Consider the following 226163-nt stretch of genomic DNA (forward strand, 5'->3'; position numbering starts at 1 on the left):
GCAAATTAATTTTACAATTATTATCCGTACAGGAGGATGAACGGAGAAGGATTTCCCGGGAGCTTCATGATGAAACAAGCCAGGCACTTACTTCTCTAATGGTTACGATGCGTGTCCTAGCTAATGAAGCAAAGGATGAGGAGCAGCAGCAACTGCTTTTCACAAGCAGAGATATTGCAGCAGACATCTTACGGCAAATCCGTGACCTGGCTGTCGATTTACGTCCTCCAATACTGGATAATATGGGAGTAGTATCAGCTATAAAAAAATACATTAAAGATTTTAAAGAAAAATACGATGTCGATGTATCATTCTATACATCGGTTACGGAAATTACTGACTTAGATGAAAATGTTGCTTTAGCAATTTACAGAATTGTTCAGGAGAGCCTTAATAACGTAATAAAACATACCGAAGCTACTAGAATTAAGGTTGGTTTAATTCTGGAGGATAATAATATCAAATTGACGGTGAGTGATAATGGACAAGGTATTAAAGAAGCTGATTTTATGAAAGCTCAAGCACAAAACCGGATTGGCATTCATGGTATGAAAGAACGGGTAGAAGTTCAAAACGGATCTTTTACTATACTGACAAATCAGCTTGGCGGGACCAAAATCATCGTTTCATTGCCGTTAATACAGAAAGGCAGGTTATCATGATGGCGCATGGAGAGCAAAACAAAATTAATATTGTACTGGTTGATGATCATGCCATACTCATCTCCGGACTAAAGCTGTTACTTCAAAAACGGGAACCTTTTCAAGTAGCCGGGGTTGCAGAAAATGGAGAAAAAGCGATTGAGCTATATGAAAAGCTGAAACCTCATTTGATGATTTTAGATATTTCATTACCGGATATGAATGGATTAGAAGTATTAAAGCATATTAAACAAATAGATGAAAATGCAAAAATTATTGTACTGACAATGTATGAAGATGAGGAATACATTTCGCTTATTATGAAGGCCGGCGCTTCAGGCTATATCCCAAAAGCAGCTGTAGATGAAGAACTGTATACAGCGATTGATACTGTTATGGAAGGTTATATCTACCTGCGGCCAAAAGAAGTAACTTCTATCATGAAATTCAAACAAACAGAGGGCAGCGCATTTAAATTATATGCATCGCTGAGCCCCCGCGAAAAAGAGATATTGCAATTAATTGTAAAAGGACATTCGTTAACGGAAATCGCTGAAGAGTTAATTATCAGTATTAAAACCGTAGATACGCATAAAACAAGAATTTTTCATAAACTGAATATTAACAAGAAAAGTGAGCTAGTGGAATTTGCATTAAAAAATAATTTATTTAATCTTTCATCCTAATAAAATACAAACATAATTATTTAGCGTTCTTACATTCCATTTTATAGAGCTGTTATTCTTGAGACAAATTATTTTAACCTGTCTCGGAATAACGGCTTATTTTTCATATTTCATGCTAACTCATCAAATGCTGTTTCCAGCACCCTTTCAATAAATGCTGTTTTCCCAAATGTATATGCCTCTCTGCTTGCTGCTGTTTTGGCTAACCTTCTTTTGAGTTGTGCATACTCATCAGCTGTTCCAGGATGCTCTCTGAGATAATTACGAAAAGCTAAATGCCTGGTTAATTCTTTACTGTCTTTTGAACAAACATACAGATGATGCTCCATCCAGCTTCTTTTATCTTTTTTCCAGGGCACCTCGTTATCTCTCCTGCCAAAGGCCTCCCTTTCTTCAATTCCTTTATCTCCTTCATGAAAATAGCCCAGCTCTTTTAGGCGTGCTGTGACCTCTAGAAAAACATGATAACTTTCAATAATAATATCAATATCTAGAATAGGCTTTGCAGCCAGTCCCTTTACAGATGTACTGCCTACATGTTCAATCCCTAATACAATATCACCTATTTGTTGATTTAATACACTTTTCAACTCCAGGAAAGTTTCTCCCCACCCTGTACAATGAGCAGCAATTTCTATCTTTCTTTCCAATAAGCTCCCCTCCTATTTCCAATACTTCCGTTAATTCACTATATCATTTTCTGTACAAATATTAGTAATTTTTCTGCCTATAGTTAAAACCAGAACTTTATAACTGGTAATTCGACAGTTATATATAATACAGAAATCAAATGTTTTACAAATACCTTATAGGGGTATATTATTTATAAGTGAAAGGAGTAGATTAAAATGCATGAACATCATAATCATCACGTGGCGCATCAATCTAATCATGAGCACCATCATGGGAATCACGGTTCTCATTCTCATCAGCATCACCATGAACATATGATTGCTGATTTTAAAAAGAGGTTCTATATTTCACTTATATTAGCCCTGCCGATTATTCTGCTTTCAGCTATGATCCAGTCTTTCTTTAATTACTCACTATCTTTTGCTGGAGATCACTGGGTAGAATTAATACTGGCGTCTATTATTTTCTTTTATGGCGGCTGGCCTTTCTTAACTGGTGCCATCGATGAATTAAAACAAAAATCTCCCGGTATGATGACATTAATTGGCTTTGCGATTACTGTTGCTTATGTTTACAGCGCAGCGACTGTATTCGGTCTCGAAGCTCATGATTTATTCTGGGAATTAGCAACGTTGATTGCCATTATGCTGCTTGGCCATTGGGTGGAAATGCGCTCTGTCAGTAAAGCATCCGATTCTATGGAATCTTTAGTAGAACTGATGCCAAAGGAAGCAACAAAAATAGATAAAGAGGGCAACACCGAGATTATCCAGGTTTCAGAGCTTAAGAAAGGTGATCATCTTCTTATTAAACCAGGTGAAAAAATACCTGCAGATGGTATTATTATTGAAGGAAAATCCTCTGTCGATGAATCGATGCTGACTGGAGAATCTGCCCCTGTTGAAAAACAGATAAAAGATGAAGCAATCGGCGGTTCTATCAACACATCCGGATCATTAACAATTGAAGTTTCGAAAACAAGTGAAGAAGGTTATCTCTCCCAGGTTGTTCAGCTTGTTAAAGAAGCTCAGGAAAGTAAATCAAAAACCCAAAAGCTTTCCGACCGTGCGGCTAAGCTTCTGTTTTATGTTGCTGTAGCTGCAGGGATCCTTACTTTCGTTATTTGGATTTCTCTCGGTTATGGCGTTGAAGAAGCGATGACACGAATGGTTACAGTATTAGTTATTTCCTGTCCACATGCACTCGGGCTGGCAATTCCTTTAGTAGTTGCCCGTTCTACTTATTTATCAGCACAAAACGGACTATTTATCCGAAACCGTGCCAGCTTTGAAGATGCAAGAAAAATTAATACTGTTGTTTTTGATAAAACAGGAACTTTAACCAAAGGAGAGTTTGCTGTAACGGATATTATTCCAAGGGGTAATACCACAGAAAAAGAGCTCTTACAAAAAGCAGCTTCTATTGAATCTCAGTCTGAGCATCCTATAGCTGCAGGTATTGTTGCTTCTGCTAAGAAACAGAATTTAAACTTAATGGTACCCAGAGCCTTTGATTCGATCACAGGCGCCGGTGTAAAAGCTAGACTGGAAAATTCCTGGGTTTTAGCAGTAAGTCCAGGGTATATGAATAAAAACAACATCCCTTATGACAAGGATGCTTTTAACAAGTTATCCAATACAGGAAAAACGGTCATTTTTGTTTTGGAGGAAGAACAATTTATCGGAATGATTGCACTTGCTGATCAAATCAAGGATTCTTCTAAAGAAGCTGTCCGCCGGTTACACGAGCTTAGCATTGAAGCACAAATGCTGACTGGTGATAATCAAACTGTCGCAAATAACGTTGCCAAAGAAATCGGTATTGACAATGTTATTGCGGAGGTGCTCCCAGATCAAAAAGCAGATCAGATTAAACAGCTCCAGGCAAATAAGAAAAGAACTGCGATGACCGGTGATGGAATCAATGACTCTCCAGCCCTGGCTACTGCTGACTTAGGGGTAGCAGTCGGTGCTGGAACAGATGTAGCAATGGAAACAGCAGATATCGTCTTAGTCAACAGTAACCCCGTAGACGTCGTTTCCATTATTGAGCTTTCCCGTTTAACCTATCGAAAAATGATTCAAAACCTTTGGTGGGCAGCCGGCTATAATATTATTGCCATTCCATTGGCGGCAGGGATTTTAGCTCCTTGGGGTATTGTACTGGACCCGGCAGTTGGTGCAGTATTGATGTCACTCAGTACGATTATCGTGGCTTTCAATGCCAGATTGTTGAAAAGTAAGTAATTCTAAATATTGGTTCCAGCTTTTATCCCTCGTGAATACCGATTTTAGTAAAAACTTAGTTGAATCGCTTATAGATTTCCAAATATCGGGGAAATTAATCCGGACACAAACAACGGAGGGATAAAATGAAGCGAAATAAACAATGGATCATTATTTTTGGAACCTGTCTGCTATTATTATTAGCAGCATGTGGAAACAGTCCTGAAAATAAAAATAGCGGAGAAAATTCAGGTATAAAAACACAGGAAAAAACAGATGCTTCTGCACATGAAGGGCATCATAAGTCCGGCTCCGGAGAAGTTCCTGAAAACTTGAAGAAAGCTGAAAATCCAACCTATAAAGTCGGCAGTCATGCCATCATCGAAGCTGATCATATGGAAGGCATGAAAGGGGCTAAAGCAACGATTACAGGTGCTTATGATACAATCGCCTATACGGTAACATATAAACCAACTACCGGCGCAGAAGAAGTAAAAAATCACAAATGGGTTATTCAGGAAGAAATTAAAAATGCTGACGAAGCTCCTTTAGAGCCAGGAACGGAGGTTGTATTGGAGGCTAATCATATGGATGGGATGAAAGGGGCAACAGCAACGATTGATTCAGCAGAAAAGACAACAGTCTACATGGTTGACTTCGTCCCAACAACTGGTGGAGAAGAGATAAAGAATCATAAATGGGTAACAGAAAGTGAATTATCTCCTGTTGATTAATCATTCTGGTCATAAGAAAACGCAAATCAGATGAAATGTCTGATTTGCGCTTTTATATAGTTATAGCTATTTTGCATCAGGAATTATTTTATACTCCAACCCTTTCTGATACTCCGCTTTTTTAATTTCATCTGGAACCATACTTCCACCGGTAGCCCAGATTAAATGCGTATCTTCTTCTGTTACTTTTGGGTAATTTTGAACGACATAAGAAGGCCCCATTAATCCCGTAACTGCAGATGGCTCAAGATGAACCCCTTCTTCATCGGCCATCTCAGCAATAAGCCGGAACATTTGCTCATCACTCACCGTATAGATTCCTTCTATCAGCGGCTCCATCACTTTTCCAACAAAACCGGATGGTCTTCCGACAGCTAGTCCATCAGCGGCAGTCCGGTTATCTAAACCAAAATCACTCACTGAAATCTCATTATGCATTCTCGTCATCATTCCAATAAGCATACAAGGAGAATGTGTCGGTTCTGCAAAATAACATTTTACAGCATCACCAAAGATAGCTTTCAAACCAAATGCGACACCACCAGGACCACCGCCAACACCACATGGTAAGTAAACATGCAGCGGTTTCTCCAGACTTACTTGAATCTCTTGTTCTTCCAGCTGCTTTTTCAAACGAATAGCCGCCACTGTATATCCCAGGAATAAGTCTTCTGAATTTTCATCATCAATAAAATAGCTTTGGGGATCATTTTCTGCTTCTTTTCTTCCTTCCTCCACAGCCTTGCTATAATCTGATGGATGTTCAACTACCTGAACTCCCCGCTCTCTTAATAAATCCTTTTTCCATTTCTTTGCGTCCGCAGACATATGGACCACCACACGAAATCCAAGCTTAGCACTAATCACTCCAATACTCAGTCCCAAATTCCCTGTTGAACCTACAAGAATCGTATATTGCGAGAAAAATTCCCTGTACTTATCTTCTGCAATTTTACTGTAGTCATCCTTTTCCGATAATAGGTTATGCTCCAACAGTAATGTTTCTGCATATTTAAGTACTTCATAAATACCGCCTCTTGCTTTGATTGAACCGGAAATAGGTAAATGACTGTCCAGCTTGATGTATAAAGCCCCGGGAATTCTTTGTCCTGTAATCGTTTCCATTCTTTCTTTAATCTGATTTCCTTTTTTCAGTGGAGATTCAATAATTCCTCTTGTTTTTTCCGTCTCCGGATAAGCTTTGACGATAAATGGAGCAAAGCGTTTTAAGCGTTCCTCTGCATCTTGTATATCTTTTAATTGAAGCGGCTGTCCCTGGAAAGCTGTTTTGTTATCCTTCACATAAGGGTTACTCCAATAAAACGGTGTATAATTTATGACAGGACCCAGGTCCGGAAACTCACTAATCCATTTCTCCATCGTTTTCCCTTTTACGATTGTCATTATTCTGTCACCTCTTCTTAAATTAGCACTGTTAAGTAAGATTATAACACTTTCATATGGAACAAATAACTTTCACGACGGAGATTCTATTAAACTTCTTTCTTACTCAGCCATTTTTCCCTGGGTAATTTCATATTAATAGAGTCAATCCACCTTCCTTCAAATTCCACTTCTTTTTCATCGATATTGTCCTTTACAAAGCCGACTTTTTCATAAACATGCCGGGCTCTTGGATTGAAATCCAAAACACTTAAAGTCAATTGATTAAGTGTTGTGTTTTTAAATACGTAATCAATAATAAGCTGCGTTGCTTCCGTTCCTAAACCGCGATTCCTTCCCTTTGGACCCATAAGAATCCGGAAATTCATACTATGATTTGTTTCATCGTATAAATTGATTACTGCTTCACCTACTAAGATGCCCTGAGATTGATCAACAATGGCGAGATCCAAGCGGTCAGTTTGTGTATGTCTTGTACGGTACCAATCAAGAATGATTTCCGCTTCCTCCTCAAAATCAAAATCCATATCACTTCCGGTCAGCTTTAACACTTCGTAATCTGTTAAGCATTCTTTTATATAAGGAAAATCTTCTTCTTTAAAAGGTCTAAGTATAACTTTTTCACCTTCCAATACAGGTTTATGGCCTAAATCTATCATTCTGGTTCCCCTCTCCCCTTTTTAATTAAGATACACGTATATGCTTCGAATTTTCAATTAATTAAATTTCTCTTGTATTCTACCACCGCTATTTCATAAAAACAAAGCTTCCTTCAACTGAAGTTTTCAGATCGTTCTCCATGACAAAATTTTGATATTTAAAGTATTTAAATATATACACAAATAATGTACGTTATAATAAAAGTGAGATTATTCTATTTACTACTAAATTGGAGGCGATTTCATGAAAAAACTGGAAGGAAAAACTGCATTTATTACAGGAGCGGCGATGGGGCTCGGCGAAGGAATTGCACATGTTTATGCCAAGCATGGTGCTAACTTAATGATTGTTGACGTTCATCCAAAGGTAGAAAAGGTTGCTAAAGAAATTATAAAAGAATACGATGTCGAAGTTGCCGCACAAATTGTAGATGTCACTGATGTGGAATCGTGTAAAGCTGCTGCTGCAGAAACTGTAAACAAATTTGGTCAAATTGATATACTGGCAGCGATTGCTGGTGTATGTAAGTTAGGTGATTTCCTGGAAATGAGTGATGCTGATCTTGATTTTCACATTGATGTAAATATCAAGGGCGTGTGGAATACAACCAAAGCAGTCCTGCCGCATATGCTTGAAAATGGCGGCGGCAGCATTGTGGTAATGTCTTCTGTAACAGGGGATATCGTTGCTGACCCCGGTGAAGTAGCATATGCCCTATCAAAAGCAGCATTAATAGGATTTACAAAATCATTAGCGGTAGAATACGCGGCTAAAAATATTCGTGTGAATGCCATGCAATTAGGTTATGCCCGGACGCCAATGGCTGAGAGTATTGCAAAAACGTCCAATCCTGATGATCCAGAATCTGTTCTTACAGAGATGGCAGCCGCTATTCCAATGCGCCGGCTTGGGTTACCTAAAGAGGTTGGAGAGCTCGCAGCTTTTCTGGGAAGTGATGAATCCAGCTATATGACTGGCGGCCAGTATGTTATTGATGGTGGAAGCACGTTACCGGAATCTGTTTCGGCAGGCATAGAATAAGGACAGGTACAGCCTGAAATAAACAAAGCACCTTGCCAGCGCTGACAAAGTGCTTTGTTTATTTCTTAAAAGCTTTATAGATAAAGTAACCTATAATACCAATCACTGCATAGACAGCAAAAAAGACAATAAATCCCCATAAACCCATAACCGCATCTGCAAATTCCATATTCCCCCGTTGTGTATAAGCCTGCTGAATCTCAACTGCAAACACAAGGACGATCATCACGGTAAATGTGTAGAGAAATGCTAAAATAGCAATGCTCCACTTTATTTTTGACAGAATCTTAAATACAATATAGACAATAAAGAACGTTACAATACCCAGGATGCCAAAAATCCAGAAATGCAATTCTTTATCTGTCATACCAGCCCCAAATGTACCGGCAATCGCATCATGAATATCATTGATTAAATCCACTATTAACATAATTGCTTCTTTCATAGCGGGCTTCCTCCCTACCAGAAAATGTATATGTGTGCATGTTCAAAAAGTCCGATAAATAAAACCAAGAAGTTCAAGACGGAAGAGAAATCCGAAGTGTCGTTTTATTAGACTTTTTGCACAACCTCTATAAGAATAGCCTACACGAAAACAAAAAATAAATCCTTCCTTATCTCTGAAAGATTATTCAGCATAAATACGGTAAGCCTTTTCTTCTTCAATCACTTACGTTTAAATTAAAAGTTATGTGTTGTATTTATAAATATCTACTTTTTAATTACTTATCATATCTATATTTATTTGTTTTAACTTAGTTTTTGAAGATAATATTCATTTGGATAGATTATTTTATTTAAAATTGCGTTCCTTTATATGCTGATCCTCCAACTTTAGAAATAGGTTATTTGGGACGCATTTTGTTTTACTGTATTTGACTGATGAGAGCTATATATCTTTATATTTTTCACCATCAATATTTTCCTGATTTTTATTGCAGAGGTTTACTATTTAATAAAATTGGGTATTAGTAATTTTAGGGGTATCTTTATTATTTTAATAAATACCTTTCATGTGATTATATGGATACAAAACTGTAGCACAATTAAACAGTTTTTTAACAAAACGTACCTGATACTTAAGCATTAAATTACACGGCTATATCTAGAATTACTGTATTGATTCAGTTACTCAATACTATCTTGCTAATAATTTTTGCAGCCAATTAAGGTACTCCCGCCTCTTTAGACATTCATCCGTTGAGGCTATCCAGAAAACATTGGAGGAAAAACATTTCAGGAGGGAAAGAAAATGAGTACATTTAGAAAAGCACATTCAGAAAAATCCAGAGAACATATGATAGAACTACTTAATCAGCAGGTAACCGACTTAACTGACCTTTTTATTCAGACAAAGCTGGCACATTGGAACGTCCGTGGACCACACTTCATTGCCTATCATGAATTTTTCGATGACCTGGCCGGGGAAATTCCGGAATTAATTGACTCTCTTGCGGAGCAGGCTGCAAGCTTAGGCGGGTCTGCTGGAAAACCGGTACAATTTATCGCATCAGAAACAAGACTTCCTGCCTGGGAACTTCAAAATACAAAAGATATTCTTGTACTTGAAAATCTGACTGAACGGTGGGCAATTGTGGCTAATAATATCCGGGAAGCGGTTGAAATTTCGGCTGACGAGGATCCGGATACATCTGATTTATTTACTGAGGTATCCCGTAAGCTGGATAAAAGCCTCTGGTTTTTAGAATCTCATCTGACAGATGGAAGCTCAGAATAAGTATGAAATACTAATAGCTCGGTCTTTGTAAAATAGCCAGGATTTTTCGTTTCTTATAATCCTTTAGTTATTTTCTAGAATCATGTTTCTTTAATGAAATTAGCGACACTTCGTATTGAAGCATCGCTGATTTCGTTTTTTTATCATCTTTATTCTTGTAACATTAACAATGTCATATTACAAATAGCTCAAGTAATTCCCTAGCTCCCTACATATTCTCAATAAACTCTTATCGCATTCCGTACCTCTTTCGCCTGGTATAAAGCTCGATCTGCACAGCCAAACCATTCAGAAACTTCCATTTCATCTATATATACCGCCATTCCAATGCTTGTTGTCAGATTCAAATCAGGAAGTTTTTTGATATCTACTTTATTTAACTGTTCCTGTATTCTCCCGCAAATTTCTTCTGCTTCTTCCAGATCTATATCTTGAAAAATCAGACAAAATTCGTCTCCACCATAACGGTAAGGAGTATACTTTTCACTATTTTCTTTTAACACTCTTGAAAATTGGACAATACATTCATCGCCACTATAATGCCCCCATGTATCGTTAATTTTTTTGAAATTATCAATATCCACGATAGCCAGAATATACTTTTTATCCAAAGTACCTTCTATATTTTTCAAACTGCGCAGGAAAGCTATCCGATTATTGACCCCTGTCATTTCATCTATTTCCAGCTTTTTCTCTAAACGGAATCTTTCTAATTCCAACTGGATACTGGCAAGATTTTTTTCTCTGGTAGTGAATAAAAACCATACAAATAAAAGAAAAAGCCAGGAGAATAACTAATCCAACTAAAAAATCACCTAATCTTAACGCATTGTTAAAAATAATACTTTTCTCCGTATCCCATACAATAAATATTTCTGATACAGCAAAACCAATAAGACTTGCTGTTATTGTTACTGAGGTTACCTTATAGCACGTATAGGCAGTACTCAACATAATTGCAATCGCAAAAATAAAATAGCTCGATACAAATATCGTATGGATTGTAAATAAAATGAAAGCTACAGCAACTAAAAGAAGAGATATCGTATACATTTTCACCTGATGTGAGATACGCTGTGAACGCATGACAACAGTTCCGATGCCAATGCATATCAGGTTCACACCGCTTGGCACTGCAATATATCTCCAAATATAGATAGGAACGGAGGTACTTAAAAGATCTGTCTGGACAATCATGATGCTAAGGAGACATTCTATTATAAAGGCAAAGGCTACCAGCCATATTGATAATTTATAATGAAATCGGAGCCAGCCTTCATCTATTTTTGCATATACCTTTACAATTTCATCAATATTGGTCGCCTTTCTTACTTCCAGGTTTAACATCATTTTATTCTGTACCATATTTTTCCTCACACTCTATTTATCTTTTTCTGCTATGAAACAGACACCTCGAACCTTCGTATATTTCATTAATATAAAATTTATCCTCCTTTTTTTCGCTTCATGAAGTAATAAAAGCCTGTTTGATACTTTTTCCCTCAAAGAGAAAAATCAAATACAACATTGCATTTGTTCAAGTATATTTAAACATTCTTAAGAAATATATCAGCACACAAAACGAACCTGAGTACTTCTGTATTTCTTTCCTTTTTCACAGGAATAAAACTGCCTCTATGCTTGTTCCATTGACAAGAAGAGACAGCTTCACAAAAAGTTTACTCATTTGTTGCTTTCAATATAGATACCCCTATTCTACCCGAAATCCCATAAACTATTAGTCAGATGGTACGCTTATCCTTAAGCCACCCTGTAAGCCTGGAAACAATGAAATAAATAATAATTCCTATACTCGTACCAGCACTATCAATCAAAACATCCCTTACCTCTCCTGATCTTCCAGGGATATACAGCTGATGCACCTCATCTGTTATGGCATATAAAATGCATATCAACAGCGCAACCCCTGCACCTTGCTTCGCATTTACACCACTTCTTCTTAATCCGTTCAAAACGAGAATACCCAGCGTTAAGTAGGCAAAAAAATGCGCATTTTTTCTAACGATATGGTGCAGATCTTCAATGTTAAACTGGAATTGTGAAGCAAGTTTATCCAAGGTATTTACAATCATTTTTGTAATTCCTGAACTGAGTTCATTGGAAATTGCAGCTGGCTGATGTGATAAATAAAAAATAAGTGCCATCCAAAATATAACAGCAATCCAGGAGAGTGATTTGTACATGTAACTGTCTCCTTTTGTATATTTTTATATGTAGATATACACAGCAGAACATAGCTATAGTGTATTTATCACTATACAACTGCGTGTGTCAGCTTCTTTTTTGTTTACTGACTAAGCCCTCTCCTAATAATTGGATAAACCCAGTTTACTATACTATTACAAGCTAAAGTGAAATATTTATTATAATTGACATTATACGCTATTAATCCATATATCGCCTTGCAGTTCTATTAAAATTTTTTTCATTTTTGTTTCTATCTAAGTTTGCTTCATAGAACAATTGTATAAAAAACATGAAACAAAAAAATATGAAAAAGGAGACAAGAAAATCCCCTTTCAAAGTACTAGCTTAGCTTTTCCAATTCTATTTTAACAATCTATCTTTTTTTGCTAAGCTGGTTACTTCTTCTATAATATGTTCCCATTGCGGTAAAACATTTTAAATGCAATAACTAACACACACTAAAAGGAATAAAGAGAGGAGAATGCCCCATTTCTTTATTCCTTTTATGTGTATACCTATTCTACTTCTATGTTGGTATAAGGCATTTATAATTTTATTTCATGACTGATGAAAATTTAACCATATAAGGCTGCTTTCCCTGCCGTATTGAAGATATTCATTTTATGTTCAACAACTTCTTTCACCTTATTCATACATGAGGGATATATTTGATTCGGCTCATATAGGCCATTATTTGATAATACGATTCTCATCTGATTAAAAAATGCGCTTTTAATATCACTTGATATATTGATCTTTGCAATCCCTAACAAAACGGCTTTTTTAAGTTCTTCGTCTGTATTGCCGCTACCGCCATGAAGAACGAGAGGTATCTTTATTTTAGAGCTAATTTCTTCTAACAATTTAATGTTTAAACATGGGCGCTTTCCTTTTGGATATAAACCATGTGCTGTTCCAATAGCAACTGCAAAGCTATCAATATTTGTTTTCTCTACAAAGTCAATTGCTTCAATTGGATTAGTATAGATAATTTCGCTTGAACTTGTTTCAGCACTATTTCCTGTATTACCAATTGTACCTAATTCTCCCTCAACTGATATATTCAAACTTTTCATAAGTTGAACAACGTTTTGAGTTTCAATCACATTTTGATTATATTCCATTAGTGAACCATCAAACATTACAGAAGTGAATCCAGCTTGGACAGCTTTCATAACTTCATCAATTGTTCTACCATGATCAAGATGAATGACAACAGGAACTTTAGCGCCTTGAGCGTACTCTTTTATGGTTGCCATCCATTCAAGTCCCATATAAGCTAATTCATCTGGATGAATTTCAATAATAACTGGAGCATTTAATTCTTCAGATTTTTTTATAACGGCTTTTAACATTTCAAGACTGCTAATATTGAATGCAGGTACAGCGAATTGGTTTTTTCTTGCAACTTGTAAAACATCTCTCATGTTATAAATCATATTATTGATGTACCCCTCCTTTTTTTACTAAGCCCAGTAAAATTGCCCCTACTACTGTGCCACAGCAAATACCAAATACCCAAAGTAATGGATTATCAAATACATTCGGTATTAAAGTCGCCCATAAACCGCCATGCGGAACCCGGCAAGCGGCTTCAAATATAAGTGACAATGTCGACGAAACAGAACTACCAATCATAATACATGGTATGACTCGCAATGGATCGCTTACTGCAAATGGAATTGCACCTTCAGTAATATTTGATGCTCCTAAGATCCAGGCTGATTTACCCATTTCTTTCTCTTCTACAGAGTATTTGTTTTTAAATAAAATAGTGGATAGGGCTAAAGCAAGCGGTGGAGTTACTCCCCCAGCCATAACAGCTGCAAAAGGCTCATAATTACCTTCCGCAAAAGCAATCATACTAAATGCAAAGATAGATTTATTAAGCGGTCCACCCATATCAAAAGCCATCATACTACCTGTAATAATACCTAATAATATTTTATTGCCGGTCTCTAAATTACTTAATGCTGTTTCAAGGATATCCAATAAAGCTGCGATCGGAGTGCCTATAACAAAAATTAAAATTAAACCTGTGAGGCCTACAGATAATACAGGAACTAATAAAACAGCTTTTATTGATTCAATACTTTTAGGAACTTTGATCCATTTAATTAAATATTTGGTGATATAGCCAGCTAAAAATCCACCAATTATTCCTCCAAGAAAACCTGCCCCTATTATTTGAGCTATCAAACCACTCAATAGTCCTGATGTTATTCCTGCTCTATTGGCAATAGAATATGCAATTCCTGCAGCGAGAACCGGGACCATAAGTCCTAATGCACCGTCCCCTCCACCAATTAAATTTAATGCGGCAGCAATTGGATTATACGATGGATCACCTTCTGTTGAAGAATCCAATCCCCAGATAAAACTGATAGCTAGTAATATTCCCCCAGCCACTACAACTGGGGTCATAAAACTAACACCGGTCATTAAGTGTTTATAGACTTCTGGCAGTTCTTTATTTTTCGTTTCTTTACCATCTGGACTTTCAGATATTTTATTTTCTTGAACTTTTGCACTTTGAAATGCCTCATCTATTAACCCGGCAGCATCTTTAATAGCTCTGGAGATATCTGCTTCAAAAACTTTTTTACCTTCAAAACGGTCTTTATTCACTTTCTTACCAGAAGCAATTAAAACAACATCTGCATTCATTATTTCATCTTCAGAAAGAATATTCTCTGCTCCCAAAGCACCTTGTGTCTCAACTTTAACCCAAATATCTTTTTCTTTAGCCGCTTCTATAATTGCTTCAGCAGCCATATAAGTATGAGCAACTCCAGTCGGGCATGTTGTAACAGCTACTAATCTGGTCAATTTATTTCCTCCCTTTCTGTTATATCAAAAGTTTGTTAGATATAAATGAATACAACCGTTATTGAATTGTTTTAATTGCTCTGTAAAAATCATCAATATCGTTAGAATATTCCAATAATTTCCTGAAATCTTCTTTCATTAGATTTTTCGCAAGTGAACTTAATATTCGTAAATGGTTTTCGCTTGAATTTTCAGGAATAGCCAGCATAAATACCAATCTTACATCTTCTTCCCTTTCTCCATATGAGAGGTTATGTTCTAGTTTTAAAAAACAAATCCCAGCTTCCTTAACCTGTTTTGAAATAGCATGAGGAATAGCTATTCCGTGCCCGACATAGGTGCTATATTCTTCTTCTCTTTTATAAATATCCAATTCAAATTGTTCTAAATTTGAGACTATTCCGTCTTCAAAGAAAGCTACACACATTTTCTTAATTAATTCGTGTTTAGTTAATTCATATTCAAATAAAACTCTATTTCTAGAGAATAGTTGTTCAAACTTCATTTTCAATCTCCTTTTAAAATATACTTTTTCAATTCTTCTAATTGATTTTCATTATCAATATTTCTAATTAATTCAGTTCTTTCTAAACAGCTATATAGTCTGACAAAAAAGTTTCTATTTTCACTCAGTTTTTCAAATCTTAATAGCAAAAGTAATACGATATCGACTTCTTCCTTTCCCCATGACACTTTTTTATTATTTTTGATAATAAATACAGCTTGTTTTTTAATATATGCACTGTTCCCATGTGGTATGGCGATTCCTTGCCCTATTGAAGTAGATGATCTTTTTTCACGCTCAAATACACTTTCTAATAACCTATTTGTACAATACTCTTCATTTGTTGCAATTTGAATATATCTATTTAATATATCTTCCCTGCTATCAGAATCACTTCGAAAGAACCTAAAATCGATATCATTATTAAGGAAATCGTTTTCATTAGTTTTTAAGATATATTTTTTATTTAAGTGCTCTTTAATTTTTTCAATATCATCCTCACTCACAAAATTTGAGATTCTTATTATCTTGTTTCTATAAATTGGTTTAGTTAGAATAGGTCTTGTGGTTAAAATCACATCACAATTTTGTAATTGAAATTCTTCAATGTTCATTGTAGTTTTCATATCATGTATTAATAAATTTTGAAATTTTTTCATAAGCCGCATTGCCATTAATTGAGTTTGACCAATCCCGCTATCACTAATCAATAAAACCTTATGAAATTCTTTATTAAGGTTTGTTTCATAAATTGAACTAATGTATATCGTTATAAAACCTATTTCATCTTCATTAAATGATACATTAAATTCTTCTTCAATTATTTGAACATTGGTAAGCACCATCGAATAAAATTTCCCGTATTCTTGTTTTATTTTGGGTAATATTGGATTATTGGGTTTTATCCCTTCTTTACTTCGATTAATAGCCTGGGATAAATGATACGCCAAATTTTTAATTAAAAGTTCATTTTCTTCATTATATTTAATATCCATAATCGAATTTAACAGGCTTCGGGACATTTCTAATAATTTATTATTTATTTGATAGTCATCATTGGATGCAAAACGGTTCAAAACACATCTTTTCCATAAATATATATAATCATTTTCTTTGAGGAAAATTTGGTTATCTAAGAATAGTTTGATAAATTCTCTAAATCGGATTTTATCTTTATCCAAATCGTATTCTACATATTGGATATCATTATCTATACTGCTGCGATATTGACTGATTATTATTTGAAGAATCAACTCTTTTCTACCTTCATCAGTAAAGGGTTTTAATATTTTCTGTTGAACTTTCTCAACTACATAAATGGCTCTAACCAATTCTTTTTCCAGAAGAAGTTCATCCAGAACCATTTGAATCCCTTCATCAAACTTTATATCTTTATTTAAGCTTTTCTTATAAAAAAAGCTTGTTTGCAAAATAGTTTTCTCAAGAAGCTGCCTTATTAAGATTTCATCTCCTAAAATACTAACCCCTGAATTTTGTGTTTTCTTAATAACAAGGTCCAGAGGCTCAATATATTTTTGCAAATCATTTAAATCTTGAATGATATGATTTCTCGAAACTAGATGCCGGTCCATTAATCCTTTAATTGTATATTCTTCTTTTCCAAGTAACAAATCCAATAAAATATGATTTTGTCTTAATTCATGCTGATAATTTTTTGAACCAAGGCTTTTTAAAATTCTTCGTTTTAAAGATCCTAATTCTTCTGTTTCGCCTTCTAAATATATACCAACATTGTTTTTTAGAATTAATTTAACACGATTCCCTAATAATTGATTCAACATTTCATTATGAAGTCTATTCCACACTGTTTTTTCTGAAATCATAAAATGTCTTGAAATTTCCTTAATCGTTACAGGACATGAACATTCAAGCAGATAATAAATGATATCCTCAACTGTTGGTTTCTTCATAATATTCTCCCTAAACTTTATTTTAGCCCTTCAATTGTAAGTAATTTATCCATAAGATACACAACATCCATCGTTTGATTTATATAATCTTTGCCTGCTTTCCTATTCTTGATTGTTTCTTCAATATCTAAAATTTCATACATTAAGGCATTATTTGTATTTCCGCATTTAATCGTTTCTTTTTTCCCATCAGGATAGGTAACGACAGCTTTATCAGCTCTGACATAGTTATCGATTGTTATATAAGCTTTCTCTCCAGCAATAATTGCTTTTTTAGGGAGTTTTGATCGAAATGTTATGTTTGCGTTTCCGATAATATCCTTATCTGTTTTAACGGCTATACTCCACATCTCATCAACACCTGTTTTATATTTTGACATTACATGCTTTATCTCGATAATTTCATCTTGCAGAAAAAAACGTAAGAATGATAACACATATGTGCCAATATCAAGCATGGCACCACCACCTAATTCCTTACTAAAAAAACGATTCGAAGGGTTATCTTCTTTTAAGCTACCTAAATTAGCATTAACATATTTTATTTTTCCCAGTTTCCCTTGCTCTATTAAGTTTTTAATTTCGGTAAAAAGCGGCATATGATAAATTGTCATTGCCTCAGCTAGTATCAAATCATGTTCTTGTGCATATAAATAAGCTTTTTTCAGTTCCTCATAGTTATCCCAAATCGCTTTTTCACATAAAACATGCTTCCCACTCTTTAAACAATCCATGATGTTTTGATAATGTTGTGAATTAACGGTAGCTATATACACAATATCAATATCCCTATCGTTTAATAATTCTTCATATGATTTATATACCTTCTTAATATTGTACTGATTTTGAAAATCTAAAGCTTTTTGATAATTTCTTGAGCTGACCCCATAAACAGACCCTGCTGCTTCCATACTTTCAGCAAATTCGTGAGCAATATTTCCAAGACCTATAATCCCCCAATTCACATTATTACCTCGCTTCCTTTTAAGATTTGATTAAAGTATAGCAGGCATTTTATTTAAAAAGGGCATTCAATAAATCTTTTTTTTACGACATTGACCAAACAACAGCAGAATAAAAATTGCTATACAGATGAATTTATATACTTTTTAATACAAGTTATTCGTTCCTGATACAACCAGTTCAGACTTACAATTTGGGCCAGCTGCTCCCTTGATAATTAAATGTAAGTATTTAGGAGAGTATTCTTATTATGAATTTCAAGGTCACAGTTTTAACTTCATATTTTTATTTATCCTATCTTTCTAAAAAACCATTAATCGAAGGAGTTCTCCCCCCGATTAATGGTCTCATAAAGATTACAATCACACACTTGTTTTTACACTATACTTAAATACAACAGAAAAATTAATACTGAGACTTTTATTCCTGACCATCCCGCATCCCGAAATCATCTTCAAGCTGTTCCTTCCAGTTCTCGGAAATACTATGATTGGAGCGAAAATGACTTACTGTTTCACTGATAACATCATAATTAAGCGAGGTCCCCACACTATCTGCATGGTAATTTGCTGCTCTGTCTTTTCCGATGCCAAAACGGCCGGCTGCAGCAACTGCATCGATATTTGCACCAAGAAAAATAAATTCCCAGTTATATTTACTCTTTTGATGTTCAATCATCTTATGGACTTTTTCATAATCGAATTCCCGGCTTGCGTTTTCCAGGCCATCCGTAATAATGACGAACATCACATTTTCCGGCCGTTCCGCTTCAACTGTATTTTTTAATGCATTGCCGATGTTGTTCACGGTCTTTCCTGCTGCATCTAAAAGCGCCGTAAACCCTTTTACATTATATTCTTTATCTGTGATTGGCCCGATATCTTGAATATTCACCCGATCATGCAGCAATTCATACTCATTATCAAATAAAACAGTCGTCACAACAGCATTACCAGGTTCCTTTTTCTGCTTCTCCAGGAGGGTGTTATATCCATAGATTGTCTCTCCTTCAAGCCCTCTCATTGAACCACTTCCGTCTAAAATAAATACAAGTTCTGTTAAATCTTTTTTCATTCTATCATCTCCTAATCACTTATTATGATGATAGAATATCATTCTCTATGAATAAAAAGGTCGCATACAAAGCGACATATTTCTGCTGTGCTTTACACTCCCAGAAGCTTTTGATCAAAAGCAAATAAAGCTTCATTGATCTCCAAAATATTATAATTTTCTTTTTCAATAAAATACTCGATGATAATATCAAATTTACTGCTTCGTGAAAGTGCAAAGCCGGCACGAAGTAACAAATCCCTTGTTTCATCAAGATTTAGCTTTAATGCCATCGCAAAGGAAATAACTGTAGACTTACTTGGCTGATAATGAACATCATTACGGATTTTTGAAAACAGCTTCCGGTCGATATTTGCTTTTTTATACGCTTCTGCATCTGACATACCTTTTTCATCAATCAAGCGCAGCAGCATCTGTGAAAAAGTTGCTTCCATACCGTTAACAACATCTGTTAAGTTTCTCTTGCTTACATATTCATCCTCTGGTTCTCCCAGAGAAGCCTCTTTAAAAAGACGTACTTCATCATACCGATTTCTCCGATCTACAGGCTGTTCTTCTACATACTTATCATCAATATATTGCTTAATGGATGAAAACAGCTTCTCTGACAAGGTAAATGCGGCATTATCAAACACAACAAGATAAACCTGCATCTCATTCTGTAACAAAAAATCGCTAATTACGGAGACTGCCACTTTAAACGCTTTATCCTTGGGATATCCGTAAACACCCGAAGAGATGAGTGGAAAAGCAATGCTCTCTAATTGATATTCCTTTGCTAATGCAAGGGAATGCCGATAGCAATCCGACAGCAATTTCTCTTCATTACTTTTTCCGCCATGCCAGACTGGTCCGACAGTGTGAATAACATACTCGGCCGGTAACTGATAGCCCTTTGTTATTTTAGCCTGTCCTGTTTTACATCCTCCAAGAGTGCGGCATTCCTCTAATAATTCAGGTCCTGCCACTCTATGAATTGCTCCATCAGCTCCGCCTCCTCCAAGCAAAGTGGAATTAGCTGGATTCACAATTGCATCTGTCTGGACTTTTGTTATATCGTTGCGAATAATTTGAAATGGCATAAAGACACCTCCAGATGACTTGCTTTACATTTTATCATGTTTATAGAAAAGTTAGTATATGGTTGCAAATGAAGATAGAAATATCCAAAGGGGTGGCAGCAACTATATTTGCATTTCTCATATGAATTTTTTATTAAAAATAGTTTTTTAACTAAAAAGACGCTTCTATCTTCCATAAAGGAATTAGTAAGCGCCCTTCTTCAATAAATTAATGTATAATAGAAAGCTGTTTGTCCTTTAAAAATCCTGCGCTATTTAAGCACAGAATACTTATTCAAAATCTTTACTTAAAATATCTACGCGTTCTTCAAAGGACACCTCACGATGAATCTCATGTAACATCCATACATACCCATAGCTATCGGAAAACATGGCATTAGAAATACCCATTTCCTCCATTTTCGTGACAGGCTGAATTTCTGTTGCATTAGCAGCCATCGCTTTGTCATATGTTTCTTGAATGTTTGGGACTACGACATTAAACCAAAATGATTGCGTATCCCCTTCTTTCGGAGCAAATAACTGATATTCAGGATTCTCATCAAGCATATGAAAACGTGTGCCAAAGATATTGAACACCGCTTCATTGTTTCCTGTCTTAAAATTTGTCACCTCTACTACTTCTACATCAAAAATAGATTTGTATTGCTCCAGCGCAGCTTTGCTGTCTTTTACAACAAAATCAAATTCCACTCCATTGAACATTTGGCATTCTCCTGACTTTTAATTATTTTTCATGGCTATCGATTGTTCTTCTATCTTCTGCAATGCACTTGTTTTTATTCAGAAGCTACTGACGAAAACCAGATTGCAGTATTATATCAAGAAACATCATTCATTAAAAATAATCCTTATTAATTTTGGATATATTTATTAAAGATATCGCCAAAATCTTTTCTTGTATTCTCATTGTATGTTGTATTTAGCCAATCAAAAGCAAATTTAGCAGCTTTTTCAAATTCATTAGCAATGGTTCCTTCCTGGAAACGATTGTCAGTGAATAAAGTTTTGGATAATTCCAGACTATCTTTTGCATAGCCTTTAACACGTGCATCACTGTCCTGGATATGTGAAATAGTAACTAATGATTTATATAAATCAGCAATAGCCTCGCCTTCTTTTTTCTCTATATCTACAGAAATAGGCTGACTGCCGATTGTAAATTTTATTTCAAGATCGAGATCAATCGTACCAGCCGTTTCAACGGAAATATTTTGAATAGGATAGCGATAGTAATCATAGCGATAAATATTCCGCTTACTACTTGTTGCCTTTTCCCCATCTAAGTGGATCAGGGCACGGTTTGTAAAGCAATACTCATCTGATTTAGATTTAATCAGAAAATGAATTTGCTCTCCTTCTTCATGCAATACGTAATCATCTGATTCCGTTTTATCGAAATCATCCGGGCGAATAATTTTTCCAATATCACTTAATCCTAATGCATCACTAGCAATCTTTTTAAACATGCAGCAATTCCTCCTCCAATAAATCTTCTCTAAGCGGAAATTATTCATTCAGAACTGAGAGTTGATTCTGTAGTAATTTATTTTAACAATATTATTTTATCGTAATTATCTATTATTAGAAAATTTCAGGGTGAAAAATATATGAATAGGCATAAACAGATGAAAAAGGCACTATTTGTAATAGCACCTTTTTCTCTTTATTCTTTTGTATTACCATATTCCAGGTCAATTCCTACTGAAACATTAATGTGGTTTTTTATCACTTTTTTTCTGCCATTTTCACCATTTGTCTCAAAGTAGGAATGCTTGTAAAACGCCTTGAAATTAAGGATTTCTACGTATTCTGACGACATAGCAACGTTACAGCCTCCACGTGCCCCGTATTCGGAAACATATCCACCGGCTGAACTTCCTTCGTCTCAAAACCGCCATCCTCCAAAATCCTTAAATCCCTAGCTAACGTCGAAGGATTACAGGAAACATAAACAATTCGCTTCGGTTCCATTGCAATCATTGCATCCAGAAACTCAGGATCACAGCCTTTTCTTGGAGGATCAACGACAATCACATCCGGTTTCAGCCCTTCCTTCTTCCACTTAGGCATCACCTTTTCAGCCCGTCCTACTGTAAATTCAGCATTATCTATTCCGTTGCGCTCTGCATTTTTCTTTGCATCTTCAATGGCTTCTGGAACAACTTCAATTCCGTAGACTTTTTTAGCTTTTTGAGCAAGGAAAAGAGAAATTGTTCCTATCCCGCAATATGCATCAATTACAACATCATTTTCATCAATATTGGCATATTCCAAAGCTTTATCATAAAGCACTTTTGTCTGAACCGGATTGACCTGATAAAATGACTTCGGAGAAATCGCAAAGGTAAGGTCGCCTATTGTATCATGAATGTAGGCTGCTCCCCATAGCACTTTCGTCTTTTTCCCTAAAATAACATTCGTACGCTGATCATTAATATTCTGCACGATCGAACTGATAAAAGGGAATTTTTCTGTCAATTCTTCAATAATTTGTTCTTTTGCGGGCAGCTTTGCTGTACGAGTCACAAAGACAACCATCATTTCACCTGTGAAATGGCCTGTCCGAATCATAATATGGCGCAATTCGCCGCGATGCGTTTTTTCATCATAAGCTTTGACGCCATATTTATTCATTAAATGACGAACAAATGGAAGAACCTCATTCATTGCATGACTGTGAACATAGCAGGTATCTTGATTTTTTAAAATCCGGTGGCTTCTTTTCTGGTAGTAGCCTGTGATTAATTCACCGTTTTTTTCATCAACAGGAATTTGAATCTTGTTTCGATAATGAGAAGGGTCATCCATACCAATAATCGGAGAAATAAGAACATGCTCCAGATGTGCTACTTTTTTCATCACGTTATGGACCTGATTCTGCTTCATCTGCAATTGAAGAGAGTAGCTCATATGCTGAAGCTGACATCCTCCGCAATAGACATGGCAGGTCGGCTCTACACGTTCAGGGCTTGTTTTCTTCAATTCTAACAGCTTCCCGAAGCCATAGTTTTTATTTACTTTAACTACTTTGATCACTGCTTCTTCTCCCGGCAGGGTCTTAGGAATAAATAAAGGGTAACCGTCTACTTTTCCTACCCCGCTTCCTTCATGGGTCATATCCTCAATCGTAATAGTTAATTGTTCATTTTTTTGGACAGGAGTATTTCCTGGTGATTTCGCCATTTTTATCTTCCTCTATTTTCGTAATCGATTTTAATACCTTATTTTATCATACCCGTTTAGAGAACAACAACTGTCCTCATTTATTAGGCTTTCTTGACGTAAGGAATGGCAGTTTTATCTTGTTCCGTGCTTTTCCAGAAAAAACTACATACGCATAATAAAAGCCTCCAAAACAATGTCATGTTCAGAGGCTTTCAAAATTATTTCAAATCTTCCTGGTGTTCAATAAATTCAGCTGGAACCATGAACTCAATATGCTCCTGTAGATTAATAAATTCTCCAGGAAGCAGGCCGCCATATTCTCCATCAATGTTCAGTTGCATTTTTTCCTCATTGGTAACCTTAACACGCTTTGCCTGTGTATAGATAATATTCTTACTTTTTAAATGCTCTCCCCGAAGTGCGAGTGTAGCAATTTGAATAAACTCTGCCAGATTTGTTTTCTTTAAAATCAGAACATCAAAATACCCGTCATTTAAACGCGCATCAGGAGCAAGCTTTTCAAAACCGCCGACGGAATTCGTATTAGAAATTAGAAAAAGCATAATATCCTCTTCCAGCACCTGATCATCATATTCAATCTTTACCCTGGCCGCTTTTAAGGAAGGGAGCATTTCAATACCTTTCATATAATATGCCAATTGGCCTATCATTGTTTTTAATTTACTGGGCACATCATATGTTAATTCTGTCAGCTTCCCGCCTCCAGCAATATTGATAAAATAATGCTCATTCACTTTTCCAATATCTAATTTCATCGAATTACCTTCCAAAATAATGTCAGCTGCTTTACCGATATCCTTAGGAATACTGAGCGCTCTGGCAAAATCGTTTGTAGTTCCGGCAGGTAAGATTGCCAGCTTTGGCCGATGCTCCTGTTCTGCCATTCCGTGAATGATTTCATTAATAGTACCGTCACCACCGGCAGCAACAATTAAATCATAGCCTCTTTCCACAGCCGTTTTTGCTGCAGCAGTTGCATCTCCCTCACAGGTCGTTGCATGTGCTGATGTCTCATACCCCGCTCTTTCCAGCTTTTCCAAGATATTTGGCAATTCTTTTTTGACAGCTTCGCGTCCCGAAGTTGGGTTATAAATGATTCGGGCCTTTTTCATGTTCTTTCCTCCCCATACGGTCCAGTCGATATTGTAATTTGGATTTTGTCAGACACGTATAAATTAAAGTGAACCTCGATTATTGAGAGGTTTTTACTTTGTTACATACATTGCATAGAACTTAGCTAAAAAATATATAATACATTGTAAAAAGCTTATAAAATGAAACCTCACATATAAAAATAAATTCCAGTGAGGTGATCGCTTTTATGATGTTAGATAAAGTTATTCATATATTTAAGTCTCCAGAAAAAATCTCTGAAACCATACTATATGCTTCCCTATTAAACAAACTCACCTAATCCATATCATAGCCCTTTTTTATATGTTTGAAAAGCAAAATGAACAAAAAATAACAGGCTTCGATAAAATGAAACTGTTTTCTACAACGACTGCTAATGATTTTTTCATCTTTTTCCCATTGGATAGGCTGCCACATCTAATTTCTGCGACAGCCCATCTGTTAGGTATTACCTATTCTTTTTGCTTTTTTATCAAGAGAGCTTATCTTTTCTCTAGCTCGGCTGCAAGAATCTGATTTACAAGCGGCGGGTTCGCCTGGCCTTTTGTTGCTTTCATAATTTGCCCTACCAGGAAGCCTTTTGCTTTTTTCTTTCCATCCTTGAAATCAATAATAGATTGTTCATTTTGATCAAGAATTTCATTTACAATCTGTTTTAATTGCTCTGGATCAGAGATTTGAACCAGACCTTTTTCTTCAACGATTTTTTCCGGATCTCCGCCATTTTCAACCAGTTCGGCGAATACCTTCTTCGCAATTTTAGATGAGATTGTACCATCCTCAATCAGTTTAACCATTTTCGCCAGAGCATCTGGTGTAATGGCCAGCTCTTCAATTTCTTTATAATGTTTATTCATATATGCGGAAACTTCTCCCATTAACCAGTTGGATACTTGTTTCACATCAGCTCCATAGCCTACTGCTTCTTCAAAGAAATCAGACATCTGCTTGGACGCTGTTAAAACATTGGCATCATATTCAGACAAACCTAACTCACTCACATAGCGGGCTCTTCTTGCATCTGGAAGCTCAGGAATTTCATTGCGGATTCGTTCCTTCCATGCCTCATCAATATACAGCGGAACAAGATCCGGCTCTGGGAAATAACGATAGTCATCAGATCCTTCTTTGATACGCATAAGAATGGTTTCTTTTGTTTTTTCATCGTAACGGCGTGTTTCCTGCAGGATTTCTCCACCGGATAATAGTACTTTTTCCTGGCGTTTTTCTTCAAATTCTAATCCTTTTTGTACAAAGGAGAAGGAGTTTAAGTTTTTCAATTCTGCTTTTGTACCAAATTCTTCTTGTCCGATTGGACGTAGTGAAATATTGGCATCACAGCGCAAAGAACCTTCCTGCATCTTCACATCAGATACACCTGTATATTGAATAATATTTTTCAGCTTCTCCAAGTATGCATAAGCTTCTTCCGGAGAACGCATATCCGGTTCAGACACAATTTCAATCAATGGTGTTCCCTGACGATTGTAGTCGACATAGGAATAGCCATCTTCCCCATGTGTCAGTTTTCCTGCATCCTCTTCTAAATGCAGGCGGGTGATGCCGATTTTTTTCTTCTTGCCATTTACTTCAATTTCAATCCAGCCATGCTCACCAATTGGCTGATCAAATTGCGAGATTTGATAGGCTTTCGGATTATCTGGATAGAAATAGTTTTTACGATCAAATTTTGTATCAGTTGCTACCTCGCAATTGAGTGCCATTGCAGCCTTCATTGCAAAGTTTACCGCTTCTTCATTTAACACCGGTAATGTTCCGGGATAACCCAAATCAATTGGATTCACATTTGTATTTGGTGCTGAACCAAATTCATTCGTACTCGGGCTGAAGATTTTTGATGCTGTTTTTAGTTCTACGTGTACCTCAAGTCCAATAATTGTTTCGAAATTCATTACTTGGCACCTCCCAGTTGAGGTCGTTTTTTATGGTGTTCTGTTGCTTGTTCAAATGCGTGTGCAGCACGATAAACAGTGCTTTCATCAAAATAGTTTCCAATAATCTGCAAGCCGATCGGCAGCCCTTCTTCAGAGAAACCGCATGGAATAGATATTCCAGGCACACCTGCTAAGTTAACAGGAATGGTCAGGATATCATTCACATACATGGTTAAAGGATCGCTTGTTTTTTCTCCAACTTTAAACGCTGGTGTTGGTGTTGTCGGTCCAACAATCACATCATATTCTTCTAAAATTTTATCAAAATCATTTTTAATTAATGTACGTACCTTTTGCGCTTTTTTATAGTAAGCATCGTAGTATCCGGAGCTAAGCGCAAACGTTCCAAGCATAATACGGCGTTTTACTTCATCGCCAAAGCCTTCACTGCGGGATTTCACGAACATATCCAGCATATTTTTTGCATTCTCTGAGCGAACACCATAGCGGACGCCGTCAAAACGTGCTAAGTTCGCAGATGCTTCTGAGGATGATAGTAGGTAATAAGTTGCCAAGGCATATTTAGAATGCGGTAAAGAAACCTCTTCCCAGGTTGCACCAAGTGATTCATAGACCTTTAATGCTTCCATCACAGAATTCTTCACTTCTTCAGAAACACCTTCTGCGAGGTATTCCTTAGGTACAGCGATTTTTAAGCCTTTCACGTCACCAGTTAATGCTTCTGTATAAGCCGGAACATCTACATCCGCACTGGTAGAATCCATTTTGTCATGACCAGCAATAACTTCCAGCACGCGTGCATTATCCTCTACTGTACGAGTTAACGGGCCAATCTGGTCTAATGAAGAGGCGAATGCCACAAGACCAAAACGAGACACACGGCCATATGTCGGCTTCATTCCTACAACTCCACAGAATGCTGCCGGCTGACGGATAGATCCGCCTGTATCAGAACCAAGTGAAAACAATACTTCACCTGCTGCTACTGCTGCAGCTGATCCACCACTGGAACCGCCGGGAACATGATCTATATTCCATGGATTACGAGTCGGTTCGTATCCTGAATTTTCATTGGAAGAACCCATTGCGAATTCATCCATATTTAATTTGCCGACAGCAACCGGATTTTCAGCATCCAGCTTGTCAACAACGGTTGCATTGTACAGCGGATCTGTAAAGTTATCTAAAAACTGACTTGCACAGGTAGTACGAAGCCCTTTCGTTACGATATTATCCTTAATACCTGCCGGAATACCGAATAAGATACCGGATTTATCCTCGCACTTGTCCAATTCTCGCGCTTTTTCCAATGCTTTTTCTTCATCAAGTGTTAAGAATGCATGGACATCTCCATCCACTTTTTTAATTTGTGCGTAAGACTCTTTTACTAAATCTTCTACAGTAATCTCATGATTATGTAATTTTGCTTCTAATTCTTTTATTGTATAGTCAAACAAAGACATGAATCCTATTCCCTCCTTTATTCTAAGATCGATGGCACGAGGATCTGCCCATCTTTTTGATCTGGAGCATTCTTCAATGCTTCCTCTTGTGTAATCCATTTTTTAGGTTCGTCTTTACGCATCACATTTTTCAAATCCAATACGTGCGTTGTCGGCTTCACATTCTCTGTATCTAACTCATTCAGCTGTTCAGCATATTCAATGATTGCACTCAGCTCGTTCGCCATTTGCTCAACGGCTTCATCATCAAATTCTAAGCGTGCCAGATTAGCTACGTGCTTCACTTGCTCTTTTGAAATCTCTGCCATTCGTTTAACCTCCAAAATTGTAGTAGTTATATTTATAATATGCTACCGTAATAGCACTTATATTCCAGCATGGTTGCAGGGTTATTTATAATGTTCAACAAATTAATATTATATCATAATATAAGAATTAACTTTATATAATAATTAAACAATGTTAATTTATTTAACACTATTGATAATAGCAAAACCAGCCCATACAAGGCAAGTTTATACATTCAATACAAAAAACCAAATCATTCTATATGTGCAATTAATAGCATAGAATAACTTGGTTTTAAATATTAAAACAACACTAAATATGAGCTATATGTTTGTAAATTTGGCTTGCTTCTCTATAATGCTGTGCAGCATCTTTGTAATTATTATTACTTTCATAATGCTTCGCTAAAAATTCAGAGTAGAGAATGAAATTACCATAGTCCTTTTGTTTCTTTAACAACGGCAGGAGATCATTAACTAACAACTGCTCGAACTGTTCTAATTGTTCATCTAATAAATAACTGTAGCTCCGTAAAATATATTTATATATTACGTATGGCTGTTTATCCTTCAGATCATAAAATGCACTTAATCCATAATCAATGTATTCTTCAGCTTCATCATAATAATTTGAATGATAGTATTCACGTACAAGTAACGATGCTACCTCTACTTTAATACTACCGTGCACCTCTTGATTACCCAGAACCTTTTTATAGTATTCAATTGCTTTTGTTGAATCACCTTTCGACGCATATAGATAACCAATATTCTGGTAGATTTTTTGAATTATATTTTTATCATTGATTGTTTGTGCAAGCTGTAAGCCGAGCGTGAAATTCTTAAGAGCCTTTTCATAAAATTTAATATGACTATAACATATCCCTAAGATATTGTGGGCACGTGCACAACGTAAGAAATTATATTGTTTCATATACATTTCCAGAGCTTCGTCCGCATATTCAATTGCTTCCAGAGAATTTCTTAACCTGGAATGCGTCATAGAAATACAATACTTCAGGTCAGCTTCCGCCTCCTCATCCAACCGGTAACTCTCTGTAATCTTTTCTGCCCGTTTATATTGATACATGGAGTGATAGTAGTTCTTCAAGGCGTAACTATAGCGGCCGTTAAATTTATACCAGTAATATTGTTCTTCGATGCTGAATGTATTCACAGCTTCTTTTAATTGGGTAATTTTATTGGCAGCAAGATCCTTTCTGTCAATTAATAAAAAATATTTAATTTTATGAATCTCGAACATAATAAGGTGATTGGAATAGTTTTTATCCATCAGATCCTGAATTTCTCTATATGATGCTTCCATATCATGCTCGTTGCTGCTCTCATCCAGCATTGTATACCAGTTCCTACATAGTTCTCCTATTTCCTCATCCTGACTATGGTCCGTTGTAATACTCAGACGTTGACATAATTTCCTTATTATATCCTCATTAGGTTCTGTTTTTTGATTTTCAATCTTAGATAAATAGGATAAGGAAACAATTCCCTCCGACAGCTCCCCTAAAGTCATTTTCTGCTTCGTGCGTTGAATTTTAATGTATGTCCCGATTGCTATCATATTTTCTCTCACCCCACGATTTTTTAAACTTTTATAGCTTATCCTATTTCTTCTTTTCATAAATAAAGAAAATCAGTTCAAATGTTTTTAATTAGTTTGTAAGCTATTTTATTAACTTATTCCCTCTACCTTTATAATTTCTATACATTTATTGTACCATACTCTGCCCCTCTTCAATTTGGGAAAATAAGCATCAAAAACTCTAATTAACATTCATTTTCCCGAAAAATTTTCTCAAAAAAAGAAAATCCACTGCCACTAACTGATAAAACAGCTAATAACAGTAAATTTTCTAAAGTTTAAAAGATTTATCCTTCTTAATCATAAATATGAACCTGAATATCATCTTCACCGGCATTACGGTACAGCAGGCTTTCCGTCTTCTGGCTGGAGGTAATATTAATCTCTATGTCATAATAGTTCGGAAATATATCGTCAATAAGTCCATCCACATATTGCGTAAATCCAATAATTTCTCCCTTGCCATAAAATTCGATTGGCACATCAATACGTAATTTCTGCAGCTCTCCATCTATATAGAAGCCTTCTCCTACCATACCGACGTAGTTAGGGAAAAATTTCCGAATTTCATTTCCGAAGTTTGTTACACGCTCCTGGTCATCATAATATTTTTCCTGTCCTTCATCAGATGGGAAAAGAATATTCTCTTCCTCTACATCATCCCAGCCATCCATGGAATTGCTTCCACCGGCAACACTTGTTTTAGCAACAAAATTTCCCGGTACAGGAGAAGATTTTTCTTCTTCTCTATATACAGCAATCATAATAGGAATATCACTTAATTCTTCGTCATTTTCACGTATATCATTGACAATACTCTGTGCAATCTCTGTCGCCTGTTCCATCATCTCACTCTCAGAAATTTCTTCATATTGAGAGGGTTCGCCAGTATCTGTCTGAAATTCATAAACAGATTTCATCGCAAGTCCAATAGAAATTCCTTCCAAATTAGCGTTACCGCCTTCCGTGGACTTTAAATAATTCTGCTCTAATACATGCGTCAGATAACGCGGATTTTCCCGGAATGTTTTTTCATCTGAGCCTTTTTCTACTTCCGGATTCAGCTGATCTATCCAATCCGTAACACGACTGAAGTCAAAATATTGTCCTTCTTGGAAGTAATAATCATCTGGGTTATAGTAATCCTTTGAAAGACGGCGCAGCCCTTCTTCCATCTCATCAATATCCACACGATTTGCTACCTGTCTTGTTATAACTCCTCTTGCTTCACTCGGTTTATACGGTAAAATCATTCGGTAATTATCACCAGAAAGTCTATTGCTTGGCACGATGGAGGTTTCTTCCTGTTCCGGGTCATCCTGTACAACCTCTTCCTCATCTGATGATTGCTGCGTACATCCGCTTAAGATCAGCGCTATTACAGCAATGGATGCTATCCATTTTTTCAAAGCTAATCACTCCTCTCCCTGAGCCGCTTCTTTTAACTCTGTTTCGCCCCATACTTCTACGCCCAGCTTTTCAGCTTTTTCCAGCTTTGAACCGGCATCTGCTCCGGCAATAACTAAATCTGTTTTTTTACTTACACTGCCTGTTACGGATCCACCTAAGGATTCAATCAGCTCTTTCGCTTCTTTTCTGGTATACTGTTCCATTTTACCAGTCAATACAACTGTTTTTCCAGAGAATAAGCTATCTGTTGCAATTTCTGATCTTCGCTGACCGGTATATGTCATATTCACACCTAACTCACTTAATTCCTTCAATAGCTGTATAACTTTTTCTTCTTCAAAATAACGGACAATCGAATCTGCCATTTTATCCCCTATTTCTTCAATGACTACAATCTCTTCAAAGGTTGCTTTTTGCAGATGCTCCATTGTCTCAAATTCCATTGCTAATATCTGTGCTGCTTTAGAACCGATAAAACGGATGCCAAGTCCAAACAGTAATCTTTCCAAAGAATTTTCCTTTGAGGCTTCTATTGCATTCAAAAGATTGGCAACAGACTTCTCGCCCATCCGTTCTAAATTCAACAGATCTTCTTTTTGCAGCCGATACAAATCCGCAATGGTATGAACCAAATCCTCATGGAAAAGCTGAATAATTACCTTTTCCCCTAAACCGTCAATATTCATCGCATTCCTGGATACAAAATGGATCAAACCTTCCATCAATTGTGCCGGACAATTCGGATTGATACAGCGTAATGCTACTTCTCCCTCCAGACGGACAAGTTCATTGCCGCATGCAGGACATTTCTCAGGCATATGAAATTCTTCTTCTTCACCTGTCCGCTGTTCGATAATCGAACGGACAACCTTTGGAATAATATCTCCTGCTTTTTTGATAACAACCTGATCACCGATCCGAATATCCTGCTCACGAATTAAATCTTCATTATGCAGGGATGCCCGCTGCACAGTGGATCCCGCTATGCGAACCGGCTCCAGAATTGCAGTAGGAGTTACGACCCCGGTTCTGCCGATGCTTAATTGAATATCCTTTAATGTTGTTATTACTTCTTCTGCAGGGAATTTATAAGCAATCGCCCAGCGCGGACTTTTTGCAGTAAACCCTAGTTCATCCTGATGATCCAGGCTGTCTACTTTTACAACTATGCCGTCTATTTCATAATTTAAATCCTTACGATGCTCCGTCCAGTATGCAACATACTCCAAAACCTCTTCAATACTCTCAGCTTTTTTCCATTCTTTGTTTGTTTTAAATCCAAGCTGATGCAAAGCCTCTAAACTTTCGCTATGACTTGTTATATCGTTATTATCCCATTCGCCCACCCCGTACAGAAAAATATCCAGATTACGCTTAGCTGCTATTTTCGGGTCCAGCTGTCTCAATGATCCGGCAGCTGCATTTCTTGGATTGGCAAAAGGCTCTTCCCCCTTTTCTTCCCGCTCTTCATTGAGTGCTAAAAAAGACTTATGCGGCATAAAAGCTTCCCCGCGGACTTCTAAGGTCCCAGGTTCGTTAATGCTTAATGGGATACTTCGTATCGTGCGCAGGTTAGATGTAATATCCTCGCCGACTCTCCCATCGCCTCTGGTAGAGCCCAGAACAAACTTGCCATCCTGAAATTTCAGGGAAATGGCTAAACCATCTATTTTCAGTTCACATACAAAAGTAACAGCACCGGAAACTCCTTCTGTAGCACGTCTGGCAAAGTCTCTTAAATCCTGTTCATTAAAAGCATTGCCTAAGCTCATCATCGGAGTTTCATGTGTTACCTTTCGAAAGGCATCGAGCGGCTCTCCGCCAATTCGCTGCGTAGGAGAATCTTCTCTCGCAAATTCGGGATATTCTTTTTCTAAATCCTCAAGTTCCCGTAATTTCTTATCATATTCTGCGTCAGGGACAGTCGGATTGTCCAATACATAATAGGAATAACCATATTGGTTAAGTACTTCTACAAGTGAGTCCATACGTTCTTTTATTTCTTGTTTATTCATTCTGCTTTACTCCTTTGTTATTGGGGCAAATTTTGCAAGAAGACGTTTGATTCCGACTGGAGCTGGAAATGCTACATCCAGTTCCAGCTTATCCCCTTCACCCTGGACTCTTACAACAGTTCCGACTCCCCATTTCTTATGCGCTGCTTTATCACCGACCGACCAGTCTTTTGATTCTGCACCGCTGGATTTAGGGCCTTGGATTTTCTCGGCACGTCTTTTGGGAGGAGCTTCCTGCTTGTGCTTCATACCAAATCTGTTTTGCAAACTGCCGCCTCCGCCAAATGGAGATTTTTGAGCCGCTTCTCTTCCTTCCAGTAATTCCTCAGGGATTTCATCAATAAAACGGCTGATCGGGTTCATGTTAGTGCGCCCATATAATGTACGCATTTGCGCATGAGTCAGGTAGAGCTCCTGCTCCGCTCTTGTAATGCCGACATAAGCAAGACGGCGCTCTTCCTCCATCTCTTCCTCATCAAACATAGAACGGCTATGCGGAAATACGTTCTCTTCCATTCCAATTAAGAAAACAACAGGGAATTCTAATCCTTTTGCTGCATGCAGTGTCATCATGGTAATTTTTTGAGAGTGATCAGGGTCTTCTTCATCGACACGATCAATATCCGCAATCAATGCCAAATCAGTTAAAAAGGCAATGAGTGTTTTATCTTCATTTGCTTTTTCAAATTCCTGTGTAACGGTTTTAAACTCTTCTAAGTTCTCTAATCTCGATTGTGCCTCAATAGAACGTTCATTATTCAGCATTTCCTCGTAACCTGTCCGCTCCAGGACAGCTTCTACCATGTCCGTTGCAGTTAAAAATTCCTGCTGCTGTGTGAGAGAACGAATAAGGTCCAGAAATCCAGCTAAGGCATTGGCAGCTTTTTTCGAAACACCTGTGAAATCAACTTCCTTTACTGCTTCATAAAGGGAAATATCATGCTCTGCAGCATATGCCTGCAGACGTTCAATCGATGTTTTTCCAATTCCTCTTTTCGGTTCATTTACCACGCGCTGAAAGCTGATATCATCATCAGGATTAGTAATTAATCTTAAATAAGCAATCATATCCTTAATTTCTTTACGGTCATAGAACTTCGTGCCGCCGATCATCTGATAGCTGATAGCTGATTTTACAAAGGTGTCCTCTATTGCACGGGATTGTGCATTGGTACGATATAAAATCGCAATATCACTTGGCTGATATTTGCCTGATCGGGTTAATTGCTGAATGGTATCTGCAACATACAGTGCTTCCTCCTGCTCAGTTGCTCCTTTATAATAGGATATCTTTTTTCCATCATCATTATCCGTCCAAAGATTTTTCGGCTTACGGCCGGAATTATTTCCAATTACTTTGTTTGCTGCCTGTAAAATAGACTTGGTAGAACGGTAATTTTGCTCCAGCATCACTGTTTTTACAGAAGGGTAGTCTTTTTCAAAGGACAGGATATTTGTAATATCTGCCCCGCGCCAACGGTAAATAGACTGGTCCGAGTCACCGACAACACATAAATTTTGATACTTTTCAGCAAGCTGCTTTACCAGGTAGTATTGCGCATGGTTTGTATCCTGATACTCATCTACATGGATATATTGAAAACGTCTCTGATAATATTCTAAAACTTCTGGCACGCGATCAAATAAATGGATGGTTTGCATTATCAAGTCATCAAAATCTAAGGATTGATTTTTCCGCAGCATTTTTTGATAGCCTTCATAGACCTGTGACACCTGCCGGTCATAGAAGTTACCAGCATTTTTCGCAAACTCTTCTTCCGTAATCAGTTCATTTTTTGCTGCACTGATTTGTCCAAGCATCGCCCGGGGATCAAATTTCTTTGGATCAATATTTAAATTTTTAAGAACTTGCTTTATAACAGATAATTGGTCTCCACTATCCAAAATAGAAAAGTTCGAAGAGTATCCAATCCGGTCAATATCCCGGCGTAAAATCCGGACACACATCGAGTGAAAGGTAGAAACCCACATGTATTGGCCTTGAGGACCGACCAGTTTTGCTACACGTTCCTTCATTTCTCTCGCAGCCTTATTGGTAAAGGTGATCGCCAGAATATTTTGTGGAGCTACTTCCTTTTCTCCCATCAAATAAGCAATCCGGTGTGTTAATACACGTGTCTTCCCGCTGCCTGCCCCTGCCATAATCAGGAGTGGCCCTTCTGTATGCCGTACAGCCTTCTGCTGCTCCGGGTTTAATGTATTTATCATCGCTTCAAGCGTTTGCTCCATGTTACATCTTCCTTCCTGAGCTTATTCTCTTTTAACAGCGTCCACTGTCTTGAGCGCTTGTTTTAAATTCGTATAAATGCTGTTTCCAACAATAATTGCGTCAGCATGTTCCTTCATCTCTTTAGCCTGCTCCGGAGTCTCAATACCTCCTCCGTAGAAAAGCTTCGTCTTATCAAGCTCTGCTTTCACCTCACGGACAACCTCTGTATCACCGTAGATACCACTGTACTCCACATAAAAAATAGGCAGATGAAAGACATGCTCTGCCATATAAGCGTATGCTTTTACATCATCTGTTTCCGGCAGCTCACAATTCGTATGCTGGAAGGCTTTTGCTTCCGGGTTTAAAATGCAGTAACCTTCAAAGTATACCTCACTATACTCCATCATGTCGATATATTCTTTGATGGCTTTCTGTTGGATATCCATCACATATTTTTTCTCTTTCGAATTCAGCACCAAAGGTACAAAATAGTAATCAAACCCTGGTGTTAATGCCTCTTCATTAGATATTTCCAAAACAACCGGAACCATGTGAGCCCTGCGTATTCTCGACAATAAATCCAGAACGCCATCTAACGTGACATCATCTGTACCCCCGACAATAATTGCATCAGTCCCAGATTCACATACTTTATCTAAATCTTCATCAGATATTTCCTTTGCCGGATCCAATTTAAACATATGTTTCCATTCATTTATATTCATATTAGTTACTAATCCTCCATTGTTACATTCATTTCTTCATTATAACAAAAATCGGCAATTTATTAGAACGGATAAGGTAAAGATTTATGGTTCTTTTATATAAAGCCCAGCTGCTGTTTCATATAAATATCTGCCTGGATTTAAAAGGAGCCCTAATACATAGAACCTCTTTCATAATTTTTAACATCACCATTGAAATGTTAAAAAAATTCATATAGCCCATTGGCAAAATAATTGTAATCATCCTTATCAATTATCGTTCCTCCATAGCCTTCAAAAAAGATTTGCTTATCTCTTTCATTAACAAAGACATTTGGTTTAGGGCGGATGGCTAAAGATACGTCATACCGGGGATCACCATAGGCTCCGCCGCTCCAATCAATAACTCCGGTAATTGATCCATTGGAAACCATAACATTATCAATCGTAAAATCTCCATGAATCAGCGTTTGTTTATACTTTTTTGGTTTTTTTACTTTCAACCTTTCCAGTAACTCTTTCGTGCCGTCAACCTCGTAATTATTGAAGTTATATTCGGCCTGGTATAACATTTTATCAAGCCATAGTTGTTCATTTATAAGCTCATCAGGACATGGGGTTGAGTGGATTTCAGACAAGATGCTGCCAAAATTAAATATAATTTCCTGCCGTTTTTGATTGTTGTCCTGATTTAATAAGGCCGTTCTTACTGTTTCTCCTTTAATAAAGTCTATAAGCGCCCAAGATTCTTCGATATTATTATGTTCTACGAATATTTTCATTTTGGGAACAGGTAATTCTGTCTCCTTGTTTAAACAATTTAGAATCGAAACTTCCTTCTTTAACATGGCATTAAATAATGCTCCCTTTGTCCTTTTGAGCGCAAAAATTCCCTCGTTACTTTCAATTATTCCCAAATTAGATGTATAGCCTTGGCGTGGAAAACTTATACTGACTATCTTATTTAAGTATTCTTTTATTTCTATTGGAATTTCATCAATATGGATAGGTGGCAAATTGTTCTCCTCCCCCATGAACTTTTTTCTTCCATTATACTTTAAAGCAGGACGACAGATAAATTAGCAATATGCTTCAATAGATTGCTAAACACTTTTCACGTCTCGACAACCCAGAAACGTTTGTTCTCATTTTGATTATATAGAGAATGTGATTAGTTTTCAAATATCAACAGTTACCTTTTACAGAGGCCTATATAAAAAGAAAAACCTGAACAAGTGCTCTTACCAGCATTCGTCCAGGTTTTCTTTCTATGCTTTATTGATCTAATTTAAAACTAATTCTCTTTTACATCCAGTCTTTCCAAAACAAGATTATAACCATCGCTTCCATAGTTAATACAGCGTCTTACCCGGGAAATAGTTGCGGTCGAAGCTTTTGTTTCCTGCTCTATCGCACTGTACGTCTTTCCTTCTGTGAGCATTTTCGCCACCTGTAACCGTTGTGATAAGGATTGTATCTCTGACATCGTTGCAATATCATCAAAAAATTGATAACACTCCTCGCGCGTATCTAATGACAATATGGCATCAAACAACTGATCAAGCTGCTCTCCTCGTAATTTATCTATTTGCATTTCTTTCCCCCCTTGTTTTCTCTTGCCATTCTTTCTCATGAACTGTCCCTGAAAGAATGATAAGGTTAATATTTATACATAACCAAAGATTATCACTGTAAAATAAAGAGCTCTTTTATTTTATTGGAACAACGTATGATTTTATCGCATGGTGGCCGGAATAACAATTTCTCTCATTTTCACATCGAGTAACCCCTGCTGTGTAATACGAAAGAAAGGTAAATGAAATGCTGAAAGAAATAATAAACTGTAAATTGGATCTTGATAAGCATATCCATGCTCTGTCAGTACTTTCTTTATTTTCTCATTCATTTCAATTAATTCTTCCATCCTATTATCTGGCATAACGCCTCCAAGAGGAAGCGGCATTTCTGCTAAAATTTCACCCTGGTCTACCAGTACAATGCCTCCGCCTAACTCTTTCATATGTTTTGTTGCTACACTTAAATCTTTTTTGGAATTGCCAATAAGAATAATATCTCCTGTAGCAGAATAACTGCTGACTAATGCTCCAAGCTTTGGCGCAAAACCACGAATAATTGTATTTACACGCCACTCCCCATTTTTATCAATTAATGTAATAAACTGCTCCAGTTTTTCAGAAGAAATTTCTTCCGCACTAACATCAGAAACGATACTATAAGGCTTGATAATTACATCATTGACCATATCCATCCCTATTGGGCTGGAAAACTGCAAATCTTCTTCAGCCAACTCCCAGTTAAGTTCAAGTGGTGTAATATCATATTTTTTCCAATCAATTACCGGTGGAAAAGAGATTCCTTTTCCATTCTTTTTTATCCATTCCCCTTTGCCGATAACACTTTCAGGATGCGGGTTTTGTTTATCCAATAAAATATTCAAATGAGCTACGCGCCCCGGTGCAATGCTGCCGAATTCTTCTTCCATATTAAAATGTCTGGCCGGATGGTAACTCGCCATACGATAAGCAGTCTCTGCAGGCAGGCCTTTTTCAATTGCTTTCTCAATACAAACATTTATCATGCCATCCTTCATAAAGGCAGGTGTCGGTCCATCCATCGTAAAACTTATATTATCAAACTGCGTTAATTCTTTCTCAAGCAGACCTTCGATAATATCAGGTAAATCTGGACGAATTGGTGAATAGCGAAGACTGACACGATAGCCCAGCTCCAGTCTTTTTAAAACATCATCTGCAGACATCGATTCATGGTCACTGGTGATTCCTAAAAGCTTCATCTTGGTTAAAGTACGGGAGGATGCTCCAGGCAAGTGACCTTCTATCGGTTTTCCCAGCTTCTTCATCTCCTGAATCCAATAAAGTAAACGGTCTCCTCCTGTTAACAGGCTTGGCCAGTCGGTGAGCTCTCCACCTTGAATTACCAATGGATGCTCTGCCCAATCCAACACATCCTTTGTATTAAATATACGATTATCCTTCAGTGTTGTTTGACCATCAAACCGATTCCACCAGAACATACTTACAGGTAAATTAGAGAAAGCATTTATGATGGAGAACGTTTTCTTTTTATTAAGCAGTAAGTACCACGTCAAGTTATCGTTCACAAATGTTGTTGTTCCTGTTTTTGCAGCATGCATTGCTGTTACTTCCGGATTTGCAGCTTGAAAAGGATGTGAATGCGGTTCAATATACCCTGGGACAACAAATTTCCCCTGGCAATCATAATACTCTGTTTCTGTGGTTTCTTCCGGTAATTTCTCACCAACATATACAATTCGATCCTCATAAATCCAAATATTTGCCTCTACCCATTGATTTGTATATACATTTAAATAGGTTGTATTGGTTAAGACAATACTTGGTGCAACCGAACCGTCAATTACTCTTATATGCTGTCGTAATTCTCGATTTCTCCATAATGTCATTAAGCAACTCTCCACTATTTGTCATTTTCTTTATTTTATCACATTGCAGTACTTTAATATAGTAAAGTTGATTTTTTCAATAATTCCTTCTATAAGAAAATTTCTTAGTCTTTAAAGCTTTAGTATTCCTGCAAAGAGATGTCTGCTAAAGCTTCTTCTTATACTTTATTTATATATAAAACAAAAAGATAGCCGGAGCTCTACATATTTATAGAGCTCCGGCTATCTTCATCCATTATAAAGATCCTATTTTTTCTATCATTGCACATTCTCCACTAAATAGGTTACTATTTGCGGGAAGAAGCATAACAGCACAATAAATAGAATCATAATCACAGCATATGGGATGACCCCTTTAACAATTTCAATGATTGTATTCTTCTTATCCAATCCTTTTAAAACAAAGAGATTTAATCCTACCGGTGGTGAAATTAATGCTAATTCCATATTGATTACCATGATAATCGCAAACCATATTGGATCAAACCCAAGAGCAGTTATAATAGGATACAATATTGGTACTGTAATAACCAATATAGAAATTGTCTCCAAAAACATTCCTAGTATAAGTAATACGATGTTAATCAGAATAAATATAACCCATGGCGATACATCCAACGATATAGCTGCTTCCGTGATTGCTTGCGGAATCTGTAAAATAGTTAGAATAAATCCAAGTAACATAGCTCCAATGATAATAAATAGAATCATTGCATTTGTCTTAACAGTAGATAAGATAATCTGCTTTAAATTATCGGCTGTCAGATTTCGATATACCAGTAAAGCAATTAAGAAGGCAAGAACTACACCCACGGCAGCAGCTTCTGTCGGTGTAAATATCCCTGAATAGATTCCTCCGATAATCACAATCGGCAGTAATAGTCCCCAAATTGCTTTTCTGGAAGCTTCCCATCTTTCTGCCCATGTAGCAGGTTTTTCTTTAATATGCCGCATTTGAATCGATGAAAAGACCATAAAAGTCAGGGTTAGTATGATTCCCGGTATAATTCCGGCAATGAATAATTTCCCGACGGATACACCAGTAAGTGATCCGTATAGGATCATCGGTACGCTCGGCGGAATAAGAATTCCTAACGTACCTCCAGCAGCCAGCAAACCGAGCACATACCGCTTTCTGTATCCGCGGCGCACCATTTCTGGAAGTGCAACTGCACCGACTGTTACAGCTGTAGCAACACTGGATCCAGAAATTGCAGAGAAAATCGTACAACAAAAAACTGTCGCTATAGCTAAGCCTCCAGGAAAATGTCTGAACCATCTGCTTGCCATCTCATATAAATCTCTGCCGACGCCGCTGACAACTAGTATTTGACTCATCAGTACATACATTGGCAATGCCGTTAGAGTAAAGTCATCCAATGATTTATAGGAAATAATTGGAATTTGCGCAAAGGCAAAGCTTCCGTCATTGAAAAAATACATCCCCAGCACAGCCAGCAGCCCTAAAGAAAAAGCTACGGGGAGACCAATAAGCAATAGTGCCGCTAAACCTCCTGTAAAAAATAAATTCATAGATGATCTCCCCCTTTATGTACACCGCCATCTATCAGCTGTAATATAAATGCGATAATAAGTAAAACGCCGCCTATTGGAATGAACATTTCCGGCAGATACATCGGTATCCGCAATAAGGAGGTAGAAGTCACTCCTAATTCGAATGTTTTTAAAACATGGTGAAATCCATACCAGGCCAGAATAATACTAAACAGCAAGCCGAGCGCATTAGACACATATGCCAATGCGACGCGTGCTTTCTCGTTCACACGGTTAACGATTAAATCTACCGTAATATGAGCATACGTTCTGACTGCATAGGCCGTCCCCAAAAAGCAGCTCCCAATAATCGCATAAGTGGATAATTCTGTGGCCCATATTGTCGGCATGCCAAAAAGTGCTCTGGTTACCACTTCATAAAATGTCATAATTGTCGTGATAAATATTAAGATACCGGACAAATAAGCAGCCCATTTAATCAGTAAATCAGAAAAATGATATAGTTTATTCATGATATAACTCCTTTCTATATGATGAGCAGCTTTATTCGCCATCTACCATGTCTAATAATTCTTCGCCTACATCTCCAGCCTCATTCTTAAAACTCTCCCAGACTGGCATGGAAGCTTCTTTCCATAAAGGAATATCTTCTTCTGGTACTTCATATACCTCCATCCCTCTATCCTTTAGTTCCTGTAAGGTTCTCTCATCCTCCAGCTTTGTCTGGTGACGAATCCATTCTTCTGTTTCATTGGCCGTTTCCTCGATTAAGTTTTGTGTTTTTTCTGGTAATTCATCCCAAAAATCTTTATTTACTCCAAGAATAAACTCGAAATAAACATAATTATTTACCGTTAAATAATCGGTTACTTCATCGTAATTACGCTGCACCATTGCAGTAGTTCCAGATGTCGCGCCATCAACTGTTTTCCTCTGCAGTCCCATATAAACTTCTCCTCCGCCCATAAATACAGGCGATGCACCATAAGCTTGGATAAATTCAGAAGGGAGTGCTCCGACACTGCGAATTTTCAGTCCTTTAAAATCTTCCGGTGATTCTAATGGATGTTTATTGTTCGCAAATTGTCCAAAACCATAATCCGCAAACATAAGCACCTTCACGCCGACATCTTCCATCTCTGAGCGAAGTACATTTCCCAATTCGCCGTTCAATGCTTCCCCAGCTTCTTCGTACGTCTCAAATGCATAAGGAACATCAAATATTCCCATAGCCGGTACAGTAGAAGCCCAAATTGTGGATGAATTCATTCCCATTTCTACACCGCCTGTTAAAAGCGACTGGTTCATATCTTTATCTGTCAGCAGCTGTCCATTCGCAAAAACCTGCATATCAATCTGCCCATCTGACTTCTCTTCTATTTTCTTAACAAATTCTTCAACACCCTGTGAAATATGGTGATCAGCAGGCAGGTTATAAGCTAATCGGATCGTAGCTGGTTCATATTCCTTTCCGCTTGCCTCTGTTTCCTGCTTATCATTGCTGCAGGCTGCCAAAATGATTCCTGCCATGAATAGCAAGAAAGTAATCCGTAATAGTTTTTTCATTTAATCATCTCCTTCACCGTACGCTCTCTATCAAGATGGCGTATTCTTCCCAACGGCATCTTCGAAGTAAGACTTGCTGCAAAATCTGCAGCTTCAAACAATTTAGTTACATTAATCCCTGTATCAATCCCCATACGTTCAAACAAATAAACCAAATCTTCCGTTGCTAAATTTCCTGCCGATCCTGGGGCAAATGGACATCCTCCAATACCGCTGACTGCTGTTTCAAAAATACGTACACCTGCCAAATAAGCAGAATATGCATTCGCAATTCCCAAGCCTCTTGTATCATGGATATGGAAAGAAACCTCTGTTTCGCCCGCCACATCCAATACTTTTCTAAACAGACTATCTACCTCATCCGGCGTTGCAATTCCAATCGTATCAGCAATTCCAATTCTGTCCGCTCCTGCTTGTACAGCTTTTTCTACCAGCTTTAGAACTTTTTCCTCTTTTACTTTTCCTTCATAAGGACATCCAAAGCTGACAGCAATCGAGAAGCAAATCTTTATTCCATTAGATTTCGCTTCTTTAATCATATCATTGAATATTTCGAAATTTCTATCCATAGTCATTCCTAAATTTTTATCGCTGAATGTTTCTGTTGCCGATGCTGCCCAGTTTAGTTCCAGTCCCTGAAAATGGCTTGCCCTCATAAACCCTTTTTGATTTGGGATTAATACAATAGCCTGTAATTTTTCATTTTGGCTAACCTGTTTCAATACTTCTTCTGCATCCGCCATCTGTGGAACTCTTTTTGGATGAACAAAAGAAGAAACCTCAACTTTTCCTAACCCTGCTTCTGTTAATTTATGAATGAGCTTTACTTTATCTTCTGTAGAAACTAATTCTGTTTCTGTCTGTAATCCATCGCGGGGACTTACATCAATAATGGTTACTTGTGACATCAGATAATTCCTCCCTGCTTTAGCCGTTTAAAATCTTCATAGGAGAAGTCCAAAAATTCCTTATAGATTTCCTCATTATGCTCACCAAGTGCCGGACCATTTGTCTCTATTTTCCCCGGTGTTTCTGAGAGCTTTGGAACAATGCCAGGAGTCTTTACCTTCTTGCCATCCTCCAGCTCAATTTCCTGTATCATATCCCGGGCGCTGTAATGTGCATCATTAATAATATCTTTAATACTATAAATTGGACTGACCGGTACAGAGGCTTCATCTAAGATTCGCTGTACTTCTTCAATCGGATATTGTTTTGTCCAGGATTCAATTATTTTGTCAATATATTCCACATTATTTACTCTATCCTGATTTGTCGCATATTTTGGATCAATGGCCATATCCTCTTTCCCTATTGCAGTCATCAGACGCTGGAATATCCGGTCTCCATTTCCACCTATAATGACATAAGAACCATCCGCACATAAGTATGAATTAGATGGTGCAACGCCAGGCAATGTACTTCCTGTTCTCTCACGAATTTCTCCTGTTAAATCAAATTCCGGAAGCATCCCTTCCAATAAACTAAATACAGATTCATAGAGAGCGACATCCACTTCCTGCCCTCTTTTTTCTTCATCATGATCCCGTACCCGCAGTGCCATTAGCGTACCAATAACTGCATACAATCCGGCTACCATGTCTCCAATAGCAATCCCGACTCGAACTGGTGGCAGATCAGGATATCCTGTCAAATATCTTAAACCTCCAACAGCTTCTGCAACACTGCCAAATCCGGCCTTTTCCCGATAAGGACCAGTCTGCCCGTAACCGGAAATTCTCGTTAATATCACCGATGGATTAACTTCCTTTAAAGCCTCATAACCCAAACCCCATCTTTCCAAAGTCCCCGGTTTAAAATTCTCCAGAACAACGTCTGCTTTTTTCGTCAGTTTTTTAATGATTTCCTGCCCTTCTGCCTCACGAAGGTTGACTGTAATTGATTTTTTATTACGTGATTGGACATGCCACCAGACGGATGTATCCTTATACATCACTCTCCAGTTTCTAAGTGGATCTCCATTTGTGGGCTCTTCTACTTTAATAACCTCTGCTCCAAATTCGGAGAAAAGTTTTCCAGCAAAGGGAGCTGCTACAATATTTCCTAATTCTAATATCCTTACTCCTTCAAGAGGCTTTTTCGTACGCATCTTATCCCTCCAGCTCTTTTCTGTTTAAATTCATAAAGTGTGTAAAATCTCTTTCAATATGCTGTTTCATTAATTCTTTTGCACCGTCTGCATCCTGTTCGGCAATTGCCTCCCATATTTGTTCATGATCTACAAATGCTATCTCCTTGTATTTTGGATCTTTATCAACAATAACTTCCCTGTAAAAACTGTTAACACCTCTCAACATTCGAAGCATGGATATAAGAAACAGGTTCGCACTGGCTTCAATAATGATGTCATGAAAAGCTACAGTAACCCGTTTTTCATCCTGTGTTTCTTGATGAAGAACTGTATTCTCTACTTCCTTCTTCATCATCAGCAGTTGTTCATCTGTCCGCCTCATAGCAGCATAATAAGCAGCAAGAGATTCCATTTCTATCCTGCACTCATATAGATATTGATAATCTGTAAGCGATGGCTCAACTACTGTAACACCGCCTGTTTTTGATAAATTCAGAAACCCTTCCTTCTCCAGCATCCTTATCGATTCACGGATGGGGCTTCTGCTCACATTCAGTTCTTCTCCAATCTTTTCTTCAATCAGCCTTTCTCCGGGTTTGAATTTTCCGACAATAATTTGCTCTCTTAAGTAATCATATACCTGACTCTTTAATGTTTTTTTCACAATATTTACAATGACGATCACCTCTTGTATACAGTATACATTTGTATTGTTCATACTATTACAATAAAATTAAAAAGTCAAACTATTTTTTGAAGGTAAATTTAATAAAATCAAAATACTCGTTCCCTTTATATAAACAGCAAATAGAGCCGTGTACCTGCACAGGATACACGGCTCTATTTATCCAATCTATTCTCTTTAAAGAAGGCTACTTTTACTTAATTGATCAACTGCTAAAATCGCTTCTGCAATGTCATCCGCAGTAATTTCCTTAGAAAGATTGCTCATTGTTTCCCCTTCTTGTGTTGCTGCTTCTCCAACTTTTCGCAAATCTTCATAGGATACTTCATCTAAATGCATTTCCTTCAATGTAGTTGGCAAGCCTAATGAACGATAGAATGCTATATATTTTTGAATTTCATCTTCCGAATGCAGTTCAAGCACGAGCTGTGTCAAAGTACCATACGCAACCTTTTCCCCGTGGGTCAAATGATGAATATCCCCATCGAGTACTGTAAAGCCATTATGAATTGCATGTGCCGCCGCCAATCCGCCGCTTTCAAAACCAAGTCCTGATAATAGGGTATTTGCTTCCACCACAGCCTCCACGTGTTTGGTTACCAGCCCTTTTTCTACTGCTTTATAAGCTGGTTGCGCATAGGCAAATAAAGTTTTCTCACAAACTTCTGCAATAGCACGTGCGGCTATACTAGTTTTACCTCCAGCCATTGCCTCTCCATTACTCTTAATCGTTGCCCTTGCTTCTACCCATGTCGCCATCGCATCTGCAATTCCTGATGCAAATAATCGAGGCGGTGCGCCAGCGACTACTTTTGTATCAACAAGTACTAATTCTGGATTTTTATTGTAAAATTTATAGGACTCAAATACACCATCATCATTATAAATAACAGATAGAGCGCTTGTCGGTGCGTCAGTTGATGCTGTGGAAGGCACAATAACAACACTGACCTTCAGTTCATCAGCAACTGCTTTGCCGGTATCAAGTGTTTTTCCGCCACCGACTCCAATTACAAAATCTGCCTCTGCTTTTTTACCTTCCTCTGCTATACGGCTGATTTCATTTAAGGAAGCTTCTCCATTAAATGAAACAAAGTGAAAATCGATATTCGCATCTTTTAGACTTTTTTCAACGGTTTCTTTCGTAATTTCCCATACGACCTCGTCAGATATAATTAATGGTTTCTTACCAACCGCATCAACGTATTTACCAAGCTCTTTTAAAGCTCCTTTTCCTTGAACATACTTGCTCGGTGAAGTATAAATAATATTTGGCATATAATCTCTCCATTCCTTAAATTTGTAATTATTATATTACACAGCTCATAATTTATTAAACATGAGTAAATTGCAGCTTATATGTTGTATTAAATCTAAAACCGATTCTTCCACTTCGGGTAAAAATAGCAGTTAAAAATAACATATATTACCGCCATAGTAAAGCTGTTAATCAAAATACGCTCTCCTTCATAATATGCCCCTTTTTAATGGTTTTACTGCAAATCTTTATATAACTACTATAAACACCTTATACAATGAAACCTTTTAGCACGATATCAAAAAATAAACATGCAAGGATGTGTTTCTATCCATTGCATGTTTATTTTTTTATTTAGCAATATCACTCCGGTAAAAAAAGTTACCGTTTAATTCTGTTTTATCCAGCTGCTGATACACTTTATCTATGGCCTGTGATAATGTTTCTGCCCGGCTGCCGACCAGAAGGACTCTTCCTCCGTCAGATACTAGCGTTTCATCTACTTTTTTTGTTCCTGCATGAATAATATAAGTATATTCTTTATCATCAAAATACGGGAGAGGATTCCCCTTGCTATATGAACCGGGGTACCCTTCTGATGCAAGGACAACACCTACACAAGCTTCTGCATGCCATTCTAGATTCGGGTTCTTTTTCTCCAATACATCCTGCATGACTTGTACCAGATCATTTTTCAATAATGGAAGTACCACCTGGGTTTCTGGATCCCCAAAACGGGTATTGAACTCAATTACTTTTGGACCATTCTTCGTAAGCATTAACCCTGCATAAAGAATCCCTGTGAAAGGTCGCTCCTCTGTCATCATACCTTCTGCTGTTTTCTTTAGAATTTGTTCTACAGAAAATTGATAAGCCTCCTCCGTTAAATCGGGAATTGGCGCAAAAGCTCCCATGCCTCCTGTATTTGGCCCTTCATCATTATCAAACGCCCTTTTATGATCTCTTGCTGCCATCATTGGGTATACTTTATCCTCATGTACAAATGCCATTAAAGAGAATTCAGCACCTTCCATATACTCTTCAATAACAACTGTAGAGCCGGCCTGATTAAATGCTTTATCAACAAGCATATCATCAATCGCCTGATTAGCTTCTTCCTCTGTCATCGCTACGATAACACCTTTTCCCGCTGCCAGGCCGTCTGCTTTAATAACAATCGGGGCGCCGGTCTCGGCAATGTGTTTTTTGGCTGCCTCTGCATCTTGAAAAACACCATAGGAAGCTGTTGGTATATCATATTTTTTCATAAAATCCTTTGCGTAACTTTTGCTTCCTTCCAGCCAGGCTGCTTCCTTTGAAGGAGCAAAAATAGCAAGATTTTCCTGATGAAAATGATTTGCGATACCAGCATTTAATGGATTTTCCGGTCCTACAATCGTTAAATCAACTGCTGCTTCTTTGGCAAAAGACACCAGCTCTTCTATATTCATTTCATCTATCGGAATACATTCTGCATCCTCTTCCATTCCTGCATTTCCTGGAGCAGCATAAATTTTCTCCAGCTGTTGATTTTCCTTTAATTTTTTAACAATACTATGCTCTCTGCCACCGCGGCCTACTACTAATATTTTCATAGCTTATCCTCCGTTTCCAGCATCTCAAACAAATTGATTTCTTTAATAAAATAACCAGATATTGATTAAAAAGCCCCTGCATACATAGAAAAGAAATACAGGAGCTTCTATATATAATTAATGTTTAAAATGACGGACAGATGTGTTGACCATGGCGATACCATATTGATTACATACATCAATGGAGTCCTGATCACGTTTGGAGCCGCCCGGCTGGATAATCGCTGTGACACCAGCTTTAGCAGCTGCTTCTACGGTATCAGGCATTGGGAAAAATGCATCCGATGCAAGCACTGCTCCTTTTGCTTTATCTCCTGCCTGCTTGATTGCAATTTCCGCTGCACCAATCCGGTTCATCTGACCGGCCCCCACGCCAATAGTCTGTGCATCCTTAGCAAGTACAATAGCATTTGATTTCACATGCTTTACAGCTTTCCAGGCAAATAATAAATTAGCAATCTCTGCTTCTGTCGGCTGTTTTTCCGTCACAACCTCTAATTCATCAGCTGTTATCTCTTTTACATCTAAATCCTGAATAAGAGCACCACCATCAACAGTTGTCATCCGTTTTTGATCTGCCTGCTGATTAGAAACATCCAATTCTAATAGACGGATATTTTTCTTTTTCGTTAATAAAGCCAGCGAATCCTCATCAAAGGAAGGAGCAACGACTATTTCTAAGAAAATAGAAGAAAGCTGTTCTGCTGTTTTTATATCAACCGGACGATTGCAGGCAACGATGCCTCCAAAAATAGAAACAGGGTCTGCTTCATATGTACGCCCAAAAGCTTCTGCCAAGGTCGAGCCAATTCCGATACCGCACGGGTTCATGTGCTTCACTGCAACAGCAGCAGGTTCTTTATAATCGCGCAGAATTTCTAATGCTGCATTCGTATCTTGAATATTATTATAAGAAAGCTCCTTACCATGCAATTGATACGCAGTCGCCAGGGTTGCAGCGTTCTGAATAGGTGATTTGTAAAACGCTGCCCGTTGATGCGGATTTTCTCCATAACGCAGATCCTGCACTTTTTCATATGTTACTGTATATGTTTCCGGGAATACCTCTTCTGTTTGTGTTTGGAAATACGCAGCAATCATTGCATCATAATGTGCTGTATGACGAAACACCTTAGCTGCCAATTGCTGACGGAAAGCATAGGTATCCTCTTCTTTTTCTAAAGCTGCTAATACAGATGAATAATCAGAAGGGTCTGCGACAACAAGTACATCCGCAAAATTTTTCGCTGCCGAACGTAGCATGGAAGGCCCGCCAATATCAATGTTTTCAATTATCTCGTCATGGCTTACTCCCGCCTTTTGAACGGTTTCTTTAAATGGATAGAGATTGACTGCAACAAGATCAATCGGAGCAATATGGTGCTCTTCCATTTGCGTACGATGACTCTCATTGTCACGTTTTCCTAAAAGCCCGCCATGAATCATTGGATGTAATGTCTTTACTCTGCCATCAAGCATTTCCGGGAAATTTGTCACTTCCTCTACAGGAATAGCCTGTACACCAGATTCATTTAACAAACGGATCGTTCCGCCAGTTGATAAGATTTCAAATCCTTTTGCTTCTAATCCTTTTGCAAATTCTGCGACACCTGTTTTATCAGATACACTAATAAGCGCACGTTTTTTCATTATAATTCCTCCGTTACATTCTGCGTAAGTTGTTTTATCACATTTGGATATAAGCGGTGCTCTACCGCCTGAATTCTAGTTTTCAACTGTTCTTCCGTCTCACCCGGAATCATTTCTATTTCTTCCTGTGCAATGATTGGACCTGTATCCATTCCTTCATCTACATAGTGAACTGTGACTCCAGTTTTCGAAACCCCGGCCCGATAAGCTTTCCCAATTGCATCCTTGCCGGGGAAATCCGGCAAAACAGACGGGTGAATATTAACAATCCTGCCCTCATAATGCGAAAGTAATGTTTCCCCGATAAGTCGCATATAACCGGCTAAGAAAATCCATTCTACTCCCAGAGATTGAAGCTTTTCATAGATTACTTTTTCATATTCCTGCTTGGAGGAAAAGCTTTTTGGAGTCAGTACAAGTGTCTCAAGACCTGATTTTTCAGCCTTAGCTATGACAGCAGCTCCCGGTTTATCACAAACAAGCAAAACTATAGAGCTTGCAATTTTTTCATCCTGCATCATGGCATCAAAGTTACTGCCTGTTCCTGATGCAAATACACTCAGCCTTTGCTTCATGAAGTAATTTGCACCTCTTCACCTGGAATGACATGTCCAATAACAGCAGCCTCGATATTGTTTTCCTTCAATACATCACAAACGGCTTGCTCATCTTCTTTAGAAATAGCAACCACCATGCCAATTCCCATATTAAAAACACGATACATTTCACGTGCATCAATTTTCCCCAGCTGTTGCAGAAAAGGAAAGATTTCAGGAACGCTCCATGCCTCCTGCTGCACTGTTGCTCCAAGGCCTTCCGGAAGCATGCGGGGTATGTTTTCATCAAAACCGCCGCCTGTAATATGCGCAATACCTTTTATATGTACTTTTTCTTTGATAGCTTTAATCGCTTTGGTATAAATCTTCGTAGGTTCCATCAGAACCTCACCTAAAGGCCTTGATAGCCCATCTGGTGTCTTTTCAAAATCGAGCCCTTCAATCAGCTTGTGGACAAGAGAATAGCCATTGGAATGAATGCCGCTGGAGGCTAATCCAATCAGAGTGTCTCCTTCTGTAATCGTTTTTCCTGTAATAATCTCTTCTTTCTCAACAATACCGACAACGAAACCAGCTAAATCATATTCATCTGCCTCATACATACCCGGCATCTCAGCTGTTTCCCCGCCGATCAATGCAGCATTTGCTTCCTGACAGCCCGCCGCAACACCGGATACTATCGCTTCAATTCGGGCAGGATCATTTTCCCCGCAGGCAATATAATCTAAAAAGAAAAGCGGATTGCCTCCCTGTGCAACAATATCATTGACACACATCGCTACTAAGTCAGTTCCTACCGTATCATGCTTATCCAGCTCAAAAGCAAGCTTTAATTTTGTACCGACCCCGTCTGTTCCCGAAAGCAGAACAGGCTCTTTATAAGAAAAGGAGGATAAATCAAATGCCCCGGCAAAGGAGCCTAAGGAGCCCAATACCTCTTTCCGATGTGTTTTTTTTATATGTTTTTTCATTCTTTCTACTGCTTCGTAGCCCTTTTCAACATCTACACCAGCTTTTTTATAAACATCTGACATATTTTTTACCCTCCAAAGTGATTTTTGATCTTAGCAGTTTGATGTGTCCATTTCCTTCTTATCAGCCGGGGCAACAGGATACAAACCTGTCATACAAGCCATGCATACGCCTTGATTTATTGTTTTATCCTTGACAATTGCATTCTCTAATCCCTCTTCTGACAAGTAGGCAATACTGTCCGCCCCAATAATTTCACCAATTTCCTCAACGGTATTGTTTGCTCCGATCAGCTCTTCCTTGGTAGACATATCAATCCCGTAATAACACGGATCCGTTATCGCCGGAGAAGCAATACGCACATGAACTTCACTCGCACCTGCATCCTTCAGCATTTTCACAATCCGCCGGCTCGTGGTTCCACGGACAATCGAATCATCAATCATAATGACACGTTTTCCTTCTACAATCCCGCGGACAGGTGACAGCTTCATTTTTACTCCCAGCTCTCTTAATTCTTGCGACGGCTGGATAAATGTTCTTCCTACATAACGATTTTTGATAATGCCCATTTCATACGGAAGCTTGCTTTCTTCTGCATAGCCGATAGCAGCTGAAATACTTGAATCCGGCACACCGACCACTAAATCTGCGTCAACTGGAGCTTCCTTGGCTAATTCTTTCCCCATCTGTTTACGGGAGGCATGTACATTGACATAATTCACATCACTGTCAGGCCGGGAAAGATAAACATATTCCATCGCACACATCTGTCTTTTTCCTCGTGGAGCAAACCGGAATGAAGTCAGACCTTCTTCATTAATTTTAATCAATTCTCCCGGTAAGACCTCTCTTTCAAAAGTGGCACCGATCTGGTCAAAAGCGCAAGTTTCAGAAGCAACCACATATGCTTCACCCAATCTGCCAATCGAAAGTGGTCTTATTCCGGCAGGATCCAGTGCGGCATATAATGTATCATCCTCTAAAATAAGGTAGGCATAAGCGCCTTTAACACGGTTAAGAGCCTCTGAGATGGTTGCTTCGGTCACTTCCCCGCTCCGTTTAATCAAATGCGCCAGCACCTCTGTATCTGAAGTAGTTTGAAAAATACTTCCCTCACTTTCGAGTTCTTCACGTAATTTCGTTGCATTCATTAAGTTTCCATTATGTGCTAGAGCCATCCCGCCGGTCAGAGACTGAAAAACAAGAGGCTGCACATTTTCAAGTCCTTTTCCACCCTGGGTTGCATACCGGACGTGTCCTAAGGCTATTTCTCCGCTAAAATCATCAAAATTCACATGCTTAAAGACATCATTAACGAGGCCAAGCTGTCTATGAGCTTTTAATTGCATATCCCTGCTGACAACAATCCCTGCCCCCTCCTGACCGCGATGCTGCATCGAGTGTAATCCGTAATAGGTTAATTCTGCTGCTTTCTCATGCCCCCAAATGCCGAACACACCACATTCTTCGTTTATGCCTTTGATTTCAGCAAGCATGGAATAGCTCCTTTCCAAAGTGCTTTTAATTCAGCAGCTTCTTCCTGAAGAATTGTTTCATTATTTGTCTTTACCCTCAGCTTATTATCTGCTGTTACCTCACCCAGCTTTGCTGCATCTGCAAATACTTCTTCAAAAGCACCCTGGTTCTCAGGCTTTACGGTAACAAGAAAACGTGACTGTGTTTCGCTGAACAGTTCCACCGTGGCATTGCCTGAAAGCTCAACTTTTGCGCCAACCACTTCATCCGCGAATAAAGATTCCGCTAAAGCAACTCCTAAGCCGCCCTCTGCAAGATCATGTGCAGATTGGATCTTTCCTTTCCGAATCAAAGAAAGCAGTTTTTTCTGACGTTCTGTCTCTATTTTCAAATCCAGGTACGGAGCCTTTCCTTCATATTTCCCCTCCTGAATAAATTGCAATTCACTGCCGCCAAATTCATTTCGTGTTTCACCAATTAGATAAATGATATCCCCAGCTTCCTGGAAAAAACTTGGTGTAATATGTGCTGTTGATTCGTGCAATCCAACCATGCCGACAACCGGCGTCGGGTAAATAGATTTTCCTTTAGATTGATTATATAAGGAAACATTTCCACTAATAACCGGCGTTTGTAATGCTTCACATGCAGCACTCATACCTTCTACACTTTTTTCCATTTGCCAGAAGATTTCCGGATTCGTCGGATTACCGAAATTCAATCCATCTGTTAGTCCCAATGGTTTAGCTCCAGAGCAGACAATATTACGGGCAGCTTCTGCGACAGCAATCTTTCCGCCTTCCTCCGGATCTAAATAAATATAGCGGGAATTACAGTCTGTCGTGATTGCTAATGCTTTATCTGTTCCTTTAATACGGACAACTGCTGCATCAGATCCTGGTGTAACAACAGTATTAGTCTGCACCATGGAATCATATTGATCATATACCCATTCTTTACTGGCGATGGTTGGCTGCTGCAGTAATTGTTTTAAAGTTTCTCCATGATTATCTACATTGGGTCTATGGGCCTCCATCTGTTGAAAAGCTTGATAGTATTCAGCTTCCTTCGACGGCATATGGTACACTGGAGCATCATCCGCTAACGAATCCACAGGAATATCTGCTACAACCTCATCATGATGTTTAATCCGGAACACTTTTTCCTCGATAACCTTTCCAACAGGAACGGCCTGCAAACCATACTTTTCAAAAATATCAATGATTTCCTGCTCACGGCCAGTCTTTACACAAAGAAGCATCCGCTCCTGTGATTCAGACAGCATCATTTCATAGGCAGTCATATTCTGTTCACGCTGCGGTACAAGATCTAAATTCATTTCAAGACCAGTACCCGCTTTACTTGCCATTTCACTTGCAGATGAGGTTAAACCGGCAGCCCCCATATCCTGCATTCCTACAAGCGCATCAGAATGAATTACCTCCAAACATGCTTCAATGATCAGTTTTTCCATGAATGGGTCACCAACCTGCACAGCAGGACGGTCTTTATTGGAATCCTCAGCTAAATCATCCGAGGCAAAGGTAGCTCCATGAATACCATCTCTTCCTGTTGGTGGTCCTGCATACAAAATTGTATTGCCAATACCGGCAGCAATTCCTTTTTGCACGTCATCATGATTAATCAGTCCCACACACATTGCATTGACAAGCGGATTATCTTCATAGCTGTCATCAAATTGCACCTCTCCGCCAACTGTCGGAACACCGACACAATTTCCATAACCGGCAATACCGGCAACAACTTCTGAGAAAAGATACTTGGTACGGTTGGTGGTTAAAGGTCCAAAACGTAAAGAATTCATTAATGCAATCGGACGGGCACCCATTGAAAATACATCACGGATAATTCCGCCGACACCAGTTGCCGCTCCTTGATATGGCTCCACAGCAGATGGATGATTATGGCTTTCTACCTTGAAAACAACAGCCTGTCCATCTCCTATATCGATTACTCCTGCTCCCTCTCCCGGACCCTGCAGAACGTTCGGGCCCTCTGTGGGAAATTTTCTTAAGAGAGGTTTAGACGTTTTGTAGCTGCAATGCTCTGACCACATAACCGAAAAGATTCCGGTCTCCGTAAAATTCGGGAGACGGCCAAGGATCGTTTTGATTTTTTCAAACTCTTCATCACTTAAACCCATATCCTGATACAATCGGTCTTGTTCAATTTTCACTGGATTAATACTATGCGTTAACTGCATTGCTGCTCCTCCAATTCGCAATCATAGATTGAAATATTCGTAAGCCGTCTTCACTTCCTAATAATGCTTCCACTGCCCGTTCCGGATGCGGCATCATACCCAGCACATTACCGGCTCTATTACGGATACCGGCAATATCTGCCACAGAACCATTGGGATTATTTTTATAGGTGAATACGATTTGATTGTTGGCTTTTAGTTCATTTAATGTTTCGTCATCACAGAAATAGTTACCTTCCCCATGCGCAATTGGAAAACGGACTACTTCATTTTTATCGTATAATTTAGTAAAAACATTCTCGTTATCCTCAACAATCAATTCTTCCTGATGACACATAAAGGACAGATTTTTATTGCGCATTAACGCCCCAGGCAAAAGCCCTGATTCCGTCAAAATTTGAAATCCGTTGCAAATGCCCAGTACAGGCCTGCCTTTTTCCGCATGCTCACGAATTTTATTCATAATATCTGATGTAGAGGCCATTGAACCGGATCGCAGATAATCTCCATAAGAAAATCCGCCAGGGATAAGAATTCCATCTACATCATTCAGTAAATGCGTATCGGTATACCAGACCAGACTGGCTTCGGCACCTGCAACTTCTCCTGCCGCATGATACATATCCCTGTCACAATTGGAACCTGGAAAAACAATAACAGCTACCTTCACAATTAACGTGCCTCCTCTAACTCAATCCGGTAATCTTCAATAACCGGATTGGCCAATAATTGCTCACACATTTGTGTCACTCGTGTTTCTAAATCAGGACCTTCTTCTACCTGGAGTTCAATATATTTTCCGACACGGACATCGTCAACCTCAGGATAGTCTAAAGCGTGAAGAGAAGTTTGAATTGCCTTTCCCTGTGGATCTAAAACACCTTGTTTTAATGTAATATATACCTGCACCTTTTTCATAACTGATCCTCCAAACGATTTAGTATTTCTTCGTATACGGTAATTAAATCTCCAGTACCTTGACGAAAAACATCTTTATCGAGCTTTTCGTTCGTTTCCATATCCCATAATCTGCAGGTATCTGGTGACACCTCATCAGAAAGCAGAATTTTGCCTTCCTTGTTTCTGCCGAATTCCAATTTGAAATCCACCAGCCGGACACCGATAGCCGCAAATATTTCTGTTAATGCCAGGTTTACCTGTCTTGCTTTTTCCTTGATACTGCTTAGTTCTTCTTCCGTAATATCTGTTAAAAAGAGGGCGTGTTCATCGTTAATCAATGGGTCTCCTAAACTATCATCCTTGTAAAATAATTCTGCTAAAGCAGGTTCAAAAAGAGTTTTTTCCTGGATATCCAAACGCTTTGTAATACTTCCTGTTGCAATATTCCGAATTACCACTTCTAACGGAATAATATCTGTTTTCTGAACCATTTGAGTAACAGAATCCAGCCGTTTGATAAAATGCGACTGAATTCCTTTATTTTGTAATGCCTTGAATAGGAGGGAAGAGATCTCATTATTGAGTCTCCCCTTCCCTGTAAATTGAGCTTTCTTCTCTCCGTTAAAAGCCGTTGCAGCATTTTTATACGAGAGAATCAAGTGATTTTCATTCGTGTCCGATTGATAAACCTTTTTTGCCTTGCCTTCATATAAAAGCTCAAGTTCCATATTGGAATCCTCCTATGCCAATCCAATTTTTGTAAAGATCTGATCTACATTTTTTAAGTGATAGGTATAGTCAAAACAATCATCAATTTCCGCCTGGCTTAATTTACTTGTAATCCGATCATCCTGTTCTACCAATTCTTTGAAGGAAGTTGCTGTTTCCCACGCTTCCATTGCTTTTGGCTGAACAATATCATAAGCATCTTCTCGGGCCATCCCTTTATCAATCAAAGATAGCAGTACGCGCTGAGAAAAAATAACTCCGTGAGTGCGGTCAATATTACGTTTCATATTTTCAGGGAATACTGTTAAGTTCTCCACAATATTTCCAAAACGGTGCAGCATATAATCAAGAGCAATAGTCGCATCCGGTAAAATAACACGCTCTGCAGAGGAATGCGAAATATCACGTTCATGCCATAAAGCTACATTCTCATAAGCAGTTACCATATAGCCGCGGATAACCCGTGCCATTCCTGTCATATTCTCTGAACCAATTGGATTGCGCTTATGCGGCATAGCTGAGGATCCTTTTTGTCCTTTTGCAAAACGTTCTTCTACTTCTCTTGTTTCTGTCTTTTGCAGTCCCCGGATTTCCGTTGCAAACTTTTCAATCGATGTAGCAATCAAAGCTAATGTAGATAAATAAGCTGCATGACGATCACGCTGTAATGTTTGTGTAGAAACTGGAGCAGGTGATGTGCCCAGCTTTGCACAGACATATTGCTCTACATATGGATCAATATTGGCATAGGTTCCAACTGCTCCAGAAAGCTTTCCAAATTCCACATTTTTAGCAGCAAGCTCAAAACGCTCCAGATTACGCTTCATTTCCTCATACCATAAAGCCATTTTCAGACCAAATGTTGTCGGCTCTGCATGCACACCATGTGTACGTCCCATCATAACGGTATGTTTATGTTCCTTTGCCTTGCTTTCTAAAATCCCGACAAACCGATGCAGACCTTCTCTTAAAATTTCATTAGCCTGCTTTAATAAATAAGAAAGAGCTGTATCGACAACATCTGTAGAAGTCAATCCATAGTGAACCCATTTTCTTTCTTCTCCTAAAGTTTCTGATACAGTACGGGTAAATGCCACCACATCATGCCGTGTTTCCTGTTCAATTTCATATATGCGGTTAATATCAAAGGAAGCATTCTCACGCAATTTTTTCACATCTTCTTTTGGAATAAAACCTAGCTCACTCCAAGCTTCACAAGCCAGAATCTCTACTTCCAGCCAAGCTTTAAATTTATTTTCCTCTGTCCAGATATTGCCCATTTCTTCTCTTGTATAACGTTCGATCATTGTTGTATTGCCTCCTCAAAAATATCCAATTGTTTCTGTAAAGCTTCCGGTGTTTCCGCTGTAAATGTAATATGTCCCATTTTACGTTTTTCTTTCGGTTCTTCCTTTCCATAAAGATGAAGAAAACCAAAGTTATGTGCAGTGGTAAACTGTATAGATTTCGAAAGAGATTCTCCTAAAATATTAACCATCGCGGTCGGCTCATACAAATTGACAGGAACGAACGGCAGCCCGCAAATCGCCCGGATATGCTGTGCGAATTGAGAAACATTGCAGCCTTCAATTGTATAGTGCCCGGAGTTATGCGGTCTTGGAGCCATTTCATTAATATAGATTGTATCCTCACCGACAAACATTTCAATTGCAAAAGTACCAACAATCTCCATTCGTTCAGCAATTTTCGCCGTCATGGCATAGGCCTTTTCTTCAAGTGCAGCGTCAATATCTGCCGGCACTGTAGTTTTATATAGGATATGTTTGCGATGTTCATTCTCTGCAATCGGAAAAAAAGAAATATCTCCCTGCTGCGACCTTGTAAAGACAACCGAGATTTCTTTATCAAAAGGAATCCATCGCTCTATTATACAGTAGCCATGCTCCTCGAAAAATGCTAAAGCTTCATTTTTATCTTCTTCTGTCACAAGTTTTAGCTGCCCTTTCCCATCATAACCTCCCCGACAGGTTTTAATCACTGCCGGCAGCGGAATAATAGATAATGCTTCTCTGCAATCTTCTTCCGTTTTCACAATCCGAAAAGCAGGAACAGGAAGCTCTAAGTCGTCAACAAGCTGCTTTTCTTTTTCCCGGTTCTGTGTAACCTCTAATGCCAATGCGCCCTGTGGAAGCTTTCCAGCGTTCTGGATAAGCTCTGCGGCCTTCAAGTCCACATTTTCAAATTCATATGTAATTACATCCGCTTTTTCGATTAATTCTTTTACAGCTGTCAAATCCGTATAATCTGCAGTGATTTGCTCATCAGCTACCTGTGCTGTCGGACAATTTGGCGCCGGGTCTAAAACAACGATGCGATATCCCATATATCTTGCTGCAATTGCCATCATTCTTCCAAGCTGACCACCGCCAATAATTCCAATTGTCTGAGGAGGTAAAATAATTTTAATAGGTTGCAAGCTGATCCCTCATTTCCTGAACAGCATCCTTCATTGCTGCACGGTAATCATCCAGTGCCTTTTCTGCATCTTTATCAAATGTACTGATAATCTGCGTTGCTAAAATAGCGGCATTCTTTGCGCCTGCTTTACCAATGGCAACTGTTGCTGTCGGTACACCACCTGGCATTTGAACAATAGATAAGAGTGAATCGACTCCCTGGAGTGCTTTGCTTTCTACCGGAACTCCAATAACAGGCAGGGTCGTCTGTGATGCAACCATTCCGGGCAGATGTGCTGCTCCGCCAGCTCCGGCAATAATGACTTTTAGTCCTTTTTCTCTCGCACTCTGAGCGTAGGTAAACATATCATCTGGTGTACGATGAGCGGAAATGATTTCTTTTTCATAGCTGATATTTAATGTATCGAGTTCTTTACAGGTATACTGCATTGTCTCCCAATCTGAGATACTTCCCATAATGACACCAACTTGAGCCATCGAATCCCTCTTTCTGTTTTTAGTTGTTTTTTTACGGATTTTAAAAGGTCATGGTTGTGTTAAAGTTCGGTTTTTGGTTGAAACATTTAAAAATTGATTTGTATCTGCCTGTTGCCAAAAACACCGTATTTTTAATCGTCCACATTGCCAACATTTTTTATCTCAAAGGTAATTCACAATTAACAAAAGTGTTAAAAAATTAAAAAAGTCTATTCATCTCCCATAAGGGAAGATGAATAGACTTGGTTTAAAAGAGATTCAAAATGTGATTAATCGGACTTTTGAACATCTTTTTTATAAGCATCATTCAACATCTGCTGTTCTTTAAAACAGCAGCTCATCCTCCCTCATAGTCCGGTCATTTACGGTGCCGGGTAGAAACTTTTGAGCCATATTCTCAAGTATATATGAGGCATTTTCAATTGTTGGTTTTAGCATACCAAATAAAATAGAAAAATGCAAGATAATGTCGAACAATTTAAGCTTTACATTTAATTAACGTTCGGTTTTTGGTGGTTATTCTCTCTGTTGACTTTCATTTTGTGATTTTTCTTTTGTTTTATTCTCTTTTCGCATCAGCTTTCCTTTACGGACTTGTTTCACCCAGAAGCCGCCATGAATCCGTTTTGGCTCATAGGAAATAATAAATGCTTTCGGGTCTATTTCATGAATTGCCTGATACAGGTTCAGTTCATATTTTCTAGGTGTTAAAATTTGAACTGAAAGTCGATCTCCATCCATTCCATAGGAGGACCAGCTGGTTACACCATAGCCTTTTTCGCGGAGACGCTGTGTAAATTTTAAATCCGGATTTGCAGAAACAACATTCACAGTGATATACCCAAGTGCAAGCTTCTCTTCAATTTTGGAACCAATAATTAAACCAGTTGCGAAACCAATGGCATAAGCAATCAGATTTTGAATCTGATCCAGGTTATCTAATACTAACCCCAGTCCTACAACATAAATAACAATCTCAAACATACTCACAAATGCAGCAATATACGTTCTGCCCTTTAATGTCAAAATCATACGAATCGTCATGAGTGATACATATAAGACATTAACGGTAAATATAATTGCCAGCATTATGAGCGCATTCTCTAACATATTGATTCCCCCTTTTACTTCATAAAATATCACTTCAAACAGAAGAAAAGCACATCCAATGAGATATCATATCTTGTGAATAATTCCCTTTTCTTTCTAAAATAAAACACGTCGTTCCTGTCCTACGTAAAATAGGGTGACTTTAATTTATCACACTTCTATTAAATGACGCTATAAGAAAATATTGTATGAATACTGCCATAAAAGGCTTTCCAGTTTTGAAAAACTGTTCTCATGATGCCTTGACTCGATTGGATTGGCAGGGATTGATAATCGGTCTGTTTCATCGATTTAAACAAGGCATTCAAAAAAGGATAAGAAATATATGGTTTATCCTTAGAGGGCATCTCAAATAAATGACATTGGATTTCCTTTTGTTCTGATTTGGCTTTTTCCTGTTCTTTTGCATACCTTCGTTGGTAAGCTTGCAGCTGGTTCGCATTGATTGCAGGCAAATGGATTTGGAGGCTTTTCAATACTTCTTTTTGTAACGGCTGCAGTTCCTTTTCTTGTTGGAGAGCTGTAAAAACCTGCCGGATATAAAAGTTTGTTGTGTTATGCATATTCTTTGCGCATTGACACATATCTTGAAAATACGGATGCATCCGGTGCCCCTTTTTCACCCAAATTTGCAGGGTTCGATAAACAGTCATTTCATTTTCACCCCTAAAAGAACATTCGTTCCCGTCAACCCATCATATCATAGGAGGGAAAGAAATACCACTATTCTGAAAGTAGCTAACAACTTTTTTTGGGCTGTTCATGGTATGCTGATGCTGTTAAATATTTCTTTAGATTTTCTTAACAGCTAAATGGATGAAGTATTAAAACCGCCAATTCACCTCCCACCTAACATCTGATGGAATTTTTGAGGAAGGAGTCCTCTTGGCTGAAATGATAGATGTTTGTTTAAAAATTTCCGATAGGGTCATAAGATCAAGAGAACATAACTTCTATAAACGATTCTTCTTCATTCATATGATTTCCCATAAACAGCTAGACCATATTTACACTTTATTTAAAAAGTCTGATCCGGTATATTTGAGTTACCGCAGCTTTCCATTGTAGCTTAATAAACGAGGTGGGAATACATGTTGAAAAACCTGGAATATCTAAAGTCCGGAAATGAAAAACAAAGAAGAGCATTTAAAGTGATTAACCAGCTGAATATGATGGAGGATTTAAAAATATACTCTCCAATTTTATGCGGAACAATACCACTTAGTATAGATACAGCATCCTCTGATTTAGATATTATTATGGAGGTTCATGATTTCAGCGGTTTCGGAGATAAAATTAATTTTCTTTATGGGCCCTTCCCTCAATTCAAACTTAAACGGAAGATAATCAGAAGCAAATTGATAGTAAAAGCAAATTTCATTTATGATAATTTTGAATTTGAATTATTTGGACAAGCACAGCCTGTAACGCAGCAATATGCTTATCTGCATATGGTAATTGAAAAATATCTTCTGGATACGAACCCATCTTGGAGATGTGAAATTATTGCTTTAAAAGAACGAGGATTTAAGACAGAGCAGGCGTTTTGCCATATGCTTGAATTAACAGGAGACCCTTATGAAGCCTTAATAAATTATGGACTAAGAAAACAAATAATTTAATCTTTTTTGAAATAAATCCATGACAAATCGCTTTTATATGCTCTTATGAACATAAAATGAGACTTTATTCAATGGAGGCTTTTTTCATCCCCGCTTAGAATTTTAAATACCCTATATTCTTAATGTGAGAATCTTAAAAAAAGCACTTCGTTGAGACCAGTAATCGCAATGATTTTCGGTGGGGCGAGTAATCGCAGTCCCAGTCCCAGAAGAAATACACGTAGACTCCTGTGGGAAAGCGCAGTGGGAAGACCCCGCAGAAAAAAAAGCCCTCCTCTTTTTTTTCGAGGAGGCTGAGCTCAAGCCCACGGAAAGCGTAGTGTATTTCTGGAGCGGCTATTCTTCAGCATTTTTATATACTTTCTTATTCTTTAAAAAAGAAGGGGATTTCTCACCTTCCTTTTCTAATAGAACGCTATTCTAATATGCAATAACCCCATTAACTCGCGATAATGCGGCAGCTATGATAAATGACGAAACAGCGTCTACTCCTGCAAGTGCTGCTTCTAAGAATAATGATTCCAAATGCTGTGTTAAAGCAACCTGCCTTTCTAGAACCCTCTCAATCTCTTTCTCAATGTCTTCCTCCAAACGATCCCTAAATCTGTGCAATGAAACAGTTCATCTGCTCCCCATAAATTATCACGATCCAGATACATTATTTCATTACAAGCTGCAATGGACCACTTTGAGTTGGGGCGCTCTATCAGTTGTAAATCGCTCTCCGGCTGAATTTTGCCTTCCTCGAGCACCCGGAAATACCAGCCTGTTTTCAATCCATTTTCCATCTCTCTCTGCGATACCGTTCCAGGCTGAGAAACCTGGATGACAGCTTTCCCAAATTGATAAATATCACCAATAAATACTGAATACTCGTCCATTTCCAAAACAGAAAGGTTCTCCTTCTTTTCTCCTGCACGTTTTGTAAATAATTTATCTGTACCTGGTTCATTGTAATGCCTAATCGGAAAAGCAAAAATACATTTATCATAAATAGCTATCTTTTTGTCCGGATTCTCTTTTGCAAAACCAAGTCTCGATAAAAACATACTATTTTTTATTTCATTCTGTTTATTATTAAAAATCCTATGTACAAATGGTTCTTCCATGATGTCACCTTATTTCTAAAAAATACTGAAATATGTTATATTAATTTCATTCTACAAACTATCGTGACATTTGAAAAGCCTAAAGGGGGATGAACATGACAATACAAAAAGCAACATTTGCCGGAGGCTGCTTCTGGTGTATGGTGAAGCCTTTTGATCAATGGGACGGCGTACACCAGGTTATATCAGGCTATACAGGCGGACATTTAGATAATCCTGCTTATGAACAAGTCAAGCAAGGGAATACAGGACACTATGAAGCAGTGGAGATTACCTATGATGATTCTCTTATCAATTACCAGACGATTCTTGACCTATATTGGCCACAGATCGATCCGACAGATCCAGATGGGCAATTTCAGGATAGAGGCGAGCAATATAGAACTGCCATCTTTTATCATAATGAAGAGCAGAAAGAGCTTGCTGAAAAAGCAAAGCAGACACTTGCTGACAGCGGCCGATTTGCTAGACCAATTGTGACAGAAATTAAAGCAGCATCTGTTTTCTACCCTGCTGAAGATTATCATCAGGATTTTTATAAAAAAAGTAAGACAAAATACGAAGAAGACCGCGCTAAATCAGGCCGGGATGAATTCATTGCCGAAAACTGGAAATCATAGACTTCAAAACATCATATGGAGGGGTTCCATTGAAAAAACAACTGATTGTTACAGAAGAAATAATAATAAATGTGTCATCAGAAAGGGTTTGGAAAATATTAACACTACCTAAATATGTAGCACAATGGGATGAACTTCCAGAGGACTATCCTGAAGAGCCAATGCAAGAAGGCAGCAAGGTGATTTGGGACTTACCGAATGGAGAGCAGTCTATCACTACCATTATTAAGGCTGAAAAAGAAAAAGAGCTGATTATTGATTTACATGGAACAGGATGGAAAATCAAACCTGAGCAAGGAGAAGTTGCTTATCGCTATTTATTAGAAGATATGGGAAGCAGCACCAAACTATTTATCGAAATTGGCGACTTCTCTCTTTTGGAACAAGGGGAAAATTACTACGAAGCATCCGCGGACTTTGCAAAAGAGTCTTCTAAAGTAATTAAATCTTTAGCCGAAAGCGAAACAGTTTAATACAGAATGAAATCTTTACAGAGACCTGATAATTGATATTTTGGAAGGTCTCTCTTTTTATATTATTACGACCAAAAATCACTGAAGCTTGGAAAGTGGGGAAAATATGAAAATCAGAGCATATACTCCAGCTGACGAAAAAGGTTGGCTTCATTGCCGCGTACTTGCCTTTTTAGAAACAGCTTATTTTGATAATGTTCTTCAGGAAAAAGAATCCTATGCGTTTCCGTCTATTGAACTTGTCGCTGAAATCGAAGGAAAAATAGCAGGACTAATTGATATAGAGTATGAGACCAAGGAAGGGACGGTTTGCTCCCGTAACAGTGGTTTAGGAGGAATGATATGGCATATTGCAGTACATCCCGATTATTCTCGGCAAGGGGTTGGGCAAGCACTGTTGAATGAGGCAGAGAAAATTGCAAAGACCCGAAAATTGAATTACCTTGAAGCATGGACACGAGATGATACATGGGTTCAAAATTGGTATGAGAAAATGAACTTTACAATGACCGATTCTTATTATCATATTTATTTAGAAGGAAATGAAATCAAAAGCCATTTCCAGCCTGCTACAGAACAGCTCTTCCCTGTATCTGTTTTCTCACATTACACCGGAGAAAACCTTAAACAGTTTTCCGGTGTTCAGAGAAAGCATCAGTGTGTCTGCTATGTTAAAGCATTGAATGAAAACGGCAGCATCAAAAGTGTCTAATATAAAAGTTATTACACAGGTAACCTCAGCACTCTAGAATCTGCTGAGGCCGCCTGTAAGATACTTTTCTAAAATAGTATCTAAGACAATTTGTGCCTGCTATTCTATACAAGCAACTCCCATTAAACATTCCTATAACAGTAATCTATTTATCTTTACAAGCCTCAATAAAGCCTTGATAAATAGCCAGTGATGGATCATCTGAAAGATGAATCAAGCCTTCTGGATGCCACTGCACCCCTAAAACAAAGCGATGTATTTTACTTTCAAATGCCTCCATAACACCATCATCTGCTGCAGCGGAGACCATAAAATCTTTGCCTAGAGAGCGGTTTGCCTGATGATGGTAGCTGTTTACCCTGATTTTCTCCGTCTGAACCAGCTTTTCCAATAAAGAAGCACTGACTATTTTGACAGTATGTGAACGATGGTGGAATGCTGCTTTTTGAGTATGCTGAATTAGCTGCTTCGGATATTGTGAATCTAAATCCTGATACATAGCTCCTCCCGTCACAACATTTAAAATTTGACATCCTCTGCAAACTCCCAGTATCGGCTTATCCTTCTCTAAAAAATATGTGATAACTTCCTTCTCTAATCGATCTCTTTCTGGAATAATAGTACCGAGATTCGGGTTTGGCTCTTCTTGAAATAAAGATGGGTCAATATCATAGCCGCCCGGCAGATAGAGGCCATCCATTTTATCAAGCAATACAGCTATTTCCTGATAATCACTATAATACGGCAGAATAACCGGGATGCCTCCAGCTTGTTCAATAGCCCTTATATTTCGCAGGTGCATCTTATATTCCGTTCCATCTGCTTCCATCGATGCTGTTACTCCAATAATTGGCTTCATTTCATTGCCTCCTTATGATTTTGTTGCTGTTGCACAAGTGATAACAGTATTATAATTACTATCCAGCTTTACTTTTTGGTGTATTCTATACATTGGCACTGTATTTCGTGCCTCTTATTTATATCAGATATTAAAAGAAAATTAAGTCTTTTTCAAATAGTAAACATTGATTTCCTGAAAATAAATACGCTATTAATAAAAAATCTCCTTGACCAAAATGGAAAGAGAGATTTTTTATTTAATTTGTATCAATAGTCATATCTTGTATTGTTAAATATTAGCCTTCCTGAACCGTAATATACGTATTACTTTTTGAAAGTTCATTTGTCTCTATAGAATAATTTTATACTTATTCTGCCTATAGCCTTTATTAGTTAAGTCCTGTTCTATGTATCAATTTCGTATCCTCAATTACTTACAGGAGAAAATTCTAAAAAAATAAAACAGCCTGACACTGTTAAAAAATAACAGAGCCAGGCTGTAGTAAATTTTTTCACTTATCTAATCTACAGAAAGTAATCCATAATCAAAAAAGTGTCTTTTTCTTAATAATTTCTATGCAAATTATTCTTCAACAATTTCATAGCCTTGTGCCTGAAGCATCTGAACAGATTGCTGTAGACTTACACCACCGCTTAAATCTCCTTCAAATTCAGATCCTGTCAATTGGCTTACTTCGTTCACATCAGCTTCATCGTAATTTACCGTTAATGTTTCAACGACTTTATCATCAAGATATTCAAAGTTATGTGTTACTCCTTGTATGTCTTGAAAACCTTCAGCAGTTTCTGCCATTATTTCTTCTGCTTCTTCTGGTGTAGAAACTCCTAATGCGGAATAAGGCATTTCATTATTTGCAGTTTGTTCATAGACCATATCGCCATCCGCTTTATAAGTAAGTTTTACAATAACACCTGCCTGTTCAAATTGAAGCGTAACTGTGTTTTCACCATTTGGATCAAAGTCAAAATCTTGTGACTCGGCAGCTGCGTCATTTTCTGAACCAGCATTTTCTTCTGAATCTGTAGCTGCCTCTTCATCAGCTTCTTCATCTTCTGCTGCGGCACCTTCTTCAGCTTCAGCGCCTTCTTCTGTATCCTCTTCGTTATCTGTTGTTCCTTCTGCTGTGTCCTCAGTGCTCTCATTATCTTTAGTATCCTTATCCTCGTCTGAATTATCAGAACCACAAGCAACCAAAGCAACACTTAGAAGTAGTGCCATACATAGCATCAGCCATTTTTTCATTTCTGCTCTTCCTTTCTCCTCTGAAGTTAACAATAGCATTGTTAATACTATTTCATAATCATATGAAAATCTTGGAAGGTTTTCAATAGGTCAAAGTCTTTAAACTTACTGCTTAAAAAGGCATACTAAATTTAGAATTGTACCATTTTTCCTATTAATTAATCTGTATTTATTTAATTTCTTCTATATTAGTATAATTTAACTTACTGCTTCCCCGGAGGAATTATAAAATAATCCTTTTTTCCTATTCCACAAAACTATCCTTTAGTTATATAAATTGAACTTATTAATGTAACAAAATACGTTTACAAGCTAGTCCTTGCTCGTATTATCTCTTAACAACAATGACCAAGAGTACATACTGTGATTACCTATGTAGTCAGTTTAATAAAACAAATATTTTACAGATAACTAAACTGACAAAATAGTGATTTCCCATATCTATCTAAACTTAAAGAGGAGAATGTACTACACTCCCCTCTCTTCAACTGCATATTTATTTTTAGGTTAAAAAGATAAAATACAATGCAAAGACAACAAATAATACATACATAATCGGATGAACTTCCTTCGCTCTTCCTTTAACAAGCATTGTAATTGGATAGAATATAAACCCGATGGCAATACCAGTTGCGATGCTGGCAGTTACTGGCATCATCAGCACTGTAAAGAAAGCTGGTACAGCAATCTCAAATTTATCCCATGGGATATCCTTTAAGCTGCTGGCCATTAATACTCCGACAATAATCAATGCCGGCGCAGTTACTTCATTCGTTACAACACTTAGTAATGGAGAGAAGAACAAAGCTAACAGGAACAGACAGCCTGTGACAACAGCTGTGAATCCTGAACGCCCGCCTACACTTACACCTGAAGTGGATTCCACAAAGGATGTTGTCGTAGATGTACCGACAGCAGCCCCTACTACACTGGCAGAAGCATCTGCAAAGAGCGCTTTACCTGCTCTTGGTAATTTATTATCCTTCATCAGTCCTGCTTTTGTCGCAACAGCAACCAATGTTCCTGCTGTATCAAAGAAATTAACAAATAAAAATGTCAAAATAACAATAAGCATCTGCATCGTAAAAATCTGATCAAAATGAATAAAAGCTTGGCCGAATGTCGGCGCCAGACTCGGGGCACTGCTTACAATTCCACTAATGCCGGATGGCACTGGAATCAGACCAAAAATCATACCGACAATGGAACTGATAATCATCCCATAAAAAATCCCCGCTTTAACACCTACAGTGATCAAAACAACGGAAATAACAATTCCAAAAATCGCTAATAAAACCGGTGGAGATGTTAAATCACCAAGCGCAATAATTGTAGACGGATCCGCTTGAACAATTTGCGCATTTTTCAATCCGATAAATGCAATAAATAAACCAATACCAGCTCCCACTGCCATCTTTAAGCTTGGCGGAATTGCATTAATAATAATTTCACGGATTCCTGTTAAAGTTAAACCAATAAAAATAATTCCTGAAGCTAAAACACCTGCAAGTGCTGTTTCCCAAGGGACGCCAAAACCAATTACTACTGTATAAGTAAAAAATGCATTTAATCCCATACCTGGCGCAAGTGCTACAGGATATTTAGCAAGAACTCCCATAATAATGGAACCAAAAGCAGCCGCAATTGCTGTCGCAGCAAATACTGCCTCCTGATCCATACCCGCTTCCCCCAGGATACTCGGGTTAACAAATAAAATATAAGCCATAGCTAAAAAAGTTGTTAAGCCAGCTATAAACTCTGTTCGAAAATTAGTTCCCAGTTTGTCAAATTCAAAATATTTACTCATGAATTCTTTTCCTCCATTTTTACCGGTCTTTTTGAATGTTCTCTTATCTAGAAAAGCTCCATAAATTTTATAGAATAAGCTCTAGTATGTGCTATTTAAATAGTGCTTATGCCATAAAGTAGATTTAGCAATCCAATCCTAAAAAAGCAATAGGAATGCTTTATCTGCATCTGTACTATAATCTTAAGAACTCTGCTGAATCAGGGCAGCGATTACTCCCCAAAAAAGATTCGCTGGAATGTTATACTTTTATACAGTGCAAAAAAACTCTTAAATAGCTTAAGAGTTTCTATTGGAGCAGCAGATAATAATCCTCATTTTCAAGACAGATATTGAAAATTTAAGGTTAGTTCTGCTGCGTAGTCAGACTATTTACGGCAGTCTGGTAGAAACTCTGGGCCTTATCCCCGAAATTATACGCATTTCTATTAAGTTCACATTATAATATTACTAATCTGCACAAAATTTGTCAATAAAACACGAACAAAAACCATACTTTATACCTTTAACATTCGTTGTTAGACATCAATGCGCAAAAATTCTAACGACAATCTACTAAAAGTTGAAATTTTCTAAATTTAATAGTACGATTATTTTAATGAATGGGATACAGAATAAGGTCGTTATCTGCCGCATTGTTTCTGCAATCTATTCATTAAAAAAACAACTTATTTTATTTTGAAAGGAGCCATGAAAAATGCGCAGAATTGCTCTATCTTATCCACTGGGTGTTGACACACCACGTTTTTCTGAGAATCCGCCGGTCAGTATGTGGCCGCAGTTTTCCACAGATCATGGAGATGTATTTAATCAATCATTTTATATGGCCATAAATCACTGCGGTACACATATGGATGGTGCAAATCATTTTAATCCCGAAGGAAAGCAATTGTGGGAAAATCCGATTGACACATTTGTTTATGAAAGCGTATTAGTAGCAGATATTCCCAAATTCGATGACGAGTTAATAACAAAAAAGGATTTAGAAGTATTTTCTGAGGCATTAGGTTCTTGTGATCTAATTATTGTCCGGACCGGCTTCTATAAATATCGGGATGATGCTTACCGTTATGGCCAGCATAACCCAGGCTTCACCAAAGATGCCGGGGATTTCCTTATGGAATTCTCAAATATAAAAGCAATTGGTATGGACCTTCCATCTGCTGCCGGCGCACAGAATGTCAATCCACATGGTGTAGAGTTTCATCAATCCGTTCTTGGATTAGGCAGAAAGGATGACCAGGCGATTTTAATTATTGAAGATATGAAATTAGATGAGGACTTAACCGGCATTGAACGTGTATATGCTCTTCCACTTCTCTTGAAAGGATTGGACAGCGGTCCTTGTACGATTTTAGCTGAACTGAAAGACTAAAATAATGAGCACCTGTCTGCAACAGACAGATGCTCATTGTCCACAGTTCGTATATTTTATTGATTTCCTCCAAATTGGATGAAGTAAATAATTACTTAGTATGCTTTAACTTGGTGAATGTGCCGTATATTTTCTTACTTCAGGAGGTGTATAGTCGGAGATAAATACTTCTATCTCTTCCAGCGAATCCGTGAATAAGATACGCTCTCTATCTTGCACGGATAAAAACCCATTCTCTACCATTTCATCATAAAATCTGGCAAGACTGTCATAGTATCCATTTTGATTGAAAAGAATACATGGATTTTGATTCTGACCAACTCTTGCCCAGGATATGACCTCTGCAATTTCTTCGAGCGTTCCCGGTCCGCCAGGCAGTGCTATGTAGCAATCGCTTAACGCAATCATTCTATTTTTTCTTACGGACATAGAATCAACGATTTCTAATGTTGTCAGATTGGCATGGCTTAATTCTCTTTCAACCAGAAAATCAGGAATGATCCCAATAACTTCACCGTTATTTGCCAGAACTTCATCGGCAACCACACCCATTAATCCTGCTTTTCCCCCGCCATATACCAGCGTATTATTCTTTTCAGCTATCCATTTTCCAACCTTCTGTGCTGCATCTTGGTAAGCTGTATTACTTCCAAGGCTTGCACCACAATATACAGCAATATTCATAACATTTCTCCTTCCCCATCCTATTCTAACATAAGGAAACAATTTAAAATAACGATTCAACAGCAAAATCAGCTTATTCCATAAGCAGCTGGTCCAAACGGGCAAGCTGTTTTTTTAATACAAAATAGTATAAGGAATGTTCAAAAAGTGCTCAAATGATAAGCGGCGAGGTAATGACTTTCTTGCTTCTAATTTTGGGATTGCGGTTACTCGCCCCATCGAAAAACTTTGACTACTTTTGAACACTTATTTATACCAACTTCTAAGGGGGATTTTTATTATGGTTAAAATTTATCTTGATCCTGGACATGGCGGTACTGACCCGGGAGCAGCCGGAAATGGTTTGCAGGAGAAAAATGTCACTTTATCGATTGCTTTAAAAACAAGAGATATCCTCAACCGCGATTATGAAGGTCATAGTATTCGTATGAGCAGGACAAGCGACACGACCCGGAGTCTCACGCAGCGTACAAATGATGCGAACAGCTGGGGAGCTGATTATTTTGTCAGTATTCATATTAACGCCGGCGGCGGCACTGGATATGAGGACTATATCTATAACGGAAGTGTATCTAACAATACACTAGCGTACCGTGATAAAGTACATGCAGAGATTATGAAGCAGGTCGACTTTAGAAACCGCGGTAAAAAAAGAGCGAATTTCCATGTGCTGCGTGAATCCAGTATGCCGGCAGTATTAACAGAGAATGGCTTTATTGACACGGTTGCTGATGCAAATAAATTAAAATCGGATGCTTATCTTAACCGAATTGCCACAGGACATGCAAATGGAATTGCACAGTCTCTTGGATTAAAAAGAAAATCTGGCGGTGGAGGCAATACGTATACGGTTAAATCTGGAGATACGCTATGGAGTATTGCCCAAGCCCATAATCTGACCGTGCAGCAGTTGAAAAATTTAAACGGATTAACTAATGATACGATTTATCCGGGTCAGGTATTAATTGTCAGCAGCGGCGGAGCTGTTTATTATACAGTTAAGGCAGGTGATACACTTTGGAGAATATCCCAGCAATATAATACAACTGTAAATGCGATTAAGAGCCTCAATGGATTGACCAGTGACATTATTCAGCCAGGTACACGTTTGAGAGTGAAATAAATGAGAATCCCCCTGCTTCATGGCAGGGGGGATATAAAATTATTATATCTCTTAATTGAATGTATTCAGCAAATTTATTATAAAATCTTCAAGCTCAAATATATATCCGCCCTTATCACTGTGAATAAAAAATACAGCATCATCGTCTATATGTTATTATAAAGGCAACTTACTGTAACAGAAGGGCAGTGATTTAATAATGGCATATATCTTTGTCCACGGTCTTGGTCAAAATGCCTCCAGCTGGCAAAAAACAATAGAGTACATAGATATGGATACACAACAAGTTGTTTCACCTGACTTATTTTCATTACTTGAAGGCAGCAAAGTGGACTATCATAATCTATATCATCATTTTTTCGATTATTGCGAAAGTTTTAATGGACCAGTTCAGCTTTGCGGCCTTTCCTTAGGCGCAATTCTTTCCTTAAATTACGCAATTAACCGCCCAGAAAAAGTGAACTCTCTTATTTTAGTTGCCGCACAATACACAATGCCTCGGTTTCTTCTCTCTGTGCAAAATGGTATTTTTCAAATACTGCCCAATTCTATGTTTCAAAAAATGGGCTTACCTAAAAAGGATGTGATTCAATTAACCTCATCTATGAAGAAATTAGATTTCAGCCGGCAATTATCGGATATATCCTGTCCAACCCTTATTCTGTGTGGAGAAAAAGATAAACCAAATAGAAAAGCAGCTGAACAATTAAGCAGCCTAATCAATGGTGCAAAGCTGGAAATTATTAAACAGGCCGGGCATGAAGCAAATGTAGATAATCCTGAAGGACTGGCAGAAATAATTAAAATTTTTTGGAATCAGACAGCATCATCCCCATTTTAAAAAGGCTTCATATAGCGGTATCTATCAAGCTCACCACTTTTATGAAGCCTTCCTTTTATACAAACGCCATTATCGCAGCGCCTGTTTAACCTGCCTGATATAATAAAAACGGACAATACAGAAATACACAATCTGTATGATTAAGAATAGTCCCAGAACCATAGCTGATTCCTTTACCAGACTGTAGAAAAACATATGGGACAGCGAAGTTAATGCTATTGCTCCATGAACCAGTGCAACTGCTATTGGAGCAAAGAAAAGAAGTGCTGTTTGTCTGTTTAATACCTTCTTTAATTCTTTATCTGTCAGCCCCATTTTCGTTATTGCCTGGAATTTTTTCTTATCTTCATCTAAATCGGAGTAGAGCCGGAAATAAAGAAAGCTTCCTGCTGATACGAAAAAGACAATACCAATAAATAAGCCGACAAAAAGAATTGGACCATAAGCTTTATTTACTACATATTCTTCATACTGACCTATGCTAATTCCTTCTGTAGATAATTTCTCATCTAATTTTTCTGCTATCTGTAAAGGAATCTCATTATCCTCTGCTTCCTGCCAAGCATAGTAATTTTCCTCCGCCGCAGATTCGGGCAAGCTCTCAAAATCATGATCAGAAACAACATAGTACTTTGTAATAGAAGGCAATACATTGGATAATACCAACTGTGCCGGCTCTAATGTATTATTTTCATCCAATTCAAGCACCGCATCTTTTAGTATATCCACTTCATCTGTACCTGAATTGTCTCCGCTACTGCTAAGCAAAATCATTTCTGGGCTCACCAAAACAGGAGACCCATCTTCTATCTGGAGAGTTTCATTATCACTTAAATCGGCAATTCGGTTATAATCGGATTCCTTTGTAATAAAGACTCGCGATTCATCAGACACTTCATAGTAATGAAGCGTTATTTGGTCCTTATCCATGTCAATATTTGCTTCCTGCAGCGTTTCATCAATATATGAAACATTTTCTTCCTCATTTCCAGTATCATAGTCTTGATAGGAAATAGTAGTTTGATGCGCCTGTTTTATTCCAGCGGTAAGGAAAGATTGAAAACCATACAACGAACCGATGGCACTAAAAGCTACGGTAGAAATAATTGCTACTAAGAAAAAAGATCTTGCATTATCCTTCATTCTAAAAGAAAGATCTGACAGCAATATCATATTTGTTTTATACCAGAAAACATTCTCATTCTTCTTTAATCGCCGGATAATAAATACACTTAATTGCGTAAACAGGAGATATGTGCCAATAATGACGACAAGGATAACCGGTACCATTGCGACAACTACCTTTAATCCATCTACGGTCAAAGCAACCGCATATCCAGTTCCAAGTAAAAGAACTGCCAAAATGGTTAAAAACAGATTGGCTTTCGGCTCTCCTTTTGACTTTTTATCGCCTTTGATTAAATCAATCAATTTCCGGCTCCTCAGAACATAGGATACAAATAAAGAAATCAGGAAAAACAACACCATAAAACAGCCAAAAGTCAGCAGAATTGGCTGCGTTGGAAAATAGAAAGGCAGTTCATCATCAATAATAAGCACATTTTCTGCAATCAATAAAATGCCTTTTGAAAAAATCAGTCCTAATCCAATACCGCCGATTGTAGCCAGCAGGCCAATAAACATATTCTCCAAGAATACCATTGAGCGGATCTGCTTCATGCTCATCCCTTGCATCATCAATAATCCGAATTCTTTTTTCCGTGATTGTAAGAAAGAACTCATCGAATAAAGTACAAAGAAAAAGGAGAATACATAGATAATCCCTGCAGCCACATTCATCCCAAAGCTGACATAGGAATCCATATTATTTCCAGTCAGCTGCGGATGAGAAGCAAATATAGAAAATGTAAAAAACACCATTACTGTAAAAAGGCTGGTCAAAAAATAAGCAGCATACAGCCGTTTATTCCAGATGACATTATTAAACGCGAACTGACGAAAAGTCATTGGAATCCCCTCCCATTAATGAGAGTGTGTCAATTATCTTCTGGAAAAACGCCTGCCGGTTATCTCCGCGGTGAATTTCTGAATAAAACTTCCCATCCCGGATAAACACAACGCGATTACAATAACTCGCAGCCTGTGGGTCATGTGTTACCAAAAGCATCGTTGTTTTTTCCTTTTCATTAATGGATTCCAGCATTTCCATCACATCTTTGGAGGATTTTGAATCCAGATTTCCTGTCGGCTCATCCGCTAAAAGCAGCTTCGGCGTGTGAATCATTGCCCTGGCAACAGCTGCTCTCTGCGCTTGTCCCCCAGAGATTTCATACGTTCTTTTATTCATTATTTCTGTTATTCCCAGCTTTGCAGCGATGTTCTTTGCTTTTTCCTTCATTTCACTTACCTTTTTACCGTCAAGTGTTAATGGCAGCACCATATTTTCTTCCACGGTCAAGGTATGAAGCAAATTAAAATCCTGAAAGACAAACCCTAACTCCCGTCTGCGGAATTGCGCCAGCTTTTCCTTTTTCAGACGATGCGGATCCTTTCCATTTATTAAAATTTCACCTGTAGTCGGTTCATCAATCGTAGCAATCATATTCAATAATGTTGTTTTACCGCTTCCAGAAGGCCCCATAATCCCTACAAATTCATTGTCCTCTACAATTAAATTAATATCTGACAATGCACGATAGGAAACCTTTCCTTCATATACTTTACTGACCTGTCTTACTTTCAGCATAAAAATACTTCCTTCCTTATCATTTAATGTAACCTTAGTATATCGCTGTTCTTAAGGAAGAAACTATCGAAATTCCTTTCAGTTACCTTACATTGTTGTAAGGTTTTGCGTCTCTGAAAAAATAACCCGAAATGTTGTACCATCTCCAACCTGTGATTCAAATTCAATGCGATGATGAAGGTACTCCACTGCCTCTTTTATCAAATACAGCCCCATCCCGGTAGATTCTCTGAATTTCCTGCCATTTTCTCCAGTGTAAAATGCATCAAAAATGCGTTTCTTATCTTCTTCCGGAATCCCTACTCCAAAATCCTGCACTTCCAATATTGCTTCTCTTTCTCTTTCATAGATAGAGATAAGAATCGAATTGCTTTTTCCAGCTGAGTACTTTACTGCATTTAAGACAAGCTGGGTTAAAATAAAGAAAAGCCACTTTTCATCTGTCTGTACAGTCAACCCTCCTGTTCTTTCTTCCACCTTAGGATAGACTTTATTACGTATGTAAAATCTTTTATTTTCTCCGTTCACCTCGTGCACCAATGCTTCCAGATAGATTGGCTTGATATGAAAATCCTGCTCAATTGTCCGCAGCCTTGCCATATAAAGAATCGTATTTAAACCTGATTTCATCCGCTCAGTTTCCTCTCTGATACTGGAGGAATCCGGCTCGTCCAGATTCTGTGCAGTAAGCTCAATCACAGAGATAGGTGTTTTCATTTGATGCACCCAATGATCCATCAGTTTAAGATGTTCCTCCCTTTCCTTTCCAATCTTATTTATTTGCTGCTTATAATGTTTATATTGACTCCGTAAAAGTTCATTCAAAGCATCCGAAACCGGGTGCTGATCGTGCTTTTGAAGTGATTCATCCAGTGTTTCTAAAGGTCTGCTTAAACGCTGATAAAACGTTCGCCGACTGAAATATTGGTAAAAAAGATAGCAGGTAAGAAAAAAGAAGCCGATAAAAATCGCATATAAAGCCGGCAGCAGATTCCGATAACCATCCAGCCAATAAATAATCAAAATGGAAGCAAATTGCAATATGTTGAGAGCAATCAGCAGAGCATGTTCCTTTAAAAATAGCTTCATTGCAAATCTCCTTTGAACCATGAGACATTTTTAATCGTAATAAATATCTTTTTCTATTTATACATCACTGCTTAAAAATACAAGCCTCTCAATTTCCTTAAATCCAATTCTTTTATAAAATTCTTCTGCAGGTATTCCTCTGTCGGTTAAAAGAGAAATAGTCGCAACCTCATTTGAACCTATTATTTCCTTCAAATAATCCATGAGCGCTTTCCCAATTCCTTTATTCTGCTGATTTGTGTTCACACACATCTCATTAATAAAAAATTCATCACCGCTCCACCATACCCGCCGTACTCCGAAAATAAATCCGACTATCTCGTTATTTTCAACTGCGGACACACCTAAAAATCCTGGAGTCTGATAAAAATCTGATAAGTATTGTTGCGCTTTTTCTAATGTCCATTTATCATTCCACGGTTCCTCATTAAAAACATTTAAAAACAGTTTACTGCATGTAAGTAAATCGCATTCTTCAACAGTTTTAAATTGCATGTTAACACTCCCTTTTTAATTACATCATTCTTTATTAAGCATACTTTTCAGGCGGTAACCAACACCTCTGATCGTTTCAACACCGTCCTCAATTCCGACAGACTGCAGCTTTTTCCGTACTCTTGTTATATTAACGTTTAACGTATTTTCATCTACATAGGTCTGGTCATCCCACAGCTTTTCCAGCAAATCTTCCCTGCCGGCAACACGCGGATAACGGTTCATTAACGTTTCGATGATATCTGCTTCTTTTTTAGATAAAAACGTATCTTTTCCAGCAAAAGTTAATTCCAAACGTTCAGGTAAAAGCTTCAGACCTTCTACCTCTAAAAAGCGTTCTTTGACATCCTGCGCATATTCTCCATAAGCACGGCGCAGCTGGCTTCGTATTTTAGCCATCACAATTTCTGCACTGAACGGTTTCGTTATAAAGTCATCGCCTCCGTTCTCGAGCGCCATTACCTGATCCATTTCTCCTGTCCGGGCTGAAATAAAAATCACCGGGCAGGTAGATTCTTTGCGGATTTGTCTGCACCAATAAAAGCCATCATAGCTTGGTAAATTAATATCTAAAAGCACTAAATTAGGTTCGGCCTTTTGAAAAACATCCATAATCCGCTCAAAATCCGTAACAAAAGATACTTGATAGCCATATTTTTCGATATAATCCTGTAAGTGCCTCGAAATCTTCGGATCGTCTTCTACTATCATAATGGTTTGCATCTTTATTCCCCTTTTATGTACACTTTGTTTTTAATAATTATTGCATAGTTTGAAATGAACCACAAAAATAGAGGAAGCATTTTCACCTTACAAATATGTAAGGTAACTGTAAGAATAAACGATTTTTATAGCCTGCCTCCTTCTTTACAATAAAGTTAAGAATAAAAAGTGAAAAAGGAGTGCTATTTTATGAAAAAAGGAGTAAAGGGGTTAATTGCGATCCTCATTATATTAACAATTGCAGCAGTAGCCATCCAAAAAACCACTGCCGGCATTATTCCATTGACAGACTGGTTATTACAGCACCCTGTAGAAACCTATTACGTAGAAACGTCAGAAGATAATTACGAAAAGCTGTGGAACGGGAAATATAAGTATGTCTTTTTAGGCTATAACGAAGAAGGCGATGAACAGCAAATTACAAAAGTGATGAACAAAGAACTGCGGCCGAACGCTTTTCTACGTATGGATGCATCGGGCAGCTATGGAAAGGGCTGGATAGAAGTTTTGGAAGAGGATATTCCAGAAAGCCCTTTATTGCAACTGAATTAAAAACAAGAGGTAATAGTCAAGAAGATAAAAATAGCTAGAACCATTTTTGAATTAGGAATTACGGATAATATCCTAAAAAAACAGGAGTATCTCCCTCTTAAGGGAATACTCCTATTATATCATTTATCTGCATATGTGCTTTATGAAAAATTCAGCTCAATAACTGCTTCTCTCTTACTTCTCATCTACTTCAAGATTTTCTCCATCTTCCAATAAATCTTGAGATTCTTCTGCTCCAGGCTCTGGATCAAGCTCTCCTTGTCCCACATCTTCACCTGCACCAGACTCCGGATAGATATTTTCCGGTCCTTCACTAAAATCTGGCGGATTAGGCGGTGCAGAAGCATTATTACTAATTCTGACCTCTACTGTATAAGTCATCGGTACAAATTCATTAAATACACCCATATCAACGACTGTTCCCTTTAGTTCTGATGAATCAACATACTTCACAATATAGTTAATATCAGCACCCTTTGATTTATATTGCTCATAGAACAATTTTGGCAAATCACCTTCTGATTGGCCGCGGAAATCATGTAAATATGGTCTGCCCTGCGAATACGTAACGGTAACACTCTTATCATCTTTGTTCGTCAGCTTCGTATCCGGTTCAACAGATTGTGAAATAAGCGATCCATAGGCAACATCAGCGTGAAAAGCATGCTTCACCGTCACATTTAAATCCGGATAATTCATGGATGCCTCTTCTGCAGTTAATCCAGAAAAGCTTGGAACGATTACAGCTTTACCTGCAGATACAACAACTTCCATCTTATCTCTCTTCGCAATTTTTTCGTCTGCGGCTTCACTTTGACTGATAATATTTCCTTCTTCAACACTGTCAGAATCTGCCTCTTCATAGGTCATCTCGACTTCATTCTTTTCTGCCCATTTTTCCACTTCTTCTTTAGCGACTCCAGTAAAATCAGGGATGGTAATATTCTTCTCAAAAACCTCTTCCCCTTTTGAATAATAAACAGCTGCACTATCTTTGCGCTTATATTCTGATTCTGCAATATTGCTATCCTTGATGGAAAATTTGATAAAGTCTCCAGCTTCTATATCATCACTATATTCTGTCACCATCTGCAGATTTTCTGCCTTATTTTCATCAATCCAGGTCTGTGCTTCCTCTTGGGTCATTTCTGAAAAATCAGCAAGCGGAATAATTTCTTCCGGGTCTGCACCTAAACTGCTGGTTAATTTCAATGATTTCCCTTTTCTAATTCTGTCACCTTCAGCTACGCTTTGCGAAATAACCTGATTCGTATCATATTCCATACTGTACTCCTGCTCTAATTCAACCTCGACATCATTCTCGCCGGCCCAGGCACGGACTTCCGAAACTGGCTGGTCCACAAAATTTTCAACCTTTACATGAACAAGCATATAATAAATGAAGAAAATCAATAGACAAGCTAAAACAGACCCTGCAATAATCAGCCACATCCGCAGTTTTTTCTTTCTGCGGTAATCCAAATCAATCTCCACTTCCTCTTCTGCATCCTGCCGGCGGCTGCTTCTGGAGGAGACAGGTTCAGAAACCGGCGTGGTCTCACGCTTATGTACGGCTTCTTCCTTTTCCACAGCAGAAGCTTGTTCCTCCTGCTTCTGCTGTGGTTCCTTTTCTTCCTGCTTCTCAGCTTTCTTTTCTTCCTTATTATTTATTTCCTTGTCTTCTTTTTCGTTCACCAAATCATCATATTTGTCTTTATTAAATTTTGATAAAAAATCACTCATAAGAAGTCAGTACACCCTTCCTCAAACGGAAAGCCTGGTCAGACTGCAGGGCAATTTCATTGGAGTGAGTTACCACAATGACACATTTCCCATGTTCATGTGCCAATTTCTTAAAGATTTCAATGATTTCCTGCTCCATCTCTTCATCAAGATTTCCTGTCGGCTCATCGGCAAGAATTAATTCTACATTGGTTGCCAGAGCGCGAGCAATAGCCACACGCTGCTGTTCTCCCCCGGAAAGTCTGTTCACAAGGCGATCAGCTTTGTTTTTCACAATACCGATGTAATCCAGTAAGTTATAGGCAACTGTTTTTGTATCTTCCGGAATTTCATTTTCTGTAATAGACATCGGAACCAGTACATTTTCAACAGCTGTGAAAGTCGGAATCAGATTATAGCTTTGGAAAATAATTCCGACATTATTGCGGCGATACTTTTCGTACCCAATTTTCTTAATATCATCTCCGTTAAATAATACCTCTCCGCTATGCGGTGAATCCAAGGCACTGAGCAATGATAGCAAGGTGGTTTTTCCAGATCCGGACTGCCCCAAAATCGTATAAAACTTTCCCTTTTCAAAAGAGATTGATGTATCCTTTAATATATAACGGCGCTGTTCGCCATCCTGATAATAATAATTTAAATCCTTCGCTTCTAATATCATCATTTCACCTCTCTACAAATATGTGTTCAAAAAGGGCGGTAAAAAGGACCGAGAAGTTCAAAGCAGCGTAGCTTTGAGTAGCGGAATGTATGCTTTTAATACATGAGCAACGGAAAAGCAAGCTAACGCAGAAATTCGATGTGTCATTTTTATTGAACTTTTTGAACAACCTCTATTACATCAGTATTTTCTTTGGATTCAGCCTTACAATATATATAAGCGGAATAATTGTTGAAATTAAGATTGTTACCAGACCAACACCATAGAAGCCCAGAACATAACTTGAATTAAGCGTTACTTCATAGGAATCCATAACATCTTCTGCTGTCAAATCCGTATTAATACCTTCGTAGTAATATTCTTCAAAGTACTCATCTTGGTTATCATCGGCTTTCATCATTGTATCGGATACCTGCTGTGCGAGAAGGTTTCCGCTGAATAGCGATAAGGTAATACCAATGACGGCAACGACCATCACTTCAATTAAAATCTGTCCGACAACCCGGCTTCTTTTCTCTCCCAGAGATAAGTAAATGCCCAATTCACGTTTGCGGTCCCGTAAAAACAGTAAAACTACTAAACCAGTAATCAACACAGTTGCAATTACCGCAACAATTAAAACATATTTCGCTAATTTCGACATCGATTCTATCGGTCCGGCAATATTGTCGTACTGGTCACTTGCACTGATTACTGAATAAAGCTCAGGCAGTAATGGTTTTACTTCTTCTGTAAATGCTTCAATGTCTTCCGGATTATTCAAATAATAGATAGGTTCGTAGTATTCAAATGATTCGTCTTCCCCTTCCATCATCTCAGCAAGTTCTTCATCGGCCTTCAGATACTCTTCCCAGTTAAATTGCGTTTCATCAATTACAATTTCATTAGGAACATATACTGTATTGTGATAATCCATATCATCCGTAAGAATCATCATGCCACTATCTGAATTTTCATCCGTTTCTTTCTTCGCTTCCGAAGGTTCAAATAATCCAATTATCTCCAATACAACATCACGGGAGTTAACGATATCATCCTCGCCAGTTTCTTCGTCATACGTATATACATCATTCGCTAAAGTGAAGGTATCTCCTACATTCAAATTATTTTCATCTGCCAGTTTTTGAGAAATAATTGCCACAGAGGTACCTTTTTCAATCTCATCATCTGTAAATACACGGCCATCTGCTAACTCCGCTTTTCCCTCTTCAAAATCAATTACCGGGGCGTAGTTAATCCCCTTCAGTCTGAAATCCGTACTTGGACCTTCAACTATATAGTCGACATCCGATTCTTCATCATGGTAGCTCTCTACACTCTCTGATCCCAACCAGGTAGACATACTGTAATCATAATATTTCACATAAGAAAGCTCACCAATTTGTTTAATTAAATCTACACTGATTTCTTCCATCTCTAATGATTCCAGCTCTGATTCAGACATTGCGTCCCATTCATCATAATCAATATCAATTGTTGCTGCAGTTCCAAGTCTCTCTTTAATAGTGGACTCCACATTTCCAGTTGCCTGCTGAATGGAAATAGCACCGGATATTAAATTGCCTAAAATAAAAATAACTGCTAATAAAATTAAAGACTTTCCTTTTTTTCTTGTAATCCCTAAAAACCCGCGCTTGATAAAATTCATTACTGACCCCCTCAACTAAATAATGACAACGACTTCTTTTAAAGGATAAATATTACATGTTTTTCAATGTAACTATCCAAATTCTCTCTCTAATGGAGCCGCTCACCTCATTCTAATTATCCATTTTTGTCATACTGTATTAATACATTAAGACACACATTTAAATGTATTATATTCGTAATATAATAGAAATACAATAGTAATCTAGAAAATTATCCAAATTTTTCTTTTCTTTAATAAATGCATAAAAAACTGTATCTATTCCACCACAAAGTTCTGGTTATTTAATAAATACAGTTCTTTTCTCTTTAGACATTTTATGCATCATCCAATCTCAAAAGCGTTTTTTCTAATATCTTATGTGCAAATAGCCAAGTCATCAGTGAGCTACCCCAGATCATCCCATCTAAGATAGCTCCTTATTCATTTAAATATTCTCCTGCCTCAACGTCTCAACAATATTATCCTTCTTCAATTTAGAGGTCGAATAAAGCATGGCAGCTCCGACAATGATAAAGACCGCCAGAATGACAATTCCGATATAAACCCAAGGTATTTGAAAACGATATTCAAAAGCACTCCTTGTTTGTAAATGAATCCAGTACATCACCACAAAACTGATTGGCAGTCCGTAGATTAACGACTTGATTCCATAAAACAGACTTTCAAACCGAATCATTTTACGAAAAGCCTTTGGCGTCATACCAATGGATTTCATTGTCGCAAATTCTCTTTTTCTTAGTGCTACACTGGTTGAAACGGTGTTAAAAATATTAGCAATGGAAATTAAAGTGATTAGCGTAATAAATCCATAAATAAAGACGGATAAGGCTAAAGTGATTTGTTTATCCTGCTGTTGAAAGGCATATATATTACTTATTTCCAAGCTGCTTCCAGGTTCAAGCTCTTCAATAGCTTCCTCTACCCCGTAAGGATCATCTGAAGTTACATATACTTCCCAGCTTCTATCATAACTATCAGGCAAATTTTCCGTCAGTTCATTAAACGTTTGTTCATTAACAATGACAGACAATGTATTGGGTGAAGTATAAAAATTTCCCATTGGAAAATTATCTGTAAGACCTATCAGCTCAAGCTCTTCAGAATCCGAAAGTTCCCAGTCATCCTTTTCCTCAATATAGTATTCCTGACGAAAAGGCAGTTTATCACCTTCATGAACATTCAACATCTCTGTTTCCACATATTTATTATTATGGTCCATATAATTTACGGTGTTAACTAAAACAGCCGGCTGCTGCTCATCAGATGCTGCTGGAATATTATTTTCACGAAGATAATCACCCCAGTCTTCTGATGAGAGACCTATTAGTTCTAAAGTATAGCCCGTTCCTTCTTCATACATCTCAATTGAGTCATCATCCAGGCCTTCTAACGTATCTCCTGCAATCTCTTCAGGTATAACGGCAGAGAATCTCATATTCTGATACATGATGCTTTCCTCTACATCCTCCATCGTTTCTATTGCAGGGTATATATCAGCCAAATTATTATCATTAGAGTAGTATTCTCGAATAGAAATATCATAATTCTGTTCATCCGACTGTAATTCATAGGACTTGGTCAGCGTATTTGTGAAAAAACCGACCGATAAAAATAAGATAATACTAATCATTAAAGAAAATACAGTAACATGGTAGCGCTTTTTATTTCTTTTTAAATTCTTTAAGGCAATCTCTGCTTCATAGCCAAACAGCTTCTGGACAAAACGATTTGTTTTGATTTTCTTCTTGGTAAGCTTAACATCCTTCGCCTGACGGATTGCATCTATCGCAGTAATTTTAGATGCCCGGACAGCAGGTATCCATGCAGAAATCATAATGGTAAGTAAGGATACTGCAACAGCTATAATAAATATAGCGGGAGTTACAACGAGACGAATTTCTGAATTAAAGCCTGCGCTTAACAGCATTTCACTAATAAAATGCAATGTAACGCCAATTCCTAATAGTCCTGCCCCAATTCCAACAGGGATACTAATCAGGCCAATAACCAGCCCTTCAAATAACACGGAGTTCCGTTTTTGCCTTTTCGTTGCCCCGACACTGGAGAGCATTCCTAAATATCGGGAACGTTCAGATACAGATATGGCAAAGGCATTATAAATTAACACAATCGATCCAACCATAATAATCACAATGATTACCGTAAGCAGTCCCGATAACGCCGCTACCATACCGCTATTTACGGAGATTAAATATGTATCTAATAACGGCGTATTTGTTCCCATATTTTCAGCGTTAATATCTAAATCTTCCCGTAATTTCTCTAAATCATCAAATAGTGAATGACGTAATTTCTTTACATTAACATATGCACCATCAATCTCTGACGAGGATAATCCATCTGTATACGACAGTACAGTATACCCTGCCGACCAAGGATTATCCCAAAGAGGTGTTTCTATTTCACCGACAATTTTAAAGTCCTGTTTTTCCTGATTGCGTAACTCCTCCTCAATGCCATCTTCACCTTCATAGATGGATTCATCCTGAACTAATGGTCGATTTTCCTCCTCATTCAACGCATACCTCTCACCAATGTCCAGCTCAATCGTATCTCCGATCTGATAGGGGAAATCTTCTCCCTTTAATTCCTCAGAAATAGCAACCTCATTCTCATTTGTTGGAAGCTTTCCCTCTTTAAGCTTCACTTGCATTTGCTCCATTGCTGTTTCATCCATCGCACGGACATAGAGGTATCTTTTCGTCAATTGGTCGTTTAAAGGAGCAAATCCCAATTCCTCTACAAGCCCTATAGCATCTGTATTATCATCTGCCTGAATGGCTTTTATTTGCTCTTTATCCACATCCTCCACAGCATAATGCCAATCACCGTTATAGGAGATGGCATCCCGCTGCTGCATATCGATAAAAGAGACTCCTAAAGACGCAACAGCTGTAATCATCGCTACAGAAATAATAACGCCAAAAATTGTAACGAGCGTCCTGCGTTTATTCTGCTTAAGATGTCTCAGGGTTACTTTGTTGACAATATTCATGGACGAATCACCTCGTCCTTGGCAATCGCTCCGTCCTCTACCTGAATGACACGGTCCGCTTGTAAAGCAATCCGGTCATCGTGTGTAATAACCACCAATGTCTGATTGTATGTTTTATTAAACAGCTTTAACAAATCAATGATTTCCTTACTGTTTTTGCTGTCCAGATTTCCTGTAGGTTCATCAGCAAGAATAATAGATGGATTGCTGATCAGCGCTCGACCAATGGAAACCCGCTGCTGCTGTCCGCCGGATAATTGATTCGGCAAATAATCCAGACGCTTTTGCAGTCCAAGTATGTCCACAATTTCCTTGAAATGCTTTTGATTTACTTTATGTGCATCTAATAACATCGGCAGATTAATATTTTCTTCTACTGTTAAAATCGGCAGGAGATTGTAGAATTGATAAATCAACCCTATTTGCCTCCTCCGAAAGATAGCCAGCTGCGTTTCATTTAATCCATAAATATCAGTCTTTTCGATAAACACCTTTCCACTTGTTGGCTTATCAACTCCTCCCAGCAAATGAAGCAGGGTTGATTTCCCTGAACCAGAAGGTCCAATAATCGCTACAAACTCCCCCTGTTCCACAGAAAAAGATACATTATCCAATGCCTTTACTGCTGTGTCACCTTTCCCGTACACCTTAGACAAATTTTCAATCCGCATTAATTCCATTCCGTTTCCTCCTTGTTACTTTCTATTAACTACTACTTTAATTGTCTAAAATGACGGAACAGTGACAATGATAGTGACAATATTGTCACTTTATTTTAAAACACGTGTTCCAAAAGCTGCTAAATCTCGTTCGCTTATCAATTGCGAGTTTTTTGAACCTTCTTTTAGACGACCCGCTTATAAAATTTCAAAATAAAGACGGTTCCTTCCCCCGGCTTGCTAAGGACTTCAATATCTCCCTTTTGGTTAGTAACAATTGAATAAGCCATAGCAAGTCCAATACCAACACTTCCCTCTGCTGCATGACTTCCCTTATAAAAACGTTTGAATATATGTGAGAGCTCATGTTTTTCAATTCCCGGCCCATTGTCCCTGATTCTGATTTCTGTAAAAATAGCATTCTCTTCATAAGAAATAGTAATTTCTCCACCATTTGGTGTGTGTTCAATTGCATTCTTTAAAATATTAATACAAGCTTCTTTCGTCCAGTTTTTATCACCCATAAAGGTAGTTTTCTGAGCTCCTTCTATCTTCAGCTTTATTTCTTTCAATTCAAGAGGTATTTCCATTGGTGCAGCAGCTTCTTTTACCAGCTGGGGCACTTCCACTTTTTCCTTACTGAATAAAACAGTCCCGGCATCCATTTTGGAAAGCTTTAATAAGGAAGAAACAAGCCACTCCATCCGCTCCAATTGCTTACGGATATGGTATGTAAATTCCTGCCGTTTTTTCGTATCCAAATTCGGCTCGCTTAATAAATCAGCCATCACCGTCATCGAGGTGAGCGGTGTTTTTATCTGATGGGAAATATCTGAAATCGCATCCGTCAGCTTTTCTTTATCCTTCTGCAATCCTTCCTGCTGTTCAGATAACATCCTTGTCATTTTATAGATTTCATTTTTTAATATACTCAGGTCGCCCTCTCTGTTATCGCGGACATCCAGTGTCGTATCTCCTGCCATGATTTTTCGTAAATAACTAGACAGTTGAATGATTTTCCGGTAACGCCAAACCATCCATACGATATAGCAAATGGCCAGGCTGCCGCCGACAATAGCAATAAATAAAGCAGTTACTGGTGAATGCATAAAACCTGATAGAATACCGATTCCCAGAATCAATATAGTTGAAGTGAGAAAGACACTTATTTCTTTATTTCTTAACATCTTCTGCCGCCATCCTGTATCCCAGCCCTCTGACTGTTTCTATTAACGCCGGTCTTTGCGGATTATCCTCTATTTTCTTTCGGAGCCGTTTAATATAGACTGTAAGTGTATTATCGTTAACAAATTCGCCAGCCACATCCCATATCATTTCTAAAAGCTGCTCCCGTGAAAGAATCTGTCCGCGATGGTTGATAAAAATCATTAACAGCCGATATTCCAGTGCTGTTAGAGCAAGTTCAGCATCCGCCTTATATACTTTTCCCTCTAACGGTAATACTACTAACGAATCAATTTGGATAGAATCTTTTTCCTTGGTACCATTCTTTTGATAACGTCTGAGCACGGTTTTAATCCGTGAGCTTAACTCACGGATACGAAATGGCTTCGTAATATAATCATCTGCCCCCATATCCAATCCCATCACTACATTTACCTCATCATCGATAACTGTGAGAAAAATAACCGGGACATCTGCATTTTCTTTTACAAGCCGGCATAAATCATAGCCGCTTCCATCAGGCAGTGATAAATCAAATAAGCATAAGGAAATGCAGTTTATATCTGTATTGATTATTTTCTCCGCTTCTTGCACCTGATGGCACACAAAAACCTCGTATCCCTCTTGATTTAAGGAATACTCCAAGCCGGAAGCAATCGTTTTATCATCCTCTACAATGAGTAATTTCATAGCTGTCCCCCCTATTTCTCAGTTTACTGCTTGTTAACTGATATCTATCAGTCATTATACAAATGAATTACAAAAATTTATAGAATAAAAATGCCTTTTTCACTTTTTCTTCTAAAATTTTCAGGAAATTATTATTGGCTTATTCTCCATTTAAAAGAATCTATCCTGTTTCCAGCAAAGTGTTGCTCTTGTTTGCTTTAATAAACAAATAACTTTTTATTTTTTCTAAATTCGCCTATGATGAATACTCCCACCACTTAATTTTCATCGAAAGTTGAAGTGGGGGTTTCTGGGGTGTCGACTTTCAAGATGACGATTAACCTCCAGTGGAGTTGACACATCGGTGTGCTGAAAACACCCAACCCCGCTATCCCATTGGTCCTGCCTTTGGGACTACTTTTATCTTACAACCAAAGTTACCGGTCTTCGTAAAGCCTCGATATTGGAAAAGTTGCGATGAAACGCATCTTTGAAAACTTTTCGCATAATATTTGCAGCGCCATTTACATCTGCATTGATGCGCTCCCTGTTTTTCGAAAGGTAAAGCCCACGTTTGATGCGTTTCCCTGAAAATACAGCGTTTTTATTCTTCTGACCATAAACCGGGATGTCATCGTTATCCAAAAAGCTGGCTTTTGACGTATAAGATTCTTCTGTCAACACCACGGTTATCCCATGCTCCTCTGCTTTGTATTTGATCATTTGAATAAGCAGGCTGTGCGGAAGGCTTGTAAAGGATTGGTTATTTCTTTTCCCCATAGCGGCGTGTTGTTTCCATGCTTTATTCTGACCGATAATGAGAGTATCAATATTCTCTTCCAAGGCGATTTTCACGATTTGAAAACTGGCTTTATGAAAGAGATCTTTGATTTGAAGAAATCGATGATGACTGATTTTCTCCAAACGATTGGATGTAAAGGTACCCTCATTGACTGGTTTTCCTTGTCGAAGGATTCCTGTATAATAAGCTTTTAGCTGGTTAAAGCGTTGATTGACGGATTTGACGTTTTTGCCCTTCACTAAGACGGCTCTTTTGCCGGTATTCGTGACGATGGTTGCAAGGTTATCCATCCCTAAATCAACAGCTAAAAGACGATTTTTGGATTCTATCTTCTCTACTTCTATAGGAACCTGAAAAACTAACTCTACAACATAATGACTATACTTTGGAACCACCCGAACCTGCTTCAGTTTCCCTTCTGAATAACCTAATTTCCCAATGTTCAAACGCAATTTTGTTTTAGGGAACTTCAAGAATTTCTTGTCTTTTACCACGCAATCCTGATTTGAAAAGATTATTTCCTTTTCTTTGGAACGACAATATCCTGGTATGTTAGGACGTGTTTTCCATTTTGTGGGATTCTTTTTATACTCCCGCAAATTGCCATAAAAGGCTTTCCAGTTTTGAAAAACTGTTCTCATGATGCCTTGACTCGATTGGATCGGCAGGGATTGATAATCGATCTGTTTCATCAATTTAAACAAGGCATTCAAAAAAGGATAAGAAATATATGGTTTATCCTTAGAGGGCATCTCAAATAAATGACATTTGATTTCCTTTTGTTCTGACTTGGCTTTTTCATGTTCTTTTGTACTCCTTCGTCGGTAAGTCTGCAGCTGGTTCGCATTGATTGTAGGCAAATGGGTTTGGAGACTTTCCAATACTTCTTTTTGTAACAGCTGCAGTTCCTTTTCTTGTTTAAGACCTGTAAAAACCTGCCGAATGTAAAAGTTGGTTGTGTTATGCATATTCTTTGCGTTTTGGCACATATTTTGAAAATATGGATGCATCCGTTGACCTTTTTTTACCCAAATTTGCATGGTTTGATAAGCAGCCATTTCATTTCCACCCCCCTTTCAGAACATTTGTTCCTATTATTCCATCATATCATAGGAAGGGGAAAAATACCACTATTCTGAAAGTGGATAACAACTTTTTTAGACTGTTCATGGTATACTTATGCTATTAGATATTTCTTTGGATTTTCTTAACAGCTAAATGGATGAAGTATTAAAACCACCAATTCACCTCCCACCTAAAATCCGATGGTATTTTTGAGGAAGGAGTCCTCTTGGCTGAAATGATAGAGATATTATTTAGATTTGACTACATACTATTTTAGGTGATTTGAATGACTGAAAAAATACAAAAGCCCTGGCTGTTCATTTTAACAATCGGGCTGGGAACATTACTTAACCCATTGAATTCTTCAATGATTTCAGTGGCATTAACAAGAATGCAGCATGAATTCACATTAACATTTGCCGATGCCAGCTGGCTTATTTCTATATTCTATCTGGCAAGTGCGGCCGGCCAGCCTGTAATGGGAAAATTAAGTGATATGTTTGGTCCGAAAAAATTATTTATAGCAGGATTAATTCTCGTAGCTGCGGCTTCTGTGCTGGCGCCGTTTTCGCCGAATTTCCTTTCACTTTTAGCCTGTCGTGCACTGCAGGCAATTGGCAGTTCAACATTATTTCCCAGCGGGATGAGCATGGTCAGGACGCACATTACAAAAGGACAAGGTAAAGCACTGGCTGTATTATCAGTTTTTGCTTCAACCTCAGCAGCGTTTGGACCCTCCATTGGCGGTTTTCTGATTGCATCATGGGATTGGCATTCCATTTTTCTTATTAACTTCCCATTTATTATATTGTCCTTTGTATTGGCTTTATTTGTTTTGCCAAATACAGGGCAAGGAAAATTTGAGATAAAACGAATTGATTTTATTGGAATAGGCCTATTTATTACAGCAATCGTGGGTATCATACTATTTTTGCTGTCACTGGATCAAAATATCCGTTGGTGGGCATTATTCATGTTTATAGCTGCAGGAACCATATTTTATCTATATGAAATAAAACAGGCGGAGCCTTTTATTGATATGAAAGGATTAACGAAAAATCATACCGTTTCATTGATTTATGTGCAATTTATGAGTATTAACCTGATTTATTATTGCTACTTTTTTGGATTTCCTACATTTCTGCAGCAGGTTCGTAACTATAGTGAACAGCACACCGGCTTGATTATGTTAGCACTGGCAGGCTTCGGTGTAATTGTTTCTCCACTTGCGGGCCGTATCATTGATAAATATGGCTCCAAGTTGCCAATGGTTATAGGAGCAGCACTGCTCTTAGTTGGTACAGGTCTCCTGTTAACATATCATGAAACATCTCCATTGTTATGGCTGCTCATCATTATGGCCGTGCTTGGAATGAGTAACGGCTTCAATAATATTTCTATGCAAACAGCACTTTATGAACATGTAAAACCGGAAGAAACAGGCTCAGCATCCGGTCTATTTCAGACTAGCAGGTATTTAGGTTCGATTTTATCTTCCAGTTTACTTGGACTGACATTTAACCGTCATTTAGATGATCAGCATTTACATCTGGTCGCGATTATTTGTTTTGTTTTCTGTGTCATTGTACTTGCTTTGGCGTTAAAGCTGCCTGGTAAAATGAAGGTAAGAAGCAACTGATTTCTTGCTTATGTGACAAACATGGGATTCTTGAAAGTTGAAGATAAAACAAAGCTTCATTCAGGGGATTTTCATCCCTCACTGAATATTAATATCACAAGGGCATACACCTAAAGGTATGACCAAAAGACGGCTTCTCTAAAGGCTCTTGAACAAATCGGACCTTTAGGACTAGTAGTAACTGTAGACATAGGGAGCAATCCACTTATAGCAAAATTAGCGCTGAATCACCAGGCTAAAAAAATGATGACCAGAACAGGTTCATTGCAAAATGGCAACCGTTGCAGCTGAGCCTCTTTGAAGATGCAGAGCAAACAATTAAAAATGAAGAGCTGGATAGAACGATTGACTTTGTAAGAAAAAAGTACGGCTACACTTCTTTGCTATATGCCTTCACCTTAGTTAAAAGTGGAACAGCTATTTATCATTCTAAACTAATTGGTGGTCATAAATCTGGAATAGATGATGAATAACAAAAAAGAGGCTGGGACAAAACCCAGTAAAAACAGAAAAAGTGATTTTCTACTAAGATTAAGTAGGAAGTCACTTTTTTAATTGGATTAAAAAATGTATAAAAAAAGGATACCTTCTGATAAAGTTAAAGTACCACTACAAAAACAGAAGAACGTCACGCCTTAGCCTATGATATTTTTCCGAATCCGACCGACACACGAACATTGATTCCTTTTTTAGCTCGAATTGAAAAGGAATATTTTACGTTGCCTGATTTCCATGTAGCGGATGCAGGTTATGGAAGTGAACAAAATATAGAAAATGTCACCCTGGAACTATTACGAACTGCCCTCATCACTTATAATATGTATCGTAAAGTGAAGAAGAAAAAATATAAAAACAATCCTTTTAACACCGCTAACTGGGATTATGATGCCGAAAAAGATGTCTTTACTTGTCCAAATGGTCAAGCCGTTACTTATCGCTATGATTCCAATGGACAGACAAGTATGGTTACTAACGACAATTTAAGGTCTATGAGTGTGAAGATTGTACAGGCTGTCCTTTACGAGAGCAATGAACCAAAGCAAAGGAAGGCAACAACCGAAAAATATTTTATAATGAAAAAATGGGAAGCTCAAAAGAAGACGATGGGAGAACAGCTTTCAGATGAAGAAATGGGCAAGCTTTACGGGAAACATAAGATAGATGTGGAGCCTTTCTTTGGATTCTTGAAGGCTAATTTGGGGTGCACTCGTTTCTCTGTGCGAGGAAAAACCAAAGTGGAAAATGAATTGGGATTCGCCTTAATGGCAGTGAACCTGAGAAAATACACTGCCTCTAGCCGCTTTTTTATGTATCTACTTATAAATAATTTTAAAAAAGATGGATTTCACATCGAAACCCGATGTGAAATCCATCTTTTCATTATTTGGCTAGTTATGTCCCAGTCTCTTTTAAATTTCTTGTACAGTTCCTTGAAAAATTCCAGAAAAGTAAAACTTATGTTTTATCAATTAGATTACAGGGCACTTATATACTATAACACTATATCTAGTGTCTTTTCTTAACAATCAGTATTAAAACAAAATACAGCAATATATTTATTAATACACTAAACAACAGAAAAGAAGAATCAGTTAAAAACACCGGAAAAAGAAAACCTAAAATAATTACAAGTATCAACCCTGCTAACACTTTTTTGGAAAAATAATATACTAAATATCCAATTAACAAAGCTACAATAATAGATAAAACACGAAAAAGTAACATAATACCCCGCTCCTTTCTTATCAAATTATACTAGATATCTTGTTATAGTGAAAACCATAATAATTTATAGGAGGTTAAAGCGGTATGAAAAAGTATTTTTTATCAATCGCAACACTATTTCTTCTGTCACTGGTAATTGGTGGTGCTAATGTTATTGCTGACAACTCAGATGACATCGATTACGACCAAATCAAGGAACAAATGAGACAAGACGGCTCTTCAGAAAATGATATTGAAAACGTCATCAAAAAATTAAAAGACGGCAAAACACTAGATTCCCAAAAACCAGAAAATGAAAACAAAGCATTTATCTCAAATGAACAAATTGAAGAACAAATGAAAGAATTTAATGCGACAGAAGAAGGAATTCAAGACCAAATAATTCGTTATGATGATGGGTCATACAGCAAAGTAGAATTAGAAGTATTAGATATTGAAAAAGATGAAATTGTCACACAAGATGCTAACGGTCAATTTATGACTATAAGAGCTAAAGGAGATGACATACTAACACAAGCTGAATACACCGCTAGGCTTTATATTGATACCCATACAGGTGGAAGCAACTATATAGATAGTGTTTCCAACTATTCTATAAGAGTAAATATTGGTAACTATGAAGATCCAAATTTATTAATTTCCAGGAAAACAGAACACCGTAGTGAAGGAATATCAGCAAAATCATATTTAACATTTAAAAGAGTAGCTCCAGCCTCAGCTGTAACGTATTATTTAAGAGTGCACACAGGTGAATCAATAGGTGATCAATACGGTATTTGGGTAGACTTCAATGGTAAAGGTGGAAGCTACGAATAAAAATGTGAGAGTATAATTATCAATAAATGAGCTGTCGCAAAATGCATAATATGCATTTGATGACAGCTCATTTATTTGATTAATGTAACAATGCTTCAACAAAATAAATCTATATTGTCACCTAAAAATATTACAAGTTGACAATAAGTATTCATTCACTTATTCTATTAATATTACATAAAGAAAGAGGGAAGTACATTGAAGTTAAAAGATATGATGTTTATGTCACTATTCGCAGCAATTATGGGAGTTTTAGCTATTTTCCCTCCTATTCCAGTTCCCTTTATTCCTGTACCAATCGTAGCACAGACACTTGGCATCATGCTTGCTGGCGGTATATTAGGAGCAAAGCGGGGCGGACTCAGTATATTACTTTTCGTTTTTCTCGTTGCGGTTGGTGCACCATTATTAACTGGCGGACGCGGCGGCTTAGGTGTGCTTATTGGACCAACAGGAGGATATATTCTATCATATCCGATTGCAGCATGGCTTATTGGTTATCTAACAGAAAAAAGTATCCGCAGCCTGACCTATTGGAAGCTCGTATTGATCACAACCCTTGGCGGAGTCATCGTCATTAATATTATTGGCGTTACCTATTTATCTATTTTATCTAATCTTCCTTGGGGGCCGACTGCCATTTCAGCCTTGGTGTTTTTGCCGGGGGATCTTTTAAAAGCTCTTATAGCAAGTGCTGTTATTATAAAATTAAATCGGGTGTATCCGTTGATTGACAGTAAAAAGCGAAATACGTATTAGGTTGGTTAATCTGACAGATCAGCGTGTAGAAGAAGCAGCCTGAATTAGATTCAAGCTGCTTCGCTGTCATTTAACTATTCTGGCCGAATCATCCATTTGCTGTTTTTTTCCAGGTATCGGATGCTTCTCCAAAAAGTCCGTATTATAATCACCTGCTATAAAAACATCATGCTCCATAATTAGACGATGAAATGGGATTGTATGATGGACCCCATCAATTAAAAATTCATCCAGCGCCCGTCTCATACGATGAATTGCCTCTTCACGACTGGACCCATATGTAATTAATTTAGCAATCATAGAATCATAATAAGGTGGTATCCGATAGCCGGAATACACAGCTGAATCAACTCTTACACCTAATCCTCCTGGAGCCAGGTACATTTCTATTTCACCTGCTGAAGGCATAAAATTTTTAAAGGGATGCTCTGCATTGATTCTGCACTCGATTGACCAGCCCTCAAATTTAATATCATCCTGCTCGAAGGAAATTTCTTCATTGTTTGCGATTTTAATTTGTTCTTTGATTAAATCTACACCGGTTACCATTTCTGTAACTGGATGCTCTACCTGAATCCTTGTATTCATTTCCATGAAGTAAAATGCTTTACTTTTTCTATCAAAAATATATTCAATTGTTCCGGCACCTGTATAGTCTACTGCCTTTGCAGCCTGAACAGAAACCTCTCCCATCTTCTTCCGTATATCCGGAGTGATTGCAGGTGAAGGGGATTCTTCAATCAGCTTTTGAAGTCTTCTTTGGATGGTGCAATCTCTTTCTCCCAAATGAACAACACTGCCATAGTTATCCGCTAATATCTGAATCTCTATATGCCGGAAATCCTCAATATATTTTTCAAGATACACCCCGGGATTTCCAAATGCTATTTCAGCCTCTTTTTGCGTAATGCGGATACCTTTAACCAGTTCATCAGCTGTCCTCACAATCCGAATACCTTTTCCTCCGCCACCGGCAGTTGCTTTTATGATAACTGGATAACCAATTTTTTCAGCTATTTCCTTTGCTTCTTCTTCACTTTCTATAATTCCATCTGAGCCTGGCACTATAGGAACTCCAGCTTCCTTCATCGTCTCTCTGGCAACATCTTTTATTCCCATTTTTTGAATAGCCTCCGGCGAGGGGCCAATAAATATAATATTACATTCCCTGCAAATCTCCGCAAAATCAGCATTCTCAGCCAAAAACCCGTAGCCCGGATGGATTGCCTGAACCTTTGAAAGTGCTGCTGCACTCATGATGTTCGTGAAGTTAAGATAACTGTCTTTACTCGATGCCGGTCCGATGCAATATGCTTCATCCGCCAGTTGAACATGCAATGCGTCTTCATCCGCTTCGGAATAAACTGCGACAGTCTCAATTCCCATCTCCTTACACGCACGAATTATTCGTACAGCTATTTCTCCCCTGTTAGCAATTAACAGTTTTTGTATCACTTGCTCCATCCCCTCACTTTACCTTTACTCTAAATAATGGCTGACCATATTCAACCATTTCACCATCTTCAGCTAATATTTCTGTTATTTCCCCTGTAACTTCTGCTTCTACCTCATTAAATAGCTTCATTGCTTCCACAATACAGACCACTGTATACTTTTTTACCTTACTGCCTTCAGAAACATAAGGATCACTGTCTGGTGATGGTGACATATAAAGTGTTCCTACAATAGGAGATAGGATTTCATAATCATAGTCAGCTGTATCTTTAACGTCTTCTATTTTCGCTGATGCGTCTGATGCAGTCCGCTCCTGCTCTTCTTTTACTGATGCATGCTCATGCACTGCTACTGCTTGATTCTGCAGTTCTGTGTTGGTGGTGTTGCTATTTTTTTTCATGGATATCGTCGTTCCATTTGCTTGAAAGGTAAATTCACTGATGGAGGACTGGTCTATTGACTTAATAAGTTCACTTATTTCTTGTATTTTCAGCATTTTTTCTTCACTTCCTTATCATCCAGTTTACAATAAAATATCTCTTTTTCAGCATATACTGATAGAGAAAATACAGGTCGTTCAGTATTTAGTACAAGCAGCGGTGATTTGGATTTCTATTGGTGCATTACCAGGCAATGATGCAACTCCTATTGCTGCTCTGCTCCCAATACCATTCTGCCCCAGCTGTTCATAAAGATATTCTGAAGCAAAATCAGCTAAGTCCGAATGTGCTTGAAAGCTTTCTTGCGCATTAACGTAGACGTTTAACGCTAATATTTGATTTAATTTTTCGTCTTCATTAATTATATTATGAGCGGCATTCAATGCATTTGAAACTGCAAGTCTGACTGCTTTCTTATAAATATGCAGAGGCTCTTCTGAACTGACTTTTCCAGTTTGAATCAAAATGCCCTTGCGTCTTGGTGTCATACCGGATGTGAATATCAAATCTTCAAAACGTGAAGCAGGGATATATTGTCCCTGCGGAATAGGGGAGACATTTTCTTCAGAATGAATCATTTTCGATACCCCTTCACTACTGTTCCAATACGATCTATAGCCTCTACAGCAGCTGAATGATCCTGTGAAAAGTTCATACGAAAGCTATCGGTAAACTCTGGGCCAAATTCAGTTCCCGGAGTTACAATAACATTTGCCTGAATACGGAGAATCTTTACAAATTCCTCTATCGTAACAGTTAATTCCGGCACTTTAGGAAATAAATAGCTGCCCGCTTCTGTTGACCTTACTTTAAAACCTTGAATCGAACGCAGCTTTGTAACTAAATCATCACGGATAGCTTGATGCTGCGCAATTCTTTGGGCCATCCACCCCTCCGGCTCATGAAACCAGGTTTTCAATACGGCCTGATTGTAGCCTCCTGCTCTCAACGATACGATAGCCTGCAGTTTTTCCATGCGGTTAATAATTTCAGATGAACCGAATGCTACACCCAGCCTATATCCACTTAAGGATTCTGTTTTTGAAGGGCCCATAATAGTAATCAGGTTTTCAGGATTTAAAATATTCTGTGCTGCTAAATGCGTGTAGCTATGACCTTCAAAAACCTGTCGTGAATATAGCTCGTCAACGATAATCTGCACATCATAAGCCTGCGCAAGCTCAGCAATTTCTCTAATTTCATCCGGGGAATAAATTACCCCCACCGGATTATTTGGATTCGAAAATAAAAAGAGCTTCACACCTGCTTTAAAGGCTTCCTCCAGCTTTTCCAGATTTAATCCAGCACCTGAAACAGAATGAAAGTAATCCATTTCTATATAAACGACTTCTCCTTCAAAAAATTCTACTAATTTTCTGTTGGCAAAATAATCAGGTGCTACAATAGCAATCTTGTCATTCCGGCTAATAACAGAACCCATTGCTAAAAAAAGAGCTCCTTGTGTACCTGGAGTAATAATTAGATTCTTTTCAGGATCAATTTTTTTTGAGCCAGTGAATGCAGCAAGTTTTCCGGCCGTTATTTCACGAATTTCTTTGCTGCCCCGATATTCCGTATATGCCTGTTTACCGCCAACTTGCACACCTTCTACAAAATTATCTAAAGAGCCTGGAATTGGTTGGAAAGCATCGACGTCGCCATGGGAAAAATCAACTGATCTTCCCGGTATCCTATCACCCACCAGGTTCATTGCATCATTATTCTGCCTTCCTTCCTGACCTGGTGCATTCTCAGCACCAAGCTTTAAAAATTTCTTTTCCACAGAATCCATACAAGCACCCTCTCCCGTTTAAGTTTGTAATGAAATCTTTCTGACTTTCTATTTTAATTTCCCCTGCTCATTTCCTTACAAATCCTCTTTTACTGCCGACAGCACATTTTGCAATTGTTGAAATGCATCATGTACTGTCCAGGGATTATAATGTATTTAATCAATTAGAGATGGCAGCCAGGTAGTGAAAAATGGAAAGTATGCGATAATTATCAAACCGACAATCATGGCCAGCACAAATGGCCAAATATGTTTTATCACGACACTGACATTTAAATTTGTAATTGCACTTGCTACAAAAAGATTAACTCCCATTGGTGGTGTGACCACTCCGATTGCTAATGCAGAAATCATTACTACCCCCAGATGAATTGGATCTACTCCCATTGAATTAGTTATAGGCAGCAGTACAGGCGTCAAAATAATAATTGCAGCACTCGCTTCCATAAATAATCCTACAAACAGCAATAACAACAAGATCAAGAACAAAATCAGATATGGATTCGTTGTGATAGAAGTGATTAAACCAGCTATTAATTGTGGAAGCTGTTGGGAAGTAACCAGCCAGCCAAATAAATCTGCAATTCCAATAATCAGTACAACCATAGAAGAAATTAATATGGTCTCATAAAAAATATTCGGCAGATCCTTTATACGTATCTTTTTATAAACAAACATACCCAGGATTAATCCATATATAATGGCTACTACAGCAGATTCCGTTGCTGTAAAAATACCAAGCAAAATACCTCCCAGCATAATTACAGGCATGAATAATGCTAAAATTGCATCAACGAATGACCGCCCAAGGTCTTTAATAGATTGCCTTTCTTCAGATGGATACTTCATAACCAATGCGATAATATAACTGACCAGCATTAACATAATTCCTAAAATAATACCAGGTAAAATTCCGCCGATCAGTAATTTACCAATAGAAGCCCCGCCGACAACTCCAAAAATAATCAGAGTAATACTTGGCGGTATAACCGAGCCCAGTGATCCGGAAGCAGCTACTAATGCAGCAGAAAACCCTTTAGAATATCCTTTTTCGTTCATTGAAGGTACTACAATTTTACCAATAGCTGCAGTTGCAGCTGTAGATGATCCGGTCATGGAAGAAAATATCATCGAAGCAACGATCGTAATCATTGCTAATCCTCCCCGGATATGGCCTACTAATACATTAGCTAAATTAATAATTTTTGCAGATACACCGCCTTTGTCCATAATAGCACCCGCCAGAATGAAGAAAGGGATCGCCAGCAGAGGAAAGGAATCTAAGCCGTTAAAAACCCGCTGCGGAATAAGAGTCAATGGCAGTACTGGATCAGTTAGTAATGCTAATAAACAGGCTATGGCTAAAGCAAATGCTATTGGAATATTCAAAAATATTAACACGATAAATGTAATCATAAGTATTGCTATCACTGTTTTGTACCTCCTTTAAAGTAGCTCCAAGAGACATTTATTCTATTTATCTTGTTCTTCAAAATTTATGATTCCTCTTTTTATTTTTATAATTTTTTCAAAGGCAAAAAATATAGATAGAATAGAAAATACGATTAAGGCTACGTATACAGCACTCATGGGTACTCCTAAGACTGGAGATGTCTGCCCTGCAGCAGATACACTGAATTTAATGCTTTGAACTAATAAAACAGCCATAAATAAAATAATACTGATCTCTACAAAATATTGAATAATTTTTTGGAGTTTTAGTGGTAATTTACTAACAAATGCATCAATACTTACATGAGAAAAATTCTTAATGCCAAGTGCTGCTCCAATTAAACTCATCCATATAAAGGAATATTTAGCCACTTCCTGAGTCCAGCTGACAGGAAAATAGATTATTTCCCGCGCAACAATTTGTAATGTGACAGTTACAATAATGATACCCATTAAAAACACTGCAATATATTTAAATATAGATTCAATTCGCTCCATGACCTCACCCTATTTCTTAGACTTTATTCACTTTCGCAGCTAATATTACCGGGAACCATGCCTCCCGTGGAAGCAAAATGATTAATAAACTCTTTTCCAGATTCTTATCTTAATTCTTCAATTTTCTCTATAAGCTCTTCCCCTTCTGCCTCGTCGCCATTTCCAACAACATTGTAAAATCGCGGGTATACTGCTTCTTTCATCTGTTCTCTAAACTCATTTACAAATTCATCAGATACTTCGTTAATTTCCATACCTTGCTCTTCTAATATTTCTAATATTTGTGATTCCTCTGCAAAAAGTTGTTCTTTATGATATTCCATTGATTCCTCAGTCGCTCTTACCAGTGCTTCTTGTTGTTTATCAGATAATTGATCAAATCTATCAGCATTCATAAGATAGTATCTTGTGGTGAAAAAATGATTCGTTAATGACAAATAATCCTGTACTTCAAAAAACTTCATACTATAAATAGAATTCAAAGGATTTTCCTGAGCATTTACAACTCCCTGCTGCAAGCCTGAGTATAATTCTGAAAATGCCATATTGGAAGTTCTTGTTCCAGGTATGTTTTCAAAGGTAGAAATCATTACTTCACTTTCTAAAAGTCTGATATTAATTCCTTTGAAATCCACCAGTGTTTCAATAGGTCGTACAGAGTTTGTTATCTGACGAAATCCGCCATACTGTATGCCTAAATTCACAAGATTATTATCTTCAAAATCAGCTTGCAAAGATCCCATAATTGACTCATCATCCTCAATTCTCTCCATATGCTCAATACTGTCTACGATATATGGAAAATCCCAATATACAAGTGATGGAATAAAGTTAGTCACAGCAGCATTAGCCGAAAGTCCAATATCAACCATTCCCATTTGTACACCTTCCACTAATTCTCTTTCCTCGCCTAGTTGACTATTTGAATACACATCTATCTGAAGCTCACCATCACTATATTCCTTTGCAAGATCGGCCAGCATTACCGTACTTTTATGTATTGGATCATCTTCAGCAAATACATGGCCTAACCTGAGGGTAACCTCACTCTCTGAATTACTTTCATTTGAAGGTCCGCTCTCCTCTGCTATTGTGGGTTCCGTTAACTCAATACAACCAGCCAGCATAGAAAAGATACATAGAACTGCCAGGAGACCTATACTTCTCAATAAGCTTCTCACCTATATCACTCCTCTTTTGTTGATATATCATTTAATTCAAGGCTCTTATCCAGTATTTGCTGAATATATTTTTCTCTTTTTCTATAAATCTCTATGGCTTTATCCGTGGAGATAAAAGTAAATCGGACAGTATCATGAGGTCTTACCTGTCCCGCCAAGTCCAAATCAGCTGAAGAAATACAGGCTATTACCGGATATCCTATTGTTCCTCCCCTGCCCCTATGCAGAATAATAGGCTGGCCATGCGGGGTAATTTCTATCGCGCCAGGAATAATACCTCTTGATAAATTCTGCTGTGGTGAGAATTTGGTTAACCTATATTTCTCCAGCCGGATACCAATGTTGTCACTTTCCAAAGAAACCCGGAATTTTGCTTCTTCAAAAAACTTTATATGCTTTTTAAAAATAGCAACATCAGGGCCAGGACATACATTGATTTTCCAAGGAGATTGATACCCTGGTATATCGTCTTTCGGCATACGCATTTTATTCCTTATACAGTTAGTTAGACTTCCATTTAAAGATAACGTATCTCCTTTAGTTAATTTTGTACCGATACCTATCATGCTATCGTAGGATGCACTTCCATGTATAAGCGGGACATTTACCCCCCCTGCAATATTGATGTACACTCTCATACCAGAATGGATCTTGGAAATACGTAATTTCTTTTCTTTTTTTAATATAAAGGTTTCCCATTGAGGCATGACTTCATTGTCTGCTTCAACAATTGCCTGTGCTCCAGTAACACAAACACTGATATCAACATGACTTTTTAATGCAAAATTAAAGGCTGTTACTTCAATAGCCGGTGTTTCAAGCGGATTTCCCAGTAAAGCATTACTTATCTTATAAGCAAACTGATCAAGTGCCCCATTGATACTAAAACCATAATTCTCCAACCCATACCTTCCAATGTCCTGAATAGATGCTATATTTGATTCTAAGATGAGAAGCTCGTCACTCATTTTTGTTCCTCCAATAGATACGGCATATCTTCTACTTTTTTATTTTTATAGAAACCCCATTCTTTTTCATCTATTCTGAAAAATTGTATTAGATCTCCAATCTTAAAGGGGGATGGTGGAATTTGTTCTGGATTAGTAACCTGCAATGGAGTGCGCCCGATCAACCTCCATCCTCCCGGAGTTTCCTTTGTATAAATTGTTGTCTGACTGCCTACAATTGCAATCGTGCCTTTAGGAATCTTCACATAAGGTGTCTCCATTCGGGGAATCGTATTCGGAATTTCAGATTTCCCCATTAAAGGCTGGCCTGCCGGACTTGTAAAAGATAAAAGCTGACTTGGACTGTTTATATGCTTCTGGATAACTTCTTCCTCTGTCATATATAACCTTTTTGCAATCGCCGGTAAGTCAGGACCGAATTCTCCTCCATAAACAACAGGAAGAAAATGTGTATCTCTTTTTTGGATTTTTAATTCAGGATCAAGCTTATTAATAGTTTCTCTGATTATTTGTGTTACAGCTTCTTTGTCTATCAAAATAATATTGTAATGAATTATCACCGTAGTATACGTAGGAATAATACTTAAAAGCCATTGATAATTATCTTCCTTCAGCCTTGCAGCTAAAGCATGTGTCCTCATCCAGGCGTCTTCCGTAAATATTTCAGAAAAAACAACACAGATAGCTGCATCACCATAACTGGTCATCTTGTAGTCATTCATTATTACGCCCCCCTATTTAGTAAATTCACAGTTAAGTGGAAGGGGAAATGCTGATATTGTTTTTCACCAATTCTGCCTTGAGCTTTTCAGCAAGAACATCTGAATTGGCGGTATCACTATGAATACAAAGAATATCTCCCTCCATTTTTATTATTTTACCATCAATGGTTTTTACGGTATTTTCCTTAATCATCTGGATCGTTCTGGTAACCATTTCATCAAAATCTGTTATTACTGAACCTACTCTGGATCTTTCTACCAAAGTTCCATCATTATTATATGCCCTGTCGGAAAAAATCTGTTTAACAACCGTATAGCCCTGCCTTCTCGCTTCCTCTGCCAATTCACCTTCCAGAGCAACTATTTTAATAGATTCATCGAAGCTGTTAATTGCTTCCATAAACGCTTTGGCAAAATTCTTATCCTGAACACAATAATGTCCGAGCTGACCATGCGGAGAAACATGACGCAAAGTTGTATGATGCGCCTTTGTAAATGCGCTCAAAGCTCCAAGCTGATAAAGCACATTTGTCGTTACTTCTTCCATCGTTACATTTATTTTTCTTCTTCCAAATCCTATTAAATCGGCCAAGCCCGGATGTGCCCCGATTGCTACCTGATTTTGAGCAGCTTTTTTAACTGTGTTATTCATTATCACTGGATCGCCGGCATGGAAACCGCAGGCAATATTTACAGAGCTTACGATATCAAGCAGCTTTTCATCATTCGCTACAGTATACCTGCCAAAGCCCTCTCCCATATCCGTATTTATATCAATAGTGTGCTTCATAATATCCAACCCCCTGTATCCGCTTACAATAAATTGATCATAAAGTATTTATTTCAAATTAGAATTGCTTGTAATGTATCGTAACACTCAAATTGTTTTATTGTAAAATACAATATATAAATATTAAATATTTAAAAATCAAATATTTAATGATGTTTAAGAAAAGGTCCACAGCTGTGAAATATGGTTGCCATAAAATAGAAAAACTCTCATTTAACATAAATAACGCCCATACAAAAAAGGCATGGACGATATAAAACTTCTATTCCACTATGCTCATATTCTTTCTTATTCGTTCCAGGGTCTGACAATATTTTCGATTTCCTCCATAGAATGACGCAGAATTTCATTTATTTTCTTTGAATAACGATTCCCTCCTTCCCGTTCCACAATATAACAAATTCTATCTGGCGGCGGATCTTCCAGCATATAAACATTAACAATTTCATCCTTATAGAGACTCCTGGCAACAGAAACCGGAACAATTGCCCATAAATTAGAATCAACGATAAATTCCTGCAGCATTTTTACCGTATCAATTTGAATATGTGAATTAGAAGATGATCCCCAATGCTTTTCCTGCCAAATTTGATAGTCGATTCCCCAATAAATGTACAGCTGATTTTCAGGGAGAAGCGTTTCATTTGCAATTACCTTTCGCTGCTCTCCTCTTTTTCTGCACTGAACCAGTACAAGCTGCTCAGCAAATAGCTTTTTCAGATGAATATGGCGTAATATGCGCTCCTGCAGCGATAAACCTATATCAATTTTCCGTTGTTCTATCAATGAATAGATTTCATTTGATTGATATGTTCTGACTGCTAAACGAATATTGAGGATTTCTTCTGTGATTTTTTTATACAGGTTTTGAAATATATAATTATGAACACTATCAACAGCACCAATAGTAATGGTCATATTGCCGCTTCTCATTTTCATATTTTTGGCTTCTGCATGAAGAAGCTCGTATTCCAATGCAATCTGATAAAACCTTTCTCCTTCATCCGTTAAAGAAATACCTTTCACCCCTCTGTCCCGATTAAGTAATAGGATGCCATATTCTTTTTCGATTGAATGTAAACGCTGGCTTACAGTGGATTGAGATACATATAAGTGATTCGCTGCTTTTGAAAGACTTCCCAGTCTAATTGTTGTTAAAAAAGCTTCTATTTGATTAAAATTCATACTACCCCTCCCTTTATATCTATTTTATCGATAATTAATAACTATAAATTTAATTTTACTATATTTCAATCATTTGCTACAATTTTTACTAACATGAAAGCTTGAAACACACATTGATCTGTAATCATTTTGAAATTGCTTGTAATCTATCTATTCTCTTCAGCTTTCCTTCAATAATAAAATCGCTTTCAGTTATTAGATAATAAAGCTGATCATACATAATTACATACAGAAATACAGATGCTTTCATTATTTGTCCAGTTTAAAGGAGGAGATTATCCATGTCTAACCAACAAATAGAAAAAATACAAAATGAAGGGGAATTCTTTTCTCCTCAGCTGCAGAAAGAGATAAAAGATAAATTTTATTATCTGGATGAAGATCCGAAATATGGAGAAAGATTATTTTTTGAGAACTCCGGTGGATCTCTCAGATTAAAAAGTGCTGTAGAAATAAAAGCATTTATTGAAAGCTTTCCTGATTGTCCAGACAGAGTTCACAACCGTTCCCTTGATTTGCAGGAAATCAAAAAACAAAGCATCGAGGATATGACAAAAGTTATTTTCGGTGCGGATGAAGGCTCCATTATCACACAGCTGTCTGCTTCTCAGGTGATGTTTCAAATTGCTGAAACGATTGCTGAAAATGTCCCCGGCAAAAATATTGTGACTTCAGCGATGGAGCATCCTTCTGCTTATGATGCAGCCTCTTATGCTGCACAAAAAATGGGCATGGAGCTGCGGGTAGCAAAAGCAAATCCTGATACTGGCGGGATTGATGCTGCAGAAGTAGCAGCATTAGTTGACGAGGATACTTGTTTTGTGAGTATTATGTCAGCATCCAATATTTCTGGATCAATTATGGACATCAAAGAAATTGCAGCACAGTCCAGAAAAATAAAGCCTGATCTATACGTAATTACAGATGCTGTACAGCATGCTCCTCACGGGGTCATTGACGTAAAGGATACCGGAGTCGATGCCGTTACTATGGCGCCCTACAAATTTTTTGGAAATCGTGGGATCGGTATCGGCTGGGTCTCTCCCCGATTAGCCAATCTACGCCATCATAAGCTATTAGCTAAAAAAAGTGACGAGTGGGAATTAGGGTCTCCAACACCGTCAAATTATGCATCTATTTCAGCGATTGTTGATTATGTCTGCTGGATTGGTGAAAATTACACGGATACAAAGAATCGGAGAGCACTATTTGTAAAAGGTATGGAAAAAATTCACTTACATGAAAGAGCACTTCTTTCTGCTTTATTAAATGGAACGAAAAATGCCAGAGGGCTACGAGAAAATCCAATGGTTACCATTTATACAGATACCCAAAGCCTGCTGCATAAAGATTTAATTGTGGCAATCGGATTTGATCATCTCGATTATTCTGCCGCTGCACGGGAATACGGGAAACGGGGATGTATTGTATTTGAAAGAATCATGGGAAGCCCTTATTCGGAAAGGATGCTGATTTCTTTAGGTATCCCTGGCGCCATTCGTGTGTCGCCGATGCATTGTCATGATATATCTGATATTGAAAAGTTTTTAGAAATCACCGAATCTATTTCAGAGCTCGAATAGAGAAAAAAGAAATCCAAACACATAAAAATTCATTTGTATTTGGATTTCTCTTTATTTCAGCCAATCTTTGCTGGCGGCTGGCTTTTACTTTGAAAAGTTTAATTCTCCTCTTCCCCGCCAAACGCTTCCAAATAACGATATAATGTAGACTTACTTATTCCGGTTTCATTTTTGATATCGAATAATGTATAACCATCATGATACATTGCAATAGCCTTTTTAATATTTTCATCCGATTTTTTTGGACGACCTATAGATTTCCCCCGCTGTTTCGCTTTATACATCCCTTGCGTTGTGGATTGTTTGATACTGTCTGACTGGAATTGAAGCATATACATTACCATATTCTGTAAATAAATATTCAGCAATGTATCGCTTTGAATGTCCTCATTCAGAAAATGAATTTTCACATTATCTTTTTCACACACTTTTAATATTTCCATCAAATGATGAAATGTGTCAGCCAAAGCAATCATTCTCTCTACTAAGATACAATCCCCTGATTGTATCTCCATTAAAAGTGCCTCCAACTGATCCCTTTTTTTAGGACTTCCATGTTCTTCGCAATAAATCCGGTCACATTTATTTCTAAGAGAATTTAGTTGATTTTGAGATTTTATATCATTATATAAAGGTCTTGTATAGCCATATATCATATTATCCGCTCCTATTTTATTCCCTAAAGGGTTCCTTTTTAGGAAAACTAGTGCTACAATGTGAAAAGTAATTTAGAAAAGGAGTTCATCATGCAAAATTTAATACAACAATGGTTCAGTAATATCCGGGCTGATATTTTATCCGGTATTGTCGTTGCGCTCGCTCTTATTCCTGAAGCAATAGCTTTCTCTATTATAGCAGGTGTCGATCCAATGGTCGGTTTATACACCTCTTTTATTATTGCTGTCGTCATTTCTTTTGCCGGAGGCCGTCCTGGAATGATTTCTGCAGCCACTGGAGCAATGGCGTTACTTATGGTCCCACTGGTCAGAGATTATGGACTTGATTATCTATTGGCTGCAACCATTTTAACAGGTATTATTCAACTTCTATTTGGTATATGCAAGGTTGCCAAAGTCATGAAATTTGTTCCAAATGCCGTTATGATCGGTTTTGTAAATGCGTTAGCTATTTTGATTTTCACTGCACAGCTGGAACATTTCATCGGTATATCAACAATGACCTATGTATTTGTGGGCATAACATTAATTCTATTATATACCTTACCACGCTTCATCAAGGTAATTCCAGCTCCGTTGATTGCCATTGTAGCATTAACATCCATTGCCATATTCAGTGGAGTAAATCTTAAAACAGTAGGAGATCTTGGAGCCATTACCCAAGCCTTCCCGTCTTTTTTTATTCCGGATGTGCCCTGGACGTTTGAAACATTACAAATTATTTTTCCATACTCCCTATCAATGGCTATTGTAGGGCTGCTGGAAACATTACTTACATCACAAATTGTTGATGACATGACTGGAACAGAAAGTAATAAAAACGGAGAAGCCCGCGGCCAGGGTATTGCCAATTTTATTACCGGATTCTTTGGCGGTATGGCTGGCTGCGCAATGATTGGACAGTCTGTGATTAATGTAAAATCTGGCGGCCGCGGCCGTTTATCTACTTTCATTGCAGGAATTTTTTTAATGTTCCTTATTATTGTGCTGGGTGATCTTGTTGTTCAAATCCCAATGCCGGTTTTAGTAGGCATAATGATTATGGTAAGTATTGGAACATTCGATTGGAGCTCATTTAAATATTTAATGAAGGCTCCCCGGACAGACGCGCTGGTTATGTTAGCTACTGTGGTGATTGTCGTTTATACGCATGACTTATCAAAAGGTGTGCTTGCCGGAGTTCTACTAAGTGCCATTTTCTTTGTTATAAAAATTTCAACAGTTAAAATTTCAAATGACGGGACTCGGTACCACATTCAGGGTCAGCTCTTTTTTGCTTCCATTGATGGATTTGTTAATTACTTTAAAAAATCTGATATACAGAGTAAAAAAATCCAGATTGATTTCTCTGAGAGTCAAATTTGGGATGATTCCGGTGTCGGCGCTGTCTTAAAGGTAGTCGATCTGTTAAAAACAAAAGGCATTCAGGTTGAACTTGTAGAACTGGATACTTCCAGTAAGAAAATAATGGATAAATTGAATGGTGTTTTGTCATCACATTAAAGGAGAGATATTTTATGTATAAACATATCTTACTGGCTTCAGACGGCTCAGAAAATGCGGTACGTGCAGCTAAAGAAGCGGTTAAACTGGCTTCGTATGATAAAGAAGCTATTATCGACGTTACGTATGTTATCGACTATGAAAAGTCAAAAACAGATGTACTGCATTCCAGTTCCAGTGAAGCAATCGACGTGGAACGCCGTAAAAAAAATTCAAAAGTAATCCAATTTCTTCATGATGCAAATGCAAATTTCAAGACTACTATTCTACGTGGAAAGCCTGGTCCGGAAATTGTTAAATATGCCAATGACCAAAAGGTAGATATTGTAGTAATCGGCAGTCGAGGTTTAAATGCACTGCAGGAAATGGTACTGGGCAGCGTAAGTCACAAAGTAATGAAACGCGCGCATTGTCCTGCGTTGATTGTGAAATAATGATAAGCTAATCAGCTTAATCACCTAAAGTTAAAAGAATGTTTACGCCCTTAACTTAAGTAAATAAAACCAGTCCATATTTAAAATCATCAAGATATTTATATAATAACCACCCCTCGCCTTTTTTTAAAACAAGGATACCAAATCTGGATTAAACCCAATTTGGTGTCCTTATTTTAATTTATGTTTGCTGTCTCAATAGATTGGGCTATATAATCATATAGTTATTTATTTTTACACCCATATGCAAAAATTTCTTTTTTCTTAATAGTGCTTTGAACAAATATAGGGCAGGCAGCATGGCTTCCATGAAAGAAAGTCATATAAAGGAGAATTATTATGACATCAACGCTTATAATTGCATTGATTATTTTTAGCATTACACTTATTTTTGTCATTTGGCAGCCTGGAGGTCTGAATATTGGCTGGTCTGCATCAGGTGGAGCTGTCCTCGCTATCTTATTAGGGATTGTTGGATGGGCAGACGTTCTGGAAGTAATTGATATTACCTGGAATGCTACATTGGCGTTTGTAGCCATTATTTTAATCTCCTTAGTTTTAGATGAAATCGGCTTATTTGAGTGGTCTGCACTGCATATGGCTAAAGCAGCTAAAGGCAACGGGCTGAAGATGTTTATTTATGTCAGTATATTAGGAACTGTAGTGGCAGCATTATTCGCAAACGATGGAGCAGCTCTTATTTTGACACCAATCGTACTCGCAATGGTTCAGAATTTACATTTTAAAGCACATATGGTTTTTCCATTTATTATCGCCGGAGGATTTATTGCTGATACAACTTCACTTCCTTTTATCATTAGTAATCTGGTAAATATCGTATCTGCTGACTTTTTTGGAATCGGGTTTGCAGAGTATGCAGTCCGGATGATAATCCCTAACCTTTTCTCCTTTATTGCGACGATTTTAGTTCTGCTGCTTTATTTCCGCAGAACAATTCCTAAAAGATATGATTTATCGAAATTAAAAGAACCAAAGGATGCTATCAAGGATATTAAAATATTTCGTTTAGCCTGGTTTGTTTTGACATTATTACTTATCGGCTATTTTACAAGTGAATTTATTCATGTACCTGTTTCTATTATCGCAGGGCTAATAGCAGTAATTTTTGTCTTTTTAGCAAGACGCAGTCCATATGTACGAGCTAAAAAAGTTATTAAAGATGCTCCATGGAATATCGTTATCTTTTCTATTGGTATGTACGTCGTTGTCTATGGTCTGGGAAATGCAGGCCTTAACTCCGCCCTCGCCGCAGTAATTCAGGCTGCAGCCAACCAGGGATTATTTATTGCAACCTTTGCAATGGGCTTTATCGCAGCAATCCTGTCTTCCATTATGAACAATTTGCCGACAGTAATGATTAATGCGCTTGCCATTGCAGAAACAAGCACATCCGGTGTTCTCAGAGAATCCCTGATTTACGCCAATGTGATTGGATCTGATTTAGGTCCGAAAATCACTCCAATCGGCTCTCTGGCAACCTTAGTCTGGCTTCATGTACTATCGCAAAAAGGAATAAAGATTTCGTGGGGAGAGTATTTTAAAATCGGTATTATTTTAACTGTTCCTATTCTCTTTATTACTTTGTTAGGACTGTACCTGACTCTATTGATTTTTTGAACACATGGTAAAACTTGAGCAATAAACGCAAGAAGTTCAGTTAAAGAACTAAATTCCCTCCCACGAAAAAGAACCAACTCTAAATCAGAATTGGTTCTTTCTTATTAATTGATGCAACTCGCCATATCAAACTATAATTTAAAAATAATCCCCATCAGTGAATAAATAATCACTGTTGAAAAAACAATTGTCATATGAATAAGAGAATAAATAAACATTGATTTGGCCCATTTTTCCGAATCCATCCGTTTGTAGCCAAAAATGCTTAGAGCAAGCCAGCCCGTACCCATTATAAGAGATACAAGCATAAGGCCGACACTTAAAGAGCTTAGTAAAAAGCTGATTCCTATCATAACCACTAAATAAATATTAGTTTGGATATATGTCCGTCTTACTCCTTTTACAACAGGAAGCATTGGAACTCCGGCTGCCTGATACTCTTCATGCCGCCTGATTGCAATAGAATAAAAATGCGGCATCTGCCAGATAACTGCAATCACAAACAATCCCAAAATCGCCGGATGTGTGATATCTGGATACATCGCTGCCCAGCCGATTAAAGGAGGCATAGCTCCGGAGATACTGCCAATCTCTGTATTAAATACTGTTCTCCGCTTGCTCCACATAGTATAAGGAACAACATAAAAAAACAATCCCAGAAAACCCAAGAGCCCTGCCAGCGGGGTTGTCAGGGAAAGCAGAATAATTCCTGCCGCTGCCATGATAATACCCAGCCACAATACCGTCGCGGGCCTGATTTCTCCTGTAACAGTCGGCCTCCCCTGTGTTCTTTTCATTATCGCATCAATATCACGATCATATAAATTATTAAAAGCTCCCGCTGCTCCTATCACGAAAATAGAGCCTAAAAAGGCAAACAGGATTTCCGGCAGCTTCTCTAAAATACCAATCTGGTATGTGTATAAAGATAATGTTAATCCCGCAAACATCGGTATCAAATTGGAACGGATAATTCCTGTTTTTACCGTTTGCGAAAGAATTTTTAGTAAGGACATATTTTGTTTTTGCCCATTTGCTGCTTCTGCCATTTCTGATCTAATCTCCCTTTTACCTATCTATATCAAATTTAAAACATGCAAATAAATATAATTAATTTTAAGCACTAAGAAAAATATATACCATACACTACTTTAATTCCAGTTAATTTGCTTATATAAAAGGTTTTATCAGATGAAATTGTGAACATTAGAAGAACGCGTTTTCGCAATTTTAAAATATTAGAGTTTAAATTGCGTCTGTGCCGGATTTTTTCTATAGCAAAAAAAGAAATCCATGCAGCTTTTAAAGATACGCGGATTAAAAAATCAAAAGTTACTTATATTTCATATTACAAATAGTTACTGTAAAAACCGCCCCTCCCTCTGGATGATTATTCGCACTGATTTTACCGTGATGCTGCTCTGCAATGGCTTTGGCAATAAATAAGCCCAAACCAGAGTGACCGTCTGCACTATTCCGCGCTTTATCCTCCCGAAAGAACTTTTTAAAAAGCTTTACCTGATTTTCTTTTGAAAAGCCTGGACCGCTATCGGCAATAATAAATTTAAGTTCTTTTTCTGATATATATGTTTCCCATGTGATAGTCCCCCGCTCCTTCGTATAGCGTAAGCTGTTAATTAATATATTATCCAGCATCTGGTTAATCCGGAAAGGATCCAGGTAAAATAAATCTTGATTGCCTTCCGGATTATGAATAGAAGCCCGCAGCTCAATATTCTGTGCATGACATAGCTGTCTGAACTCGTTCATTTTATTCTGAATAAGCACTTCAGGATTTACTGGTTCTGTTTCTAAATAAAATTCTGTATTCTCATAGCTGGATACATCGTTTAATTCTTGAATTAAACGAATAGATCGCTGGCAATTTAAAAGAATAGTCTGTAAATACTGTGTTATCCGCTTTGGAAGCTCGTGATTACTTTCCAATATTCCCTCTGCATGTCCTTGAATAATGGTTAACGGTGTTTTCAGGTCATGAGCCACAGCTGCAACCATTTCTCTTCTTTCTTCTTCCATACCCCATTGTTTTTCAAGTGCTTCTTTTAAAGCTGTCTTCATCTTATCAAATGCTGCAACAAGCTGATGCAGTTCTTTAATGTTACTTTGATTATGCATCGTAAAATTTAAATCCTGTTTTTCTATTTTTCCGGCACCGGCGATAATTTCATTAAACGGCTCCTTCATTCGTTTCGCCCAGCGTCTGCCAATAATAAAAGTACACAGAAAAATATATACAAACGGTGTGATAATAGCAAAAATGAATAAACTGAAAAGAAGCATCCGCGATTCTGCATTTGCCGATATAACGGATAATTGATACCGAAATCCAGCCGCTCCAAGAAAATTCTGCCCACTGTCAAAAATAGGATAGTATACAACAATCCGATTGTTATCATAAATATTTTTATTCAGCTGCGTAAAAACATCCTCTCTTGAAGTAAGATAGCGTTCGCTCATACTGCCATATTGAATCTGCCCCTCTGCATTCACAATCTGATAGTCTAATCCCTCTAAAGGAATGATTTTGTCTAACATTGCCTGATTATCCGGATTCAATATATCATCCTGCGCATTCACCTTATCAACCATTTCAGGAATCTGGCTTTCATAGTAATTAGCAGGATTCAATGTTTTGTTTTGATTGATGATAGTAAATAAAAGAAATCCAAGTATCCAGGTAAGCAAAGTTGCCAGAATACTAAACAGCATAATATGATAAAAATGACGGCTTAATTGTTTTCGTAACGCTAACATAATATTAGCCTTCCCATTTGTATCCGACACCCCAAACAGTTGATATATAGGTAGAAAGTGGATCATACTTTTGAATTTTTGCACGTATTTTCTTAATATGCTCTGTGATTGTTGTAGAATCTCCTAAAGAATCTATTCCCCAAACCTGTTCATAAATTTGTTCTTTGGAGAAAACCTGATTGGGATGCATCACAAGGAACTTTATAATCTCAAATTCCCGATATGTGAAGGCCAGCTTTTCATTCTGATAAAATACTTCATAGGCCAATGTATCAATAATGAGATTTTTAGCATGAATCCGATGATAAGCCTTATGCGAATTCCGATGCTCCCGCCGTAAATGTGCAAAAATTCTTGTTTTCAGTTCCTTTAAACTGAATGGCTTTTCTATATAATCGTCTCCTCCTACCACCAAACCTTTGATCCGGTCATGCTCTGTATTTCTTGCGCTGACAAATAGAATCGGGCAGGATACATGCTGCCGTATCTCTTCACAGAGCTGATATCCGTCCATTCCCGGCATCATGATATCAAGCACAATTAAATCCGGCTGCTGCGGGAGTTGACGCAAGGCTTCCTCACTATTATAAGCAACCAGAATTTGATATCCTTCAGCCTCCAGGGAATCTCTCATAAAGGTTACGATATCCTTCTCATCATCTACAAGCATAATTTTACTTTTCACTCTTATCATCCTATCTTTCTTTTCCGAATTCCTATATTTAGTATATAGTCCCTAAAAATTAGAGACAATATTAGAGAGAACATTTTCAGCTTCTGCTCTCGACTAGCTTAATCATTAACAGCAGGACTGCCAACGGTTAGATTAATACCTCTTTTATTCAATAGTTTAGACGTTAAAAATAAAGATATTATAAAGAAGCGTAAATTAACTATAATACCCAACAAGGAAGAAAGAAGCACAATACCAATTTTCAGTATGTGTGCTTCTTTCTTCAATTTATTTTTTATATTATTCCATGCCCTGCTTTCCGCTGTTTTACCACCGTCATCACACCAGCAATCAGATAACCAATACCACCGATGATGCCTAATCCCAGTGTTAAAATAGTACTTAAAATGCCTAAAACGATCAGCAATATACCAATAAGCTTTACTCTTATCCGCTTACCTAAGAAGACCGCTGCCGTAATACCTAAAAGGATTGAAATAATTGCAACTATAATAACAAAGGTCACACTGTTACTAAAAATTTCTATTTGTTCTTCCTGCGTTACACCGCCGAGTTCATCTCCTGTACTTTGTAATCTATCCTCTACTTCCTCTCTGAACTCCTTATCAGAATCTAAATCACCAAGCATACTGTAGGAATTCATTGCTAAAAGACCATATGATAGAATAGCAATAATAATAAATATAATGCTGATATTATATTTGACTTCTCCTGTTCTCAAAGTAGCGCCCCCTCTATTTACATATGAAATTATGTATCGTTCTTTCTACCCTTCTTCTATATTAAATCATAGACAGGAAAAATGAAAAGGAATGTAACGGTTTACAGGTAATTTTTTCTTCTTTTTAAATCATCGCTGTCAATCATAATAGTTTAATAATAAAAAGCCCTATAGGAAAAACAGCACTGATTACTCAGCAGATTCCCCTATAAGGCTTCATCACTTATTTAATTACTTTGGCTCTAAATCTTCAATTGAATCAATATCCATATATTCCGGAACAACCAGGCCAATTTTAGCTCCCTCTAAATTAGGCCCCAAATCAATTAAGTTATCCTTCTGCTTCTCATAGAAATCTTTGTGTGTTACTGGCAGCCAGGCTGCTAAAGTAGCATCAGCATCTCCAGAAGCAACAGATTCAAAGACAACCGCAACATCTACATCGGTAACCGTTACCTGAAATCCATGCTGTTCCATTGCCGCTTTTAAAACTCCAGAGGATGCACGCTCAGAATCCCATGGTGTAGAAGCAAGTTTAATTTCTGCTCCATTGCTGTCATTAACTCCTTCAGCCCATGTATCTACTCTATCCTGATTGTCTTCCACCCATTGTGCCGAGATATCTTCTATGTCTTCACCAGTTTCTTCCGCTTCATACATAATCTCTTCCATATCCTCTACTTCCCATTCAAACTGGTCAATAAATTTATATGCATCTGGATTATCCTCTTCAAATCCTATTCTTGCTAAAGAATTAAGCGTTTCTTCTCCGCCATAAATACCTTGAGGATCTTTTAAATATTTCATATCCGGATATTGCGCAAACATCCAGTGCGGATTCCATCCTGTAATAATAATTGGTTCTTCATTCTGAATAGCTGTACCTAATTCAGACATCATCGCTCCAGTAGATGATAATTCAACATCCCAGCCTTTTAAATTATCATATTCTTCAATAGCTTTTTCAGTTGTAACAGAAATACCTGCGCCAGGTTCAATCCCGATTATTGTATGATCTACCGCTTCACTATAATTATCCTCGGCACCATCTCCGGAAGAATCATCAGAACTTCCACATGCTGCAAGCAAGAATATAGCCAAAATTGAGATAATAAATCCTATACCTTTCATATTTTTCATAATAAGTATTGCTCCCCTTTCTTCATTCTTTAAAATAAACCTTTTTTAGATACTTTATGTTTTTTATATCTCTTTAATAATTGCTTAACCTACAATTCCTCTTTGAAAGGGATTTTAGCAAGATAATTACTATTTTACCTTTCTAATACAACTCCTTCAAATGTCATAAATCAGCAAATAATCACTTAAAACAGGAAAAAACTGATTTATTTATACTTCAACATGCAAAAGCATAGATTTAATGCACATACCTTGTAATTATACCGTTATATTAAATTGTCATAATATTCTTTTCAAATCCCAAAAATAAAACGACAGACAATTCATCTGCCGTTTTTAGTTTATTTATCATTTAAGGAAAACGTATCATATCATTTTCTAATCAAAGCTCTGATTTCTATACCAGCTTACAAATACTGCAACTACGGCTGTCATCCATATCACAGGAACGACCAAATAAGAAAGAAAAGGTTCATTGAAGTAAAGCTGATCAATTCCGTAATGAAGATGATAATTTGGAAATACAACCAGCCAGGGCATATCCTCCTTACTGCTATTCATCAGGAGACCTTCAACAAAAAAATATAATATAATGATTGGTACACCATAAAGACTAATTTCAATGGTATTCTTTGTTTTTATTCCTAAGAAAGTTCCTGCAACTAGCATGATAATCATGATAGGCAAAACCAATATAAATAGTTTTATGCTAAATAAAAAATGGTTTCCGTAAAGTACAGAGAATATAACCAATACAAGTACTGTTGCTGTAAACGTGACTATCATTTTGTAAATATAGATTTCTTTAAACGAAAAACCAGCTTGCTTTAGACTTCGAATTGTCCTTTGCTCCTGCTCCTCAACCATTAAATTACCTTGCATCAGCATGGTAAGCATTACGAAAATAAATCCAAGTAAAAAAGATAATGAGATGGTTTCTTCCGGAACAAAAGCAAGTAAAGAAATCAAAAAAATTCCACCAATAAAATTAAGTAATACCTGCCCATTCCAGCGCAAATCACATATATCCTTATACAGCAACGCCTTCCACCGATCCAAACGTACCTGCTTTCTTTTTTTCATCATAAATGAATCAACTCTTTCAGCTTGCTATAATTTCCTTTCGACAATGGGATGGTACTTTTTGATGGATTGTCCAGACTGAGACTATAGCTGTTTTTGCTCCAAATAATAATTTCCCGTACACGCTGCAGATTAACCAGATAAGAACGGTGACAGCGGAAAAAGCCCAGCGGCTGTAAGCGTTCTTCTAATATTTTTATCGTATTAGACGACGCAAACTCCTCATCGTTTACAAAAAGATAAGTCTGTCCATCACGAGCTTCAATATAATCAATTTCAAGCGGATTAAAGAGAATGATTTTATCCTCAATTTTTGCACTAATTTTATCTAACTGTACCTGTATACTTGTCATCTCTTCCTCATGGTTCTCTTTCCCCACATCTTCTGTATCCTCTATATCCTGCTCCAGCTGCTGAGTACCCCGATTAGAATAACGGTAAACTGAATTGCCAAGACGGATTGCCTCTTCCAATGTCGTTGTAAACAATAGTACTGCTGCGCCTTTATCAGCCAGATGTATCAGCAAATTATGAAGTACATGCTTTGATTGCAGATCCAATCCGAGAGAAGGATCTTCAAATATATATACAGCAGCCTGCTGAATTAGTGCTGAAGCAAACAGTAAACGGCGCTGTTCAGATTGAGTCAACTGCTTTGTCTTCTTCGATGCACAGGCCTGTAATTCACATAAATTTAAAATCATTTCTAAATCTGCTTGATGCTGATATAATTTGCACCAAAATTTAAGCATTTGTATCACGGTTAACCGTTTATATAAGCCGTCTGTCTGCTGAAACAGATACACATTTTGAAATCCGCCTTCTGGTAAGGTAATTGCTTTCTTTTTTATCTGATTTGGATGATTTAACAGATCAAACAGATGACCGATATATTCGTTTTCGCATTGAACAGCGACAATATCCTTCTTTTGAACGGTTAAATTCAATTCCGGCAGCAGGATTGTATTTTGTTCAATTTTTCTTAGCTGATTAAAAGAAATTACCATCCAAACTACTCCTTTATTTCATTCGCTTTCTTCATTTTAATCATATAGGAAGCATTGTTATTTAACCATTATTTTAATGGCTGCCGGAATCTTTGTTGGAGCTTAAAGATGCTAACAAAAAAGACAGAGCAACAATTAAGGCAATATTGATAAACCCGACAGGCACAAACCATCCGGGAGCTTCAAATTCCGGTAATGCTGGAATAGCTTGTGATAAGGGATCATAGACAACCAGAAATGGAATAATTGCTAGCAATATCATCAGTAAAGCTACAACTATCTGTATTATTTTTTTCATCATATATCTCTCCTTAAAACTGAAATAAACGATACAATAATATTTTTTACATAAATTGTTATTAATGCATATCTTTTGGAAGTTATGGATTATTCCCCAGGAAATAATCCATGACTCAAAATCTCTATTTGATAATCACGTCTTTTTCCTATGAAAATGGGTTTAGATTTGGAAGATATTCCAAAAGATTGATACCATAATGAAAAGCTACTCCTAATGCAACAGACCATACTCCTATACCAATCGCTTGCCAAATACTCACATAAGATTTTTTAGCCCCTGATGCAATAGAAATCGCTGCACATACGTGATAACAAATAATCGGCCCTGCAAAGGATAGGCCTGCAACACCATATTTTTTGAATATATTCTGCGCGCGATTTTTTCTTTTGCTGTCTTTACTTTTATTAGCGACCACTTTCTTTCGCAAACCGGAAATAACCCAAATAAACACCATCACAGACAGCCAGTTACCAACAGCTCCAATTAAAACAACCTGGATACTAGGAAATCCAAAGATAATCCCAATTGGAATTGCTACATACGATTCAAAGAAGGGCACAATAGAAATAAGGAATACACTTAAATACTGCACCCATGTGTCTGCCTCCATTAAATTAATCAATAGATTCTGAAACCACTCCATTAAATATTCACTCCTCATGTGTTTGTTGTCTCAAGCATATGGGAGAGAATATATTGCTGCATTAGAATACTGATGAAGAGAGGGGAGAAAACATTGAACGGAGTCTGAACGATGTTGAATGGTACTCGATTTTTGGAAAAGAGTAGGGTGAATGGAGTTATTTTAGAATGAACGGAGTTTTAAATCAAAATAAATTAAAATATTAACGAAGAAAAGAAAGGAACCTCCTAAGAGATTCCTTTCTTTATTTTACTTATGCAAAAATCGCATCCCCCTGCTAAAGGAAGTAGGCACGATAGACATATGATTCTCTCCTTCCGGTGCAAAAAAAGCTGTTTTTATCCCCTTATTGCGCTCAGAAAGATTTTCATACATAGCTAATCCGTTTGCATACATTTGCTTATTTTCTATCGGTTCTGCAGCAATAAACAAACCTTTTACATTTTTATCATCTATCTTTGTTTCATAGGATAGAATTGTCTGCTTATTCCACCATATAGAAGGACTACAAGAAAAATAATGGCTGAAAAGGTGTGAACGTTGAAATAGCGTGTATAAAACAAATAACCCGCCGAGTGAATGGCCAAAGATTGTTTGCTTCTGCTTATTTGTTTTATATTTCTCATTAATAAATGGGATTAAGTCCTTCTCCAAAAAGTCCAAAAAAATCTCAGCTCCTCCATGTTCCGGCCAGGGTGACCCATCTGGCCTCGCCGGAAGTTCTGTATCTTCTGCAAATGGTGTAAAATCATATATCCGATTCGGCTGAAATGGTTCATCACCTTCATAACCTACACTAACTAACATCGTCGGCTCTATCCCCGTTTTTTCTGAGCGTCTGCTTTGCAGTTGGATCATCTCACTAAAAAGCGTTCCATAAGCATTCCCGTCCAGAATATATAACACAGGAAACCCGTTATCTGGAACTGGTTGTTCAGAAATATATACATTTATTACATATGGGTGATGCTTTCCAGAAAACTGAAATACTTCCTTGTGATACATCAAATAATTACCTCCTGTGTTCATTCTTTCTTATCATCTGGACCTTGCCAGCAGATAAACAAAATAAGGTACACCAATAATGGCAATAACAATTCCTGCCGGCAGTTCTGCAGGAGAGAAAATTGTTTTTCCGATAAAATCTCCTGTTAATACCATCAGCATGCCGATCATTCCGCTGATTGGCAGACTATACTGATGATGAATGCTTACTAAACGCCTCGCAATATGCGGAGCAATTAATCCGACAAAACCGATACTTCCTGATACCGCCACGCTGGCACTGACAAGCGCAACAGAACATATTAGTAAAATACGGCGTTCTCTTTCCAAATTCACACCAATGCCCATTGTTGAAATTTCATCTAGTTGCAGGACATTTAATATAGAAGAGCGCCAGATCAAGATTGGAACAAAGCAGATAATCCAGGGTAATATAGCTGTAATCTGTGCCCAAGATGCACTATAAATACTTCCTGACATCCAGACGGTTGCCATCTCAAAGTCCTGCGGATTCATCTTTAATGAAATATACAAGGTTAACGCACTAAATCCTGAATTTAGTGCTATACCGACAAGTATCAGCATACGGGGATTAACCCTTCCCTGCTGTCTGGAGAAAAGAATCAGAAAAGCTGTTGCGGCAACCCCGCCAATCCATCCAAAGAATGTCATATTTAAAACGGACAGCCAGCCAGCACTTTTAATGGCCTCTTTCACTACAAACATATAGATAACAATAGACAGCCCCGCCGCTGCATGGATGCCTAATATCCCCGGATCAGCTAATGGGTTTCTTGTCAACCCTTGTAAAACAGTCCCCGCAATGCCTAAAGCAAAGCCGACCATAGCACCGATCAAAATCCTCGGCAATCGAAATTCAAAAATAACTAAAGTATGGTCACTTGCACTATCAAGGCCCAGCAGTGTTCTTATCACTTCTAATGCCGTGATATCAAACGTCCCATTTGTTACACTCAAATACATAACGAATATAGCTAAACATGCACTTAGGACAAAAGTGAGTGTAAAACGACTGCGATAGTTACGCTTATTCAAAAGCTCCTTCCTCCCTTCGTTTTAATTAAATAAAGAAAGTAAGGAACACCAAATAGTGCGGTTACTACGCCAACTGGTGTTTCAAAAGGATGGTTGATAAAACGGCTGATAATATCCGACCAGGCTAAAAACAAAGCTCCAAATATCGCAGAGAATGGAATGATTTTCCGATAATCCTCCCCTATCAAAAATCGGGTAATATGCGGAATAATTAAGCCGATAAAAGCAATTTTCCCTGCCATTGCTACAGATATACCAGTTAAAATAACAACACTGAGTATCGTTAATGATTTCATTGCCGTGATTTTAATTCCTAACCCCTGTGCTACTTCATCACCAAAAGAAATGGCTGTAATCGCCTTGGAAACATAAATCGCAAGGAATAATCCTACAATAGCAAATGGTACCGTCCATTTTATAAGGGTTGGATCCATTTGATGCAGACGTGCGTTGTACCAGAAACTCATATTCTGTGATATTTGAAAGTACGTGGCCATAGCCTGGGAAATTCCATTTAAAAAAGTCCCCAGAATTGTTCCTAAGATAGCCAGCGTTAATGGTGTCATTCCATCCGGTAATAACCGGGCAATGGAAAAAACAAGTAATGCTCCCAGCGCTGAACCGGCTAAAGAATAGAGAATCAACGTCATTGGTGCGGCATCAGGCAGAAAAATCATACATAATGTGATAACAAACACAGATCCGTCTGCCACCCCCATAATCGAGGGGGAAGCAAGATAGTTTCTGGTCATTCCCTGCATCAGAGCTCCAGAAACTGCCATAAAAGCTCCTATAAGTAACGCTCCGAGAACTCTGGGCAATCTGGAGGTATGAATAATTAAATGATCCATATCCTCAGTATCATATCGGATAAAAGCCTCCCACACAGTAGAAAGACTGATTGACTTAGAGCCATAGACAATTGATACTGCCATTGTGATTACCAGAAGAATAAGTACTATTAGAATAATTATTGCATATTTTTTTATGATAGAGCGCATAAACCACACTGCCTCCATCCATTTATTCTTCTATTTTGTTACGCAATTGTTCTAAAAATAACACCCTGCTGTATATCGGACCGCCTTCCAGCAAAGGATCAACCACATTGACATAGACATGATCATTCTTAAAGGCTTCTACATTTTGAAGAATCGGGTTTGCCTGTATATCTTCATAGATTTGGCTACTTTCCCCATCTGCACCTTCAGGAATTTGTAAGAAAAGATAATCGGGATTCATATCAGCCAGCTGCTCTACAGAAATGGCTTCCTGTGCTTCCGCTTTCTGCACTTCTTCCGGAACCTCCAATCCCAGTTCGCCATATAACACGGTATTAAAGAAAACATCCTCAGGATAGACAAACATTTCTCCGCCTCTTATACGGACTGCGGCTGCTTTTTCATCTGCTAATTGCTCTGTTAATGTACTTTTAGCTGCTTCAACGTTTTCTTGATATTCTGTTAAAATCTGATCTGCCTGCTCTTCTTTTCCAGCTAATGCTGCCATTAACTGAAGATTTGCTTCTCCATCAGAAGAAATATGTGATACTAAAATAGTCGGTGCGATTTTCTCTAATTTTTCTATAACTTCTTCTGGAAACTTGGTTGTCCCCAAAATAACATCCGGCTGCAGCTCCAAAATTTTCTCAAAGTTAGGCTCTTGTTTTTCCCCTATAGATTCTGCATTTCCCATTGCACTGGAATAAACCTCTGGAAACTCCCCGGCTACTGTTACTGCACCAACCGGATTCACTTCAAGAAGCACCGCATCCTCCATTGCCTCCATCGCTCCTGTAATAACAATTCTTTCTACGTTGGCAGGGACCGTATATTCTTCTCCTAAGTATTCAATGGTTTGTGTAGCATTTTCCTCCGGCGCAGCAGTTTCTTCTTCACCCGCTTCGGCTTTATTCTCGTCTTTTTCCGGTGAATCACTATTTTGACCGCACGCAGCCAGCATAATGAAAAATACGATTGAAATAAAGATTGATAGGAACTTTTTATTCATTTTCTTTTTTCTCCATTCATATATTTAGTTGTTTGATAGACGAAGTAAAACATTCTTCTTATTTAAGAAATCCTTCTTCAAAAATCTTGAGTAAATGCTCTAGTGTAACTGGATCGCTATATGTGGCTTCTTTTGTATCAAATTCAATCACCTGACCGTTTTCCACCGCTGGAATAGACTTCCATGTTTCACTCTTCGTAAATTCATTATTTGCTCCCATCTTGCTTAGAACAATAAAATCTCCTGCATATTCTGGCAGAGTCTCCAGCGATAAGCTGTAATAACCTTCAGCAAGTGCGTCTTCCTGCACTTTTTCTGGCATACCCAGCTCCATAGCCTGGTACAATATTTCTGTGCCGCGGGCCCAATTATCTCCAAAGACAGAGAAATTTTTTGAATCTGTTTCAAATACGGAAACAGAAACATCCTCCCCGTGTTTTTCTTTAATCTTCTCACCATCTGCTTTAGCTCGCTTACTGAAGTCATCAATCCATTCCTCGGCTTTTTCCTCTTTATTTAGTAATTTACCAATCTCCAATTGCTGTTCTAGATAATCCAGCTTTCCCCATGTATAAATAACAGTCGGAGCAATCTTTTCTAACTCATCCAGATTTTCCATATGTGACCCGGCAATAATTAAATCCGGCTCCAATGCTAAAATACTTTCCGGATCATTTTCTGAAACCACTTCTACATCTGCCATGCCTTCCTCAAAAAGTGGATTTGCTTTTGTCCATTCATCTACTCCTACTAAATTTCCGTCTAAGGCGAAGACATTTGGTCCATTTGTCAGCGCTACAATTCGCTGAGGATCGGCTGGTATTTCAACCGGCCCTTGCTCTGATTCATATGTTACAGTTTTATCTGATCCTTCTTTTCCTGCATTATTTTGTTTTCCATCTGACTGATTACTGCAGCCTATAACGATAAGACAAAGCAAACACCCAAAAAGAAATAGTAGCTTTTTCATTTGTTTTTCCTCTTTCTATTTTTATATTGTTTTAAAATATTAATCTTTCAGTCTGGCTAATAAATATAAAAAGTAAGGCGCTCCAATTACTGCTACAATAATTCCGGCCGGTACCTCCGGCTGTTTAATGAACCTTCCAATCATATCCGCCAGAAGAAGCAGCAGTGCTCCCACTAATCCTGATACAGGGATTACGTACTCATACTTATCGCCAACCAGCTGTCTGGTGAGGTGTGGGGCAATAAGGCCAATAAACCCGATTCCGCCACTGACAGAAACACTCGCTGCGGCAAGTCCGACTGCTGAAGCTAAAAGCACACGCCGTTCTTTTTCCAGATTTGCTCCTAATCCAATTGACGTTTCCTCACCTAAGTGAAGAATATTCAAAACCATCGCTTTAGAATAAACAAATGGAATCAGGATAACCAGCCAAGGAAGCAAGGCAAGAACAAACTGCCAATCAGATCCCCAAATACTTCCCGCAAGCCAAGTTGCCAGAAATTGATAGGTTTCCGGGTTCAATCGCAGTGTTAAAACAATCATTAATGCATTAATCCCAGCTGCAACTGCAATCCCTGTCAACACTAATCGCATTGGCGTAATTCCCTCAGAGCGTTTATAAGAAAGCACATAAATGATAAATGCAGCTCCTGCGGCTCCAAGAAAAGCTAAAAAAGGCATGAGAATAATAGATATCGTCGTCGTTACCGCAAAGAAAGATAGAAATAACATTACAGATAAGCCGGCTCCCGCATTAATACCGATAATCCCGGGATCTGCCAATGGATTTCGGACAATACCCTGCAGTACCGCTCCTGAGATAGCCAGACCCGTTCCTACAAGCAGGGCGATAACCATACGCGGCAGACGAAAATCAAATAAAATAAGATTCTGCTGCTCCGTACCCTGGCCAAATAAGGTTAAGATAACCTCTGCTGGTGTTAAATAAATACTCCCCGTATTTAAGCTGATAAAAAATATGATAATAATCAGAAAAACTAAGGTAACACTGACCAACACTGCTCTTTTCGCTTTACCTTTCTGACTATGCTGTTTGTATTTTTCTGCTCTCATACCATCCCTCCGCCCTTTCTTGCCAAGTATAAAAAGAATGGTACGCCTAATAAGGCAATTAACGCACCAATTGGCATTTCATGAGGAGGACTGATGATGCGTGCTGCTAAATCAGCCAGCACCACAAGTAAAGCACCATAAATAATTGTTCCAGGGATAATCCAGCGGTAGTCATATCCCATAAACCAGCGGACAATATGCGGTACGATCAATCCTACAAAGCTCACCGCACCAACTACAGAAACAGCTAGACCGGCTAAAATAACAATAATGATAGAAGCAGTTAATTTAACACGTCCAGTTTTCGTTCCTAATCCGACGGCAACCTCTTCGCCTAAGCTTAATAGCGTAATCGAATGAGATAATGTCATTGCAACAGCCAACGCAAGAAGCAGCCATGGAGTAATGATTTGCAAATGGTTCCAGCTTGTACCAGAAATACCTCCTGCATACCAGAATGCTAAATCCTGTCCAATTTCATAATAAAGCGCAATTCCTTCACTTAAAGCGCCTAAAAGTGCACTTACTGCCGCCCCAGCCAGCACCAGACGTATCGGGGTCAGCCCATTTTTAGACAGAGATCCGACTCCATATACAATTCCCGCTCCAAGCGCGGCGCCTAGAAATGAAAATAAAATCATATATAAATAAGGCAAGTCCGGGAAAAATGCAAAACAGCAGGCTAACATAAAAACTGCTCCTGCATTTAAACCAAGTAATCCTGAATCAGCAAGCGGATTACGTGTCATCCCTTGCATCAATGCCCCTGATACTGCAAAGCAGCTGCCGACAATAGCTGCTCCAAGTATGCGGGGAAAACGTATTTCCCTGATAATCTGATGTTGCTGTAGATCAGGATCAAATTGAAAAATTGCCTGCCACACTGTTTTCAGTTGAATATCTGCTGCTCCTAGCGAAACAGCCAGCATAAGAGATAATAGTAAAAGGAGACTTCCACCCGTTAAAATAATCACACCACGGATAGGACGCACTGTTTTTTTTACTTCTTTTAGTTCTTCTTGTTCATTCATGGGATGATACCTTTCGCTTTAGTACTTTTACTTATTTCTATATCTTTTAACCAGATGCCGTCTGATGATATGCTTTAGACGCAGAATTTATACTGCAGCACGCAGATGCTTTCTCTGCCTGGCATAACTGGTATGATAAACAAATCGGGTTTGCACTATGCGGACATCTTGCTAAGTGTGCATCAATCTGAAAAACCTGCTGCAAATTAGCACAGGTCATTACTTCCTCCGGTGTCCCATCTGTTACAACCTCTCCATCACGCATCGCAATCATATAATGAGAAAAACGGGAAGCATGGTTTAAATCATGTAAAACCATAATGATGGTACGTCCTTCTTCTTTATTAAGGCGCTCCAATAAAAGTAAAATATCTAATTGATGTGCCAGATCTAAATAAGTAGTCGGTTCATCCAGCACAAGCGTATCTGTCCCTTGTGCCAGTGCCATTGCAATCCACACCCGCTGTCTCTGTCCGCCGGATAATGCACTGATTGCTCGATTCTGGACCTCTGTCAGCCCCGTAACATCAACTGCCCAGTTAATATATTCGTAATCTTCCTTTCTTAAGGAACCCATTCCTTTTTTATAAGGAAAACGTCCATAAGAAATCAATTCATATACTGTCAGCCCACCAGGCGCTTCAGCAGTTTGAGGCAGAATTGCCATACGTTTTGCAATCTCTTTTGTATCAACCTTATGAATTTCTTCTCCTTCTAAAAAGACTGCACCGCCTTTCACATTTAAAATACGTGCAATTGTTTTGATTAAAGTTGACTTGCCGCATCCGTTTGGGCCGATAATGGTTGTGATTTTATTAGATGGAATCGAAATACTGAGATTTTTAATGATTAATTCATTTGCATAGCCGACATCGATTTTATTTACTTCAATTGTTTTCATTGATTCGCCTCTTTCCGTGTATAGTCAACTCTACGATAATGATAATCATTATCGTTGATAACGATTATCATTATCGATTAAAAAGGTTGACTTGTCAAGATTATTTTTTTAGGAAATAGGACCTTATTAAAATTTCCAAATAAAAACCGTTATTTTGATAAACACTCAAAATAACGGTTTTCTTATGATAACATTAATAAACATATTGCTTTACAGCAAAAGGTGCAACGGAGCATATTATGGTTTTGTCTGCCTGTTCTCCACTTGGGTGATCCAGTTTAAATCAGCTTCTAAGTGAAGCAGCCTCCCAGTAATTAAAAGATAGTTGTTCTCATCTCCCTTTATCAGCAAGTCTGTTTTTAATTTGGTCAGATCCATTACTTCTTTTAAAACCATCGATTTTTGCTGTTCAAGCATTTGCGACTCGTTAGCATAATCGATTTTTCTTGCACAGATCCATTTAAAGAAGAAATCTTCTTTGGTTGAATGATAAGGAACTGCTTCTAATAACCATTCCTCCAGTTCTGTTTTGCCTGATACATCCAAGGTAAACAATTTTCTCTCTTGTTCATCTATATCCAAAGGGATAACAAGTTCATCCCGAATTAAGCGGTCTAAGGTCGTATATATTTGACCCGGATTAACTTTCCCTTTACTCCCCAGCAACTGATCCAATTCAATTTTTAATTCATAACCATGACATTTTTTATCATAGAGCAACGTCATTATTCCATATTTCACGGACATTCATAATCAACCTTCTTTTAGAGATGATTGGATATCTATTTTGCTTGCTGCACTGCTCGATATCCAAGAAGCAATCAAGCTTAACAGAATTCCGGCAGTAACCGTTAATATTATTGATTCGACAGGTAAATACACCGTAACGAAATCGCCTATTAATGTAGAGTTGCTTGCAACAACTAATAAGCACAAGCCAGTAATTAGTCCTCCTAAAACTCCGGCCAATCCTATCAGAAAACCTTCTACTAACACCATAGTTTTAACTTGTAATCTTGTAAAGCCTAATGCTCTCATCGTACCTATTTCTGAAGTTCGCTCAAACGTATTCATGATAAGTGTGTTCGCTGTTCCGACACTGGCAAGCAGGATAACTAAGACTAGCATGAATTGAATCAATTCATTCATTCCTTCAAATGCGGAAGTTGTTGAAGCAATTTCCTCTTCTACAAAAATCATCTTAGACAAAAAACCGCCAAATTCACTCCATAATGCATTTCTAACCGATTCTTCCGTTGTGTTTTCATCCAGATGAATCAACAAATCAAAACTATTCTCCCAGCCAAATTGATGATTTAACTGTTCTTCATCCATAAATGCTACGTAGCCGGAATAATGTGAGGTCGCAGCTACATCGATTACTTCAAACGGTTTTGTTCCTGCCGGAGTATGGACAAAGATATCTTCCCCGATCTTTCCTCCCCATTCCCGAAAAGCTCTTTCACCCAGTATAATAGATAATGTATCATTATTTTCAAAGCTTGTATAATTGAAATCATCATAATATAAACTGTTCTGATCTACTCCCATAATGGAGAATTGCCTTAAATGCATATCTTTATTTATCCATGTAATTGGTGTTGCTTCTGTTAATAAAGTACTGGATTCAACAAATTCTTTATCATTTATTTTATCTAAATCGCTTGCAGACCATGGTTTCTCCGCAGTTAATCTGACATCTCCACCGTAGTTCGATTTTATCTGATTTGCATAGTTTTCTGGTGCTGCATCTGAAAGTGCCCCCAATAAGAGGATCACCGCAATTCCGACGGAAAGCAGCGTCGCAGTATTTGCATTTCTATATAGTTGTTTTCTTAAGTTAGAGATTGCCATTCTGCCCGGATGCCCCATGCATAACAGAATAATCGGCTTAATCAGCATGCTGAATATTTTTAAAAACAATGGACTTAACATAACGACAGATAATATGAGGCTGATATATGACACAGGACTGTCTATAAAGAAAAATAATAATAACCCAAAACCAATGACGTATCTGATCCAGTGCACTTTTTCATTGGAGCTTGTATTTGCACCCATTTTTAAATTTTCAAGTATAGATGTTTTTCCTGCACTATATATTGGAAACATAGAAAACAAAACGGGAAAAATAACACCTGCTGCTAAAGAAATGACAGTTGGCATAATCCAATTGAGAGAATAAACCATGTCATATTCAAATATGCCTAGAAGGGTCATCATAAACAAATCGCCTAACCAAATACCAATAGGTACACCAATAATTGTTCCAATCATAGCTATGAAAGAAACTTCCATCAAAATTAGTCTTGAAATAGAAATTTGCCCATATCCCAGACTTTTCATAATAGCGAACTCTTTTTTTCGCTCAATAACGCCCGTATAAATCATATTAAAAACAATAAACCCACTTATAAACATGGTCAGGATGGCTATTAAATAAAAGAATGTATAGAGCCCTTCCACATCATTACTTTGACGGTCATCAGCAACAACCGGCTGAATAAAAGCTCTTGAGTCAGAAAGCTCTTCTTGGATGTCACGAAATAATTTCTCGTCATTTCCAAGTGTGCTCAACCTGATATATGAAATTTCTCCATTCAACTCAGCCCGCTCCTGCAATAAATCGAGGGGAGCCATCATGCGAAAACTGGAGGATGCTGCCCGTTCCCAACTCCCTGGACTTGATAACAACTGGGTATATTCTACAATTGCTGATATCTTCACTTCCCCCATTTCTCGAAAGGACAACGTATCACCTACATCAACATGCAACAAATCCGCAACTGTTTCGGGAATGACTAACCCTTCATTATCAAGTTCTCCTTCTACTACTGGCAGCTTTAATAAATTACTATTTTGATTATCCACCCCCGTAATTCGGACAGCCAGCTGGCTGTCCGAATATTCACCAGGTAAATCAAGAAAGGTTTGTTTATCTAACGCCGTAAACGTCTCATCTACATTTTGATGATTTTGAACAGTGTTAATTATCTCTTCTGGATAAGTGTGTTCATCGCTTAAAATCCAAAAATCCGCATTTCCTGTATACATTTCTTCATAGTAATCAAAAACATCCTTTGTCGTTCTATCTGCTATCAGCATAGCAGTAATAAAGGACGTTCCCATTATAATTGCTAATAAGGTTAATACAAATCTTTTTTTCTTTCTCGTAATATTACGCCATGAAATTCGCCAGATATTGAGCATAGTTCTCATCCTCTCTGGAGATGATTTGTTCAATCGTTCCATCTTTAAACAAGATTATTTTATCCGCAAAACCGGCAGCAAATATATCATGCGTAACCATAATAATCGTCTGGTTATTCTTTTTATGAAATTGTGTTAAAAGCAACAATATTTCTTCTGCTTTAGAGCGGTCTAAATTTCCGGTCGGTTCATCGGCTAATAAAACGTTGGGCTGATTCACCAAAGACCTTGCAATAGCTACCCTTTGCTGTTGCCCACCGCTCAATAAATTGGCTTGCTTTTTATTTAATTCATTTAATCCAACCGCCTGGATAAGTTCTTTTACTTCCTTCATTTTTTCTTTGTCAAGTGTTCCATCTGCATATAATGGAAAAGCAATATTTTCTTCAACCGTTAAATTATTTAAAAGCTGGTAATTTTGAAAAATGATTCCAATGTTTTTACGGCGAAAAATAGTTCTTTGGTTTTCACTCATCTCACTTATCGCTTTTCCACCCACCTCAATTTTTCCATTTGTAGGGGAATCCAGTCCACCCAAAAGCTGTAAAAGTGTACTTTTTCCAGAACCACTAGGTCCCATAATAGCAACAAATTCCCCTTCTTCTATTTTCAAATCGACATCCTTCAGTACCTCTGTGATATTTTTTCCTTGTGTAAAAGATTTCACTAGCCCACTAACTTTAATCAAATTATTCCATCCCCTTAATATATACTTAGTATATAATTACAAAACTAATATTAACCTAATTTCGTTATTTGTTCAATATGAATTATATACTAAGTAAGTACCTATAATAAAATGATAAATATACCATATATTTAATGCGTGTTCATAAATGAATTGACACTTTGTCAGTCATTTGTATATACTTAACGCAAGGAGGTATATTACATGAGAGATGTGAAATTGCCTGAAGTCAGAAAAGCAGAAATTTTAGATGCGGCAATGAAATTATTTACAGAAAAAGGCTATTTGCAGACAACGACCCAAAATATTATTAATGAAGTTGGAATTTCGCGCGGGCTGCTTTATTATCATTTTAAAAATAAAGAAGAAATTCTTTATATCTTGGTTGAAAAGTCTGTTAAGCCGCTAATTGTACAGATGGAGAAAATAGTAGAAAATGCATCGTTAACTCCGCTGGAAAAGTTAAACCAATTTTTACAGACAACCATTATTCAGGAAGATACGGTTACAGCAGAAACAGTCACGCTGCAGGAAACCGTTCAGCTGGAGGAAAATAGGTATATGATGGATCGCTTTTATCATAAATTTATTGAAAAACTTCTCCCTTTATTTACACAAATTATTGAAGAAGGAAAAGAACAGAATATTTTTCAGGTAGACTATCCTTATGAAACTGCCCATTTTCTAGTAACTGGATATGTTTTTGTTTCCAATGATCTTAAGCTCAAGAAATCCAGTTTAGATGAAATGAAAGTTTATTTACAAGCTTTTAAAGAAGTCTTGGCAAAATCACTGAATATTGAAGTATCTACTATAGAAGACTAACCAATGTCCTTTATTTCATTGGTTTCTTTTATCATCATGACTGACAATTTGTCAATAGGAGGGAAATTATGTTAAAAGTTAATCACATTTCAAAAATGTATGAAGATGGAACAAAAGCAATTACGGATATTAATCTCCACATCCAAAATGGTGATATTTACGGCTTTATCGGAGCAAACGGGGCTGGTAAATCTACGACTATTAAAGCAATTGTCGGTATCCATCATTTTAACCAGGGTGAGATCTGGATTGATGGCTATTCAATCAAAACTGACCCTGTTAACTGTAAAAAAAGAATCGCATTTATTCCGGATAATCCCGATTTATATGAGCATTTAACCGGACTTCAGTACATCAGCTTTATCGCTGATATTTTCGAGGTTCCTTTGACTGAAAGAAAACAATCCATTGAAAAATACAGTACGATTTTTGAAATGACAAGCAAACTCAATAACAGTATTGCTTCTTATTCTCACGGGATGAAACAGCGAATTGCGTTAATTGCTGCTTTAGTTCATAAACCGGCATTATTTATATTAGATGAGCCATTTGTCGGCTTAGACCCGACCGCTTCCTTTGAATTAAAAAGACTGATGCAGGAGCATGCAGAAAATGGTGGTGCTGTATTCTTTTCGACACATGTATTAGAGGTTGCCCAGAAGCTATGTAATAAGGTAGCTATTATTCATAAAGGAAGTCTTGTTAAAAATGGACTGATGGAAGAGGTTGCCGGCTCGAAAAGCTTAGAAGAAATATTTATGGAGGTCCGTAATGAATCAAAAAATATGGATATTATTCAAAAATGACCTTGCCAGCAGTATTCCATTCCATCAATTATTTCGTTCCGCCAAACAAGGTAATGGGGTCAAAATAACTTTTGCTGCGCTGCTCCTTATGGGAATATTTCTACTTATTTATAATACGTTGACAGCAAAAACACTGGTCAGTCTTGGGCAGACAGCTCTCATCCCGGCATACATGCTTTCTGTTTCCAGTATCATGATGATTTTTTTATCACTTTTACGTGCAAACGGCACTATTTTTGGCAGTAGTGATTTTGAACAGCTGTCCACTTATCCAGTCAGTGAAAAAGAAATATTTATCAGCAAGCTGCTTCATTTATACTTCTTTCATTTACTGGTCAGCCTGCTTTTTACTATACCAGTATTACTTGTCTGGGCACCTGATGATGCGGCATCTCCACTTTTAATCTTGCTGTTTTTTATTACAGCACTGATTATACCTGTTATTCCCATTTGTATTGGGGTAATTTTTGGAAGTCTTGTTTATCACCTGGCTGCTTATTTTCGACAGATGAAGCTGATTGCCGTTTCTTTCTCTCTTATTCTTTTAGGTATGTTCAGCTATTTTATTATCACGCAATCTAATCAGACAAGTGACATGCAGAATATCGGGGCATTTTTATACAGACAAATGACTAATATTTATCTGCCATCTGTATTATTGCAGTTTGATAGTGCGGATCATATATTTCATATTCTTGCTTTTATTTTTATCAGTTGTTTACTGCTTATTTTGCTGATTCTGACTGGCAGTAAATACTACCGGAAGCTTAACTTACGTCTTCTTGCTTTAAAAAGTAATAACAATGTGAAGCAAAAAGCTATCAAACAGCGAAGCATTTTCTTTGCGCTTTGGAAGCAAGAAATAAATACTTTATTCAGTTCATACAACTACCTGCTCAATTCGATACTGGGTACCGTACTATTAATTTTTCTCAGTATGGCTCTGCTCTTGTTTGGAGTGGAAAAATTGACAGCTCTTATTCCGATGTCTGTTTCTAGCGGGACAATAACAAATATATTCCCTACTTTTAGTGCAGCTCTACTTCTGATAAGTAATCCGACAACTGCAGCTCTATCGATGGAGGGAAATAAAATCTGGATCTTAAAAACACTGCCTATTGAACAAAGAAGAGTAATTCATGCTAAATTAGCCTGTACCTTTTCCCTGCATTTATCTGGTTTTTGGATAAGTATTATTGCTTTTATTATCAGGCTTTCTCCAAATATGGAACAGCTGATATGGGCGATACTTATTCCTTTAAGCTATTCAGCTTTTATCACGACATTTGGATTAATGCTGAATTTTTCCAATCCAAATTTCAGCTGGAAAAATGATATGTATATCGTTAAACAAAGCCCGCCTGTTTTGATTTCAGCCTTCACCGGGATGGCAATAGTGATTGTACCGCTGGCGCTTATTCTGTTCCAGGTGCTTCCGTTATACATTATTTACCTTGCTCTCTCCATCCTATTAATCAGTTTAGCTGTGATTTTCTATCGACGGACCTGCACAATAAAACTTATATAAGGAGAATGTTTATGAAAAAGGATATTATCGTATTTTTAATTATGTTTTTTGTTTTGTTTATCGTTATTTTATTTTTACCCGATTCGATTCCAATCCATTTTAACTGGCGGGGTGAAGCAGATATAGTTGTTCATAAATATTTTCTTTTGGCTGGGGTTATTATTCCTTATTCTGTTTATTGGCAGTTTTTTAGAGAAAAGAGAGATTAAGCTTCTTTTACAAAAAAACAGGAAATATCCTTATAAAATGGAGCTTTTTTAAATCTATATGCTATACTAAATCTATCAATAAACCAATTGCATATGAGGGGAGCGCACCGTTATACCTTCTTTGATTTTTCCAAAGAAGGGAGGTGACGCTAATGGATATTGGAAGCGTATTAATACTGATGATTTCTTTTGGATCACTGATTGCGTTTATCATGTCCGAAAACAATAAAAAATAACCCCTCATATGCTTTGCAGGCGTTAGGGGTTATTTTATAACTAAAGCGCCAACCCTCAAATAGAGAATTGGTTTATTGTACCGTTTGGTGCTGACACACCAGACGGTTTTTAATATTATACGATTCTATAATGGAATTATACCCGAAAACAGGGCGAAATACAAACGCAATATAGACGAGCACTAGCGATACAGTGCAATTCATATAGCGAAAAAACTTTCTAACTTGTAAATAGAATTTATTTTTTATTCTCAATTACTGCATCGGCAGTCGGTGTAAAACTCTCTTCATCTGCCTGCTTCTTATAATAACGACGCTCCAATTTCTTGCTTCTAAATGTTTTCTGTCCCGGGTGATGTGCCTCTGCAAAGCTGCCGCCTGTAACATCCTTCACAGTGTGTACAACTGTAAATGCGTTTTCGTCAATACTGCTGACCAGCTTTTTCAGATAGAATAGCCGCTGTTTCGGAATAGCGACATAAATCAGGTTTTCCTCGACACCATCTGCATTTTTTTCTGCTTTTAATACAGTCGTATGTGTTCCCAGGCTCGTTTGCAGTGCATGCTCCACTTCTTTCGTTTTATTAGAAAATATATGCACCACTCTTTTAGCTTCAAAACCTTCTAACACATAGTCCGTTACCCTTTTTCCAATAAATAGCGCGAGCACCGTATACATCGTGTATAGCGGACCAATAACAAAAATCCCGGCAACGACAACAGAGGCATCCAAAACAAAATTGGTCCCTGTCAATTCCCAGCCAAATTTATAGTTCAACATACGGGCAATGGTCGATGTTCCACCTGTGGTACTTCCTGAACGGAAAATAAGTCCAAAGCCTGCACCAGTAAATACACCTGCAAAGATTGCTGCCAGAAGAGGGTCTGGTATTCCTGAAGTTATGTCTTCGAGGATATAAATAAAGAATGAAAATAGTGGTATAGTTACAAGTGATTTGATAATCATATCTTTCGGCAAATAACGAAAGCCGATTAAAAGAATTACTGCATTCAGAATAAGAGTAGTTAATGCAGGTGATATATCTGTTTCGTGGTAGATAAGCAGCGCCAGCCCAGGAACGCCTCCCTCTGCTAAGGAATTCGGCATCGCGAAAATGGCTACAGAAGCAGCAAAGAAAAAGGTGCCGGTAATTAGAAATAGATAGTTTTTCATACAAAACCCCTTTCTTAGTATGTTTTTTAAATGCATTATTCCTTCCATAAACAGCATTATTCGTCCCTAAAAAATCTTTTCCATGTCAGACATGAAAAAGATTTTTATGAAATCATATAAATTTAAACCAAGGTTCTTATTACGCAACAAAAACCGCTTGCCGTTATCTGGAAAGTTTAGAACACACTCTTCTTACAAAGGCTACTTTACCCGAATTAAGAGCTAAATTCAATAGTTAGATAAAATTGCTCCGTTATCTGATAATATTTTAGAACAAACAGCCGATTATTGTATAAAAAAGCTTCAGGCTTTATTTCTTCCCGGACTTTAGCAAACCATACATTTTATCAAATAAAAAGAATGCCCAGATATGTATTATACAATCTCAGCATTCTTTTTATTTAAAGCTGACAGCCATTGGAAGCAATCACTTTTTGATACCAGAAAAAGCTATCCTTTTTAATCCGCTCCAAGGTTTTAATATCCTTATCGTCACGGTCTATATATACGAACCCATATCTTTTTCTAAAACCGCTGGAGGTGCTTAACAAATCTATAAAGGACCATGGCATATATCCCCAAACTTCTACACCATCCTTGATTGCCAGTTGAAGCTGCCGGATATGGTCACGCAGAAAATCAATTCTTTCCTGATCATGGATTTGTTTATCTGCTGTTAGTTCATCCAATGTTCCAAGACCATTCTCTGTAATCATCAATGGAATCTGATAACGGTCATAAAGCTCATTTAATATATATCGAAACCCTATCGGATCAATTTCCCAATCCCATTTTGTTTTAGGTGTGAATGGATTAGTCATTCCTTCAAATAGCCCTGGAATATTATCATATTGTGTATCATCATCTTTTCCATCATAATTCAATTTTAATTCTTTTTTGTCCGTATCTTCTGGAATATATTTTACAACACGAGACTGATAATAATTAATTCCTATAAAGTCGGGTTTCGCAGATTGTATACGTGCCATATCTTCCGGCTCAACGGTTGGCTCTATTCCATTTTCCACAAGGTAATTCCATACAAAAGGTCTATATTCTCCTTTCATATATAAATCCATAAACAGATAAGTCCGCATTTCATCCGCATATCTTGCTGCCAAAATATCTTCCGGCTTGGGGCTGGCAGGATAATTAGGGATAATTCCTAAAGCTGGTCCAATTTTTGCATTTGGCAGCAGCGTACGACATAAATGAATTGCTTTAGCATGAGCCAATGTCATAATATGATTCATTTCATATTTCTGCTTCTCCAATGGAATATCAGGATTAAATTCCATCAGATATGGCAGCTGAAACATATTGCTTTGCTCATTAATGGTAAGCCAATAGTTTACATCATCAAAATATGTGAAAAGCACCTGACAATATGCTTCAAAATCATCGATGACTTTTCTGGATGACCAGCCCCCGTATTCTTCTTGTAAACACTGAGGCAGATCAAAATGATAAATGGTAACGATCGGTTCTATTTCATATTCTTTTAGTTTATTAATCAATTTACGGTAAAAATCTACGCCTTCTTGATTTATTTTCCCTCGACCATCCGGCAATATTCGCGGCCAGGAAATAGAAAATCGGTATGCTTTCAATCCAAGCTCCCTCATCAGTGCAATATCTTTCTCCCAATATTGATAATGACCTGAAGCAATACTTGGATCAGCGTAATTTTTATTCATATTTTTTTCAACAACCGATAATGTTTTTCCATGCTTTAAATGAGCCCCCTCAATTTGGTAAGCAGCAGTTGCTGCCCCCCATAGAAAATCACTCGGAAATAAATGAGGTGCCTGAACAGACATCGGTATCACTTCCAATCAGCGTATTATTCACTTTCTAATTTCTTGATTCTTTGATCAAAGACCTTAGAAATCTTTAATAGATTTCTGGCTATATTCCATTCACTCATTACTGTCATCAGATGGTCCTGAGCATGTGTAAATAAAGTAGAATAAGGAACAGCTTCTCCTCTAGCCTCTTCTTGAATCGTTTCTGTTTGAGCTGAATGTGCTGCTGACATATGCTTTTTTGCTTTTGCTAATTTCGCTTCTGCCTCTTCGAATTTAAACGTTTCTACATCCTTCAAAGCAGCTTGAATATCAGCCCTTGCATCGCCGGCTCCTAATATAATTTTCATGGATACTTCTTGTAAACTTTCTGCATTATGTTGGCTCAAATCAAGCCCTCCTTAAATTAAATTAAACTTCCTCTGGCTGTTTTTCTTCATTTACTTTTTGATTGTCATATACTTTGACAAAAGGATACCAGATTATTAATGATACAACGAGATTAACCAGCAGAAGTAACAGTCCGCTAATATCTGTATTAACAAGATAGGTGGAAATTCCAATCGGCACGTACCATAATTGCATTACCTCAGCAGGAAGGGTAATTACCCCCATTGAAAGAACGATATATGTGATTGCCGGAATGATAATACCATTCAGCCACATTGGAATCATAAGAATCGGATTAAAAGCTACAGGAGCACCAAATACAACCGGTTCATTAATATTAAAGATAGAAGGAACTATTGTTACCCTGCTGATTGCTTTCAAATGATTCGATTTGGCAATTAGCAGCATAATAATGACTAATGGCAATGTTGTTCCCATTCCACCAATCCATATCCATGCCATCATTGTTTCGAATGTATGAATAAAGGAAGGATCTGCTCCCTGACTTAATAGATTTGCGTTTTGTTCAATTCCGGCCATCCATATTGGAAAAATAATAGGGTATAAAGCCCATGGACTAATGCCGAAAGAATATAGAAACACACTGATAAATGTGATAATAACAAAGCCTGCAAAGCTTTGACCGATATAGTTGAGCGGCTCGAACAGACTGAGGATGGCAGCATAAAGGTCAAAACTTCCGACAATTGTAAAAAGCCATGCAGCCAACAGTAATAACGTAATTGGTACAATCGTATCGAACCAGACAATAATAAAATCTGGCAATGAGCTTGATTCTTTAAAAAAGGACATTTTACTGAATAGATAAAACACAACACCAACAAGCAACCCGACAATAATTGCGACAAACATTCCATTTGCCCCAAATCTTTCAAAAGAAAAGATAATTTGTCCCTCATCATTAAATGTAGGAGAGAGCAAAAATAAAAACATTGCCGCACCCGTTAAACCTGCAACTAATTTCCGATCACTTTTCTTCAATTTTTCCATAATAAAATATGGTGTCAGAAAAGAAATGAACAGACTCATTAAACCAAATGAAAAATCACTGATAGGCTACAGATTAGGCATATTAGGTATGAAATCATTTAAAATCATAATCAGTGTGATTAATGATCCAACGAGAATCAGCGGTAATACACCCATAATGGATTCTTGTATGGCAGATACCCAGGCATTTCTTGTGATCTTATTCATCTTAGGTGCAAATGACCGGTTCATATACTCAATCAATTTGTTCATGGTAATCCCCCTTATCCAGAATTATTCTAACCCAAGTTCTTTAACGATAATGTCAAGACCCTTATCTCCATTCAATGTTCCATAAGTCATTTGATCAATAACTTGATAAGGAATATTTGTATTTGAAAGCTGATCTGCTATATCGTCCTTTATATAGCTTAAATGTGGTGCAATTAATACCATGCTGATTCGATCCATATAATCAACCAGTTCTGATTCACCTCTTGCTATCACCTCTACCTCTAACCCTTTTTTCTTAGCAGACTTACGAATATTTTGAGCCAGGAAACCACTGGAAGCTCCACCACTGCAAATTAATAAAACTGTTTTTTTCATTTTGTTTTCCCCCTTGTTTTTGATGTACTTATATTATGCCAAGGATAAGGAATACTAACGAATATTCCTTTTGCCTACCGGCTGGCAATAGATTTATTTTCTTATCATGTAACGCCGGATTATAATGAAGTTAATTCTAAAAAGATTGTTTGAACAGAACGAAGGGAGGGGAATTCTAATGAAGGAAAAAAACATTGAAGCACTCATTCATTTATTAGAGGAACACGGCAACTGGATGAAATCAAAACAAATACTAACTTATTTAAATATTTCGCCCCGGACCTTGAGGAACTATATCCAGTATATTAATGAACAGTATAGTCACTTATTTATCATAGAATCTTCAAGTGCAGGTTATCGTCTGAAAAAAATAGAAAATAATGAAACTATACAACCAGAGAATAAACCCTTTGAAAATAGAATGTACTTCATTTTACAAAGACTCGTTTTAGCCAAGAACGGTGTGGATATATTTGATTTAAGTGATGAGTTATTTGTAAGCGTTCCAACCATTGAAAAGGATTTAATAGAATGCCGGAAATTTATTAAAAGCTACGATTTGGCTATTGAAAGAGCAAAAGATTATTTGTTTTTAAGAGGTAAAGAAATAGATAAGCGGAAAATAATGCGTGTGATTTATACTAAAGAATATAATACAACCTTTTACAACATTATTGACTTAGAGAAGTCATTTGGTTATGAGTTGGGTGACTTCAAAAAAAAGCTGCTGCAAATTATTCAAAGTCACGATTATGATATTAATGAATATACCCTTGGCAATATTATCTATCATATTGTTGTTTCCATTGAACGAATGCAGGATAATCAATATGTGCATTATCATGTCTATCCTTTTAAAGAAAAATTCATTTCAATAAAGATTGTTCATGAAATACAACACTTAATTGAATCTTATTTTCAAGTCCAAATGGATGAAAATGAATTATATTATCTGCAGGCACTGATAAGCAGTAAAACAACGAATACTCTTGAAGAGACTGGAAATGATGCTCAATCCCGATATCTGGATTTAGTCAATCGAATTATCCAAAAGGTTAACGAGAGCTATTTAATCAGCTTGGATGATGAAGAGTTCAAAACCAAATTTGCTTTGCATGTTCAAAATATGGTGATTAGAGCTTCGAATAATTTTTCTTTTGAAAATCCGCTTACACAGTCTATTAAAAGCTCTTCACCATTGATTTATGATTTATCTGTCTATATTGCTAATCTTCTCTCTGAAGAATTGAACATTCAATTGCCTGAAGATGAAATAACCTATATTGCTTTGCATGTTGGGAGTTGTTTGGAATTAAAACAAAAAAATGATGAGTCTATAAATGTCATTCTTATTTGTCCTGCCTATAACAATTTACACTTGGTAATAAAAGAGAAGCTGGAGCATTATTTTGCGAATCAACTGGTTATTTCAAAAATAATAACCAGGATTGATAAGGAGATAACTGAGATGCATGGAGATTTAATTATTTCTACTGTAAATCTTCCATTTGACCTTCATATAAAAGAGGTGCTTATTAATACCTTTATGGATGCGGATGATATTTTAAAAATACAAACACAGGTAAACAAGATAAAGCATGATAAAAAACAGCAGCAAATCAAGCGAAACCTTATCTCATTATTTGATAAAAGACTTTTTATCCTGAGTGATAAAGCTTTTAAAGATGAATTTGAAGTCATTCGTTTTATTACGGAAAAAATGGCTTCCTTGCAGCTGGTTGAACGACATTTTGCTCAGGATGTTATAAAAAGAGAAAATCTATCGTCTACCGCTTTTAATAATATTGTTGCCGTCCCCCATTCTATAAATATGGACGCATTGCAAACAGCCATTGCTGTATTGATAACGAAACAGCCTATCTCTTGGGGAGACGCTTCAAATATAAAAATTGTCTCTTTAATTGCTATGAACTATAATGAACGAAACCTTTACCGTGATATTTACGATGAATATATTAAAATTCTGTCTAACCCCGAAAACGTGAACAAATTGGCCAATTCAAGGTCTTATGAAGGTTTTATTGATCAGTTGATCGATTTTATTGACAAGCAGACAGACTAATTAAAAAAATGAAGGAGAACGCTTTTTTCTCCGTTCTCCTTCAAAATACATGATATATAATTAACCTTCTAAATTCACAAGCACTCTTCCTAAATGATTGCTTTCAAATACTGCTGGCAATAACTCCGGTAATTCTTCCAGCGCTGCTTCCTTATAAACTAAGTCCTCAAGATTATCTAATTTTAAATCTCCAGCTAAACGCTGCCATATCTGCTCCCGTTCTTCCATCGGGCAATATACGGAATCAATTCCAAGCAGAGAAACTCCGCGTAAAATAAACGGGAAAACAGATGAAGGAAGCTCTACTCCTGCTGCCATTCCACTGACAGCGACACTGCCCCGGTATTTCATTTGTGCTAATAAGGAAGCTAACGGCTCTCCGCCAACCGCATCAATTGCAGCAGCCCATTTTTGTTTGTCGAGCTTTTTCAGCTTTCCGTTATAAACCTCTTTTCTGTCAATAACCTCTGCTGCACCCAACTGCTGCAAATAATCCTTTTCAGAGTCTTTTCCAGTGCTGGCCGCTACGTGATACCCTTTCTTTTTCAAGAGAGAAATAGCAACGCTTCCTACACCGCCTGTAGCTCCAGTGACAAGAACAGTACCATTTTCCGGTTTCAATCCATTCTCCTCTAATCTTTGCACAGATAAAGCAGCTGTAAAACCGGCTGTTCCTAAGATCATGCTTTCTTTTAAGCTTAAGCCTTCCGGGAGAGGTACGATCCATTTAGCCGGAACACGTGCATACTCACTGTAGCCTCCAAAATGGGAAACACCTAATTCATAGCTGGTAACAATAACAGGATCTCCTGCCTTATAGCGGTCATCTTTGGAATCAGCCACTTCTCCTGCCAAATCAATGCCTGGAATAAAAGGATAGTCCTTTACAATATTGCCATTAGGATGAGCAGCAAGCCCATCTTTATAGTTAATTCCGCTATATTTTACTTTGACCAGAACCTCCCCCTCAGGTAAATCGGAAGGTTCGATTTCTTTTACATTCAAATTTAAGTTTTCATTTTCTTTTTCTACAACGAGTGCTTTAAATGTGTTTGTCATGATATAACCTCCATCTAACTATACTATATATTCTAATTGATTATTCCCTGAATTTAGGTGCTTCAACCCTATATTGATTTGCTATTTATATTGGGAAAGCTCTTCCTCTTCACAATAGTGTAAAATAGCTTGGTGAATAAATTCATTCAGTGTTTCGTTTCCGAATTGATTGATATATGCTTTAAAGCTTTTATCTTCCTTATACGTATAAGCAATACATTGAAGGATTTCTGTATCACCTATCATAAACTGTTCGAGATAACTTTTCCATTCAAGAACGATTTGCTGTACTTTTTTAGAAGCAGGTGATTCCTTTGAAAACTTGGCAAATTTTAAGAATACATCCTGCATATTCTGATCAAAAGCTTCAAAAACAGCAGCTCTTTCTTCTTCGGGAATTTGTTTGATATTTTTTTCGTATTCTTGATACTTTGCAGTGTCCCCATACACATATTTTGCTTCTAATTGATACTGCTCTTTTAATGGTAATACATTACCTTTATGAAAAACATCTAAAAAAGAAATATCTTTTCCTGACATAAAATCATTTAAATTGATTAATGTCCGTTCAAGGTTTTGCTTTTTTATTTGCATCGCTTTATAATGCCCGGCTAAAATCTTCCTTTGCTCTTGTTTTGGCAACTGTATAATCACCGCTATTTCTTTCAATGGCAGATCTAATTCCTTTAACAGCAAAATCGTCCGTAATTTTTTTAGATTCTCATGATTATACAGCCGGTAGCCTTTATCTGAATAACTATCCGGATTTAATAAATTGATTTCATCATAATAATGAAGTGTTCTTTTCGTAACACCAGTTATAGTAATCATATCTTTAACGGTATAGTACGGTTTCTTCATCCCAATATTCTTTCACCTCGCTTAATATCTCATCAGCCGGAAGTGTTGTTGCTTCTACAATGGATTTCCCCGTTTTTTGCAGATAATACTTCACTAAATAATATCCGCATACATAGCCCGCGCTGTGCGGTACTCCTACTGTTGGTAAACCTTGTAATTTAGTAATTTCATCTCCGTAAAGATAAGGCATAATTTGCTGTAATCCTGTTATTCCTAAATGTTCTCTTAAAATAGGTTTAATAACATGATTCAGTGTGTTGGCATCTGTTTTACTGACCCATGGCCCAATTAAATCTTCTCCATATAGATAAGTGGCAAAATTTTCTGCTAGCCCTTCACTGACAATTAATTCCCCAAGGTTAATTTTATCATTCCATTTAATAAATTGGTAACGGACATTATGATTACATTCATGTGCTAATGCGGGTTTTAATCGTTTTAATGTGTACTCATTTGGAAGCAAACTAAGAAAAATATAACCAGGAATTCCGCCTTCTCCACTGTATCCTTCACTCAGCCGCAGGATTTCGCTGTCAGGATCCCCTAACAAAACCGTAAATAAATAATTAGACACAGGCAAATTAATACCATGCTTAGTAAATTGGTTTAAGCTATATTCCATTGCCTGCTTTAACTCACCCCATAATTTATCAGAGGAAATCAGTTTAAGCTCTGGTTCTATTTGCGGTGTTATCATCTCTGGTGCCAGGTGGGCCATATTATTTATCGTCATCACATCAAACCCATTTTCCTCCTTCGCCCGGAATGGAATCTGCTGTATTTCCCACTTTTTCATGTAAGGAGCTAGCATCTTTTGACGGTACAATTCTGTTTTTTCTTTTGGCGGGCAAGCGATAATCTCCCTATAAATTTTATCTGATCGTAATATATTGATATTCATTTATCTCACACCTTTTCACATTTTGTTTATAACTTAAAGCATTACGTAACGTGAAGGTCAAGTAAAAATTAAAAAAAGAACCCCAGTGGTATCTGAGATTCTCCTTTATATTCTTCAATGGATAAAGGACCGATAACAGAAGTAAGGTTAGCTATGCCTATAACTTTTTTAGTACCACTGGCAATTATTCCAATCGTACCTCTTATTTTCGTATTACTGCCCCTGATTTCTAATTCTTTTTTGCCTCTTAATATTGCCTTGGCCCAGATTTCTTTAATAATTAGACCTTTGGTGACCACGCTGATTTCATCTAAAAATAAATCTGGCCGGTAAAAGCTGCTCATCTAATGATTCACCTCTTTTTAAATTACCGTAACAACGAATTTAAATAATTCAAATATCTACAATTAAAAATCATTTCACTTTTTCCTCCAGCTTACTTATCCTTTCTTCCAGCTGCTCCGCTCTTTCATCCAGGCGTTTCACATTGATTAGCTGCTGAATTTTCTGCTCCAGCCGGTCTATCTTTCTCTCTAATCTGCTAATGCTGTCTGTATCATTTGGTGATGATTCAAAATAAGCGTTCGGGAAAATAGATGCAAGCTTTTCATTTTCTTCTGTTACTTCAAAATGAATACTGTAATCCTCTCCTGTTACTTCTTTTACAGACTCTGCAATCAATGTACTATATTTTTCCTTCAGCCAATCTATTGTAAATTCACTGGACGAATAGACAGTTAAAGCATCCTCTACAAATTCAGCTGTAGTTTTCTTAAACCATGTGTCAAAACTGGGTTTAGATATTTGGTAGCTTATTTTCTCTAATACTTTTTGCCATATACCCATTGAATTTTCCTCCTGTATGTTTTATTCAAAGTTATCAGCTGGTTTTCATTCACTGCCGCATGCTATTCTTCATATAAAAACATCAAAATAATTATAATAATACTACATTTGCTTCTTCACCATTCTGTTCATAATAAAATTCCGAAATTTTTTCATCAACAAACACTCTATACATTTCTAGAAAATCATTAGCCAGCGTATAATCTGGCAGTTCATCCTTTTCAATCCAGAATACCTTTCCTTCATCGGAGCTTGTTAACTCTCCGGAAAAGGAAGCTGTTTTATAAAATAAAACAACGTATCTTTCATCTTGATCAGTCTGAAATTGCTTCGTCCCGCACAGGACAGGATTTTTAATATGTAAGCCCGTCTCTTCCTTTACTTCCCGTACAACTGCGTCATGAAAGGATTCTCTTTTTTCAATATGTCCTCCTGGAAAAGTAATACCCGGCCAGTTTGGATTTTGTCTGTCTTGAACTAAAATTTGCCCCTTCTCATTTTCAATCATACACATATTCGTAAAAATTGCTGCCTCAGATCTTCCCATTTGAATCCCCTTCCCTTTTTATCTATCATTTTCATTATTATCTAGTATACCATTGTGCAAAGATCGATAAAGCTATATTATGTTATGATTGAAACAAATCCTGTATCAAAATTATAATAGCATTTACAGAAAGAAGGCATAAAAATGAAGATAGATATTCCTAAAATTTCACCTATATTAACAGAAAAAAGATTTACCGATATTTTTTATGATGAGGATCCCATGCTGGAAATGTGTGAAATTACTGGAGCTGATTTCACCAATGAAGTTGTGGAACGTGTACGGATTTACGATGCAGTCTTAAAAAATTGTCAATTCAATCAGACGGATTTTGGCAATATAGAGCTGACGGATGTCCGTTTCGAAAATTGTGACCTCTCAAATGTAAACCTGACAAAATCCTCTATCCACCGCGTAGAGTTTATTCATTGCAAGCTGGTCGGCTGTGAATTCCCGGAGTCCTCCATCGGCAATGTCAGATTTGACGATTCCACCTTAAATCTGGCCACTTTCGGAAACGCCAAGCTGGAAAAGGTCATATTTAATGAAGCTGTATTAACGAATGTTGACTTTTATAATTGCAAATTCAAAAAAATAGAGTTTAACCGCTGTGATCTAAATGATGCTAACTTTGAAGAGACCTCTCTGAAGGGAATAGATATAAGCTCCTCCAGCTTTGAAGCATTGACTGTTTCCCTGGAAAGTTTAAAAGGCTGCAAGGTGTCTTCCTATCAGGCGATTCAGTTTGCTTCTTTGATTGGATTGATTGTTAAGGAATAAGAAAAGTCTTTCCTGAGAAAATCGGGAAAAGGCTTTTTTTCCCTGTTTTTACTGTGAAAATGATTGCACTGTGATAAAATGGGAAACACATTGTGAAGTTATGAACTTGCATTCGGAATAATAATGCAAACAGAATTATTATTTCCGTACCCAAAGCTACTTCCATCCAGAGGTGAAATCATCATGAAAAAAATGTTAAAATTCTTATTATTTTCTATTGGAGCACTCTTATTTTTAACTTCTTTACCCTTAAGCACAAAAATGATCATGGAGCTTATACATAATCAAAAAATGAATGCAGCGTATGAGATTACAAATGTGAGTACAGGGGGGCCGCCTACTGAATCTACATTTCATTTTAATGATCACATAATAGAAACAGAGGAAACTGTAAAAATAGAGAATAGCCATAGAGACCCTTGGAGCAGAAAAATGAGCATCGCAGATTTATCATTAAAAATCAACGGTGAGGGACTGGATAAATTGAAAGATTATCCTGTCAGAATGGAGGAAGCAGGATTAAACCGGTACTATGGAGAAATTGCCTATTTAACCCTGGAGGATAAAAGTAATGATAAAACGCAATTCATTATACTTTTAAAGAAAACAAAAGAAGTTGAAAAAGAAACGTCAGACGGAGATATAACTGACAGAGTTCCAGATGAAAAATTAAAATACACCGCGCATATATTAGATGAAAACGGCAATATAAATATGACTTCTTTCAGCTTCACTGATCGGGACGCTTTACAAACAGAGCTGCTTTCTGCCGGCTCTTTGGCTCCTTATCCGATTGGATATTATACCGATGCGCGGGAGAGTATTCCTACAATAATTTTCCCTATCCTATTTCCATTCGTAACATTAGCTGTGGGATTTATATTATTGGTTCTCTTCTTTCTTATTAGACAAGGAGAGAAACTGAATAGGACAGCTTGATTAAAATGTTTATTTACCTTATTTTGTGGTATATTTTTAGTGTAGTAATTTTATCGGAAAAGGGGTTTTAAAATGGTGAAGCACGTAAAATTAGGTAAATCTGATATTTCGGTAAATCCAATCGGTTTAGGCACGAATGCTGTAGGCGGTCATAATCTGTATCCAAATATGCTGGATGAAGAACAAGGAAAAGACGTTGTCCGTACAGCACTGGATAATGGTATTAATATGCTGGATACAGCATTTATTTATGGACCGGAGCGCTCTGAAGAGTTGGTAGGAGAAGTTATGCAAGAATATAAACGTGAAGATATTGTACTGGCAACGAAAGCAGCGCATAAATTTGTCGGTAACGATACAGTAATGGATAACTCACCAGCATTTTTAAAACAAGCCGTTGATGACGCTTTGAAACGTACACGTACAGATTATATTGACTTATTTTATATCCATTTTCCGGATGAGAATACACCAAAAGCAGAAGCAGTCGGCGCTTTAAAAGAATTAAAAGATCAAGGAAAAATTCGCTCTATCGGTGTTTCTAACTTCTCACCCGATCAATTGAAGGAAGCAAATCAAGATGGCTATGTAGATGTGTTTCAAGGAGAATATAATTTATTAAAACGTGATGCTGAGAAAAACTATTTCCCTTATACAGCGGAGAATCAAATTACTTTTATCCCGTACTTCCCGCTGGAGTCAGGATTATTAGCAGGTAAATATGATAAAGATTCTAGTTTCTCAGACTTAAGAGAGAAAAATCCAAATTTCCAGGGACAGCAGTTTTTAGATAACCTTGAAAAAATAGAGCAAATAAGAAAAATTGCTGATAATTATGGTGAGGAGGTCGCTCATATTGTTCTGGCCTGGTATTTCTCTCAACCATCTGTTGATGTAATTATCCCTGGCGCAAAACGTCCGGAACAGGTACGAAGCAACCAAAGAGCAGCTGAAATTTCTTTATCTGAAGATGATATTCAAAAAATCAGCAATATCTTTGCATAATCAATGAAATACAAAATCCGCTTATTGTTTTAATAAAAAAGCAATAAGCGGATTTTTTAGTGATAAAGTGATTATTTTTTGCAAATTACTTATGTTTACAGATGTTTGCTGACAAAACGTTTCATGCGCTTTGTAGCTTCCTGCAGATTATCCATCGAAGTCGCATAGGAACAGCGAATATGCCCTTCTCCTCCTGCGCCAAAAATATCTCCTGGCACGACAGCGACATGCTCTTCATATAATAATTTTTCCGCAAATTCCTCAGATGTTAATCCAGTGGCTTTAATAGAAGGAAAGGCATAAAACGCACCTCCAGGCATATGACATGCTAAGCCCATCTCTGCAAAAGACTCTACAAAAAATCCGCGTCTTTGCTTATAAGACTGCTTCATTCTCTCCACATCGTCCATTCCGCTCTTCAATGCTTCCAGTGCCCCGTACTGTGCCATTGTCGGTGCACACATTAAACTGTACTGATGCAGCTTTAGCATCGCAGCCAATAAATCAGGCGGAGCCATTACAAAACCTAACCGCCATCCCGTCATCGCAAATGCTTTGGAGAATCCTGATATTAATATTGTCCTCTCCTTCATACCTTCAAGTACTGCAAAACTAACGTGCTGGTTATCATAGCTCAATTCAGCGTAAATCTCATCAGAAAACACGATTAAATCATGCTCTTCAGCCAATGTCGCTATTTCCTGCAAATCCTCTCTCAGCATAACAGCGCCAGTCGGGTTATTCGGAAAACTGATCATTAATGCCTTTGTATTTGCCGTAATCGCAGCCCTAATCTGCTCTGCTGATACCTTAAAGTCATCCTCTATTCTTGTTCCTACAGAGACTGGAACTCCGCCTGCCATTGATACCAGTGGAGAATAGGATACAAATCCAGGCTCTACAATTATGACTTCATCACCCGGGTCTAAAATAGCACGGCAGCCAATATCAATTGCTTCACTTGCTCCAACTGTTACCAGTACTTCTGTTTCTGCGTCATAATCCACATCAAAACGATCATACATATATTTTGTAATTTCCTGTCTCAATTCGAGTACACCGGCATTTGCTGAATAAGCAGTAAATCCTCTTTCCATAGAAGAAATACTGGCCTCACGGATATTCCACGGTGTAATAAAATCCGGCTCCCCGACACCTAAAGAAATAATGTTATCCATGGAGGAAGCCAAATCGAAAAATCTCCGGATACCGGATGGCTGAATATCCTGTACACGTGACGATAAGCGGCTTTTGGTTTTTACATTTAATTGACTCATGGTGTCACCACTATTCTGCGATCTTCTTCGCCCTCTTCAAAAACGATTCCATCATGCTTATATTTTTTCAACTGAAAATGTGTTGTTGTTGAAATCACAGAATCTATCGATGAAAGTTTTTCAGAAACAAAACGGGCAATCTCCTGCATCGTTTTTCCTTCTATTACCACTTGAAGATCATAAGCTCCTGACATTAGATACAAAGCCTGCACCTCAGAAAAACGGTAGATTCGCTCTGCTACCTCATCAAATCCGACCCCGCGTTTTGGTGTTACCTTTACATCAATCATCGCTGTTACCTGCTCAGCCTGCGGTACCTTGCTCCAGTCCACGACAGTCGAATAGTTTAAGATAACTTTCTTTTCTTCCAATTTTTTTAATATCGCTTTAATTTCTTCTTCATTTATACTTGTCATTTTCGCTAATGTATTTAAATCAATTCGTGCATCTTCTTCTATAATTCTCAATATTTCTAATTCTTTATCTGTCATTACCTTTGACTCCTTTACCATTTCTGCCCAGTATCTAATCCCGTATTTGGATTATATCTCATCATAACATATTCGATGCGATAAATTAATTTCTGTCCACAAATATTTTAAATTTTTTGTTTTAAATGTATCAAATATTTCTATTTTTAGAAGATACCATGGAAAATATAATGAAATCTGGAAGGCTATCAAAGTTTATTTTGTAGAAAAATCTTTTTAAAAGATTGTTTTCACACCAAACCCTATCAACAGAATCCCTGTACATTTTTGAAGCATCTTTTGAAATAAAGGCTTCTTGAGCCATCTTTTCATTGCATCCAGAAAATAAACAAGTATGAAAAACCAGCCTGCAGCTATCAGCGTAAGGATAAATCCCAAAATAATAAGCTGCTGATTAATACGCCCGCTTAAATCAATAAATTGCGGCATAAAAGTAACGTATACTAAAACAGTTTTCGGGTTTAAAATATTACTGACTGCCCCCTGCACAAAGGAAGCTTTATTATTTTTATTTGTGCGATTCCCATTTGGTATAGCATCCATAGAAAAAGTATCCTTTGAAAAGAAGGCTCTGATTCCTAAATAAAGCAGGTATGCAGCTCCCATATATTTAATCATATTAAAAAGAATAACAGACTGAGCAATAACAATGGACAAGCCCAATACAGCAATCATCGTCCAGAAAGTCAGACCGGCTGCTATCCCAAGAATTGTGCAATAGCCGGCCCTTGTACCATAACTAAATGTATTTTTCATCACCAATATCGTATCTGTTCCAGGCAGCATGGACATCATCAGTGCCATCAGGATATATGCAGGTAAATTATCTATCATGCTTCCTCCTCTCAGCTACTTTAATAGAATGAGACTGCCTGTTAATTGATTTACCTTTTTCTTTTTCCAACGAGATTCCAGGACAGGAATAACTGCTGTATTAACAATTAATCCTAAAGGCAAATCATCATCAATTAGCCGTACACATTTTATTTTCATAGAGCTTGTTACCCCTCTCCCTTACTTTCAAAAATCTTCATATACTGCTTCGGTGTTAATCCAATCATGCTCTTAAAAAATTTGGTTAAATGGCTCTGATCACTGAATCCTGTTAAAAAAGCTGCTTCAGCCGGTTTTACTCCTTGTTCCAGAAGTTTTTTTGCATGATTCACCCGAATTGTTTCCAAATAGCTGTATGGTGAAATCCCCTTCTGCTTGGTAAAGGACCGGAGCAGATGATACTTACTCCATCCAATCAGATCACTTAACTCTTTCAAGGAAATTTTTTTGGTATAATGCTCCTCCAGGAAGCTGCTGATTGTTTGAACTTTGTGAGAAGATTCCAGGGCTGCTTTCGGGATAGCCAAGTCTGAGTTTATCTCAATAAGCTCCTCCATTAAATAAAGAAACAGTTCTTCTTTTTTGAAAGCTTCCTCTTCCTCCAATATTTTCAGATGAAGGTCTTTTAAAGTAGATGCCACTTCACTCTTATACAAAACATTTTCTTTAAAACGTGGAAGAATCTCCTCACCTTTTATCTCAAACATTGCTTTTTTTATTACATCAGCTTTTACATTAATACAGCGGTAATCCAGTGTTCCACCGTCTACCTGCTCACAGCTGTGCGTATCATAAGGATTGAAAATAAGTACATCGCCGGGGTGAATAACATATTCTTCTCCCTGACAGATCAACTCACGCTCTCCCTCCTCGATAAAACCAAACACATAATAATCATGAAAATGCGCGGGAAACTTTTGCGTAATTCCTTTAAACCGATATGCTTCCAAATCTAAATCAGGGTCTAAATAAATTGTTCGGGTTTCATTTAACATGCTTAAACCTCCCTTCCCATACTTCTTTATCCTGTTCCTAAAATATCAAGTATTATTTATTTTTTCTTGTATAATATTGCTCTTTTCTCAGACAAAGCGAAAGCCGCCGATAAAATATCGGCGGCTTTTTCTTATTTTTTATTTGATTTCATCAATAACATAAAGATAATGATCAGCGTAAAAGCAGTGAAAGCTAAAAACGGAATCGTAATAAAGCCTAACCAATTAATATATTCTGTATTACACGGTACACCGCCCACACATGGTTTTAATGGTGCAAATCCCGGTACTTTTTGTTCAAGATAATGATATAGTGAAATACACCAGCCGATCATTGCAATTGGAAGTACATATTTCTTAATTGTAAATTCCTGTTTAAACGTTGCTACTCCAAGAATGAAAGCCAACGGATACATGGCAATTCGTTGATACCAGCATAATTCACATGGTATAAAACCTTTTATTTCACTAAAATAAAGACTCCCCAAAGTTGCAACCAGAGAAACGACCCAGGCAAAATACATATAAAGCTGTCTCATATCCAGTTTATTCATTTTATTCACCTAACGCTTCATCGATAGCTTGTTTGATAACCTCGTAATCAAATGTATCATCATCGTTTATCATGACATTATTAACCATAATCGTTGGAGTGGATTCGACTTCAAAAGCATTTCTCAGATCATCATCTTTTATAAGCTCATCCATAAATGTGTTATTTTCAACTTCTTCCATTAATGTCTCTGTATCAATTCCTTCTACACCTTCTGCAATTTCCTCTATCTTATCTGTTGTCACCCATACTGCCTGCTGATTTTCTGGTTGATCAGCAAAAAGCGCATGATGGAAGTCCCAATATGATTCAGGATTTTGCTCATAGACTGTTTCTGCGGCTAATGAAGCTAATCGCGATTCTTCTCCATGGAATAAGACGTTGACAAATGCGATGTTAACTTTCCCTTCATCTATATAGTCCTGTTCTAATTGCGGAAAAATACCTTCATCCCATGCTTTACAGCCAGGGCATTTATAATCTCCAAATTCCACGACAGTTACAGGAGCTTCCGGGTCACCATATACAGGTTGTCCTTCTGTTGATGGGGCTTCATCAAACTCCCTTCCAAAGGATTCTGAGTCCCGATTCACCAGCACAACTAGTAAAACAACCAGTGCGACAACAATTAAAGTAATAGCCACAATTATTTTTAATGGCGATTTTTTCATATAAACACCTCTCCTTATCTCTATGTAAAATATAACATAAAAATACATTTTTGCTCAGTTGAAGTTTACGAAAAGTAACTCCATAATAAAAAATCAAATACAGTTCTAATATACATTATTTTTTCATTTAAAACATATATTTGATTGTCGCTTTTATGACAATATCAAAACATATGGGTTTTGTCTATTATATGGTATTTACTAATAAAATACTGATATTAAAAGAATCGCCTATTACTGCTTTCTTTGATAAACAATCACCTTCTTTTCATTTTATCAATCTGAATGCAAGGATATAAATCAAGTAAAGTCAGTTACCTAGTTTTATATAGAAAAATGTGAAGTTGACTACACATTTTTATTTTGATACTATTAAATGAGTAGTTAACTTCACATTTAATGAAGAAATGAGAGATATCATGAATGTTATCAATCGTGTGCAGATATTTAGAAAGAAGAAAAAAATGACGCAGGAAGTATTAGCAAATAAGGTTGGTGTATCCAGAAAAACAATTGTATCCCTGGAAAAGGGAAATTATACACCATCGTTGTTATTGGCATTGCAAATTGCGGAAGTACTGGAAATAGATATTAATGCTATTTTTTATTTAGGGAAGGAGTGACCTTTTGATGAAGAAAATAATATTTGAACAGACTGGAAATATCATTATGATACTGCTTACTACCTTAGGAATGATCCAAACAGTTTTGACCGCTACCGTTACAGAAGAGCCCTTCTCCTTTTCTTTTGAATTCGGTATTTTTTGGTTTCTGCTTATCGGATGGCTTATCATTTTTGGTATTGCCCGATTTTTATATGGGAAGAAAAAGAATAACGAGGGCTATAGTACAAAAAAAGGAGAATTCAGCACACAGGATGAGCGGGAAGAGCTGATTTCGATAAAAGCAAGTCTGTTTACCTTTAAAATGCTGATTCCTTTATGGATTGTTCTCCTGCTTCTATGCTTTGGATTGAGTCTGCTCTTTACCGATATCAAAATTTTTCAAACCACAGTCATCGGCATTTTAGGAGGCAGTCTTATTATAAGCTTTCTTACTTATCTGATTACGTGGATAGCACTTGATTCAAAGGGTTGAGCTTGCCTTCTTATGAAAACGAAAAAGGAGAGAAAACAATGCACAACGATATTTTCCTAAAGTTAGAATTTCCTCCTCTCTATCAGCCGAGCGACAATAATTCTTGGAATGATGAACATATTTCAAAATATATGCTGGATGCACATTTAAATCCTGATTTTGAAGGAGCTAGCCGTAAGTAAGGTTTATTGATAAGTCTGTACGTTGGATGGAGTACATCATCCCTTCTAAAGATTATCCCAGATTGCTGGATATAGGCTGCTTGCCGGGACTATATGGGGAAAGATTATGCAGGGCAGGCTATCAAGTATCCGGTATTGACTTTTCCAGGCGTTCTATTAACTATGCTAGGCAGTCAGTTGATCAGCATGGATTAAATATTTCCTATTTGTATCAAAATTAATTTAGAAATGAATATGAAAAATTCTTTTGATTTTGCTGCATTTATTTATTGTGATTACAGAGCTTTGTCTGCTGGAAACCGGCAGCAAATCTTAAAAAATATTTATCAGGCTCTTGTTATGAGAGGGAAATTATTACTGGATGTTTTTTCTATGAAAAAGTATGAAGCCTTTGAAGAACGTAATACTTGGGACAACTATCCAGGCGGCGGATTTTGGAGCGCAAACGAACATTTAGCTATTGAAAGATTGAAAAAATATCCAGATCATGTCACTTTGGAACAAACACTTGTTATTGAAAAACAAGCTGTCACAAACTATAATATTTGGAACTGTTATTTTACTGTTGAACGTTTGAAAAAAGAAGTTAAAGATGCCGGATTTAAAATGATAGAAGTATTTGGTGACGTTACGGGAGCTTCATATACAGCAGATAGCCCTGCAATTGCAATTCTTTTAGAGAAGTAAGCCTGTTTTTTTCATATACCCGGATTCTCCAAAGAAGAGATCAAAGTACAGGAATAACCAGTGCTTTGATCTCTTTTCCTTTCAAGTATTTAAAATGTTCCGGCTTACATGATATCCATTATTACCACATAAAATTCATAAATAAAATATCCGGAAAAACCAATTAAAACAACGCCTGCAATAATAGAAAACCCCTTAATCATGGCTCGGTTCATTACTTTCCTTGTTGTAGCCACAATTACTAATAATCCGATATCATGAAATAAAATCCCAGTTAAAATACCCGCAGCAATAAGTAAAAAATTGGATGGTTCAGATGGGTTATATGTATTACTTAACACAGCTCCAAAAACGCTCAGCCAAAACATAATATTTCCTGGCGAAATGGCGACAAGAAACCCATTACGATAAGAGGAGCGTATGGATTTATCAGACTTTTCTCCAGCCAGTGTGATATCGTTATCCGCATTTTTTATTGATTCATAGCCAATCAGGAATAAGAATACTGCGCCGATCAGCCACATCGGGATTTGAATAAAAGGCAGCTGTAAAATAGATGCTAACCCCAAATAAAGTGCAGCAATTAAAACAAGGTCAATTGTCATCCCTCCAAGCCCTACAGCCCAGCCATGCATAAAGCCATTTTTCAATCCCTGTTTTGTCATTTCTACTGTAATAGCTCCTACAGGCATTGCAATGGCAAGTCCTGCCATCACATATGTAAAAAATAGCACCATTACTTGTAAGCTCCCTTCAAAAAATAAATATTTTCTGTCATTAAGAGTTCAGAAGGCCTCACTTCAAATTATGCAATAAATGAAAAATGAAATGGAGGAGTTTTTATCTTACTATAAACTGAAAAAAGCGTATACCTATTCAATTAATTTTTCACTGCTTAACACAACTATCCATGGAATCTCTTCCGCTATTTTCGTTTTTTTCGTAAATAACCGGTTTCTTCAATTATCTATCGATACATCGCTCATTTAAATGGATACGCCCCTCTACTGAAGCTCAGGTGATATTGTCAAATAAGCAGTAACGAATAAATTCCACTTTCAGAGTGCAAAATACAGCTGTAAGTAAAAAATATAAGGATGATGATTTAATGAGATACATTTTAGCATTTCTATTTAAATCAGTTATGACGACAGTAATATTAGGTATAACATTAGGTATGATTTTTAATATTTCTTTCAGTAACTTAGTTATTACCAGTTTGATACTAACTGCAGTTGGCTTTGCAGGAGATATGCTGATACTGCCCCGAATAGGGAACGTAGCTGCTGCAGTAGGCGATTTTGCACTTGCTTATATTATTATCTGGGGGATAGGCTCATTTTTATATGATAGCTTGCTTTCTGTTGATGCTGCTGCATTAATTGCCGCCTTCCTGATTACAATAGGCGAACTTTTTTATCATAGATATTTACGTAATTTTGTTTTTGATAATGTAGATAAACCACAAAACCATCTTCATCATGAAAATCTGCAGACAGAAGCTGGAGAAGAATTTCATGATAAAAAAGATAAGAACAAATAAAGAAGGATAGTATTGATTCATTTTTCACTTAAGATTTTTCTGCACATGCATAAAGTGTATAAATTAACTCTCTCTGCAAACCATAAGAAAAATACGATTAAAGGAGTAGTTACCATGAAATTAGCTTCACATGAATTACATGAGTTAAGCGAGCTGATTGCAGGATGCTATAATACAATATCCTGTATGGCCAGCTTTATAAATCAGGCTCAAGATCCTGAACTGAAGGGATTATTACAAAAGCATTTCCCATTACATGTTCAGGATTACAATTTAAAAGTGGAATTTGTTCAAAGTCAAACAACACCTGATATCACAAAATTTCAACCAGCTAAAATAAATCCAGTACTGGAATCTTATACACAAGCGCCGGTTTCTGAATTTCCACCTGCAACACCCCGAACAGAAGTACAGCAGCATACTGACCGTGAAATTGCTACAGCTTATCTAATAAATCAAAAAAGTTCTGCCAAAAACTACGGTAATGCTTCCGTAGAGTGTGCTAACCCTGATTTAAGAACATTTTTGGAAAATGCTTTTTTGAATAGTAATCATCACGCTTATGATATTTGGCAGTATATGACTAAAAAAGGGTATTACCCATTAATGGCTGCACCAGATCAAGCAATACAGACTGTAGCATCTATCTATCAGCCAGTAGAGCAGCCGTCTCAAATTTAAAACTAAGGAAAAGCAGGAGCAGAAAATAAATATTTTCTGCTCCTGCTCAGCTTTAAAAATAAGGAAGGTATTTTCTCGGCATGCTTTTTTCTACGGTTAAAATAATGAAGAAAAAATAAGATATATAGGTTTAGCATAAGCCTCTTTTCCTACCATTTTACCTTCCAAAATTCTGTATTGACTGCACGTTCGTACTCCTTGCTGTTATCACGAAAAGAGACCCTTTCCCTACACTTTTCAATTCTGGATTTTCATTGGAAACCGTATCTATCCTCTTCATATTCGTGTCCGTAACACTATTTTCAAACTATTCCTCTTCCTGGGCACTGACAGATTCTGAATCTGCTGTCGCATCATTTTCAGCTGCTTCCACGTAGCTTCGGATTTGATATCGTTCTGAATCCGATAGATCATCCAATTGTTTATAATTGGTCATAAATGTTAATGCGAGAACAAGCAGTAAAATTGGCGTAACGCCTGATAATACTTTCTTCACTTTACCTTCCTCCTGTTCTTTTAAGATTAATTATTTGTATCGGCTTGCCAAACACCGTTTCTCCGGGAATCTGCAGCACCATATATACTGTTGGACCCCTCGTCGATAACAAGTGATTGTATACCTCCATAAAAGTCAATATCCGTTTGATTGTAGATTTCATATCCACGTGCTCTCAATTCTGATTGAACATCTCTATCCAACTCTGTTTCTGTGAAAATATCATTACCTTCAATATAAAATCTATTATCCTCAACTGCTTCATCAAATGGTTCATTAAACATCAAATATTTAACGAGCACCTGTGTCATTACCATTGGGATTCTTTTCCCACCTGGTGAGCCAATACCGATAGTTTTTTCACCATTCGTCAAAATAGTCGGGCTTGTGAAGCTTCTTGGTGTTTTTCCCGGCTCAATGCTATTCAACGAATCATCATTTGTACTAAAATTCTCCATTTGGTTATTCATAAAAAACCCGCCTACATTATCACCGGAGCCAAAGAAATTTCCTAAGGTATGTGTCGCTGATACCATTGTACCATCTTGATCGATAATGACAAAGTGTGTCGTATTATCGTGATCTTCCTCGTCTGATATCGAATCATTTACTTCATAATCCTCGGATAATTCATCAAGTGAAATGGTATCTGCCATTTGTTGTGTATAATCAGCGGAAGTCAGTTCATCGGTCGGTAATGTATCTGTAAATGACGTATCTCCCACATTCTGGATACGATCATCATAAGATCGTTTGGAAATTTCTCCGATCAGATGAATATAGTCCCTTTGGTTATCCTCAGTCGAAGCAACATTTAATTGTTCAGCCATTTGCAGAGACTGAATTAGTGTAACTCCTGCTAATGGCGGCGGTGCAGAATAAACATCATAGCCGGCAAAGCTGCCGTGAGCCGCCTCAGCTGTTGTTGCCGTATAACCGCTTAAATCCTCTGCTTGCAATGTATTTTCCTTTTCTAATATTTGATCCGCAATAGGCCCATCATAAAAAGCATCTGCTCCGTTTTCCTGGATTAAACGTAATGTTTCTGCTAATTCAGGCTGTACTAATGTATCATTCACTTCCAGTATTTCACCATTCGGGAAAAATTCATCTAATTCTGCGACATCCATCCGGTAAGATCCTTTACCAAGTCGATCTACCAAATGATTATCTACTTCAAATCCTTCCTCTGCGTAATCGATAGCCGGCTGGATCAAGTCTTGCATGTCCATCGAACCAAAATCATTATTAAGCTCTTCCATTCCTCTTACTAAACCGGGAATAGCAAAGGTTTCCGGCCTCGCCCCCGACTCTGGTGCAGTTTCACGGTACTCATAGACAGCCGGTTCATCCGCATCATAGGGATAAATCAACATCTCTCCCCCTCCGCCGATGCCTGAACCATAAGGCTCTACAGTACCAAGTACGTAGGCAACCACTACGGCTGCATCTGCAGCGTTACCGCCTGCCTCCAGCACCTTCATCCCAGCTTCTACTGCCAATGGATGGGAAGCACTGACACCATAGCCTTCCGATGTATTCATCATTTCGGATTGCTCGACACCATAATCGGTATTTGTCACTTCCTCCTCAAACATCCCTTGCTGTGCATAAACAAATACCAGTCCTGCAACGACAACAATCGTCAATATCGTAATAAGCTTTTTATTGCTCACTATCAGAACCCCTTTCCTCTAAAACATCAGAATGATCTACTTCCAAGATCAACTTTCCATCTTCTTTTTTAAAATTCTCTTCCGGCTGGTTTCTCATTAATTGCAAATGAATTTTCATTTGATTGTATTTGTTTTCTGTTACGTAAGGCTGTGCTCCGTTTATACGTAACGGAGTAATTTCAAACCTGCCTGTCCCGTCACTTAACAGATCATATTGGACAATGGCACTATCCTTAGTCCGGGACCATCCCTGGTCAAAAACAAAGTTGCCAAGTCCGTAAAATATAACGCCATCCTTATATTTTTCTACTTCTTGCAGTACATGGGAGTGATGCCCAATAATAGCGTCTGCGCCAACATCAATCATCGCCCTTGCTAGCTCTGTTTGTCTCGGGTGCGGCTGATTGTCATATTCAACACCCCAATGCATATTTACAAAAACAAGATCAGCATTTTGATTCGCTTCCTCAATCATCGGAAAAATATTATCCGGTAACGCACGGGCAACCCCTGGACGATAACCGAGAGCTGAGAAGCCCTCAACAAGAGCATCTGTATATCCAAGTGTTGCAATCGTTAAGCCATTTACTTCCTGATAATCTATGGCAGTTGCTTCTTCCAGGTTCTCTCCTGCACCAACATAGTTTAAACCTATATTATCCAGTGCTGAAATCGTGTCATTCAGTCCCTCTGCCCCATAATCCATCATGTGATTATTAGCTAAATTGAGCATTGTAAAATTCAGCTCTTTTAAAGCATTGGCTGCCTCCTCACCCGTATGTAGATGAATCCGCTTATCTATTTGTTCATAATTATCTTCATCTTGAAGTAAAATTGGATTTTCAAAATTACCTGACACATAGTCGGCGTTGTCAAAGAAAGGTTTTACTTTCTCAAAAGGATATGTTAGTCCATGTTTTTCTGTCACATCTTCTACATGGCGGCCAAACATGATGTCACCAACGAAAGTAGCGGTGAACTCTGAATCACCCTTTTCTTCCACTTCTGCTACATCTGGTGAAAAGAAGATTTGATGTCCGATAATGAAGATAACAATGGCAGCTAAACCGATGGCCACATGTTTACCAGCAGATTTTTTTTGTTGTTTCCCCATTCGCAATATTTTTTCTTGGTATGTTAATTTTTTAGACATATTAACCCTTCCTATATGATGTAATAGACGCTTAAAATAACAAAAGTAAGTGCGCCTAATAGAAGCGAACTTCCGATTGTAATAATGGCCCCTTGCTTTTGGATCGTATTCGCAATCAGGCCGGGCACAATAACCCCAATTCCTCTAAATTCCAATATTTCAAATGGAAGCATTGGATAAGCGTAATCCAGGAGGAGCTTCAACACAATTCCTACCGACAGCATTGCTGCAAATTTTCTTCGTCCGTAAAGCAGCATAATGCGCGACAACCCATATGTAACAATGACATAGGTTAGAAGACTAATCCCAAAAATAACGGCGATAAATATAGGCTGGTCAAAAACCAGTGCTAAATATCCCGGCACAACCAGTCCAGCTGGTACAATGCCTGTTTTCTCTGAAAAAAGTAAGCTTAGAATCACTCCTAGCACGAGTGCAATATATAAATCTGAACCAAACATTCTATGATCCTCCTATTTCTGTGTGTGCTTGCAGTTTTTCAACTAAAGGTTCTGCCGCACCATGAACATTTCCAATCCCATAGATGATATTATTAGATGCTATCTCTATTAATGTTCCATAGATTTCGTCAGTTGACTTTTCCTGAAGATCAATAATTTGATTGACTTTGAGTCTTCCTGACCTCACCGCATTCTTAATTGGTTCTGCCTTTTCCCCAATCAACACGAGCTTATCCATCGGTATATGTGGTAAAACATCATCTGCAAATTGGATAGTCCGATCCACGCGATCTTCCCGGCAGTTCATTACAACAATTGGAGATTTTGCAGAATAGCCTTGAGACACTACATTTTTCCAAATATTGATTGTTGAGGATGGATCGTTAGCCGCAAATCCATTGACAAAATATGCTGATTTGCTTCCCTGCTTCAAATGCTTAATCCGCATTGCACCTGGATCTGGCTGTGCCTTAAGCATTCCTCGAAATGCCGTTTCTTCATCAATATCCAATGCTTCAGCAACTGCTAATGCCAGCGAAGCATTTTCCGGAAAGATCATATAATCAAATTTGCGTAAATATACTTCGGGGATTTTACTATTATCAGCAACAATCACCTTCGTATTTCTTTTTGCTGCTTCTTTTTTAAAATAATCTACATAGGGGCCTTGTGAAATAATTAAATGGCCATTATGCGGAATCGTAGCTGTAAAAGCCTCAGCAACTTCATCCAGTGTAGGTCCCATCACATCCATATGGTCTTCCAGCACATTAACAATCACACCAATGTTCGCCTGAAGCAGTTTTTCTTGAAATACAATTTGATAATCCGGGTTAACTGCCATACACTCGCTGACTAAAGCATCAGCTCCCAGCATTGCCGCTTTCCTTACAACCATTTTCTGTTCACCGATATTCGGTCCCTCGGGACGTCGCTGGATAGGCTCTTCCTCTGATGTATTCCAATAAATCATCCTTGCTGAAGTACCAGTTGTTTTACCGATGGTTTTATAGCCTGCCTCTTTGATAATACCTGTAATTAATCGCGTGACGGTTGATTTCCCGCGGATTCCATTCACGTTGACCCGAATTGGCAGAGCATTCACATGCTTTTTATGGGAATTCCATTCCATAATACCGATAACCAGTGCAATCACGAGCACAATTGGAATTAATAACATAACTATATCCTTCCTTTACCATTCATCAAATCAATAAAAACACAGATTTTCACTCTTAAAATTCATCCGTTGAAGTATTTAGACACATATTGACAATACCTAAGATATTTTAACAAAAAATATATACTTTACTATAAAAATCCCTTTTTTTATTCTATTTGTAATATCTGAGAATAAACTGACTCTCTAATGTAATAATGTTGCAGAATAAATACACTTAGCACGTGCATATTGTTTACACTAAGGAATTCATATGAATTGAATGCTTGCTTGAGGTTTTCATTCTAACTTGAAAAAATATTCAAACAATGGATTTCATTTCATTGAGGCAAATTTGTAAGATTTATTAGCCAATTTATGACTGTTGATTAAGTAACTATGAGCTTTGGGTTTTTCCAAAATCTTTATATTACTTTATTATTGCTTCATTGAATCCAATATGCGCTCATAATACCCTACTTCCCAAAAATACCTATTCCCAAACTTAACTTTTAAATTGAAAAAATTTACTAACCAACAGAACAAATAGCCTGAAACATAAATGCAATGAAAACAAACATAAAAAACAGGAGCAGAAATAAAAATTTCCTGCTCCTGTTTTTTATCTAAGATTCTATTATGCTTCTTTTTTCACAAAATACTCTTCCTGTAAAATCCCCATATGAATAATGTCATGCCACTTACCATCCCGAAATAGCGTCTGTCTGCTTTTCCCTTCCAATTCAAAGCCTATTTTTTTATATAAATGAATCGCCCGCTCATTAAATGAAAATACCCGCAAGGAAACTCTATGCAGGTTCAGTTCATAAAAAGCGTAATCCAGCAGCAGTAACAGCCCTTCCTTTCCATATCCTTTTCCCCAGTATTCTTTCTCACCAATATCAATAATACATTCTGCATTTCGGTTTTTATAATCCATATTAATTAAAGAAACAATACCGATAGATGTTTCACTTTTCTTATCTACCAAAATATACCCTTTTGAAGTATCCGATCCCAAAATAGCATATTCTACAAATTCTTCTGTCGCTTCCTTGGGATAGACATCTAAAGAGGGGCTGGTTGAGTGCATTACCTCTACATCATTTCTCCATTTGTGATAAAGTTCTGTATCGTCTTTTGTTATCTTCCTTAACTTCACTCTTCTAGATTCAAACAACATACAATCACTCCTTATCTGCCGCATGAGGGCAAACAATATTTTCTAAAGAAAAAAGCAGGATGGATAATTGCTCTTTTACTTTCGTTTGCTCATTCCCAAGCTGAAAAGTGTCTAGCATCAGCCCATTTATAAAAGAAATAATATATCTGGCAATCGTATCAGCAGGCTGCTGCAGTTGAAATTCTTTTTTGTACACTCCCCAGTTCAGCACCTCTTCTATCAATCTTGTCATTTCATTATAACGCTGTGAAATATATGGGAAATCTTCTGCATGCTTTACATAATTGGAGGACAAAAAGAATTCTGCTTTAGCCTGAACTAATGACTGATGAGTATTTTCAATAGCCTCCTGCTGCATTTCAAACCATTGCTTCAACTGCGGCCAGAGCAGTTCATCATCCGAGGCTTCAAAAAACTGCATATTGTCATAGTCGTCTTCTTTTAAAACCTCCATAAACAAATGATCAATATTATCAAAATAACTGTACATTGCTCCTCTTGATATGCCTGCTTCGTTCATAATATCCTGCATGGATGTTTGCACATAGCCCTTTCGGATAAACACTGTTTTCGCTGCCTGAATCAACTTCTTCTTTTTTTCTTTTTTATAGGCTTCACTTACCTTTGGCATAGAATCACCTCAATTAAAATAAAAAAACTATACATGATTGTCTTTTTTATTATAACGACAACTATGTATAGTTTTCAAGCTTTATTTTTATCTTATTATAATACAGAAATAGAAATAATTAGATTTAGCATAACTTATTCAGGTATAACTCTCTCTTTGATAGACAACTTCACCACCAACGATGGTCATCTCTACCAGGTCATCTGATAAATGAACAGATGAATCAAGCGGGTTTTGGTTTAATACTGCAAAATCTGCAAATTTACCTTCATTAATGCTGCCTTCATTCTCGTCGGTACCATTTAATTTAGCAGCATCTACAGTCATCTTTCTGTAAGCTTCGATTCTTGTCAGCTTTTGATGCTCACCAAGTATTTCTCCCTGTCTTGTTTTGCGCTCCACGGCAATCCGGATAGAATCTAACGGCGAGATATCTGTAACAGGACAATCGGAATGGATCGTGAATGTCATCTCTGTATCTTCCGCCCATCGGACAGGGTCCAGATTTTGTACTCTTTCCGGTCCTAAAAAGTACTTTTTATGAATATCTCCAAAGTAGTAAATATGATTCGTAAAGAATGATCCGCCAATTTGATGCTTTGTCATTTCTTCAATATCCTCTTTATTTACTGTTTGCAGATGCTCGATTCTGTTCATTATATCAGTCGTTTTTGTCTGGGCTGTTGCTTTATAAGCCTCTATCACTGTCCGTGCAGCCTTGTCCCCATTTGCGTGGGTAATCAATGGATAACCAAGCCGCTGGAAATGATTAAAAAGCTCTTCCATCTCTTCTTTTTCAATTTGTAAATCATCTGATGATCCCCCATCATAGTAATTACCGCGGATAGCTGCTGTATGCAGCTGAATAGAGCCATCACTGAAAAATTTAGCGCCAGCCAAGGTGCTGTACCCGTTACTGAGCGACTCAAATTTCTCCTTCAGCTCATCTGCGTTAAGGTTTTGAAGCTTTGGTTCATGAAAAAGCAGCTGATACGTAATCGCCCACCTTGTCCGAATACTTTGCGGCGTCTCCAAAAATTTCAGCACTGCTTCATAATCATCCATCCCGGAGAAAATACCGACTCCCATTTCTGTCGTATTGGTTATTCCTCTCGCTTGATAAGCCTTAACTCCTGCTTCGATATCTGCTGCCAGCACATCCGCTTCTGCTTTTGGAAGTACTGCTTTGACTTTATCCAGCGCCGGAAATTCAAACAACACTCCGTTAACCAGACCATTTTCATCACGTTCATAGCGTCCGCCCTTAGGATCTGGATCATTTAAACCGACTCCCATGATTTCCAGTGCTTTTGTATTAACTGCACCCATATGTGCTGAACTCTGCTGAATATAGATGGGAATTTCTTTTGAAATTTGGTCTAAGTCAAAACGGTTTGGATGGCGTCCTTCAGCAAGTTCAAACTCATTATAGCCGTACCCCCGCAGCCATCCATCGAAGGTGATATCTTCCTGCTGTTCTTTAAATTTCTCAATAATATCGCTGATACTCTTCACATTTTCAGGAGAGCAGTTCAGCTGCTTGCGAAAACTGCTATACATCACCAAATGGCTGTGCGTATCAATAAAACCGGGTGAAAGCCATTTACCTTTTAAATCCAGCGCACTATTATTTTCTATGGTTTTATTCTGCTCTGTTATCTTTTTTATCCGGCCCTCTGAAAGCTCGACAGTAGCCAGATATACTCTATCCTTCAATAAATCCAGTACATTCGCATTAATTATTTTATTTACAGTCATTTATTCCAGCTCCTTTGCAAGTGTTTTTTCATCTTCAAGCTTATGACGCATTGCCGTCTTCACCACTTCAGATTTATCATGAGATGTGAGCAGACTCGCTACTACCAGCAGGACAAAAGAGAATGTATAGCCTGCAAGTGCCTGATCAAAGGGCATACCCGTATACGGATAAATCAATATAAATATTAATGAACCGATCATGCTGATGAACACGCCTTTTTTGGTCACGCGCTTCCAGAACATAATTGCTAAGAATGGAAAGACAAGAATGACACCATTCACCATTAAGGCCCAACGATATGCATCATTAATGTTCGTTATAAACACGGCTGCACCAGTACCTAAAATAGTTACAATCGCCACGGATATACGAGATACAAGCAGTAGCTTCGCGTTCGTAGCTTTTGGATTTATCAGCCTTTGATAGAAATCACGGGTTAAGTTGCTTGCTCCCTGCAAATTAAAAGAAGTCGCCCCAGTCATCAATGCCGCAAGCAGTGCAACAAAAATAATTCCGGCTACAGGTGCGGGCAGTAGTTCATTGGTCACATAAGAAAACACCAGATCCTGCTCCATATTCAAATCTACAAATTGCCTTGCAGAAACTCCGATTAAAAATGGAAAAAATGAAATTGCAGCAACAATTAAATGGCCAGTAATTCCTGCGGTCAATGCTGTTTTTTCATCCTTGGCTGCAAAAATACGCTGCCATGTCGACTGCCAGACAAGATAGAATGGTCCAACTGATAATGCATACAGTAAAGTGTCCGATAATCCATCGGGACTGATTGGACTCAAGTATTCAAAAGAAGTGTTGCTGAATAAATCTCCTAATCCCCCTACGTGAATAACAATTGTGACAGTAAGCACAATAAGGCCTAAAATAATAATAAGGGCTTGAACTGCATCTGTGATAATAGTGGCAGGCAATCCGCCTGGAATGGAAAACAGAAGAATTAATATCGTACTTACAATTAAACCTGTGTTTAAATCCCAGTTTAGCGTGATATTAAAAACGGTGGACATTCCTACCAGCTGAAGCCCTAGCGTAGGAACAGAATACACAATAGCAGAAGTAATGGATGGAACAATTCCAGTACGTCCGCCAAATCTGGCTGTAAATAAGTCTGCCAGGGTAAACAATTTTTGACGCCTTAGCGGTTTTGCAAAAAGGAAAACCAGCGTTAAGCTGAAGGCATAAGCCACGAGTGCAAATTTAAAATACCCCGAAAAACCGACAGTAAATCCAAGTCCTACCCAGCCTATAAATACTGCAGCCCCTGCATTGGTGCTAATGATGGTTCCGGTAATTTTCCAAAATCCAGTGCTCCATGACCCGATCATGTAATCTTCATATGTTTTAATCTTATAGTAGTAATACCATGCAACTGCAATCATAATTCCAAAATATAGCGTGAAATATGTAATATACCAATACATTATTTTCCTCCCTCTTTTTTTAAAATAATTTCATTATATACTATCACGTTTCATTTTTAAATTATTATCTATTTTTTCTGAAAATACTAGTCAAATAGAAACCCTTATCAACACTACTCAATATATAATCTAGTAATTTTAATACTCTATTTTACAATTAAAACCATTCCAGTTTTGGAGATAATAATAAATCAGAAAAACATTCTCAAAAAACTTCTTGTATTTTTTATTCAGAGTAATATAATTTATTTCGTATGTAAAAAATAATACAATATCATCCGCTTCTTAAGGAGAGAGAATAAATATGGACAATATTCATTTAAACAAGGTGGATGCAGCTGATTTAGGCGAGGTTACGCTTTTAGTCGGCGATCCGGCAAGAGTAGAATTAATTTCCAGTGATTGGGAGCAGTCTAAATTAATTTCAAAAAACCGTGAATTTATTTTAGTCAGCGGTATTTGGAAAGGAAAAAGAGTTTCCATATGCTCCACAGGTATCGGAGCCGGTTCAACAGAAATTGCGACTATCGAATTAATCCAGAGCGGTGCCAAAAAGTTTGTACGTTTAGGGGGGTGCGGCGCATGGAGTGACATGCTGTCTCCTGGAGATCTACTCCTGAATCATGCAATGGTCAGAGATCCCGGTATGCTCCATCAATATGTCAGTGATGTCTATCCTGCTGCAGCAGATCCAGCTTTATTAGCGACCATTCAATCGCAGGCAGAACGAAATGGACTAAATGTACATACAGGCATTGGAATGACAACCCAAAGTTATTATCTCGGCCAATCGCGTGAACACGGGGTTAAAAATGGCCCGCAGCCTGATCAAAGCTTTATGAATTACTGGAAGGAAAGACATATTCTTAACTGTGAAATGGAATCAGCTGTACTATTCATCTTAGCATCGCTTTACCAAATACCAGCTGCAAACTGTCTTGTTGTTCATGTTAGCCGTATGAACGACCAGTGGGTTCCCGATGAAGATTACAGAGAGCTGCATAAAGAAGCAGCAAAAATCGTTTTAGATGCTTGCATCTGATGAAGCAGACTTTACTAGAAAAGGCGTGATACAACACCATGGGAAATACAATAGAAAGCAGTAAATATAAAAAGAAAATTCTAGCATCATCCATGCTTGGACTAGGTCTGGAAAGTATGGATATCATGTTCCTCTCATTTGTTTTAAGTTCCATCATTGCAGAATTCGGTATTTCTTCGGCAGCCGGCGGATCCATTGTTTCTATTACAAATTTCGGAATGCTGGTTGGAGGTGTCGTATTCGGCGTACTTGCTGATAAATACGGAAGAATCAGGATATTTACTTATACGATTTTTCTTTTCTCTGTAGCTACTGCTTTAATGGCCTTCGCAGATAATATTTATTTTATTTATATTTTAAGATTTTTAGCCGGAGTCGGCGGTGGTGGAGAATTTGGAATAGGTATGGCATTAGTTGCGGAAGTATTTGCAAAACAGAAGCGCGGAAGAATGACTTCATGGGTGACAATCGGTGGACAGCTTGGCGCAATAGCTGCCGCTCTTTTAGCTGCTCTTATTATTCCATTGTTTGGCTGGAGAGCATTATTTATTACAGGTATCGTCCCTGTACTGCTCATCTTTTATGTCAGAAGAAATTTAGGCGAAACCGAAGAATGGAAAAAAGCACAAACAGAAATCAAAAAAGGAAAAAAGAAAGACAGCTCCTTATCCAAGCTGTTCAATACACCTAAACGGGCGTACACTACGGTTGCATTGACTATTATGTCCACTGTCCAGGTAGCCGGATATTTCGGATTAATGAACTGGCTGCCATCTATTTTACAGGAACAGCTGGGATTAAGTGTTTCCGGTTCTTCCCTTTGGATGATAAGCACCATTATCGGAATGTGTCTGGGAATGCTTTTGTTTGGCCAGATATTAGACCGTTTTGGCGCCAAAACATCCTACGGCATTTTTCTTATTGCATCTGCCGCTTCTGTCTTTTTATATGTCTTTGCGCAAAGCGCTGTTACCATATTGATTGGCGGAGTGATTGTCGGCTTTTTCGCAAATGGAATGAATGCAGGTTACGGCGCACTGATCAGCAGCTTCTACCCGACAGAAATCCGAAGCACTGCAAATAATACTATTTTTAATACTGGACGGGCAATTGGCGGTTTATCCCCTATCGCAATTGGATTCTTTTTAGATAATTACAGTATAACAGCAGCAATGGCATTCTTATCTACTTTATATATGATTTCCCTGATAATTATTTTGACGCTTCGAAATAACCCTCTGAAAGGGATGAAGCACAGGGAAAAGAATGCATAGATAAAATTTTAACAAGCAGCAAGATCCTGATTTCATTCCTTCATATTAGGAAATGAAACCAGGATCTTCTTCGTTCTGCTCTTTCCTTCTTCGAAAAATTATCATTTCCCCTATCATTTAATCTCGTTTAAACAGCAGCCAAAGGTAAAAACAGCCTGTAATAGCAAAAGCCAGCCACAAATTTATATAATCACCAAAAAGTAAAACAACTGTACCTGTTCCAACTCCCAGCATAAATACAGTGATTCCAATTAATAGAGTAAAAAAAGTATGTAAGGCTTCTTTATTTTTATGAAATACTGCTAAATAAAGATTATTCATAAGGTTCTTTGTGTTACCAGTCATAATCCCGTTATTTATACTGGTTGATTTGATTTTACGAAATACTGTCAGTTCATATCCTGCCAGTAAGCCTAATAGAAAGCCGATAACAGATGGCCCGATGTTTTGCTGTATGACGGCGAGTATAAACAGGAATACCATCTGAAGAAAAAGATAGATACGATACTTCCTCCAGCCATATGCTTTAAAGCGCTCTATAATTCCTTGAGCTATAAATGCCCCAAGAGCAAAGCCAATAAATGAGGAGATATGGACTAAGGCGTCTGGAAAATTTCCTTCAAACAGCTTGGCAGCCAAAACAACCATATTTCCTGTTTGTGCACTGGCAAACAATCCATCCTGGGTTAGAAATGTATATGCGTCAATAAATCCCATTAGAAAAGTGGAGAAAACAGTTAATATAGTTAAAATTTTATTTTGATTGATTTCATGTTGCACCCTTTATCACCCCTTTCCTAGGTTATGGAATGGATAGAATAATAGCTTTTTATATTCTTTGCAATTCATGAAAAAGCAGAACCTAGCCCCGAATAATTTATACTATATTCTTTTAAATAGGAAATATACTTAGTTTAAGACTTCTTGTTTCAGTTGTCCAACAAAGAAATAAACTGTAGTATAAAGAAAAGGTCTTCAAAGCAAGGAAGTTTATTTATCAATTAAGAAGGCAGCATAATATGGGGAAGGACATAAAATATTCATGGAGAAGCTACTGCTGTTTCATAACGAGTGTATTGCCGGTATTTTTCTCATATCGTACCTGAGTCCGTTGGGTCTTCATTGAGCTCTGAAAATTTACTGTTCATGATTATATGCCCTGATTGGGATGAATATTATCGCTATTATTTTTCTCTTCATTACCTGGAGAAATAAAGAAGAAAAAAGACAATTGCTGTTCTCTCACTTATTCTGACGATTTTTAATTTGTTTTCTACCGCCGGCTTTATTTGGAATATTTCATTGTTCACCAATCTGTCCTAAATTAATTTTCTTCAAAAGAAATTGCTTTTCCAAAAAAGATTTTATTCTTCTTTCCTGAAAAAGCAATTATATACTAATGTTCTTTACGGTTCACATATCGTCCATAATCCGGCACAGCAGTCTGATCAAAAGTATCCACTAATTTCGCCAGTCCTGCAGACAGTTCTTCCTCATGCACCGGTTCTCCATGGCCGGTTACTGCAATTGCAGGTTTTAAAGCTTCCAGTGTTTGAACAGATTTCTTTGCTGCTTCCCAATCTGTTGTAAAATATCTTGGTGGTCCATGTACTTCTCTATCCTGTATCATCACTTTATATAAGGAATCCTGTTTTACCGTAACAAATGCATCTCCAGCAATCAGGAAACGATCTGCATCTCTGTATAAGGAAATATGGCCTGGAGAATGGCCTGGTGTATGTATCCATCTCCAATCAGGCATCCCCGGTATACTTCCGTCAGACGGAATCTCCAATATGCTGCTTCCCAAGTTAATTGGATCGTTAGGAAATATGGCAGAAGCCTTTGCAATTAATCCTCCTTCTACGCCTGAGTCAGGTTCTGGATAGCTCTCTTTTCCTGTCAGGAAAGGAAGCTCTAATCTATGAGCATAAACAGGTATCTTCCAATACTTTACTAAATCAACAACTGCTCCCACGTGGTCAAAATGACCATGTGTTAAAATAATTGCTTTTGGAAAATTGCCTTTACCAAAACGCTCCTCAGTTACAGCTATAATTTCATCTGCTGATCCAGGCATTCCAGAATCTACCAATACAAAATCCTGTGTGTCCGGATTTCCTACAAAGCAGATATTAACAATCTGAACCGTGTAACAATATATATTTGGCAATATTTCTAATCCTGCGCCACTATTCACTGAGGTTGCCGGGATATATTTGTAATCATCTCCGTAAGAAATATCTTTGTCCATTTTCTTATCTCCTCCTATATTAGGAAACATTTATTATATAGATACTTTTCCATTCTGTTATAATTTTTATTCTTTAGGATGGAATGCTTCTAAAAATGTCCGGTTAAAAAGAAAGCTGTACGATACTGCAGATTAAAACTTTTTTGAATCCTCACATACTTTTTTCCATTATTTAACTAATAATTAGCTGATTTTGAAAATAGAATTTATAATAAAATATGTTATAGTAAAACAGAGAAAGGGGTTTTATGATGTCTAAAAGATTTCTGATAATTATTGTAACTTTACTGATTGCTATTGCAGCTATTTTATTTGCAGCCCGATCCCAGACCGCCCCCAATACTATTTCATATGCTGACCCTGCAGGCTTATTAATTGCGATAGGAATGGTCGTTGTGCTATTTCTTCCGCCATTACTTTTATCATTCTTTCATAATTCTATTGTTAGAACGATTTCTGCCGTCTACCAGATATTCATTGCGATTGCTTTTATAGGGCTCATCCCAGCAGCCATTTTTGCATCAGCTGGAATCGCTGTTACGATTGCAGCAATTGCGGGAACACTTACAAGTATTGCAAGTATTTTTGTAACTTTATTTGCAGGAAAAAGTAAAAATACATATAGTTTCTAAAAAATGGATTAGATTTTGTCTTATCCATTTTTTTCATAATGAAATGGATACAAAAGATATACGTTCCTTTGTTAAGCACAAGCTGTCATAATATATATAGAACTATTCACAACTTTTTCGTCTCATAAAAAAGGAGGAATCATGATGTGGAATCAAAATATATTAACCGAAAAAATTGGCATTCGCTATCCGATTATCCAGGCAGGTATGGCCGGAGGTATAACAACACCAGAGCTCGTTGCTGCAGTGTCTAATGCGGGCGGACTTGGTACACTTGGCGCAGGCTATTTGAAGCCGGAACAGACACGGGAAAGTATCCAAAAGATAAAACAGCTGACTGATAATCCCTTTGCAGTCAATTTATTTACGCCGGAAACGCCAGAAGTAAACGATACTGAAATAGCACAGGCTAATGAATGGCTCCTTCCATTTCGCGAAGAATTACATATCTCTGAAGCTCCTGAAGTAAAAGAAGTGCAGACTGCTATTTTCGAACAGCAAATCCAAATTATTATTGAAGAGCGGGTCCCTGTATGCAGCTTTACATTCGGGATTCCTTCCAAAGCTGTTCTTCAGCAGCTGAAAGAAAATCATATTATAGTAATGGGAACAGCAACAACTGTTACAGAAGCAAAAGCTAATGAATACAGTGGAATGGATATGGTTGTTATGCAAGGAAGCGAAGCCGGCGGACACCGTGGAACATTTTTAAGTTCTTTTGAAGATGCAATGATTGGGACAATGGCACTTATTCCGCAAGCCGCAGATCAGGTAAATATTCCACTGATTGCAGCAGGCGGAATCTCTGACGGAAGAGGTGTACTGGCATCCTTCATCCTAGGAGCCCAAGGAGCTCAAATGGGAACTGCATTTCTTTCCTGCTTCGAAAGTGGCGCAAATACGCAGCATAAGCAGGCTGTCCTGAACATTGAAGAGGATCAACTGGCCATAACCTCGGCCTTTAGCGGTAAACCTGCGCGGGGTATTCGGAATGATTTCATCAAAAAGATGAAAAAACATGAAAAGCATTTACCGCCATATCCAATTCAAAACACCTTAACCAAGCAGATTCGAAGTGAAGCTGGAAAGCAAAACCGTACGGAATGGATGTCATTGTGGTGTGGTCAAAACCCGCGATCTTGCAAATCACAGTCAGTGAACGAACTAATTACTTCCATTGTTTCACAAATTGAAAATATGCAAAAGTAAAAGAAAAAATGCTTCTTAACGAAAAAAGCAGGATGCCGTTCATTTTTTGAACAGTATCCCGCTTTTTTATTTTATGCCTTTTCTGGTGTGAGATTTTCTTGTTGTAACTCTGTTTTTTCCGCTTGAGTTGTTCTGCCCCGTTTAATAAAGAATGCAAGAATCAACCCGATAACGGCGAATACTGTGGATACCATAAAGGCATCATTGATTCCTGTAACCTGTGCAAGATGCGCAGCATGCACCATGTCTTGCTGATTTGCAGGATCAAAATGATTTTCCGCAATAATACCTTCGATACTATTTTTTGCCTGATTAGTCATTACAGTAACCAGAAATGCAGTACCTATTGCACCCGCAACCGAACGGACAGTGTTCACCATTGCTGTACCATGCGGATGAAGTCTTTGTGGAAGCTGATTCAATCCGGCTGTCATAATAGGCATCATAATCATAGACATTCCAAACATACGAATTGTATAAATAGAAATGAGGTATGCATAACTTGTTGTGTCTGTCAGCTGCGTAAATAAATAGGTTGTAATAACTGTTATTGTTAACCCTGTAATCGCAAGCGGACGTGCACCAATTCTATCAAATACTCTACCGGTAATCGGCGACATAATCCCCATGACAATCGCTCCCGGCATCAGCATCAGACCTGAATTCATTGGACTGACACCTAACACATTTTGTAAATATAACGGAATTAACAGCATTGGAGCAAACATAGCTACTGTAATTGCGATATTAATTACCGTTGTCAGTGAAAAAATACCATCCTTGAAAACCCGAAAATCAAGCATTGGGACCTCTGCTTTAAGCTCGCGTATTACAAACAGAGTTAAACTTACAAATCCGACTACTAATCCTGTAATTACCGTTGCATCTGTCCATCCATTTGTTCCGGCAGTACTAAATCCATACAAAATGCCGCCAAATCCGAGCGTTGATAGAATAATTGCTATCACATCAATTTTCGGGAAGGTCTGTTTTGTAACGTTCTTCAAGAAAATTGCTCCAAGAATAATCGTTAAAACAGCAATTGGGAAAATAATGTAAAATAATAATCTCCAAGAGTAATGCTCTACGACAAACCCTGATAATGTTGGACCGACAGCAGGTGCGAAGATAATAGCAATACCGATAACTCCCATTGCTCCTCCGCGTTTTTCAACTGGGAATAACGCTAATACAACAGTTGTTAACAGCGGCATTATAATTCCCGCTCCAACTGCTTGAATTACCCGTCCAGCCATTAATATAGTAAAATCTGGTGCAATACCACAAATTAATGTACCAGCAGCAAATAGACTTATCGCCGTTAAAAACAGCTGCCTTGTTGAAAATTTCTCCATTAAAAATGCAGTAACCGGAATAAGTACACCATTAACCAGCATAAATCCGGTAGTAATCCATTGTGCTGTACTCTCTACAATATCTAAATCCTCCATTATCGAAGGCAAAGCCACATTCATCAATGTCTGATTCAAGAGCGATACAAATGCTCCCAGAATGATAACAGCCAGAATGGGCCCCTTTTTTATATTATTCATTGTTGATTCAGCCATAATTCCTTTCATCTCCTATTTCTTCTATATACTTATTTCTATAGTAATTTTATCGTTGATTCTGATTTCAACTTTTATTTAGATTTATGTTAATCACTCAAGAAAAAAAGAATGTTAAAAATCACATTCCAATCTGCCAGTCATACCTATCTCGCTTCTAAGAGCTTTTACGTTGCCTGTAGAGTATTTAAAAATATCTCTACCCGATGGACCAGTGGTTGACACTCCTCTTCCTGAGCTAAAAACAATAGCAAGGATTTAATCAAAAACATTTTAGGTTTCTTCTCATAAATCTCTTTTTGCAATGATTGCATCGCTGAAATATACTCTTCTTTCTCCTCGTCATGCAGTGCTAACTTTTTCACTTTTTTCTCTAGTTCTTCCAGAAGCTGATTTATTTGTTCTTCTGGAGACTTCGAATCCAAATCTGCTTTATAAGCCTCGTACTCTTCCATTTTCCAAGGTGTCAAAACTGGCTCTGCGTCTGATGTATGATGAATCATCGTATCCAATCGTTCTATGACAAAACGGGCTACATCTTCAAAATCAAGCTCCTTATGATCCCGGAAAATCAGTGATATATATTCCTTCAATGTTCCCTGAAGCATTAGCGTAAGATCCCAGATATACGGCTTCACTTTACTTCCATAAGCCTCAATAAAGCAATCCTTATACCAATTCATCATGCTGATTCTGATTCTTTTCATGAGCAAAGAAATTTTCGGATTATCATGAGGCGGTAATGCCGTGAGCAGCATGCTCATATAATCTTTATTTTCACGAATACCGTCAAATTGTACCACAAGCTTTTGAATCAATTTTTCTTTCGGCGGCAGAGTTGAATCCAGACTAATATTTTCAGCCTGCCTCAGCATTTTTCTTTGATTATGGCGGATAACTTGAATCAAGAGCTCTTCCTTGGAATCAAAAAAATTATATAATGTTCCTTTGGAAATTCTGCATTCATTAGCGATTTCCTGAACCGAAGTGGCGGAATACCCTTTTTTAGAAAAAAGGTGAATTGCTGCTTGCATAATTTCTTCTTTTTTATCCATCATTTGTCCCCTCTTTAAAACCCATCCTCTTCAGGTTTCCACTTTCTGATTTTCGAGAAGCAGCTGAATGAGTTTACCAGTAATGCTTTTCCCTTCCATATGACCGCTAAGTCAAACGAGAACTATTAAGTCACTGCCATATTATAATTGACTACTCGGTTCTTTGTCAACCACTCAGTTCTTTAAATTAATAAATTCTTAATCGTATACACTAAAATAATTATATTAAGGCAGGTAAACATATAATATAAAGAATGGTTTAGTTTCATTACGTTTTCACAGAGTACTTGATTAGGTGATGATTTCAATAAAAATGGAAGGAATACCGTTTGCTAGTATTCCTCCCGTAAAATGTTAAAATGTCCACAGCTGACTGCTATCACGCAGCAGCTTCATAAAAATCTCCAATGTGTTCGTTTTGAACGGTGATTTCGTAATGATAGAAAACTCTCGTATAAAAGGAAGTCCTTTAATAGGAATAATCTTCAAATCGCCATATTTTACTTCCTTTTGAACAGCCCACTTTGAAAGCAAGGTAATACCTAGTCCAGCCGCAACGGATTCTTTAATAGATTGGGTGCTGCTAAAATGCATCAATCGAAAAGGTGCTATATCAAACTTTTGAAAGAATTTTTCTGTTGCTTCTCTCGTACCTGAACCGCGTTCGCGTACAACCCATGTTTCTTTTACTAAATCACTTAGCTCTATTTCTTCTTTATCCAGCAGCTTGTTTTCGGAAGAAGCAACGATGACCATTTCATCTTCCGCAAATTCCTCAGAAATAATTTCTTTCCTGTTAAAATGTCCTTCTACTATCCCTATATCCAACTGATGCGTGGCAACTAGATCTGCAATTTTAGCTGTATTTCCAATCGTTACAGCTGGTTCAATATTCGGATATCTTCCCAGCATGTCCGCAATTATTCTTGGAAGAACATATTCTCCAAAAGTGTAGCTTGCTCCAATTGCCAGCGGTCCATTAGCTCTGTTCACCAAGTCATCTACTAAGTTTTGCATCGTTGTATATAAGCCTAATATTTCCTTTGCATAATGATAAACAATCTCTCCTGCTTTATTTAAACGGACGTATTTATTACTGCGTTCCAATAAGCGCATACCTACACTATCCTCCAGTGCACGAATATATTGGCTGACTGCCGGCTGAGTCATATAATGCTCCTCTGCAGCTTTAGAAAAACTCTGCTTTTCTGCAACTGTGATAAATATTCGCAAATGATTGTCCATTCGTTCACCTACTTTTATCTGTTTTTTCTATTATAACAATTTACTTATCTTATTTATTATAATAAATTATTTTTCTTATACATTAATGTTAGCTATGCTATGAAAAGGAGGTGCTTTTATGACTGCACAAGCATCACAACGAAAAAAACGATTCAAATTAAATTCTTCAGGAAAATGGGTTGGCGGCATTGGATTTACTTTTTTTATTGCCATGCTTGGATTCCTGTTAGCAAAAATTCCCGGCTTTGACCAGGTTGGGCAGCTCGCCTGTGCTATTATCATTGCTGTTATTTACAGACAATTTTTCGGTTACCCGGAAGCATTGCGCTCTGGGATTACTTTTTCTTCAAAAAAACTGCTGCGCTTAGCTATCATTTTGTATGGATTGAAGCTAAATATTAATACCGTATTTCATGATGGGCTGGGACTTCTTGCACGTGATGCTTTTGTTATCCTATTTGCAATAGGCGTGATGATCTGGCTTGGTAAAATATTCAAAGCAGATAAAAATATTACTCTGTTACTTGGAGTTGGTACAGGGGTCTGCGGAGCTGCTGCAATTGCAGCTGTTGCCCCAATTATAAAAACAAAGGATGAAGATACCGCAATCAGTGTCGGGATTATCGCAATGATGGGAACTGTTTTTGCAATCGGGTATTCTTTAATACAGCCATTAGTGCCTTTGACACCATCGGATTACGGAATTTGGTCGGGAATAAGCCTGCATGAGCTTGCCCATGTAGCTATCGCTGCTGAACCTGCCGGAGAAGATGCATTAGCTGTTGCACTGCTCGCAAAATTAGGACGCGTATTTTTACTTGTGCCACTCTGTTTTATTCTAATTTATATTATGAGAAGCAAAAATAAAGGAGATCAGACACAAAGCAGAGTTGATTTTCCATGGTTCCTGATTGGTTTTATTCTGATGAGCCTTATTGGAAGTTATGTGGTTGGAAATATAATTCCTGTCTCCGATAGTGTAATGGAAGGTATTTCTGTCGCAACAACTTGGATACTGACAGCAGCTATGGTCGGATTGGGCTTGAATGTCAGCCTAAAAGACTTGCGGTCTAAGGCTTTGAAACCGCTGCTGGCAATTACTATTACATCTATTCTCCTTTCTGTTGCTGCTTATTTTATTATTTAAATGCTTTATAAAAACGGCTCTATGAAACATTCTTTCTTAATCCATAGATTGTGGTTATCTATGTTATTATAAATGGACAAATCAAAACCATTGGAGGTAATTGACATGTCCACGGAAGTTATACTAATTGCTGTTATTATTTTGGGAGGTATCTACCTGTTATCATTACGAATCAGAAATAAACACGTTGATGGACAGGAAAAAGAGCTGAAAACTCCAGAAGAAATTCTCCCTGAAGTTCAGCAAAGACTTGAATCGGGTGAGGATAAAATTAAATTGATTAAATTTGTACGTGTAGAAACCGGACTTGGGTTAAAGGAAGCGAAGGATCTGGTTGAGGGGAACTTTAAAATGAATACAGCTGATTCGGACACTGAACTTCAGCAAAAAGTAAAAGAAATGCTTCAATCTGGATCCGGGCCAATTAAAGCAACAAAATATGTCCGTGAGCAGACTGGATGGGGATTAAAGGAAGCAAAGGATTTTGTTGATAATGCTAACAGATAGTTAATAATCTGGAAAATAGTAAGCAGGACAGCCTTTTCGAAAAGACTGTCCTGCATATTTTTATTATCTTAATTCTTTTTTACGAAATTTAGCAAGTACCTCATAAACAATCGGTACAATTACAAGCGTCAATAGTGTAGAGCTTGTTAAACCGCCAATTACCGTAACACCAAGTCCTTTAGAGATCAGTCCGCCGCCTTCAGCTCCAATTGCCAGCGGAATAAGTGCCCCGACTGTCGCAAGAGCTGTCATCAGAATTGGACGAAGTCTTGTAGAACCAGCTTCCAGCAGTGCTTCTCTGGTAGAAAGCCCCTCCTTCTCCTGATGAATAACTCGGTCAATTAATACTACGGCATTGGTTACCACAATACCAATCAGCATCAATGCACCAATCATCGCGGAAACACTTAACGGTTCTTTTGCAATCCATAAGGCAACTAAGCTTCCTATTACTGTGAATGGCAGTGAGAACAAAATTGCAAATGGCGCTAATGCACCGCCAAAGGTAACGACAAGTACGAAGTAGACAATTGCAATTGCTGCAAGCATTGCAAGCCCCAGCTGTGTAAAGGAATCATTGATTTCCTGGGTTACTCCGCCAAATTCTACTTTCACACCGCTTGGCAGATTCAATTCACTAATCTGTTCATCTACCTCATTTGATACCGCTCCAGCATTATTTGTCTTTATATCTGCTGTTAGAGATGCATACATTTTTCCGTCTCTTCGGTCAATTGTATCTGGTGATTTTCCATCTTTTACTTTCACCACTTCTCCTACAGTAACCGTAGTTCCTAATGGCGTCTGGATCTCAATATCTGTTAAATCATCTATTGAATTATATTCTTTTTCTTCTGTTTCAACATAGACATTAACATCATCGCCATCATGTTTTACCGTAGTAAGAACTGGCGCTTCTCCCGCATTGCTCAAACTCATACCAATTTGAGCTGCTGTCAGTCCATATTGACTTAATTTTTCCTGATCAGCCACAAGTGTATACTGGTCATATGCTTCTGACATACTGGATTCGGCTTTCTCCAAATCACTGTTGTCTTCCAAAATTGGTAAAACTTGATCCGTAGCGGTTTGGATATCCTCCAAATTATCACCATATACATACAGTTCTAAGCCGCTGCCCATGCTGGCAAAATCCATGCTCTTCCATTCGCCATTTTCCGTATCTTCATTCAGCGCATCAATTACCTTGGCAGGCTCCTCACTGAAATTCTCAAAATCATCATCATACTCGATAAAGAATAGCGCAGAATTGTCTCCGCCCATTCCCATCATACTAGTCATCGGATTACCGCCGCCAAGAGAATACTGATAAGTAGTAACACCCTCACGGTCGCTCAAGAAGCTTTCCGCATTACTTGCAGCTTCTTCTGCTTCTTCTTGTGTTTCTCCTGGTTCAGGGCTATACGTAGCCATAATCATTTTTTGTTCTTCATCCGGCAGGAAGCTTACGCCAATAACCGGAAGCAGGAATAAACTAAGTGCAAGTACGACAACAGCACCACCAAAAGTAACCAGCTTATGGTCCAATACCCAATTTAATATACGCTTATAAAAAAGTGCTAATTTATTCGGCTTCTCAGCATGAACACTTTTTTCTTCAAACGTTTTGCTGTTTAATTTCTTCTTATATAAAGAATGAGCAAGCATTGGAACAACTGTCACTGCTACTAATAAGGAAGCAGCAAGCGCAAAAACAACTGCCAGTGCAAACGGCAGGAACAGTTCTCCAACCTGACCGCTTACCAGACCTAATGGTAAAAATACTGCTATGGTTACAACAGTAGATGAAAAAATTGGAACAAACATCTGTCTGGTTGCTTCACGTATTAAATCTTTTCCATGTAATTTCTCACCCGGCAGAGACATTCTCCGGTATATATTTTCCATAACAACAATGGAATCATCAATTACCCGCCCAATAGCTACCGTTAAGGCACCTAACGTTAAAATGTTCAGAGTAATATCCATTTGCTGTAATAGGAATAAAGCCATCAATAAGGATAACGGAATGGAAATAATAGAAATCAATGTCGTTTTTATACTTCTCAAAAATAGCAGGATAATAACGACTGCAAAAATAATCCCAAATAAAGCCTTATTCAACATTGTGTTGACAGATTCTTCAATAGGTTCTCCCTGGTCAAAGGTCGATGTTACTGTAAGCCCTAAATCATCTTCAAAATTTTCTGCTTCAGCTTTAACACCGTTTACCACATCTACCGTATTCGCATCCGCACTTTTCACAATTTGAATACCAATGGAGTCTTTCCCATTTGTCCGGGAAATGGATTCCGCTTCACCAACAAGTTCAATATCCGCAAGGTCATCAAGCTGTACTGTCGGCATTTCTATCGGAATCTGCTGCTCTGCTTCAGATTGATCAGGCATGTCGCCATCTGCTTCCGCACCTTGAGAAGGGTCCATCATAGCTTGATCCTGTTCACCCTGCTCCGGCATCCCTTCAGGAGGAGCCATTTCCTGCCCGCCGCCTGCTGTATCACCAGATGGTACCGCAGGGATTTCCAGCTCTTTCAAATCATCGACTGATGTAATATCTCCATCAATTACCACATTTTTTACTTCTTTATCAAAAGTGGTTAATCCAAGTGGGAAAGTAACATCAGAGCCTTGGATAATTTGTTCAACTGTATCCTGATCTAATCCGTATTCATTTAATGCATCTTCATCAAAAGTAATATTAACCTGTTTCATCTGCTGCCCGGTAACCTGGACATCTGAAACTCCATCAATACCCTCTAAAGCCGGTACAACGTCCTGCTCCACACTGTTTGTTAATTCTTCTAAGCTGTGCTCATTATCACTAATGCTTAGAGCCATGACCGGCAATGCATTGATACTTAATCTGGAAACTTCTGGATCTTCTGCTCCTTCAGGCAAAGAAAGATCAGACAATGCTTCATTCACTTCATCTATCGCCTTATCCATATCCTTGTCAAAGTCGAATTCTAATTGAACAGAAGACATATTTGCCATAGAAGAGGAAGTAACGTTTTCTATTCCTTCTAAATTCTGTACCCGCTGTTCAATCGGCTCTGTTACTTCATTAACAATCTCATCTGGAGCAGCCCCCGGATAAGTCGTCATAACAGAAACATTCGGAAGTGTAATATCAGGCATTGTTTCTTGTTTCATGTTTAAGCCTGCGTATAAGCCCGTAACAACTACCATAATGGTAAGAATCCATATGGCAAACTTATTATTAAGCGAAAAATTAATAATCTTCTTCAAATAGTACACCTTCTTGTATAGTATGTTTAAAAACTAATTGTCTAAATATATCTTATTGTATCCTGCTCCATCTTTACTGGCATAAACGATTTATAAATGCCATGCAGGATTATGTTCTTTCACTTCTCTTTATTCACTCCCTCTATATAATCCCTTTTTAAGTAAATTTATTTCAAACAGGTATTTATTCAAAGCATCTTCAAATGTGCTCTGTCTGGCAAACTGCTTCATTAAATTTTGAAATGTTACTGCCATCATAATTTCCATCACATGAACAACTTCCTCATCATTAGAAATGTTCAGCTTTTCCTTATCGATACCTGCTATAACCTCTAAAAAAGGTTTGCTGATTCCAGTTTCCCTAAAATCACTAAATATTTTATTTTCCATTTTATAATCCATATTTAAAAATACATTTCTAAAAAAATCACGATTTTTTTGTACCTGGAATTCTTTTAGCATTCTTTGGAAGGTTTCCGTAAATGTTTCAAACAGATTCCCGTTATTTTTCTTCAGAATAGAGATAAACTCCTCACTATTCAACTTCATCTGTTTTTCTAATAAATAATAAAAAGCATCCTCTTTACCATCAAAATACTGATAAAAGCTTCCTCTCGGTATATCTGCATTTTTAATAATATTTGAAACAGATGCTTTATTTAAAGGCTTATTCGAAAATTCCTTTTTAGCAGCGGCAAGTAAGTTATCCTGTTTTTCTTTTGGTAAATTGAAAAATGTTTGTCTAGGCACAATCCCCCTCCTATCTAAATATGACACTTTGTCGCATATGAACTTGATTAATCTTATATGATAAAGATTTTATTGTCAATTTTAAAAGCGACACATTGTCACTTTTATGTAAAGTTATAATACTGAAAGCATAAATCCAGTCCATTTACAGCACTGTAAAAATGACAGACTAACAAAATTATTTTGATTTCTGCTCTCTTATCCTATTTATTCGATCAATCATTTTAATTGGCTCATCGGATCTAAAAACAACAGTTTTAACCTGTTTCTTCCTTCCGTAAGTACCTTTCATTAAAACCGGCTCTTTTAAAATAATTTCATATTGCGGGGAATCCATATTTAACAATGAATAATAGGTATCTTTCGGTATCTTATCTTCAATTCCCCCTTGTTTTGCATTTTTTATACTTTCTATATTTCTAATCTCCAACTCAACACTGCTTTGATAGCCAAGACGTATAATTAGACTGTTTTGATTGATAACATGGGGTAAAAATCTTGCAGAGTTATAAAGGCCAACCATATACAATAAAGCGTAAATATTTAATACTGTAAAAATCCATGCAGCAATGTTACTCCACCATTGAATAACAAAATGGAACAACGCTCCTTCTAAAACAATGATAATTGAAAACACGATTACTATTGTTTTAATCTGTGATGTTTTATGATAGGTAAAAACTTCACTTCTTTTTATATTTATCTTTTTGAACCATACCAATACTGCATAATAAAAAATACTGATTTCCGTAATGACTGCTTCTAAGAAAAATCCCTTTCCTAATTTTGGTTCAAGCAGCCTTCTTGCTGTTTCAAGAAATGTATAACCTCCATTTGAATTAATTTCCTTATAACGAATAATGCCTTTAACTATATTGTACACAATAATAATAGCGACACTAATCTGCACAATAGGCAGAAGCCATACTAAAATTTCGTTAAAAAAATATTTTTGAGAAGATGGAATAATAAAATAAGAAAGCCCTAAACATAAAATAAATGATAAATATAATAGTATTTTTGGCATGGACCCGGGTAGTATCAAAAAGAAATAAATACTCAATGGGCATAAAATGATTAGAGCTAACGTTAATAATATTACGGTTAAGCTATTAATATTACTTAAACGGAAAATAATAAAGCTGCTTATCATTATAATAGAAAGAATCATAAGTAAAATGGATATTTGCAGGCGATTAACCCTCATATTCATTTTCTCCTTTGCTGCCATGATTTGTTCTATTGTTTTCTTTACTTAATATTCTTGAGGCTTCAGCAGTTTAATCTTGGAACCCTTTTGATATATACGAAAAATGATATAATGAACTTTCTTCTGTTTTCAGCTTTTCCAGTTCTTCTTGATACTTTGGTTCCAAAATTTTGTTTAAAATTTTTTCCATTTGTTTCATTAAATTTTGAACTTCTATATTATGTGAGGGAACTCCATTCTCATAAAGGCCTTGTAATTTATTTATAGCGATCAACAGATCATTTTCCGTGTTCATTCTTTCTTCTTTGGTCATATGCTGCATAAATACTTGATCAACAACTGATTTAGAAACTTTGGTGGATAGCCAGTTTTTCTGTCTTTTTTCAAATTGAAGGGAATGAATGATAGCCAGCAGCAGATCACTTTCAATCTTTTTATCTTGAATTAATTGTTCTACTCTCGAAAAAGTATCAATAATATGATTTATTTCGTCCCTTTTCTTCTTAAGTAACTCTTTCTGTTTATATAATGTATCGTGTACGCTAGCTGTTGAATTCTTAGAAAGATATTCAATGACCTCTTTTAAAGAATATCCTAAATATTTTAGTGTTAAGATTTTCTGCATTTTAAATATGTCTTCATGACTGTAGAGTCGATATCCATTTTCTGTATAGCTGGTTGGAGTGAGCACTCCCTTGCGATCATAATAATGAAGAGTTCGTTCTGTGACGCCTGTCAATTCGGCGAATTTTTTTACTGTATACATTTTTTTATTCAAATCCGTTCTCTCCTTCCTTCATTATTACATTCTAAAGTATGACGTTAGGTCATAGTCAATTTTTATATATAACAATATTTATAATCATTGGTGCAGTATCTTTTTATTTGACTTTATTACATTAAAATAATTGTATAAGAAGAAAAAATTGTTATTAGTTTTTTTAAGTCTACTTTTAAAAAAACTAGCTATTGAGAGAGGTTGTGTAATTATGAATCCAATAAAAAAAGTATACGGATATATTACAAGGGTAAAGAACGATAAAATACAAGTTCTTGTTTTCCAGCATTCTAACCCTGAAGCTGGGATACAAATACCTAAAGGAACTGTGGAGGCAAAAGAGGAGATAGATTATGCCATCATCAGGGAAGTAAAAGAAGAAACAGGATTGCAAAAGTTTAAAGTAGAAGGATTGATTACAGAAGATTTTTGGAAAAGTGATGATGGGTCTATTCATCACAGGTTCTTTTATAAGATAACTGTACTGGATGCCCCTGATGAATGGGAATATCAGCCAACCGGGGGCGGTGAAGAATCAGGGCTGACCTTCCACTATTTTTGGATTTTTTCTCAAAATGAAACAGAACTTGTCCGGGGGCACGGAGATTACTTAGATTATATTTTTCAATAGGCTTTGCTCAAAAATAAACATGGCTGCAGCTTCTAAGAAGCTGCAGCCATGTTTATAGACTTTCTTTATTTTGCCTATTATTCTTCTTTTCCGCATAATAGGTCCGCGTATAATAAACGATCCAAAACAGGACGAGGGATGAAAAGGCATAAGGGAATCCATCATTATTCGGAATAAAGATAATCAGCGAAATGCCAATTAATAACGTCGGCGGCATAAGTATCCAATAACGTTTATTTTTAAAAACTTTCATCATAACCATCCCCTTCTTCAAATAAGCAGAAATCCTGTCAAGATAATGTTATTGTATTTTATCATCAATGTCTATTAGGCCTAATCCCTCTTATACTCTTCTATTGTGTAAAAAGCCGCTCATTCAATACATATGAATGAAGCGGCTTCCTTTTCCTGTAATCCTATTCTTTATCAGCGACCTTCACAAGCTGTTTTCCAATATTCTCACCAGAAAACAATCCTAAGAAAGCATCTGGAATGGCATGAAACCCTTTGTGAATCGTTTCTTCAAATTTCAATTCTCCATTGGAAACTGCTTCTTCCAATGCTTGGTATGCTTCATCATAGTGTTCAGCAAAATCTCCAATCAGTAATCCCTGCATTTTCACACGCGATTTAATAAGAAATTGTTGAACACGCAAACCAATATCTTTCTCTCCCTCTTCTAAGTTGTATGTAGAAATTGCGCCACATACAGGTACACGGGCGAATACATTTAACAAAGGCCAAACAGCATCTGAAATTTCTCCGCCAACATTTTCATAATAGACATCAATTCCATCCGGACATGTTTCTTTCAGCTGCTCGCTGACATTTCCTTTTTTATATTCCACTGCAGCATCGTATCCCAGAGTTTCTGTAATATACTTGGCCTTTTCCTTTGACCCGACAATCCCGACAACTCGTGAACCAACTTTCTTAGCCAATTGCCCTGCTACTTGCCCGACTGCTCCTGCTGCTCCAGAGATAACCACCGTTTCTCCTTTTTTAGGTTCACCAATATGCATCATTCCAAAATATGCAGTCAGTGCAGGCATTCCCAGCACGCTAAGTGCATTGCTTGGGCTTAAATCGTTTGTTCTGACCTTGCGAACCTTATCCGCCTTAACAACGTTGTATTCCTGAAAATCAAGATTTCCTGTCACTAAATCACCTGAAGTAAACTGGTCGCTGTTTGACTTCATTACTTGACTAACATTCCCTCCCACTAAAGGAGCTCCGACCTCAAATGGCGCTGCATATGAAGGTGCATCAGACATTCTTCCCCGCATGTAAGGATCGACGGAAACATATAATGTTTTCAGTAATATTTCCCCTTCTTCAGGTTCATTGACTTCAACCTTTTTAAATTGAAATGTATCCTTATCTGGCAATCCATTCGGCCGCTCTTGTAATATCAATTGTTCTTGTTCCATTTCTATATTCCTCCTTAACCTGCTATCTATTATGCAGTAATTAATATTTGCTATACTTCACTTTTCCTTTCTATTTAAAACTATAAACATGTAAAATTCCCTCTATCTAAAATTTTTTCAGCTCTATCCATGCAAAAATATCGATTATTAGGTACAATGAAAGTTCTAAATCAACAATGATGGAAAAACATTTACAGAAAGAAGGTTATTAGATTGGGAAAACAAAAAGTATCTCCTGTACCTTTTTTTATAGTAGGGATACTATTTTTAATTTTATTTGGAGCTATTTCCTGGGGAGTGTATTTTGACAGCAGTTGGATCAGATCTTTTGATCTGGCATGGATTGACCGGATCCAAGGTTCTATCTCTGAAGGGAAAACATCCTTTATTATAAAAGTAACAGAGCTCGGAAGTATGAAGCTGGTTATTGCTTTTACAATTATTATTGCTATTGTATTATTCTTTAAGCGCAGGTTTGCTGAAGGATTGTGGTTTGGGGGAACAATCCTTTTTTGTGCAGCTATCGGAGGAAAAATTCTAAAGAAAATATTTGATCGTGACCGCCCCGCATTTTTACAGCTTATCGAGAAAACCAATGAAAGCTTCCCGAGCGGACATGCCACAGCAACTACTATTTTCTATGGGTTCATTGGATTAGTACTTATACTTACTGCTGTTCAAATTTGGAAAAAAGTAATTGTCGCCTTCATCGCGCTTTTGTGGATTGGCTTTATATTGTATACAAGAATTTATTTAGGAGTTCACTTCCCAACCGATGTACTTGCCGGATTTTTATATGGAACAGCTGTTGTATTCATTTCAATAGGTGTCTATTTACTTGTCCAGCAGCCACTTCGTCATCTGCTTGAAAAACTAAATCTAGTTGATAAAAGTAAGACTTTTGAAAGAGCAGAGAATTACTAGAAGAAGTCAGCGCACAGAGAAATCAGCAGGTTAAAAAGCAAATAATTATAAGAAATACCAACATATAAAGAAAAATCCGAACTTATCTGTATTCTAACAAAAGAATATCAAATGATAGTTCGGATTTTTTACTGGCCGAGATATTCATATCTCAGCCTTTACGAAATTTGCGGCGGAAGAACATGCAGTTCACATCTACATATATAATACGTTGTCTCCCGACTTACGCAAATCAGCTCATCGCAATTTAAAGTATAGCATTGTTTTCGTTAAAACGCCATGCTTCAGTTCTGCTTTGTTACCGGAAAAGCTTCAACCGATTAGATTCTTAATTGTTCCTCTCATGCCACTCTCTAATGTAGTTTAACCTGTCTTTAAATTTTTTCTCATTTCCTTGATTTGTTGGAAAATAATACTGCTGTCCCTCCAAAGAAGGCGGCATTGTTTTCATCGTTGTTAATTTATCCTGTTCATCATGTGAATATTGATAATCTTTTCCATAATCCAGCTCTTTCATTAATTTTGTCGGTGCATTTCTTATTTGCAATGGTACTGGCTCATTAATAGATTCCTTTACATCTTTTTTTGCTTTTTGCCGTGCTTTATATACAGCATTTGATTTTGGAGCAAGAGATAGATAAATGACAGCCTCTGTCAAATGAACATCACATTCCGGCATCCCGATATACCTGCAGGCCTGGAATACATCAGTTGTAATTGTTAAGGCACGTGTATCTGCCAGACCGATATCCTCACTTGCAAAACGGACTAACCTTCTTGCAATATATATCGGATCTTCTCCAGATTCCATCATCCTGGAGAGCCAATAAACAGCCGCATCCACATCACTGTTCCGCATCGATTTATGCAGGGCAGAAATGATGTTATAATGCTCCTCCCCACTTTTATCATATAGGAAGGAAGTTCGGGTAATCAGCTGTTCCAGATTAGACTCATTAATATAGAAACCTTCAGAGCTTGTATCACTATTTAAAACAGCCATTTCCAGCGTATTCAGGGCACTTCTTGCATCCCCGTTGGCAAATTTCGCGATGGCTCCCAGGCTTTGATCTGTTATTTGAATATTCTTATCACCAAACCCATAAGGATGATTTATCGCATTCTTTAGCAGGTTTACAATATCAGATAGTTCCAGCTGGTTTAAAACAAATACCTTGCTTCTCGATAACAATGCGGCATTTACTTCAAAGGATGGGTTCTCTGTTGTTGCTCCAATTAAAATAATGCTGCCATTTTCTACATAAGGGAGGAAGGCATCCTGCTGCGCTTTGTTAAACCGGTGTATTTCATCAATAAAAATAATAGTTTTTTCACCTAAATCAAGCCTTGCTTCAGCTTCCTTCATAATTATTTTAATATCCTTGATACTGCTGTTTACAGCAGACAGGTTAATAAATTTTGATTCTGTCTTATTGGCAATAATTTCAGCCAATGTTGTTTTCCCGACCCCGGGCGGTCCCCAAAAAATAATAGACGTAACCTGATCATTTTCGATAATCTCTCGCAAAACCTTCCCACGGGCTAATAAGTGCTGCTGACCGGAAAATTCATCCAGTGTTTTTGGCCGCACACGGCTGGCAAGTGGAGAATTTCTTTTATTATCCTCTGCAAAAAGTGATTCCTGCTTCATTGGGCTCACCTCTCTTTTGAATGATTTGCATGTTAGGATTTAAATATTTTATTTTGGGTTTAAAACAAGTAGCTGCTTTAGCCTGACTTATTTTCTGAAATCCGCCCAAAAGAACATTTGTTCTATTATAACAAATACTTATTCATTTGCAAAGTTATTTAAATCCAGAAAAGAATTTATAAAAACAAAAAGAACTGGTAATCGCAGCTCTTTCTAATTCTTTCATTTTCTGTTAAGCATTTCAGCCTGATAGTTTTCATCTTTTCCTCGTATCTTCAGGTATATCTTTTTTCATTTCGCGACGTTAAATACTGCATTAATGCCGCTCTTTTATCTTACCTTCCATCCTTAATAACTTGATAGGCTTATATATTATTAGAAGCTAATTCCCTTTATGTTATAATAAAATAAGACCATTTCCAGGGAGAGTGAAATATGCTGTTTATACAAATCCTTTTAGTTGTTATTATACTTGCCGGAATTGTATATTTAATATTTTTACGCAAAAGAAATAAATTTGATCCATCACAATCACGCAGGGATCCTTTTGAAGTTATTTTAGAAGCTTCGGAAATGCTTGAAAACAAAGAAAATAATGTATCGCCTATAAAATATATGCGAGTAATGAAATATGTAAAACAAGAAACTGGAATGGGCTTCTTCGAATTAAAAAGATATATAGAAAATTCTACATCCCCCTATCAAAAATTAGAAGACCCTGAAGTTGTACAACATTTAGAAGACATGCTCCAAAAACCTGAAAATGAACATAAAGCAGTTAAATATGTACAGGATTATAGTGGATTAAGCTTCGAAAAAGCGAAGAATTACATTGATAAATTCAAAAATACAATGCTTTAAAGTAATTCCCACTTTTTACAGAGTGGTTCAGATCTATTATATTTAATTTCACAAAAACACTTGACCTGAAATCGTTATCAGAAAGTACACTCAATTTAAGAAGCAGTCCGGAGTGAATTTAGCATGGAATCTGAATATTATGATGAGTGTAACTAAAATGGCATGATCATATAATATTCTGGTATTCCAGCTAATCCCGGGCTGTTCTTTTGTTATTATTCTTTTCCCTGCTACATTGTGATAAGTCTTTACACTGTCGATCTTTCAATCAATTCAGCAGAAACTTCTTTATGGGAAACTTTTTCGGATACGGCCTGCTCAAAGAGAAGCTGGCCGATAGAATATAAGGGTATGTCGACTGTAGTTATACTCATTGCACGTGCTATCGGCTGATCATCAAATCCAATAACCGCTAAGTCTTCTGGTATTTTAAGTTGGTACTTAGAGCTTGATGTAATTATTCCTGCTGCCACTTGATCACCAGTAGCAAGTATAGCTGTAGGACGCTTTTGGAATGTTCCCATTTCTTTCAAAATACGTTCCCCGTCTTCTATGTTGAGACATTTTTTAAATATATATTTTTCATTATAAGGAAGTCCTTTTAGCTTTAGAAAATCACGATAAGCCTGTTCGCGCTGTCTGCTGTTCGTTCCTTCCAGCCTGTTTATTGAAAACCCAATTTCCCGGTGTCCATGCTCATAAAGGTATTCTAAGGCTTTTATAAAACATGCATAATGATCGATAAATGTATAGCTTAATGATGTTTGTTCTCCATCCTCAAAAAGAACAATATTGCCATATTGCTGATAGCTTTCCACTATATCTAAGGAAATTTTTCTGGAACAAATGATCAGGCTGTCAATTTGCTTTAACTTTAACATCTCCAAAGCTTCTTTTTCCTGATGTTCATGATATCCTGTCTGATAAAGCACCAATTTATATTGATGAACAGAAGCTGCCTGTGATATCCCTTGAACCAAATTTGAAAAATACGGCTGGTCAAGAAATGGCAAAACAACACCAATTAAGTTTGTTTTTCCTTTCTTCAAGTTAACCGCATTAATATTTGGAATATAGCCAGTTTCTTTAATTGCTTTTTTAACTGCTGCTTCCTTTTCTTCCTTTACATAAGGCTGATTATTCAGCACACGTGAAACTGTAGTAACAGATACACCAGCAGCTTTGGCAACATCACGAATGTTTGCCATTTCCTCACCCCCAAAGCTCCATTTTTAGCCTTTTTCATTACTTATATAGTTTGTCTGATATGAATCTCCCGTAATAATTAAACAGTTTAACCTGCCTCCATAAGCACATGCTCCGTCAATGTCAATCTTCTTATTACCAAAAAAAATACTATTATCTTTGTTTCCACGAATAGATTGTGTCGGCGTATGCCCATGAACAACGGTAAAATCATAAGGATGATCAACCCCTAAGAATTCTTGACGAATCCAGATTTTATCATAATCAGGAGTATCTCTCCAATCAGCCAATAGTGGATTAATACCTGCATGGACAAATAGATGCTTTTCAGTTTTATAATAATATGGCAGGTTGGACAGAAACTCTAAATGTTCACTATCTTTTTCTTTGATCAGCTGCTTTGCAGAATGTAAATATTCCTCTGCAGCATTATCTGGAAAATAGTCTTCTCCAACATAAGTTTCCAATGTAGTCATTCCGCCGTTAATTAAATAACGCCGCTGTTTGTCTGGATTATTACTAAATATAAACTCTATAAACATTTGATCGTGATTGCCTCTTAAAGCAATAGCCCCTTCGTCTACAAGTTTCATTATGTAAGTAACCGTCTGCTTCGATTCAGGACCTCTGTCAATATAATCTCCAAGCAGAATAAGCTGGTCTTCTTCCGGATTATAATCGTTTAATTGCAACAACTCTACAAGCTCTTTATAGCAACCATGGATGTCACTGATAGCCAGGATTCTTTTCTTTGAAATGGTAATCACTCCTTTGACTTCAATTATAACATGCTTAAATTATAGTTGTTGATAGCAGATTTTCTATAGAATAATATTTATGACAGGAATTGATGTATGTTACTATTTTGGTATTGAAGAATTATAAAGTGAAGGGTTTCCAGAAAATTTTGCATCATCTACTATTTGAGGAATAAAACCTCAGTCCGCAACACTTCGGGGCTATGATAAAACCTGATTAAATGATTACCTCAAGTACTTTCCAATACGCAAAAATTCGCTTATACTACTTACAAAGGGAGGCGAAAACACGGAAAAAGAACCGATGTTAAAAGAAATACTGCATGCCTTAGAACTTCATTCTCAGCATTTAGATAAAAAGTTTGATCAAATGGATTCCAAGATGGATAATATGCGGACAGACTTAGAAACGAAGATGGACAACATGCGGGCAGATTTGGAAGTCAGGATGGACAGAGGCTTTGATCACTTAGGGAAGAAGATAGATGGGGTCCGGACAGATTAAACAAAAACCCAAGATACTACCGATTTTCTGTTAAGTAAAACTGCCCAGCACGAGAAAAAACTCCGCCATTACTCAGAACCGCAATAACACTTTCCTTATTATTTAAATCCCAAAATGTTAAAAGCCCCCGCTGTATCACTGTTGTAATAGAGTGGGGGGACTTTAATTTTTTACGATACTAACTCTGATTTGCAATAAATCTGAAATACAGATTATATAACTCTTTATTTTCTATGTTTTAATGACTATGGCCATGATGGTGCTCAGCACCAATCTCATAATCTGCATGACACAGAATAGAATCTTCATGTGGATGTGTATCCGTTTCTACTTGGATGGTTACGTGTCCAATACCTTTATGTCCTAATTCACTCTCAACGGTACGAAGCAATAATTGACTTTCCTCTACCATCATATTCCCGTCTACAATGATATGACAGGAAAGCGCATTTTGCCCGCTTGTAATACTCCATACATGTAAATCATGGATACCCTTGATACCATCTACATTCTCGATAGTCCTCACAATTTCTTTCAGGTCTACATTAAGCGGTGCTCCTTCCATCAAAATATGAACGGAATCTTTTGTGACCCGCCAGCCACTGATTAAAATCAGTACTGCAACCAATACACTCGCTACTGTATCTGCCCACGTCCATTGGAAGAAAATCATCAGCAGTGCTGCTGCGATAGCTCCGACAGAGCCAAGCAAATCGCCGAGAACATGCAGGAAAGCTGCACGCATATTTAGATTATCCTTTGTATCTCCACCACGTAACATGGTAAATGCAACAAGAATATTTACTAATAAACCAATTACAGCAATAATTAGCATACCAGAAGAAGCTACTTCAGGCGGATCAAATAATCTCTGGAATGCTTCATAAAAAATAAATAGTGAAACAGCAAGTAATGTGACACCGTTCAAAATAGCTGCCAAAATTTCAAAGCGTTTGTATCCATAAGTTTTAGCATGATTTGCAGCTCTTTCTCCCAATATAAAAGCAATGAGAGCAATCAATAAGGAAATAGAATCGCTCAGCATATGTCCGGCATCTGCCAATAAAGCCAGACTATTTGTAAGAATACCGCCGATTACTTCGATAATCATAAACACTGTAATAATGATAAAACTGATTATGAGTGTTTTTTTATTAGCACCATGTGTATGATCATGACCATGGTGATGTCCCGCTCCCATATGATAACCTCCTTATTTAAAATATGCATTTATAAGTACCTGTTAACTGTGGCTTGCATGATCTATCATTTGTTTTAAAATAAGCATCACATGCTCATCGTCAGGCGAATAATAAAGCGTTGTTCCTTCACGGCGATACTTCACAAGACGTAAATTCTTCAGGAAACGCAATTGATGTGATACCGTTGATTGTCTGATATCTAAAGCCTCTGCGATTGCATTAACGGAGCATTCTTTTTTAAAAAGTAAATGAAGAATGCGGATTCTCGTTGGATCACCCAATGCTTTAAATGTTTGTGATACGATAAATAATGTTTCACTGTCCAGGTCTTCAGAAGAACTGTTTTCCACTTTGTACTCCTCCAATGTTTGATTTACCTCCTTTTATAATTTTGGATAATAATACAATTATTTAACCTGATATTCATTATATGAACATATTATCATATAAGCATATATATTACAACTATAATAATACAACTATTATTTGTCCGTCGGGAACATGAAACTCCTCCCTTTAAAAATAATATCTAATAAATCTGGGCAACCTATTGCTATCCAAATCTAGAAAACGGGGGATAACGATGAATAAATTATTTATGATTTTCGTTTTCATTGGTCTGCCACTCTCCATCATCGGTTCTATTTTTCATTGGTCTGCCACTATTATGTTCATCATCTATTGTTTAACTATTATTGCTTTAGCCGGATTTATTGGCAGAGCCACTGAAAGTTTAGCAATTGTTTTGGGCCCAAGAGTCGGCGGCTTATTAAATGCAACTTTTGGAAATGCGGTTGAACTTATTATTTCTATCTTTGCACTCAAGGCTGGACTTATTGGAATTGTGCTGGCTTCGTTAACAGGATCCGTATTAGGCAACTTACTGCTTGTCGGTGGGCTTTCCTTTTTTGTAGGTGGCCTGAAATATAAAAGGCAAACTTTCAGCATTTATGATGCACGTCATAATGCAGGAATGCTAATTTTTGCTGTTATTGTTGCCTTTGTTATCCCTGAAGTGTTTACACATACGATGAATGAACAGGATACAATGATTTTAAGTGTCGGGATCGCCATTATTTTAATCGTATTATATTTGGCAGCATTGTTATTTAAGTTCGTTACTCATCGCGGGGTTTATCAAACAGATCATACACCAGTGGAGCCTGGTCATGAAGAAAAGCCTGAATGGGGAAAGGGAAAAGCAATTTCAATCCTGGCACTTGCAACGGCTGCTGTGGCCTATGTTTCAGAGCATTTAGTCTCGACCTTTGATACTGTTGGGGCTGCCTTCGGATGGTCGGAATTATTTATCGGGATAATTATTGTCGCCATTGTCGGAAATGCAGCAGAGCATGCATCAGCAATCATCATGGCTTATAAAAATAAAATGGATGTTGCTGTTGAGATTGCTGTCGGGTCTACACTGCAGGTAACCATGTTTGTTCTGCCGATTCTAGTGCTGTTATCCCTCTTCTTTTCAACATCCATGTCGCTTGTCTTCACATGGCCGGAGCTGATTAGTATGGTGACAGCTGTGTTATTAATGATAACCATATCGAATGATGGGGATTCCAATTGGTTTGAAGGACTCGCTTTATTAGCTGCATATGTGATTATGGGAATTGGATTTTACTTTATTTAAATATAGGAGATACATTTTATACAGATAGCGTTTTTCTAGCGATTGCCTTTTATAAATTTAAAAGGCAATCGCTTTTTTATGCAATGGATTTTCTGTCATATTTCCGTTTATAAGAGAAATTCCCTTTGTATATAATCTGCCTTTACATTAATTAATTCTTTGCTTTCAAATTATAATCAATTCACTTTATAAACTCTTTAGAATTGTTATTTACAATCAAATTATTCACTACAAAACATTATCATTTTATGTCAGAAAGGAAGATGAAATAATGAATTTTAAACCGGCCAACAATCGGATAATACTTTTGGACATTGTCCGGGGTTTGGCTATTCTCGGTATTCTTTTAGTTAATATGCTTTTTTTCACTACCTCTTTGCAGGCTATTCAATTCCAATTGGAATTATGGCCGGGCTGGTGGGATCAAGCCATACAATCCTTCCTTGATTTCTTTGTCTCCGGCAAATTTATTGCTATTTTTTCTTTTTTGTTTGGATACAGTATGATTTTAATGAAGGATAGTGCCTTAAAAAGAAAGCGCCATTTTGTGCCTATCTACACCCGCCGCCTGCTTGCATTACTTTTGTTCGGGTTGATACATGGATGGTTTATCTGGTATGGAGATATTCTCTTTCATTATGCCTTACTTGGTTTTCTCTTATTACTCTTCCACAAACGGGCAGCAAAAACACTGCTGGTCTGGGCATGTCTTCTGCTTCTTTTTATTCCTGGACTATTGCTGTTCAGCGGTCCAGATGGAAGCTATGAGCCTAACCCCGAATGGATGGAGCAGGTTCATCAATGGATTACTGCTGATGAAGCGGTATATAGCAGTGGTACATGGGCAGAAATTCAAGAGCTCCGGATAAAAGATTGGAATTCCTCCGTAATGAATCAAATTATCTTTTATCCGCAAATTCTTGGATTGTTTCTGCTTGGTGCTTATTTTGCAAAGAAAAAATGGTTTTCAAATATACCCGCTAATTACTCTCAGCTATTGCAGATTTGTCTGTGGACAGGGGGAATCGGCTTTTTATTACAGCTTATCCCCGTAATTTTAAAACTGACTATGGACCCGCTGACAATGTGGATGAATCAATTTGAAGTTCTTCAGCATCTGTTGGGCGGTCCGCTGATTGCTGTCTTCTATATCACATTGATTGCTTTATTAATCCAAAAAGGCACATGGAAACGCTTGTTAAGCCCATTATCCAGTGTCGGTCGTATGGCGTTTACTAATTATATTATGCAATCCGTTATCTGCACCTTGATTTTTTACAGCTATGGACTTGGCCTATTTGGTAAGATAGGGCCTGCAGCAGGTTCATTGCTTGCTGTCCTGATCTTTATCATGCAGGTTATATGGAGCAAGCACTGGCTTCGTTATTTCCGGATGGGACCATTAGAATGGATTTGGAGAGGAATTACCTATTTGTCCTTACCGCCTTTGAAAGCGAAGAAATCTGTAAAAGATTAGAAATGAGATTAAGATACAATAATATTCAAGTAAAGCAAGTAAATTTTTGTTTAGAAAACTTGGTCGGTACAAAGTCTTTGGATGACAATCTCAGTTGTACTTATGCAGTAAGAAAGAGATTATGCTTTTTTAACTACAAAAAATGCAATGCAACTTACCAAAGAAATCTGTTTTTTTACTAAAGAAATTCCAATGGCTTAAAGTCATGATAAAACGGAGCTTCAATCATAAAGAACAGCCTAAAAAAGCTCATTCAAAATGAAATTTTCATTATGAATGAGCTACTTCTTCTTATATTATTTTACAAATTCAGTAATCGTGAGCTTGAATTACTCACTTCTTGGAGAAGTTCTGCATTTTCCGCTAATGATTCATCAAAAGATGGAATCATTTCCTTTAGTTTTGGTTGCCAACCTTCGAGATATTGGGGGAAGTTGTACTTCAAAACATCTAACACAATTGCAACAGAGGTTGAGGCGCCGGGTGATTCGCCGAGCAGCGCTACCATTGAATGATCTTCTGAATGGATAATTTCTGTTCCAAATTGAATAATTCCTCTTCCTGAACCATCGATATCTTTAATTACTTGTACACGTTTACCAGCTACGACTAATTCCCAATCTTCATCTTTTGCATGCGGCACAAAAGTTCGCAATTTTTCCATTCGTTTTGCCTTGGAAGCAAGAACTTGTTCAATGGAATATTTGATAAGTGAAGTATTTTTAGCTGCCGCCGCCAACAGTGTTAACATATTATCTCGTTTAACTGATTTAATAAAATCCATATTAGAGCCCTTCTTCAGAAACTTCGGACCAATACCCGCAAATGGTCCAAACAATAGGGTACTTCTGCCTTCTATATAGCGTCTATCCAAATGAGGTACGGTCATTGGAGGTGTACCATCGGGTTCTTTTCCATAAACTTTCGCTTCATGTTGATTGACAACGTCAGGATTCGTACAAACTAAAAACTCTCCGCTGATTGGAAAGCCGCCAATGTGCTTACTTTCGGGAATTTTTGTTTTTTGTAATAAAGGAATAGCACCGCCGCCAGCTCCAATAAATACGAAATCAGCTGTATGATATTCAATTGTATCATCTTCTAAATTACGTACGCTAACCTCCCATGAGCCATCTTCTTCGCGTTTTATATCAGTGACAGTACTTTTGTATTGAACGCTGATATGATCTTGCTTTTCTAAGTTGGTAGCCATTTTACGTGTCAGCTCACCAAAATTAACATCTGTTCCTAAATTCATTTTAGTCCCTGCAACAGGCTCTTCCGATGTACGCCCTTCCATTATTAATGGCATCCATTCTGATAATTGTTGTAGATCCTCAGAATACATCATCGTCTCAAACATTGGAAGGGTAGATAGAGCATTATAACGTCTCCTTAGAAAGTCCACGTGTTTTTCACCATATACAAAACTGATATGTGGTAGCGGCCGGATAAAGCTTTGTGGGTCATCAATGGCATTCTCTTTTACCAGATGAGCCCAAAATTGTTTTGAAATTTGAAACTGTTCATTAATTTCAACTGCCATATCTGTATCAATGGAGCCATCTGCCCGTTCAACGGTATAGTTTAACTCACATAATGCAGCATGTCCTGTACCTGCATTGTTCCATTCATTAGAACTTTCATTTCCAGCCTGGTCAAGCTTTTCAAAAAGCTTAATATTCCACTTTGGTTCTAATTTATTTAAGAACGTGCCAAGTGTTGTACTCATAATACCAGCACCAATTAAAATAACATCCTTTTTTTGTTTATCATTCATCTTTTTTCCCTCCAATTTATAATGAAGATTCCGCCAAGGGCCTACGTTTGGAAATGATTCATATCGTAAAATTCCATTTGATATTCCATACTCTTATAGACATTATAACAATAATGCCTACTTGATAGAACTATAACCAATTGAAGATAGTAGATTCTCTCCATTTAATGAGAACCTACTATCTATTATATTAATTTGTTTAAAAAAAGGATTGGAACGACGCCTTTGAAATTCCCTGATTTTTTATTTTCTGTCAAAAATGATAAAACAAAATAGTTTTAAATAGATTCTTTAGACGACGATTCAAACTGGAAAACTATATTGTAAACGGAGGAATATAACGTCCGTCAATATCTGTAAACCCATACTCTTCCGCTAAGTCTCCAGTTCTGAACGCTTGCCCGCTTTTCTCCATCACATTTGGATCCTTTGCAAGTGCCGCTATTCCACGCCCGACATAATATGGTGTTTCTGTTTGCTTTAAATCCTCTGCCTTTTTCCAGTTTTCCTCATCAGCCTCATGGAATTTTAATACAAGCTCTGTCCGCATAAACCCTGGAGAAACAGCAAGAACAGCAATATTATCCTGCTTTACTTCTATTGCAAGTCCATAAGCCATTCGTACCAACGCATTCTTGGCTAAATCATAATAAAACTGTCCAGTATACTTACCGTGATCCCAGAATGTTGTATGAATAATAAGTGCTTGTTTATTTTCACGAAGCAAAGGGACTGCAAAATAATTTGTTGCCAGCTGAGCACGCACACCTGCCGTAAACATCGTATCCCAATTTTTCAATGACAGCTCCCAAAAAGGTTTTCCATCTACACCAAGGTCATGGGCACCCCACACATTATTAACCAAAATATCCAGCCTTCCATACTCTTCTCTAATTTGAGATATAACTGCTTCTGTTTCTGCATCATTGGTATGGTCGCACTGTACTGCAATTGCATCTCCGCCGGAGGCTTCTATTTCTGATACAGTATCATCAATAGTCCCCGGCCAATTATTCGTAGATGCCCCCCGGATACTCCGACCTGTGACATATACTGTTGCACCAGCTTTCCCCAGCTCTACAGCAATACCGCGGCCCGCCCCTCTGCTTCCTCCTGTAACAAGTGCTACTTTTCCATCCAGTATCTTCATTAACTTCAATCCTTTCTTCATCAGATATTTTCATTATAAGGATGAATTCTTGACATCTATTGTCATATTTTATTTAATAAATATAATTCATTGGAAAAAGGTGATTTTAATGAGAGGTGACCGCTTGATATCAATTCTTTTAATGCTGCAGACTCAAGGGCGAATAACTGCTAAAGAGCTGGCTGAAAAGCTGGAGGTCTCCGAACGGACAATTTATCGAGATATGGAGGTTCTAAGCGGATCTGGTATTCCTGTTTTTGCCGATCGTGGAAAAAATGGCGGCTGGTCTTTAATGGATGGATATCAGACAGATTTAACCGGTTTAAAAGAATCAGAAATACGTGCTTTATTTGCTCCTGTATCTCCACAATTATTGGATGATTTAGGTTTAACCCGTACCTCTGAAGACGCCCGAAATAAGATTATTGCCTCCCTTCCTGCAGCTTACCGTAAAAATGCAAAGGATATATGGAGCCGCATCCATATTGACACCAGCTCATGGCGGGGAACAAAAGAAAAAATATCCTCTTTTGAAGTGTTGAAAAATGCGATATGGGAGAATGTTACATTGGAGATTATTTATCAGCGTGCAGATGGACAGAGAAATCGCTATATCGTCCAACCGCTTGGATTAGTTGCTAAAGGGAGCATCTGGTATTTTATTGCCGCCAAAGAAAATGGAGATATCCGGAATTACCGTGCTTCGCGAATTCAGTCTGCTGTGCCTGGAGAGGATACGTTTGAAAGACCGGATGACTTCGATATTGCAGCATATTGGAAATCCTCAAAACAAGCTTTTATCAAAGCGTTACCAACTTATGAAGTGCGGGTTAAGGTTTCTGAGGAAGTTCTGTCAAGACTCTCCTTTTCAAATCATTTTGTACGTATAATTGAAGCAGAATCCAGCGATAATGAAGGTTGGAAATCTGTCAAATTAGCTTTTGATACGAAGGACGAGGCAAAGAGATATATTCTCGGATTCGCAGACCAAATATCCATTATTAAGCCGGAGGAACTGCATTTCGAAATTCTTAAATTAGCCGAAGCAGCTGTTGCTCATTATAAAGTATAGTATGAGCTTACATATCCCTAAAACTTTTACAGAATACGTTATTTGGATAGAAGCAACACGACTTATTTAACAGAAAATAAATCGTGTTGCTTCTACCCATCAATATTTAAGAAAACAGCTTTAAACCAACTGCAGCACCTAATACCATTGTGATAAACATAATTCTTTTCCAATCTTTTACCTCATTATAAAAAAACATTCCAGCTATTGCACCGCCAGAAGCACCGATACCGGTCCAAACAGCATAAGCAGTTCCCATAGGCAGGGTTTCCATGGCATAGGCCAGAAAAAAGAAGCTCGCTCCAAAACCCAAAACCAGCAAAGACAATGCCTGCCAGCTGCGATCTTTGTGTAATTTATTGATCATGGTAACACCAAATACTTCAAACAAGCCTGCTACAACTAATGAAGTCCAAGCCATCACGATTCAGCTCCTTCTTTAATATTATCTTTTGTTACTAATTTCAAACCAATAACACCCGTCAATAAAATGGCAATTAAAAGGATTTTTACCATTTGAAACGGCTCACCAAAGAAGACAATATCTGCGAAAGTTGTTCCTGTAGTCCCCAGACCCACAAAAACGGCATAAACAGTTCCAACAGGAAGCTTTTTCCCAGCCATAATCATCAAATAGAAACTGATAATGATTGCGATCACAGTTCCCGTCCAAGTCCAAAAATCATAAGCATGTTTTAAGCCAATTACCCAAAACACCTCAATCACTGCAGCAATAATTACTTTTAACCAATTCATATTCATTCCATCCGCACCTCCAATTTAATTTCAAGAAAAACAAAAAAGAGACAAAAAACCGGGAGATAACTGTTAAACAGTTTCTCCCGGGCTTTTGTCCCTCCGTGGCACAGCTAAGCTGTGAGTTTCCTCTCGGACCAGACCAACTGATTGTTGCGGAACCCTAGAAAACATTCAACTTATTTACTTAGCTAATATTATACATATATTTTGGATGTAGTCAAACATTAATCTGCCTTAAATTGGCATGCTTTACTATTCTTCATCACCAATAACAGCTTCCTTTTTCAGCGATAAATCTTTAAACCGCATTTGTTTTATACATCAAATACAAAAAATATGGAGCACCGATAATTGCTACAACAATCCCTGCCGGAATCGTACCAATCGGCAAAACCGTCTGGCCAACGGTATCAGCAACCACCAATAGAAATGCACCCGTCAATAATGCAATCGGCAGGAACAGCTGATGTCTTGGTCCGACAAAAGACTTCGCAATGTGTGGTCCCATTAAACCAATAAAACCGATAGAGCCAACCACTGCAACAGCAACAGATGATAAAATAACTGAGGCAATAAGCAAAATAAGCCTTTCTTTATCCAGGTTCACTCCTAAACTCTTTGCTGTTTGATCATTCGTATTGATAATATTTAGGCTGTTTGACTTAAAGAATAGAAATGGAATAATGATTAATATCCATGGTAAAAATGCAAGAACAAAGGGCCATTCATCTCCCCAGATATTCCCTGCCATCCAGGCAGCAATAAATTCAGCCTGATCTTCATTAAATTTCCTCATCATTGTTATAGAGCCCCCAGATAGCGCTGCAGATAGTCCGACACCTATCAAAACCATATTGACAGGACTGATTCCTTTGCCTTTATTATAACTGAACAGAAAAATCAGCAATGCAGTCAAAATCCCTCCTGCTGCGCTTATCAGTGGCAGAACATAAATAAAGGTATTGGGGTTTACTTGTCCAATAACAATAAAAACAGCAATAGCAAAACCTCCACCTGCATTTATGCCAAGAATCCCGGATTCTGCCAATGGATTTTTAGTGATACTCTGGATAATGGCACCACTCATGCTTAGGGCCATTCCGGCTAGCAATGTAATCAGCATTCTCGGCATTCTGAATTCCATTAAAATTAAGTTATCCTTGAATTCTCCTTGCCCAATCAATGTTTTCAAATAAGCGGATAAATCCATTTTATATTCACCGGAGGTAATGCTCCAAGTGACTGCCAAAAAAAGCAGTACTGTTAAAACGAGGCATACTATTATCTGCTTTCTTTTCAGCTTGGAATCGATCATATCGTACGTCCCCCTTTTTTAATCAAATATAAAAAATAAGGGACACCTATAAAGGAAATAATTGCACTGACAGGAGCTTCTCCCATTAATCTGGCAACAGTATCTGCACCAACGACCAGACAACCTCCTAAAACAGCAGTTAATGGGATAACTTTTTTATAATCTGTACCAACTAAAAACCTGGAAATATGCGGAACCATTAAGCCAACAAATGCAATTTGCCCGACTATTGCTACAGAAATTCCGGCAAGAAGCATACTCAAAAGCATTGTTCCTGGCCGTATGAGCTTCACATTCTGTCCCAGCCCTTTTGCAATTGATTCACCTAAATTCAGGATAGACAATTGTCCGCTTATAAGAATAAAGATAACCACGATAATAGCAACAACAGGGATACCAGTATATAACTGCTGCCAGGTAGTTCCAGAAACACCTCCAGAACTCCAGAATATTAGAGATTGATTTAATCTAAAATATAATGCAATAGCCTGGCTTGCCGCACTAAGCAGAGCGCTGACTGCAGCCCCTGCCAAAATAAGGCGGACAGGATTAAATCCGTCTTTTCTGGAACTCCCGATCATCAGCACCATAGTTCCGCCAAGCATTGCACCAATAAATCCAGTTAAAATTAAAAGTGGGAACGTTATAACAGGTGAAACTGCGTAAGTCAATGCCAGCATCAAAGCAGCTCCCGAATTCAAACCAATTAAACTGGGATCAGCAAGACTGTTTCTCGTGACACTCTGAATTCCTGCTCCTGAAACTGCAAGAGCAACACCAACTAATAAAGCTCCGATATCTCTGGGAATACGGACATCTATAATAATATTATGATTCACGTCCTCTGGATCATAGTTAAAAATGGCATTTAGAATTGTTGAGGTATCTATATCAGCATTGCCATACACAATCGATATCCAAAACGTTATAACGAGAATGATACAAGCAATGGTAAAAATAATACTAAAATGAAAAGGGATTTTGTTCTTCAATTCCATAACTATTAACTCATTTCTTCACTTAATTTCAACTTTTGAATACTTCCTGTTAACTAATTGGTAATTTGCTATCATTGGTTTGCCAGTCAGCTTATCCTGCATCAGTTCAGCATCAATCTGGAAAACTTCAGCAAGCAGCTGGCTTGATAAAACCTCTGGTATATTACCTTGTGTTATCACTTCTCCATCCTTCATGGTAATCATGTAATCCGAAAAACGAATAGCCTGATTAATATCATGAAGTACCATTACTATTGTTGTTTGCTGTTTTTGATTCAGCTCTTTTATCAATTCCAGGATTTCAAGCTGATGTGCTATATCAAGGAAAGTGGTTGGTTCATCCAGAAAAATAATATCTGTTTTTTGAGCGAGGGCCATAGCAATCCATACTCTTTGCTTCTGGCCGCCGCTCAGATCATTGATTATTCTATGCTTAAACTCGGTTATGCCTGTAACTTGCAAAGCCCAATCAATTACCTCTACATCTTCTGGAACTAAACGCCCGAACCCTTTTTGATAGGGGTATCTTCCATAAGACACTAGTTCCCCGACGGTTAAACCATCAGCCACCTCTGGAGATTGAGGTAAAATAGCAATTTTTTTGGCAATCTCCTTAGAAGCCGATTTATTGATATCTGTTCCATCTAAAGCGATTTTTCCTTTTTTTATTGGAAGAAGTCTGCATAATGCTTTCAATAAAGTGGATTTTCCACAGCCATTAGGACCAATAATTGAGGTTATTTTTTTATCGGGAATCTCAATATCCAAATCCTCAATAATAACCTTATTTCCGTAGGCGATGGTTAAATTTCTTCCAGTAAGACGATTCATAGAGCTCCCTCTTTTTTATTAAATTAATCTATCATTTTATTTCATTGCATCCAGCTGCTCTTTAATGATGTCTCTCTGCGCTTCTAATGAAATAGGATCATTATATCTCGTCACAGCTAAATCTAATTCAATCACTCTGTTTTCCTGGACAGCTTCTGCATTTTTCCAAACTGCTGATTCCGCTATAGGAGCTTCCTCACCTTCTGTAGCTAACACTATAAAATCACCGGCGTACTCTGGAAGCTCTTCCGTAGACAGCTCCACATTAAATTGATCTTTTGTGACTTCTGCCAGCGCTTCCGGCTGTACAAACCCGTAGCCATCGTATAATATTTCTCCACCGCGGCCATAATCTGTATTAAATGAAACCAGCCCTTTTGGTGTTGATTGGAAAATCGAAAGTGTACTGTCTCCTATTAAGTCTTTATATTCTTCTGTATCCTGAGCCATCTGTTCCTCCCATTCATCCAGCCAGGCCTGTGCCTGATCTTCTTCTCCTACAAGTTCTCCCAATAATTTTGTATTATCTTTATACGTGCTGATCATCGAGTCAAACGTTATAGTAGGAGCAATTTGCTGCAGTTTATTTAAATTGGGATCCGTCGCTGTCGCAACAATTAAATCAGGCTCTAAATTAATAATACTCTCTACGTCCTCTGGATCTATGCGTTCAATCCCTTCTGTTGCCTCATTCAGAACCTCATCCTGGTCGACATAAAAGCTTACTCCAACCGGCTCATGTCCAAACTTAAGTAATGCACCTATGTATGTCGGGTGAAGTACAACGATTCGTTCAGGATCAGCAGGTACTTCCACTTCATCTCCGCTGTCAGTTGTAAATGTTTTGGTTTCAGCCTCACTTGATTCATTACTTTCTTCATCATTTGCCTCAGCATTATTATCTTCCTGGCTATTATCATTACAGGCTGCTAAAAATATAAGAAATATTGCACTGATTAAAAAGAACAAGCTTTTTTTCATGGTGTTTCTCTCCTCTTTTTTGTGTAAGTTTTTATCCGTACAAATATACTTTATTTTTTTCATCTAAAATATCATTATGGGAGGAAACAATAGCAGTTTTATGTGCATCTGGTTCCATATACAGCTTGGCGCTGTTTACTGCATTTGCTGCATCCTGATAAGCACCGGCAATCAATTTCAACTTCCCTTCATAGGAGACGCAGTCACCTGCTCCATAAATTCCTGGAAGATTGGTATTTCCATTAGCATCACTTTTCACCTGGAAATAGTCTCCCAACTCTAACCCGGTCTTATTTTGCTCATTATTAAAAAGATAATTGTCCTTGTTGTATCCATGATTAACGAGCAGCGCATCTACCGGCATCGTATATCTTTCATTTGTTTTGTTGTTATAAAGGACAACCTCTGAAACTTCGTCTTCGCCTGCAAGCTCATGTATTTCTGTATTAAACACGATATTCACTCCGTTATTTATGAGCTTCGTTTTAGTTGATTCCAGCCCTTTTAAATCATCTCCCCGGTATATTAATGTAATCTCTTTAGCTATTGGCGATAAATCATTGCCCCAGTCAATCGAGGATGGACCGCCGCCTGATATAAGCAAAGATTTTCCACGGAATTCATTCACATCGAGAACCTTATAATAAAGATTCTTACTTTCAAATTCATTTGCCCTTGGTACTTCCAATTTTAACGGACTAATAACACCGCCCATTCCAGTAGCAATAACAATTGTTTTAGAATAATGTCTCTCTTCTGCACTGGTTGTCAGCATAAAGATACCGTCTTCATTTTTCTCTATATCCGTTACAATCTGTCCCAATACAACAGCTGGATCAAATGTCAGTCCCTGTTTAATTGATTGGTCAATTAATTCTCTTCCTGTTAAAGGAGTAAGTCCTCCTACATCCCATACCATTTTTTGCGGATAAACATGTACTTTCCCGCCAAGCTTATTATCGGCTTCGATAATTTTCGTCTTCATTTCCCGCAGCCCTGCATAAAAAGCAGTAAATAACCCTGCTGGCCCGCCGCCAATAATTGTAATATCGTATATTTCTTCTTTACTTATAGACATCCATTATCCCATCCTTTATATTTATATCATCATTGATAATGATAATCGTTATCAATTAAATCAATTATAATTCAATTTTCTTATAAGTCAATACATTTTTTTGGATATACCTATGACTGTTTTTGCATGAATATAATCATATCTTCCTGATAAACATTTTGATTCATAGCTTCTATTCTGCCTTATAGTAATGACAACTAAAATGGAGCATTCAATATTTTGTCACACGAATTGGAGTTGATTGATTTTAATAACTCTGAAGAAGAAAACGATTATTATTTTAAGAAATTGAAGAAATGTATGGTATCCAGCAGAAAGAGCAGCTCCTCTTAGATAAAGAAGAACTGCTCTTTCCATGAAAATAAAACATTATAGTCTAAAGCTCTGTCCTCAATTCCCAAAGCTCCGGAAAGAAATACTGATCAAGTACTTTTTTCAAATAGCTTACGCCACCGGAGCCTCCTGTCCCCTTTTTAAAGCCAATAATCCGTTCTACCGTTTTCATATGCCTGAAACGCCACTGCTGGAATAAATCCTCTATATCGACCAGCTCTTCCGCAAGTTCATACAGCTCCCAATATTGATCTACATTTTTATACACCGTCATCCAGGCCTGTTTCACACTTTCATTAGATTTATGTGTAACACTGACATCCCTGTTCAATACATCCTCATCGATTGGAAGCCCTGCTCTGGCAAGTGCCTGTATCGAAACATCATAGAGACTCGGTGCTTCGTGCGCTTCCTGTAAAATCTGATGAAGATCTGGATCTTTTTCATATATTTTCAGAACATATTCTGTTTTATATCCAAGAGCAAATTCTATCAATCTATTTTGATAGGATTGAAAACCGGATGCATTTCCTAATTTATCTCGAAACTCCATATATTCACTCGGTGTCATGGTGGAAAGAACATCCCATACACTTTTCAGCTGTTCCTGTATCTGGGATACCCGTGCGAGCTTCTTAAAGGAAGATCTCAAGTTATCAGACTGTATATCCTGAACAGCAGAATTGATTTCATGAAGGATTAATTTCATCCAGAGCTCGCTCACATGATGAACAACGATAAATAACATTTCGTCGTGATGATCGCTCAAGAGACGCTGGCTGGATAATAACGTATCCAGTCCCAGATAGTCACTATAAGTCATTTTTTCTTTAAAATCTGTGTGGATACTTTTTTCATTTTCAAAGGCCTGATGTTGATTGATAGACTTCATTTTAGCTCTCCTCTATTGGTTTGATTACAGCACGTACTGGACTTCCATCGCCTTCTTCCAGAGCTAATGGCAGGGCAATCAGTTCATAGTCACCCTCCTCGACCTGATCCAGCATCACATTTTCCAAAATATAAATATCATGTTTAAAAAGCGCATGATGTCCAGTCAAATCTTTACTTGAAACCTTGTCTACAGACGGTGTGTCCACACCTACCAGTTTTACACCGATTGATTGCATGTAAGCCGCACCATTCTCAGTTATGGGTGACACTTCCTCCGGAAAACGGTCCGGTTTATTTGGCAGTGCCGTTTTGATTAACAAACGTTCTACGTGCGAGATTTCTTTTGTTTTTATAGCAGTTTCGCTAATTTCATCAAAATCACTTAAGTCGATGACCTTACAAGGACCGATATAGCGTTCAATATCTAAGTCAAGTATCCTTTTCCCGTCATTTAAAAAATGAAAAGGCGCATCAACATGGGTTCCAATATGCGCACTCGTTGTTATTTTGCCAATATTAACAGAGTCCGTCATCTCTTTCGTTACAGATGTTTCATAGTGAAACGGTTCATCCCCCGGCCAGTGTGCCAGTTTATTATTCAAAACTTGAGAAATATCAATCCATTTAGACATTAGGAAACAACCTCTCTTTCATTAGAAAATTGCTCATATACTTTTTCTTGCATAATATTTTTCAGTATTTGCACACAATCATAAACATCTTCAAAAGAATTATATAAAGCAACTGGTGCAAGCCTGATGCCAGACGGTTTTCTAAAGTCAGGGATAACTTTTTCCATTTTTAAGGCCTTGCAAATTCGGGCAGCTTCCAGATGTTCAATGTATATATGACCGCCGCGCTGCTTGTCATTTACCGGATTACAGATAACAAAATTAAATTCCTTTAATTCATATTCAATCAGCTCTATCATATATGCTGTCAATTTCAGGGATTTTCTACGTATCTTTTCAATTCCTGCTTCATGGAATAAATCCAACGTGCCAATAAGCGGAGCAGCACTTAGCACATGCGGTGTCCCAATTTGGAATGCTCCGGCATCCTCTGCGGGTGTCAATGTATGCTCCATATCAAACTGCTTTTCCTTATTTGAGCTGAACCAGCCTGCGAGTCCGGGAGACACACCAAAATGTTTTTCATTTACATAGAGTGCTGCGACGCTGCCAGGTCCGCCATTTAAATGTTTGTAAGTACACCAAAAAGCAAAATCAACATCCCAATCATGCAGCTGATGCGGGATGGCTCCAATCGAATGACATAGATCAAAACCGATTTTAATCCCGCGTTCATGCGCTGCTTTTGTTAACTTTTCCATATCCAAGATCTGCCCGCTACGGTAGAGTACACTTGGCAATACAATTAATGCAACATCCTCTGTCATTGCATTGATAATTGCTTCTTCATCCAGTATATGTCCATCTTCGCTCTGTACTTGAATAAGGTGGGAATCATCGTATCCCTTTCCTCTTAATTGAGCTTTTAATGCATAAATATCGCTGGGAAAGTTAAGTGAGTCTGCCAATACTTTTGTTCTGTTTCCTTTTGGTTCGTAAAATGTAGACACAAGCTGATGCAAATTCACCGTGGTCGAGCCAGTAACAACAACTTCCTCCTTTTCAGCACCAATAAGACCAGCCATTTTTCCGCCAAGTGATTCAGATAAGTAATACCAGGGCTGATTCCCTTCTGTCCATCCATCAATGCCATATTCTCTCCATGATGCCAATAAATCATAAACAGACTGCTCCGCTCTTTTACTCATTAATCCTAGTGAATTCCCATCCATGTAAACGTATTCATTTTTAAGATAAAATTCATTTCGAAAGGCTCTTAATTCATCTTTTGCGTCTAATTTTTCAGCATAAGCTTTTGTGTATTTTTCTTCCATTTCTTCACTTCCTCTTTATGAAATACGAACTAGGAACGTGCTTCAATAATAATTAACGTCAATATAACCCTAGCTCTCTATAAATGTATAAGAATATTGATTAGATTTCCAAATGGGTCTCTTACATAAAATCGCCGAACTCCCCAAGGTTCCTCAACCGGCCCATATTCAATTGGAATCTCCGCTTCTCTTATACGAGTTAATGCATCTTCAAGGTCATCGACTTCAATTGATAAGTCAGGAACCAGTGTACCGGATCCTCCCTCTGAAAGAAAGCTGATTTGAGTATCCATTTTCTCATTTGAACCATAAGTTGCAATAAATCCCATATCCATCAGCAGATCAAGTCCAAGTAGATCTCCGTAAAAATACACCGCTTTAGAAATGTCCTGTGTCTCTACATTGACAACAATTCGTTTGATTTTCATCCTTGCACTCTCCTAAAGTTTTCATATTTTCGCCCTCTGGCCAGGTAACAGAATCATATCCTATCACGTTTATCATAAATAATATTTTATTCAAAGAGAAATCTGAACTATTATTCAAGATTCCTTGTATGGGATTTTGAATAATAGTCCGGATTTTTTAGCTCTATAAAGAGAGGAAAAATTTCAAGAAATTACATTTAGAATTATCTTAGACACTTTATACATTTCATTCCAATTTCAAATCAAATCCTTACGTTCCACAAAACGTCTGATAATCCTCATTCGGCGGCTTAACAGCATATTTTCCCTGCTCTTTCGTGTAAGCATATGGATTTTCCAAAACAGCTAATAGTGCATGAAAAGGTTTATAATCTCCTTCTTCCACAGCAGCTGTTAACGCTTCTTCCACCAAATAATTTCGAGGAATAACAGATGGATTATGCTGCTTCATTAATTGATAAGCTTCCTCTATTGGAGCTGACTGATTTTGTAGCTTATCCTGCCATGACTGATACCACTCTTTAAAAGCGGTCGATTGGAAAAGACCCGGCTCTGAATCGAGCTGCTTCAAGGTTAATGAGCGGAATGTATTCGTATAGTCAGCATAATATTTCTCCATCAAGTCCAGCAAGGTCTTGACCAATATCTTATCATCCTCACTTTTATCGATAATTCCCAGTTTTAATCTCATTCCATCTAACCAATATCCTTCTACTGATTTTACATATGCTTCAACAGCTTCTTTCGCCTTTGGAATTGCCTGTTTTTCGTCTTCATCTATGAGAATTAACAATGTTTCTGCAAACCGGGCCATATTCCAGGCTCCTATTCCCGGCTGATTTCCATAAGCATAACGGCCCTGGTGATCAATGGAACTGAAAAATGTTTTCGGATCATATTGATCCAAAAAGGCACATGGACCATAATCAATGGTCTCCCCGCTGATTGCCACGTTATCCGTGTTCATTACACCATGGATAAACCCCTTCAACTGCCAGTCTGCAATTAATACAGCTTGCTTTTCCGCCACTTTATATAAAAATAATAAATAACGGTCCTCTTCCTTTTCCAGCTCTGGATAGTGTCTGGCAATAGTGTAGTCTGCGAGTGCTTGCAAATCATCTTTACTTCCCCAATTCCGTGCATATTGAAATGTTCCAACCCGGATATGGCTGGCAGCTACCCTTGTCAATACAGCCCCGGGTAATGAAATTTCACGTTGAATTTCCTCTCCTGTTTCAGCTACAGCCAGGCTTCTACTCGTCGGGATACGTAAGCCATGCATCGCCTCACTGATCAGGTATTCCCTTAACATAGGGCCAAGTGCTGCTTTACCATCACCTCGGCGTGAGTATGGCGTTTTTCCAGACCCTTTCAGCTGAATATCAAAGCGCTTCCCTTCAGGAGTTACCTGTTCGCCTATTAATACAGCCCGTCCGTCGCCCAGCATGTTAAAGTTTGCAAATTGATGACCGGCGTAGGCTTGAGCAATTGGTTTACTCCCTTCTGGAAGATGATTGCCTGAAAAGGTTTCAGAGTCGTTTTTCAAATGGCTGCTGTTAAGCCCTAATTCAGCTGCCAGCTTTTCATTAAATATTGCTAATTCCGGTTGCCCCACTTCTTCTGGCTGAAGACTGGTATAAAAAAGATCAGGTAAACGCTGATAGCTATTTTCCAAATTCCATCCCTGATTCGTTTTATTTGTCATATAATCGCTCCAAATATTAAATTTATTTTCCTTTAGGATAACATATCCATATAACAACTATCTTTTACTTTGCACCTGCAGTATAAATTTATTTATAAATATTGTAATTTTATTTCTTAATAATATCTGTAAAGAAAAAGAGGAACACATAGAAATATGCATTCCTCTCTTTATATCCATTAATTTTTTTGTGAAAAATACTTATATAACCGGAAAGGCAGGCAATTCATCAACAAATGAAGAAATAGCCTCTTTCTCTTCTTCCTTCGTCACCAAGCAATCATCCAACGAACGAATAATCCCTTCCTTATCCATATCACTGCCAATAAAAACAAGCTCTGTCATTCTGTCCCCGGTCTGTTCATCCCAGTCCTCAAACAAAGATGGATCTTGGACTCTTAACGCTTTCTGTTCCGCTTCAGAATAGCTTGCCAGCCATCTGCCTGCTCCTTCCAGCGTCATCATAGAACCTGCCTGGGATAAAAACCCTGCTACATCATTTCTGGTGACTAACCAGAAAAAGCCTTTGGCCCGGAGGATCTCTTCAGGCCAATTCTCCAGCCATGCCTGAAAACGTTCTGGATGGAACGGTTTTCTGCTTCGATAGACAAAGGAGCTGATACCATATTCTTCTGTTTCCGGTATATGCTCTTCATTTAATTCTTTGATCCAGCCGGCTCCATGCTTTGCTTCTTCAAAGTCAAACTGGCCAGTTTGGAGCACTTCCAATGGATTAACCTGTCCATACGTTGCCGAAATAAATTTTGCTTCCGGATTCAGTTTATAGAGCAGGCTTTTTAATGATATTATATCCTCATCAGACATCTTATCTGTCTTATTTAAAACAATCACATTGGCAAATTCAATTTGGTCTACCAATAAATCAACGATTCCTCTCTCGTCATCATCAGAAACCTCCATCTGGCGGTCCATTAACAGATCCTCTGATTGATAATCTCTCCAAAACTGATGTCCATCTATCACCGTTACCATCGTATCAAGCTGGAAAAAGGTATTTAAGTTTATCCCTAATTCGTCATCAGCATAAACGAAACTTTGGGCAACCGGGATCGGTTCTGATACACCGCTCGATTCAATTAACACATAATCGATATCGAGTTTAGCCAGTTTTTCAAGCTCAACAATTAAATCCTCCCGCAAGGTACAGCAGATACAGCCGTTTGTCATCTCCACCATATTTTCTTCTGTTCTGACAAAGCCGCCTTCCTTTACTAATTTCGCATCCACATTAATTTCACTCATATCGTTGACGATAACTGCTATTTTAAGTCCTTGCTGATTTTGGAGCAGATGATTGAGCAGGGTTGTTTTCCCTGCTCCTAAAAATCCGCTCAAAACTGTTACTGGAATTTTCTTGTTCATTCTTGTTGCTCCTTTCTTTCGCGGTCCATATATACCCGGCTTGGGGTTGTCCCCTTTTGAAATAAATATTTTCCGCTATATCCCTCTGTTTCCTGATCCACCTCAGCAATAACCAGCTGACACACACGCATTCCCGCTTGCAGCTTGACAGGTACACGGTTCGCATTAAATAATTCCAGCGTAATTTGTCCGGAAAAGCCGGGATCAATCCAGCCGGCATTTTGAATAAAAACACCGAGTCTGCCGATAGAGCTTCTTCCCTCCACAAAAGCAGTTAAATGACCGGGTAAACCGATGTGCTCCAGAGTAGTTCCCAGCATAAAGGATTGCGGCGGAATAGTTATTGTTTCTTTATCCGCTATTTCTATTTCCTGATAATTTGCCGGCTTATCAATAGATAAATAAGGAGTGGATATATCATCAACGACTAGAAATTCCGTCCCTAACCGCAAATCAACAGAGGCCGGCTGAATACTTAATTCCTGAAAAGGAGTAATGGACAGCTGGTTGTCATATACATACTGCTTTATCGTTTGTCCTGATAAAATCATCTATTTAAAGCTCCTTTCCCTTTTAAGATAGCTGCCAAGGAAATGGATTTCTGAACCTCGACCAATCCTCACTCATTTCTGACTCACTCAACAAGCAGCGTTCTAAATCCTCCGTTATCTGCTCACGATCCAAATCCATTCCGATGAAAACGAGCTTGGTATGGCGGTCTCCAAATTCCGGATCCCACAAATCTCTAACCTCCGGATTGTGCTCCAATATTTCCCGCTGTTGGACTTTTGGCAAGGAATCGACCCAATAAGCTAACGGCTCTACCTCGACAGAAGGGCCTGCCTGCGACAATAATAAAGCTAAATCATTATGTGTCGCACACCAGATAACGCCCTTCATCCGGACGATTTCTCTTGGTAAATCCTGATACCAGCTTACAAGTCTTTCCGTATGGAATGGCAATCTGGATCGATATACAAAAGAGCTGATTCCGTATTCTTCTGTTTCCGGCGTATGATTTTCAACTCCTGCATTTAATTCCTGCAGCCACCCTGCCGATTCACTGGCTTTCTCAAAATCAAATAAATTGGTATTAACGATTTCTTTTAAATCAACATTACAATGCTCGGTACGGATAATTTTTGCCTCCGGCTGTAAGGTACGAATGACTTTCTCCAGCTTTTCTAAATCTTCCTCTTTGACTAAATCCGTTTTATTGAGAATAAGTACATTACAGAATTCAATCTGATCAATTAATAAATCAGCAATATTTCGTTCATCAACATCACTGACCGCCTGCTTTCGGTCAAGCAGTGAGTCCCCTGAACCAAAATCATGCCAGAAACGGTTCGCATCGACAACGGTAACCATTGTATCCAGACGGCAGTATTGTGTTAAATCAATCCCCATCGTATCATCAATATAAGAGAAGGTTTGCGCAACCGGAATCGGTTCACTGATGCCAGAGGACTCAATCAGGATATGATCGAACTCTCCCTGTCTTACCAGCTTCTCAACCTCCACTAATAAATCCTCCCGCAAGGTACAGCAAATACAGCCATTGGACATTTCGACCAGCTTCTCTTCCGTACGTGAAAAACCGCCCTGCGTTTGAACCAGCTCACTATCAATGTTGACCTCACTCATGTCATTGACGATGACCGCCACCTTTAACCCTTCCCGGTTATGTAAGACATGGTTTAATAAAGTTGTTTTTCCGGCTCCTAAATAGCCGCTTAACACCGTAACAGGAATCTTCTTCATTTGCTTGTCCTCCTCTTTTTAAAATAAGAAATATAATCCTCCCGCAAGAATCGCTGCACTTACAACACTTGTCAGCATCTGCTTTCCGCCAATAGACAAGGAAGTTTTCCAGCCAAGCTCTCTGCCAATTGTAAATAACGTGACCAGACAGGCAGAAAGTGTCGATGCCAAATAAACCAGGATAAAAATCTGACTGAGGGACATATCCATTAATAAACTGCCCTGTCCCACATTTAAAACAAGCAGGCCATCTTTTCTGATAAAAGAAAAGATCAATCCTGGAGCTGCCTCTACAGGCAGGGCGAACAAATATAATATCGGTGCGGCAAGCCAGCTGAAAACAGATAATACACCTACTGTCTGGAGTACAGATGCAACCAGACAGATAACTAAAAATATCGGCATCGCCTGCAGCAAAAATTGTTTAATTGACCCGGCAACCTTCCAGGCAAACGCCTGCCAGTTTATTTTTTGAATATAAGGAAGCGGAGCAATACGGGTCAGTTCATTTGCCTCATCCCGATTCCAAATTCTTGTGTGAATTGCTCCGACGATAAATAAGATAAATAAATAAGGAATAAATAAAAGTGGAGCATGGGCTGCATTAAAGATAGACAGCGTTGCTCCGATTTGATAACTGCATGCAGAGCCAAATGCAATCAGCGAAACACAAGAAGTACGGGTACAGCTGCTGCAGCCTCGGGTTTGGAAAACAGCGACAACATTGCAGCCGAAGCCCGTGATAACAGGAAGTAAATCCCTGCCTGTCAAACCAATTTTACGAAGCCAGGGATCCAGCGCATTCGTTACATGCTCCTGTATGCCCGTTTCCTCTGTCAAGCTAGTCATGATGCTAATTAGCAAAACAACAGGAAAAGCCCAGAGGAATGAATAAGATCCCAGCGTAATTAATCCGTAGTCCCCTATAAAAATATCAGCTAAAAACGGAGGTGCTTGTCCTACCCAAGAGGTAATTGGGTCAAGCACATACTGATCTGCAATAGGCACCAGCCAGCTGACAAATAGATAGGCACCGAGTACAGGGAGTGCAAACATTGCCAGAATAAATAAACAAGCAACTAACGGCCCTGCAATGGGCAGACGAAATATTGGAATTAACTGGTTAACGGGATGGGGAGAGTCAGGGAGAAAAGAAAGAATGCTCTTCGAAGCTCCCCAAACCCTTGCTTCCCCAATACATGTAATGATTTCTTCCTGCATTCTTTCATTCAGCGCTCTTGCATTGACCCAGACAACAGGGACCTGTAATAATTCCCGCACCCGCTTTTGTTCAGCTTGGGTCGGAAGGTGTTTATCACTATGTGTTGCAATAATTGCCACCTTTCTCCCTTTCAAATCCAGTTCCTCATACAGATCCGTCACTTCTTCTTTCAAATTGGTCGCTTTCACTACTAATAAAATCGTTTTCTCCTCTTGAAAATGATCTAAAGTAAGCTGCGTATTTTTACTGTCTATATCCAATTGTAGTCCAGGTAAATCCGTTAACTGAATATGAGGATTTAATTTACAAAAAGCTTCTAAAGCAGCAGTTGTCGACCCTTTCACATTTCTTGCCAATGCACTTTTTTCACCAGTTAATTCCCGGAACAGACCGGATTTCCCGACCGATTCAAACCCTATCAGCAATACTTCTGTTTGATTTAAAGAAGAAACCTCGCTGTAATCTAGCATTGACACATTTCTCCGCATGATGAAAGATCATCTAAATAAAAGTTTTCCTGTTTATACATATCTAAAATAGATAAATCTAAATTTAAATTCCTAGCAATTGTTTCGGAAATGATTGCATAGCGCTGGCGGAATTTATAAATATAACAGAAAATATGACTGTCATGCCGTAATTCCGGCCCTGCTAAGAACAGACCAGATGTCATAACCGATTCATCCGTCTCATTAACGAGTACTTCATCATGCTTCCCGCGGTTGACTAAATTTTCAATCAGAGCTGTACTCCCCTTAAAACCTGTTGCCAGGATAGGCTTTTCTGGAGTGAAGTACGCTTTTCCATCTTTCGTATATACATCATATCCAGAGGCATTTTCTGCAATCCCGGTTACTGCTGTATTGCCCACAACAGTTATTAAATTTGCATTAATTAAAGGACGTACCCGATTATAGGTATAGACAGACAAAGCAATACTTGGATCACTGGTATCCTGCTCCCATGTATTCGTCCTGGCAATAACGGTAGACTTTTTACCAAGCTTACCTAATTGATAGGCAGCATCCATACCACTTTCATACCCGCCGATAACGATAAAGTCATCTCCGTCTACTTCTTCCCACGATGAAACCAGACTATTATGCATCGCAAGTTCTGCGCCTGGAAAAGGTCTTAAATTGGGATATTGGTATTGACCAGCTGCCCAAACCACATAACGGCTCTGATAAAGACCAGCTGATGTGTCCAGCGAAAATACAGAACCTTTCTTGTTTACATGCTTCACTTGAACACCTTTTTTAATTGGGACGGTGAAATGCTCGGCCAGTAAATTCAGATACTTTGCATAATCGGCTCCAGTAGGATGCTCCGAATCAAGCGTATAAGCTGGTGAGGTTTTCGGAGCTATCGCATTTAAGTCTGTTTGTCCAAACCCTTGTGCTGGAAAAGAAGGTGTAATAAATCGCATTTCCTTTGGCCAGCTCAAAAAAGAAGCCCCGATATCCTCTTTTTCTAAAACCAGACAGGATGCATTCATTTGCTTCAAGATAGACGCAACACCAATACCTGAAGGGCCAGCCCCTACAATAATGACATCATATATTTTTTTCATCGTCGCCCTCCTAAAACGTAATCATTACGGTTATAACCCCAAAAATTAAGCAAGGCAATATTGAAAGCCTTTTTCCAATTCTTCCTGGTCAAGATGCTTTCCAATAAATACAACCTCGCTTTGCCTTTTTTCACCCTTCTTCCATATATCGCCCTCAGTCCCTGCAAACAGCATATGCACTCCTTGAAACACAACTTTTTTATCAAGCTGTTTAATGGAAAGCACACCCTTGTAGCGGTATAGACTTTCTCCTTTTATACGGACCAGATAGGCAAACCATTTATTCACTTTATCCAAGTCGAGCGGACGGTCTTCCTGGAATACAAAGGATGTCACCTGATGATTATGATGATGGTGATGTGTTTCTTTTAAAAGATTAGGATCAATGTTCAATGCATGATCTAAATCAAAGGATTTTTTCCCTATTAAATCTTTGGTTTCTACATTTCCATAAGTCGTATGAAACTGCTTTGCATTTGGATTCATTTGCAAAAGCTGCTGTTCGAGCTCCCTTTTTTCAGCTTCTGAAATCAGGTCTGTCTTATTTACAAGCAAAACATCAGCAAAAGCAATCTGCTGCGCCGGCTCTTCTTCCTGCAGGTGCTGCCCGATATGCTTGGCGTCTACCATGGTAATCACACTGTCGATTTCAAAGGAATCTGCAGTCTTCTCATCCATTAAAAAGGTTTGGATAACCGGAGCAGGATTAGCCATGCCTGTTGTTTCAATAACAACACGGTCCAGCTTGTCTTCCTGTTTCATTAAATTATCTAATAAGTTAATTAAGTCGCCCCGTACATTACAGCAAATACAGCCACTGTTTATTTCAATAATTTCTTCTTTTGTTGATACCACCAAATGACTGTCAATCGAAGTGTCTCCAAATTCATTAATAATGACTGCAACCTTTTGATCAGAAAGGTCATGTAACAGCTTATTTAGCAGCGTTGTTTTACCAGCGCCCAGAAAGCCGGTTAAAATAGTTACTGGAATGGGTGTCTTTTGTGACAATACTTTCCCTCCTTATGCATCACGTAAGTATGTACATGAAAGAAAATGTATCCTATCGCCAATCATGGACGAAAGCTTCATTTTCCTTCATGCCCTTTATGGTCTTGTATTGTAATAATAATGTGATGACATGAATGATGCCATCCTGTTTCACAATGCCTTTTACCAGCTTGCTTTTTTCACGCCGGGTACTTGTCCTTTATGCGCATAGTCTCTAAAAGCAATACGGGACATGCCGAATTTACGCATATAACCGCGCGGTCTGCCTGTTACTTCACAACGGCTTTTTAAACGTGTCGGTGAAGAATCCCGGGGCAGCTTACGAAGGGCTTCATAATCCCCTTTTTCTTTTAACTCTCTTCTTATTTCAGCATATTGTTCAACCATTTTCTGGCGTTTTTTCTCTTTTGCAATTTTAGACTTTTTAGCCATTCTAAACTTACTCCTTTCGAGGTTAACTATTTATTTTCTATTTCTCAACATTTCAAATCGTAACGATTACGAATAAAATTCATTATAAACTATTTTGTTATTCGTGTAAACAGTAATTATTATGATTTACATTTTAATTTAATCCCCTCTCTAAAACGTTTAAAAACCCAAATGAGGGCAGTTGATTAATATAACTGCCCTCATTTGGGTTTTTATTTCTAAATAGACCAATAACGATAGTATTTCATTAGTTTCAAAGAGAATTTTACTGTAATACGTCTCTAATATAGCTGTTGCATTCTCTATTGCCTTATAGTCTTTTTCCAAACATTACTAGAATATATTGATTATTCTCTTCATCTAAATAGTAGGTATCGAGATTTTAATATGGTACTTATTAATGATTAAAACTTATAATAATTATAAATTTTTTGTTAAACAAACTATATAAAGGTAATACTAAACAGGATAAAGTTTTAATTATTATCGATTGTGTAGTATAATTAACTATTAAAATATAAATTTTAAAAAATAATAACAAAAGCTATTTTTAAGTGAAGACAGCTTTCATTATTACTTTAAATCAGGAGTGAGGTACTCATGATATGAATATTACACAAAAAACAACAAAGGATAAAATACTTGATTATCTAAAAAAGGAAAAATCTTTAGCAGTCAGCGACTTAACTAAGTTATTAGATATGACACATATGGCTATAAGAAAACACCTTAATATACTAGAACGTGATGGTTTAATTAAAAGCAAAGAAGTGAAACAGCCTATAGGAAGACCTTCGCAAATGTATTCTTTAACAGAAAGAGGAGAGGGTCTTTTCCCTAAAAACTATGAAGGAATCAGTGTTGAATTCCTTTATGATATTAAAGATATTTATGGAGAAGAAGCTATTCGGAATCTCTTTAATAGAAGAGAGCAGCGGTTAACAAATGAATATATAAAAAGAACCCATCAAAAATCAAATCACGATAAAATAAATGAACTCTCTAAAATTCAAACTGAAAAAGGTTATATGACAAATTTATCTCAAATAGGTCAAAACAAATATGAACTTATTGAGTATAATTGTCCGATTTTTGCAGTGGCAAACGATTTTAAAACTGCCTGTACTTGTGAGACACAAATGTTTAAGAACGTATTAGGAACGGATAATGTAAAGAGAGTTTGCTGTAAAAGCGATGGAGATAATTATTGTAAGTTTCTGGTTGATTTTTATAAGGCTAATGAATAATTCTTCATTACAGAACCATTTTAAGAAAATATGAGAACTATAAAGGATTGGGCTGTATTATAATACAGAACCAATCCTTTATTTTACTTTATGCATTGTTAATTATTTTGAAATTTGCCTTCTAAAATGCCTTCTGTTTCTTTATAAAAATTACCTTTATTCTTTGGATATCCCAAAAACCAAGGTGCTTAAGATAGTAAATTTTAAATAAAAGAAGTAGTCTTTGTATGTTTTTGCATAAAGTCAACATAGTTAACCAGTTCATCGGATAATTTATGTAATCGATCAATCACATTTTGATTTGTTATTATATAATTTGTATAATCTTTTTCTTCGATAAATACATATTTAGGAATCACCCTTGCATGCATGTAGTGAAGAATTGGTTTTACATGTTGTTCTGGAACCAGATAATGCTTAGCTGTACCTGCTGTTGCCAGGAGCCAGACTATTTTATTTTGAAATGCATCCATGGGCAATAAATCGAAAATATTTTTTAGTGTACCTGGGATAGAGGCTTGAAAAACAGGCATTCCAATTAAATACCTATCTGCTTGCATGATTTTTTTCAATACAATATCTGTATCGCCCGTATAATCTTGATACGGACGACCATCACTAAAAACAATATTGTATTCCTTTAAGTCAATAAGCTCTATATCGACTTCTGTATATGCCTTTTGAATATAATATAAAGCTTGTTTAACAGCAATCCTTGTTTTCGAACCAACTGTAGAACCTGAGATACCAATTATTCTCATGGAACAACCTCCTAAATTATCCACTCTGTCGCCAATGTCTTATAAAGTGAAACTTCATTCAGTGGGGTTTTCTTTTCATCCCCCACTGTTTGTTAGTTGAACGAATCGGGCCGTTACTGGCTGTTGGATCTCCCACTTAGAAATAACAATTTTTCTTCATTTCTTGAAGTGGGAGTCTTACAAAAGCTCTTCGACGGGCGAGTAATTGCAAATGTTTTTCGGTGGGGCGAGTAATCGCAGTCCCAGCCAGTTACACTGCGATAAAATATATTTTCTCAAGATTTCTTTTTTTTATATTTTTCTTGCCAGTTTTCGCGGTAACTATCCTTGGATTGCAGGAAATAAGGTTCATATGGTGTTGTATCAATATTATTTTCTTGAAGTTTTTTACGAAGATATGTATGATCTCGTTTAGGTGTTGCTAGAATGTAGCCTTCAATTAAAGTAGAACGTGTAATTAATTCTTCCTGTTTTTGAATAGATAATTCTCCAATTTTACTAGCGATTCTCTGTTTGGCAACATCTCTAAAAAGTTCAGGGACAGGGGAGACTAATTCCTCCAACAAGACTTTTTCTGATTGAGTCCATTTATGCAGTGTTAGCTCCATATAATATTCTTCCCAGTCCATAGCAGAACGTCCATCTTCTTTTGGAAGGCGTTTTAAAAACTTACGAAACATGAAAAAACCACCGATTGCCATCAACCCTATTAACAAACAACCCCATAATATGATGATAAGTGAAATCATTGTGCACCTCATCCTTCAGCATCCAACTAAAATTACGCACTCGTTTTTTAAAAAGGATATTATAGTTTATTTATCTGTTCACAAAGTAATATTGAATATTTTGTGTAAGTTTTTAACTGCTAGCAAAAAATTCTTCAGCTTCTTCCAAATATTTTTCTTGACTAGGCGTTAAATCATATTCTTCCTCAATTGCAGATACTGGACAAACTGCTTTACATGCTCCGCAATCTATGCAAACATCTGGATCAATATAGAATTGTTTAACGCCTTCTTCTATACAGTCAACAGGGCAGACACTAACACATTCTCCAGATTTTTCACCTCTGCATGGATCAAGAATAACAAAAGCCATTGGTAAAAACCTCCTTATTTGTATGTATTAAATCTAATCTAGTGATTTTATTCTTCTAATTACTCAATCATCATGATATTTTACTTTAAAACATTGCAGTTGAGTGTTTCGGCTGAATTCTTGCTTTTGGATCGATGTAATTTTTAGCATTATTAATCGCTGTCGGCCCTTCACCAAATCCCGTTGCAATCAGTTTGACTTTTCCATCATACGTACAGATATCCCCAGCAGCGTATATTCCCGGAATATTTGTCTCCATTTTAGAATTCACAACGATACTATTTTTTTCAATCTCTAATCCCCAGTTTTTAATTGGTCCGAGACTGGATATGAATCCATAGTTACAGATAACCTCATCGACTTCTAATTCAATCAATTCTTCTTCTTTTATCTTCTGTAAGATAAGCTTTTCAATTTTATTATTTGCTACGATTGCTGTAGGAGCATAAGGGGTGAGTTTTTCTACAGTAGATGCATCTAATTGCTCAACACTATGTTCATGGGCGCGAAATTGGTCGCGACGGTGAATCAATGTCACTTTAGAAGCAACTTTCTCAAGCATTAATGCCCAGTCAACAGCTGAATCTCCACCGCCTAGAATAGCCACATGCTTGTCTTTATATTTATTCATATTCGTCACATAATAATGTAAGTTTGTATTTTCGTAGGCTTCGCTGTCTCCTACATTTAATCTTCTCGGCTGAAATGCACCATTGCCAGCCGTGATAATCATTGTTTTTGTCAGATGCACTTCCCCGGTATTGGATACAAGACGGAAGCTGTCATCTTCTAAACGTTCTATCGTCTCAATAGCCTGTCCAAGCACAATTTCAGAGTCAAATAAATTAGCTTGTTCCTCCAATTGATTGACAAGCTCCTGTGCACGGACTTTTGGAAATCCTGCAACATCATATATATATTTTTCTGGGTAGAGTGCCGTTAATTGTCCCCCAGTATGAGGGAGGCTTTCAATTATTTTAACACTAGCTTGACGCATACCGCCGTAAAAGGCTGTGAATAAGCCAGTGGGTCCAGATCCAATGATCGTTACATCAAAAACTTTCTCCATACAATACCTCTTTTCTTTACGAAGCTTTTTCTAACTCTAGAATAATACTTCCGTTAGTTCCATTAATTAAAGACGTTCAAAGTGCGAATGAAAAGATTTTTGAAAGAGTAATACATTAAAACTCACTAAATCAATCTGGCGGTATTAATGATTCTCAGATTTTCCTGTGTAGTTTAGTACAATAATGATCTATTCAGTTCAGTATTTCTTATATATTATGTAATTATTTTCCTGAAAATTGAATTACTGAATAAAAATAGTGGCTCTTCACCAAAAATATTATTTAAATTTACAAGTACCTTATTACACTTTTTATACCATGAAGTATAATAATAGTGAATTATAAAGTCAAGACACATGCCTGAATGTATCTTAAAAATTATTTTTTTGGGTCCTATTTTCTAATGCTTGCATTGAAGTTTTTATACTTAAAGGTTGAAAAAGTATGTAAAATCATATAAACTGAAAATTATTAATAAATATTTAGGAGGAGTTACATATGA

The 226163-nt window shown here is 37.5% G+C and carries 220 protein-coding genes, 3 pseudogenes and 3 riboswitches (1 of these 226 only partly in view); of the genes and pseudogenes, 53 read left to right on the forward strand and 170 right to left on the reverse strand.

Going from position 1 to position 226163, the window contains the following annotated elements; genetic code table 11:
* Both OSO01_RS07080 and OSO01_RS07085 read left to right on the forward strand, forming a co-directional pair.
* Window positions 1–662, forward strand: the 3' end of a protein-coding gene (locus OSO01_RS07080) for a sensor histidine kinase (protein ID WP_147209733.1). The gene continues 763 nt to the left of window position 1, outside the view; 662 of the gene's 1425 nt are visible here — the last part of the coding sequence; its start codon lies beyond the left edge, outside the window; its stop codon occupies window positions 660–662.
* Window positions 659–1327: a response regulator gene (locus OSO01_RS07085; RefSeq protein ID WP_246145081.1), complete on the forward strand. Its 669-nt coding sequence runs from the start codon at window positions 659–661 to the stop codon at window positions 1325–1327. Before OSO01_RS07080 ends, OSO01_RS07085 begins: the two co-directional genes overlap by 4 nt.
* Before the next feature lie 110 nt (window positions 1328–1437).
* Here OSO01_RS07085 and OSO01_RS07090 read toward each other — a convergent pair whose 3' ends face one another.
* Window positions 1438–1977: a GrpB family protein gene (locus OSO01_RS07090; protein WP_147209734.1), complete on the reverse strand. Its 540-nt coding sequence runs from the start codon at window positions 1975–1977 to the stop codon at window positions 1438–1440.
* A 198-nt stretch (window positions 1978–2175) separates the two neighbouring features.
* Here OSO01_RS07090 and OSO01_RS07095 point away from each other — a divergent pair, with 198 nt between their 5' ends.
* On the forward strand, window positions 2176–4206 hold the full coding sequence (locus tag OSO01_RS07095; protein WP_147209735.1) for a copper-translocating P-type ATPase: 2031 nt from the start codon (window positions 2176–2178) through the stop codon (window positions 4204–4206).
* Window positions 4207–4331: 125 nt separating this feature from the next.
* Complete coding sequence (locus OSO01_RS07100; RefSeq protein WP_147209736.1) at window positions 4332–4919, forward strand: YdhK family protein; 588 nt, start codon at window positions 4332–4334, stop codon at window positions 4917–4919.
* A 66-nt stretch (window positions 4920–4985) separates the two neighbouring features.
* Here the strand turns inward: OSO01_RS07100 and dsdA are convergent, their stop codons facing one another.
* Entirely contained in the window at window positions 4986–6323 is a 1338-nt protein-coding gene (gene dsdA / locus OSO01_RS07105) for a D-serine ammonia-lyase (protein WP_147209737.1), read from the reverse strand.
* An 89-nt stretch (window positions 6324–6412) separates the two neighbouring features.
* Window positions 6413–6982, reverse strand: coding sequence for a GNAT family N-acetyltransferase (locus OSO01_RS07110; protein ID WP_147209738.1), 570 nt, complete (start codon window positions 6980–6982; stop codon window positions 6413–6415).
* 244 nt (window positions 6983–7226) lie between these two features.
* Here OSO01_RS07110 and ucpA point away from each other — a divergent pair, with 244 nt between their 5' ends.
* Window positions 7227–8024: an SDR family oxidoreductase UcpA gene (ucpA, locus tag OSO01_RS07115; RefSeq protein WP_147209739.1), complete on the forward strand. Its 798-nt coding sequence runs from the start codon at window positions 7227–7229 to the stop codon at window positions 8022–8024.
* A 58-nt stretch (window positions 8025–8082) separates the two neighbouring features.
* Here the strand turns inward: ucpA and OSO01_RS07120 are convergent, their stop codons facing one another.
* The gene (locus tag OSO01_RS07120; protein WP_147209740.1) at window positions 8083–8469 is read right to left on the reverse strand and encodes a hypothetical protein; all 387 of its coding nucleotides are present in this window, start codon (window positions 8467–8469) and stop codon (window positions 8083–8085) included.
* 807 nt (window positions 8470–9276) lie between these two features.
* Here OSO01_RS07120 and dps point away from each other — a divergent pair.
* Window positions 9277–9762: a DNA starvation/stationary phase protection protein Dps gene (gene dps / locus OSO01_RS07125; RefSeq protein WP_147209741.1), complete on the forward strand. Its 486-nt coding sequence runs from the start codon at window positions 9277–9279 to the stop codon at window positions 9760–9762.
* A 218-nt stretch (window positions 9763–9980) separates the two neighbouring features.
* Here dps and OSO01_RS07130 read toward each other — a convergent pair whose 3' ends face one another.
* The 46 genes and pseudogenes from OSO01_RS07130 to OSO01_RS07355 form a co-directional block, all read right to left on the reverse strand.
* Complete coding sequence (locus tag OSO01_RS07130) at window positions 9981–10481, reverse strand: GGDEF domain-containing protein (RefSeq protein ID WP_147209742.1); 501 nt, start codon at window positions 10479–10481, stop codon at window positions 9981–9983.
* The gene (locus OSO01_RS07135; RefSeq protein ID WP_147209743.1) at window positions 10435–11127 is read right to left on the reverse strand and encodes a hypothetical protein; all 693 of its coding nucleotides are present in this window, start codon (window positions 11125–11127) and stop codon (window positions 10435–10437) included. Before OSO01_RS07135 ends, OSO01_RS07130 begins: the two co-directional genes overlap by 47 nt.
* A 377-nt stretch (window positions 11128–11504) precedes the next feature.
* Entirely contained in the window at window positions 11505–11966 is a 462-nt protein-coding gene (locus OSO01_RS07140) for a VanZ family protein (RefSeq protein ID WP_147209744.1), read from the reverse strand.
* A 579-nt stretch (window positions 11967–12545) separates the two neighbouring features.
* Window positions 12546–13409, reverse strand: coding sequence for a ketose-bisphosphate aldolase (locus tag OSO01_RS07145; protein WP_147209745.1), 864 nt, complete (start codon window positions 13407–13409; stop codon window positions 12546–12548).
* Between the two features lies 1 nt (window position 13410).
* Window positions 13411–14799, reverse strand: a complete 1389-nt coding sequence (locus tag OSO01_RS07150; protein WP_147209746.1) for a PTS fructose transporter subunit IIC — start codon at window positions 14797–14799, stop codon at window positions 13411–13413.
* Window positions 14800–14857: 58 nt separating this feature from the next.
* Entirely contained in the window at window positions 14858–15304 is a 447-nt protein-coding gene (locus tag OSO01_RS07155) for a PTS sugar transporter subunit IIA (protein ID WP_147209747.1), read from the reverse strand.
* A gap of 2 nt (window positions 15305–15306) precedes the next feature.
* The gene (locus OSO01_RS07160; protein ID WP_147209748.1) at window positions 15307–17235 is read right to left on the reverse strand and encodes a BglG family transcription antiterminator; all 1929 of its coding nucleotides are present in this window, start codon (window positions 17233–17235) and stop codon (window positions 15307–15309) included.
* Between the two features lie 17 nt (window positions 17236–17252).
* On the reverse strand, window positions 17253–18200 hold the full coding sequence (locus OSO01_RS07165; protein ID WP_147209749.1) for a Gfo/Idh/MocA family protein: 948 nt from the start codon (window positions 18198–18200) through the stop codon (window positions 17253–17255).
* A gap of 418 nt (window positions 18201–18618) precedes the next feature.
* The gene (locus OSO01_RS07170) at window positions 18619–19272 is read right to left on the reverse strand and encodes a vWA domain-containing protein (RefSeq protein ID WP_147209750.1); all 654 of its coding nucleotides are present in this window, start codon (window positions 19270–19272) and stop codon (window positions 18619–18621) included.
* Between the two features lie 92 nt (window positions 19273–19364).
* Window positions 19365–20354 (reverse strand): O-acetyl-ADP-ribose deacetylase, encoded by a 990-nt coding sequence (locus OSO01_RS07175; RefSeq protein WP_147209751.1) that lies wholly within the window; start codon window positions 20352–20354, stop codon window positions 19365–19367.
* Between the two features lie 270 nt (window positions 20355–20624).
* Window positions 20625–21059 carry a VOC family protein gene (locus tag OSO01_RS07180; protein WP_147209752.1) on the reverse strand — a complete coding sequence of 145 codons (435 nt, stop codon included), beginning with the start codon at window positions 21057–21059 and terminating at the stop codon, window positions 20625–20627.
* 149 nt (window positions 21060–21208) lie between these two features.
* Window positions 21209–21823, reverse strand: a complete 615-nt coding sequence (locus OSO01_RS07185; protein ID WP_147209753.1) for a PH domain-containing protein — start codon at window positions 21821–21823, stop codon at window positions 21209–21211.
* Between the two features lie 334 nt (window positions 21824–22157).
* Complete coding sequence (gene rlmD, locus OSO01_RS07190) at window positions 22158–23540, reverse strand: 23S rRNA (uracil(1939)-C(5))-methyltransferase RlmD (RefSeq protein ID WP_147209754.1); 1383 nt, start codon at window positions 23538–23540, stop codon at window positions 22158–22160.
* 200 nt (window positions 23541–23740) lie between these two features.
* On the reverse strand, window positions 23741–24655 hold the full coding sequence (locus tag OSO01_RS07195; protein ID WP_147209755.1) for a diacylglycerol kinase: 915 nt from the start codon (window positions 24653–24655) through the stop codon (window positions 23741–23743).
* A gap of 504 nt (window positions 24656–25159) precedes the next feature.
* Entirely contained in the window at window positions 25160–26590 is a 1431-nt protein-coding gene (gene gatB, locus OSO01_RS07200; RefSeq protein WP_147209756.1) for an Asp-tRNA(Asn)/Glu-tRNA(Gln) amidotransferase subunit GatB, read from the reverse strand.
* Window positions 26590–28056: an Asp-tRNA(Asn)/Glu-tRNA(Gln) amidotransferase subunit GatA gene (gene gatA / locus OSO01_RS07205; protein ID WP_147209757.1), complete on the reverse strand. Its 1467-nt coding sequence runs from the start codon at window positions 28054–28056 to the stop codon at window positions 26590–26592. Before gatA ends, gatB begins: the two co-directional genes overlap by 1 nt.
* 17 nt (window positions 28057–28073) lie before the next feature.
* On the reverse strand, window positions 28074–28364 hold the full coding sequence (gatC, locus tag OSO01_RS07210) for an Asp-tRNA(Asn)/Glu-tRNA(Gln) amidotransferase subunit GatC (RefSeq protein ID WP_147209758.1): 291 nt from the start codon (window positions 28362–28364) through the stop codon (window positions 28074–28076).
* Window positions 28365–28656: 292 nt separating this feature from the next.
* Window positions 28657–29925, reverse strand: a complete 1269-nt coding sequence (locus OSO01_RS07215) for a transcriptional regulator (RefSeq protein WP_147209759.1) — start codon at window positions 29923–29925, stop codon at window positions 28657–28659.
* 317 nt (window positions 29926–30242) lie between these two features.
* Window positions 30243–31355 carry a CamS family sex pheromone protein gene (locus OSO01_RS07220; protein WP_147209760.1) on the reverse strand — a complete coding sequence of 371 codons (1113 nt, stop codon included), beginning with the start codon at window positions 31353–31355 and terminating at the stop codon, window positions 30243–30245.
* A 6-nt stretch (window positions 31356–31361) separates the two neighbouring features.
* Complete coding sequence (ligA, locus tag OSO01_RS07225) at window positions 31362–33371, reverse strand: NAD-dependent DNA ligase LigA (protein ID WP_147209761.1); 2010 nt, start codon at window positions 33369–33371, stop codon at window positions 31362–31364.
* 6 nt (window positions 33372–33377) lie between these two features.
* Window positions 33378–35621, reverse strand: coding sequence for a DNA helicase PcrA (gene pcrA / locus OSO01_RS07230; protein ID WP_147209762.1), 2244 nt, complete (start codon window positions 35619–35621; stop codon window positions 33378–33380).
* 21 nt (window positions 35622–35642) lie between these two features.
* Window positions 35643–36329, reverse strand: coding sequence for a heptaprenylglyceryl phosphate synthase (gene pcrB / locus OSO01_RS07235; RefSeq protein ID WP_147209763.1), 687 nt, complete (start codon window positions 36327–36329; stop codon window positions 35643–35645).
* A gap of 200 nt (window positions 36330–36529) precedes the next feature.
* Window positions 36530–37324 carry a phosphotransferase family protein gene (locus OSO01_RS07240; protein ID WP_147209764.1) on the reverse strand — a complete coding sequence of 265 codons (795 nt, stop codon included), beginning with the start codon at window positions 37322–37324 and terminating at the stop codon, window positions 36530–36532.
* A gap of 278 nt (window positions 37325–37602) precedes the next feature.
* Window positions 37603–37902 (reverse strand): YerC/YecD family TrpR-related protein, encoded by a 300-nt coding sequence (locus OSO01_RS07245; RefSeq protein WP_147209765.1) that lies wholly within the window; start codon window positions 37900–37902, stop codon window positions 37603–37605.
* 141 nt (window positions 37903–38043) lie between these two features.
* On the reverse strand, window positions 38044–39771 hold the full coding sequence (locus OSO01_RS07250) for an adenine deaminase C-terminal domain-containing protein (protein ID WP_147209766.1): 1728 nt from the start codon (window positions 39769–39771) through the stop codon (window positions 38044–38046).
* Between the two features lie 258 nt (window positions 39772–40029).
* Window positions 40030–41304: a TRAP transporter large permease gene (locus OSO01_RS07255; protein ID WP_147209767.1), complete on the reverse strand. Its 1275-nt coding sequence runs from the start codon at window positions 41302–41304 to the stop codon at window positions 40030–40032.
* The gene (locus OSO01_RS07260; protein WP_147209768.1) at window positions 41301–41798 is read right to left on the reverse strand and encodes a TRAP transporter small permease; all 498 of its coding nucleotides are present in this window, start codon (window positions 41796–41798) and stop codon (window positions 41301–41303) included. The genes OSO01_RS07255 and OSO01_RS07260 overlap by 4 nt, the downstream gene beginning before the upstream one ends.
* A 31-nt stretch (window positions 41799–41829) precedes the next feature.
* A complete protein-coding gene (locus OSO01_RS07265; RefSeq protein WP_147209769.1) occupies window positions 41830–42852 on the reverse strand; it encodes a TRAP transporter substrate-binding protein in 1023 nt (340 codons plus the stop codon).
* A complete protein-coding gene (locus tag OSO01_RS07270; RefSeq protein WP_147209770.1) occupies window positions 42849–43760 on the reverse strand; it encodes a hydroxymethylglutaryl-CoA lyase in 912 nt (303 codons plus the stop codon). Before OSO01_RS07270 ends, OSO01_RS07265 begins: the two co-directional genes overlap by 4 nt.
* Complete coding sequence (locus OSO01_RS07275) at window positions 43760–44962, reverse strand: CaiB/BaiF CoA transferase family protein (RefSeq protein WP_147209771.1); 1203 nt, start codon at window positions 44960–44962, stop codon at window positions 43760–43762. Before OSO01_RS07275 ends, OSO01_RS07270 begins: the two co-directional genes overlap by 1 nt.
* Before the next feature lies 1 nt (window position 44963).
* Complete coding sequence (locus OSO01_RS07280) at window positions 44964–45662, reverse strand: GntR family transcriptional regulator (protein WP_246145083.1); 699 nt, start codon at window positions 45660–45662, stop codon at window positions 44964–44966.
* Between the two features lie 144 nt (window positions 45663–45806).
* Entirely contained in the window at window positions 45807–46907 is a 1101-nt protein-coding gene (locus tag OSO01_RS07285) for a glycerol dehydrogenase (protein ID WP_147209772.1), read from the reverse strand.
* Between the two features lie 330 nt (window positions 46908–47237).
* On the reverse strand, window positions 47238–48482 hold the full coding sequence (gene purD, locus OSO01_RS07290; RefSeq protein ID WP_147209773.1) for a phosphoribosylamine--glycine ligase: 1245 nt from the start codon (window positions 48480–48482) through the stop codon (window positions 47238–47240).
* Between the two features lie 117 nt (window positions 48483–48599).
* Entirely contained in the window at window positions 48600–50132 is a 1533-nt protein-coding gene (purH, locus tag OSO01_RS07295) for a bifunctional phosphoribosylaminoimidazolecarboxamide formyltransferase/IMP cyclohydrolase (protein ID WP_147209774.1), read from the reverse strand.
* Complete coding sequence (gene purN, locus OSO01_RS07300; RefSeq protein WP_147209775.1) at window positions 50132–50707, reverse strand: phosphoribosylglycinamide formyltransferase; 576 nt, start codon at window positions 50705–50707, stop codon at window positions 50132–50134. Before purN ends, purH begins: the two co-directional genes overlap by 1 nt.
* The gene (gene purM, locus OSO01_RS07305) at window positions 50704–51723 is read right to left on the reverse strand and encodes a phosphoribosylformylglycinamidine cyclo-ligase (RefSeq protein ID WP_147209776.1); all 1020 of its coding nucleotides are present in this window, start codon (window positions 51721–51723) and stop codon (window positions 50704–50706) included. The genes purN and purM overlap by 4 nt, the downstream gene beginning before the upstream one ends.
* 30 nt (window positions 51724–51753) lie before the next feature.
* Window positions 51754–53160 carry an amidophosphoribosyltransferase gene (purF, locus tag OSO01_RS07310; RefSeq protein ID WP_147209777.1) on the reverse strand — a complete coding sequence of 469 codons (1407 nt, stop codon included), beginning with the start codon at window positions 53158–53160 and terminating at the stop codon, window positions 51754–51756.
* Window positions 53136–55364, reverse strand: a complete 2229-nt coding sequence (purL, locus tag OSO01_RS07315) for a phosphoribosylformylglycinamidine synthase subunit PurL (RefSeq protein ID WP_147209778.1) — start codon at window positions 55362–55364, stop codon at window positions 53136–53138. The genes purF and purL overlap by 25 nt, the downstream gene beginning before the upstream one ends.
* Window positions 55348–56034, reverse strand: a complete 687-nt coding sequence (gene purQ, locus OSO01_RS07320) for a phosphoribosylformylglycinamidine synthase subunit PurQ (protein WP_147209779.1) — start codon at window positions 56032–56034, stop codon at window positions 55348–55350. Before purQ ends, purL begins: the two co-directional genes overlap by 17 nt.
* A 2-nt stretch (window positions 56035–56036) precedes the next feature.
* The gene (purS, locus tag OSO01_RS07325; RefSeq protein WP_147209780.1) at window positions 56037–56282 is read right to left on the reverse strand and encodes a phosphoribosylformylglycinamidine synthase subunit PurS; all 246 of its coding nucleotides are present in this window, start codon (window positions 56280–56282) and stop codon (window positions 56037–56039) included.
* Window positions 56279–56992, reverse strand: a complete 714-nt coding sequence (purC, locus tag OSO01_RS07330; protein WP_147209781.1) for a phosphoribosylaminoimidazolesuccinocarboxamide synthase — start codon at window positions 56990–56992, stop codon at window positions 56279–56281. The genes purS and purC overlap by 4 nt, the downstream gene beginning before the upstream one ends.
* Window positions 56993–57004: 12 nt before the next feature.
* The gene (gene purB / locus OSO01_RS07335) at window positions 57005–58300 is read right to left on the reverse strand and encodes an adenylosuccinate lyase (RefSeq protein WP_147209782.1); all 1296 of its coding nucleotides are present in this window, start codon (window positions 58298–58300) and stop codon (window positions 57005–57007) included.
* The gene (gene purK, locus OSO01_RS07340) at window positions 58297–59430 is read right to left on the reverse strand and encodes a 5-(carboxyamino)imidazole ribonucleotide synthase (RefSeq protein ID WP_147209783.1); all 1134 of its coding nucleotides are present in this window, start codon (window positions 59428–59430) and stop codon (window positions 58297–58299) included. The genes purB and purK overlap by 4 nt, the downstream gene beginning before the upstream one ends.
* Window positions 59417–59908: a 5-(carboxyamino)imidazole ribonucleotide mutase gene (gene purE, locus OSO01_RS07345; RefSeq protein ID WP_147209784.1), complete on the reverse strand. Its 492-nt coding sequence runs from the start codon at window positions 59906–59908 to the stop codon at window positions 59417–59419. Before purE ends, purK begins: the two co-directional genes overlap by 14 nt.
* Before the next feature lie 330 nt (window positions 59909–60238).
* Window positions 60239–60339: riboswitch (purine riboswitch) on the reverse strand.
* Window positions 60340–60424: 85 nt separating this feature from the next.
* Complete coding sequence (locus OSO01_RS07350) at window positions 60425–61018, reverse strand: DUF2179 domain-containing protein (protein ID WP_147209785.1); 594 nt, start codon at window positions 61016–61018, stop codon at window positions 60425–60427.
* A 191-nt stretch (window positions 61019–61209) separates the two neighbouring features.
* Window positions 61210–61671: pseudogene (locus OSO01_RS07355) on the reverse strand (RNA-guided endonuclease InsQ/TnpB family protein); the annotation flags it as partial.
* A gap of 438 nt (window positions 61672–62109) precedes the next feature.
* Between OSO01_RS07355 and OSO01_RS07360 the strand changes: the two are divergent.
* Window positions 62110–62640, forward strand: coding sequence for a DUF4269 domain-containing protein (locus tag OSO01_RS07360; protein ID WP_147209787.1), 531 nt, complete (start codon window positions 62110–62112; stop codon window positions 62638–62640).
* 551 nt (window positions 62641–63191) lie between these two features.
* On the opposite strand, the gene OSO01_RS07365 is transcribed toward OSO01_RS07360, so the two are convergent.
* Complete coding sequence (locus OSO01_RS07365; protein ID WP_147209788.1) at window positions 63192–63749, reverse strand: 3-alpha domain-containing protein; 558 nt, start codon at window positions 63747–63749, stop codon at window positions 63192–63194.
* A 95-nt stretch (window positions 63750–63844) separates the two neighbouring features.
* Here OSO01_RS07365 and msrA point away from each other — a divergent pair, with 95 nt between their 5' ends.
* The 3 genes from msrA (at window position 63845) to OSO01_RS07380 (ending at window position 65554) form a co-directional block, all read left to right on the forward strand.
* The gene (msrA, locus tag OSO01_RS07370; RefSeq protein ID WP_147209789.1) at window positions 63845–64369 is read left to right on the forward strand and encodes a peptide-methionine (S)-S-oxide reductase MsrA; all 525 of its coding nucleotides are present in this window, start codon (window positions 63845–63847) and stop codon (window positions 64367–64369) included.
* Window positions 64370–64398: 29 nt separating this feature from the next.
* The gene (locus OSO01_RS07375) at window positions 64399–64842 is read left to right on the forward strand and encodes an SRPBCC domain-containing protein (RefSeq protein WP_147209790.1); all 444 of its coding nucleotides are present in this window, start codon (window positions 64399–64401) and stop codon (window positions 64840–64842) included.
* Between the two features lie 106 nt (window positions 64843–64948).
* The gene (locus OSO01_RS07380) at window positions 64949–65554 is read left to right on the forward strand and encodes a GNAT family N-acetyltransferase (protein WP_147209791.1); all 606 of its coding nucleotides are present in this window, start codon (window positions 64949–64951) and stop codon (window positions 65552–65554) included.
* A gap of 145 nt (window positions 65555–65699) precedes the next feature.
* Here OSO01_RS07380 and OSO01_RS07385 read toward each other — a convergent pair whose 3' ends face one another.
* The 3 genes from OSO01_RS07385 to OSO01_RS07395 form a co-directional block, all read right to left on the reverse strand.
* On the reverse strand, window positions 65700–66413 hold the full coding sequence (locus OSO01_RS07385) for a gamma-glutamyl-gamma-aminobutyrate hydrolase family protein (protein WP_147209792.1): 714 nt from the start codon (window positions 66411–66413) through the stop codon (window positions 65700–65702).
* A 564-nt stretch (window positions 66414–66977) separates the two neighbouring features.
* A complete protein-coding gene (locus OSO01_RS07390) occupies window positions 66978–67658 on the reverse strand; it encodes a YehR family lipoprotein (RefSeq protein ID WP_186813578.1) in 681 nt (226 codons plus the stop codon).
* Between the two features lie 502 nt (window positions 67659–68160).
* On the reverse strand, window positions 68161–69465 hold the full coding sequence (locus tag OSO01_RS07395) for an NCS2 family permease (protein ID WP_147209794.1): 1305 nt from the start codon (window positions 69463–69465) through the stop codon (window positions 68161–68163).
* A 340-nt stretch (window positions 69466–69805) separates the two neighbouring features.
* Window positions 69806–69906, reverse strand: a riboswitch (purine riboswitch).
* 256 nt (window positions 69907–70162) lie between these two features.
* On the opposite strand from OSO01_RS07395, the gene OSO01_RS07400 reads away from it, so the two are divergent.
* Window positions 70163–70840, forward strand: a complete 678-nt coding sequence (locus OSO01_RS07400) for a cyclase family protein (RefSeq protein WP_147209795.1) — start codon at window positions 70163–70165, stop codon at window positions 70838–70840.
* A gap of 105 nt (window positions 70841–70945) precedes the next feature.
* Here the strand turns inward: OSO01_RS07400 and OSO01_RS07405 are convergent, their stop codons facing one another.
* A complete protein-coding gene (locus OSO01_RS07405) occupies window positions 70946–71524 on the reverse strand; it encodes an LOG family protein (RefSeq protein ID WP_147209796.1) in 579 nt (192 codons plus the stop codon).
* A gap of 280 nt (window positions 71525–71804) precedes the next feature.
* Here OSO01_RS07405 and OSO01_RS07410 point away from each other — a divergent pair, with 280 nt between their 5' ends.
* A complete protein-coding gene (locus OSO01_RS07410) occupies window positions 71805–72647 on the forward strand; it encodes an N-acetylmuramoyl-L-alanine amidase (RefSeq protein ID WP_147209797.1) in 843 nt (280 codons plus the stop codon).
* Window positions 72648–72846: 199 nt separating this feature from the next.
* Window positions 72847–73488, forward strand: a complete 642-nt coding sequence (locus tag OSO01_RS07415; protein WP_147209798.1) for an alpha/beta fold hydrolase — start codon at window positions 72847–72849, stop codon at window positions 73486–73488.
* 69 nt (window positions 73489–73557) lie between these two features.
* On the opposite strand, the gene OSO01_RS07420 is transcribed toward OSO01_RS07415, so the two are convergent.
* From OSO01_RS07420 to OSO01_RS07440, 5 genes are all read right to left on the reverse strand, one after another.
* Window positions 73558–75456: an ABC transporter permease gene (locus OSO01_RS07420; RefSeq protein ID WP_147209799.1), complete on the reverse strand. Its 1899-nt coding sequence runs from the start codon at window positions 75454–75456 to the stop codon at window positions 73558–73560.
* Window positions 75431–76195 carry an ABC transporter ATP-binding protein gene (locus tag OSO01_RS07425; RefSeq protein WP_147209800.1) on the reverse strand — a complete coding sequence of 255 codons (765 nt, stop codon included), beginning with the start codon at window positions 76193–76195 and terminating at the stop codon, window positions 75431–75433. Before OSO01_RS07425 ends, OSO01_RS07420 begins: the two co-directional genes overlap by 26 nt.
* 87 nt (window positions 76196–76282) lie before the next feature.
* Window positions 76283–77284, reverse strand: a complete 1002-nt coding sequence (locus OSO01_RS07430) for a sensor histidine kinase (protein WP_147209801.1) — start codon at window positions 77282–77284, stop codon at window positions 76283–76285.
* A 57-nt stretch (window positions 77285–77341) separates the two neighbouring features.
* On the reverse strand, window positions 77342–77779 hold the full coding sequence (locus OSO01_RS07435) for a GNAT family N-acetyltransferase (RefSeq protein WP_147209802.1): 438 nt from the start codon (window positions 77777–77779) through the stop codon (window positions 77342–77344).
* Window positions 77780–77803: 24 nt separating this feature from the next.
* A complete protein-coding gene (locus tag OSO01_RS07440; protein ID WP_147209803.1) occupies window positions 77804–78502 on the reverse strand; it encodes a response regulator transcription factor in 699 nt (232 codons plus the stop codon).
* 189 nt (window positions 78503–78691) lie between these two features.
* Between OSO01_RS07440 and OSO01_RS07445 the strand changes: the two genes are divergently transcribed.
* On the forward strand, window positions 78692–79054 hold the full coding sequence (locus tag OSO01_RS07445) for a YxeA family protein (RefSeq protein WP_147209804.1): 363 nt from the start codon (window positions 78692–78694) through the stop codon (window positions 79052–79054).
* Window positions 79055–79228: 174 nt separating this feature from the next.
* Here OSO01_RS07445 and OSO01_RS07450 read toward each other — a convergent pair whose 3' ends face one another.
* The 8 genes from OSO01_RS07450 to OSO01_RS07485 form a co-directional block, all read right to left on the reverse strand.
* Window positions 79229–80797: a PASTA domain-containing protein gene (locus OSO01_RS07450; RefSeq protein WP_147209805.1), complete on the reverse strand. Its 1569-nt coding sequence runs from the start codon at window positions 80795–80797 to the stop codon at window positions 79229–79231.
* A complete protein-coding gene (locus OSO01_RS07455; protein ID WP_198048714.1) occupies window positions 80790–81461 on the reverse strand; it encodes an ABC transporter ATP-binding protein in 672 nt (223 codons plus the stop codon). Before OSO01_RS07455 ends, OSO01_RS07450 begins: the two co-directional genes overlap by 8 nt.
* 175 nt (window positions 81462–81636) lie before the next feature.
* On the reverse strand, window positions 81637–83109 hold the full coding sequence (locus tag OSO01_RS07460) for an ABC transporter permease (protein ID WP_147209807.1): 1473 nt from the start codon (window positions 83107–83109) through the stop codon (window positions 81637–81639).
* Window positions 83110–83536: 427 nt separating this feature from the next.
* Window positions 83537–86128, reverse strand: coding sequence for an ABC transporter permease (locus tag OSO01_RS07465; protein ID WP_147209808.1), 2592 nt, complete (start codon window positions 86126–86128; stop codon window positions 83537–83539).
* Window positions 86125–86808, reverse strand: a complete 684-nt coding sequence (locus tag OSO01_RS07470) for an ABC transporter ATP-binding protein (protein ID WP_147209809.1) — start codon at window positions 86806–86808, stop codon at window positions 86125–86127. The genes OSO01_RS07465 and OSO01_RS07470 overlap by 4 nt, the downstream gene beginning before the upstream one ends.
* 164 nt (window positions 86809–86972) lie before the next feature.
* Window positions 86973–87974 carry a sensor histidine kinase gene (locus tag OSO01_RS07475; protein WP_147209810.1) on the reverse strand — a complete coding sequence of 334 codons (1002 nt, stop codon included), beginning with the start codon at window positions 87972–87974 and terminating at the stop codon, window positions 86973–86975.
* On the reverse strand, window positions 87961–88662 hold the full coding sequence (locus OSO01_RS07480) for a response regulator transcription factor (protein ID WP_147209811.1): 702 nt from the start codon (window positions 88660–88662) through the stop codon (window positions 87961–87963). Before OSO01_RS07480 ends, OSO01_RS07475 begins: the two co-directional genes overlap by 14 nt.
* Window positions 88663–89061: 399 nt before the next feature.
* Entirely contained in the window at window positions 89062–90501 is a 1440-nt protein-coding gene (locus tag OSO01_RS07485) for an RNA-guided endonuclease InsQ/TnpB family protein (RefSeq protein WP_147209812.1), read from the reverse strand.
* Between the two features lie 293 nt (window positions 90502–90794).
* Here OSO01_RS07485 and OSO01_RS07490 point away from each other — a divergent pair, with 293 nt between their 5' ends.
* The 5 genes and pseudogenes from OSO01_RS07490 to OSO01_RS07510 all read left to right on the forward strand — a co-directional run bounded on the left by OSO01_RS07490 (window position 90795) and on the right by OSO01_RS07510 (window position 95447).
* Window positions 90795–92147: an MFS transporter gene (locus tag OSO01_RS07490; RefSeq protein WP_147209813.1), complete on the forward strand. Its 1353-nt coding sequence runs from the start codon at window positions 90795–90797 to the stop codon at window positions 92145–92147.
* Between the two features lie 281 nt (window positions 92148–92428).
* Entirely contained in the window at window positions 92429–92620 is a 192-nt protein-coding gene (locus tag OSO01_RS07495) for a hypothetical protein (protein ID WP_147209814.1), read from the forward strand.
* A 150-nt stretch (window positions 92621–92770) separates the two neighbouring features.
* Window positions 92771–93670: pseudogene (locus tag OSO01_RS07500) on the forward strand (transposase); the annotation flags it as partial.
* Window positions 93671–93956: 286 nt separating this feature from the next.
* Entirely contained in the window at window positions 93957–94688 is a 732-nt protein-coding gene (locus tag OSO01_RS07505; protein WP_147209816.1) for a hypothetical protein, read from the forward strand.
* Window positions 94689–94886: 198 nt separating this feature from the next.
* Window positions 94887–95447, forward strand: a complete 561-nt coding sequence (locus OSO01_RS07510) for a biotin transporter BioY (protein WP_147209817.1) — start codon at window positions 94887–94889, stop codon at window positions 95445–95447.
* A 66-nt stretch (window positions 95448–95513) separates the two neighbouring features.
* On the opposite strand, the gene accC is transcribed toward OSO01_RS07510, so the two are convergent.
* The 11 genes from accC to OSO01_RS07565 form a co-directional block, all read right to left on the reverse strand.
* Window positions 95514–96902: an acetyl-CoA carboxylase biotin carboxylase subunit gene (gene accC, locus OSO01_RS07515; protein WP_147209818.1), complete on the reverse strand. Its 1389-nt coding sequence runs from the start codon at window positions 96900–96902 to the stop codon at window positions 95514–95516.
* Between the two features lie 13 nt (window positions 96903–96915).
* On the reverse strand, window positions 96916–97398 hold the full coding sequence (gene accB / locus OSO01_RS07520; RefSeq protein WP_147209819.1) for an acetyl-CoA carboxylase biotin carboxyl carrier protein: 483 nt from the start codon (window positions 97396–97398) through the stop codon (window positions 96916–96918).
* A gap of 81 nt (window positions 97399–97479) precedes the next feature.
* Window positions 97480–97920 (reverse strand): RidA family protein, encoded by a 441-nt coding sequence (locus tag OSO01_RS07525; RefSeq protein WP_147209820.1) that lies wholly within the window; start codon window positions 97918–97920, stop codon window positions 97480–97482.
* Window positions 97917–99134 carry a pyridoxal phosphate-dependent aminotransferase gene (locus OSO01_RS07530; protein WP_147209821.1) on the reverse strand — a complete coding sequence of 406 codons (1218 nt, stop codon included), beginning with the start codon at window positions 99132–99134 and terminating at the stop codon, window positions 97917–97919. Before OSO01_RS07530 ends, OSO01_RS07525 begins: the two co-directional genes overlap by 4 nt.
* 156 nt (window positions 99135–99290) lie before the next feature.
* On the reverse strand, window positions 99291–100565 hold the full coding sequence (locus OSO01_RS07535; protein WP_246145085.1) for a TRAP transporter large permease: 1275 nt from the start codon (window positions 100563–100565) through the stop codon (window positions 99291–99293).
* A 42-nt stretch (window positions 100566–100607) separates the two neighbouring features.
* Entirely contained in the window at window positions 100608–101084 is a 477-nt protein-coding gene (locus OSO01_RS07540) for a TRAP transporter small permease (RefSeq protein WP_147209822.1), read from the reverse strand.
* Between the two features lie 104 nt (window positions 101085–101188).
* Window positions 101189–102265: a TRAP transporter substrate-binding protein gene (locus tag OSO01_RS07545; RefSeq protein ID WP_147209823.1), complete on the reverse strand. Its 1077-nt coding sequence runs from the start codon at window positions 102263–102265 to the stop codon at window positions 101189–101191.
* Between the two features lie 5 nt (window positions 102266–102270).
* The gene (locus tag OSO01_RS07550; protein ID WP_147209824.1) at window positions 102271–103233 is read right to left on the reverse strand and encodes a 5-oxoprolinase subunit C family protein; all 963 of its coding nucleotides are present in this window, start codon (window positions 103231–103233) and stop codon (window positions 102271–102273) included.
* Window positions 103230–103955 (reverse strand): 5-oxoprolinase subunit B family protein, encoded by a 726-nt coding sequence (locus OSO01_RS07555; protein WP_147209825.1) that lies wholly within the window; start codon window positions 103953–103955, stop codon window positions 103230–103232. Before OSO01_RS07555 ends, OSO01_RS07550 begins: the two co-directional genes overlap by 4 nt.
* Before the next feature lie 31 nt (window positions 103956–103986).
* Window positions 103987–104745 (reverse strand): LamB/YcsF family protein, encoded by a 759-nt coding sequence (locus tag OSO01_RS07560; RefSeq protein WP_147209826.1) that lies wholly within the window; start codon window positions 104743–104745, stop codon window positions 103987–103989.
* Between the two features lie 288 nt (window positions 104746–105033).
* A complete protein-coding gene (locus OSO01_RS07565; protein ID WP_147209827.1) occupies window positions 105034–105930 on the reverse strand; it encodes a LysR family transcriptional regulator in 897 nt (298 codons plus the stop codon).
* 281 nt (window positions 105931–106211) lie between these two features.
* Here OSO01_RS07565 and OSO01_RS07570 point away from each other — a divergent pair, with 281 nt between their 5' ends.
* The gene (locus OSO01_RS07570) at window positions 106212–107513 is read left to right on the forward strand and encodes an aminotransferase class V-fold PLP-dependent enzyme (RefSeq protein ID WP_147209828.1); all 1302 of its coding nucleotides are present in this window, start codon (window positions 106212–106214) and stop codon (window positions 107511–107513) included.
* Between the two features lie 98 nt (window positions 107514–107611).
* On the opposite strand, the gene OSO01_RS07575 is transcribed toward OSO01_RS07570, so the two are convergent.
* Complete coding sequence (locus OSO01_RS07575) at window positions 107612–108169, reverse strand: recombinase family protein (protein WP_147209829.1); 558 nt, start codon at window positions 108167–108169, stop codon at window positions 107612–107614.
* A gap of 87 nt (window positions 108170–108256) precedes the next feature.
* On the opposite strand from OSO01_RS07575, the gene OSO01_RS07580 reads away from it, so the two are divergent.
* From OSO01_RS07580 to OSO01_RS07590, 3 genes are all read left to right on the forward strand, one after another.
* Window positions 108257–109693 (forward strand): SulP family inorganic anion transporter, encoded by a 1437-nt coding sequence (locus tag OSO01_RS07580; RefSeq protein ID WP_147209945.1) that lies wholly within the window; start codon window positions 108257–108259, stop codon window positions 109691–109693.
* Window positions 109694–109707: 14 nt separating this feature from the next.
* On the forward strand, window positions 109708–110127 hold the full coding sequence (locus tag OSO01_RS07585; protein WP_147209830.1) for a universal stress protein: 420 nt from the start codon (window positions 109708–109710) through the stop codon (window positions 110125–110127).
* A 339-nt stretch (window positions 110128–110466) separates the two neighbouring features.
* Window positions 110467–111765 (forward strand): arsenic transporter, encoded by a 1299-nt coding sequence (locus OSO01_RS07590; protein ID WP_147209831.1) that lies wholly within the window; start codon window positions 110467–110469, stop codon window positions 111763–111765.
* Window positions 111766–111896: 131 nt separating this feature from the next.
* On the opposite strand, the gene cyoE is transcribed toward OSO01_RS07590, so the two are convergent.
* From cyoE to OSO01_RS07690, 20 genes are all read right to left on the reverse strand, one after another.
* Window positions 111897–112814 carry a heme o synthase gene (gene cyoE, locus OSO01_RS07595; RefSeq protein ID WP_147209832.1) on the reverse strand — a complete coding sequence of 306 codons (918 nt, stop codon included), beginning with the start codon at window positions 112812–112814 and terminating at the stop codon, window positions 111897–111899.
* Between the two features lie 283 nt (window positions 112815–113097).
* A complete protein-coding gene (locus OSO01_RS07600; RefSeq protein ID WP_186813579.1) occupies window positions 113098–114540 on the reverse strand; it encodes a sensor histidine kinase in 1443 nt (480 codons plus the stop codon).
* A gap of 4 nt (window positions 114541–114544) precedes the next feature.
* Complete coding sequence (locus tag OSO01_RS07605; protein WP_147209834.1) at window positions 114545–115234, reverse strand: response regulator transcription factor; 690 nt, start codon at window positions 115232–115234, stop codon at window positions 114545–114547.
* Between the two features lie 274 nt (window positions 115235–115508).
* Window positions 115509–115955, reverse strand: a complete 447-nt coding sequence (locus tag OSO01_RS07610) for a DUF4064 domain-containing protein (protein WP_186813581.1) — start codon at window positions 115953–115955, stop codon at window positions 115509–115511.
* Window positions 115956–116186: 231 nt separating this feature from the next.
* Window positions 116187–117095: a glycine betaine ABC transporter substrate-binding protein gene (locus OSO01_RS07615; protein ID WP_147209836.1), complete on the reverse strand. Its 909-nt coding sequence runs from the start codon at window positions 117093–117095 to the stop codon at window positions 116187–116189.
* 378 nt (window positions 117096–117473) lie between these two features.
* Window positions 117474–118181 carry an ABC transporter permease gene (locus OSO01_RS07620; protein WP_147209837.1) on the reverse strand — a complete coding sequence of 236 codons (708 nt, stop codon included), beginning with the start codon at window positions 118179–118181 and terminating at the stop codon, window positions 117474–117476.
* Window positions 118178–119185, reverse strand: coding sequence for a LytTR family transcriptional regulator DNA-binding domain-containing protein (locus tag OSO01_RS07625; protein ID WP_147209838.1), 1008 nt, complete (start codon window positions 119183–119185; stop codon window positions 118178–118180). The genes OSO01_RS07620 and OSO01_RS07625 overlap by 4 nt, the downstream gene beginning before the upstream one ends.
* Before the next feature lie 73 nt (window positions 119186–119258).
* Window positions 119259–119483, reverse strand: a complete 225-nt coding sequence (locus OSO01_RS07630) for a hypothetical protein (protein ID WP_186813582.1) — start codon at window positions 119481–119483, stop codon at window positions 119259–119261.
* A 148-nt stretch (window positions 119484–119631) separates the two neighbouring features.
* A complete protein-coding gene (locus OSO01_RS07635) occupies window positions 119632–120129 on the reverse strand; it encodes a small multi-drug export protein (protein ID WP_147209840.1) in 498 nt (165 codons plus the stop codon).
* 249 nt (window positions 120130–120378) lie between these two features.
* Window positions 120379–121134: an alpha/beta hydrolase gene (locus tag OSO01_RS07640; RefSeq protein WP_246145094.1), complete on the reverse strand. Its 756-nt coding sequence runs from the start codon at window positions 121132–121134 to the stop codon at window positions 120379–120381.
* Window positions 121135–121167: 33 nt separating this feature from the next.
* The gene (locus OSO01_RS07645) at window positions 121168–122190 is read right to left on the reverse strand and encodes a FecCD family ABC transporter permease (protein WP_246145087.1); all 1023 of its coding nucleotides are present in this window, start codon (window positions 122188–122190) and stop codon (window positions 121168–121170) included.
* Window positions 122187–123191 carry a FecCD family ABC transporter permease gene (locus OSO01_RS07650; RefSeq protein WP_147209947.1) on the reverse strand — a complete coding sequence of 335 codons (1005 nt, stop codon included), beginning with the start codon at window positions 123189–123191 and terminating at the stop codon, window positions 122187–122189. Before OSO01_RS07650 ends, OSO01_RS07645 begins: the two co-directional genes overlap by 4 nt.
* Before the next feature lie 22 nt (window positions 123192–123213).
* Entirely contained in the window at window positions 123214–124200 is a 987-nt protein-coding gene (locus tag OSO01_RS07655) for an ABC transporter substrate-binding protein (protein WP_147209842.1), read from the reverse strand.
* A gap of 58 nt (window positions 124201–124258) precedes the next feature.
* Complete coding sequence (locus OSO01_RS07660) at window positions 124259–125170, reverse strand: iron-hydroxamate ABC transporter substrate-binding protein (protein WP_147209843.1); 912 nt, start codon at window positions 125168–125170, stop codon at window positions 124259–124261.
* A gap of 39 nt (window positions 125171–125209) precedes the next feature.
* Window positions 125210–126244, reverse strand: a complete 1035-nt coding sequence (locus tag OSO01_RS07665) for a FecCD family ABC transporter permease (protein WP_147209844.1) — start codon at window positions 126242–126244, stop codon at window positions 125210–125212.
* Window positions 126241–127275 (reverse strand): FecCD family ABC transporter permease, encoded by a 1035-nt coding sequence (locus OSO01_RS07670; RefSeq protein WP_147209845.1) that lies wholly within the window; start codon window positions 127273–127275, stop codon window positions 126241–126243. The genes OSO01_RS07665 and OSO01_RS07670 overlap by 4 nt, the downstream gene beginning before the upstream one ends.
* A gap of 46 nt (window positions 127276–127321) precedes the next feature.
* Window positions 127322–128176, reverse strand: a complete 855-nt coding sequence (locus tag OSO01_RS07675) for an ABC transporter ATP-binding protein (RefSeq protein ID WP_077603882.1) — start codon at window positions 128174–128176, stop codon at window positions 127322–127324.
* Window positions 128177–128413: 237 nt separating this feature from the next.
* Window positions 128414–128923, reverse strand: a complete 510-nt coding sequence (locus OSO01_RS07680; protein ID WP_077603883.1) for a PadR family transcriptional regulator — start codon at window positions 128921–128923, stop codon at window positions 128414–128416.
* Between the two features lie 6 nt (window positions 128924–128929).
* Entirely contained in the window at window positions 128930–131386 is a 2457-nt protein-coding gene (locus tag OSO01_RS07685; protein ID WP_147209846.1) for an FtsX-like permease family protein, read from the reverse strand.
* The gene (locus OSO01_RS07690) at window positions 131355–132074 is read right to left on the reverse strand and encodes an ABC transporter ATP-binding protein (protein ID WP_147209847.1); all 720 of its coding nucleotides are present in this window, start codon (window positions 132072–132074) and stop codon (window positions 131355–131357) included. Before OSO01_RS07690 ends, OSO01_RS07685 begins: the two co-directional genes overlap by 32 nt.
* 204 nt (window positions 132075–132278) lie before the next feature.
* On the opposite strand from OSO01_RS07690, the gene OSO01_RS07695 reads away from it, so the two are divergent.
* From OSO01_RS07695 to OSO01_RS07710, 4 genes are all read left to right on the forward strand, one after another.
* Window positions 132279–132899: a TetR/AcrR family transcriptional regulator gene (locus OSO01_RS07695; protein WP_147209848.1), complete on the forward strand. Its 621-nt coding sequence runs from the start codon at window positions 132279–132281 to the stop codon at window positions 132897–132899.
* A 68-nt stretch (window positions 132900–132967) separates the two neighbouring features.
* Window positions 132968–133705, forward strand: coding sequence for an ABC transporter ATP-binding protein (locus OSO01_RS07700; RefSeq protein WP_147209849.1), 738 nt, complete (start codon window positions 132968–132970; stop codon window positions 133703–133705).
* Window positions 133671–135233 carry a permease-like membrane multi-spanning protein gene (locus tag OSO01_RS07705; protein WP_147209850.1) on the forward strand — a complete coding sequence of 521 codons (1563 nt, stop codon included), beginning with the start codon at window positions 133671–133673 and terminating at the stop codon, window positions 135231–135233. Before OSO01_RS07700 ends, OSO01_RS07705 begins: the two co-directional genes overlap by 35 nt.
* Before the next feature lie 11 nt (window positions 135234–135244).
* A complete protein-coding gene (locus tag OSO01_RS07710; protein ID WP_186813584.1) occupies window positions 135245–135442 on the forward strand; it encodes a DUF1648 domain-containing protein in 198 nt (65 codons plus the stop codon).
* A gap of 474 nt (window positions 135443–135916) precedes the next feature.
* Here OSO01_RS07710 and OSO01_RS07715 read toward each other — a convergent pair whose 3' ends face one another.
* The 6 genes from OSO01_RS07715 to OSO01_RS07735 all read right to left on the reverse strand — a co-directional run bounded on the left by OSO01_RS07715 (window position 135917) and on the right by OSO01_RS07735 (window position 140646).
* The gene (locus OSO01_RS07715; protein ID WP_147209852.1) at window positions 135917–136852 is read right to left on the reverse strand and encodes a YitT family protein; all 936 of its coding nucleotides are present in this window, start codon (window positions 136850–136852) and stop codon (window positions 135917–135919) included.
* Window positions 136853–137253: 401 nt separating this feature from the next.
* On the reverse strand, window positions 137254–138672 hold the full coding sequence (locus OSO01_RS07720; protein WP_147209853.1) for a glycoside hydrolase family 1 protein: 1419 nt from the start codon (window positions 138670–138672) through the stop codon (window positions 137254–137256).
* Window positions 138673–138695: 23 nt separating this feature from the next.
* The gene (locus tag OSO01_RS07725) at window positions 138696–139046 is read right to left on the reverse strand and encodes a PTS lactose/cellobiose transporter subunit IIA (protein WP_246145088.1); all 351 of its coding nucleotides are present in this window, start codon (window positions 139044–139046) and stop codon (window positions 138696–138698) included.
* Between the two features lie 22 nt (window positions 139047–139068).
* Window positions 139069–140121, reverse strand: a complete 1053-nt coding sequence (locus OSO01_RS07730) for a PTS sugar transporter subunit IIC (protein ID WP_307725840.1) — start codon at window positions 140119–140121, stop codon at window positions 139069–139071.
* Between the two features lie 3 nt (window positions 140122–140124).
* A complete protein-coding gene (locus tag OSO01_RS23995; RefSeq protein WP_307725838.1) occupies window positions 140125–140310 on the reverse strand; it encodes a hypothetical protein in 186 nt (61 codons plus the stop codon).
* Between the two features lie 21 nt (window positions 140311–140331).
* Entirely contained in the window at window positions 140332–140646 is a 315-nt protein-coding gene (locus tag OSO01_RS07735) for a PTS sugar transporter subunit IIB (RefSeq protein ID WP_077603893.1), read from the reverse strand.
* A 178-nt stretch (window positions 140647–140824) separates the two neighbouring features.
* Between OSO01_RS07735 and OSO01_RS07740 the strand changes: the two genes are divergently transcribed.
* Entirely contained in the window at window positions 140825–142729 is a 1905-nt protein-coding gene (locus OSO01_RS07740) for a BglG family transcription antiterminator (RefSeq protein ID WP_186813585.1), read from the forward strand.
* Window positions 142730–142789: 60 nt separating this feature from the next.
* Here OSO01_RS07740 and OSO01_RS07745 read toward each other — a convergent pair whose 3' ends face one another.
* From OSO01_RS07745 to OSO01_RS07770, 6 genes are all read right to left on the reverse strand, one after another.
* Window positions 142790–143788, reverse strand: a complete 999-nt coding sequence (locus tag OSO01_RS07745) for an acrylyl-CoA reductase family protein (protein ID WP_147209855.1) — start codon at window positions 143786–143788, stop codon at window positions 142790–142792.
* An 81-nt stretch (window positions 143789–143869) separates the two neighbouring features.
* Window positions 143870–144649, reverse strand: a complete 780-nt coding sequence (locus OSO01_RS07750) for a MerR family transcriptional regulator (protein WP_147209856.1) — start codon at window positions 144647–144649, stop codon at window positions 143870–143872.
* The gene (locus tag OSO01_RS07755) at window positions 144624–145550 is read right to left on the reverse strand and encodes a DUF2268 domain-containing putative Zn-dependent protease (RefSeq protein ID WP_147209857.1); all 927 of its coding nucleotides are present in this window, start codon (window positions 145548–145550) and stop codon (window positions 144624–144626) included. Before OSO01_RS07755 ends, OSO01_RS07750 begins: the two co-directional genes overlap by 26 nt.
* A gap of 68 nt (window positions 145551–145618) precedes the next feature.
* Window positions 145619–145894 (reverse strand): ASCH domain-containing protein, encoded by a 276-nt coding sequence (locus tag OSO01_RS07760; RefSeq protein ID WP_147209858.1) that lies wholly within the window; start codon window positions 145892–145894, stop codon window positions 145619–145621.
* Between the two features lie 70 nt (window positions 145895–145964).
* Window positions 145965–146396, reverse strand: a complete 432-nt coding sequence (locus OSO01_RS07765; RefSeq protein WP_147209859.1) for a DnaA N-terminal domain-containing protein — start codon at window positions 146394–146396, stop codon at window positions 145965–145967.
* Window positions 146397–146487: 91 nt separating this feature from the next.
* Window positions 146488–146943: an 8-oxo-dGTP diphosphatase gene (locus OSO01_RS07770; RefSeq protein ID WP_147209860.1), complete on the reverse strand. Its 456-nt coding sequence runs from the start codon at window positions 146941–146943 to the stop codon at window positions 146488–146490.
* Between the two features lie 144 nt (window positions 146944–147087).
* On the opposite strand from OSO01_RS07770, the gene OSO01_RS07775 reads away from it, so the two are divergent.
* The 3 genes from OSO01_RS07775 (at window position 147088) to OSO01_RS07785 (ending at window position 149667) form a co-directional block, all read left to right on the forward strand.
* Window positions 147088–147723, forward strand: coding sequence for a pentapeptide repeat-containing protein (locus OSO01_RS07775; RefSeq protein ID WP_147209861.1), 636 nt, complete (start codon window positions 147088–147090; stop codon window positions 147721–147723).
* A gap of 183 nt (window positions 147724–147906) precedes the next feature.
* The gene (locus OSO01_RS07780; RefSeq protein ID WP_147209862.1) at window positions 147907–148662 is read left to right on the forward strand and encodes a hypothetical protein; all 756 of its coding nucleotides are present in this window, start codon (window positions 147907–147909) and stop codon (window positions 148660–148662) included.
* A 72-nt stretch (window positions 148663–148734) separates the two neighbouring features.
* On the forward strand, window positions 148735–149667 hold the full coding sequence (locus OSO01_RS07785) for an aldo/keto reductase (RefSeq protein WP_147209863.1): 933 nt from the start codon (window positions 148735–148737) through the stop codon (window positions 149665–149667).
* Window positions 149668–149762: 95 nt separating this feature from the next.
* Here OSO01_RS07785 and OSO01_RS07790 read toward each other — a convergent pair whose 3' ends face one another.
* The 7 genes from OSO01_RS07790 to OSO01_RS07820 form a co-directional block, all read right to left on the reverse strand.
* A complete protein-coding gene (locus OSO01_RS07790) occupies window positions 149763–150944 on the reverse strand; it encodes an aminotransferase (RefSeq protein ID WP_147209864.1) in 1182 nt (393 codons plus the stop codon).
* The gene (locus OSO01_RS07795; protein WP_147209865.1) at window positions 150941–151435 is read right to left on the reverse strand and encodes an Lrp/AsnC family transcriptional regulator; all 495 of its coding nucleotides are present in this window, start codon (window positions 151433–151435) and stop codon (window positions 150941–150943) included. Before OSO01_RS07795 ends, OSO01_RS07790 begins: the two co-directional genes overlap by 4 nt.
* Before the next feature lie 216 nt (window positions 151436–151651).
* The gene (locus OSO01_RS07800; protein ID WP_147209948.1) at window positions 151652–152266 is read right to left on the reverse strand and encodes a LysE family translocator; all 615 of its coding nucleotides are present in this window, start codon (window positions 152264–152266) and stop codon (window positions 151652–151654) included.
* Window positions 152267–152284: 18 nt separating this feature from the next.
* Complete coding sequence (locus OSO01_RS07805) at window positions 152285–152428, reverse strand: DUF2000 domain-containing protein (RefSeq protein ID WP_147209866.1); 144 nt, start codon at window positions 152426–152428, stop codon at window positions 152285–152287.
* 8 nt (window positions 152429–152436) lie between these two features.
* Window positions 152437–153264: an AraC family ligand binding domain-containing protein gene (locus OSO01_RS07810; RefSeq protein WP_147209867.1), complete on the reverse strand. Its 828-nt coding sequence runs from the start codon at window positions 153262–153264 to the stop codon at window positions 152437–152439.
* Between the two features lie 131 nt (window positions 153265–153395).
* Window positions 153396–153818 (reverse strand): disulfide oxidoreductase, encoded by a 423-nt coding sequence (locus tag OSO01_RS07815; protein WP_371863286.1) that lies wholly within the window; start codon window positions 153816–153818, stop codon window positions 153396–153398.
* 1 nt (window position 153819) lies between these two features.
* The gene (locus OSO01_RS07820) at window positions 153820–154488 is read right to left on the reverse strand and encodes a DsbA family protein (protein ID WP_147209868.1); all 669 of its coding nucleotides are present in this window, start codon (window positions 154486–154488) and stop codon (window positions 153820–153822) included.
* A 419-nt stretch (window positions 154489–154907) separates the two neighbouring features.
* Between OSO01_RS07820 and OSO01_RS07825 the strand changes: the two genes are divergently transcribed.
* From OSO01_RS07825 to OSO01_RS23555, 5 genes are read left to right on the forward strand one after another with little or no spacing between them, the layout of a single operon-like run.
* A complete protein-coding gene (locus OSO01_RS07825) occupies window positions 154908–155111 on the forward strand; it encodes a helix-turn-helix transcriptional regulator (protein WP_147209869.1) in 204 nt (67 codons plus the stop codon).
* Window positions 155112–155118: 7 nt separating this feature from the next.
* Window positions 155119–155586 carry a DUF2178 domain-containing protein gene (locus tag OSO01_RS07830; protein WP_147209870.1) on the forward strand — a complete coding sequence of 156 codons (468 nt, stop codon included), beginning with the start codon at window positions 155119–155121 and terminating at the stop codon, window positions 155584–155586.
* Window positions 155587–155624: 38 nt separating this feature from the next.
* The gene (locus OSO01_RS23545) at window positions 155625–155768 is read left to right on the forward strand and encodes a hypothetical protein (protein ID WP_198048708.1); all 144 of its coding nucleotides are present in this window, start codon (window positions 155625–155627) and stop codon (window positions 155766–155768) included.
* 26 nt (window positions 155769–155794) lie between these two features.
* A complete protein-coding gene (locus tag OSO01_RS24070) occupies window positions 155795–155989 on the forward strand; it encodes a class I SAM-dependent methyltransferase (RefSeq protein ID WP_198048709.1) in 195 nt (64 codons plus the stop codon).
* Window positions 155990–155996: 7 nt separating this feature from the next.
* Window positions 155997–156455 carry a hypothetical protein gene (locus OSO01_RS23555; protein ID WP_222595717.1) on the forward strand — a complete coding sequence of 153 codons (459 nt, stop codon included), beginning with the start codon at window positions 155997–155999 and terminating at the stop codon, window positions 156453–156455.
* A 104-nt stretch (window positions 156456–156559) separates the two neighbouring features.
* On the opposite strand, the gene OSO01_RS07840 is transcribed toward OSO01_RS23555, so the two are convergent.
* Window positions 156560–157192: a LysE family translocator gene (locus OSO01_RS07840; RefSeq protein WP_147209871.1), complete on the reverse strand. Its 633-nt coding sequence runs from the start codon at window positions 157190–157192 to the stop codon at window positions 156560–156562.
* 371 nt (window positions 157193–157563) lie between these two features.
* Here OSO01_RS07840 and OSO01_RS07845 point away from each other — a divergent pair, with 371 nt between their 5' ends.
* Together OSO01_RS07845 and OSO01_RS07850 are read left to right on the forward strand one after the other, a co-directional pair.
* Complete coding sequence (locus OSO01_RS07845; RefSeq protein ID WP_147209872.1) at window positions 157564–157998, forward strand: DUF2512 family protein; 435 nt, start codon at window positions 157564–157566, stop codon at window positions 157996–157998.
* Between the two features lie 114 nt (window positions 157999–158112).
* Window positions 158113–158679, forward strand: coding sequence for a spore coat protein (locus tag OSO01_RS07850; RefSeq protein ID WP_147209873.1), 567 nt, complete (start codon window positions 158113–158115; stop codon window positions 158677–158679).
* A gap of 307 nt (window positions 158680–158986) precedes the next feature.
* On the opposite strand, the gene OSO01_RS07855 is transcribed toward OSO01_RS07850, so the two are convergent.
* From OSO01_RS07855 to OSO01_RS07895, 9 genes are all read right to left on the reverse strand, one after another.
* Window positions 158987–159175 carry a hypothetical protein gene (locus tag OSO01_RS07855; RefSeq protein ID WP_147209874.1) on the reverse strand — a complete coding sequence of 63 codons (189 nt, stop codon included), beginning with the start codon at window positions 159173–159175 and terminating at the stop codon, window positions 158987–158989.
* A gap of 26 nt (window positions 159176–159201) precedes the next feature.
* Window positions 159202–160851, reverse strand: a complete 1650-nt coding sequence (locus OSO01_RS07860) for a gamma-glutamyltransferase family protein (RefSeq protein WP_246145089.1) — start codon at window positions 160849–160851, stop codon at window positions 159202–159204.
* Complete coding sequence (locus OSO01_RS07865; protein WP_147209875.1) at window positions 160841–162004, reverse strand: CapA family protein; 1164 nt, start codon at window positions 162002–162004, stop codon at window positions 160841–160843. Before OSO01_RS07865 ends, OSO01_RS07860 begins: the two co-directional genes overlap by 11 nt.
* An 11-nt stretch (window positions 162005–162015) precedes the next feature.
* Window positions 162016–162465, reverse strand: coding sequence for a poly-gamma-glutamate biosynthesis protein PgsC (pgsC, locus tag OSO01_RS07870; RefSeq protein WP_147209876.1), 450 nt, complete (start codon window positions 162463–162465; stop codon window positions 162016–162018).
* A gap of 1 nt (window position 162466) precedes the next feature.
* On the reverse strand, window positions 162467–163645 hold the full coding sequence (gene pgsB, locus OSO01_RS07875; RefSeq protein WP_147209877.1) for a poly-gamma-glutamate synthase PgsB: 1179 nt from the start codon (window positions 163643–163645) through the stop codon (window positions 162467–162469).
* Window positions 163646–164261: 616 nt separating this feature from the next.
* Window positions 164262–164807 (reverse strand): GNAT family N-acetyltransferase, encoded by a 546-nt coding sequence (locus OSO01_RS07880; RefSeq protein WP_147209878.1) that lies wholly within the window; start codon window positions 164805–164807, stop codon window positions 164262–164264.
* Window positions 164808–164811: 4 nt separating this feature from the next.
* Window positions 164812–165438: a TetR/AcrR family transcriptional regulator gene (locus tag OSO01_RS07885; protein WP_147209879.1), complete on the reverse strand. Its 627-nt coding sequence runs from the start codon at window positions 165436–165438 to the stop codon at window positions 164812–164814.
* Between the two features lie 138 nt (window positions 165439–165576).
* Window positions 165577–167196 (reverse strand): amidohydrolase, encoded by a 1620-nt coding sequence (locus tag OSO01_RS07890; protein ID WP_147209880.1) that lies wholly within the window; start codon window positions 167194–167196, stop codon window positions 165577–165579.
* Entirely contained in the window at window positions 167197–168636 is a 1440-nt protein-coding gene (locus tag OSO01_RS07895) for a sodium:solute symporter family protein (RefSeq protein WP_147209881.1), read from the reverse strand.
* Window positions 168637–168940: 304 nt separating this feature from the next.
* On the opposite strand from OSO01_RS07895, the gene OSO01_RS07900 reads away from it, so the two are divergent.
* Together OSO01_RS07900 and OSO01_RS07905 are read left to right on the forward strand one after the other, a co-directional pair.
* The gene (locus tag OSO01_RS07900; RefSeq protein ID WP_147209882.1) at window positions 168941–169678 is read left to right on the forward strand and encodes a nucleoside phosphorylase; all 738 of its coding nucleotides are present in this window, start codon (window positions 168941–168943) and stop codon (window positions 169676–169678) included.
* Between the two features lie 38 nt (window positions 169679–169716).
* Window positions 169717–170952: an MFS transporter gene (locus OSO01_RS07905; protein WP_147209883.1), complete on the forward strand. Its 1236-nt coding sequence runs from the start codon at window positions 169717–169719 to the stop codon at window positions 170950–170952.
* A 117-nt stretch (window positions 170953–171069) separates the two neighbouring features.
* Here the strand turns inward: OSO01_RS07905 and OSO01_RS07910 are convergent, their stop codons facing one another.
* Window positions 171070–171732 (reverse strand): YoaK family protein, encoded by a 663-nt coding sequence (locus OSO01_RS07910; RefSeq protein WP_147209884.1) that lies wholly within the window; start codon window positions 171730–171732, stop codon window positions 171070–171072.
* 616 nt (window positions 171733–172348) lie between these two features.
* On the reverse strand, window positions 172349–173206 hold the full coding sequence (locus tag OSO01_RS07915) for an MBL fold metallo-hydrolase (protein WP_147209885.1): 858 nt from the start codon (window positions 173204–173206) through the stop codon (window positions 172349–172351).
* 251 nt (window positions 173207–173457) lie between these two features.
* On the opposite strand from OSO01_RS07915, the gene OSO01_RS07920 reads away from it, so the two are divergent.
* Both OSO01_RS07920 and OSO01_RS07925 read left to right on the forward strand, forming a co-directional pair.
* On the forward strand, window positions 173458–173838 hold the full coding sequence (locus OSO01_RS07920) for a YdeH family membrane protein (RefSeq protein ID WP_147209886.1): 381 nt from the start codon (window positions 173458–173460) through the stop codon (window positions 173836–173838).
* A 144-nt stretch (window positions 173839–173982) separates the two neighbouring features.
* Window positions 173983–175047, forward strand: a complete 1065-nt coding sequence (locus tag OSO01_RS07925; RefSeq protein WP_147209951.1) for an NAD(P)H-dependent flavin oxidoreductase — start codon at window positions 173983–173985, stop codon at window positions 175045–175047.
* 71 nt (window positions 175048–175118) lie between these two features.
* On the opposite strand, the gene OSO01_RS07930 is transcribed toward OSO01_RS07925, so the two are convergent.
* From OSO01_RS07930 to OSO01_RS07940, 3 genes are all read right to left on the reverse strand, one after another.
* A complete protein-coding gene (locus OSO01_RS07930; RefSeq protein WP_147209887.1) occupies window positions 175119–176615 on the reverse strand; it encodes a DHA2 family efflux MFS transporter permease subunit in 1497 nt (498 codons plus the stop codon).
* A gap of 167 nt (window positions 176616–176782) precedes the next feature.
* Window positions 176783–177673: a TetR/AcrR family transcriptional regulator gene (locus tag OSO01_RS07935; RefSeq protein WP_147209888.1), complete on the reverse strand. Its 891-nt coding sequence runs from the start codon at window positions 177671–177673 to the stop codon at window positions 176783–176785.
* A 351-nt stretch (window positions 177674–178024) separates the two neighbouring features.
* Window positions 178025–178915 carry a LysR family transcriptional regulator gene (locus tag OSO01_RS07940; RefSeq protein ID WP_147209889.1) on the reverse strand — a complete coding sequence of 297 codons (891 nt, stop codon included), beginning with the start codon at window positions 178913–178915 and terminating at the stop codon, window positions 178025–178027.
* 118 nt (window positions 178916–179033) lie between these two features.
* Between OSO01_RS07940 and OSO01_RS07945 the strand changes: the two genes are divergently transcribed.
* The 3 genes and pseudogenes from OSO01_RS07945 to OSO01_RS24165 all read left to right on the forward strand — a co-directional run bounded on the left by OSO01_RS07945 (window position 179034) and on the right by OSO01_RS24165 (window position 180569).
* Window positions 179034–180062 (forward strand): YeiH family protein, encoded by a 1029-nt coding sequence (locus OSO01_RS07945; RefSeq protein WP_147209890.1) that lies wholly within the window; start codon window positions 179034–179036, stop codon window positions 180060–180062.
* 252 nt (window positions 180063–180314) lie between these two features.
* A pseudogene (locus tag OSO01_RS24160) lies at window positions 180315–180408 on the forward strand (ribosomal protein L7/L12); the annotation flags it as partial.
* A 5-nt stretch (window positions 180409–180413) separates the two neighbouring features.
* A complete protein-coding gene (locus OSO01_RS24165) occupies window positions 180414–180569 on the forward strand; it encodes a ribosomal protein L7/L12 (protein ID WP_443093864.1) in 156 nt (51 codons plus the stop codon).
* 63 nt (window positions 180570–180632) lie between these two features.
* Here the strand turns inward: OSO01_RS24165 and OSO01_RS07955 are convergent, their stop codons facing one another.
* From OSO01_RS07955 to OSO01_RS07970, 4 genes are all read right to left on the reverse strand, one after another.
* Window positions 180633–183839: an efflux RND transporter permease subunit gene (locus OSO01_RS07955; protein ID WP_147209892.1), complete on the reverse strand. Its 3207-nt coding sequence runs from the start codon at window positions 183837–183839 to the stop codon at window positions 180633–180635.
* A gap of 129 nt (window positions 183840–183968) precedes the next feature.
* The gene (locus OSO01_RS07960; protein WP_147209893.1) at window positions 183969–184589 is read right to left on the reverse strand and encodes a TetR/AcrR family transcriptional regulator; all 621 of its coding nucleotides are present in this window, start codon (window positions 184587–184589) and stop codon (window positions 183969–183971) included.
* Between the two features lie 178 nt (window positions 184590–184767).
* The gene (locus OSO01_RS07965) at window positions 184768–185796 is read right to left on the reverse strand and encodes a hypothetical protein (protein WP_147209894.1); all 1029 of its coding nucleotides are present in this window, start codon (window positions 185794–185796) and stop codon (window positions 184768–184770) included.
* 73 nt (window positions 185797–185869) lie between these two features.
* The gene (locus OSO01_RS07970) at window positions 185870–186577 is read right to left on the reverse strand and encodes a MerR family transcriptional regulator (protein WP_147209895.1); all 708 of its coding nucleotides are present in this window, start codon (window positions 186575–186577) and stop codon (window positions 185870–185872) included.
* A 211-nt stretch (window positions 186578–186788) separates the two neighbouring features.
* Between OSO01_RS07970 and OSO01_RS07975 the strand changes: the two genes are divergently transcribed.
* Window positions 186789–187208 carry an NUDIX hydrolase gene (locus OSO01_RS07975; protein WP_147209896.1) on the forward strand — a complete coding sequence of 140 codons (420 nt, stop codon included), beginning with the start codon at window positions 186789–186791 and terminating at the stop codon, window positions 187206–187208.
* Between the two features lie 52 nt (window positions 187209–187260).
* Here the strand turns inward: OSO01_RS07975 and OSO01_RS07980 are convergent, their stop codons facing one another.
* Window positions 187261–187464 carry a hypothetical protein gene (locus OSO01_RS07980; RefSeq protein WP_147209897.1) on the reverse strand — a complete coding sequence of 68 codons (204 nt, stop codon included), beginning with the start codon at window positions 187462–187464 and terminating at the stop codon, window positions 187261–187263.
* A 160-nt stretch (window positions 187465–187624) separates the two neighbouring features.
* Complete coding sequence (locus OSO01_RS07985) at window positions 187625–188638, reverse strand: NADP-dependent oxidoreductase (RefSeq protein ID WP_147209898.1); 1014 nt, start codon at window positions 188636–188638, stop codon at window positions 187625–187627.
* 213 nt (window positions 188639–188851) lie between these two features.
* On the opposite strand from OSO01_RS07985, the gene OSO01_RS07990 reads away from it, so the two are divergent.
* Complete coding sequence (locus OSO01_RS07990) at window positions 188852–189562, forward strand: phosphatase PAP2 family protein (protein ID WP_147209899.1); 711 nt, start codon at window positions 188852–188854, stop codon at window positions 189560–189562.
* 328 nt (window positions 189563–189890) lie between these two features.
* On the opposite strand, the gene OSO01_RS07995 is transcribed toward OSO01_RS07990, so the two are convergent.
* Window positions 189891–191213: a replication-associated recombination protein A gene (locus tag OSO01_RS07995; RefSeq protein WP_147209900.1), complete on the reverse strand. Its 1323-nt coding sequence runs from the start codon at window positions 191211–191213 to the stop codon at window positions 189891–189893.
* 435 nt (window positions 191214–191648) lie between these two features.
* Between OSO01_RS07995 and OSO01_RS08000 the strand changes: the two genes are divergently transcribed.
* Window positions 191649–192074 carry a hypothetical protein gene (locus OSO01_RS08000; RefSeq protein ID WP_147209901.1) on the forward strand — a complete coding sequence of 142 codons (426 nt, stop codon included), beginning with the start codon at window positions 191649–191651 and terminating at the stop codon, window positions 192072–192074.
* Window positions 192075–192322: 248 nt separating this feature from the next.
* On the opposite strand, the gene OSO01_RS08005 is transcribed toward OSO01_RS08000, so the two are convergent.
* Complete coding sequence (locus tag OSO01_RS08005) at window positions 192323–193282, reverse strand: LacI family DNA-binding transcriptional regulator (protein ID WP_147209902.1); 960 nt, start codon at window positions 193280–193282, stop codon at window positions 192323–192325.
* A gap of 24 nt (window positions 193283–193306) precedes the next feature.
* Entirely contained in the window at window positions 193307–194047 is a 741-nt protein-coding gene (locus OSO01_RS08010) for a metallophosphoesterase family protein (RefSeq protein WP_186813587.1), read from the reverse strand.
* 295 nt (window positions 194048–194342) lie between these two features.
* Here OSO01_RS08010 and OSO01_RS08015 point away from each other — a divergent pair, with 295 nt between their 5' ends.
* Window positions 194343–194543 (forward strand): hypothetical protein, encoded by a 201-nt coding sequence (locus tag OSO01_RS08015; protein ID WP_147209904.1) that lies wholly within the window; start codon window positions 194343–194345, stop codon window positions 194541–194543.
* 238 nt (window positions 194544–194781) lie between these two features.
* On the opposite strand, the gene OSO01_RS08020 is transcribed toward OSO01_RS08015, so the two are convergent.
* Both OSO01_RS08020 and OSO01_RS08025 read right to left on the reverse strand, forming a co-directional pair.
* The gene (locus OSO01_RS08020; RefSeq protein WP_147209905.1) at window positions 194782–195744 is read right to left on the reverse strand and encodes a cation diffusion facilitator family transporter; all 963 of its coding nucleotides are present in this window, start codon (window positions 195742–195744) and stop codon (window positions 194782–194784) included.
* Window positions 195745–195786: 42 nt separating this feature from the next.
* Entirely contained in the window at window positions 195787–196095 is a 309-nt protein-coding gene (locus tag OSO01_RS08025) for an ArsR/SmtB family transcription factor (protein ID WP_371863287.1), read from the reverse strand.
* Between the two features lie 233 nt (window positions 196096–196328).
* On the opposite strand from OSO01_RS08025, the gene cax reads away from it, so the two are divergent.
* Entirely contained in the window at window positions 196329–197387 is a 1059-nt protein-coding gene (cax, locus tag OSO01_RS08030; protein ID WP_147209907.1) for a calcium/proton exchanger, read from the forward strand.
* Window positions 197388–197658: 271 nt separating this feature from the next.
* On the forward strand, window positions 197659–198864 hold the full coding sequence (locus tag OSO01_RS08035) for a DUF418 domain-containing protein (RefSeq protein ID WP_147209908.1): 1206 nt from the start codon (window positions 197659–197661) through the stop codon (window positions 198862–198864).
* 301 nt (window positions 198865–199165) lie between these two features.
* On the opposite strand, the gene mqo is transcribed toward OSO01_RS08035, so the two are convergent.
* Both mqo and OSO01_RS08045 read right to left on the reverse strand, forming a co-directional pair.
* Entirely contained in the window at window positions 199166–200644 is a 1479-nt protein-coding gene (mqo, locus tag OSO01_RS08040) for a malate dehydrogenase (quinone) (RefSeq protein ID WP_147209909.1), read from the reverse strand.
* Window positions 200645–200960: 316 nt separating this feature from the next.
* The gene (locus OSO01_RS08045) at window positions 200961–201794 is read right to left on the reverse strand and encodes an SDR family NAD(P)-dependent oxidoreductase (RefSeq protein ID WP_147209910.1); all 834 of its coding nucleotides are present in this window, start codon (window positions 201792–201794) and stop codon (window positions 200961–200963) included.
* 124 nt (window positions 201795–201918) lie between these two features.
* Here OSO01_RS08045 and OSO01_RS08050 point away from each other — a divergent pair, with 124 nt between their 5' ends.
* Entirely contained in the window at window positions 201919–202866 is a 948-nt protein-coding gene (locus OSO01_RS08050) for a helix-turn-helix transcriptional regulator (RefSeq protein WP_246145091.1), read from the forward strand.
* A 106-nt stretch (window positions 202867–202972) separates the two neighbouring features.
* On the opposite strand, the gene OSO01_RS08055 is transcribed toward OSO01_RS08050, so the two are convergent.
* The 19 genes from OSO01_RS08055 to rpsN form a co-directional block, all read right to left on the reverse strand.
* On the reverse strand, window positions 202973–203287 hold the full coding sequence (locus OSO01_RS08055; RefSeq protein WP_147209912.1) for a DMT family transporter: 315 nt from the start codon (window positions 203285–203287) through the stop codon (window positions 202973–202975).
* On the reverse strand, window positions 203287–203628 hold the full coding sequence (locus OSO01_RS08060) for a DMT family transporter (protein WP_147209913.1): 342 nt from the start codon (window positions 203626–203628) through the stop codon (window positions 203287–203289). Before OSO01_RS08060 ends, OSO01_RS08055 begins: the two co-directional genes overlap by 1 nt.
* Window positions 203629–203703: 75 nt before the next feature.
* A riboswitch (guanidine-I (ykkC/yxkD leader) is annotated at window positions 203704–203800 on the reverse strand.
* 123 nt (window positions 203801–203923) lie between these two features.
* A complete protein-coding gene (locus OSO01_RS08065) occupies window positions 203924–204940 on the reverse strand; it encodes a FecCD family ABC transporter permease (protein ID WP_147209914.1) in 1017 nt (338 codons plus the stop codon).
* Window positions 204937–205938 (reverse strand): FecCD family ABC transporter permease, encoded by a 1002-nt coding sequence (locus OSO01_RS08070; RefSeq protein WP_147209915.1) that lies wholly within the window; start codon window positions 205936–205938, stop codon window positions 204937–204939. The genes OSO01_RS08065 and OSO01_RS08070 overlap by 4 nt, the downstream gene beginning before the upstream one ends.
* Before the next feature lie 18 nt (window positions 205939–205956).
* Window positions 205957–206769 carry an ABC transporter ATP-binding protein gene (locus OSO01_RS08075; RefSeq protein WP_147209916.1) on the reverse strand — a complete coding sequence of 271 codons (813 nt, stop codon included), beginning with the start codon at window positions 206767–206769 and terminating at the stop codon, window positions 205957–205959.
* A 36-nt stretch (window positions 206770–206805) separates the two neighbouring features.
* Window positions 206806–207750 (reverse strand): ABC transporter substrate-binding protein, encoded by a 945-nt coding sequence (locus OSO01_RS08080; protein ID WP_147209917.1) that lies wholly within the window; start codon window positions 207748–207750, stop codon window positions 206806–206808.
* A gap of 31 nt (window positions 207751–207781) precedes the next feature.
* Window positions 207782–208828, reverse strand: a complete 1047-nt coding sequence (locus tag OSO01_RS08085) for an NAD(P)/FAD-dependent oxidoreductase (RefSeq protein ID WP_307725839.1) — start codon at window positions 208826–208828, stop codon at window positions 207782–207784.
* Window positions 208829–209204: 376 nt separating this feature from the next.
* Complete coding sequence (gene kynA / locus OSO01_RS08090; RefSeq protein ID WP_147209918.1) at window positions 209205–210053, reverse strand: tryptophan 2,3-dioxygenase; 849 nt, start codon at window positions 210051–210053, stop codon at window positions 209205–209207.
* A 1-nt stretch (window position 210054) separates the two neighbouring features.
* Complete coding sequence (gene kynB / locus OSO01_RS08095) at window positions 210055–210687, reverse strand: arylformamidase (protein ID WP_147209919.1); 633 nt, start codon at window positions 210685–210687, stop codon at window positions 210055–210057.
* A complete protein-coding gene (kynU, locus tag OSO01_RS08100) occupies window positions 210687–211961 on the reverse strand; it encodes a kynureninase (protein WP_147209920.1) in 1275 nt (424 codons plus the stop codon). Before kynU ends, kynB begins: the two co-directional genes overlap by 1 nt.
* A gap of 77 nt (window positions 211962–212038) precedes the next feature.
* A complete protein-coding gene (locus OSO01_RS08105; RefSeq protein WP_147209921.1) occupies window positions 212039–212389 on the reverse strand; it encodes a VOC family protein in 351 nt (116 codons plus the stop codon).
* A 250-nt stretch (window positions 212390–212639) separates the two neighbouring features.
* On the reverse strand, window positions 212640–214097 hold the full coding sequence (locus OSO01_RS08110) for a protein adenylyltransferase SelO (RefSeq protein WP_147209922.1): 1458 nt from the start codon (window positions 214095–214097) through the stop codon (window positions 212640–212642).
* 201 nt (window positions 214098–214298) lie between these two features.
* Entirely contained in the window at window positions 214299–215480 is a 1182-nt protein-coding gene (locus tag OSO01_RS08115; RefSeq protein WP_147209923.1) for a GTP-binding protein, read from the reverse strand.
* Window positions 215477–216031, reverse strand: coding sequence for a dCTP deaminase (gene dcd, locus OSO01_RS08120; protein ID WP_147209924.1), 555 nt, complete (start codon window positions 216029–216031; stop codon window positions 215477–215479). The genes OSO01_RS08115 and dcd overlap by 4 nt, the downstream gene beginning before the upstream one ends.
* Window positions 216032–216053: 22 nt before the next feature.
* Window positions 216054–217244, reverse strand: a complete 1191-nt coding sequence (locus tag OSO01_RS08125; RefSeq protein ID WP_077603959.1) for a GTP-binding protein — start codon at window positions 217242–217244, stop codon at window positions 216054–216056.
* An 18-nt stretch (window positions 217245–217262) separates the two neighbouring features.
* Window positions 217263–218936 (reverse strand): nucleoside recognition domain-containing protein, encoded by a 1674-nt coding sequence (locus tag OSO01_RS08130; RefSeq protein ID WP_186813588.1) that lies wholly within the window; start codon window positions 218934–218936, stop codon window positions 217263–217265.
* Window positions 218930–220039 carry an NAD(P)/FAD-dependent oxidoreductase gene (locus OSO01_RS08135; protein WP_147209926.1) on the reverse strand — a complete coding sequence of 370 codons (1110 nt, stop codon included), beginning with the start codon at window positions 220037–220039 and terminating at the stop codon, window positions 218930–218932. Before OSO01_RS08135 ends, OSO01_RS08130 begins: the two co-directional genes overlap by 7 nt.
* A 45-nt stretch (window positions 220040–220084) precedes the next feature.
* A complete protein-coding gene (locus tag OSO01_RS08140; RefSeq protein ID WP_147209927.1) occupies window positions 220085–221050 on the reverse strand; it encodes a CobW family GTP-binding protein in 966 nt (321 codons plus the stop codon).
* 162 nt (window positions 221051–221212) lie between these two features.
* Complete coding sequence (gene rpsN / locus OSO01_RS08145) at window positions 221213–221482, reverse strand: 30S ribosomal protein S14 (protein WP_147209928.1); 270 nt, start codon at window positions 221480–221482, stop codon at window positions 221213–221215.
* 605 nt (window positions 221483–222087) lie between these two features.
* On the opposite strand from rpsN, the gene OSO01_RS08150 reads away from it, so the two are divergent.
* Window positions 222088–222729, forward strand: a complete 642-nt coding sequence (locus OSO01_RS08150; RefSeq protein WP_147209929.1) for a helix-turn-helix transcriptional regulator — start codon at window positions 222088–222090, stop codon at window positions 222727–222729.
* 203 nt (window positions 222730–222932) lie between these two features.
* Here OSO01_RS08150 and OSO01_RS08155 read toward each other — a convergent pair whose 3' ends face one another.
* The 4 genes from OSO01_RS08155 to OSO01_RS08170 form a co-directional block, all read right to left on the reverse strand.
* Window positions 222933–223490: an NADPH-dependent FMN reductase gene (locus OSO01_RS08155; protein ID WP_147209930.1), complete on the reverse strand. Its 558-nt coding sequence runs from the start codon at window positions 223488–223490 to the stop codon at window positions 222933–222935.
* 275 nt (window positions 223491–223765) lie between these two features.
* A complete protein-coding gene (locus OSO01_RS08160; RefSeq protein ID WP_147209931.1) occupies window positions 223766–224239 on the reverse strand; it encodes a DUF2621 family protein in 474 nt (157 codons plus the stop codon).
* 112 nt (window positions 224240–224351) lie between these two features.
* The gene (locus tag OSO01_RS08165) at window positions 224352–224591 is read right to left on the reverse strand and encodes a ferredoxin family protein (RefSeq protein ID WP_147209932.1); all 240 of its coding nucleotides are present in this window, start codon (window positions 224589–224591) and stop codon (window positions 224352–224354) included.
* Between the two features lie 85 nt (window positions 224592–224676).
* Window positions 224677–225660 carry an NAD(P)/FAD-dependent oxidoreductase gene (locus OSO01_RS08170; RefSeq protein ID WP_147209933.1) on the reverse strand — a complete coding sequence of 328 codons (984 nt, stop codon included), beginning with the start codon at window positions 225658–225660 and terminating at the stop codon, window positions 224677–224679.
* Between the last annotated feature and the right edge of the window lie 503 nt (window positions 225661–226163).

It is taken from the genome of Oceanobacillus sojae (genome assembly GCF_007991515.1).
Taxonomy (GTDB): domain Bacteria; phylum Bacillota; class Bacilli; order Bacillales; family Amphibacillaceae; genus Oceanobacillus; species Oceanobacillus sojae.

What these genes read in the sequence shown, in the direction of transcription:
- OSO01_RS07085 (WP_246145081.1), top strand. Translation starts at nt 659, where the DNA reads ATGATGGCGCATGGAGAGCAAAACAAAATTAATATTGTACTGGTTGAT.
- OSO01_RS07095 (WP_147209735.1), top strand. Translation starts at nt 2,176, where the DNA reads ATGCATGAACATCATAATCATCACGTGGCGCATCAATCTAATCATGAG.
- OSO01_RS07100 (WP_147209736.1), top strand. Translation starts at nt 4,332, where the DNA reads ATGAAGCGAAATAAACAATGGATCATTATTTTTGGAACCTGTCTGCTA.
- dsdA (WP_147209737.1), bottom strand. Translation starts at nt 6,323, where the DNA reads ATGACAATCGTAAAAGGGAAAACGATGGAGAAATGGATTAGTGAGTTT.
- OSO01_RS07110 (WP_147209738.1), bottom strand. Translation starts at nt 6,982, where the DNA reads ATGATAGATTTAGGCCATAAACCTGTATTGGAAGGTGAAAAAGTTATA.
- ucpA (WP_147209739.1), top strand. Translation starts at nt 7,227, where the DNA reads ATGAAAAAACTGGAAGGAAAAACTGCATTTATTACAGGAGCGGCGATG.
- OSO01_RS07120 (WP_147209740.1), bottom strand. Translation starts at nt 8,469, where the DNA reads ATGAAAGAAGCAATTATGTTAATAGTGGATTTAATCAATGATATTCAT.
- dps (WP_147209741.1), top strand. Translation starts at nt 9,277, where the DNA reads ATGAGTACATTTAGAAAAGCACATTCAGAAAAATCCAGAGAACATATG.
- OSO01_RS07135 (WP_147209743.1), bottom strand. Translation starts at nt 11,127, where the DNA reads ATGGTACAGAATAAAATGATGTTAAACCTGGAAGTAAGAAAGGCGACC.
- OSO01_RS07140 (WP_147209744.1), bottom strand. Translation starts at nt 11,966, where the DNA reads ATGTACAAATCACTCTCCTGGATTGCTGTTATATTTTGGATGGCACTT.
- OSO01_RS07145 (WP_147209745.1), bottom strand. Translation starts at nt 13,409, where the DNA reads ATGATTTATAACATGAGAGATGTTTTACAAGTTGCAAGAAAAAACCAA.
- OSO01_RS07155 (WP_147209747.1), bottom strand. Translation starts at nt 15,304, where the DNA reads ATGAAGTTTGAACAACTATTCTCTAGAAATAGAGTTTTATTTGAATAT.
- OSO01_RS07160 (WP_147209748.1), bottom strand. Translation starts at nt 17,235, where the DNA reads ATGAAGAAACCAACAGTTGAGGATATCATTTATTATCTGCTTGAATGT.
- OSO01_RS07170 (WP_147209750.1), bottom strand. Translation starts at nt 19,272, where the DNA reads ATGAAAAAAGATTTAACAGAACTTGTATTTATTTTAGACGGAAGTGGT.
- OSO01_RS07175 (WP_147209751.1), bottom strand. Translation starts at nt 20,354, where the DNA reads ATGCCATTTCAAATTATTCGCAACGATATAACAAAAGTCCAGACAGAT.
- OSO01_RS07180 (WP_147209752.1), bottom strand. Translation starts at nt 21,059, where the DNA reads ATGTTCAATGGAGTGGAATTTGATTTTGTTGTAAAAGACAGCAAAGCT.
- OSO01_RS07185 (WP_147209753.1), bottom strand. Translation starts at nt 21,823, where the DNA reads ATGTTTAAAAAGATTGCTAGTGATGCATTAGGATTAAGTGATATTGGA.
- rlmD (WP_147209754.1), bottom strand. Translation starts at nt 23,540, where the DNA reads ATGGCGAAATCACCAGGAAATACTCCTGTCCAAAAAAATGAACAATTA.
- OSO01_RS07195 (WP_147209755.1), bottom strand. Translation starts at nt 24,655, where the DNA reads ATGAAAAAGGCCCGAATCATTTATAACCCAACTTCGGGACGCGAAGCT.
- gatB (WP_147209756.1), bottom strand. Translation starts at nt 26,590, where the DNA reads ATGAATTTCGAAACAATTATTGGACTTGAGGTACACGTAGAACTAAAA.
- gatA (WP_147209757.1), bottom strand. Translation starts at nt 28,056, where the DNA reads ATGTCTTTGTTTGACTATACAATAAAAGAATTAGAAGCAAAATTACAT.
- gatC (WP_147209758.1), bottom strand. Translation starts at nt 28,364, where the DNA reads ATGGCAGAGATTTCAAAAGAGCAAGTGAAGCACGTAGCTAATCTGGCA.
- OSO01_RS07215 (WP_147209759.1), bottom strand. Translation starts at nt 29,925, where the DNA reads ATGATAGCAATCGGGACATACATTAAAATTCAACGCACGAAGCAGAAA.
- ligA (WP_147209761.1), bottom strand. Translation starts at nt 33,371, where the DNA reads ATGAATAAACAAGAAATAAAAGAACGTATGGACTCACTTGTAGAAGTA.
- pcrA (WP_147209762.1), bottom strand. Translation starts at nt 35,621, where the DNA reads ATGGAGCAAACGCTTGAAGCGATGATAAATACATTAAACCCGGAGCAG.
- pcrB (WP_147209763.1), bottom strand. Translation starts at nt 36,329, where the DNA reads ATGAATATAAATGAATGGAAACATATGTTTAAATTGGATCCGGCAAAG.
- OSO01_RS07245 (WP_147209765.1), bottom strand. Translation starts at nt 37,902, where the DNA reads ATGCAAATAGATAAATTACGAGGAGAGCAGCTTGATCAGTTGTTTGAT.
- OSO01_RS07250 (WP_147209766.1), bottom strand. Translation starts at nt 39,771, where the DNA reads ATGACATTATGGAGAAATCGAGAATTACGACAGCATATAAGAGTAATT.
- OSO01_RS07255 (WP_147209767.1), bottom strand. Translation starts at nt 41,304, where the DNA reads ATGAATTTATTTTTTACAGGAGGTTTAGCGGCACTATTGCTTATTGGT.
- OSO01_RS07260 (WP_147209768.1), bottom strand. Translation starts at nt 41,798, where the DNA reads ATGAATAAACTATATCATTTTTCTGATTTACTGATTAAATGGGCTGCT.
- OSO01_RS07265 (WP_147209769.1), bottom strand. Translation starts at nt 42,852, where the DNA reads ATGAAAAAACTATTACGGATTACTTTCTTGCTATTCATGGCAGGAATC.
- OSO01_RS07270 (WP_147209770.1), bottom strand. Translation starts at nt 43,760, where the DNA reads ATGTCACAAGTAACCATTATTGATGTAAGTCCCCGCGATGGATTACAG.
- OSO01_RS07275 (WP_147209771.1), bottom strand. Translation starts at nt 44,962, where the DNA reads ATGCGTACGAAAAAGCCTCTTGAAGGAGTAAGGATATTAGAATTAGGA.
- OSO01_RS07280 (WP_246145083.1), bottom strand. Translation starts at nt 45,662, where the DNA reads ATGAACAATACAAATGTATACTGTATACAAGAGGTGATCGTCATTGTA.
- OSO01_RS07285 (WP_147209772.1), bottom strand. Translation starts at nt 46,907, where the DNA reads ATGCCAAATATTATTTATACTTCACCGAGCAAGTATGTTCAAGGAAAA.
- purD (WP_147209773.1), bottom strand. Translation starts at nt 48,482, where the DNA reads ATGAAAATATTAGTAGTAGGCCGCGGTGGCAGAGAGCATAGTATTGTT.
- purH (WP_147209774.1), bottom strand. Translation starts at nt 50,132, where the DNA reads ATGAAAAAACGTGCGCTTATTAGTGTATCTGATAAAACAGGTGTCGCA.
- purN (WP_147209775.1), bottom strand. Translation starts at nt 50,707, where the DNA reads ATGAAGCAAAGGCTGAGTGTATTTGCATCAGGAACAGGCAGTAACTTT.
- purM (WP_147209776.1), bottom strand. Translation starts at nt 51,723, where the DNA reads ATGTCAGATGTTTATAAAAAAGCTGGTGTAGATGTTGAAAAGGGCTAC.
- purF (WP_147209777.1), bottom strand. Translation starts at nt 53,160, where the DNA reads ATGCTTGCTGAAATCAAAGGCATAAACGAAGAATGTGGTGTGTTCGGC.
- purL (WP_147209778.1), bottom strand. Translation starts at nt 55,364, where the DNA reads ATGCAGTTAACGCATAGTATTAATCCAGTGAAAATTGAACAAGACCGA.
- purS (WP_147209780.1), bottom strand. Translation starts at nt 56,282, where the DNA reads ATGAAAAAGGTGCAGGTATATATTACATTAAAACAAGGTGTTTTAGAT.
- purC (WP_147209781.1), bottom strand. Translation starts at nt 56,992, where the DNA reads ATGGAACTTGAGCTTTTATATGAAGGCAAGGCAAAAAAGGTTTATCAA.
- purB (WP_147209782.1), bottom strand. Translation starts at nt 58,300, where the DNA reads ATGATCGAACGTTATACAAGAGAAGAAATGGGCAATATCTGGACAGAG.
- purE (WP_147209784.1), bottom strand. Translation starts at nt 59,908, where the DNA reads ATGGCTCAAGTTGGTGTCATTATGGGAAGTATCTCAGATTGGGAGACA.
- OSO01_RS07350 (WP_147209785.1), bottom strand. Translation starts at nt 61,018, where the DNA reads ATGTTAGAGAATGCGCTCATAATGCTGGCAATTATATTTACCGTTAAT.
- OSO01_RS07360 (WP_147209787.1), top strand. Translation starts at nt 62,110, where the DNA reads ATGTTGAAAAACCTGGAATATCTAAAGTCCGGAAATGAAAAACAAAGA.
- OSO01_RS07365 (WP_147209788.1), bottom strand. Translation starts at nt 63,749, where the DNA reads ATGGAAGAACCATTTGTACATAGGATTTTTAATAATAAACAGAATGAA.
- msrA (WP_147209789.1), top strand. Translation starts at nt 63,845, where the DNA reads ATGACAATACAAAAAGCAACATTTGCCGGAGGCTGCTTCTGGTGTATG.
- OSO01_RS07380 (WP_147209791.1), top strand. Translation starts at nt 64,949, where the DNA reads ATGAAAATCAGAGCATATACTCCAGCTGACGAAAAAGGTTGGCTTCAT.
- OSO01_RS07385 (WP_147209792.1), bottom strand. Translation starts at nt 66,413, where the DNA reads ATGAAGCCAATTATTGGAGTAACAGCATCGATGGAAGCAGATGGAACG.
- OSO01_RS07390 (WP_186813578.1), bottom strand. Translation starts at nt 67,658, where the DNA reads ATGAAAAAATGGCTGATGCTATGTATGGCACTACTTCTAAGTGTTGCT.
- OSO01_RS07395 (WP_147209794.1), bottom strand. Translation starts at nt 69,465, where the DNA reads ATGAGTAAATATTTTGAATTTGACAAACTGGGAACTAATTTTCGAACA.
- OSO01_RS07400 (WP_147209795.1), top strand. Translation starts at nt 70,163, where the DNA reads ATGCGCAGAATTGCTCTATCTTATCCACTGGGTGTTGACACACCACGT.
- OSO01_RS07405 (WP_147209796.1), bottom strand. Translation starts at nt 71,524, where the DNA reads ATGAATATTGCTGTATATTGTGGTGCAAGCCTTGGAAGTAATACAGCT.
- OSO01_RS07410 (WP_147209797.1), top strand. Translation starts at nt 71,805, where the DNA reads ATGGTTAAAATTTATCTTGATCCTGGACATGGCGGTACTGACCCGGGA.
- OSO01_RS07415 (WP_147209798.1), top strand. Translation starts at nt 72,847, where the DNA reads ATGGCATATATCTTTGTCCACGGTCTTGGTCAAAATGCCTCCAGCTGG.
- OSO01_RS07420 (WP_147209799.1), bottom strand. Translation starts at nt 75,456, where the DNA reads ATGACTTTTCGTCAGTTCGCGTTTAATAATGTCATCTGGAATAAACGG.
- OSO01_RS07425 (WP_147209800.1), bottom strand. Translation starts at nt 76,195, where the DNA reads ATGCTGAAAGTAAGACAGGTCAGTAAAGTATATGAAGGAAAGGTTTCC.
- OSO01_RS07430 (WP_147209801.1), bottom strand. Translation starts at nt 77,284, where the DNA reads ATGAAGCTATTTTTAAAGGAACATGCTCTGCTGATTGCTCTCAACATA.
- OSO01_RS07435 (WP_147209802.1), bottom strand. Translation starts at nt 77,779, where the DNA reads ATGCAATTTAAAACTGTTGAAGAATGCGATTTACTTACATGCAGTAAA.
- OSO01_RS07440 (WP_147209803.1), bottom strand. Translation starts at nt 78,502, where the DNA reads ATGCAAACCATTATGATAGTAGAAGACGATCCGAAGATTTCGAGGCAC.
- OSO01_RS07445 (WP_147209804.1), top strand. Translation starts at nt 78,692, where the DNA reads ATGAAAAAAGGAGTAAAGGGGTTAATTGCGATCCTCATTATATTAACA.
- OSO01_RS07450 (WP_147209805.1), bottom strand. Translation starts at nt 80,797, where the DNA reads ATGAGTGATTTTTTATCAAAATTTAATAAAGACAAATATGATGATTTG.
- OSO01_RS07455 (WP_198048714.1), bottom strand. Translation starts at nt 81,461, where the DNA reads ATGATATTAGAAGCGAAGGATTTAAATTATTATTATCAGGATGGCGAA.
- OSO01_RS07460 (WP_147209807.1), bottom strand. Translation starts at nt 83,109, where the DNA reads ATGAATTTTATCAAGCGCGGGTTTTTAGGGATTACAAGAAAAAAAGGA.
- OSO01_RS07465 (WP_147209808.1), bottom strand. Translation starts at nt 86,128, where the DNA reads ATGAATATTGTCAACAAAGTAACCCTGAGACATCTTAAGCAGAATAAA.
- OSO01_RS07470 (WP_147209809.1), bottom strand. Translation starts at nt 86,808, where the DNA reads ATGGAATTAATGCGGATTGAAAATTTGTCTAAGGTGTACGGGAAAGGT.
- OSO01_RS07475 (WP_147209810.1), bottom strand. Translation starts at nt 87,974, where the DNA reads ATGTTAAGAAATAAAGAAATAAGTGTCTTTCTCACTTCAACTATATTG.
- OSO01_RS07480 (WP_147209811.1), bottom strand. Translation starts at nt 88,662, where the DNA reads ATGAAATTACTCATTGTAGAGGATGATAAAACGATTGCTTCCGGCTTG.
- OSO01_RS07485 (WP_147209812.1), bottom strand. Translation starts at nt 90,501, where the DNA reads ATGGCTGCTTATCAAACCATGCAAATTTGGGTAAAAAAAGGTCAACGG.
- OSO01_RS07490 (WP_147209813.1), top strand. Translation starts at nt 90,795, where the DNA reads ATGACTGAAAAAATACAAAAGCCCTGGCTGTTCATTTTAACAATCGGG.
- OSO01_RS07505 (WP_147209816.1), top strand. Translation starts at nt 93,957, where the DNA reads ATGAAAAAGTATTTTTTATCAATCGCAACACTATTTCTTCTGTCACTG.
- accB (WP_147209819.1), bottom strand. Translation starts at nt 97,398, where the DNA reads ATGCTGAAAATACAAGAAATAAGTGAACTTATTAAGTCAATAGACCAG.
- OSO01_RS07525 (WP_147209820.1), bottom strand. Translation starts at nt 97,920, where the DNA reads ATGATTCATTCTGAAGAAAATGTCTCCCCTATTCCGCAGGGACAATAT.
- OSO01_RS07530 (WP_147209821.1), bottom strand. Translation starts at nt 99,134, where the DNA reads ATGGATTCTGTGGAAAAGAAATTTTTAAAGCTTGGTGCTGAGAATGCA.
- OSO01_RS07540 (WP_147209822.1), bottom strand. Translation starts at nt 101,084, where the DNA reads ATGGAGCGAATTGAATCTATATTTAAATATATTGCAGTGTTTTTAATG.
- OSO01_RS07550 (WP_147209824.1), bottom strand. Translation starts at nt 103,233, where the DNA reads ATGAGTGACGAGCTTCTCATCTTAGAATCAAATATAGCATCTATTCAG.
- OSO01_RS07555 (WP_147209825.1), bottom strand. Translation starts at nt 103,955, where the DNA reads ATGAATGACTACAAGATGACCAGTTATGGTGATGCAGCTATCTGTGTT.
- OSO01_RS07560 (WP_147209826.1), bottom strand. Translation starts at nt 104,745, where the DNA reads ATGAAGCACACTATTGATATAAATACGGATATGGGAGAGGGCTTTGGC.
- OSO01_RS07565 (WP_147209827.1), bottom strand. Translation starts at nt 105,930, where the DNA reads ATGAATTTTAATCAAATAGAAGCTTTTTTAACAACAATTAGACTGGGA.
- OSO01_RS07570 (WP_147209828.1), top strand. Translation starts at nt 106,212, where the DNA reads ATGTCTAACCAACAAATAGAAAAAATACAAAATGAAGGGGAATTCTTT.
- OSO01_RS07575 (WP_147209829.1), bottom strand. Translation starts at nt 108,169, where the DNA reads ATGATATATGGCTATACAAGACCTTTATATAATGATATAAAATCTCAA.
- OSO01_RS07585 (WP_147209830.1), top strand. Translation starts at nt 109,708, where the DNA reads ATGTATAAACATATCTTACTGGCTTCAGACGGCTCAGAAAATGCGGTA.
- OSO01_RS07590 (WP_147209831.1), top strand. Translation starts at nt 110,467, where the DNA reads ATGACATCAACGCTTATAATTGCATTGATTATTTTTAGCATTACACTT.
- cyoE (WP_147209832.1), bottom strand. Translation starts at nt 112,814, where the DNA reads ATGGCAGAAGCAGCAAATGGGCAAAAACAAAATATGTCCTTACTAAAA.
- OSO01_RS07600 (WP_186813579.1), bottom strand. Translation starts at nt 114,540, where the DNA reads ATGTTAGCGTTACGAAAACAATTAAGCCGTCATTTTTATCATATTATG.
- OSO01_RS07605 (WP_147209834.1), bottom strand. Translation starts at nt 115,234, where the DNA reads ATGATAAGAGTGAAAAGTAAAATTATGCTTGTAGATGATGAGAAGGAT.
- OSO01_RS07615 (WP_147209836.1), bottom strand. Translation starts at nt 117,095, where the DNA reads ATGAAAAATATGAAAGGTATAGGATTTATTATCTCAATTTTGGCTATA.
- OSO01_RS07620 (WP_147209837.1), bottom strand. Translation starts at nt 118,181, where the DNA reads ATGATGAAAAAAAGAAAGCAGGTACGTTTGGATCGGTGGAAGGCGTTG.
- OSO01_RS07625 (WP_147209838.1), bottom strand. Translation starts at nt 119,185, where the DNA reads ATGGTAATTTCTTTTAATCAGCTAAGAAAAATTGAACAAAATACAATC.
- OSO01_RS07630 (WP_186813582.1), bottom strand. Translation starts at nt 119,483, where the DNA reads ATGAAAAAAATAATACAGATAGTTGTAGCTTTACTGATGATATTGCTA.
- OSO01_RS07635 (WP_147209840.1), bottom strand. Translation starts at nt 120,129, where the DNA reads ATGGAGTGGTTTCAGAATCTATTGATTAATTTAATGGAGGCAGACACA.
- OSO01_RS07640 (WP_246145094.1), bottom strand. Translation starts at nt 121,134, where the DNA reads ATGTATCACAAGGAAGTATTTCAGTTTTCTGGAAAGCATCACCCATAT.
- OSO01_RS07650 (WP_147209947.1), bottom strand. Translation starts at nt 123,191, where the DNA reads ATGCGCTCTATCATAAAAAAATATGCAATAATTATTCTAATAGTACTT.
- OSO01_RS07655 (WP_147209842.1), bottom strand. Translation starts at nt 124,200, where the DNA reads ATGAATAAAAAGTTCCTATCAATCTTTATTTCAATCGTATTTTTCATT.
- OSO01_RS07660 (WP_147209843.1), bottom strand. Translation starts at nt 125,170, where the DNA reads ATGAAAAAGCTACTATTTCTTTTTGGGTGTTTGCTTTGTCTTATCGTT.
- OSO01_RS07665 (WP_147209844.1), bottom strand. Translation starts at nt 126,244, where the DNA reads ATGAGAGCAGAAAAATACAAACAGCATAGTCAGAAAGGTAAAGCGAAA.
- OSO01_RS07670 (WP_147209845.1), bottom strand. Translation starts at nt 127,275, where the DNA reads ATGAATGAACAAGAAGAACTAAAAGAAGTAAAAAAAACAGTGCGTCCT.
- OSO01_RS07675 (WP_077603882.1), bottom strand. Translation starts at nt 128,176, where the DNA reads ATGAAAACAATTGAAGTAAATAAAATCGATGTCGGCTATGCAAATGAA.
- OSO01_RS07680 (WP_077603883.1), bottom strand. Translation starts at nt 128,923, where the DNA reads ATGTCCGTGAAATATGGAATAATGACGTTGCTCTATGATAAAAAATGT.
- OSO01_RS07685 (WP_147209846.1), bottom strand. Translation starts at nt 131,386, where the DNA reads ATGCTCAATATCTGGCGAATTTCATGGCGTAATATTACGAGAAAGAAA.
- OSO01_RS07695 (WP_147209848.1), top strand. Translation starts at nt 132,279, where the DNA reads ATGAGAGATGTGAAATTGCCTGAAGTCAGAAAAGCAGAAATTTTAGAT.
- OSO01_RS07700 (WP_147209849.1), top strand. Translation starts at nt 132,968, where the DNA reads ATGTTAAAAGTTAATCACATTTCAAAAATGTATGAAGATGGAACAAAA.
- OSO01_RS07705 (WP_147209850.1), top strand. Translation starts at nt 133,671, where the DNA reads ATGAATCAAAAAATATGGATATTATTCAAAAATGACCTTGCCAGCAGT.
- OSO01_RS07710 (WP_186813584.1), top strand. Translation starts at nt 135,245, where the DNA reads ATGAAAAAGGATATTATCGTATTTTTAATTATGTTTTTTGTTTTGTTT.
- OSO01_RS07715 (WP_147209852.1), bottom strand. Translation starts at nt 136,852, where the DNA reads ATGAAAAACTATCTATTTCTAATTACCGGCACCTTTTTCTTTGCTGCT.
- OSO01_RS07720 (WP_147209853.1), bottom strand. Translation starts at nt 138,672, where the DNA reads ATGTCTGTTCAGGCACCTCATTTATTTCCGAGTGATTTTCTATGGGGG.
- OSO01_RS23995 (WP_307725838.1), bottom strand. Translation starts at nt 140,310, where the DNA reads ATGAACAAATTGATTGAGTATATGAACCGGTCATTTGCACCTAAGATG.
- OSO01_RS07735 (WP_077603893.1), bottom strand. Translation starts at nt 140,646, where the DNA reads ATGAAAAAAACAGTTTTATTAATTTGCAGTGGTGGAGCTTCCAGTGGT.
- OSO01_RS07740 (WP_186813585.1), top strand. Translation starts at nt 140,825, where the DNA reads ATGAAGGAAAAAAACATTGAAGCACTCATTCATTTATTAGAGGAACAC.
- OSO01_RS07745 (WP_147209855.1), bottom strand. Translation starts at nt 143,788, where the DNA reads ATGACAAACACATTTAAAGCACTCGTTGTAGAAAAAGAAAATGAAAAC.
- OSO01_RS07750 (WP_147209856.1), bottom strand. Translation starts at nt 144,649, where the DNA reads ATGAAGAAACCGTACTATACCGTTAAAGATATGATTACTATAACTGGT.
- OSO01_RS07755 (WP_147209857.1), bottom strand. Translation starts at nt 145,550, where the DNA reads ATGAATATCAATATATTACGATCAGATAAAATTTATAGGGAGATTATC.
- OSO01_RS07760 (WP_147209858.1), bottom strand. Translation starts at nt 145,894, where the DNA reads ATGAGCAGCTTTTACCGGCCAGATTTATTTTTAGATGAAATCAGCGTG.
- OSO01_RS07765 (WP_147209859.1), bottom strand. Translation starts at nt 146,396, where the DNA reads ATGGGTATATGGCAAAAAGTATTAGAGAAAATAAGCTACCAAATATCT.
- OSO01_RS07770 (WP_147209860.1), bottom strand. Translation starts at nt 146,943, where the DNA reads ATGGGAAGATCTGAGGCAGCAATTTTTACGAATATGTGTATGATTGAA.
- OSO01_RS07775 (WP_147209861.1), top strand. Translation starts at nt 147,088, where the DNA reads ATGAAGATAGATATTCCTAAAATTTCACCTATATTAACAGAAAAAAGA.
- OSO01_RS07780 (WP_147209862.1), top strand. Translation starts at nt 147,907, where the DNA reads ATGAAAAAAATGTTAAAATTCTTATTATTTTCTATTGGAGCACTCTTA.
- OSO01_RS07785 (WP_147209863.1), top strand. Translation starts at nt 148,735, where the DNA reads ATGGTGAAGCACGTAAAATTAGGTAAATCTGATATTTCGGTAAATCCA.
- OSO01_RS07790 (WP_147209864.1), bottom strand. Translation starts at nt 150,944, where the DNA reads ATGAGTCAATTAAATGTAAAAACCAAAAGCCGCTTATCGTCACGTGTA.
- OSO01_RS07795 (WP_147209865.1), bottom strand. Translation starts at nt 151,435, where the DNA reads ATGACAGATAAAGAATTAGAAATATTGAGAATTATAGAAGAAGATGCA.
- OSO01_RS07805 (WP_147209866.1), bottom strand. Translation starts at nt 152,428, where the DNA reads ATGAAAATAAAATGTGTACGGCTAATTGATGATGATTTGCCTTTAGGA.
- OSO01_RS07810 (WP_147209867.1), bottom strand. Translation starts at nt 153,264, where the DNA reads ATGTTAAATGAAACCCGAACAATTTATTTAGACCCTGATTTAGATTTG.
- OSO01_RS07815 (WP_371863286.1), bottom strand. Translation starts at nt 153,818, where the DNA reads ATGAATAAACTGGATATGAGACAGCTTTATATGTATTTTGCCTGGGTC.
- OSO01_RS07820 (WP_147209868.1), bottom strand. Translation starts at nt 154,488, where the DNA reads ATGAAAAAATCGCCATTAAAAATAATTGTGGCTATTACTTTAATTGTT.
- OSO01_RS07825 (WP_147209869.1), top strand. Translation starts at nt 154,908, where the DNA reads ATGAATGTTATCAATCGTGTGCAGATATTTAGAAAGAAGAAAAAAATG.
- OSO01_RS07830 (WP_147209870.1), top strand. Translation starts at nt 155,119, where the DNA reads ATGAAGAAAATAATATTTGAACAGACTGGAAATATCATTATGATACTG.
- OSO01_RS23545 (WP_198048708.1), top strand. Translation starts at nt 155,625, where the DNA reads ATGCACAACGATATTTTCCTAAAGTTAGAATTTCCTCCTCTCTATCAG.
- OSO01_RS24070 (WP_198048709.1), top strand. Translation starts at nt 155,795, where the DNA reads ATGGAGTACATCATCCCTTCTAAAGATTATCCCAGATTGCTGGATATA.
- OSO01_RS23555 (WP_222595717.1), top strand. Translation starts at nt 155,997, where the DNA reads ATGAATATGAAAAATTCTTTTGATTTTGCTGCATTTATTTATTGTGAT.
- OSO01_RS07840 (WP_147209871.1), bottom strand. Translation starts at nt 157,192, where the DNA reads ATGGTGCTATTTTTTACATATGTGATGGCAGGACTTGCCATTGCAATG.
- OSO01_RS07845 (WP_147209872.1), top strand. Translation starts at nt 157,564, where the DNA reads ATGAGATACATTTTAGCATTTCTATTTAAATCAGTTATGACGACAGTA.
- OSO01_RS07850 (WP_147209873.1), top strand. Translation starts at nt 158,113, where the DNA reads ATGAAATTAGCTTCACATGAATTACATGAGTTAAGCGAGCTGATTGCA.
- OSO01_RS07865 (WP_147209875.1), bottom strand. Translation starts at nt 162,004, where the DNA reads ATGTCTAAAAAATTAACATACCAAGAAAAAATATTGCGAATGGGGAAA.
- pgsC (WP_147209876.1), bottom strand. Translation starts at nt 162,465, where the DNA reads ATGTTTGGTTCAGATTTATATATTGCACTCGTGCTAGGAGTGATTCTA.
- pgsB (WP_147209877.1), bottom strand. Translation starts at nt 163,645, where the DNA reads ATGTTATTAATTCCAATTGTGCTCGTGATTGCACTGGTTATCGGTATT.
- OSO01_RS07880 (WP_147209878.1), bottom strand. Translation starts at nt 164,807, where the DNA reads ATGTTGTTTGAATCTAGAAGAGTGAAGTTAAGGAAGATAACAAAAGAC.
- OSO01_RS07885 (WP_147209879.1), bottom strand. Translation starts at nt 165,438, where the DNA reads ATGCCAAAGGTAAGTGAAGCCTATAAAAAAGAAAAAAAGAAGAAGTTG.
- OSO01_RS07890 (WP_147209880.1), bottom strand. Translation starts at nt 167,196, where the DNA reads ATGACTGTAAATAAAATAATTAATGCGAATGTACTGGATTTATTGAAG.
- OSO01_RS07895 (WP_147209881.1), bottom strand. Translation starts at nt 168,636, where the DNA reads ATGTATTGGTATATTACATATTTCACGCTATATTTTGGAATTATGATT.
- OSO01_RS07900 (WP_147209882.1), top strand. Translation starts at nt 168,941, where the DNA reads ATGGACAATATTCATTTAAACAAGGTGGATGCAGCTGATTTAGGCGAG.
- OSO01_RS07905 (WP_147209883.1), top strand. Translation starts at nt 169,717, where the DNA reads ATGGGAAATACAATAGAAAGCAGTAAATATAAAAAGAAAATTCTAGCA.
- OSO01_RS07915 (WP_147209885.1), bottom strand. Translation starts at nt 173,206, where the DNA reads ATGGACAAAGATATTTCTTACGGAGATGATTACAAATATATCCCGGCA.
- OSO01_RS07920 (WP_147209886.1), top strand. Translation starts at nt 173,458, where the DNA reads ATGTCTAAAAGATTTCTGATAATTATTGTAACTTTACTGATTGCTATT.
- OSO01_RS07925 (WP_147209951.1), top strand. Translation starts at nt 173,983, where the DNA reads ATGTGGAATCAAAATATATTAACCGAAAAAATTGGCATTCGCTATCCG.
- OSO01_RS07930 (WP_147209887.1), bottom strand. Translation starts at nt 176,615, where the DNA reads ATGGCTGAATCAACAATGAATAATATAAAAAAGGGGCCCATTCTGGCT.
- OSO01_RS07935 (WP_147209888.1), bottom strand. Translation starts at nt 177,673, where the DNA reads ATGATGGATAAAAAAGAAGAAATTATGCAAGCAGCAATTCACCTTTTT.
- OSO01_RS07940 (WP_147209889.1), bottom strand. Translation starts at nt 178,915, where the DNA reads ATGGACAATCATTTGCGAATATTTATCACAGTTGCAGAAAAGCAGAGT.
- OSO01_RS07945 (WP_147209890.1), top strand. Translation starts at nt 179,034, where the DNA reads ATGACTGCACAAGCATCACAACGAAAAAAACGATTCAAATTAAATTCT.
- OSO01_RS24165 (WP_443093864.1), top strand. Translation starts at nt 180,414, where the DNA reads ATGAATACAGCTGATTCGGACACTGAACTTCAGCAAAAAGTAAAAGAA.
- OSO01_RS07965 (WP_147209894.1), bottom strand. Translation starts at nt 185,796, where the DNA reads ATGAGGGTTAATCGCCTGCAAATATCCATTTTACTTATGATTCTTTCT.
- OSO01_RS07975 (WP_147209896.1), top strand. Translation starts at nt 186,789, where the DNA reads ATGAATCCAATAAAAAAAGTATACGGATATATTACAAGGGTAAAGAAC.
- OSO01_RS07980 (WP_147209897.1), bottom strand. Translation starts at nt 187,464, where the DNA reads ATGATGAAAGTTTTTAAAAATAAACGTTATTGGATACTTATGCCGCCG.
- OSO01_RS07985 (WP_147209898.1), bottom strand. Translation starts at nt 188,638, where the DNA reads ATGGAACAAGAACAATTGATATTACAAGAGCGGCCGAATGGATTGCCA.
- OSO01_RS07995 (WP_147209900.1), bottom strand. Translation starts at nt 191,213, where the DNA reads ATGAAGCAGGAATCACTTTTTGCAGAGGATAATAAAAGAAATTCTCCA.
- OSO01_RS08000 (WP_147209901.1), top strand. Translation starts at nt 191,649, where the DNA reads ATGCTGTTTATACAAATCCTTTTAGTTGTTATTATACTTGCCGGAATT.
- OSO01_RS08005 (WP_147209902.1), bottom strand. Translation starts at nt 193,282, where the DNA reads ATGGCAAACATTCGTGATGTTGCCAAAGCTGCTGGTGTATCTGTTACT.
- OSO01_RS08015 (WP_147209904.1), top strand. Translation starts at nt 194,343, where the DNA reads ATGTTAAAAGAAATACTGCATGCCTTAGAACTTCATTCTCAGCATTTA.
- OSO01_RS08020 (WP_147209905.1), bottom strand. Translation starts at nt 195,744, where the DNA reads ATGGGAGCGGGACATCACCATGGTCATGATCATACACATGGTGCTAAT.
- cax (WP_147209907.1), top strand. Translation starts at nt 196,329, where the DNA reads ATGAATAAATTATTTATGATTTTCGTTTTCATTGGTCTGCCACTCTCC.
- OSO01_RS08035 (WP_147209908.1), top strand. Translation starts at nt 197,659, where the DNA reads ATGAATTTTAAACCGGCCAACAATCGGATAATACTTTTGGACATTGTC.
- mqo (WP_147209909.1), bottom strand. Translation starts at nt 200,644, where the DNA reads ATGAATGATAAACAAAAAAAGGATGTTATTTTAATTGGTGCTGGTATT.
- OSO01_RS08045 (WP_147209910.1), bottom strand. Translation starts at nt 201,794, where the DNA reads ATGAAGATACTGGATGGAAAAGTAGCACTTGTTACAGGAGGAAGCAGA.
- OSO01_RS08055 (WP_147209912.1), bottom strand. Translation starts at nt 203,287, where the DNA reads ATGGCTTGGACTTCATTAGTTGTAGCAGGCTTGTTTGAAGTATTTGGT.
- OSO01_RS08060 (WP_147209913.1), bottom strand. Translation starts at nt 203,628, where the DNA reads ATGAATATGAATTGGTTAAAAGTAATTATTGCTGCAGTGATTGAGGTG.
- OSO01_RS08065 (WP_147209914.1), bottom strand. Translation starts at nt 204,940, where the DNA reads ATGATCGATTCCAAGCTGAAAAGAAAGCAGATAATAGTATGCCTCGTT.
- OSO01_RS08070 (WP_147209915.1), bottom strand. Translation starts at nt 205,938, where the DNA reads ATGGAATTGAAGAACAAAATCCCTTTTCATTTTAGTATTATTTTTACC.
- OSO01_RS08075 (WP_147209916.1), bottom strand. Translation starts at nt 206,769, where the DNA reads ATGAATCGTCTTACTGGAAGAAATTTAACCATCGCCTACGGAAATAAG.
- OSO01_RS08080 (WP_147209917.1), bottom strand. Translation starts at nt 207,750, where the DNA reads ATGAAAAAAAGCTTGTTCTTTTTAATCAGTGCAATATTTCTTATATTT.
- OSO01_RS08085 (WP_307725839.1), bottom strand. Translation starts at nt 208,828, where the DNA reads ATGTCTATAAGTAAAGAAGAAATATACGATATTACAATTATTGGCGGC.
- kynA (WP_147209918.1), bottom strand. Translation starts at nt 210,053, where the DNA reads ATGAAGTCTATCAATCAACATCAGGCCTTTGAAAATGAAAAAAGTATC.
- kynB (WP_147209919.1), bottom strand. Translation starts at nt 210,687, where the DNA reads ATGTCTAAATGGATTGATATTTCTCAAGTTTTGAATAATAAACTGGCA.
- kynU (WP_147209920.1), bottom strand. Translation starts at nt 211,961, where the DNA reads ATGGAAGAAAAATACACAAAAGCTTATGCTGAAAAATTAGACGCAAAA.
- OSO01_RS08105 (WP_147209921.1), bottom strand. Translation starts at nt 212,389, where the DNA reads ATGAAAATCAAACGAATTGTTGTCAATGTAGAGACACAGGACATTTCT.
- OSO01_RS08110 (WP_147209922.1), bottom strand. Translation starts at nt 214,097, where the DNA reads ATGACAAATAAAACGAATCAGGGATGGAATTTGGAAAATAGCTATCAG.
- OSO01_RS08115 (WP_147209923.1), bottom strand. Translation starts at nt 215,480, where the DNA reads ATGAACAAGAAAATTCCAGTAACAGTTTTGAGCGGATTTTTAGGAGCA.
- dcd (WP_147209924.1), bottom strand. Translation starts at nt 216,031, where the DNA reads ATGATTTTATCAGGACAAACGATAAAGCAGTATGTATATGACAACCAG.
- OSO01_RS08125 (WP_077603959.1), bottom strand. Translation starts at nt 217,244, where the DNA reads ATGAAGAAGATTCCTGTTACGGTGTTAAGCGGCTATTTAGGAGCCGGA.
- OSO01_RS08130 (WP_186813588.1), bottom strand. Translation starts at nt 218,936, where the DNA reads ATGCTAGATTACAGCGAGGTTTCTTCTTTAAATCAAACAGAAGTATTG.
- OSO01_RS08135 (WP_147209926.1), bottom strand. Translation starts at nt 220,039, where the DNA reads ATGAAAAAAATATATGATGTCATTATTGTAGGGGCTGGCCCTTCAGGT.
- rpsN (WP_147209928.1), bottom strand. Translation starts at nt 221,482, where the DNA reads ATGGCTAAAAAGTCTAAAATTGCAAAAGAGAAAAAACGCCAGAAAATG.
- OSO01_RS08150 (WP_147209929.1), top strand. Translation starts at nt 222,088, where the DNA reads ATGAATATTACACAAAAAACAACAAAGGATAAAATACTTGATTATCTA.
- OSO01_RS08155 (WP_147209930.1), bottom strand. Translation starts at nt 223,490, where the DNA reads ATGAGAATAATTGGTATCTCAGGTTCTACAGTTGGTTCGAAAACAAGG.
- OSO01_RS08160 (WP_147209931.1), bottom strand. Translation starts at nt 224,239, where the DNA reads ATGATTTCACTTATCATCATATTATGGGGTTGTTTGTTAATAGGGTTG.
- OSO01_RS08165 (WP_147209932.1), bottom strand. Translation starts at nt 224,591, where the DNA reads ATGGCTTTTGTTATTCTTGATCCATGCAGAGGTGAAAAATCTGGAGAA.
- OSO01_RS08170 (WP_147209933.1), bottom strand. Translation starts at nt 225,660, where the DNA reads ATGGAGAAAGTTTTTGATGTAACGATCATTGGATCTGGACCCACTGGC.